Origin of the sequence: Nocardia sp. NPDC023852, assembly GCF_040639505.1 — a bacterium.
In the GTDB taxonomy this organism is placed as follows: Bacteria; Actinomycetota; Actinomycetes; order Mycobacteriales; family Mycobacteriaceae; genus Nocardia.
The window spans coordinates 1-230,686 of the sequence record NZ_JBFAAB010000002.1; the positions used below are offsets into that span (position 1 = coordinate 1).

Here is a 230,686-nt window from a genome sequence, read left to right on the forward strand (position 1 = left end):
TCGTAGTCGAATACCGCGACGGTATCGGACACACCGGATTCATCGCCCACGACCCGGTTCACGGGGTCGTGATCAAGCACAGCTACAGCGGCGGCAGGTACCCCCACGAGGGTATGAACGCACTCGACGCATACCTACTCCAGCAGTGTTACGACGGCGACGGCGAGTACACCCACCAAGGCACGAACGCAATCGAGGTATTCCTCCGGCTATTCGCGGGAGAACCGCACCAGACCACCTTCATCAAATCCCACAACGGTGTCCTCGAACACCCCCTCACACCGGGCGAGGAACCCAGCGCACTGCACGGCGTGCACATGCCCCGCGAAGACACCCTGCTGTTCGGCGCACCATGGGAACGGCATGTCACCGAGACCGCACGCACAGGATCGCGATCACGATGGGGACCAGATGCAGCCGTCCTGATGTTCGGCAACCCGCGGAACTGGGCGGAGGACGGCAATAAAGCCCTGCTGCGGAACGGGTTGAGATCCCTGGTCAATTACCACCAGCTGCGACAGAACCTGTTGGAATCGGCTGAATGGGTTCGAAACGCCAGAGCATGGGATGCGCACAATGGGTATTCCGTGGATGCTCAGCCGGGGCCCTCGGAGGCACAGGCCCGGCAGACCACTCGAACGCTGGTTGCACAGCTGCAGGAAGAAGAAGGCAGGGTCGGGGAATTCCTCGATGTGCTGGGAGCCGAGGCGCCAGGTGGGGTTACCGCGCACCAACGGCACGAACTGATGCGCTTCGCCGCCCAGCTCGAACGGCTACGGCGGTTCCGGGCGGCAATACGACTGCGCCGTGGCAAAGCGTGGATGCCCGCGCCCGAGGACGAAATGTCCGAAAGCGACAGGGAACTCAACCAGCCGATCGAGGTACTGGAGGCTCGGGAGGCGGTCTTCCTGGCGTCGGTGCGCAGAATCGCGCAGGAGTTGGCGGTCGATCCGGTCCTGCGCCCGGTGGCCGAGTTCGACGGTGAATGGGCAGAGGGCGGGATCGAACTTCCCCAGGTCCGGTTCGCGGGCGCCGATACCGTTCTCGCGCATACCGATCCGCCCAGTCGGGTGGAGATCGACCTGGGATTGGTATCGGTTGTCAGTGATATCGGCGCGGGCAAAACGAAAAAGCACAATGAGGACGCCGTGGCCGCGGCGGTGGTGCAGACCGCGGATGGGCCGATCCGGATTGCGGTGGTGTGCGACGGAATCTCGTCCACGCAGGATCCGCATCTGGCCGCTCAGGCAGCGGCCGAGGCCGCGAAGGCGGTTCTGGAGCAGGCCGCGAAAGCTGCCGCTCGCGCTGGTAGGCGACTGACTCGGGCCGAGGCCGAGCAGGTGATGCGCGATGCCATCGCGGCGGCCCAGGCCGCGGTGGTTGCGCTAACCGAGTCCCGGTACCCGAACAGTGATAATCCGCCGGGGACCACGATCGCGGCGGTCATGGTCATGCCCGGCCGGAAGGGGCGGCCGGGCAGTTTCGTTTCCGGTGGGGTAGGCGACAGCCGAGTACAGATTCTGCGGGCAAACGGCAGAGTCGACATGGTCACCCATGACCACACCAGGCTGGCCGAGGTCATGAAGGTTGAAGGGAAGACCGAGCGGCAGGCGTTGCTCGAGGGGAGCGATCGGCGCGATGAGAACGGTCGACGGGTGAACGTTCATGCGCTGCAGTTCTCCTTGGGGCGTGGCAATGATCTGCCCTGGGCGGGCGCTCCGTTCGGACACGAGAAATACATCAACTATGGCGAGGTAGCGCCTACGGATACCGTCGTCGTCAATAGCGATGGGTTGTGGGGTGAACTGCTGCCCGCGGATTGGGCGGCGGCGCTCGGCGACGGCCGCGCAGTAGATCCGACTGCGATCCGGGATGCTTTGTTGCGCAGTGCGCTGATCGCGGGCGGCCACGACAATATCTCGGTGGCGGTGGTGTCCGGTGCGACAACGGAGCTGCCGCTCGAGGCACGCCGGAGCTATCAGCGACTGGTCGCGGAACACCACGCCGCCTGGACGCAGCTACAAGAACTCGCCCCGCAGTTGGGGATCGAGCCGACGCAGTTGGTCTCGCCGGAGCAATCCAGGCCGGCGCTGGAAGCGTTGTCCGGTCGGGCGGGATTATCCCTGCTTCCGTTGCTTCGTCTAGAAGCGGTGACCAACAGTTTCCAAGGGCTCGCAGTGCAGCTCGCTGACGTCCAGACTTGGTTCGGCGTGCTGAGTTCTCGGATCGGTGATCAATGGAGCGTGGACGAGGCGAATTACATTGCGGTACTGAATGAATGGATAGATCTTCAGCAACAGCTGCGAGCCGCGGACTCCCCGCAGGAGATCTATGAGGCTAAAAAGCGGGCGGCAGCGGCGTCGCGGCAGCTCGGGCCCGCACGGGAGCAGCGCGACAATACTCGAACCGCCGATGGGCTGGAGATTCCGGTCGGTCTGCGCCCCGTCTATCGCGCTTGGCGTGCCGAGGTACATAACGCTGCCCGGAGGGTGTGGGAGAGGCTCGAGGCATGGCGGCCCGAAATCCGTGCTGCGATCCCCGACGATCTCAGCCTGTTGCACCGGGAATTGACCGGGAGCCGCTCCGCCGAAGCCCTGGAAAGGCTGACGGGTTTCTGGCCTGAGCACTATGAAGTGTACGACGTGCTCGAAGCCACCAAGTTGTGGCAACTGGCGGTAGCGCGGCTTCGGGATCTGGACCAGCGCATTGCCTCCCACATCCCCTTGGTGGATTCCGAACGCGCTCAGCCGGACCCGGCGCTGAAACCGGACGCGGGGCCTGGATCGTTGGCCCAGCAGAACCAGGCGCGGGGCCGAATGCGCCTCATCCAGGCGGAATCCCGGACTCCCGCCGACTATGAGCAAGCCTGGGAATGGAGCGGCCCAGCCCTGCAAGGGATGATGATCGCTGCCATCCCCGACACGGTCGCTCGCACTGAAGGCTTCCCCCTGGCGGCGCGGAACGAGGCCAGGCGAGTGTTCCTGCGTCGGGAAATCGACCGGCTCGACCGGCTGGGCGTGCGCACCGAGCAGCAGCAAGCACAGTTGGCGGAGCTGGACGCCCAGGCGGAACTGCTTGTCGAGGTAGAGCGTTGGGCCGCGCAGGTTCCGGGGAATCTGGATGTGCGGCTGCTCGATGCCGCAGGCGATATGTTGGTGATCGGGGATCCGGCTGCGGCCGAGGAAATCGCTATCCATGCGGTGAACTCGGAATCCACTCAGGTGTCTTGGTATCGGCACGAAGCTGCCGCCAATGCGGTAGCCGATGTGGCGGTAGGCCGAGCCGGGGGCCGCAGCATTGCTGCTCGTGTCTGGGTCGGCAATAGCCAGGACCTGGCCGAGGCGATTGCTCGACAGCAGGAGGCCCGCGAACGGGCGGGATTGCCCCCGCAGCGGGTGCGATTGACAGGTCACCCGGACGTCCCTGCGACCAGGAGGGATCCGCGGGTGGGACCGCGCCTGGTGGAGCAGGTCCTGGCACACAGCTCATTGGTGAACTACCGGGAGCAGGGACGGCTCCTGATCGAGAGCCCGGGCAATGGCAGTGTGAATCGGCAGATTTCGCATCGGCTGGGCGGCCTCGCCTTCAACTGCTTCCAGGATGCTGCGCTGTTCACCCTGCGCGAGGCCCGGGCGGACCGGTTACGTGCGCTGGCGGCCGAGAACAGCAGATTCCCCGAGCGGGACTTGATACTCATCGATCTGAATAAGCGGATCGAGGTGTTGGAGCGACTGCGTCCCCAGGAGAACGGGATCTCCGGTGACATGGCCCGCGTACTGGTGGGGGCGGAGTGGGATCCCGAGGGCTTCGGCACGGATTTCGAAGCGTTGCGAGCTGCGGTGCCGAAGGGCGGCCGGATGATCGCGTCGGTGGCCTTCGACGGCTTTCAGCGCGAACGCGTGGTCGGTGCACATGCGGTGGCGTTGTATTGGGTCGGCGACGCGCTGATGGTCCGCGATGGTGATCGTGCCCCGGTCACGTTCGAGAAATGGCGTGCAGGGCTTTTCGGTGTGGTCGGGTTGCACGGCATCGCCTTCGATGCGGATGGAGTCCCGGTGCACTGGCTCGGCTCGCTGGGCGAGCATTACCGCGCTGTGCCGGGCAAGGCGTATGCGGTGTCGAATATGGGGGCGCGACTCGACCAGCTGATGTTCGGGGAAGCGCTGACCCGGATGAAGGACGACCGGGCTGCGGCCGGGTTGAAAATCGGGTTGGGACTGCAGCTATTGGGCTGGGAACCTTCCCTGGTCGACCAGTCTGGGAATCTGAATCCGGAAGTGCTGAAACGTAATTCTCCGGTACGGCTGCAATGGGAACGGGATCTCGCGGCCGCCCGGCACCTGTTGGCCATCGAATCGGGAATTCCGGTCGCCTCGTTGGCCGATCCGGTCCCGGTCCGGCAGGAACTGGTCGACCTGGGTGAACGCAGCGAGAAGTCGGCGAAACTCGAGGCAGCGGAACAGGAATTCCGTCGGTTGCACGAGATCACGAGCACCTTGGAGCGGATCGAACGGATCGAACGGCGCGCGGAGCGGCTCACCGAACTGCAGGACCGGATGGTTGCGGCCCTGGCCGCCGGCGACCATGCTGCCTTCGAGCGCCTGAGAGCCCACGCCGACCGGCTGGAGAAACTGGCTCAGGAACGGGCCGCGTTGTCGGGCGATCGGCTTTCCTGGGGCAGGCATCTGAGCCGGGAAGCGCAAGAGCGACTGCGGGCCGAAGGAGCCGCAGACTTTGTGATGGCCAGACTGGTTTTGGAGTCGCGCCTGGGGGGTGCGGTCCCCGAGGACCGGGCCGCTTTGGTCGAGTTGACCCGGGTCGCCGAAGGCGAGACGGATCCGGCGGCGCATGAGCTGGCCGCGGCCGCACAGCAGTACCTGCTCCTGCGCGATGAGCGGGAATGGAACCGGGAACTAGGCGGACACAACCTGATCGCCCAGGTGCTCGAGGACATGATCGACAGCGGCCTGACCGAGGCGCTGGCCGACCCGCGGAAACCCACACTGCACCGTCGGGCCGAGGTGGGACCAGAACTGGCCCGGTTGCGCCGACTCGCGGCAGCCGCTCAGGTGGCGTATCGGCAGCAGTTGTTCGAGCGCAACGAGGAATCGGACCCCGAACGCCTGAATGCGACGCAGCTGGAGGTGCTGCGTCGACTGCGGCCGCAATACGCCGCACCGGTGCAATTTTGGCTGGCTGCCATGGGTTCGAGTATGCCCAATGACGAGCAATTACGCGGTGAGATAACGGAATTGATTCGTTGGATCAACGAAACCGCCACCGACCCGGCGCAATTGACCCCAGAGCAGCTCGGCCAGCTCGAAGCCCTGCAGCAGCATGTTCGGCGGATCGACGAGCTCGAACAGTATGTGGCCCAAGGCGAACGGATCGCCCGCATCCAAGCGTTGGGCGCAGCCCGCAAGCAGGCCTTCACCGAAAACGCCGCCGCAACCACGAAAGTCTTCGATCTCTGGCGCGCGCTGAAATCCGAATTCGCCGACCAGCTGGCCCCGCAACTGGGGGGATGGCCGCACTGGGCCGACTCCCACTGGCGCGAAACTCTGCAATCGCAATTGCGCGAGCTGCGCGGCCAGACTGAATCCACTGACCCGCAGCAGCAACGATTCGTGGAATTGCTGGGCGAGTTTTCCGAGGCAATTGCGGCCCGGGTGCACTGGAGCGACCGGATCGCAACCCTCGATCACTTCACCCGGGAACTGGACGAAGCCGCCGCCCGGGTAACCGCGAAACAAGCCGAGCTGGACGCACCGGCTGCGCCGAAGTCCGGCTCGTGGGTCGAAATCGCCGACCGGCGTCGGCAATTGAACCAGGAACTGGCGCAACTCGACCAGAACCTGACTACTGAACTGGTCCGAATCCACGCCGAACTGCAACAACTTCCTGCCCCCGCCCTGCCCGGCACCCGCGCGGACACCCACCCCAGCGACGGCGTCCACCGCAGGCGCGGTGCCGCAGATCGCCCGCCCGGCGCACCGGATGCCGCCGTTCGCCGTCGTCCGCCGGCCGGCACCCGGCGGCCTGCGCGCACCCGCGGCCAGGCCCCGGTCGCCGCAGACTATGTCGACGGCTCGGTCATGTCCCAACCTCCGGTCATGCCGGAGGTGCTGCACCTGAGCGAGGGCACCCCGAAACTCTGCGCCGTCGAAATCACCCACTTCGGCGCACGGCGCGGCATGCCGGTCACCCCGCTGCCGCTGAGCAGGCAGCGGGCGCTGCGCGGCACCAGCCAGGTCGAATTCCTGCAACATCTGAACGCGAACGGGGAGTCGTTCGAATCCTACGACGAGATGTACGCCATCGCCGCCGAAGGCGGAACCGTCTACGGCGCAGTGGATCTCGGCGATGGTATGGCGCACGTGTTCATGGTCTACCGGGGCGAGAACGGCGAGGTCCGGGTCCACGAACTGGTCGACCGCAAGGTGGTGGACGTCGAATTCGAGGCCTGGGATCAGCCTGCAGGCATGCTGGCCGGGGCGGCGTTCGGCCCCGGACCGGAATTCATCCCCCGCCGCTCGCTTCGGCCAGGGGAAGTGCCGACGCTCTTCCCGGAGGGCCATGAGCACCTGATGCTGGGGGCGCGGTTCGGGCCAGGGGAGCAACCGTCGCAGGCGGCGGAAGGGGTAGACCCGACCTGGCCGATGCGGGCCGGTTCGGCGTTGACCGAGATTCGCGAGCTGGCGAGCCGAAACTTCGAAGCCCTGCGCCGGGTCTATCCGGAACTGGTCAATGGATCCAAGGATCTGGATGCGTTGCTGCGTGAGCAACGGGAGCACCTGGAAAGGGGGAAGCGGGGCCTCAACGAGGAGCTTGCGGAAGCGGGACTGCCGGAATCGATACGGTTGTCCGATCTGGACGATCTGGCGCATGTGGAATTCGTGTCGGCGCACGTGGAGACGTTGGACCGGAATATTCGGTTCGATGAGACGTACACGCATTTCCGTAACTTTCATGCAACGGTGCAGAAAATTCAGGAAACCCTGCGCATGCAGGGGTGGGTGCGCCGGATCGATTCCATGGCCATGGAGTTGCAGCTGACGTATGACCAGTCCGATGGTGGATCGGAATACCAGGCGATGCTCGCGCAGGCGCTGCGGATGGACGAAGCTGCCTCGCAAGTGGTGGCTTCGTATAATTTCACTGGAAAACAGGCGCTGCCCATAGTGTTCCGCGATCCGGTCCGAATGAAGCTGATGGAAAAGCGCTTCGGATTGGTTCTGGATGATCTGCCTTATCTGGCGCGACCAGGGCTGCGTGCGCGGCTCGAAGAGGCTTTGGCTCTCACCGAGAGCGCCCTGCAGGACATGCTGGGTGTGAGATCCAGCAGTGTTCTGGCTGATTTGGAAAAACAGCTTGTCGGCCCGGTATCCGAGATGACCCCCGGAGATATCGGCAAACTGGTCGGTGCAGATAAAGAATGGCCAGTATTCGACACCGCCCGGGAATATCTGGAACTGCGCGGCATTCTCGGATTGTTCGATGAGCGAGTGCAATTCGCCCTGCTCCGTCGGTCGGCATTCGATAATTTCGATACCGCCGCGACCACGGAACCGATGCTCCGGCCGCTGCCCACCAGCGAGCTTGTCGGCAGGTTGGCCGAATTCGATGCCGACACCGTAGCCCGGCGCACCGGTGCGCAGGAACAACTGCGCACCGATATCGACGAGTTGCCTGCCGTGTCCGAGGGGCGGTTGCAGGCGCCGAGCAACTTCGAAGCAGATGCATTGCGGGCAGTGATTCGGCAGTTGAATGCCAACCGCAGGCTGATAGCCGATGCCGGGCAGATCCCGGTGTCCGCGGTGAATGTGCACAGTGTGCAAGAGATTCTGGACCGCGCCGAACCGGGCCCAGTGCAGGCGAACGCCCGGCTGCATCAGATTTTGCACCGGATGGTGGAGCAGGCGAACGTCATCACCCGCACCACGAACACTACCCGGGGCCTCAATGTGCTGGCCGCGGCACGTGAGTACGCATACCGGGAGCGGCAATCAGCCGATGACTTCTACACCAATATCCGCGGGGAATACCTCCGACAGCACCCGAACGAGCGAACCGCCGTGCCGATCACCCTGTTCGACGCCAAGGGCCGAGACCTGTTGCAGGGCTTGGAAAAGCAACGGACCAGGCTCACCCGGGAACTGCGCACTCTGATAGCCAAGATTCAGGAGAAACTTCCGAGTACCAGGGGTGGAGTCGCTGAAAAGCGGCAACACCTGCGTGATTTGGTGAAATTGCTGGCCGCCGCGAAGCATTGGCAGCAGGCGACCGCCAGAACCGATGCACTGGATAGCCGGCTGACGGCAGTCGAGACTGCCGTCGGTGAACTCGCCACCGCGCAACAGTCCCGCACCGAGGCATATCGGGCCATGCTCGCGCTGGCAGCGCGAGTCGAACTGCCCGAGCCGACCTTCGATCATCTCGCCATGCAACGGCATCAGGCATATGCATTGCGTGACAAGATCATTGCCGAACAATTCCGACTAGAACCTGCAGCGGACGCGAACGAAGCGGATGACCGTCGGCGTACCCGCTTGTCAAAGGCTGGACAAGCTGTATTCGATTTCCTGCGCGCCGACCAGCGGGTAGAAGGATTCGAGGCGCAACTCGATCATCGGTTGCGGGCGCAGGAATTGTCCGCGGTGATCGCTTCGGCTGCCGAGGAACCCGGTCCCGAACTGGTTCGCTACCGAGTTCCGGATACCGATCATCCGGGTATGCGGTTGGATTGGGAGACGCTCAACCGACTGAACCATTGCGCCGAAGCGACGCTCGTCGATATCGGCGAGTTCTTCCGCCGTCCGACCCCGCAAATGGGTCCGTCCCCGTCCCCGCGAGGTGAACTCGATGGCACCTATGTCAGCCAGGCCGAAGCGGCTTTGGGCGAGCATGCTGCCGGTGAGCTGACCGATGTCGGCGAAGCCATCGATATGTTGCACCGGCTCGCCGCAGAACGAGAAGCCGCCGAAGAAGGCAGCGGAAACCCGGTCGGTGTCGTGATTTTCGAGCGCAACCGCAACGGCCTGGGCCACATGTACTGGCTGGTGCGCTGGGTTGACGAGAACGGTGGTGTACACGTCGACCGTCGCGACATCGCCTCGGGCGTGGCGGAACGGGACTACCGGCTGCCACCGGAAGCGGTCGGGCGGTCGGTGCTGGCGTTGTTCCTGGACAACGAGGGCAACTCCATCGAAGGGGTTGCCCGCGACGAGGGGTCCTTGCCGCTGCCGCGTACCGGGGAACAGGACTTCGAGGTCGGCCACTCTCCGAACCTGCGTGAGCCGCGGCCCGCGATGCCCACGGTGCTTGCGGAGATGTCCGACGAACGCCGCGCGCAGGTGCGTGCGCAGTGGCAGGAACTGGTCCAGGAAGCCGGTGGCAGATCGGATCCGCGGGCGGCGCTGGAACGGCGTTGGAACAACCTGTACCCGGAGAATCGCGCCGAGCTGCTGTTCGCCGCGCATGATCTGATGATCGGCACGGAAGTGCCGGACTCGATTCTGGACCAACGGAACCGGACCCGCTTGGAACTGAAGCGGCGGGAGCTGTTGGATCAGGAGCCGACCCCGGAGAATGTCGCGGCCTTGGCCGAGTTGGACGGCTGGGTGGACCGGTTGACCATGTTGGAGAACTGGGTCACCCAGGTGCCCGGGCGACCGCTGATCAATGTGGTTTCCCTCGGCCTGCCGGGCGAGCCCGCGGCCACCATGCTCACCGTCGGACGCACCCGGACCGCCCGCACGCTGAATCTGCATGTCACCGAGGCTTTCGAGCGGGCATATCGGGCCGAGACGGCCGATCCGGAGGTGGGTGGCGACGCCGATCTGCTCCGGATGCTGAACGATCTGTCCGGACGGCCCGCGGGCGAAGTGGCCTCGATGCTCTGGATCGAACCGAAAGATGCTGAGCCGGAATGGATTCCGCACAAATCCGGGGAACTGTTGGCCGCCGCCGTCCGGGACCGGGTGCTGTCCGGGCGTACCGAGGGCCCGCAGATCTCGGTGTACACGGTGGGACCGGAAGGCCACGAGGCGGCTCGCATCGCGGCGGAAAGTCCGACCACCCAGGGCAGGCTGCTGCTGCCGCAGCGGGTGAGTCCGGGACAGATGGATGTCGAAAAGTCCCCGATCCCGATCCCGCGGTTGGTACGTGACGCCCAGTTGACAGCGGGCTTGTCCGGTTCGGTCGACATGTTGATTCCGCCGAACGCCGATGCGAATACCGCTCGACAGGTCGGGGAAAAGAACGATCTCGGCTGGCGGCGGTGGCACCCGTTCGTCCGTCGGGATCTGCTGAATCGCTTCCCGGACGTGCTGGCCGCCGCGCCCGGAATTCCGGTGCCGGTGCGCGATATCGCCACCCGACGGCTACTGCGGCGCTTGCAGTCCGGGGAAGAATTCAAGGGCCTGGATGAACTTCTCGAGTTGGATCTGCGTCGGTTCGTCGATCTGTCGAACCGGCTCGACACCGATGACTTCCGGTTGTCGGTCGGACCGGCCATGCGACTCGGGTTCGGGCGGACCGAAGACAAGCGCTTGCATCTGAGCTTCGCCTTCGGCGATCCGGACCACGCGGCCCGGGTGCGGTACGCGATCGTGGAATTGAACGAGCTGAAACTGCCGCCCAACACCGATCCGACCGGGCTGTCCTACACGGTGAACGAGCAGGTCTACCAGTCACGCATCGACGAGGCGACCGAAGTTCTGCGATACAAAGTCCGTCAGCTGCAGCAGGAAGACCCGGATGCGGCCGTGGTGCTGTTGGTTCGGGAGCCACCGCACTCGCCGGAGCTCGCCGACACGAATGGTTTGCGCGACGGCGTCGATCTAGTGAATACGGTTGCCGCCGACAATGCTGTTCGGACGCAACAAGATCCGTATGATCGGGCGCCCCAGACGGATGTCGACACTGAATTCCATCCCTCGGCTGCCGAATCCGCTCGTGGGTTCGGACTGCAGATGGTCCGGAACTCCGAGGGCGAGCCTACTGTCGAACTCGGCCCGGACGGCAAGTCGCAGGCGATCAGGGGACCGGACGACAAGAACGTCCGGATCGGGCGGCGTCGGGCGGAGCTGCCAGGGTATCGGCAGCCGCGGGTGGGGGTGCCGATCTGGAATTCGCGCTTCGCCGAACCGATGGAACCGAGCTTGGTTGCGGCAACCGTGGACCGGTTGGTGCGAAAGATCGCCGCCTCGGTCGCCTGGGCCGACGATCAAGGCGAATTCGAGGGTTTGACGGTCGACCAGCGCCAGGCATTGGAGCGCCGGATTCGGTTCGACCAGCTCGAAAAGTGGTGGCACGATCTCGAACGAGCCGGTGCTCAGGAGCCATGGCAGCATGCCCTGGTCAACGGCACGTTCCGGAATGCGGGACCATTGGCCGCCACCTTCGCCATTGATCTGCCGCCCGCGTTGGTGGATGCGCAGGCTCGGATGGCGTTGGCGCGCGAAATCGCACAGCTGCGGCAGTCCGAGGACACTGTGGCGAACCGGAATCGGTTGACCCAGTTGCAGTTCTGGGCGGATCGGTTGCAGGTGGCCGAACGGTGGGCCGCGCACCTGCCCGGTGATCTGGTGGTGCAGTTCCTGGGCTTCCCCGAACACGACGGTGACGAGTCGGGATTGAGCGAACCGGCTGGCGGAATGATCGCCGTCGGCAACCTGCGTACCGCCGAGCAGATCACCGTGCTGTCCGGGGACGGCGAGGCGTTGCTGACCCCCCTGCGGGGCGACGGAGCGCCGGTATCGGTGCGCCACGGAGTGGACGACAACGACTTGCCGCTCGCGGATCCGGATCTGGCCTGGCTGATGGGGGCCGCCACCCAACAAAACCCGAGTGGTTCCCGAGCGGTGCTGTTGACTTACGCCTCTACCCCGTATTGGTTGCAGGATCAACTGATCGAGCTGATCGAAGACCGGGCGGCGAACGCCGAGCCGCCCGCGTCGATCGAGGTGTTCGGGCCCGCATCGATGGATTTCCATGCCGACGAGGTGCTTTCGGTCCCGGTGTCGTTCACCGCGCCCCCAGCGGCCATCGAACTGCTCACCCCACCGTCCTATCTGCCTCAGGCTCGCCCCGATGCCGACGGCACCCGGGTTCCCGCCGACCCGAGCACCGTGGTGCGCATGGCGCTGGCCTGGGCCGGGCTGGACAGCTTGACGGAGCTGTTGCCGGGCGGCGTCGAACCGGAACAGATTCGGCGGCAAGCCGAGCGCAATGCCCGGATCTGGCGAGACTGGCCGCCGTATGTGCATCGGGCCCTATTGCAGGAGCATGCCGATCTGTTGGCCCGGATCCCGGGGCTGCCGATCCGGTTCCGGAACCTGGTGCAGGAAACTTTGCTGGTCGAAGCGGAGCTGGGCTCTCGGGGCGACCGGGAGGAACGGTGGGCCGAAGCCAACCGGGAGCTGCACGAACCGATCCTCGAGCTGCGTCGGAAGTATCCGCCGGTGTGGTTGTTGTCGCAGCGGGTGGACGGCGACGTCAAGGAAGCCATCGTGGCTTTCGGCAATCCGGATACCGCGCGCCGGGTGTTCTGGACGGTCGTCGACGAAGCCGATTTCGCAGCCGGGCTGGAAACCGCGCGCCTGCTGCACACCGAGGTCGATGACGGCAGCACGGCGGTGATCGCGTTGGTGCGCGGGCGGGGCGCCGAACCCGCCGTCTCGGCGGCGGAGCGGGCGGTGGACGATGCCCTCGCCTTGACCGACCTGGTCGCCGATGTCACCGGCATGCGAAGGGGCTTGGACCATTTCGGGCAGCGCCCGGAAAATCATCTGGTCACCGTCGGCTCCGATGCCGATATTCGTCGGGCCGATCCGTTGGTGCATGTGCACAGGTTCGAGGGGCCGGACGAAGACCAGGACATCGATTCGGTGACCACGCGGCATGCCGCAAGCAACTGGTACCGCAGCGGTCACTGGCAGTTGCAGGCGAACCTGGCGACCGCCGAGCAGGAATATCGGCGAGCTGCCGCACAGATACGAGAACTGGTCGGGCGACTGCGCAACCAGGACGGCAATCCGCTCGAAGTCGCCGAGTCATGGCTGACTCCGGGCAGAATCCGGGCGGGACTGATCCACCTGGCCGGAGCCTCGGTGGGTCCGGGCAGGGAGTCGATCCTGTTCCGACTGCGCGAAGCAGCCCGGACCTTGATTCTGCGCAACGCGGAAATATCGGCCCTGACCGGCTATCTGCAAGAACAGCAGTCCGCGCTGCGGCAGCCGGTCGGCGCGGCCGATGTGGTGCGGAAGTTGCTGGAGCTGGAAATTCGGCGGTGGACCCAGGGACAGCGGCTGCTCGATCGGCTCCGCGATCTGGATGGCGAGCTCGCCAAGGAGTGGCACGACATCCCCGATCATCGACTGCAGGTGGAGCAGGTCCCGGAACTGAATCTGGAGCTGCTGGATCGGTTGTTGCAAAGGCCGTTCAGCAGCCACCGCGATCCGAGCCGGCTGATCGAGGAGGTCGCCGAGTTCACGATCCTGGACATCGAGATCCGCCATCTGCGGATGCGGGTGCCGGGGATCGAAAACCTGCGCGGGCTGGACACCCTGCTGAGTCGACTGGGCGACACCCAGGAAGCCTTGGCGCAGGCGCAGCAGGGCTTGGCGCAGATGCAGCCGACGCCGGAACTGATCAATGCGGAAAAAAAGCGGGCCGCCCGGGCCGAACGGGCCCGGTTGCACCGGGAGCTGGTCGTCGCCCTGCGGATGTTCGACGAGTCCTTGGAGTCGGTCGAGCTGACCCAGCGGCAGATCGAGCGGCAAATCGAGCAGCTGCCGATCGGTCTGCATATGCTTCCGATCCAAGAGATCGCCGCTGCCTATGCTGCCCAATGTAAAAGGGTCGAAGCATTGGATCAGGTGCTGGCCGCCGAGCGGGATCATCGGTGGCTGTTGGAGCGAATGGCGGAGCTGGAACAACTGTCCTCCGGTGCCGCGGACACCGAGAACGTGAACCGGCGGATCGCGGAGCTTCTCACCGAGATCACCGAAGTATTCGAGCCGGTGTCGCCCACAGTGCCGGTGCCGATCACCGAACCGTGGCAGGACCCGGGCAAATGCGCCCTGGTGGCGAACCGATTGGTGGACTTCGAGGAACGCAAGCAAGGCTTGCCGCAGGGCTCCTTGCCAAGGCTGCAACTCACCCCCGGATTGGCCGGGGTGCGGGAGACCCCGATCGTTGAGGTCACCCGCGGCGACTGGCAGCACTTCACGTCGATCCGGGATGTGGTCGGCCGGGTGGATCGTCCGGGCGGCGGGGCCATCGCGTTCTCGGTGATGTGGCGCGGACGCTCCGGGCAGATCGGTGAGCATCTGCTCGAAGTGGAACGCGAAGGCGAGAAGCTGTTCCTCTACGAATACGGCCCGGACGGCCAGGAACACGTCCGCCAGGGCGACGAGGTCTACGCCCGGCTGGAAGAGTTGGAAGCGGACGGCCCACGCATTCTGCGGGTGCGCGGTATCGCCGTCGACGAGCATGGACAGCCGGAGATCCCGTATGTGCGGGAAGAACGGTTGGCCGCTCCGGATGCCATCCCGCAGTTGGTGCTGACCGGACTCGGGGAGCTGGACTACTCCGAGGATGACGCGCGAAACCGGAGAAACCTGTACGAAGAGTGGGACGGGCTGTACGAACAGGAAGGTTCCCCACGGGATGTCGAGCTGAACGATGTGGACCTGTTGGTCGGCATCGCGGGCAGTGAGGCAGGCAGGGCCGGTCTGAACCCGGTGCGGCTGTTGCATTTCAACGATGCTGACAAAAACGATGCAGACAACGAGGACGCCCGTGGTCGGGTGGTGCTGCAGTACGGGGATCTGCAGCACGCAGGCACCGTGTTCGGGATCGTGGTGAACACCGCATTCGAAGCGGGCGACCTGCAGACGCATCCCGAGAATATTGCGAAATTCCTTGCTGGGCAACCGAAAACCGGCAAGGTCGCGGCGATTGTGGAATATCGCATCGACAACGACGCCCTGCCGCACGGCCGGGCGTCCTGGGACACCGACTTGGCCGCGCAGGACGCGGCGCCAGTGGTTTCGCACCTGCGAAAGGTCCATGACAACCGTCGCAAGGTGAAGCTGGTCCTGGTCGGCTACGACGACGGCATCCCGGTGGCCGCTGCCGCGCAGCAAGAGTTGACCGAGGCCGGTATCAGCGTTGAGTTGTGGCAGATCGAGACACCCGAACAGCCCGATCCGAACCAGCAGGAGCGGTCGGAGCAGGAAACTGACGCTGAGATCGCCGAGCAGTTGCGCGCTGCTGCCGATGATGAAGCGCGCGTGGCGCTGTGGCAGGGGCTGTCGGAATCCGAGAAGATGTCGCTGGCAAAGGCGGAGCCGGATGTGGTGGCCGCATTGCCGATCGCCGATCCGCACCGTGGTGTCGCGGTACTGCTGCATGCGGCGCAGGTGCGTGACGGTCTTACCGAGGCAGCAGGCGACGCGCCACAGCCACTCGCCGCAGTTCGGTTGAATTCCTTTGTCCAAGAAGTGAAACGGGCGCTGCGGCGAGCTGAACTCGCGCCCCGGCGGCAGGAGCGGCCGATGCTGCGGCCGTTGGCGCTGCCGATGAACACCAACCGGGACAGTCATACCTTCCTGATGTTCGGGGCGGGCGAAGGCAGCACCGCGGTCACCATCCGGGTCGGCGCCATGGCATCCGACCCCGATGCGCTGCGCGCCGATCTGCATCAGGCCCAGGAACGGTTCGCCGACCGAGCGGCCCGCATGCGCGATCGCGATGCCGCCGGGCTGATGGCCCGGGCTTCCGCCGTAGTCGCCGAAGCAACCGATCGCGCGGACCAGAGCCTCGAAGTCCACACCGATGTGTTCTGGCAGGGCACCGATGCGGGCACGCTGGCCGGTGACCTGGCGGTGCTGGCCGAGGCATTCCCCGGTGCGAAGCTGCGGTTCGAGGTGGAAACCCCGGAAGCCGCGAAGCTGGTGCACGATGCGTTTGCCGACAGTCGGATGTCCGAGCGCAGCCGGGAATTCCAGCCGCCGCCGACCCCGGCGCAGGTGGCATCCATCCTGGCGGCAACGGCCGACCTCGCCGAGCCTGCATTCGAATTCGAATTCGAGAGTTTCGAGCAGCGAAACGATGCCAACGAGTCCGCTCTGCACAGGTTGATCGACGAGTTCGCCGACCAACCGAATTCCGATCGGAAAACCGAACTGAGAGCCGCGCGTTCGATCTGGCATCAGGTCGAAACCCTCATCGAGGCACAGGATGTGCGCAACGCCTGGCTGTTGGGATTCGACCGACACGACGAGCCGGGTGTGCGCGGTCGGATGCTGTACCTGCTCGGTGATGTACGCACCGCGCGCAAGGTGATCGGCGTGGTCGCCGAGACCGAATCGAAGGCCCGGCATTGGCTGAAACAGCCGATCACCCTGATGGAACAGGTCGGGCTGGACGCGCTGCGCGATGGCGAAGTGGCGATCGTGGTCATGCAGCGGGTGAGCGCCACCGCCCGCGGACGGGCCGCGGGCAACGTCGATGTGGTCGCCGCGGACGGCGATGTCATGGCCGCGGAGCTGACCCGAGTGTTGCGGGCAGGCGCCGTCGGCGCACAGGTGGAACTGCTCGGGGTCGGGGATGGAAATGCCGTGGTGGCCGCGGTGCGCAGCCGACTGGGCGAGGTGGTGGCGCCGGTGCGCAACCAGCCCGGTCGGGTGCGCACCGCGGCTGAACAGCGCGCGGCCCGGTTGCTACCCGGCAAACCGGAATTCGTCGACCAGCTGTTGGCGGACCGGACCGACCAGCCGGTGGATCCGCCGCCCCAACCGCACCACCCGGCCCCGCGGGCGACCCTGCCGCATCTGTTGCTGGACCCGGCGTTGTCGGGACGTGCCCGCACGCTGTGGGCCGATGTGTTGGCCGCGCTGGTCGACAATCCGGGTCGGTTCACCGAGGCCTGGGAGCAACTGAGCCGGGAACAGCGGTGGCTGCTGGTGACCGGGGTGCCGGAACTGATCGCCGAACGGCCGGGAGTGCCCGCGCGCTGGCGCAACCGGGCCAACCGGATGCTGTTGGCCGAACGGCTCTACCACCTGAACGTCAAAGCCGACCAGGGCGCCATCAGCGCGGCCGAGCAGCTGGAAATGAATGCGCTCATCGACCGGGTGGCCGCGCTGCGCCGCGCCGACCGCTTCGCCGCCACTCTGCCCGGGCATCCGCCGGTGCATGTGCTGTCCCTCGGTCTAGTCGACACCGATTCGACCAGCGCCGCCGGTGAGCGGCGAATGATACTGACGTTCAACGATATCGACGTCTCCACCGGGGTCTATGCCACCCTGGTCGGCCGGTCGGGCACCGCCTCGCTGAACACCGGAATCGACACCGCCGCTGCGGCATTCCACCCGAGCGGCGCCCGAGCCTCGCTGGTCTACTTCGCCGCGGGCGATGGCACCGCCAAAAAAGCCGGTGCGACCCTGGTCGCCGATCTGAACAACATGGTTGCCGCGCAACGCTTCCACCGCCCCGGCGACCTGGTCGGCATCGAGGTGGCGACCCTGCCCGCCGCCCGGGACATCAAAGGCGATTCCCAGGGGCGGACCCTGGCCTCGGATCTGCGCATCACCTGGAACGAGGACCATCTCGCCGCCCCGGAAGGCCAGTTCGACCACCTGTCCCCGGACACCAGGAACTTCCACAACCTGCGTCGCAGCCTGGAAGGCCAATCGGCCAACTGCACCACCAATGTCTCCGACGCCCAGCGCCTGCGCTACCCGCACCTGAACCTGCCGCGCGCCGAAGACGTCGGCAACCGCGGCCGGGACGCCGCCGAATTCGCCGAACTGCTGCAACTAGGTTGGGGCACCCAGGGATTCGCCCCCAACAGCTCGGCCTCCGAGCGCTACGAGCAGATCGCCCAGCGCCTGCGGGCCATGGGCGCCGGCGCGACCGCCGTGGTAGTCGACGAAAACGCCCACTACGACCCGAACAACCCGAACAAGGTCGGCGCACACGCCTACGAGATGTACCTCGCCGCCGACGGCACGGTGCTGGTCCGGGACTGGGAACAACCCGACCCCAACGCGATCGACCCGCCGCGAGCCACGGAGAAGACCCTCGCCGAAGCCATCGCCGACGGCGACATCGGCATAGGGGTGCTGGACACCTTCGTCATGTACCGCCGCCCGGACGGCATCCCCGACACCCCCTTCGACCCGGAGAACCCGGCCCCGGCGGGGTATTCGCCGAGGACCTGGATCGGGCGGCGGCCTGCGCCCCGGCGGGTCACCGCCGAGGAACTCGGTGAGATGCTGGAACGGGCGCGGGCCGGGGACCCAGCTGACTTCCTGCAGACTGCAGGTCGGGAAGTGTGGCAGGAAGTCCTAGGACGGATGGGTCCCCGCCGCTCGGTGACGCTGGCACAGCAGATCGCCGATGACGTATTGGCCACCGTGGCACACGAAGGCCGGCCGGGTGGTGCCTGGAGCGTGCCCGAGGGACAGGAGCTGCGTTCCTGGCTGCGGTATCTGGCTGACCTGGCCTATGACCAGCGGAGCATGCAGGGTATCCGAGCAGCAGTACTGGACTTGCTGCGCAAGGATGCGGCAAGCCGCCGGAATCCAGCCGTCGCCGCGGCTGCCCCGGGGCGGATTCGGGCTCTGGAAAGTGCGTCTCCAGAGCTGTTGAATCGGGTACTCAAGCAGGAGCTCGAAGCTTCGCACCGCGATTGGCTGCAGCTTCGGTACGGGCTGAGGTTGTCCTTCGAAGCGACGTTCAAGGCCATGGGGGTAGGCCTACAGGGCGAGCTGCTCGCCGAGGGGATGAACCGTAATGCGATTCATACCTTTGTCGACACGATCGCGACACTGTCGGAGGCCCCGGACTCGCTGCCGCAGGATGAGGTTGCCGAATCTTCCGGCGATGCTCGGCCCGAATTCGGCCAAGCTGCGGCTCTGCGGCAGCCCAGACGGGCGATCGCGGCTGCGGTTGGGGTGAGAAAGCTCAGTGTCGCCCGGGTCTTCCAGGGTAAGTATGTGGATCGGCGGACCCGGGCGAAAATCATTGAGGGTATCCGCATAGTTGCCCCTGAACTGGAAAGTCAACTCCCGCCCGCCGCCCCGCGACCGGCTGAGCATTACAACATGACCGATGTCGCACGTGAATCCGGTGTGTCGTATTCGAAAGTGCGGAGGGTGTTTTCCGGTCTGCCGGAGGATGGCGAAACAATACAGAAAGTGGTGGCTACAGGAGACCGACTCGGTGTACCTATCGCAGCGGAAATCCGATACCGCCAGCCTCGGTTGCGCGGGGTTTCGATGAATGCGGTGGCTAAGCAGGCCGGTGTCAACCCTGGCAGCGTGTACGGTGCCGTCACCGGCGGACCGGTCGGTGTGGAAAGGCTGAAATCGATTCTGCGGGCGGCGACTCTGCTCGGCTACCCTTTGACACCGGATGTGCTGGCGAAGATTCGGTTGCCACAGCAGTTGGTCCAGGAATTGGCTCAGCTGGCCGGGGTGGGTGAAAACACGGTGCGGAGGGTATTCGCCGGTAGGGAAACGGAAGTTCAACTCTGGGAACGGGTTCGGGACACCGCGACTCGGCTTGGTTTGCTTCCCAAACGGCCTACCAAGGCCGCGGTGGCCCGGTTGGCCGGGGTCGGTGAGTCGACCGTGGGGCGGGTATTACGTGGCATCGGCCCCTCCTCCTCGTACGCGGAGGGAGAGCAGCGGGTGCTGGCCGCTGCCACGATCCTTGGTTATCCGATGCGGATCAGGTTGCGTGACGCACTGGCCCCGAACTTCATTGCGGACAGATTCGTTGCGGAACATTATGCCGATGGCGTAATCGTACCCGATCATTTTGTCCGGCAACCGTCATTGGTGACCGTAGCCAACCGCGCCGGGGTTGATGAACAGACGGTATTGGCGGTATTCGACCGACAGAATTCGCTGAAGGCCGATATCGTGACGCAGGTTCTGGCGGCTGCGGAAGTGGAACGTTACTGGCGGATGCCGAATCGGGTCGGCGAGCTGGAAAAGATCCAGATCATGCGTCGAGAACTGGCTTTTGTGTTGCGTGTTTCCCCGTCCGAGGTGAGTAGGGAACTGGTTGCCCGGCATGCACCGGAACCGGGAGTGGACCGGCGCAGTGAACTATTCGAACGGTTCCTCGAGTACACTGATCAGGAGCTGGCGGCGCAGCCCGATGAATGGGATATTGCCCGACTGGCCGGGGTCGAGATCAGAACGGTCCGCCAAGCGTTGGTGCGCACGAAGCCGAATAACGGCGAGGAAGAGCAGCGAATTCTTGCCGCGATTGTAGAGCTCGGTGGCGAAATACCGGAGAACCTGCGCGCAGCATTCGATCCGGATTTCCGCGAGTTCCGATTCCTGCCCGGGTTCATCCTGGAAGGACAGTTCTTCCGAGGGAATTTCGACCCGCAACCGAGTCAGCGACAATTAGCCCAGCACACCGGGCTCGGCCAATCCACGATCAGCAAAGTGGTCGCCGGCCGACCGGATGTCGCTGCGCAGACCCGTGCCCGGATCCAAGCGGCATTGGACGAAATGGGCTACTGGATCAAGGGCAAACCCGGGCCTGCGGAATGGCTTGATCCGATCTTCATCGCGGTGTCCCAGCGGGCTAGGGTTTCCATCCGTACCGTGCGTGAGGTGCTCACCGGCGGTTCGGTATCGGTGGAGACGTTGCGTGCGGTCTTGACCGCAGTCGTCGAGGCCGGATCACCTGCGCTGCTCGGATATATCTCGAACATTGATTTGCCGCCGCAGTTTGCCGCGGAAATCGGTTCGGTGGACGAGTTGGCTGAGCAGATTCGATCGAGGATCCCCGGTGAATCCGACCGAGCGGTCGAGGAAGCAGTAACCCGAGCTCTTACTGTGCGGCGAGCCCGTGCCGCCGTGGCAGAGCAGGGCTCTTCGTTGCGGAACTCGTGGAAAGCGGTCGCCCGATTCGCCAGCGTGGACGACTATACCGTCGCAAATATCATGGCCCGGGGTATCTCGGTCGGAACGGATCCGGAACGTCGAGTGGCGTTCGCCTTGGATGCTCTCGGGATTCAGGTCCCGAACTGGCTTCTTCCTGTGCTCGCGGGTCCGGCACCGCATTTCGATGGACAGGCTTTCGTCCCGGAGCCCACCCTCGGTGAGATCGCTGCTCGTGCCGGGGTGGGCAAGTCGACGGTGGCTCGGATCATGAACGGGGAGCAATCGCTGCAGAGCGAGACCGGGCAGCTGGTGGCTCGGGCGCTGCGGGAGGTGGGGTTGCCGCTGCCGGCGCCAAGGCCCGTGCTCACCTCCGAACAGGCTGGGGAACTGGTCGATCAGGCCTCGAACGATCGGCGGATCCAGCTTGCCGAGGGGCTGAAGCCGGAGTCCCATAAGCAGTTGGCCTTGTTGATGTTCCAGGAGAACGTCACCTCGCCGACGGAGCTCGCCGAGCGGATGCCGGGTGCGATGACAGCACGGGCAGCCAGCGGTCTGAAGAACCGAGTGATCCAAAAGCTCGGTCAGCTGCTGGCCGACGAAGCCATCGCTCGAACCGACACCTCCACCACCGAGTACGTTTCCCTGCCCCCCGCGCATGTCCGCGACACCAGCTACCAGTGCGTCCCGGTAGCCGGTCGCAATGCCTGGGCTGCGGTGGACCGCCCGGCCCCCGGGGGCTTGGCCACTGCGCGGGTCGAGAGCGAGGGTGTGCTGCTGTCCGAGGTGTCGCCGATGGTGGGGGTCGGCTACGACCCGCGCATCCAGTCTTTGGATGCGGCACATGATCTGGTCGCTGAGCAGGGCGGCGCGGCGGTTGTGGTGTTGGTGTACCCGGGTGTCGATGGCGCGGCGCCGCAGTGGGGGCATGCGGTCGTCATCAAGCGCGATCGCAACGGCGATGTCCGGGTTTTCGAGGACGGCATGGACGGCGAAGGCGTGCTGTACGAGAACTGGTCGCCGCCGGAGCATGTCGCGGTGTTGGGGATGCGGGTCACCGCCGACCCGGCCCAGGACCGGCCGGTCGACAGTCGGTTGCCGGACTGGGCGCAGGAATTCAAGAACGTCCTGGTCGGCCGCGGTACCGGCGGAGGGCACCGGGCCCCGCCGCCGGTATTGGCGCCCGCGGAGGCGCAACGGCGGGCCCGAGAGTTCGTCGCCGAGCACCCCGGCTTGGATCCGGTGGCCATGGAACTGACCGTGCAACTGGCCGGGGATTTGTCCGAGGCCGGCTACCGATTGTCGGTCCGGGGCGACTATCTGAGCGTTGTGAATGAGCACTATGCGGTGGTGTTCTCGGCATCAGTGGACAACCGGAATGGCCGCGTGCATTTCGTCATGAACATCTTCGAGGGTGATCACGCGCGGGTGGAGGCCGGGCTGGACCTGGCCGAGTTGATCGGGCGCTGGAACGAGCACTCGAACCGGAACACAGTGCGCAACGCCATGGTTCGTCGGGTCCGGCAAGCGATGCCCGAGGGGTATGGGCGAATCACCCTGGACATCGAGGTTTCCGGCACCGAGGGGAACCGCCGGTACGAGCAGCAGGTCCAGGTGAACAACTCTGGCCCACGGTTCGTCTACCACGAGGCCAGCGGGATGCTGGAAGAGCCGGACGCGGGCATCTTCGACGACCTGGACACCCCGGCGCAGCCGCAGTGGACTCCGGAGCAGCTCCTGGCGCAGCAGCGCGATCGGATCGCGGCAGTATTGGACGGCGTCACCGGGATCGACCAGCCGACCATGGATTGGGTTGCTGCACGGACCGAAGAATTCGTAGCCGCCGGTTTCCGGCTCGGCTCCCTGGGGACGGCGCTCGACCCGAGCAGGGAATCCCATGTGCACCTGGATCGATACGGCAGCCTCGCCTTCGGGGTGACCTTCAATGGGAATGATCACAGCGTCCTGATCAGCCCGCGACTGACCGAAGGGGACAGGACCCGGCACGGATTCGCCCAGCAGGTCAGCGGGTTGATCGAGAGCTGGGACGGGCCGGGCAGCAGCCAGGCGCACAATGCCATCGCCCACCGGGTCGGGGAGCTGACCCTGGTCGGTTACCGCACCGGCTGGATGGAAATCGAGGTCACAGGCGCGGCCGGGGATCGTGTTCTGGTCCTGGAGATGGAAACCGGGCACGGCACCACCCGGATCGAATACCACGAGCGGACCGGCGAATTCACCCGTCATGACGATGTCGACGTCCGACCGCGGACCCGGGCGAGTTCGGCGCCTCGCCCGTCGTTGATCACCGGCACGCCGCAGGAGATCCTCTCGGAATTCCTGACCAAGGAGATGCGGGATGCCCTGGGCCGTCCGGTCATCGAGGAGACGTTCCAGCGGGATGAGCAGGGCGACATCATCCGCGTGGTGGTCGAGAAGAATGGCAAGCGGGTCCGGGAATCCCTCAAGCAGCCAAGCGAACCGCTGCAGATCGCCCGGCACATCGATCCTGCGTCCCGACAGTTCGCCCAGGAAATGGTGCTCGAACTGGTCGGGGATGCCCCGGAGGCGGGCAGACGGCTGCATGTGGTCAGCGTGCTCGAGGTGCCGGGGCAGACCGCGCGGTTGCAGGTGCTGGATGAGTCGGGTGCGGTCCAGTTCACCATCCAGCTGAATTCCGGAAAGTCCCGGATCGAGCTGACCTTGTCCGACGCGGCCGTGAACGAGACCCGTAAAGCCGTGGCGCGCAAGATGATCAGCCAGTTCGGGGCCTGGAAATTTTACGGCCCGGACGGCGTGGAACGGACCCGCGTACGCGATGAGAAGCTCGCCGCAGAGCTAGCGGAGCTGGACCGGATGTTGGCCGCGGCGGAGGGGCCGGTGACGGTGCAGGCCACCGTGCTCGGCCCGCCGCGCTCCGACCGGGTCGGCGTCGACATCGCGGCGAACCGGCTTATCCAGGTGAAGATCGCGGCGCCGGATCAGGAACCGCACAGCTTCCTGTTCGCGGAATCGCAGCGGGAAGTGACGACGCACCAGCGCGACGAGCGGGATCAGGGCTACTACAGCACTGGCGCCCGCTACAGCAGCGACGGCATCGATGAAGTCGACACCGCGCTGCTCGGTGAGGACGAAGCCGTGGTGGCCGCGGACCGGGAGAACCGGGAATGGCTGGTGCGGCGCCGGGCCGAATTGGCAGGCAGTACCGGTTCAGACCACCAGGCACGCTTGCGCGAGCTGGACGCACTGGCCGAGCGCATCCAGCTGCTGGACCGGTGGTCGCAGGGGTTGCGCGGGGATGTGCCGGTGCGGCTGTTCCGGTTGCCCAGGGACGGGGAATCCGGTGTCACGGTCCTGCTGGTCGGCGCCGGTAAGGCCACGGACCGGCTCGATGTGCACATCGGCTCCGGTGTGCCGGGCAGTTGGCGGCGCAACGACCTCGGGTTGGCCACCGTCGATCCGGATGTCGCCCATGTCATGCGGCTGGCCGAACTGCGCGGCGAAGGATCGTTGCAGGCGTTGCTGATCGGTGGTGCGGACACGCAGCGAGTGGATGCGGTGTCGGAGCTGATGACCGAGCACGCCGACGCGGCCCGGTTGGCCTTGTTCGTCACCACGGACCAGGCCAAGGGCGATGCCGAGGCCCTGGCGGGCAGCAAACGACTGCCGAGGCGTCCGCTAGTGCGGAAGGTCGACCCCGGAGAGACGAATCCGGTACCGCGGCATGCGGATTCGCTGCGGCTGGTGAACGAGGCCCTGGACTGGTTCGCCGAGCAGGGCGAAGTGGATTGGGCTGCGCTGCCGCCGTATCTGGTCGAGTTGCTGTTGGCGCCGGAGAACTTCCAGCGGTTCCTGCGTGCGGCCCGGGAAGCCGGCTACCAGGTGCCGATGCTCCCGATCTGGAATGTCATCGCCACCGAGGTCGGTATTTCACCGCGGTTGTTCGCGGTCATGCTCGACGGACACCCGGTCGAAAGCGGGCTGCGGGAGCGGGTCGCCGAGGTCGCCGGACAATACGGGATCGAGGTGCCGCACACCCCCGGTCCGGTAGGCGGAATGATCCCGGACCCGAGCGTCGAGCAGATCGCCGCCGCGGCCGGGGTGGATGTGCGCACGGCACAGGAGGTGCTGGACGGGTTACGCTCGGACATCCTGCCCGGCGACACCCAGCGCTGGTTGGTGGTCGCGGCCACGTTGCAGTTGCGGGGCCCGGTTCTGTTCTCCGACAAGACCACTGCGATTGCGGACCGGGTGCGGTCGGTGTCGAACGGCGCGATTTCGTCGATCTACGTGCACGATTTCGTGCGCGGCCGGGTCTCACCATTGGACGGCGACGGACTGGTGGTGTTCAACGAGGCGATCCGCATCGCTGCCGCGCAATCGGAGTCCGGCGGTTGGGGCCGCGGCCTGGGCGGCGCGTTCGGCGCCTTCCTGAACACCGTGATCGCCTTGCCGATGGCGCTGGGGGCTGCCATGGTCGCCACGAAGATCCCGGGGGCGGGCTCGCGGCCGAACGGCTCCACGCCGGGTGTGGGCGACGGCAGTGTCGAGGAGGTCGACCAGGACTGGAACGAGTCGGAACGGTTGGCGCTGCTGCAGCAGGCCAGAGACGGAGATGTCGACGCGCAGAATGCATTCCGCGCTTCCGACGCGGACTACCCGGATATGGTCCGGGGCCAGCTGAAGGCCGTGCTGTCCGACAAGGACTTGGTCGGGGTGCTGACCTGGCGGGTGTTCGATCAGGCCTTCGATCCGAAGGTGTCGGGACCCGAGGACGGGCAGAGCATTCGGGAATGGTTGAACGGGCTGGCCAGTACGGTGCTGAAGGAGCATCGGCATTGGGATGTGCTCACTCGTCGGCTCTGGGCTTCGTATTGCGAAGTGGCCCCGCGCTATCTGCTGAAGCAGCTGCCGAATGCCAGGGCGGGACGGCCGGAGTTCGCGACCGGGATAATGGGCGGAGTGTCGCCGCGCATCTTCCAGGCCGCGGTGGACAACATGCCGCTGGTGTACCAGTGGGTGCTGCAGTACCGGTTCTTGGCTTTCCCGGATGAGAACGAGCCTTTCCCGTTCAAGGCGGAGGCTTTCCCGAATCGCGCTTATCTCGGGGCGCAGGCGCCCGCGCTGACCTGGGAGCAGGTGGTGCGGCTGGAGCACAGGGCCGCGTTGGCCTTCGTCACCGAGGTGCGGTTGCTGACCGACCCGTTGGCCTTGCGCAACGACATAGCCGAGACCATCGATCCGGCATTGGGTTCGGCCACCGAAATAGAGTGGGAATTCGAGCGGGAATTCGACCGGCTGACCCAGACGCTGGCCGCCGAGTTGCACGAGAAGTATCGGAATCAGTACCGGCACAAAGATGGCACCGTCGACTCGCAATGGCGGATGTGGGACGGATCCCCGATTCCCGATCCCCGGAACACAGCCAAGGCCAGCGCGCAGGACATCGCCGAGCGGACATTCGACGGCAAACAGGTCGACCTGACCGCCCTGTCCTTCGAGCAGCTGCCCGATCATTGGCAGCAGGTCAATGTGGAGCAGGCCCGCCGCGCCCTGCGTGCCGTGCTGGTGGCACACGAACTCGGGATCGAAATGCATTCCCCGTTGCTGGTCGAGTTCGTCGCGGCGCAACTGCATGAACTGTGGGTGGATGGCAAGACTTTCGGCGCCGAATGGGGCGCCGAGCCCGCCGTCAACCCGAAAACCTTGCAGGCGTTCGAAGGTTTGACCTACGTCCAAAGCCTGTCCCAGGAGGATCGGGCCAAGAACATGTCCGCCGCGAAAGCGGCCCTCGCGGTGTTGTCGGGCGAGTTGGCAACGGGCACCTCCGATACCCACCCGGTGGATCGGGAGCTGTGGCAGGACGAGCAGCGCAGAGGGGAACTGCTTCAGGATCTCGCGGTCGCGCTGAGCTGGTACGGCTGGACCGACCCGGCGCGGACCGCACAGGTCATGGACTCGGTGTCCGCGACTCTGGACAAGGTATTCGAGCAGACTCCGCAGGCTCGGGTTCGGTTGCGCGCCAACGCACTCGGCGACCCGGGTGGCCGCGAGGCGGCGGTAGAGGCGACGATCGCCGATGCGCCGACCACGGTCGAACAGCAGGCCGAGCTGACCGCCACGATGACCGCCACCGCGGAGCGGTGGGAATCCAGCACCCTGTCCGAGGAATCGGTCTACCAGCTGCGGTTCTTCGAACGACCCTCCCCCGGTTGGGGCTACGTCCCGACGAACCGGATGCAGCGGGTCATCGGGATCGGCCCGAACCCCCGGCTGAGCGACCTCAAGCCCACCCGCAGGTGGGTCCGGGAAACCCTGGTCGCCGCCGGGTTCCCGGAAGACCGGGCGGATGACGCCTGGCTGGCCGCCTCAGAACTCATCGGTAATGCCTTGGACCACACCGGAGGCCCGGTGCTGGTGCGGGTGACCGTGTTCGACATCCCGGGCAGCAAGCGGGTGTCCACCCGAGTGCTGGTGGAAGTGATCGACGTCAGCGAGATCTTCCCGTCCGATGGCACGCCCGGCGAAACCTATGCGGGTAAAGAGCAACTCGATGCCATCGACGAGGAGAACACCACCTCCGGGCAACGGGCGGATGCCTTCCTCGCGGCGCTGGAGAACATCGAACTGCCGGGTATCGACATGGCCGAGGTGCTCGCCGCGGCCGAGCTGGACCTGGAAGGACTGGAACCGGTCGCGCAGGACTCCGGCGCACCGGAACCGGTCGCGCAGCCGCAGGTTGAACCGGAACCGGTCGATCAGCCCTCGGGCGCTGAGACAGAAGAGAAGCCGGATGCCGCGCGGGTCGGACGCAAGCGGGGGATCCAGCTGGTCCGGGACAAGACGGACCGGGTCGGCAAACATCCGCTGGCGCCAGGGGAATTCGCCGACGACGGCACCTTCGGGGAATCCGAGCCGAAGAAAGTCGTCTGGTTCGCCTACGACAAGCCCGGTCCCGACTACGACTCGGACGAGCAGTCGGAGCTCGACTACCGCGGCAACCATGCGCTGTGGGGCGCGGTGTCGGACATCGACCCGCACACCCGGCAGCTGCTGGCCGCCACCACCGATGTGATGTTGGACGCCACCACCGCGGTGGCCGTCCAGCTGCACGATGCCGAGGGCGCCGAGGACAGCATGGATCTGCGCCCGGCCACCGAGGTGCACAGCAGCAGCACCGACTCGGCCGAGGCTCGCACGCACCGGATGGACCTGGCCGCCGAAGCGGGTGCGGTCGAAGCGAGCGTGCAACTGACCGAACACAAAGCCAAAAAGGCTCGGGGCGGCAAGGCGGCCCGCGGCACCGCCAAAACCACCACTGTGCAGGTCGAGTCGATCCTGCGGGCCGAGCGGCGCGGCCGGGTCGTCGCGATGACCGAGGCGGCGCGCCGGTTGACCCGGGACTGGGTGGCGCCGCCGGTGGCCTTCGGCACCGAGAGCACCTCCGAACAACAGCCCGGCCGAGTCGCGCAGCTCGGCGGCGCGATGGTCTTCGATCAGGCCCTGCGCAGGGTCGAGGCGATGTTCGGCGACACCGACGGACGCGCCCGGATCACCGTCACCGGGACCCCGGGCGACCGCACGCTGACCCTGTGGATCGGCACCGCAGAGGGCCTCGGCGGGCTGATCCTGTCCGAAGCCGACGGCTCGCTCACCAATGCCGACCCGGGCGATGCCCCAACCGGATTGCAACTCGAGGTCCCGCCGGTGCCGACCACCTACCTGAACTCGGCGGGCGAGACCGCGCAGATCTGTGTCCGCCAGGTGCAGCTGAAATTCCGACAACTGCTCGGCGAAAATGGCAACCCGAACGATCGGATTCATCCCATCGGGCTGACCGAAGAGCTCGAGCTGAACGGAGCGACCGACTTCGACCTGGCCAAAGGTCTGAGCGGTGGTTGGTCGCGCACCGACTACGGCCGCGGCACAACCGGGGTGCAGCAGGTGTTGGATTCGGTGGACCCGGAAAAGGGAGGCACGCTGGGTGCGGCAGCTGGGGTGCTCAACCGGGGCGAACGAGGTGCACACGGGTTCGCGGTCATGGTGGCCACTGAGGCATTGGCAGCCACCAATGCCCAATACGGTGTGCGTGCCGGGGAAATGGTGGTCTACGACAACGACGATCAAGAGGCCCGCAAGAACGGTGGCTGGATCATCGGCAAGGAAGCCATCGCCGCCTGGAAGATGCGGATGGTCGGCGAGGACGTCGACGCCGAGATCCACGTAGTGGAATACGGCACCGACCTGAAGGCCAAGGTGGCCTTCGCCGACAACCCCCGCGCAGGCATCGAAGCCCGCATCGGCGGTCCGGCTGCGGTGTCGGACGAATCGCCGCCGGGGCCGCCGGAGACTTGGCCTGCCGAGGCGTTGGTGCGCAGTGCGTTGCGCAAGGCCGGGATAACGCACGTCTCCGACATGCTCGCCACGGGCGGGGCATTGGATGCGCAGTACCGAGCCTTGCAGAACCGGAAGCTGTGGGTGCTGGCCGACAAGCTGGAGCGCCAGGCGCTGCAGGAGCTGCACCCACACATCATCGGCGAGGCCGAGGGCATCCCGTGGCGGGTGCGAAACACAGTGAATATCGCTGAGCTGGAACGGTTGTGGGAGTTGGCCGCCGCGGAAGGCGATGTCGATGGCAGGCACGAACTGGGGTTGATATTCGGCACTGTGAGTCAACTGCGGGGCAGTAACCCTGGGCTGGAGATGACGGTGCTGTCCTTCGCGCGGCTCGGCGATGCGCGCACCACCGGGCGGTTGACGATTGGATTCGGCACCGAAAACGCCAAGCGCCGGATCGGTTTCGTGCCGGGCACCGCGCGTTACGACGATGCGCTGCTGGAGCAGGCAGTCAAGGCGACCGAGTTGTTCAGAACCGAGAAACAGCAGAGTGATTCGGTGTCGCTGCGCGCGGAACTGCGGCTGGATCCGATGCGGACCACTGCCGCACGGTTCCCGCACACAGTGGATATCGCGGTGATCGACGGCGACGAGCTGGTTCGGGTCGTGGCGGCGGAAGCCGCGATATGGCAGGAGGAGAATCCGCTCAGCGATCCGGGTATCTGCCGGGTCGAACTGGTCAGCGAAGGCGATGGGGATGCGGCGGTCGCCGCAGCCACGACCGATGACTGGTTGGCCGATTTCGTGGATGACACTCGACCCGCCGAGCCGAGTTCCAACCAGGTCGAACAACAGCTGTTCCACGGGTTGACCGAACCGGACCAGCTAGCCAGGACGATCGCTCGCGAGGACGCCGAACGTTTCGCAACCATGTCAGCGCGCGAGGTGGCCCAGGAATGGGTGAGCTGGACCCCGGCTCAGCGGGAGCTGTTCGCCACGGCCGAACCGGACGTGGTGCTGGCCATGCCCGGAATCGCCGCATCAATGCGAGCCGAGGCAGTGTTGCGAGTGCTGAAGCGGCAGTTGAGCGACCAGCGTTGGCGTCAGGTCATGGTCAGTCTCGGAGTGGACGATGTGGCCCCGGATCCGATGCGGTTGGCGGTACTGGAAGCCTGGACCGACACCCTGGCCTGGGCGAAACAGCATGCCGGACAACAGGAATTCCAGGGGACCCTAGAGCCGTTCGCCTTGCCGTTGTCCCCGCGGGAAACTGCCCAGCGGTCCGCGGTCGCCACCAATGTTCTGGTAGCCGCGAAGGTGATAACGGTTCTGGTACACGAAGAACGACCGACCCCCGAAGCGCTGCGGGCCGGTTTGGTGCGAGCAGTGGAGTACCACCAGGCTCAGGCCGGGAACACGCGGGATCAGGCAGTGATCTCCTGGCACGGCACCGATTACCGTCAACTGGCCGCCGATCTGGCTGCGTGGGCTGGTAAAAACCGCGATAGTGGTGGTTTGGGGCCGAAGATCCGGGTGATCGCCACCGAGGCAGCAGCAGAATTCGTGGCTGCCGCCACCATCCAGGAGACGGTAGGCAACTTCAGCTTCCGGGCCGGGGAACAGGCCACCGATGGGTGGATCTCCGATCCGACTACCTTGCGTCGACCGGCCTTTCCGTCACAGGCGCCGGAAAATCCCACCGGACCAGAAGCTTTGGTCGATCCGATCGAAAAACTGAACCGGGTTCGCCGCAGCCTCACTCCGGAATGCCTGCAGCGGATGGACGATTGGGTCGAAAGGGCCCGTGACGAAGGTTCGGCTTATCTGCCCGCTGATCTGGATCTGGCCGAAGTTCTCGTGCGGAACTCCGAGGCGCGGCAGGAGTGGCGTAATCGGGTGGATCAGGCGCGCAGTCGGCTTGCCGAAATGGTGGAATTCCCGAGGAAGTCCGAGGTGCAGGCGTGGTTGCAGCGGCTGCTGGCTGATCCGAAGATCGAGCCCGATGTGGTGGTGGCCGCGGACCGGTACCGGTTCTTCCGCACCGCGCAAACCATGCTCGACCAGGTCGAGCGCGTTCGGGACTGGCTGGACCGGATCGACCTGTTGGAAGACCTACTGCACCGGGTTTACCTGGCCCAACGGCACAGCCTGGGCCAGGTCGGGACATTGCCCTGGGCCATCGCGCAGGCCGAGCATCTGGAACTGCTGTACCAGGAACGACATCGACACATGGCTTCGGCGGCAGGCGACTATCAACTGTTCGATCGGCACCAGCAGGGCGCCGCGGTCGACACGCGGATCAACGGACTGTTGCTCGGCGTGTGGAATCGCACTCAGGACAGCGAACCTGTCGCGCCAGTGCTGCAATCGACGACCGACCAGATCCGCATCGACCAGCTGGCACAGTTGCAAACTTTGGCTGCCGGAATCGCCACGCGGGCAGAGGAGTTGAGGCTGCAGGACTCCGATCCGCGACGGCTGCTGGCGCGGCTGGTCGAGATGAGTGAGGCCCTCTACAGATCCGGTGACCAGTATAAGAATGACCGCAGGCGACGAGTGAATGAACTGGCCGACGATGTCCGCCAGTTCCTACATGTGCGTGGGTGGGTGCACACCTTCGAGGCATTCGAGACCACGCGCAGGCACAGCGCCGCCCAAAACGCCGTCTTCGCCGAGCAGTACCGGGTGCTGCGAGCCGAGCATGTGGCACGCTTCCCCGAAGATGACGTTCTGCCAGATGAATTGAACGAACTGGAGTTGCCGCAGCTGCGCATGCGGCATCGTCACGCCAGCCCCTTCGGCCCCGGATTCGATCCGGCTCGACGTCATCGTGGTCTGGGCCGACTGCGGCAGATAGCCGAGGCCTGGGAGGCATCGGAACAGTCGCGCACCACATTCGAAACCCGGGCCGCCGGGGTCGAGCTGAAGGCCGAACAGTGGACGGCAGCGCGGGATGCGGTGCTCAGCTTCGCGGACAGCAAGGAACGCTTGGCCGCGGCGGCTCACCTGCAGATCGATCAACTCGACAGGATGCGTGATCTACCAGGGCATCTCGATGGATACCGCTACCGGACTTGGGACAGTTTGCGCACCGCAGTCGGAACCGCGCAGCTGCCGCAGTTCGATGCCGTCGACCCACCGACCCGCCGGGAACTGGTTGATCAGATCTTGGCCGCGGACAGCGCCTCGGAGACCGCACGCCGTCATGCCCGGCGCTACCTGGAGAACGAGGAAACCCTCGAGCTGGCGGGGCGCTATCAGACCGCACTCGACGAATTCGCCCGTCGAGAAGCGGAATTGGTGTCCCTGCTGACCGAGTCTCCGGCACCCGCGACCTTGTTGGTAGACCCGGCCGGGCAGCCGATGGACGTGGCCGACTATCGCAGGCCGGAACCTGCAGTCCCGCAGATCTGTGTGCCGCTGGTGCTGGGTGCGCTGGAGCTGGTCTTGGACGGTCCGGCGGCGGCTCGGATGCGACTGATCTCCCAGCACGACGCCATGGTTCGGCTGCAGGGTGTGTCGGACCTCGGGCTGGCCGCCGGGGCGGACGCCGACTTCCGGACCAAACCCATCGGGGTGGGCACCGCGGGCGCGAAGGCCATGCTCACCGAGGTCGCCAAGGGCAAGCAGGCGATCATCGGGGTCGCCGACAACCACGCCTTCGTAGTGGTGCGGGCGACCCGGAAGTTGATCGACGCCCAAACCAGATTGCAGGAACTGGAGCGGCAGAAGCTGCTCGCAGTCGGCGATGTCATCGTGCACGACAACGGCGTTCCCGGCGCGATCGCCGACCGCTGGATCGTCGGAGACAAGGCTGAAAAGGATTGGGCCGAGGTCGTCGGCGCCCGCTACGGGACGATCGAAGTCATCGCCTTCGACGGCCCGAAGGACCCGGAGATCCCGCTGCTGGGCCGTCAACCGCACGGGATGGCGCAGCACCGGATGCTCGGCGCGCACCCGATCGAACGGCCCGCGGCGTTCGAGCCGGGTGTGCCGGGGGGAGTGTCCAGGGGGAAGATCCGCCAGGAAGACATCGGCATCGTGGCCGGGGTGAGCACGGCCACGGTGGGCAAGGTGCTACGTGGCGAAAAGGTCGGCGTCGAAGAGAGTCGTCGAGTCTGGGTGACCGCTCGGGAGCTGGGTGCCCGTACCGTCGAAGAAGCGGAAGCCGCACTGCGCGGGCTGCCGGTGAACACCGAGCTGCCCCAGTCGGAAAGCCCTGCGGCGCAGCACGTCTTGAAGTTGAGCGGCCAGGTCGGGGTGTCCTGGTCGCAGGCTCATGCACAGCTGGCGCAGATCTGGGTCATCATTGCCGGGCAGCTCGGTATCGATCCGAGGCGGGCATACTCGCTGCCTGCGGTGGTCGAGGTATTCCAGCAACTCGACTATCTGATGAAGCTGACCGACGATGCGGGGCGGGCGCAGCTGGCCGGTGCCCCGGCGATCGGGGAACTCGGGCTGTGGGTCGCTGGCTACCTGGAAGCCCGCACCGGGGTCGGGGTGCTGAAGTTCCGCACCCGGGAATATCTGCTACCCGCGCATTGGTCGGCACCAGACTTCGATGCGGCCCAATGGGCCGATGAACTGATGGCCCGCCTCGGCTTCGACGACGAACTGGACTTAGTGGACCCGGCCGAGCAATCCGCTGATCAGCCCGGATTGCGTGCGGTTGCGTTGCAGTCCGGCAGCCGGGACCCGGCCGTGCTCGCGGTGCTGGGGGAACGGTTGACCGGGTTGGTCGAGTTGGTGGATGCCGTCGAACGGCTCGACCCGACGTCTGTGGTGGCCGGGCTGGACTACACGGTCAAAGAGCGTGCCGAACTCGCCGCCCGCCAGGACCGGCTGCTGTTCAAACATGTCATGCGGACCTCTGGGTACCGTGCCTTGCTGACGACTCGTGAGCAGCGGGCGCAGAGTCTGCTGGATGCAGTGGCGGGCACCACGGTTGCCGACCGTTTCGCGCAATACCGTGCCGACACGATGACGGTCGACACCGCCGGGGCTATTCTCGCTGCGCTGCAGGCGAATCCGCAGGTTTGGCGGCGCGTCGATCAAGCCGGTGTGCGGGCCTGGAAAACCGAATTCGCCGAGCTGGATCAGATGATCCGGAACCATAGGGTGTTGGCGTATTTGGACTTCGAGGTGCAGCGTCGCACCGGTCAGTTGTTCGAGGTCGATCCCGCGGTGAACTTCGCGGACCACCCCGGATCGACCGCGGAGACCAAGCGGATTCTCGGACTGGTCGAATTGTCTCAGGGCACGGAGCGATTCGGGAGCGATCAGGCTGCGCTGAACTATCTGGAAAGCATCTGGAACCCGGTGCTCGACGCACAGCGGCCGGAAGACCGGGATGCGGTGGTGGCGCTCTGGAATGGGGGCAGGCGCACGGCTTACGACCAATTCGTGCAGCCCAACACCTTGTTGGCAATGGCACCGCAGGAACGTCCGCGCGACCATCCGGTGTTGGCACGGATCGAGAAGACCGATTCGGTGCTCGAGCAGCGTCCGTTGCCGCGGGACATGCTGATGGTCATCCGGTTGAGCCCCACGTTCGATCCGATCCGGCCGGAGTCCATGCAGTTCGAGGTGGTCGGCTACACCCCGGCCGATCTGCCGAGCACGGTCGGCGACCGGCTATCGGAATCGAACATGATGTTCGTGCGGGTTCCGGCGGGCACCCATGCGCTATGGCATTCCCGACAACAGCAGTTCGTGCTGCAGCGCAACCTGAACATCACCGTGGACAAGGCCTTCCGACATGACGGTCACTGGATTGCTTTCGGCGCGGCCGAACCCGGCCGCGTCGAACCGGTGCAAGCCACCGGTCGGGCCTTGCCGGTGGCTCCGGACACCGCAGATCAGCCCAAACCGCAACTGGCCCATCTCGAAGAGCAGCGCGGCACCGACTGTGCCACCCAGGTGCAATTCGCAGCGCAGGCCAGACTGCCCGAGCACGTGCGACGTGCCGAGGCCTTGCATCAGGCGGATCCGGCCATCCCGAAATTCCATCCGGAAATACTGGAACCGGGCATGGACGGGCAGACCGACCAGGAATACGTCGGTGGCATCGTGGCCGGCTGGAACGAATCTCCCTATGGTGCCGGGACCGAAGGTCTGAAAGCAGCGCTTCGGGCGGTGAAGTGGGGGCAGGCGATTTTCGTCGCAGGTATGCACGAAGTGCTGCGCCGCAGCATGGTCGACGGTGTCGAAACGGTGACATCGGTCGGTCACCATGCTTTCGCGGTCACCACGATTACCGATGACTTGTCGGCGGAATACCCGGTGCTGCAGGGGCATGAAGGCAAGCTGGCGGTATTGGACACCGCCGACCCGGCGGCTGCCGACACCCAGGGCTGGATCGTCGGTGAGCGCCCCGAGGTCGAAGACGAAAACGACGATGCCGCCTTCGGCTGGGCCGACCGAATGGGTGCCGAGGTGGGTGTGGTCAACGGTGCCGAGTTCGAACCGGACGAACAACCTGCGGTCGGCTGGACCCCAAGCACCGCAAAGCTGTTTCCGGATGACGAAGAGCACTACATCGCCGGCCGTGCCGACGGATCGAAGGGGGTGGAACCGCGGACCTGGGTGGAAGACGGGACCGAGCACTATGTGCATACGGTCGACGGCCGGACTGTATTGGCGGCCGAACTGGACCGGGATGGGGTGCTGACCTTCCGGTTCCGGGCCCGCAATGCCGGCTATGCCAAGTCGCTGTTGGACGAGATGATGCAGCACTACGGCGACAAGGTGCGCGAAGTTCGAGTGACCTGGACCCAGAAGGGCGCGGACGAAGAGCCGACCCTGGAAAATGACGTGGTCAACGGGCTGCCCGCGGTCAATGAGCAGGTGCAGCAGTGGCACGGCGGCGTCATGGTCTTCGGTCTTGGCATGGAAAGCAATATCCTTGGCATGCAACGTGAGTCGGTCCGCAAGGCCTGGCTCGCGGAGATGCTGGCCCGGCCGGAGTACGGCTTCACCGACATCGCTGTCCAGGACTACCGGGGCCTGCACGGCCAGTACCGTGAGATGACGGTGGCGTTCACTCGATCGGTGCCGGAAGTTCCCCTGCGGGAGGTGATCCGCAGGGTGAACGGCGCGGGCAGCGAATCCGAACTGGCCGCCGAAGGACCGGCTTCGCGCCGTCGCCGACTGCGGGACATGCTGAAAAACTTCTTGAAGAACCATGTGATCGAAGGATCCGGGCCCGAAGCCGTGCGCAACCAGGCGCTACAGGACATAGACACGTGGGACGGCGTCTCGCCGAGGGTTATTCGGTTGCCGGTGCCCGATGCTCGGGGCGGCGTAGATCAGATGATCGACTTGTCGTTGGCCGCGGACCCGCTCGAGGCGCAGATCCTGGTGCCGGGCAAGCGTCCGGACCGAGTCGGTTTCGCGATGAGCATGTTGGCGGACCTGCTGCCGGATTGGCAGGACCCGCACGGCATCACCCGAATCATGGCGGCCATGGTCAAGCACACCGAGCGGTTGCGGGACGGCGGCATGGTCACCGTCACGGCGACCGGCACCCGCGGTGCGCGAAAGGTGCAGGTCGGTATCGTGCCCACCGCCGTCGATCCCGCCGAACCGACCGGGCAGATATTCGAAATCATCGAACGCAAAGGTGATTTGACCGCCGGGGAGTATTTATTGGCGGCTGTCCCGGCGGTGGGTCGACTGAACCCCGAGATCGTGGAAGCAACCGGGCCGATCGAGGTGCTGGAGCTGAATCCGGTTCGGACTCCGAAGAAACCGGAGCTGACACCGGCCCGGGAACCGGTGACCAAGGCTCAGCGCGAGCTGGTGTCCCGACGCGACAAGTCAGCCGACCGACTGGGCGTGGAGTGGGAGCGAGCCGATGCCGAGTTGGCCAAGGCCCGCCGGGAATTGGCCGCGCTGTTGAACATCGATCCGGCGATGCTGAATTGGCCGAACTCGGTGCGCGAGGTCTTCGCCGAAGTCGACTTCCTGCTGAATCGATTGAGCGCCGCCGGCTGGCGGGCCGTGGAAGATTCGATGATACTCCTCGAGGACCCCGACGAGAGTTCCCAGCAGATCATCGGCGTGCTCGACTGGTTCCGGCAGGGACTGATCAATCGGTCCCTCGTCAACGGCGACCATGTCGGTTCGCTCGGGTTTGCCGCGCAAGCCTGGCGAGGGTACAGCTCGGCGGCAGAACTGACTGTGCAACAGGTGGATTCGGCCCTGGTCGAGATGCTCGGCCTCTCGGAGCTTCCGGTGCTGGAACAGCCGGCCACCAATACCCCCCAGCCCGTGGCACCCGAACAGCCCCCCGCCTCGGACGTGACCGCCGAAGCCGACGGGAACGGCAATCGCACTGTGCAGCAGATGGCCGAGCATTCCGGCTTCCTGGTGCGGGGCTGGGAGGAGCACCTGGCGGGTGACCTCGTCCGGGCGAAATGGGACCTGTCCGACCCTCGAGAGGAAAGCGCTGCGGAGCCGATCCAGCAGCCGAAGCCGCGATTCCCGCTGCGGCATCTCGCCGAACGCACCGGTATGTCGGTGTTGAGCCGACTGGACCTGCTCGCCCGGCGGGTTATCGAACTGACCGACTTGGTCGAGTTGGCCGACCGCAGCCACCCGGACGAAACCGCGCGCAAGCTGAACCGGCTGATGCAGGAAAGGGACAACCGTCGCGCCCGGCTCGCCGACACCCTTGGCATCGATGTGCTGTGGTCCCCGGCGCCCGGCCTGGAGCAACGCAACGATGCGGCCCGGCGGTTGGTGTTCGCCTATGAGCAACTCGAATTGCGGTTGCCCGGCCTGCTGGACACCACCGAGATGCATTACCGCATCCTGACCGCGGCGCAGGTGCAAGAGATCCTGACCCGCACCCGGATGCTGAGCGAGTCGCTGCGGGCCGGACTTCAGGTCGGGGACCTACTGAAGCGGTTGGAATCCGACAGCGCCGAATTCCTGCGACTGCACAACGTGATGTTGCAGTACCAGGAATATCTGCGGTGGGGCATCGAGATCGGGCGGCTGCAAACGGTATTGGCTGACGCCGGTCCGCTGGAAGTGACCACCGAGGTGTTCGATTCCCTGGAATTCACCACCCAGCAGGCCGTGGCCCGCGCCGAAAGCGCCCATACCGGCGTTGTTTTCAGCGATGAAGAGGCCGCGAGCGAATATCTGGAGCAGCAGTTCGGCACCCCGGACGGCACCGCGACCAGCACCGACCGCGAGATCCTGCTGGTCGCCGAATTGTCCGAGCTGGATCTGGACCCGTCGGATCCGGCATCGATGAACCGTCCTCGGGTGGTCGGTCCGGAAGGCACCGCGTGGAGCCTCGAATTCGCGGGCGAAACCCGGCTCACCGGTGCCGTCCACCTGCACCTGTGGGTCCCCGAGGGTACCGAATTCGGCGCGGCCGAGGCCGCCGCGAGCCGGGCCCGGCGGATGCACCTGAGCGAGCTGTTGACCTGGCTACCCACCCGGGTGTTCACCGACGACCACGGCATTGTGCATGTCTACGGGGTCGCCAAACCGGGATTGCCCAGTGGAGCAACGCATTCGGAGGTCGTCACGAAGGGCTGCGTGCCTCCGGTGGAGGAACGCGCCAAGGCGGCACTGGGGCGGGCCGGGCGGCATGTCACCGTCGCCGAACAGAACCCGACCCGCTCGCTGAACGGGTGGACCGGGGGCGAGGTCGCCGACGACATGGGTGCCGGTTGGCACGGCCGGCCCGTCGGCCGCGGCTCCGAAGCGCTGCGCACCATGGTGAACCTGGTACAGACGCATGGCAAGCGGGTGTTGATCGGTGCGCTGGGACTCGAAGGGCGCGGTGGCAACCATCTGATCCTGGTCGCCAAGGTCAACGAGGGTTTGGTCGAGAAATACCCGGAACTACGCGGCTTCGAAGGGCGGACGGTCATTCACGACCCCGACTTCGAGAGCGGCGACATCGACGGTTGGGTGCACGAGGAACACCAGGAAGACTGGATCGAACGCGCCGGGGTAGGAGTCGGCGAATCGTGGACGATGGTCTGGGACAACCAGAGCAAGCGCGAGGTCCGGCACAAGACCGGCCGCAACGCAGGCCCCGCAGGCTGGGTCGGCGGCCGGCCGACGGCCGTTGCGGCGGATGACCAGCAGCGTACGGATGACCGGGTTGTCCACCCGAAGCCCACTGCGCGAAGAGCCGACCAGATCCTCACCAGGCAGTATTCGGGTCGACGCAAGAAGGTTCACGCCGCTGACGTGTATCGCCTCGCCGGTGTGCACCGTCGATTGTTCTACCGGGCGCTGGCATCGAATCCGGCCCTCACCGGCGCCTACGTATCCGCCGACAAGCTGGCCCAGGTACGTGCGGCGGTCCAGTTCTCTGGCTACCGCCCGACCCGAGTGAACGTCGATGCCATCCACTTGGAACCGACTGAGCACTACACCCGGCCGCTGGAAGATTCCGGCAAAGAGCCGGTGGAATACCTGAAGCACAACCAGTGCGGCCCGATGCTGCTGCGCCTGCTGCAACTGTTGAACCCGGACATCGACGCCCCCGCACTGGTCGGCCTGCGCGGCATGCTGGTCAGTGATTTCGTCCGACGCGTCGGCGGCGAAGAAGCCGAGACCAAGCTGCGCCGGTTCGCGGTACACCCGGAAAACCCGCACCGGCACGCGGAACAGATGCTGCGCCGCTTGGTCGACTGGCTACCCGAGGGTGAGGAAGAAGGCGCGAGCCTGCTGATCTTCGATGCCTTCCAGAACCCGGGGGACCTGGGCGCCGAGGGCCACGTCTGGCGGCTGGTGTGGCGCAACGGCGAAGCGCGCATCGAAGACCCGGGCATGGGCGTGAACGAACAGTTCCGCGACGGCGGCGACCCGAATGCGCTGGCGGGCTTCCAGGTGCTTGCCCTGGACCGCCACGGGAAGTACATCGACACCTCGGCACTGGGCGAGCTGGAAGGCGAGATAGTCGGGGAAGCCGAGTGGGACTTCCACGTCGGAGTGACCCTGGACCCGGTCCAGGACGTGTTGCGGACATATCAACGGGAGGCCCGCGAAGGCTGGTTGACTCCGACGCTGTCCGGCCCCATTCCGGTCAAGGTCCGGCAGATGATGGCCCTCGGCGCGGTCCGGGGCTTCTACAGCGGTGCGTCCCTGATCTCCGGAGTGGCGGGAGCGGGATTCACCCACATCGAACAGTCCATCGTGCTGGATCACGAGGACGACCACGCCGAGGAAATGTTGTTGGGCCTCGCTCCCGATATCGCGGCACTGTCCCGAGAGGAGTACATCAAAGCGCGGATCAAGGGCGAAGCCAATGCCTTTGCCCGTGACGCCAGGTACACCAACAAGTTGTGGAAGCTCGGTTATCCCGCGAAGCTCGGAGAGAAAGAGGAGGTCTACGTCGAGGCCACCAACAAGGCCTTCGAACGACTTCGCCGCAAGCACCCGGAACTGTCCCGCGAGGCGCTTCGGGCACGGGCCCATGACGAAGGAGTCCAGGCACTAGAGGCTTTCCTGGACACCCCGAACAAGGACCGCAGCGACAGCTTCTATCGGAACATGTATGGAAAGGAGTGGGACGCTTTCCATGAGCACAACAAGGATCGGCTGCATCGACCCGCCACCAAAGAAACGGCGAACGAACTGTGGCAGTGGAGCGTGCGGCGGACCGCAGCCAACCGTGATCTGCAGAGCATGGAGCGGGCGATCACTACCGCGGAAAAGCAGTTGGCGATCTGGGCCGCACCCACGAACGAACGGGATGAGCGGCGCCGTGCGCATCAAGAGTTGGTTCTGCGTGATCTGATCGCGTGGCGGGAGCAACTACAAGCCCGGGTGCAGGAAGCCGAGCAGGCGTTGAACAAGATCGCGGTGGATGATCTGTTGACCGTCCGCATGCAGGCTCATCCCGGCAAGGTGATGTGGTTGAACGACCATGTCGTCCTGTTGTCCGGAAAACGGCCGAAGCTGGTGGTGGCCACCGGAACCGGCGAGCACGTGCGGTTGCTGGAACAACTGGCCGAAAAGGACACCGCGCTTCAGGAATTGTTGCGGCGGGCCGGTTTCAAGGAATCGAACCCGGCGTTCACTGCGGTCGATATCGAATACCTCGATGTGACCACCGATCACGTCGGCCATGTGTTCGTGGACCAGGTCACCGACCCGAAGCCGAAAAAGGTACCCACGCCCACGGAACTGCCACTGCAGAACCTGGTCGAAGGGGCCTCGGACCAGATTCTGGACCGGGTGTACCCGTTGCTGGAGCAGACCGTGGAAGGCCGCATCGCCAAGCGCATGCTGGAACGCCACGGCGTGCAGGTCATGGTGGAAGCCACCCATGGTGAGCGCTACTTCCCGTTCCGCAAGGTGCTGGTGCTCGACGCGGGTGATTCCGATGTGGAGATGATGGCTGCCTTGGTGCGCGGTGCATATCGGGCCGAGGCCGAGGCCCGTTTCGGGGCTGGCGGTTCGGCCCGATTCCGGATGCTGACCCCGGACAGCACGGCCTACGTGTACCGGATGCTGTGGGATGAAGCCCAAGCCCGCTGGCACGGGATTCGCGCCATCCAGCAATTGCGGGAGGATACCGGCCTCGCTATCGCGGAGAGCCCGGAAGAGCACGTCTACAACAGCAGAGACGATGCGGGAAGGCAGGTACTGGCGTTGCAGGAATACCTGCGGCATCAGGCCCCGACCTTCTACGACAGTAGTTACGCCGAGATTTACGCGAAATCGCATCGGGACGCGCATGGGCAGCTCAGCGATGGCCCGGACTTCGTTCCGCTGGACTCGCGAGTAGTGCAGGCGCGGTATCAAGCGTTGCTGCAGGAACGTCGGGACGTACGGGAGCTCCTGGCCGACGCCCGGGCTGCACTGCCGGAATTGGACGACCAACAGCTGGGCGAGCTGCGCGCGTCATCGGCCGCGCTGGAAGTCATGCGGGCGAATCTCGCGCAGGCGGATCTGGTCCGGCGAATCGACGAGTACAACCGTTGCTGGAGAAGGGAACAGCTGATCAACCAGGCGGGTTTCCTTTACCAGAACTGGGAGCAGCGCCTTGCCGAGCACGAGCAGGCCCGGATTGCCGTGGCTGCGGGCTACGGAATGGACCCGCAGCATGTCTCGGTGACCGAAGCCGAACGGTGGCGCCAGCAACTCGAACACACCCAGGAATTGCCCGACTCGGACAAGCACCGGCTCGACCTGCTCCGGCACTTCCTGCTGCTGCCGCAGGAGGCCGCCGAAGCCGTAGATATCGACAGTCGAATGCATTTCGGCCTCGAGCCGGACTTCCAGACGGAACTGGCCAAGCTGCGGGTCGCGGTCGAACAGATCCCGAACGCCACCCCGGCGACGCAGGCCCAGCTCATCGATCTGGCCGGGGGGCTGCTGAACCGTGGCGGGCTGCACTTGGCCGGACCCGAAATCGTCGATGGGGTGCACCATCTGCCCCTGGCCGATCACACGGGCACCGCTCGATTCACCGTGACCGCAGGGAGCCCGGATGGCGCGCTGGAAGTGCGGGTCGAGCTGGCTCGTGATCAACGGCAGCAGCCGCTGGCCGCTTGGGGGCTGATACCGAAACTCCTGCAGCAGTGGGGAACCCAACGTCAGGTCGAGGTTTTCGGCAAAGCCATGGGCGATGCTCGAACACTGGTGCAGGATACCGAAGGCTCGGTGGTATTCCGGTTGTCCGGCAAGCCCGGGGCGCAGCAGTTCGAGGTGCGGGTCATCGGGGAAATCGGTGGCTTCCAGGTGCAGTTCGACCAGATCCCGCAGGCGGAGCCGCAGCCTACGTCCCTGCCGCCGCGGCCGGTTCGCCATGAGGTCGATGTCGGCGAGGAGTTGACCGAACTACGCGGGGCCGCCAAGGCGCAACTCCGGCAGTTGGACGTTCATATCGCCCAGCGGTTCCCGAACGCCGATGAACGGGACCAGCTTGTGGACCCGACAACCGATCTGCATGGCGAATGGGTCACGCGCCGCGATCAGGCCCGGGCCGCATTGGCATACGAACTCCGCGACCCGGTGTGGGCGAACTTCACCGAGGCAGATCTGCCGTGGCTGTTCGCCACCCTCGACGAGATGGCGGACGAGTCACCGGAATTGGCGGTCGCCGAAACCCGATACCGGGATGTCCAGGAACTGATGGGCTGGATCGAGGACCGGAACCGGTTGCAGGAGCGGCTCGACGGGCTCGACGCCTTGGAACAGCAACTGCATCGGGTCCGGGCACAGGTGCGGGAGACCCCGACGACCTGGACGATCGGCTACTACCGCAACCTGCAGTCGCATGTCTTCGAACTGCGCACTGACGCCCAGCAGCTGGCCGGGGCGCGAGAACTGCCCGCGGCGCCTCGTTTGCATGGGGTGGAGTTGAACCCGCAGGACTATGGCCTGCGGTCGGGTTGGTCGATTCCCGGCAATGAGACCCGGAAACACCTGCGCGCGGAGTACCAAGCCAGAGAGGCCGCGTTCGGGGCATATAGCAAGAACCCGGCCGGGTACACCGAGGCGGAGTTGTCCGACCTGCTCGTTGCCACGGATACCGACGCGGTGGCGGCGGTGACAGTTCGGGAATACCTGGAGATCCGGTTGGTCTTCCAACACATCCGGGCGCTCGACAACCGCGAGCACAACATCGCCCGGGTCGAGAAGAAACTGGACCGGGTACTGCCGTTGGTAACCGGACGCCGGGGCGCCACGTTCCAGCGAGTGGAGCTGGGCAGCAGGCTCGACACTGTCCGGGCGCAGGCCGCCGAAGCGGGCGACACAGAATTGACCCGCCGGATCGACGCCCTCGAAGCCGAGCTGCGCCAGGCCCGAGTGCGGGCCGACGCGGCCCGCATCCGGCTGCGCAACCTGCACCACGAACACCTGGTCTCGCACCCGGAAAACCCGGTGGACTTGGCGGATTTGCACGACCCGCACTTCTATCGGCAGCTGGCTCGAGCCTGGGCCCCGGTCCCGGAAACCGCGAAAAAGTGGCAGGATCTGGCCACCCTGGCCGACGCCGTGATCGAACGAGACCGCTGGCAAGACCGGCTCGACCGGGTGCGGCATCGGGTCGGCCTGCTGACCGAGCATGCCGGTGATCTCCTGCGGATGCGAGAAGAACTCGGGGTCAGCCGAGACCTGTTGGAACTGAACATGCGGCTCAGGTTGCCGATGGACAACCTGATCGAATTGCAGGAACAGACCAAAGAATCCCGGGCCGCCGACCAGCGACAGCTGATGTTGTTCGAAACCGCCCTGGTGGAAGCCACCGCGCCCGCGGAGCTTCCGAAACCCTTAGGCGGCTTGAAGAACTGTGCCACGCTCGTGTCCGAGCTCGGTCGGGCATACCGCAAACGCAAGACCGGCCGCGCCCCGGGCACGCTTGCGATGATCGATGACGCCCATGCCCGCCAGCATGGTGTGCTGGAATTCGACTTCGTTCAAGCCCTGGACGCCGACTGGCACGAAAATGGCTTCGGTTACGGAGTTTCCGGGTTGGCCCGGGCGCTGCGCATGGTGGAGTCCGGGAAAGCCGGGTTCATCGGCTTGGCGATGAACCTCGGCGACGCCGGGGCGCACGCCGCGGCCATCGAAATGCTCGACAACGGCAAGGTCCGGATCACCGAGAAGATCGACGGCGTCGTGTACGTCTGGGCGGGAGCGGATACCCAGGAGTGGCTGGCCGAACGTGCGGGCTGGGATGTCCGGGAGGTCTTCGGTGCGGTCATCATGACCGACGGCACCGCGGAAGTCACCCTCGACCCGTTCCGCGACCGGCTGGAAGTACTGGGCCGCAGTGCACCCGAAGGCGCGATCACCGGGACGCCGGTGTTGCAGGGGCCGCGGCGCGGATATTGGGATACCTGGGAATACGATAATTGGGAATTACGGGATCACACACTGGTTCGGGAAGACGCAGGCGATGTCAGGGGCCCAGACGACCTGACCGATGAGCTTCGGGCGAAGAAGATCACCTCTTTCCTGGCTGATCTGGACCGGACCGTCAGCGTCCCGGTGCTGCGGACCCTCGAAGGCGCGTTGCGATTGCCCGGAACTCGGCTCGAATGGCGGACGGTCGAGGATCCGACACTCGGGGAAGACCAGTGGCTGGAGCGGCACCGCACCCGCAAGGAATACATCGTCGTCTCCGACCGGGCGGGCGACCTGATGATGATCCAAATGCCGCTCCGGAGCACTAAAACGGAGAGGGAAGCAGACGAATCCTCAGTTTTCGTGCGCCTGAGCGTGTTGGATTCGACTCCGCTGGACGGCGCCAGTCGGAGTCTGGTGGCCGCGGTGGTGTCCGAGGCGATGTCCCCGGGGCCGGACATGGCGGAGTTCCTGAATATGCGCAGTTCGATGATCTGGTTGCGGCGCAGCAGCCAGTGGGCGTTGAAGCAGATGGAATCCGATCCGGTGGCCGCGGAACTGCTGATCAAAATGGATCCGAACACCGGACAGCCGATGAAATCGGCCATGCGCGACCGGCTGGAAGCCGAACTCGCCGCGGCCCGGACGGCTCTGCCGGAGCGGTTCCGCGGGGCGCAAGAGCCCACCGTGGCGCAGCTGCGCCAGGCAGTGCGGCAGCTGGAACTGGAACGCGCGGAGATTCCCGCGGCGCTGAACCAGCCCTTCGAAGTGCTGCAGCTGTTCGAGGAAATTCAACGCCACGAAGAGCGAATTCGCCTGCTGCAAGCGCAGGAGAAGAAGTTGTTCGATGCCTTCCAGCAGTGGCGGCACGGTGCGGGCACGCTGTCCGCGCTGCAAGCGGTGGCCGCCGAGACTACTGAAATCGACGCTGCCGCGGAGAAGCTGTTGGCGGCGCAGACCCAGGTACCGCAGTTGCGATCAATGCGCGGCAAGCGGATCGAACAGATGCTGTCCGAGCATGGCCTGGGATCGGGTGAAATCCCGTTGGGCGGTGACACCGAGGCCCGACTGCGTGCGCAGCTCGACCAGGTGAGCTGGGAATTGGCCGGGCTGTTGACGTTGGACCCGATGCGGTTGACCGATGAGCAGCTGGAAGCCCTGGCGCCCACTCCGGAGGTGGATTACGAGATAGCCCAAACCGTGGTCGCCCCGCCGAGCAAACATGCCCCGCCGCTGCGGGATGCGTTGCAGCCGGAGTTCCAGGCCAAGACGGCGGCCCGGGACCGGGTGCGGCATCGGTGGCCTACGCCGGAAGCGCTCGAAGAAAATGCCGCACAAGACACCCGGGATATGCTGGTTGTCCAGCCCAAAAAGGTTTTGTCGATTGACCTCGCAAAGCCGAAGGATGCCAAGGAAACTCGGGTTGCCCACGCGGCCGAGGCGGGTAAGCACCACACCATCGGTTCACCGACGATCATCGACCTGAGTTCCGCGCAGCAGACGATGCTCGCGGAGCAGGCCTGGTTGGCCGCCGCCGACACCAGTCGCCGTCAGGGCTACCGCGGTCTGATCGCGACCAGGTTCCAGGAACTGCGAGCGATGGTTTCGCACCTGGACGAGCGTCGGGCCCGGGTGGAACGGGCCGAGCGGTTGGACCGGGACCTGACCGAGGCCCTGCGGAACCGAACCGCCCCGGCGTCCCACCCCGACAAGGTCGGCTTCCCGGTATTCGATGTCCGATCGCGGTTGGCTGCCATGCACGAGACCAACCAGTGCGGTCCGGAGAACCTGCGCTGGTTGCGGGACAGCACCGGCAATGTGAATGTGCTGGTACCGGTGGTCGGGTTGTCCGGAATGGACTTGGAAACCTATGCACATTCGGCGAACAAGGCTCGCCTGCAACAGTTCTGGCGCAGACCGGAAGACGACCGAATAAAGCCGCCGCCCCCGACTGCCGCCGCGGAGGAGGCCTTCAAGGCGCGGGTGCAGCAGCTGCCCGCGAATCAGCGCAACGGCTCGGCCATGCACGTGGTCTACGTAACCGACTACCAAGACAGTCACGGGGTCAGTGCGCACGTGTTCCAGGTGATCTACACCTGCGACGAGGACGGGAACAACGTCAACCTCGAGGTCATCGACCCCGGCAACCGGTCCGCGGGCATGTACCCGCAGGTGGGACAGGGCAATCTGGAGCATGTCGTAGTGGCGGCCTTCGACACCAAGGGCAACGTGCTAGTCCTGGACAACGAGATCGCAGGCCCGGACCTGAGCAAGCGTCGGGTCGGCCAGTCCGGTGCTGCTGTCGCTGTGGACCCGGCACATGGCATCGACGAGCGCTCCGGGAACGCCGTGTCCCGGGTGCTCGCCGATGCCATGCGCCCCGGACAGCGCCCGACCAGCAAGTTCGGCCGGCTGCATCGGCTGCTGATCGAAGCGGTGGCCAGCGGACAGCGTGAGTTGCGTCTGGACGAAGCCTCGCGGGCTCGGTTGCATGCCGCGGGAGATGCGGCCCGGACCGAGCTGACCTGGTTGCTGACCGAGAAATCCGTCAGAGGCATGCAGTCCCGGACTGTGCTGGCCGCGCTGGGATTGCCCGCGCCCGCGGAACTGAGCACGGCGCAGCTGCGCCGGGTGACGAATGCTTTGCGCGATGCCGGGCAGCCGTTGGATGGACTGGACCAGCCGTATGAGTTGATGCTGCGACTGGAGGAAGTCGAGCGCCAGGAATCCCAGCTGTCGGCCATGACCGCCCTGCAGCAGGAGCTGCTGGAAGCACAGCTGCAACTGCGACCGGGCCGGGGCAGCAAGGAGTTCCGTCGCCTGGCGGCCCGGATTGCCGAGGTCGAGGCGACGGCCGAGAAGTTCTTCGCGGTCCGCGATCAACCGATGCTGCCGCCGCCGGTCCGGGGCCGCTCGATCGCGGCGATCATGGCCCAGCACAAACTGACCGTGGGCCAGGACCCGAATTCCTTTGCTGCGCAGGAGGTACGGGAAAAATTCCGGAAGCAGCTGCAGGAGATGTACCAGGCGGGAGTGGATCCGCGGCGGTCGGATGTGGAGCTGGATCAGGCCTATCCCCGCCCCTACTACAACAAGCTGGTCTTCGCGGATGAGCAGGCCAGGCGAGAAGCGGAACGCGAAAAGGAACTCGCCAAGAAGCAGGACCCCCGGATGCCGGCGCCGGCCCCCACCGAGGAGGAGCTGGCAGCCGTCGAGGCGAAGCTGAAAGCCGAACGGGACGCCCACACGGCCCAATTCGACCTGGCCGAAAAGGTCGTCGAGTTCCAGGAACTGCGGCAGCTGTACGGCTACCTGGAGCGGGTGCAACGCCAGCAGGAGCAGCTGGATCGGGTGCACGCCGAGCTGGACGAGGTGTTGGCCCCCATCACCGACCGGCTGAAGGCGGTGCTGGATGTCCTGGACGCGGTCGCTGACCCGGCTCGGGCAGTGGTGAGCCGATTGCTGGACGAGGTCCTCGACCTGCCCGGGGCCCGGCTGGAAGCGGTGCGAACCGTTGCCGGGAAGCGCCGGATCGCGATCAACGCCCATGGTGCGCCGCTGCTGACCGTGCACATGGGTGCCGGGCCGAATGCCACTGTGCAAGTGGAGATGCCGATACGCGGCGCCGCGGAAGAACACGCGCAGGATCACCGGGCACTGGAGTTGGTCACCGGACTGTTGTCGGATTGGCAGGGGGGATACGAGGGCAGCTCACTGCCGAAGGTGCTGCCCACACTCACTGGTGAGCTCGCCGTGGAACTGTCCGGCATCCCAGGTGAGCGCGTCCTGGATGTCCTGGTGGCCACCGAACAGGGCCCGCGCAGTTGGTACTTCGACGAAGTCGACAGCGTCTCCACCCCGTCCCCGGGTATTGTGCTGCCGAAGATCCCGCAGCAGCGCACCGACATTTCGGCGATCGAGACTACCTCCGAAACAACACAATTCGAGGTTCCAGATGTGCTGCGTCCGGTGCAGAACAACTGCGCTCCCGGCATGGTCCGAACCCTCAACGAGTTCCAGGACGGGATCGGCGCGGTCCGCGGCCCGGGGCTGCCGGAAACCGAGGCCACCACCTTGAACGGGGTTACCGAGGACGCGGTGGTGCGTGGCCTCGGCGTGGAATGGGAACTGGTGGACCGCGGCGATGGCGTCCTGGTCCCGCGCAACTTCGGCGAAGGCACGATCGGGTTGCTCGATGCCTTGCGGCTGATCCCGGAATTCGACCCGAACGACCCGACCGCCCGCAAAGGCATCGGGGGCATCATGCAGGTCGGCCCCGAGGACTGGCATGCCTGGGGCGCGATGATGAACGTCGATGGACAACTCGAAGTCTTCGAGTTCATCGACGGGGCGAAACACGTCCGGACCGGCCCGGAAATCCTGATCTGGCTGCAAGAGCACGCCCACGTCGGCGCGGTGCACGTGGCGCTGATCGAAAAGCACATCGGCGCGGACCAGGTCTTCGACGAAAACCGCGACCGCAGCGTCATGCCGCAGGGCCGAGTCCGAGGCCTGCCGAGAAGTGAAGCCCAGGTGGCGGCTGCCGACGGCAGTGCGGCGAAAGTCGTTCGGGCCCAGCTGGAATTGGGCACTGAGCAGGCCGGTGAGCACGATGTGCAATCGGCCATCCAGGGTTGGGCCTGGCTGGCCGAGCAGCTGCCGGAATGGCCGGCCGAGCGGGTCGACCAGGCCGGGCTGGTCTTGGCCGAGCTGATCCACCACGCCCGTACCCACGACCACCGCCCGGTGCGGGTGGAGTTGACCCGGACCGGTGACGCGCCGCTGGAACAGGTGCAGATCCGGGTGCACGCCCAGGGCGGTTCGAAGCCGGACGTCGACTTGTTGGACCACCCGGTGCTGGACGCATCAGGGATCCGGGCAACCGATGTCCACAGCGCTGACCCCGGGTACCTGGTGTGGTTCGAGGTGGAGCAGACTCCGTCGCTGCCGGCTTGGCTGCAACCACTATTGTCCCCGGGTTCCTACCTGCCCGTGAGCCATGGCAATGAAATGGCCATGGTGCTGCGCCCCAAGCAGCGTCGAGTCGTCGCGGACGCATTGGCAGCGCACGCACATCCGGAACTGAACCAGATACAGACCCTAAACCTGCTCGACGAGCAGATGCGCCTGGCCGCGATCGAGAATCGGAAGCGGGTCGCCGCCGCCGACGAATTGCAGGCACTGACGGTGACCTTGCATGCCGACGACGGGGAAGTGCAGCTGCACATCTACCCGCTGCAGGAACCCGACTATGTCAAGGGCTTGGCAGGCCTGGGGATGCCGGGGCACCGGCCGGGATCGACTCCGGTCGTGCTCGCCGACTTGGCTGCCTCGGCCGCGCGGCAGCGGGTCAAGCTGCCGCAGCCGAAGGAAAAACTGGCTACCACAAAAGTCCTCAGGCCTCGGGCCGAGGCGTTGCCGCAATCGCGTGCCGAGCTGATCGCGGCGGCAAAAGCGGCATTGGTCCCGACCACGCCATCCGGAAAGTACGATCCGGCGGCGGAACCGGAAGGACAACCGACTCCGACCCAGGAGCTGCTGAACAAGCTGGCGCAAACCGATGACAAGGGCTTGCAGCGGATGTACCAGGTCCAACTGCGGTCGTTGCAGCGGGAACGAGAAACGGCGAAGCTGCTTGTGCAACTGGGCTATCGGGTGGTGCAGAATCCGGAGCATCCCGGAAACCGGGACCCCGATCTGCTTGTGGAGGGTCGGTTCTTCGAGATCTATACCCCGATAACGGACAAGGTCGACAATCTTGTCGACGGCCTCTATGGCAAGGTGCAGATCAAACGGCAGGCCGACCGATTCGTGTTGAACCTGTCCGATACCGATATTTCTCCGGATGCGATCCGGGAAGCGGTGCGGAAACGCCCGCATGACTTCCGGAATCTCTTCGAGTTGCTGGCGGTCACCAAGCAGGGTGAACTCATCACGCTGTTCGAGCGCACCCAACCAGCAGTGCTGCAATCGGATCCAGATCCGGACATGCCGCAAGGAGATGTGGCAGCCGGCGAAGGGGTGACGAACCACCGACGGGTCGTCAAGGACACCCAGGACAACTGCGCCTTGGCAGGCGGAGTTTTCGGATTCGATGAACTCGGCCTGAACATCGACCTGAGCAAGCTGTCCGTCATCGAGACGAATGCGGTTGGCCCCGGCGTCGCCTTGGCTGACTTCGTCCGGGCGGCCGACGCGCAGCCACAGATCCGTTCGGTCGCGAAGATGGCCGAGCAGGTTCCGGAAGGCGGTGCGACTTTCGGGGTGGTGAAGTGGGCGGGCAAACGCACCGGCCATCTGTTCGTGCTGTTCTGGGATGAGAACGAAGAGCTCTGGGTATTCGAGGAAAAGGGCGCGGTAGCCAAGAAGGTCCGGTTCGCCGAATGGGATGACAAGCCGGACCCGGAAGCCGTCGACCTGGCGCTGGCCATGGATTTCGGCGCCGACGACCAACCGGTGGAACGACTGGCCGCCGACGCGGAGTTGCCGGAGTTCGAAGGACTCGAGGACTGGCGGCTGGTGCTGCAGGGTGGGCCGGAAGGATCGCTCCCGGAGGAACTCGACGCACCGCCGAACAGGTTCGATACCGTTGCCGCCGACACGGATTGGAGGCAACTCGGCGACACCCCGCTGACCGAGACCGTGCTGTCACGGATGGCCTTGATGCTGGCCGGGGTGCAGGAGATGGGCTTGGCTGCCCAACCGGTGTCGCTGCGCTACCTGTCCGATGTTCCCGGCCAGGCGAACCGGGCCGAGTTGGTCTTGAACTTCCGGCCCGCGGATGAAACGGCGAATGTCGCGGTATTCGTGGCGCCCGCCATCCAAGCGGTGAACAGCACCGCGGATAAGCTCGAAGAATTCGGACAGGATCTGGCCACCAAGGCCATCGAGTACCTCGCAGAAGACGCGGGTTTCGTGGCGGTGGTCCGGTTCGAGCTCACGGATGTCCCCGGGGCGACGATGGACGAGATCTTGGCGGCGCGGCTGGATGCCGATGTCGCCTCCGTCACGGATCTGATCCTGGAGCTGAATGAGCTGCGCTACAGCATCTTCGGCGACAGCATCAGAACCATCATCGATGGTGCGCGCGATGGCGCCGAAGTCGCCTTCACGGTGCGCAACAAACCGGAACTGGCCACTGAGGTCGAGTACCTGCCGTGGGACGAGCTGGGTTACGCGCAGACCGATGCGGACTGGAACATCCTGGCGAACTATTCCTTTGCCGAACCGAGTGCTGCGGAACTGAACTTCGATCAGTGGACGAAACTGAGCGAACGGCTGCAGACTATCGCCTTGCTGGCCGCCGCGGAACCGGACTCACAGGTCGGTCAGGAGTTTGTGCCAGGGCAGATCAATGCCGTGCGACTGGTGGCATTGGAATTGAACCGGCTCATCGGAGTGGAACCGCCTGCCGTCGGTGTGGAACCGATCGCCCGGGATCGCGAGCAGCTCAATGCCTTGCAGCGTTCGCTGGTGCAGGACAACGCAGGCACACTCGCGCAGATGATCGGGGCCGATTTCTGGCTTCGGGACAGCGCCAATGTGTATTTGATGCGCTCGCAAATCGAAGAAAAGGCGCGGCTCGCCCCCACGGTGCTGGCACTGACCGAAAACCGGTTGCAGCTGGACCCGACCGAGTATGAGCTCGTCATGCGCCAATGGCGCCTCGCTCAAGGGGCGGTCGCCATGAGCGAGGCATTGAACCGGGCCAAGCGGGCCCTGCCCAGGTTGGTCGATCACAACACCGGCGCGGTCACGGTACTGAACCTGGATCTGGGCCAGTACGCGGACAATGCCACCGCGGTACTGTTCGCACAGCCGGCCACCGCCGAGCAGATCACCGTGCATGTGTTCGCCCGAACCGATGCCCCGGCCAAGCCGGAGCACGCGCTGCACCAGGCGTTGCAATGGGTCATCGAACAGCACCGTCGTGCCCCGCAGCTGGACGTGACCCACGCCGACCTGGTGTTCCGCGGCAACACCGACCAGCTGGTGCAACAGCTGATCGGGGTGCTGGAGCTGCGCCGGATGCAAGCTGAATCCAACAGCCGGCTACCCGAACCCCGGGTGCGGTTCGCCCAATACGGCGACGGCACCACGGTATTGGCCGAGGCGTTGCAGAGCCCACTGCTGAACCGGTACCGGCACCTGTTCGACTTCGACGTTCCGGCCCAGGCAAGCCAAGCCGACCGCGAGCAGGCTGCCAGGTTGGCCGCCGCGCGGGCGGCGTTGGAGCCGACCACGCCTTCCGGTGAGTTCAACCGCGGCGCCATCGCCGAAGGCAAGCCGTCCTCCGACTGGGAGCAAAAGGTCGGGAAATTGCTGGCGATCCGCGGATATTCGGTGGTGCATGAACCGGATTCGTCAGGTTTCACGGTGGAAGGCAGGCGCTTCGGCGTCTACTCGCCGACCCAGGACGAGGTCGGTGCGATTGTCGACGGCATCTACCGCAAGGTGGTGAAGAAGCAACGGGTCGACCGGGTCATCCTGAACCTGTCGCGGACCTCGGTGACCGAACATCAAGTCAAGGCGATGCTGCGGGAAGGCCCGTCCATACCGGGCTTGAAAGAAGTCCTCTTCGTCGACCCCGGCAAGCGGCGGATCAACAAACTCTTCCCGGATTCGAACCACATGGCCGAGCAGACGAATACCGACACCACTGCGGGCCTGACCGATATCGACCTGGACGGCCAGCTCTCCCCGTTCCGCCGCCTGATCCTCGACGACAGCGGAAACTGTGCGCTGGACAGTACCCAATTCGGGTTCGACAAACTCGATATCCATGTCGACTGGAGCGAACTGCCGGAGTTCGGCCCGGAAGTGGTCCAACGCGGTGTCCACCTGGATGCCATGGCCCGGGCCCTGCAGAGCAAGCCGAAGGTTTTCGGTTCGCTGCAAAAGATGGCGGACGCCGTCCCGGAGGGCGGTGCCACCTTCGGTGTCGTGAAGTGGAAGAACCACCGCGCCGGCCACCAGTTCCTGCTGTTCCGCAAAAAGGAAAAGCTCTGGGTGTTCGAGCGCCGGGAAAATCTGGTGCAATTGGTCGAATTCGACAAGTGGGAACACAAGCCAGACCCGGAAGCCACCGAGTTGATCCTGGGCATGGAATTCGGCGCCGACAAGCAGCCGCAGCGACGGCTGCAACCAGGGGATGTCCTGGAGTTGCCGGGCCAGAACACCGAGCGGCTGCCGCTGTGGGGCGCGCCGCCGGAACCCGCGGACCATCCGATCGACGGGAAACTGCCTGCCTCGCTGGTGCGTTGGCGTTGGACCGCGCAGCAGCGGTTGGAGCAGATCCAAGCGGATTTGTTGCTGCACAACGGGTTCACTGAAGAAGGCATGCGCCCCGGGTCTGCGGATCGGCGCGAGCTGAAGCAGGTCCTGGATGTGCATATCCCCGCCTTGGAATATGAGCGTGGGCTGCCCCCGGGAACTTTGGCCGACGAGGCCCGGTTGGTGCAGGAGTTGGCGGACATCGAGGAGCTGCCGGTCAAATCCGAGGAGCTGGTAATCCAGCTACAACTGCTCGATAAGGCCCGCGACAATCTCGCCGCGCTGGCCGAGTTGGATCAGCTGCGGGAGCAGATGCGGCAGTTGGATGTGCTGGAAACCGAACTGTCCCGCACGTTCACCGAGCAGCGATCGGGCGCTGAATTCCTGAACTTGGCGAATCAGACTGCCGCCCTCAGTGTGACCGCCCGGGAGTCGGCCGGGATTCCCGCGCCGGAACTGGTTGTCGAGCAGATGCATGGATTGGCGGAGTTCCGGTGGCGTGCCGGGCAGGAGCGACCCGATGCGATCGGGGAAGCGATGATCCGTCGCCGGCTGGCGCGTCTGTTGCAGCCGCTGGGCGAGGTGGATCCGGCGACCCTGGATCACGTCTTGCCGCAGAAGTTGCCGGAGGACAAGGTCCGCCAGGCGCAGTATCTGCGGAATCTGATCGCCCTGATCGACGCGGCCGAGGAACGAAAGCATCTGCACCGGGCGGTGGCCGACCGGGTGCAGGCCGGTCTGCTCGATGTGATGCTGGAACGCCCGGCGGCGGAACCGGTCGGGGACAGCAGCATCGGTTTGGGTGCGTACCTGGCGGCGGTGAAACTGCAGGCCGCCGAGCAGTGGGACCAGCACCAGCAGATCTTGCGGGTAGACGGTGCCCGGTTCGACGTGGGCCCGGACCGTCATCCCGATTTCGCCCACCTGATGCGGATGCGTAGCCGCCGTGATGTGTTGGCCGAGCAGCTCTTCGGTCTGCTCGATGGCGAGGTCGATGTGGTCAGGTGGCAGGACCTGACCCCGGACCGGGTGGCCCTATTCGAGCGGGACTACCGCCGTCGTGGTTTCACGGACCCGCGGATCGAGGAAATTCTCCCTGAGTTGCGGGCGCTGGACCGAGTGTTCATCGAGCTGGGGCGTAACACGCAATTCGAGATCGACACCCTCCGGATCACCGCCACATTGGAAGCGGTATTGCTCGCCGCTGATTACGATGCCCGGGCGCTGTCCCGCAGGCTGGCGTCTCCCGGGGACCATGATCCGCGAGCCCTCGAGCGGTTGGCGAGATTGCACCGGAAGTCGGCGGTGTTGCGAGCGCACCGTACCGAACTGAACCGACTCGCTCGGGCGATCCGGGAGACGACGCAGCGGATCGAAAGCGGACTGGCCTTCGGATTCGCCCTCGGCATGCGGGAGATGCTGCTGGCTGCTCTGCTCGAGAATCACACGGAATTCCGTGCGGCGTTGTTGCGCACCGATGCGTTGCTGCGTGCCCCGCTGGAATCCGAGGTTTTCGGTCCGCAACTGTCGATTCCGGAGTCGAAGCAGTTCAGCAAGGTCACCGAGCCGGATCCGAACGAGTCGGTGGACGGCCGGTTGACCCCGGCGCTGGCCGAGGTGCGACGCCGGGCTGAGAATCGGCTGGAGGGTTTCTACGCCCGATTGATGGGCGAAAACGGATTCCACCGCAGCGATTTGGCATTCGGTTCGCCGACCCGGAGGGACCTGATTGCGACAGGGAATCCCGAATCGGGGTTGTTGCCGCTGATCGTCGGAATGGACCGGGTCCAGGCTCGAATTCTGTTGTTGGACAAGCTGGAAGCGGAGTTGACCCGGCAGTATGCGGGCGGTGGGCTGACCCCCGATTTACGCAACCAGGTTCGGGAGCTGACCGAACTGGCCCGCCGATTCCTGGACACGCTGGACAGAACTCTCGGTTCCGATGCGGTGATCGATCCGGATCGGGAACTGACCACCCGCTTGCGCGCCATCGCGACACCGCTGCCAAACCCGAATTCGCAGCGCCACCTGACCGGGCTGGGCATCGAGTTGGTCACGTTGCAGCGGGAAGCGCGGAACATCAACCGGAACTGCCTGCCGGTCGTCGAGGAGTTGGGCGAACGGTTCGGAGTGCGCCCGGGTGGCTCCTATGCTGAAGCGCTGCGACAACTTACCTCCCGGTGGGCCGCATTGACCCAGGATCTGGTGGACACTTCGGTGCCCGCGGAGCACACCGAGTTGCTCGCGGAGCTGGACGAGCTCGATGAACTGCTGTCCGCTGTACGTCAATTGGCGGCTCCGGATCGAAGCTGGATCATTCCCCTCACCCAACTGCAACAGGAGCTGGTGCTCGGGGACAGCCGGGAGCGGAAGGCGTCGCGGCAGCTGGGGTTCCTGCGGGCTCAGCAGCATCCCGAAGTCCACTCGGTCCAGTCGGAGCTCGAGCTGCTGCAACAACGAAACTCGACTCTGCGTGAGCACCAGACGGTGCTCGATGCGCGGGTGCGTCAGTTGCGCGAAGACCGGCGGGTATTGGCCGCTCGGATCGAGGAGTTCGCGGAACTGCTGGCTCGCCCGGACGCGGACGACGCCGAACTCCGCTCGTTGCGGCAGACCGTGCAGCAGTTGCAGGCGAAGATCCGCCAGGGCGAAGTCGAGCTCGAGGAGCGGATGACCCGGGTCGTCGCGGCATTCACCCGGCTCATTCAGCGGCCGGACTGGGGCTCGTTCCGGGACACCCTCGATTCCGCGGCTAGCGGCGCGGCCGGTGGCGTGCTCGGCAAGGGATTTGTCGGTGGGTCACTGGGCAAGCTCGTCGGCGGATCGCCGAGCCCTGAGAATGCGTCCTCGATCGAACCGGCGACAGCGGACCAGCCTCTGGAAGGGTTGGGGACCGAACTGGCCGCCCTGCAGTCGAGGGCAGCCGAAGCCGAACGTGCGCTGGCCGAATACGGCCCGGACTTCAACGTGGCACCGGACGAGGTCACCCGCGAGCGGGAAGGTGAGTTGATCGACCTGCGTGCGGTGGAAGCACTGCAGGTGGCCGAGGGACTGAACGATGGCACCACCCCGCAAGAGCTGACCCCGGAGCGGGCCCGCGAACTACAGGACGAGCTGGGCCTGTCCCATCCGATCGGTTCCCGGGTGATGGATCTGGTGGACCTGGATCAGTTGTTGGCGGCGATCCGATTCCGGCTCGACGGTCCGGACATCGACTGGTTGCCCGCGTTGCAAGACTTGGAAAATGGCCTCGCCGCCGCGGACACCCGGTGCCGGGAACTGTCCGAGCAGGTTCGGACCGGTGGGCTTTTCTACCTGAGGCGCCTGAAGCTCCAAATGGACCGGAAGCAGGCCGAAGAACAGTTGCGGACCCTGCGCACCCACCGGGATGCGCTCGCCGACGAGGTGTCCAGGTTGCAGGAGCTGCGCCGCGAGCGCGACGCGGCCACCGAGCGGTACCAGCAGCGGCGCGACCGCGGTGAGCTCACCGAGGACGATCGCACCGCCCGGATCGGCCAATTCCGTGACCACAACCTGCAGATCGAGGCCCAGCAACGGCGGGTTTCCGAGCTGCTGGACCGGGTCGCCGACCTGGTGGTCGAGCCGAGACCGATCGAGGTATTCCAGTTCGGCCCGGTTGACCCGACCAACATCGACTTGACCGGCCTGGGGCAAGGATTCGTTGGCGACCGCACCGAACCGGTGCCCGCGGCCGGGGACGGCACCGCCGAGCCTCGCACCATCGTCGATGAAGGGTTGGCCCGGATCGCCCGCGAGTCCGAACGGGACCAGGCCCATGCGGAGCTCACCCGGGCGGTGGAAACCGCCTTGGCCGCGCTGCCTGCGCAACAGCGGACCGAGGGTGATGTCGCGGCAGTTGTGCGCGGGTGGGCGAGCAACCCCGATCAGACCTGGGACCATCTGGCCCAGTTGGGGATTGGTGCAGCGGAACTCGAAGCGCTCACCGATGCCACTCTGGTGCACAATGTCGCAGCCGATGATGTCCAGGCCGCCGACGAAGCCGGATCGGCCCGCATCCACAATGCAGCTGACGCGGCGGTGGCCCGCATCCTGGACCACCGACGGAAGAACCTGCCACCGGCAACACCGGCACCGAACCCGGAGTTCAACGGCCAATGCGTGCCATTGACGATGCAGGCGATCAACGACTACTACCACCGAACCCGTGGCAAGCAGCGGGCGCTGAAACTGCCGCAGGACACGGTGGGTGAGACCGGCGTCGGACCCGCGGCCCTGTCTTGGCTGATGGGCACCCGCTCCGGCGCGATCGGCGTGGGGGTCGCGGGGCACGCTGAGATCGCGAGCAGCCTGCTCGGCGCCAAGCCCGGTAGCGGCATGCTGGTGGTGGACACGCTCACCGAGCTCGACGACAACGGCGACCCCATTGCGCACGCCTATTTCGTGGTCCACCACCACAAGGCTGTACTGTTGCGCATCGATCGCCTCACCGGTGAGGTGCTCGGTGAATTCCTCCCCGAGCATGCCGAAGGCGTGGTCGCACACACCCGGGTCTACCGACTCGATGAATCCGGCGAGGTCATCCCCGACCGCGACGCGGGCAAGATCCCCAAAGAGCCGAACGACTCGATCGAGCAACCGCCGGAGGGCACCCCGCGGTTGACCTCCGACATCACCGGCACCGGCCGTGGACGCCCGTCTTGGCTACAGGCAGTGCCCGACCTGCCAGGCGAGAGCACTGCCGGAGCGCAGGTGTTGTCGCCGACGCTGGAGCAGCTGCGCACGGCGCTGATCGAGCGGAACCTGGAATTGCTCCCGGCGTTCAGTCACCTGAACGCGCCACGCGTGCAATGGTTGGCGACCCTGCGGGCCGAGCGGGCCGAGGTGGTGGCACTACTCCGCAGGGAAGATCGAGACGTCCCGGAAAACCCGTCCGCGGTGCAGATTTCCGAGCTGGTCGCCACCTGGTCGGGCCATCAGGAAAGTTTCCTGCGGGACAAGAAGATCGGCTTCGGTCAACAAATCGAGGAGCTGGACCGGCAGATCTCGGCCGAACGAGAACTCGCCGACGGCGAGGCCATCCTGGCGAACCTCGCGGAGCTGGAAACCGCGCTGGGCACGGAGCCCGGCGAGGTCGAAGCTCGCCGGCTCGCAGCGCTGGCCGCGCACCTGGATCGACAGGCAGCCCGCCGGATGGCCTTGAGCAGGCAGTTGACCGCCGTGCTCGAAGCCATCGATCGGGAAAGCCAGCCGCTGGACCTGTCCACCGCAACCATGGGCGCGATGGGTTATTGGCCGGATCTGGTGCGCATCGGGATCAGCAACCTCGACCAGCAGGTCCGGGAAGGGCTCGGGGAAATCCGGATAGCGCGGCTGTTCGGCGGGGCCTGGCCCGCAGCCCCACTCACGCCGGAGCAGGTGGAAACCCTGTTCCGCGCCCTGGATCGGGATAAGTCTCGGTTCGAAGACGACTTGCGCATGAACACCCGAAAACTGTTGGCGCTGCACCGGATGCACCCGGATGCGGAAGAAGCCGTGCAGGTCGCCGAGGCCCTGGACGAGATCGATCGGGAACTGCTGCACGACACCGCACTGGTGCGCCAGCGGCCTGCGCTGCCGAGCCCGGCCACCGACGCCGAGCGGGAACAGGCCACGGCATTGTGGGCCCGCGCCGAGGAGTTCGACAGCGTCGCCGAGTTCTTCGACTCCCTGAGCGCCGAGCAGCGATGGCGGTTGGTCCGCGGCGGCATGGTCTACGCCGCCTACGGCATCGAAGAGCTCCCCGGGCGGTGGCGAAACCGCCTGAACCGCAACGAAGTCGCCTGGCGCCGAGCGCAGGGCCGGGACATCACCCGGGAACTGGAGCTGCTGAAGGCTGCCGAGGCCCAGGCCGCGCAGTTGCCCGGACATCCGCCGGTGCACCTGCTGCGGTTGGCCGACCCGATCATCGTCCTCGGCGATGTCGACACCGCGGACCGGATCGTGATGCGCCGGCGCAGCCCTGGTCGCACCAACGCCGAGGCGATGACCCTGGTGGCACAGGAGTCCCTGGACATCCTGGTCGACGGCGCCTTCGCGCAACCCGCGGTGGTGTTGCTGGACAACCCGACCGAGGACCTGCGTTCTGCTCAGATCGAGGCGTACAACTGGGCGCAGGTGCGTCGGCGCTACGACCTGGAGCAGGTGCGCCCCGACCTGCCGCATGAATCCGACCACACCGGGGTGCGCGGCCACCTGTCGATCGTTCCGGACCCGGTCCCGGCCGAGCCGCAGGGACTAGCGGATTATCGTGCCCCGCGCCGTTTCCGGGCTGAGGTCGGACAATCCCTGGAAGGCGAGGTCGCGGACTGCGCGGAGAACTTCCTGCTGGACCTGGGCGTGGACCCGGGCTCGATCCGCAGCTCCCAGCTGGCCGGCCTGAGCGACGACGAATTCAGCCTCGGCACCCAGGGCATCTGGTCCGGGTTCCGCACTGTGGACCAGGTCGCCGCCCGCCTGGGTGGATTGCCGCCGGGCGCCAAGGCCTATGTCGTCGAGGAATACGCCACCGAAGGCGCCGACCCGAACACCGTCGGTTCGCACATGTACCAGCTGGTCAACCAGGGTTCCGTGGCACAGTCGACCATCAAGCAACGCACCCTGACCCGACCCAAGGCGACTGCTGCGGACCTGGAACAGCCGCAGCCGAAGGCAACCGAAACCGACTTCCAGCCGGGCACGCAAAACTCGAACGCGAACCGCGTGTTCGTGGTCTTCCTGGACGCCGAGAACAACCCGATCGACCCGGAAACCGGCGCCCCGACGGAATTCACCGCAGGCAACGGCGAAGCGGGCCAGGACAAGCCACTTACCCGGATTGGGCGAAGTATCGGCGGGCACTCCGATGACTCCGAGTCGGAGTGGCTGCCTGATATAGGTGACTTCGGTGGTGCTCCGCACTCCCCGCAGCGGATAGGGATGCTGGCCCGGGCCCAGTTCACAGCCGATATTTTCCGGAGAGTGCTCCGCGAGGAGCGGGCAACACTGCCGACCGATCCGCAGGCCCAGTCGGTGCGGGACCGAAACCGGTTGCGGCAGCTGGATGCCGCCGAACAGGTGCATGCCAAGGCGGTCGAAGCTGGTCGAGAACACACCGCTGCACTGATGGAATTCCGGCACCGAGCTGAACGAGCCAAAGAGTTGGCCGGAGAACTCGGTATCGACTTCGATGCCGATGAGTCGGCTAGGTGGATGCTCGACCAGGGCCGTGACAGGTCGGAAGGCTCGTTGCCTGCCCCGGGGCGCGAGGCACCGACCACTGACCAGCGTGAGCAGCTGGAGCGCGAGCTGCAGGAACGACTGTCGGAATTCGAAGCAGCCCGCGACCGGCTGAAGGCTGCCGACCAGGAGCTGCGGCATCAGCTGGAAGTCGCCGGGGCGTGGCCGCGGGTCGTCCTGCTCGACCCGTTCACGCAGTACCGGGACCTGGTGGCAGCGGTGCAGACGCTCTACGACTTGGTCGGCCCGGAGTGGGTGGATCGGCCGGATCGAGATGACTTCGGTAAGTCTCCCGACGACCTGACCGACAGCGTGCGGGCGCGGATGGTGCGCTACCCGACGCACAGCTACCTCGTGCGGGAGCTGGAACGGTTGGGCCCGGGTTCCGTTGTGCTGGTGTCGGATACCGAAGGTCGTGCCAAACGGCGGTTTGTGCTGACCAATATCGGCGGAACCATCTTCCGGATCGAGCGCAGCACCGGCACGGTCAAACGGTTTGTGCCCGGCGATGGTGGGTTCGGTTTCACCCGTATTTTGGAGGGCGCCTTCTTCGACGCGTACAAGCGTCCGGTGCACCGGCTCGACGAGAGCTGGGATCTGCTCGACCTGTTCGACGCCGACCAGTCGGCTCAGCGCAGCACGGAATTCGCGCGACTGCTTGCCGCGGTTGCCGACCAACAGGATGGTCGGGCCGACGAGGAGCTGGGCAGGCTGCAGGAACTGGCCGTGCGGCGGTTGTCACTGATTGCCGAGCATCTTGCCCGGACCGAGGAATTACGTTGGCATGCACATCAACTCGACATGGATCCGGATGAACTGAGTCGGCAGCAGATGGATCAGCTGGCGCTGATGCCGATTCCGCCTCGCCAAGTGGTCAGGCGACCCATGTTGCCGCCCCCGCCCGATCCGATCGATGAGCAGGTGCCGGAATTGGTCCGGGCGGCACGCGAAATGGACGTCGTGGCCCAGCAGATCCGAGAATTGGATCGCGAGCTCGCGGCCGGGATCGCAGCCTTGCCGGAACCGGCATCCGATGCGAACTCCGAAGCCCTGCTGCACGGTTCGGCGGCGGTGCGGATGGCTGCGGTGCTGACCGGTGATCCGGACATCCAGCCGCTGAATGCCACCGGCGGTTCCGACCTCACCCCGGACTTCGAAACGTCAGCCGGGCTCAATGCGCTACCACGCGCATTCGTCGGCGGTATCGAGCAGATGCGCCGGATAGTGCACGCTTTGGGTTCGGGTGCGTTCATCGTGTTGTCCGATGACTCCGACCCCGAGATCGGTGTGTTGGCCAATGTCCGGGGCCGGGTGATCGCCTTCGGTCGAGACGGTGCCCGGATCACCGAGCAGCAGTTCGCAATGGACAATGCTGCACCCGCGACCGGTTTCGTCTTCACCGCGGCCAAGGTCCCGCTGCATCGGATGCCTGGCGAGGTCCGGGACCGGCTGACTGAGCTGGCGATTGCGCATGCGCAGGCATTGCGGACCGGTGATACCGAAACAGCGGAACAGCTTCGGCAAACGGCCCGGGAACTGTGCTATCAGCCGAACGAGACGGAACCGGTCCAGTACTCCACCGGATACGACCCGGATGATCACGGCAGGTTCGTGAATCTGGACCGCACGGTCTTGATGGAACTGCTCGGACCGCTGCTGGAACACCTGCGCATCGAAACCACCGCACACGGGGTGGTCATCGAGCTCGACGTCGCGGACATGTCCTGGTCGCAGCTCGATGATCTGCGTGAGCAGCTAGACGCCCTCGGCCCGGCCTCGACCCTGGCCGGTTGGGGCAGTTGGCAGCAAGCCGAGCTGGCGAAGCTCGACCAGGCGACCCAGACGGCCGTGGTGGTGCACGCCGACTCCGAGCTGCGCGGTCGCGTCGCGCAGTGGACCGAGCAGGGCTGGGCATCAGCAGTCGTCACCCAGCCGAACGTAACCTCTACGAACGTCGATGGCGTCGATCCGGTCGGGAAGCTGGAACGCGAACGCGACGAGCTGCTGCGGCGACACCGGATTTCCCTGGAAAACCAGGAAAAGGTCGTCCGGGAAACGGAATTCGTCGAAGGACAGCTCGACCGAATGGCCGTCCGGGCTGGGGTGGATCCGGCGCAATTGGATCTGATCATTCTGCCTAGGGTGCAGGAGAACTCCCGCTTCAGGCTGCGGCGTACGCAGGCGGAGCTGACCCGGTTGACACAGGTCCAGCAGCAGCTGCGCGAACTGCGACAAGAACCCGAACCGGAGCCCATCGAGCCGCGCCCGCCGCGGGAGGCGCCGTTCGACCGGGGACCGGCAGTCCTCGACTTCGAGGTGATGGACCGCCGGATCGACGAGTTGCGCGATGCGATCAAGGAATTGGCCGATCCGCTGGGCCTGGACTACTACTGGGTGCACCCGGATTCGCCCTCCCTGCGTGATGTGCGGCAAGAGCTGGACACGGACTGGCGTGCCTTGGCCGCGATGGTGGGAGTGTCCCCGGAGCAGTTGGCGGGCCTGCCCTTGGACCTCCTCGGCGACCCGGGCGATTTCGCCGAAGACGACCCGATGCGGGTATTGGCGCGGCGGTTCCAGGAAGCGGACCGGCAACGAACCGCTCTGCTGCAACGCGCAGCGAACATCGTTCGACTGACCGAGCTGGTCGCCGAACGGGACGAGGCCCGAACCGTACTCGACGACGAGGTATCCCGACGCCACCACGACCATCCCTACCGGAAATACCCGGACGGTCCTTGGCTGACCGACCACGTCCAGCTCGCTGCCCCGCTCCGGGAAGGCGAAAAGCCCACGCTGGTCGTCGTCGCCATGGTCAACCGGCACGGACGGGCCTGGGATGAGTTCATTACCGCGCACCCGCAATACGCCGGTTCCCGGGCCCCGGGGTCGCCGTATGAGGTTTCCCATGTGACGCTCCGCCCGAACCTGCGGGACAACGCGGTCGAAATCGTTCGCCACGATCGCCAGGGGTACCGCCCGAACAACGCCGAGCTCGGAGCCCGGTTGCTGGCGGCGTTCGCCGAGCTGCGCAGCGGCGAGCAACCACGTCTGGTAGGACCGATCGGATTCGACACCTGGATGCAGAGCCTTGGCGGGTTCGACTCCTCGACCACCTTCGAGGAGCTGAAGCAGCGCTTCGCCGAGGACGACACGGAAATCGACGAGACCACCGCGCGCGGGGTCGTGCGTCGGATGCTTGCCTCGGAAGACCAGCCGCGCCCCCGGTGGCGGGACGAGTACCCGCGTCGATACGCCTTGCATTCGCGGGAGATCGAAATCGGCGGGGTCGTCATCGAAGTCCAGATGTGCCGCAACTACGACACCAACCGAATCGAGCTGGCCTATAACGGGAACTGGGATTCCGGCCACATCGATGCGGGCAACGCCGTGTCGTGGATGTTCCCCGACCTGACCGCCCGCACCGAACGCGGCATGGCAGACAAGGTAGCCCGCGCCCTGCGCCGTGGCCGGGTGAACCTGGCCGCGGTTGCCGCAGTGGAGGTTGCCGAACAGGAAGAGCAGTCCCGAGCCGAGTCGGAACCGATCCCCACCGGCTTGCTGCCCGCCAGCCTGAACAACGTGCAGCGAGCGCGCCTGCTCACCCGAATCCGGTCCATGGCAGCGGGATTCGCGGTACAAGGTCAAACCGGTTGGCACGAAGCGATACTGGCCCAACTCGCCGAACCCGCCCCCGAGGCAGCGGCGGCCGTCCCGACCGCACCGGAACTAGCACCCGACACTCGCACCCGTCGCGGCGCGGCTCCCGCCGGGGTCGGCGATGGCGTCGCGCAGTGGGCCGATGTCGACGGTCACCCGTCCGAGAGCACCAAGATCGGCCCGTTCAACTGTGGACCGTTGGTGCAGTGGTTCTTCCACAACGCCATCGGCGGCGAACTCGCGACCCAGATGAACCCGGCGAACGTCCGCGACCCGAAAATCGCCCTGTCCGGGATGGGCAAGGTCGATTTCGTCAAGGGTGTGAACATCGGCTGGGACCAAGGCCCGTTCAGCGCCGGGAACGCCGGGCTGGACAAGATGTTCACCCACGCGCGCAACCGCGGCGGCGCGCTGATCGGTGGTATCGCCCCGCAAGCCGCGGCCGAGCTCCCCGGCGCCAGGGGGATGGGCCACGTCTTCATCGTGGCGAAGGTGGACAAACAGTTCGCCGAGTTGCTGAACAGGCTCCCGAGATCGGTACGCGGCTGGACCAAGGTCGAGGTAGGCGAGCTCGTCGTCTTCGACAACGCCCACGGCGGATTACTGCGCGGCCGCAAGGCCCGCAAGTGGGCGACCGGCCAGTGGATCGGTTCCGCCGAAATCCACGTCGCCGGTCGCGACGAACACGGGGTGGCCCTGGCGGAGTTCGATCCCGAAATCCAACGCCACCGCGGCCCAGCCGTCCCCCGTGTGGGCGCTCGCCAGGATGACCCGCCGGCCGCTTCGGAGGATGTCGAATCCAGTTCCGGCCGAGACCAGTCGGAGCTGGCCCGGTTGAGGACTAGTGTGAACGCACTCGGCGACACCGGACCGGTGCTCGACGCCGAGGTCGGGGACTGGCAGCAGTCCGTGCGGAAGCTGGTGCGGACCGCGCGCGCATCGCAGGAGGCCACGGATCCGGTCCAGGCGGCACGTTCGGATGCCGAGATCGCGGCTGGGGTGCGGGAGATTCTGGCCGAGCTCGGTGTCGGTGGGGATCTCGATACAGTGCAAGGGGATTGGCAGCAGGTAGTCATTGCACTGGTGCGGGCGGCGGCGGATTCGACGGCGGCGGGTGCAACCGAGTCGGTGGTGCCTGGGCGTACCGATGCGGAGATCGCCGCTGCGGTCCGGGAGATTCTGGGTGATCTCGACACCGATGGGTCGGTAGCGGAGTTCGATGACAGCGGTTGGCAACGGGGATTGGCAGCCCGAGTTCGTGCCATCACCGGCGCGGATGGTGGGGGAACTCCGGTAGCAGAATCGGATCCGAGGCATCGTGCCGATGACCAGGTTGCGAGCCGGGTGCGAAGGATCCTGGATGAGGCCATTCGCGAAGTGGGGGAACGGGATCTCGAACGAGACATCGATGAGCAGCTTTCCGCGAGTCAGAAAATTGACGAGCAGCTTTCCGAGAATCAGGGAATCGTGGTGGCCGACCTGGCGGCGAAGGCTCGCCGGGATGCTCGGTTCCTGGCCGAACTCGAGACAACGTTCCGCGGCTCGCTCGTCGGACGATTGGCCGGCGAAGTCGGTGATTCAAAGCTGGTCGAGCGGTTCGCCGACGAGATCCTTTCGACCATGGTGCACGGCGAAGTTCGGCCGGATGAGGACGTCGACGGCTGGATTGCCTCGATAATCGAGCGCCAATTGCGCTGGTTCCGATCCGGTGCGATCACCCGTGATCAGTCCCCACCACCCAGTTCGGTGCAATGGACCGAAGCGCTCCAACTGATCCGGTGGGCCCGGCGCGGCGATATGGCGGCCTTGCGCAGCTGCCTGGCCAGGATCGAACCCGCTGCTTTCGAAGCTGGTGCCCACGCGCGAATCGCTGTCGCGGTGGCAACCATGCTCCGGGAACGGCTGTCCCCGGAGTCCTTCGCGGAGTTCCAGGCCACCCAGAGCAGGACCCGCCGGACGGTGATGCGGTCCGAGGTGGCGCTGGCGGCCGATGTGGACGAGGCTACGGTGTCCCGCGCACTCGGGCCGCAAGCAGAGCTGCTTTCCCCGGCGGGAGTCAGCCGAATAAAGGTGATCGCCGACCTGCTCGGTCGCCCATATCTGGGAGCTCCCCATCTCGGCGATGTCCGGGCCGAGCACTCCGACGGCGCGGACTCCTACGTCGCACAGGGTCTGGTCCGCTTCCACCACCTGAACCAATGCGGCCGAGCGGTATTGGCCGATATCGCCGCTGTGGCGGCGGCCGAGGGCGGGCGGGACGACATCTGGGAAATCAGCCCGGTGAGTCTGGGCGGAGTGTATGTCAGCCGGATGGTGCAGGGGCTCGCCGGGGACGGCCCCCTGGTGCAGGCGCAGCATGTGACCGGTCTCGCCGATGTCGCGGCCCGGATGGAACGTGGGAATGCCCGGGCAGCGGTCATTTTCGATCGTGGTGAGCACGGCGACCTCGGACACGCCCGCTGGTGGCTGACCGGCGGTGAGCAGGCCGGAATGCGGAATCCTGGGTTGGGCGTGATCGACACGGAATTCACTGCACCGGAGCATGACTCACCGGGTGGCCCGGGAATGGCAGTGGTATTCCTGGATCAGAATCTGCGTCCGATCGAAGACGGTATTCCGGACGAAAGCGGTGAGGACAGGTTCCTCGACCCGGATGACGACTTCCGGGTCGGCCGGACCTCCGGCCCAGGTGCCCACCACCCCGAACCCGGCCCGGACTTCTCCGGCGACGCTCGACCGATATCAGCGCAGGAGTTCCGACGACGAATCCTCGACGCGTACGGTGCCCTCGAGGGGCGGCCACCGTCGGAACCCGGGCGTAAGAAGCGGGTGACGCAAGCACAGGTTGCCCAGCGGGCCGGGGTGAGCCCAGCGACGGCGAGCCGGATTCTGCGGGGACAGCATTCCCATTCCTCGCAGGAGGTCATTGCGAATGTGATGGCAGCAGCCGAGGAACTGGGGTATTGGACCGCCAACCCGAATGCGCCGCACCCTGTTGCCGGGGTGCGGTCCGCGGCCGATGCTGACGAGCTCGGTTCACGACTGGAACACTTGCTGGCGCAGTTCGGCGACGAACCACCGAAGAACCTGGGGATGCAACCGCGCCCGGTGCGGCTTGTTTTGCGTCGAGTGCTGGAGGCATTCGGTGAGCCGTCCGACATACCGGCGCTGCTGCGCAACCATCATGTGTTTGATTTGGCTCGCCGGACAACCGTGGAGATTCTCCGAGCCGCAGTGGCACAGCAGCGTCCCGAAGGGGAACCCTTCATCGAGTGGTTCGACCGTCTGGCAGATGCCGAAATAAGCCGTGTTCAAGCAGTATTGGATGCGGGGATCGACGAACAGCAGCCTGTTCCCGGGGATTTGCAGCGGATCCCGCTGGCTGACTTGCTCACGGAACTCCGGGAACGGCCGGAACAGTTCAACTTCCGCATCGGCGAAGTGCAACGGGTCCTCGTTCAGGTATTGCGGAGACTGGATAACTTACGCGACCAGCGAATGTGGCCACAAGACATGTCGGTGCTGTCGGTGGGAAGGAGTATCACCGAAGAAATATTCCGGTCGGCCGCGCAGCAGCCGATTCCCGAAGCCGGGCTGGACGAGGATCAGTTCAACAGGATAGTCCGAGCCGAAATCGATCGGGTGGTCCATTCGCTCCCGAAGATCGTCGAGCCGGAGCCGGAGCCGGATCCCGACTATTCGATTACCCACGGTAACTGGGTCTTCCGGCAGATTCTGCAAGAACTGGGCGGACGGCCCACGAGCCCGGCATCGCATCAGGATCAGGAGCTGATCGCGATGGCGCACCGGCTTACCGAGGAGGTTCTCCGCAACGCGCACGGCACTATTCGCCCCCGCACGAGAACGATCGAGGAGTGGCTCGGCGGATATATTCGAATACAGTTCAACTGGATTCGGCAGCTGCGTTCTTCCGCTTCCCTCGCCGATCTGCCAGTCGGTTCGGTGACCGACACCGACCCGCAGCGGCGCAAGCTGGTGCCCAAACAGGCTGTCGAACCGGCGGAAAACGAGATCGCGTACTGGGCCCAGCAGGCAGCCGAGGGCAACGAGGCTGCTTTCGATCGGCTGTGGGGCCATGCCTGGAGTGCCGCATTCGCACAGGTAGTTGCCACCACGACCGATCGGGCCGAGATAGCGCGGTTGCTCGACCGCATCAAGGCGCGGCTGCGCGCGCTGGTCACCGAAGCAGCGACACAGGCACGCGAGGTCATCCAGACCGCGATTTCCTCGGAAATGGCAGAAGTCGAAGTCTCGGGAGCTGTTTCCCAGAACGAGGCCACGCCGCGACGGTCCCCGGCAGATATCAATGCTGTCGCCGCACAGGCGGGAGTGTCTCGCTCGGTCGCCTCGAAGGTGCTGCGTGATGCGCCGGTGAGAGCGTCCGCCGCGACCCGGGCCCGCATTCTCGCCGCGGCCGACCAGCTCGGTTTCCGGTACTTGGGCAGCGCCCAATCGGAGGTGCCGACCTGGGTCGAGGCGGCCCGCGGTGGGGACCGGGCGGCGCTGGACCGATTGTGGGAGGCCTTCTGGGGAGACGTCTTCGATCGGGCGCTGGCGAAAACCGGCGATCCGGCCGCGGTAGTCCGCATCGTCGACCGGGTGCGGTCGTGGATGCAGCGCGAGCTGCCCGGCTCTCGGCCGATGCGGGACATCGGCGTTTGGCTGACCTCGGCGGTGGAAACCATCGCCGCCACCGATCCGTATTCCCGGCCCGGACGGGCACTGCTCGAATATCAGAAAAACGACTGTGTCCCAGTATCTTTCGAAACCTTCGAAGCCGTGTTGCAAGAATTGTGGGGAGTGCCGCGGGGAACCTTGGTGGATCGGACCAAGCTGGCGGTGGTCGGGTTGGCCGGGGTGTCCGGCGGGCAGATCACCGAAGCGCTGTACGACTGCCGGCCGCCGGGGTTCGCGAACCGGGACGAGGTGAAACAAGGGATGGCCCAGCTCCCGCCGGGGACGGTGGGGGTGATGTTCGAGGTGTACGACAAAAAGGGCGTAGGCCACGCGGTGCCGGTGTTGCACAAGGGGGACGGTGACGTGGTCGTGTTGGTCGGCAGGGGCGAGCAACGGCGGGAAGTGTCCTTCGACGAGTGGGTGGCCGAGCCGGGGCGTCCCACCCCGACCAGCGTGTGGGCAGTGGCCGCCAATGGCGAAGGGTTCGTGGATATTCCGCGCGATCCGGATCTGCCGCCGCAGCCGCCGCTGCCGTTGGATCGGATGTTCGGCCGGGACCCGCGGGACCCGGGCCGGGGACCCCGCGCACCCGATGCTGTCCAGGCGGATATGAGTCACCTGCCGCCGGCACAGGTGCTGGTGCGACATTTCACTTCCTCCGGCTTCGAGCGGTTCTTGGTGATCAACACCGAGCCCGGGCAGCCACACGGGGAATGGCGACTGCCCGGTGGCGCGCCGAGCAGCAGCGGGACCGGGGTCAGTCCAGGCTTTTTCCGGTCGCTGCGGCTGGCGGGTACCCATGTCGACGGTGGGCCGGGGGGGCACAAGTTCATCGCCGTGAACATGCTGGGCCGGGCGCCTTCGGTTGCCGAGGATTACGACGATTCGCAGTTCCGCTGGATGTCTCGCCACCACTTGGTCGCCGCCGCGGCAGCCGGTGAGTTGCGTGCGGATGTCGTCGACAGCCTGCCCGACTTGCTCTCGCTGTACGAGCCGGAATCGATCACCATGGCCGAGGACGCCGAGAGTGAATTGCGCCGCTTGGGATCTCGGCTCGCGATGTCTGCGGACTCCATCGAACGAGTAGTCGTGGGGTTGGGTCACAGATCATCCGGAGAACAAGCCGTAATACTCGATTACTTCCGGACCACGGCCAATGTCGTCGACGCTTCCGAGCTCACCGCCGTGGTGTATGCCGTTGATGCGAACCCGCGCTTGGGCGAGGTGCTGGAAAAGCGGGATTTCTATCTCACATTGGTCGCGCAGCCCTGGTTCGAGGATGCGATTCTCGCGCCCGGTTGGGAGCTGATTGAATTCGAGTTGACCGAAGTCGGAGCGGGTGAACGTCAAGCCGTACGTAATCGCCTGGGTGCGCTGGTGGAATTCATGCGGCGGCCAGGGGTGGCCGACGATCTACGGCTGCTCCCGCCGTATGGCTCGCTGGCCAAACTGGTCGCCAGAAAGATAGCGAGATCCGATCCGGCCGATTTCGACGACCTTCGTCGTCGGCTACATGTAATCGCGGCGCTGCCCCCCGGTGCGATAAACGAGGAACTGGAGTCCCTCTATCTCGATTTTGCGTACGGTCAACATTTCGCTCGATTTATCGAAGAAGTGGCGCAGCTGCCGAAGGAGCAACGACCGCCGGTTCTTCGGGTGGCACTAGAATTCGACGACCGGGTTACATCGGAATTGGTCCAAGTGGTGCGAAAGGTGCTGCAGGGGAGCATCCACGACGGGGAACCGGCCGTTCTCGGCGTGCGGAATTCTGGTGCCGCGGGAATTCGGCAACTAAAAATAATCGCACAATCCTTCGTGGCCGAAGTGCGTAACGCGAGAATCTCGCCGGATAATTTGGCGAAGCTGCAGTCGTCGGATTACCTGGCCCGAATTCTCGCGGACCTCACCCGCTATGACGAAGCCCGATGGGGTGGGCATGGGATCGAATCGTTGCGCGAAGTGCTCACCCAGCACACAGACGCGTTGGCGCAGCAGCGCATTGCCGCCATGCCTGCGAAGTACCGGCCGAGTGTCGTCCTCGAGATCGCCGAACTGCACTCCCGGGAAGAGATTTCGGGTTCGCAATGGACCGTGGATTTGTTGGACAGGTACCACAAGTTGGCCGAGAATCTGCGCCAGGCATCCTCGGCTCTGCAGGTCGAGCGACGGCCGTTCACCGCTCTGCTCGGCAAGCTCGAGGACAGTATCCAAGCGCATATCGCCACCCTGCAACATTGTCTGGAGACCGGCACGCAGACCAACGGTGTGGTGCTGAGCGAGCGAGGCCGCAGCAGTATGGCCGCTCGACTCGAGACGCTGCAGGCGCTTGCTCCGTCTACCGACCGAGACGGAAAAACCGCGTCGTCGTTGCGCTCGTTCGCGGACTTCGAGCGAAATTTCCTGACCTTGTCCGGTTTCGGTCAGCTGCACGACCATATCCGGGCGATCTGTTTCGCCTGGGCCATGTCGAAACACCCTGAATGGATCGACGAGATGCGCACGCTGTCCACCGGGGAACCCAGGCTGGACGATGTCAGCGCGGTCCACGAATTCGTGGAACACATCACCAATCAGGAAGTGTTCGCGCAATATTTCTCACACCGGAAGAGCGCGCAGGCATTCCGCCGGATGACCAGTGTCCAGGCCCTGGAAGCCGCCATAGTGCGTACCCAGAATATCGGCGTGTCCGGCGACACCACTCCCATCCAGTTCGTGCCGACCCGGGGACCGCTGCTGGAACTGACTGGACATATCGCCGATGCCTGCTGGGCGGGGGAATACGACTCGGTGGCCGAGGCCATGTCCAATATGACGGGTGTGATCATGGTTCGGAACCCGAACGATCCGGCCCGAGCCTCCTTGGTCGGCGCTGCTCTGCTCATCGAAACGACCAGCAGTACCGGCGATCCGATTCTGTTGATCCGGGGATTAAACCCGCGGGAGAACTACATAAACCATGTCTCCGTAGCAGATTTCTATCGGAAGTTCACCGGATGGGCTGGAAGTATCGCCGCCGAGCGGGGGCGAAAGCTGGCTATCGTCATCGACGACCACTCGGGCGGTGCGGCAACCAATCGGCCGGTGGTTTTCGGATATTTGACTTCGGAACTCGGCAGATTGCGTCCCGTCGAAGTCGACGCGGTGGACACCGAATTCAATCACTATGCTGTCGGGCACCGGGCATTTCTGGTGGACCCGGATCCCGAGGTCCCGGACGGGTTCTTCTGGTCGGAGCCGGAATCGGTAGGTCGAACCGCCGAAGCGGACTTGCCTACTCCGACGGCGGAACCACCGCTTTCAGACCTGATCGATGCTGCGGCTGCGATCGACGAGCCGCGAACCGGTAGGTGGTACGAGTACTTCCGGACTATGCACACCAGGTCACACGACCTGCGGGCCAGGGCTACCGCGCTGATGGCGAAGTGGGGCCACCGTAGTGCAAGCCCCGAACAACCGGAGACTGCGCCATACGAGCAGCCGCAGCCGGAATCGGACAATCACGAGGTGGACCGGCAGCTGCAGGCCGCGTTGTCAGAGCCGGTGGACGAGTCGATTCACAATTGTGTCGCTGAGGCTGCCCTGGAGTGTTGGGCGGCGGTCGGAGAGCGCCCGCCCGCCGGGTTGGTGGATTTCCGTGCCGGTATGGATGGGGTGTTGCTGAAAGATATTCCCGTCGTGGTCGGGAAGGACTGGCATCGGCCCGGCCTGAATTCCTTTGCGGAGATCTACAACTTCGTGGCCACCAATACGGATGCGGCGGTGACCGCAGTCTTCGTGCACTCCGAAGCGGATCAGGCGACCCCGGAATGGGGGCATGCCATGCCGGCGCGGCATCTCGACGGCATGGTGAAGGTGAAGTGGAAGGGGGAGTGGATCTCCTTCCGAGACTTCATACTCGAGCATCCGACGCCTGCCGCGGTGGCAGCGGTGGTGATACGTCCCGGCCAGTGGGCAGCGACCAATCCGGCCGTGGTGGCGGCGTTGCGGAAGGCGCAGCCGCCGCTGCCGCGGAAATTCCACAATGTCCGTGTCGCGGCGGAAGAAGCCGCAACCCCGCCTGGGCATGTTCCTACCCGCAAGTATCCGATCCCGGAAGCGGCCCTGCTGGGTCCGATTGAGGGCAACGAGGAATTCCGGTCTGGTCTCGGGCCTCTGCATGTGGCCCAGCTCGATGGCGAGACGCGACTTTTGTTGTGGGCCTACGTGGCCCAGCTCGGCACCCGGCAGCGGGAAGACTTCATCCGCTGGTTCTTCTACCGGCAATCAGTCGCGGAGATCGCCGAGGCCACGGGCACACCGGTAAGCAATGTCTGGCGGATCGTCAGTGGGGCGACAACGATGTTGTCGGGGTGGTTGTCCGGCGCAGTGGAACCTGGCCCGGCCCGGCGGGCCATGGTGGAAGTGCAGCAAGGTTATTGGTCCGCAGACACCGTCTGGCAGCTGCGTGATCACGCCAAGCGGCTGCCCGAAGTATCCCGCGAAGTGTTCCGGCGCTGGTTCGAACAGGAGCAGACGCTGGAGGCCATCGCAGCCGAAATGATGGTTTCCCCTGAGCATGTGCGTCGCACCTTGCGTGCCGCCGCGGTGCAGGTGCAGACGTGGATGCAGGCAGGGCCGGTCGCCGCGCAACAGTCCGAAGCAAGCCGGATCGACGGTTCTGCCGACAAGCCGCTTGTCGACACTGCCGTCGCGCCGGAAGCCGGAACCCCCGCGACTTCGGAAAGCCCCGATCAACCAGCGCAAGCCCGTACCGGGCGACCGCGGGACCTTCGCTATGACGAGCTGGTCCGGATCACCGGATTGAGCCGCAAGATCGTCGGTCGGGCACTGCGTCCGGAAACCGGTGCGCTGCAGCCTCGTACCCGATTCCAGCGCGAGCGGATTCGGACTTTGGCCGAGGCGTTGGGTTACTTCGAGATCGACGACCCGGATGCGCCGCATTCTCGGCGTCAGGGTCCGCCACGGAACTGCGGCCCGATTTCCCTCCGGTTCGGGCACGAGCGGCTGGGATTGCAGGTCGACCTCAGAGACCTGAACGAAGAACTCATCCGGACCCAGGGCATGTCCGGCCGGGAGATCGCGGAGCGGGCCCGCGGCAAATGGCGTGAGTTCGCAGATGTGGGCGAGATGGCCGCCGAAGCCCGTAAGGGCAAGGTGGTGTTCGGTGCGGTGAACTTCGGTGGGGATGCCGGTGGTCACCTGTTCGTGGTCTACAAAGGCCCGGAGACCGGCGAGATCCGGGTACACGAGGGCATCGGCGACGACGTGATCGACGTGACCTTCGCGGACTGGGCGCCACCTGCGGGTGCGGTCGGCTATGCGGGCATCGTGTTCGAGAACGGTGTCGCCGAAACCCCGCTCACCGACGATGGTGACATCGGCGTCGGATTCCCGGAGTGGGTCGGTCGCCGCCTTGATTCCGCTCTGGAAATCGACGAAAACACCTCCTGGCGGGATCTGCGGACCGAGGTCGAGGTCTCGATATTCCGTCGGTTGTACGGCCAAAAGCCGTTGCGCGCAGCGACTTTGGCGATGCTGAATCGGGCGATCGAGGTGCAGAAGAAACTGTTTCCGAATGCGTCGCAGGAAGAGCTCGACGAGGCATTGTTCGCCTACAACGTGTACGTCAAGGAACCGACGGTGCGTAACCCGGACATGTGGGGAAACATGGTTCCGCGGTACACCACGGTGGAGGAGTTGCGTCGGTACGGGAACCAGCGCGAGCTGATGGCCGCGTTGCTCAACCTCGCGGTCCGCAATGCGGAAGTGCACAACGCGGCGGGCACCACCCTGAACGAGGGGATCGCCAAGCTATTCAATGCTCCGGACTGGGACCTGGTGCAGGAGGCGGTCGATGCGGTCGGATTATTGAGCAGCGAGGCATTGCAGCCGGTCTGGAAATCCCTGGTAGGGGTGAAACGGCCCGAAGACATCCGCGAGAATGACCTTCGCGGCGATGTCGGTCACCTCGCCCGTGGCACTCCCCGGGCCAAAGATGCCTTGAAAGAATATTTCCGCAGCCGCGGAAAGCAGACGGTCATGCCCGACCGGCCCGAGGGCGAGCAACGGCGGCGGGCATTGACGGTGGGCAACCTGATGGCCATGGGCCAGCCCCCGCTTTCGCGCCGGGAGTTGGAAGCGATCCCCGCCCATGAACTGCGGCTACTGCGTAAAACCACGTTGCAGTCGGAGTATCCGTTGCCTCGCGAAGGCGGCGATCGGGACCGGCCCGCCCGGGTGGACGCGGATGCACTGGAAGCACAGTTGCGCGCCGAAGGCCGACACGTCCATCACGTCGAGGTGCACTACGAGTACTCGAACGGGAAGCGGGTGCTCGACGACGACGGGCTGCCCAAGGTGATTCGGGTGGTGGTCTTCCAGGACCTGGGCCCGATTTCACCCGCCAAGGTCCCGAACGTGAACTACCAGAATTACGACGTGTCCTTGCCCTGGGTGCAGGGCACCGCGTTGGTCGAATTCATCCCGGGCAGCCAGTGGTTCCAGGAAACCGCGGTAGCCAAGAAGGTGCCGCTGACCGCGGGTATCGCGGGCAGCATCGTGCGCCTCATGGTCCTGATGGATTGGCTGAAAGCCGACACCATCCCAGACTTCGACCGGCGCGACTTCATGTTCGCGGTGCTCGCATTCGTCGGCCTGCAACACCATTCGCTGTATGAACTGGTCCGCGCGCTGGAGATTGTCGACATCCGGCTGATCGACGCCGACTCGAACGACCCGGACTACCGCACCCAGCTGTACCGCCAGTTCGCCGAACTCGTCGAGAGCCGTTATCCGCTGGCCAAAGCGCAAGAGCGCGCAGCCGCCCGGCCAACCGATTCCGGGGAACGCGATGCCGTCAACCGGCTTGATGCGGCAACCGAGTTGAATAGCACGATTGGACGTTTCGACTCGGTGCGGTTGGCCGAGCTGGAAGCGTTGGACGACGCGTTGCGGGATGTCGACACCGCAGCCGCAGACCACGGTGTCGGGCCGGTGCGGCTGTTGGACTACAGCCGGGGCGAGCAGGCCGGTGATCAGGGGCGGATAGTGCTCGAATACGGCGATGCCGCTACCGCGGACACGGTGATCGGGTACGTGGCCGAGACGGCGACCGAGTTGTACACCCTGTCCCAGCAGGCGGAATCACTCGCCGGGTACGTCGCCGAACAGCAAGCTCGGGGTTCGGTGGCGGTCGTCGTGGTGCTCAGGTACGACGATGATCTGCTGCCCGAGGGGCGAGCTGCACATACGGTCGACCTGGTGCACGCCGACGCGGATGCCTTGTCCCGAGAGCTGACTCGACTGTTGGCACAACGGTCTGCGAACCCGCCGGACATCGAACTGATCGGCCAGGGCGACGGAGTCGAAGTGGCCCGGACAGTCCGGGAACGGTTGCTCGACATTGCCGAGGAGATCTGGGAGCGGCCCTCGGAACAAGCGGCGGATCCCTTTGCACTGCCGCAGGTGCCGGATACCGATGTGCAAACGCCGGACTTGCTCGCCCTCGAGATGGCCGCCGAATTGATCAGTATCGAAGAACCGAGTCGACCGGCTGCCTGGATGCGTTGGTTGGCACTCCGTGCTACGGAAACAAGCTCTGCGGTAAGACTTTCTGCGGTGTTGGCGGAATTGAACCGAGCTGCTCGGGCAACCCGAACCCTGGCGGAGGAATGGGGCGACGAGTTCGAGCTGTCGGTGCGCCCGGTGGCACTGCCGGTGCGTCTGGATTCCCGGGCGCGTTCCTTCGTCACGATGGGAGTACCCGACCCGACGGAGATAACGGTTCTCGTCACCGCGACCGAACCGACCCCGGAAAACCTGCGTCGCGGCCTGCACAACGGCCGACTCGAACTCACCCAGCGGATCGCCCATGAAGAAAGCGGCCCGCAGCAGGTAGGGATTTGGCAGGGCGTCGACCCGGATCAGCTGGCCCAGGATATGGCCAAACTGGCCGCGGCGTACCCCGGCGGGGTGCGGATTCGGCTTTACCCGCAGGACGGCAGCGCAGGCCTGGTGCAGACGGCTTCAGCCGATGACCGGATGGTCGCTTTGTCGGAACGGGTAGGCATCACCCAGTTGTCGCATGCGCAGGAGATGCGCCAAGTCGCCGACGTCGTTGCTGACTTCGACCGCGCCGTGTCCCGAACCCACCCCCTCGCCGGGTCTGACCATGCCAATGACTGCGTTCCGGTGGCATTCGAGGAATTGGAGGATCAGCAGCAGGTCCGGCCGGGGCAGCTGGTGAAGTGGGAGGTACTGGCCGAGGCGGGGATGGACGGGGTGTCCGGCCATCTGATCATCGAAGCGCTGGACGGTTACCGGCCACCGGGATTCGAAACCCGGGACGAAGTGGTGCGCGCCTTGGCCCGGCGCAAGCCGGGTGCCGCTGCAGTGATGTTCGAGGTGTACGACGAGACCGGGATGGGGCATGCGGCCCTGTTGGTGCACGAGGGCAAGGGCCAAGTGGTCGTCCGGATCGGAAAAGGCGCGGACGCACAGGAGATTCCGTTCGAACAGTGGCGCACCGATCGCCCGAAACCGACCGGGGTGTGGGCCGTTGCGGTGGAGGGCGGCAAACGGGTCACGCTGCCCCGTCCGCCCGGGTCGAAGCCGATGGCGTCGATGCCGGAAGGCCGACGGTACGGCCAGGACCCGGGCACCGGAAACGCCGCACCGCGAGCACCGGACGATCCGAATCCGATCGTGGCAGGCGCCCCGCACCGTTCCGCGGCGCACCGGCCCGCGGCATTCGATCACCCCGCCGCACCGACCGCGGAAGAGTTGGCCGAGGTTCTGGAACCGGACCCGCCGCTCACCGATGCGGAAAAGGAACTCGCGGCGACCGCGCTGCGCAAGTGGAACCGTGCCGAAGACCCGGAAACGTTGCCGCACAAGGATTATTCGGGGCTGAAGGCACCGGTGCTCGGTGCCGAGGCGCATGCCACCGCGGTGGCTCAGTGGTGGCATGCTTTGTCCGAGGACGAGAAGAAGGTACTGATCCGCCAGCACCCGCGGCACATCGGCAATGCCGATGGCATCGCGGCGTGGGCGCGTGACCGGGCCAACCGTCTGTTCATCGGCCGAATGCTGGAGCACTGGAACCGACATGGCAACGGCGTGGTCGGGCCCCGGATCCGCAACCTGTGGAACACCGTGCGCCAGATAGCCGCCGCCCAGCGCCGGGCGGCCCGGATGCTGGGGTCGCCGGTGGTGCATCTGTTGGCCTACGACTTCGGCGCACCGGGCAGCGAGCAGAAATACGCCCTGGCGTACGGCGATGTCGACAAGGCGGGCCATATTTCGCTGCACACCCCGGGTGTCGGGTCCACCCAGCGACTGTTGATGGGCTTCAACATCACCAATGCGGGCAACCACATGGCGGAGATGTTGCAGCTGGACCCGCAGGCCTCGGTGGCCTCGGTGCTGTGGAACGGATACCGCGCCCCCGCCGGGCCGTTGGTGGTGCCGCAAATGGCGTCCACCCGGCTGGCACAGCAGGGCGGACGGAAGTTGGCGACCCAGGTCGCCTCGTTGACCGCGACCCGGGCGGTCCTGGCCCCCGGCGAGGCGCCGCATATCCACCTGTTCGGCTACAGCTACGGTGCGGCGGCCACCGGGTTCGCGGTGCGCAGCGGCCGGTTAGCCGAGCACGGGGTGAAAAGTGTGGCGTTCGTGGCCGCCCCGGGAACCGGGCCAGTGCGCAATGTCAAGGAGATCGGCCTCGCGGACGGCTCCGTGTTCGCGTTCGCCGGGCCGGACGACCAGGTCACCAAGTTCGGTGCGAACACCCCGGGATTGCGTGGGCGGCTGCTCAACAGTGGACTGGGGGTGGACCCGGCCACCGATGGGTTCGGCGCCTTACGCGCAGCCTCCGGATTCCCGGCCGACCGACGGCCGCTCAAGGGCATCCGGCAGCACATGGCCTACTACTGGTTCTCCCTTGGTGAACCGGTGGAATCGCTGCGGAACATGGCGTGGATCGGCCTCGGCCGCAACGAAGAAGTGACGCTGGTCCCGCATCGCCCCGGCATCGCCGAACCCAACCTGTGGCAGAGCACCTTCGCGTCCGCGGTGAACGACCCGGAAAACGACCGCAAGGTCGGCGACGGCACCGACCGCTACGCCCCGGACGCCCATCCATTGCCGACACTGGTCGAAAAGTCCCGGATGCCCTTCCTGCCGGGGCGGGAACAGGTTGCCGGCCCGGCGATCTCGGCCCACCGGGGTGGGAATGAACGAGAAAAGCCGGAGACCATGGCGGCCTACCGGGACGCTTTGGACAGCGGCGCGAAGTATGTGGAACTGGACATCCGCAAGCTCCGGGACGGCACTCTGGTCTCCTTCCACAACGGCAAGCTGGGCCGGTTCAGTGGCCCGAAACTGGCTGACCTCGACTACGAGGAATTATGCGAACTGCTGGGGTACCAGGTTCCGAAAGTCGATGAGGCGATGGCGCTGTTGGCCGGGCGGGCAGTCGGCCATCTGGACCTGAAAGAGAGCGGTTATGAACATGAAGTGGTCGAACTGGCGATTCGGCATTTCGGCGCGGACGGTTTCATCGTCACCAGCCTGGTAGACGAGTCCATCGCCACCATTTCCCGCGACTTCCCCGAGGTTCGCACCGCGCTGTCGATAGTCGGAAATATTTTCCCGCTCAAGCGAATCCGTGCTTGCGGCGCCGACGGGGTGGCGGTGTATCACCGCACCGCCAAGGCCAGCGTGCTGCGCCAATGCGCGGAAAACGGCCTGTTCACCATGGTGTGGACGGTCAACGACGACGAGGGCATCGTAGGCCTGCTGCACGACACCCGGGTGGACGTGGTGATCACCGACCGCCCACGTGCCGCGGTGGAAATCCGCGAAGCCCTGCGACAGCTGCCGCCGGTCGATGTTGCAGCGGACTACTCCCGCCGCCGCGGAACTGTGCCGGACAACGACTCGGAGCCGCCGCCGCGATCGTTCACGAATCGAGCGATCCACCGCGCGCTGCCCGCCGACTCCGACAGCAGCGACAACACCGTCCCGTCGCTGCAGCGCACCCCGGTTCCACGTCCACATCGTCGGCATTCGGGTCTGATGCCGCAAAAGGCTCTCCGGGGGAAGCGCACTCCGGAGCCGCCCCCGGCGCCCCCTCGGCAGTTGCCGGACCCGATGGCCCGCCGCTCGACGTTGCCGCCGGAAGGCGACGGTTTCGTGAAGTGGATGAACGTCACCGGGCACGCGCCGGACCGCGAAGTCGGCCCGTTCAATTGCGGTCCGCTGGTGCAATGGTTCGTCCGCGACGCCGCCCCCGGCAATGCGGGCGCGGCGATGACTCCGGCGGATGTGAACAACAAGGCCATCGCGCAGTCCGGCATGGGCAAGGTCGAGCTCGTAGCGGGTATGAAGATCGGTTGGGCCGAGCAATATTTCGGCATCGGCATCGCCGGCTTGGCCGCCATGGTCGAACACGTCCGCCAAGTCGGCGGCGTCCTGGTAGGCGGCGTCGACCCCGCGGGCAACGGCCTCGGCCACGCCTTCGCGGTGGCGCGGGTGGACGAAGATTTCGCCAGGAAGATGAACGCCCTACCTCCCTCGGTGCGCGGCGAAACCTTCGAGGTGGGCGAGGTGGTCGTCTTCGACAACGCCAGAGGCGGCCTGTTGCGCGGCGAGGCAGTCGACAACTGGGTCGTTTCCGGCTGGGTCGGCTTCGCGAAAGTCCACGTGGCGGGCATCGATGCCGACGGTGCGGCGATGGACGAGTTCGAGAGCGCCGAGGTGCAGGCGCAGCGCGGTCCGGCGAGAAGGCTGGGAGCGGGATCTGTCTTCGGGCCGAACGCGCATCGCCGCATCGGTGACCGGCCGGATCAGAGCGGGGACGGGTATCCGCAGGCGCCGCACGGCGATCCGGTCGACCCGAGTGCCGAGCCTGGCTTCCTGGACGCTGATATCCATTACCAGATCGGGGTGCTGGAGGCGGCGAACGGGATACATACCGATGCTGAGCGTGCGCTGGAACTCGGCCTGTACGTGGAGGAGTCGTACCGGGACCTGCTGCTCATCTCGGGCCAAGAGCGGCCCGGAGAGGTCTTCGACGGTCCCGAGGGGTGGGCGGGCTGGCTGGATGCCCGGCTGTATGCGAGGCAGCGTCTGGATCAGGACCTGACCGTGGAGTTCATCCTGGAAATCCACCGGAGGCTGATGATCCGGCGCAATCTGGAGTGGGCGGCCGTGCTCAAACGGGGGACCGGTGGTTTCGGCATGATTCATTGGCCGCTCACCGAGAGCGAAATTGCCGCTATCGAGGCGAATCCCATGCTGACGTATGTGCCCGGCCCGTTCGAGTTCGGCCCGCACGGGGTGGTTTTCGAGCCGCGTGTTGCGGGTGTGCCGGGAGCCGTAGCGGTGCGCCGGTTGGAGCGGTCACCCACCGAAGAGGAGCTTCGGGCCATCGAGGAGGATCCGCTGCGGGCCTTCCGGCCGCCGACCACCCCGACGCAAGAGAACGGGATATTGATCTATCCGAGCTTCGGTAGCGCCGAGGAGACACGCCACCAGTTGGATTCGTTGTGTCGCTGGTACAACGAATCCATACGAGAGTTCGGATTCGACCCTTATCGGGTCAATTCCGATCTGCAGCGGCGGTATGTGGGGGACCACCCCAAAAACTTCGACCTCAACGGCTCCACGTCGAGAGCGCTCCTGGTATGGGGACTGGAGAAGGCCGGTCTACCTCCGAGCATGATCTCCGGTCCTTTCGAAAATGACTTGTACACAACAGGTTCACAGTGGGCTGCTACCGTCGAGGACGGAAGCGTCCGATACGGCGAGATGGTTGCCGAGCTGGAACGGCTCGGGGCAACGGTGGACCCGGTCGTGCTGTCCGGCCTGGAGTCCATGCGGGACAGGTATCGGAGCTTGGGTGGTACTGCCAGTCCGTTCCTGCTCGGACACCAGCACGACACTGCTCTCGTGTATCAGGTGCATCGCGCATTGCGCTCGGTGAACCGGAGCAATGCACCCACCGTGGATCTGCGCCGAGCGGGCTGGGCGACCCGGCCCCCCACCGCCACAGCACCCATCAACCGATGAACGAGGCGTTCGAGCTGCCACCGCAATTGGCCGCCCTGAGCCGCGATCTGGCCGAGAAAGCCCGCACCCTGAAGGAACGGGCCGAAGCCATCGCTGACGCCGCAGTGACGTTGCGTGGAGTCCTGGCGGCATTCGAGCGCATATGGCAGGGATGCTCGAGGGTGTCACCCCGCAACAGCTGACACCGGCCCTGATTGCGGCGGCATCGGTACCCAACGCTGCCAACTCTTGACAACGACAACCATCGCACCCTAGTTCGATGCGAGTACATGGAGTTGCCCATGTGCTTACGAAATCAGGCGTTCCGGTCCCTTTATGGCCGCTCGGGCAGGATGCAGCCCGGCAGACCGCTCGAAGGGGTGCGATGCCACAAATCGGGCGGCGGCTACCCTTGCAGGCGTAGCGTGAATTTGCTGGTCAGAAATCCGCATACCCGGTAAACGCTGCGATTACTCGCTGGTAAGTTAACCGGCATGGCAAATAGCGACGCGCGGTTGTTCAACCCGGCCACCTATGATCCGCAGCAGTTCGACGTAGAGACGCGACGGCTGCTGCGCGCCACCATCGAGTGGTTCGAGGGGCGCGGCAAGCAGCGGTTGCTCGCCGATGACGCGAACGCGGTGTGGATTGCGGAATTCCTCGACTTCGTCAGGAAGGAAAAGCTGTTCGCCACCTTCCTGACCCCGGCCGCCTACGCCGACGGCGATCCGAACCGGCGCTGGGACGCGGCGCGCAACGCGGCGCTGGCGGAGATCTTCGGCTTCTACGGCTTGGCCTACTGGTACGCCGAACAGGTGACCATCCTCGGTCTCGGTCCGATCTGGCAGAGCGATAACGAGGACGCCAAGAAGCGCGCCGCCGCCGATCTGGCCGCCGGCGAGGTGATGGCGTTCGGCCTGTCCGAGCAGACGCACGGCGCCGATATCTACCACACGGATCTGGTTCTCACGCCGACCGAGCCGGGCGGCGCCGACGCCGAGGCGGGAATCCTCTTCCGCGCCAACGGCGAGAAGTACTACATCGGCAACGGCAACGTGGCGAGTATGGTTTCGGTCTTCTCTCGCCGCGCCGACATCGAGGGCGCGGACGGATACGTGTGGTTCGCCGCCGACTCCCGGCACGAGAACTACCGCCTGCTCGGCAACGTCGTGCACCAGCAGATGTACGTCAGCACCTTTCGCCTGGAGAACTATCCGGTGCGCGCCGGGGACATCCTGCACACCGGCCCTGAGGCGTTCTCCGCGGCGCTGAACACCGTCAACGTGGGCAAGTTCAACCTCTGCCACGGCGGGATCGGCATGGTCGAGCATTCGTTCTACGAGGCGATCACGCACGCCGACAACCGCATCCTGTACGGCAATCCGGTCACCGACTTCCCGCATGTGCGCACGAACTTCGTCGACGCCTACGCGCGCATCGTCGCGATGAAGCTGTTCAGCGACCGCGCCGTCGACTACTTCCGCAGCGCGAGCCTGGAGGACCGCCGGTACCTGCTGTTCAACCCGATGACGAAGTCGAAGGTGACTTCCGAGGGGGAGACGGTCATGACGCTGCTGCTGGATGTGCTGGCTGCCAAAGGTTTCGAAAAGAACACGTACTTCGCCGAGGTACAGCGGCTGATCAACACGCTGCCGCGGCTGGAGGGCACAGTGCACGTGAACGTCGGCCAGATCCTGAAGTTCATGCCGAACTATCTCTTCAATCCGAAGGACTACCCGGAAATCGGCACCCGGCAAGACGCGGCCGACGACGACTTCTTCTGGCGGCAGGGCCCGGCCCGCGGCGCGGGCAAGGTGCAGTTCGCGGACTGGAATCCGGTGTACGAGAAGCACGCCGACATCCCCAACGTCGGCCGCTTCTACGAGCAGGCGCAGGAGCTGCGCACGTTGCTGACCATCGCGGCGCCCGACGCCGAGCAGCAGAAGGATCTGGACTTCATGCTGACCATCGGCCACCTGTTCTCCTTGGTGGTCTACGGCCAGCTGATCCTGGAGCAGGCTGCGATCACCGGCCTGGACCGCGACCTGATCGACCAGATCTTCGACTTCCAAGTCCGCGATTTCAACACCTACGCCACCACGCTCTACGGCAAGCCGTCGGCAACCCCCGGCCAGCAGGGGTGGGCCGCGTCCGCGCTGCGCCCGCCGGTTGCGGACCGGCCACGGTTCGACCGCGTGTGGGCCGAGGTCGCAACCTACGACGGCGCCTACGAAATGCGCCCATAGGGACCGAGTTTCGAGGTAAGCGGTGGTCCCGGAGCTGATCCGGGACTTCCGTGAACGCCGACAACACATGTGGCCCAATGGTTTTCGGGTTGATCGTGATCAGGCTTTGCCGGGAAACGCGGTCGTCGGTGGATTGGCGCCGAGAATCGACTGCCAGAGGGCCAGGCGGACCGCGGTTTCGGTGAGCGCGTCGACACCGGTGCGGCGGACGGATTCGGATTCGCCGTGTTCCACCACCGAGCGCCAGGCGACGGCGGTGTCGGACTCCACGGTCGCGGCGAGCCGTGCGGCCGGGATCGGATCGGTGACCGGGAACGGCACCGTGTAGGCGGCGTCCGGCGGTGGCACGGTCGCGCCGCTGGCGGCGAGCGCGTCGGCGGTGCTGTCGCGCCGTGCGCGGTGCGCGGCGGTGTGCTCGGCGATCAATCGGGTTCGTTCTGGCGAAGCGTACGCGGCGATCACCCCGTAGGCGTACACCGCGCCATACTCGGCGTTCAGCGCCTCCAGCAGCGCCTGGCGTTCGGTGTCGGTCACGCGAGCAGCACCCCTGCCTGGGCGGCGCAGGCCGCGCTGATCGAGGCCAGCAACCCGGCGCGGTACCCGGACTGGGTGCGGGCGAGGTCGGCGGCCGACTTCTGGGACTCCGACAGCTGGGCGCGCAGTGCCTCGACACCGGGCGGCACGGCGCTGCCGGAAGCCACGGCGGACGGGCTCGAGGGCCGGGCTGGGCCGTTGGCGCGGGTGCGGTGCACCGGCTTGGTGCCGTCGCCGTACACGCCGATCACACGATCGATCTCGGCCTTCAGCGCGTCGGCGTGCGCGGTGCGCTCGGCAGCGACCGTGGTCAGCGCGGCGTGCCGTTGCGGCGCCAGCGCGATGGCCGCGGTCGCCGCCGCCGCGTCGGCGCGAGCCAGGACTTCCTGCGCGGCAAGGGGATCCGGTTCGTGCACCACGTCGTCGGTGCCGCAGCCCGCCAGCGCGCCGATGGCGAGGATTCCGACGGTTCCTCCGCCCGCCAGACGTAGCGCGCCGCGACGGTCCAGGGTGGCGCGACGAGGCTCGCTCAGGTCGGAGGGGATGCCGGATATGCACCCGGCACGCGGCGGGGCGGGAAGGCGGATGCGCACGGCATCATCGTGCCAGATTCACCGCACGCCACCGGACGAGGTGTCGGCCGTGGCGCGCGTACTCCTCGACCGCCGGTCCCTTACACTCTCGGGGCGCGTTACGCTAGACCTTCGGTAGAGAAATTTCCCACCACGTCACAACTGAACCAGGAGCCGCCCCACATGCCGATGCCGACCGAGGAAAGGGTGAGCCAGCTCGTTGCTGGACTCGTCGAGCGCCGAGGATACGACCTCGAGGGTGTCGAGATCTCGACGTCGGGCAAGCATGCGGATGTGCAGGCTCGAGTGAAGGTGACGGTGGACAGCGACGACACCTCCGATCTCGACTCTATCGCCATGCTCAGCTCGGAACTGTCGGTCCAGCTCGACGACGCGGGCGAGTTCGGCGAGACGCCCTACCTGTTGGAAGTCTCGACTCCGGGCATCGATCGCCCGCTGACCGCGGTCCGGCACTGGCGCCGGGCGCGCGGCAGGAAGGTGCGGATCTCGCTACACAAGGGCGCGCAGTCCCCGGAGGGGTCGGCGACATTCGAGGCCAGGGTCGGTGCCCTCGCCGATGATTCGGTGGCGCTGGTGCTCGGCGGTAAACGGAACCCGCACCGGGTGACCGTCCCGCTCGCCGACATCGCCGCGGCCGTCGTCCAAGTCGAGTTCTCCCCACCCGGCGCGCGGGAGCTGGAACTCGCCGGCGGAGTCGTCCCGGGGCGTCCGAACCCGGGCCAGGAAGATGCGGGAGCGGTCGACAACGCCGCTGATGTCCGAGGAACACCGAATGCACAACCCGAATCCGTAACAGCGTCCGATTCGCCGACCGAAGGGATCGTGGAATGAATATCGAAATCGAAGCCCTGCGCGCGATAGTCGCCGACAAGGGGATCTCGATCGAGACCGTGATCTCCGCGATCGAGTCGGCGCTGCTCACCGCGTACCGCCACACCGAGGGGCATCAGCCCAACGCCCGCATCGACATCAACCAGAGGACCGGTGTGGTCCGGGTGATGGCCCGCGAGCTGGACGTCGACGGCAACGTGATCTCCGAATGGGACGACACCCCAGAGGGGTTCGGCCGCATCGCGGCGACCACCGCGCGCCAGGTCGTGCTGCAGCGGCTGCGGGACGCGGAGAACGAGAAGTCCTTCGGCGAGTTCTCCACGCACGAAGGCGATATCGTCGGCGGCGTGGTGCAGCGCGACGCGCGCGCCAACGCCCGCGGCACGATCGTGGTGCGCATCGGCAGCGAGCTGCACGGCGCCGAGGGGCTGATCCCGCCCGCCGAGCAGGTGCCGGGGGAGACCTACGAACACGGAGACCGGATCAAGTGCTACGTCGTCGGCGTCTCCCGAGGGCAGCGCGGTCCGCAGATCACGCTGTCGCGCACCCACCCGAATCTGGTGCGGCGGCTGTTCGCGCTGGAGGTGCCCGAGATCGCCGACGGGTCGGTGGAGATCGTCGCAGTGGCGCGTGAGGCGGGCCACCGCTCCAAGATCGCCGTGCGCACCACCGTGCCCGGCGTCAACGCCAAGGGCGCCTGTATCGGCCCGATGGGGCAGCGCGTGCGCAACGTGATGAGCGAGCTGGCCGGCGAGAAGATCGACATCATCGACTACGCCGACGACCCGGCGACCTTCGTCGGCAACGCGCTCTCACCGTCGAAAGTGGTTTCCGTCACTATTGTGGACCCAGAAGCCCGCGCGGCCCGCGTCGTGGTCCCCGATTTCCAGCTCTCGCTGGCTATCGGCAAGGAGGGGCAGAACGCCCGCCTCGCGGCGCGACTTACCGGGTGGCGCATCGATATACGCAGCGACGCCGCACCCGACATGGGTGGTGGATCGGTTCGAACGGAGGCGCACCGCAGTTGACGGAAACCTGTCCGTGGAATGCTCGGGATGACATGTTGGTAACTTCCGTGGGGGAGGGGTTCGGCGTTCCGAGCGGGGCAGCGGTAGAGTGGTCGAAGGTTCAGTCCGAGCCTTCGGTTCCTTTGCTTGACCGCATCACCGAGCAGCAGGCGGCGCCCCAGCGTCCAGCAGCTCCCGTGCGGACCTGTATCGGGTGCCGGAAGCGCGAACTGGCCGTCGATCTGTTGCGGATCGTGGCTCGAAATCGTGAGACCGGAGACGGCTCCCACCTCATCGAGATCATTCCCGATCCGCGGCGTAGACTTTCCGGACGGGGTGCCTGGCTGCACCCCTTTTCGGCTTGTCTGAGCACGGCAGAGCGACGCCGAGCGATCGGCAGAGCACTACGAGTGTCCGGACAACTGGATATCTCAGCCCTGGAGCGTTACCTCGAGAACAGGCACGAGCACTCATGAGCACACCGTGAAGTACCAACGATGAACGTCCATCGGAGATAACCCGAGGTCGTGCGGGCCCCCGTCCCCAAAACGGTGGCGCTGCTCGACCTCTCAGTGAGGAGAGCAGTGGCAGGCAAGGCCCGCGTGCACGAGTTGGCCAAAGAACTCGGTGTCACGAGCAAGGAACTACTCGCAACGCTCAAGGAGCAAGGCGAGTTCGTGAAGTCGGCGTCCTCGACGGTGGAAGCACCCGTCGCGCGTCGGCTGCGTGAGTCGTTCGCGGCGAAATCGGCCCCGTCGAACGGCAGCAAATCGGGTACACGCCCCGGTCCGTCGGCGGCCCGTCCGGCCGCGAAGCCCGCAGTCGGCGGCCCGCGCCCCGGTCCCCGTCCATCGGCACCCGTTCAGGCGGCGCCTGCCGCCCAGGAGACCGCCCGTCCCGCCGCTCGTCCCGGCGAGTCTCCGGCCGTGAAGGGTGAGTCTCCGGCCGTGAAGGACGAGTCTCCGGCCGCGAAGCCGGGACCCGCCGCTCGTCCCGGGCCGTCTCCCAAGCCGGTGCAGGAATCCGTCGCGCCCGCGGCTTCGGCCGTGTCAGGCCCGACCGCGAATCCCGCGCAGGCACCGGCCGGTCCGCGTCCGACGCCGGGCGGCGGCCCGCGTCCCGGTCAGCAGCAGCAGCGTCCCGCTGCCTCCGCGCAGGGTGGCCAGCAGCGCCCGGGCGGCGCGGCTTCCGGTCCACGTCCGGGGCCGAAGACCCCGCGCGTCGGCAACAACCCGTATTCGTCGGCTCCCGAGCGTCCCGCGCCGCGTCCGGCCCCCGGTCAGGGTGGTCCACGTCCCGGTCCGGGGCAGGGTGGTCCGCGTCCCGGTCCCGCTCAGGGTGGTCCGCGTCCCAGTCCCGCGCAGGGTGCGCGTCCGGCGGCAGGTCAGGGCGGTCCGCGTCCCGGCGGTCCGCGTCCGAGTCCTGGCTCGATGCCGCCGCGTCCGAACCCTGGTGCGATGCCGTCCCGTGCGGCGCGTCCGGGCGGTGCCGGTGGTCCCGGTGCCGGTCGTCCGGGTCGTCCCGGTGGCGCCGGTGCCGGTCGTCCCGGCGGCGGTGGCGGCGGCGGTGGCGGTGGTTACCGCGGTGGCGGTGGCAGCGGTGCGCCCGGTGCGGGCGCGGGTGCGCCCGGCGCCGGTGGCGCTGCCGGTGGATTCCGTGGTCGTCCCGGTGGCGGTGGCGGCGGTCGTCCAGGTGGTCCCGGCGGCCGCGGTGGTGCGGCCGGTGCGTTCGGCCGTCCCGGTGGCGCGCCCCGTCGTGGCCGTAAGTCGAAGCGGCAGAAGCGGCAAGAGTATGACTCGATGCAGGCGCCCGCGGTCGGCGGTGTGCGGCTGCCGCGCGGCAACGGCGAGATCATCCGGCTCGCCCGCGGTGCCTCGCTGTCGGACTTCGCGGAGAAGATCGACGCGAACCCGGCCGCGCTGGTGCAGGCGCTGTTCAACCTCGGCGAAATGGTCACCGCGACCCAGTCGGTGAACGACGAGACGCTCGAGCTGCTCGGCGGCGAGATGAACTACGTCGTGCACGTGGTCAGCCCGGAGGACGAGGACCGCGAACTGCTGGAGTCGTTCGACCTCACCTACGGCGAGGACGAGGGCGGCGAGGAAGACCTCGAACAGCGTCCACCGGTGGTGACCGTCATGGGTCACGTCGACCACGGTAAGACCCGACTGCTGGACACCATCCGCAAGACCAACGTTCGCGAGGGCGAGGCCGGTGGCATCACCCAGCACATCGGCGCCTACCAGGTACTCACCCACCTGGGCCAGGAAGACCGGCTCATCACCTTCATCGACACCCCGGGTCACGAGGCGTTCACCGCCATGCGTGCCCGCGGTGCGAAGGCCACCGACATCGCGATCCTGGTGGTTGCCGCCGACGACGGTGTCATGCCGCAGACGGTGGAGGCGATCAACCACGCACAGGCCGCCGACGTGCCGATCGTGGTGGCGGTCAACAAGATCGACAAGGAAGGCGCGAACCCGGAGAAGATCCGGCAGCAGCTCACGGAGTACAACCTGGTGGCCGAGGAATACGGCGGCGAAACCATGTTCGTCGACATCTCCGCCAGAGAGAACATCAACATCGAAGCGCTGCTCGAGGCGGTTCTGCTCACCGCGGACGCCGCCCTCGACCTGCGGGCGAACCCGGACATGGACGCGCAGGGTGTGGCCATCGAGGCGCACCTCGACCGCGGTCGCGGCCCGGTCGCCACGGTGCTGGTGCAGCGCGGCACGCTGCGCGTCGGCGACTCGATCGTCGCGGGCGACGCCTACGGTCGCGTGCGTCGCATGGTCGACGAGCACGGCGAGGATGTCGAGGCGGCGCTGCCGTCGCGGCCGGTCCAGGTCGTCGGCTTCACGTCGGTGCCAGGTGCCGGTGACAATCTCCTCGTAGTCGACGAGGACCGGATCGCCCGGCAGATCGCCGACCGGCGTAACGCGCGCAAGCGCAACGCGCTGGCCGCACGCAGTCGTAAGCGGATCAGCCTGGAAGATCTGGATGCCGCGCTGAAGGAAACCAGCGAGCTGAACCTGATCCTCAAGGGCGACAACTCCGGTACCGTCGAGGCACTCGAAGAGGCGCTGCTCGGTATCCAGGTCGACGACGAGGTGCGGCTGCGGGTCATCGACCGTGGTGTCGGTGGCGTCACCGAGACCAATGTCAACTTGGCCTCGGCGTCCAACGCGATCATCATCGGGTTCAATGTCCGTGCGGAGGGCAAGGCGACCGAGCTCGCCAACCGCGAGGGTGTCGACATCCGGTACTACTCGGTGATCTACCAGGCCATCGACGAGATCGAGAAGGCCCTCAAGGGCATGCTCAAGCCGATCTACGAAGAGGTCGAGCTGGGTCGCGCCGAGATCAGAGCGATCTTCCGCTCGTCGAAGATCGGCAATATCGCCGGCTGCATGGTCACCTCCGGTTCGGTCAAGCGCAACGCCAAGGCGCGCCTGCTCCGCGACAACGTGGTGATCGCCGAAACCACGACGATCTCGTCGCTGCGCCGGGAGAAGGACGACGTCACCGAGGTCCGCGAGGGCTTCGAATGCGGTATGACGGTCACCTACTCCGACATCAAGGAAGGCGACATCGTCGAGGCCTACGAGCTGCGTGAGAAGCCGCGCGACTGAGACCGAGACGATTCCGGACGCCGCGCCGAGTAGGTGTGGCGTCCGGACCGGCCGTCCGAACCACAAAAGAAGGTAAGTGGGTGTATCTGGGTGCCCTGGAGTTCGACCTCCTGCTGGGCGATGTGCATTCGCTGAAACAGAAGCGCTCCGTGATCCGGCCGATCCTCGCCGAATTGCAGCGCTTCGGTGTCAGCGCCGCCGAAGGCGGGGAACACGATCTGTACCGCCGCTCGGTGTTGGGGGTGGCCATGATCAGCGCGGGCATGGGCCATCTGACCGAGGTGTTGGACAAATGTGAACGGCACGTCGCGGCACGTCCGGAGTTACAGTTGCTGGCGGTGCGCCGCCGGATCTTCGGACCCGAAGACTGACCGCGGCGGGAGCGACGGGCACAGAGGCCGTCACTCGCATGACCACGGAGGGTTCTGCTTCCGCCGCCATTGAACAGAGTTAGTAGTGAGGAGGAAACGGCCATGGTGGATCAAGCCAGGGCACGCCGACTCGCCAAGCGGATTTCCTCGATCGTGGCGACCGCGATCGAATACGAGGTGAAGGATCCGCGGCTGCGTTTCGTGACCGTCACCGACGCCAAGGTCACCGGCGATCTCCGGGAGGCGACGGTGTACTACACCGTGATGGGTGAAACCATCGACGCCGAACCGGATTACGTCGGCGCTGCCGCGGGCCTGGAGAAGGCCAAGGGTGTGTTGCGCTCAAAGGTGGGCGCGGGAACCGGGGTGAAGTTCACCCCCACGCTGGCGTTCGTGCTGGACACCGTGCCCGACGCGGCGCGGCAGATGGAGGACCTGCTCGCCAAGGCGCGGGCCGCGGACGACGCGGTCGCCAAGGCGGCCGCCAACGCCAGGCACGCGGGCGACGTCGACCCCTACAAGGTCGAACGCGACGGCGACGAGTGACATGCGGTAGTCGATGACGACGATGCGGGAAACGGCCGACTTGGACGCGGCCGTGCTGGCGTTGGACGCGGCACGCTCGGTCACCGTCGTCTGCCATGTCCAGCCCGACGCGGACACCATCGGAAGCGGCCTTGCGTTGGCGCTGGTCCTGCACCGGCGCGGAATCCCCGTGTGGGTGTCGTTCGCCGAACCGGCAGAGTTGCCTATGTCGATGACCTCGCTGCCGGGTGTGCGGCACTTGGTCGCGCCCGCTGACGTGCCCGCTGCGGTCGACCTGCTCGTCGCGGTGGACTGCGGCAGTAGGGGGCGGCTCGGTGCGCTCGCCGACCGATTGCCCGGTGCCGCCACGACACTGGTGATCGACCACCATCGGTCCAACACGCGCTTCGGTGCGATCAACGTGGTCGATCCCGGTGCCGAGTCCACGACGAGTGTGGTCGCGCGGCTGCTCGACGCGTGGCGAGTGCCCATCGATCCGGACGTGGCGCATTGCCTGTATGCCGGCCTGGTGACCGATACCGGCTCGTTCCGGTGGGTCCGGCCAGGCACACACGAATTGGCGGAGCGGCTGCTGGCCACCGGCATCGATGGCGCGGACATCGCTCGCACTCTGCTGGACACCCATCCGTTCGGCTGGCTGAGGATGCTGTCGCGGGTGCTCGGTACCGCGCAGCTGGCGCCGGATGCGCTCGGCGGCGTGGGGCTGGTGTATGCGTTCGTGCGACGTGACGATGTCGACGGGGTGCGGTCGGAGGAGGTCGAGAGCGTGATCGACATCGTGCGCACGACCGCCGAAGCCGGGATCGCCGCGGTATTCAAGGAATCTCGTACGGTGCCCGACCGGTGGACGGTGTCGCTGCGCTCGCGGGACAGCGGGCGGAGCACAGGCGACGGTATCGATCTCGCCGAGGTGGCCACGGCGCTGGGCGGTGGCGGACATCGCTTCGCGGCCGGCTACACCGCGTACGGTGCGCCCGACGATCTGGTCGGCGCGTTGTTGGCCGCACTAGGGTGATCGGGTTCCCTCACTCCGGTCGGTTACGGGCGGAGATTGCTCGGCCCCAACCTTCTTGCCCTGGGACGATGATGTTCGCGTCATGCCTGGGCGCACGTCTTCACACGGCCGATGGACGTCCGTACCCTCTTCGAGCACTCCGGTGGTCGTGCGACAAGTGCGGCCGCCATGGTTCGATTCCAGATACCGCGCGGCCTGCGGGCGACGGAATATGTCGGTGCCCCATGCAAGGGTGGGAATCGCGTGGATCGTCGGCGGCCTCGAGTACGCCCGTGCAGGGAGGTTTCGGTGAATACGATGGGTTCCGGTGAAGCGGAGGTCGCCGGCCCGGAGACGCCGCAGATACCGGGCCGCGCCGAATCGGCCACCGAGGCCGGCCCCAGACGCATTCTCGGTCTGGCGTTGCCGACGCTCGGCGTGCTGGTCGCCGAGCCGATCTATCTTCTGTTCGATCTCGCCGTCGTCGGCCGTCTCGGTGCGCTCGCGCTGGCCGGTCTGGCGGTCGGCGGATTGATTCTGGCGCAGACCAGTTCGCAGCTGACCTTCCTGTCCTACGGCACTACCGCACGGTCGGCTCGCCGTCACGGCGCGGGTGACGCCCGGGGCGCGGTCGCCGAGGGTGTGCAGGCCACCTGGATAGCGCTCGCGGTCGGCGCCACGATCGTGGTGCTGGTGCAGGGTTTCGCCGTTCCGCTGACGAACGCGATCGCGGGTGGCGGCGATATCGCCGCCACCGCGCTGGCCTGGGTGCGGATCGCGCTGTTCGGTGTTCCCCTGATCTTGATCTCGATGGCGGGCAACGGTTGGCTGCGCGGCGTCCAGGAGACGCGCAGGCCGCTGGCGTATGTCGTTGCCGGACTTGTGGTTTCGGGCATCCTCTGCCCGATGTTGGTGCACGGGTTGCTGGGTGCGCCGCGGATGGAACTGTCCGGTTCCGCTGTCGCGAACGTCGCCGGTCAGACTCTCACGGCGGTCCTGTTCCTGAACGCGCTGATCCGTGAACGAGTTTCGCTCACCCCGCACTGGTCGGTGATGCGCGCGCAGCTCGTCCTCGGTCGCGATCTCATCGTCCGCAGCTTCGCGTTCCAAGCCTGTTTCGTCTCGGCTGCGGCGGTCGCGGCCCGGTTCGGCGCCGCCTCGGTCGCCGCCCACCAGTTGGTTCTGCAGCTGTGGAACTTCCTCGCGCTCACCCTGGATTCGCTGGCCATCGCCGCGCAGACACTCACCGGCGCCGCGCTCGGCGCGGGCGACGCGGTGGGCGCCCGCCACCTGGCCCGGCGCGTCACCCGCTGGTCGGAGATCTTCAGCCTCATCCTTGCGGCCTGTTTCGCGGTGGGGGCGGCGGCCATCCCGACGCTGTTCACCGATGATCCGGAGGTTCTGGATCGCACCCACGTCGTGTGGTGGTTCTTCGTTGCCCTGATCCCGGTGGCGGGCATCGTCTTCGCCCTCGATGGTGTCCTGCTCGGTGCGGGCGATGCCGCCTACCTGCGCACCACCACGCTGACCGCGGCATTGCTCGGCTTCCTGCCCGCCATCTGGCTGTCGCTGGCCTTCGGCTGGGGGCTCGCCGGAATTTGGTCCGGCCTGGTCGCGTTCATGCTGGTGCGGCTGATCGCCGTGGCGTGGCGTGCGCTGTCCGGCCGGTGGGCCCGAGTCGGCGCCGAGGTGCCAACGTGAGGGAGCGTCAGCGAGTGAGCCGGGGACACAGCGCGCAGTCGCGCACGACGGAGCCGAGCGTCAGCGAGGTGCAGTCGTGAGCGACACCCCCGCCGGTCGGTGGACGCGGATCGGAACGGATGTGCCAAGGTAGGTGTGGTGATACCCAAGTTGATGGCGGTGAGCGACATTCATGTCGGGCACCAGGGGAATCGGCCGGTTGTCGAGCAGATCACGGCGGACTCTCCGGAGGACTGGCTCATCGTGGCCGGGGACGTCGGGGAGAAGACCGAGGACATCCGGTGGGCGTTGGAGCTGCTGCGCGGCCGGTTCGCCAAGGTGATCTGGGTGCCGGGCAACCACGAGCTGTGGACCACGGCGAAGGATCCGGCGCAGATCTCCGGCGTGGCGCGCTATGACTACCTGGTCTCGCTGTGCCGGGACCTGGACGTGCTCACGCCGGAGGACCCGTTCCCGGTGTGGGACGGCGCGGGCGCCGAGGAGTACGGCGGACCGGTGACCTTGGCACCGATGTTCCTGCTGTACGACTATTCGTTCCTGCCAGAGGGCGCGACCACCAAAGCCCAGGGCCTTGCCATCGCCCGGGAGCGCAATGTGGTGGCCACCGATGAGTTCCTTCTCTCGCCGGAGCCGTACCTGACCAGGGACGCGTGGTGCCACGCTCGCGTGCAGGTGACCAAGCGCAAGCTCGACGCACTCGCGCCCGGCACGCCGGTCGTGCTGATCAACCACTTTCCATTGGTTCGCCAGCCGACGGACGTGCTGTTCTACCCGGAGTTCGCGCTGTGGTGCGGTACCGAACTCACCGCCGATTGGCACACCCGGTACAACGTGGTCTGCTCGGTCTATGGCCACCTGCACATTCCGCGCACTTCGCACTACGACGGTGTGCGGTTCGAGGAGGTCTCGCTCGGCTACCCGCGGGAATGGCAGCGTCGCGGCCTGCCCGCGCAGCTGCTGCGCCAGATCCTGCCGACACCGCAGTATCCGCCGGGCACGCTGAACAAATTCGGCGGCCACTTCCAAGTGACCCCCGAAATGGAAGCCGCCGCCGCCGAAATGCGTAGCAAGGCGCAGCAGCGGCGCGGACGCCAGTAGGGCGCACCGGCTCGACTAGGCTCGTCGGTGATGATCGAGAACATTTTGCCCGGGGGTGTCGCCTCGGCTGAGCTGCTGGACTACCCGGAGGACCTGAAGCCGCATCCGGCCGAGGAGCATCTCATCGCCAAGTCGGTGGAGAAGCGACGTCGCGATTTCATCGGCGCGCGGCACTGTGCCCGGCTCGCGCTCGCGCAGCTCGGCGAGCCGCAGGTCGCGATCGGCAAGGGGGAGCGCGGCGCTCCGGTGTGGCCGCGCGGGATTGTCGGCAGCCTGACGCACTGCGACGGGTATCGCGCCGCCGCGCTCGGCCACAAGCTCCGGTTCCGTTCGATCGGCATCGATGCCGAGCCGCACGCCACGCTGCCCGACGGGGTGCTCGACTCGGTCAGTCTCCCGCGGGAGCGGGAGTGGCTGAAGACCACGGACTCCGCACTGCATCTGGACCGTCTGCTGTTCTGCGCCAAGGAGGCTACCTACAAGGCGTGGTTCCCGTTGACCCTGCGCTGGCTGGGCTTCGAGGAAGCGCACATCAGCTTCGAGATCGAGGACTGCTCGGCCGAGTCGGGTCACGGCGGCTTCCACAGCGAGCTGCTGGTGCCCGGCCAGACCACCGATGGCGGGGTCCCACTGCGTTCGTTCGCCGGTCGCTGGCTGATCGCCGACGGTTACATCCTGACCGCGATCGTGCACGCCTGATGGGCAGTCTCGGCGGGCTGCTCATTGTCGACAAGGACGGCGGCTGGACCAGCCACGATATCGTCGCGAAATGCCGGAAGCTACTGCACACGAAGAAAGTCGGGCACGCGGGCACCCTCGACCCGATGGCCACCGGCGTGCTCGTTCTCGGCGTGGAACGCGCGACGAAGCTGCTCGGCCTGCTCACATTGACGACGAAGGTGTACACGGCGACCATCCGCCTCGGGCAGGGGACAACCACCGACGACGCCGAGGGTGAGGTGTTGTCCACTACTCCGGCCACACACCTCAGCGACGACCACATCGCCACGCGAACGGCCGAATTGACCGGCGATATCGACCAGGTTCCGGCCACCGTGAGCGCGATCAAAGTGAACGGCGAACGCGCCTACGCCCGCCACCGCGCGGGCGAGGACGTGCAGCTGGCCGCCCGCCCGGTCACGGTGTCGCGGTTCGACGTGCTCGCCCGTCGCGACGACGGCGATTTCGTGGACCTGGATGTGGTGGTCGAATGCTCCTCGGGCACCTACGTGCGGGCGCTGGCCCGCGATCTGGGCGCCGCGCTCGGCGTCGGTGGCCACCTGACCGCGTTGCGCCGCACCAGGGTCGGTCCGTTCACCCTCGACCACGCCCGCACCCTGGACGAGGTGGCGGCCGCGGCGGAAGCCGACGGGCCGCTGCTCAGCCTCGACATGGACCAGGCCGTGCGCACCGCCTTCGCGCACCGCGACATCGACGCCGCGCAGGCCGAGGATCTGCGTAACGGTCGCTGGCTCGAACCGGTCGGAATCCCGGGCGTGTACGCCGCCATCGACTCGGAGGGTCGTGCGATCGCGCTGCTGCGCGAGAGCGGCAAGCGGGCGTCCTCGGTCATGGTTGTGCGCCCGGCCAACCTGTAGCGGGACGCGGGTCGCTCTAGCCCGTGCGGCGTGGAGCAACCGCGTGTATCCGAGCGCCTGTCTCAGGGGCGGAATTCATTGGTGGACAACGAGTTCATCGGTCAGCTGTGCGTTCGACGTCGAGGTCGATGATCGGCCGCAGTGCGCCGAGCAACGCCCCGAGCGAGGTCTCGCGCATTTCGGTGCGCGTCAGAGTGCCGTTTTCCAGCCAATCGACGGTGAGCACCCGGACGAAGGTAAGCCAGCTCATCAGGATCGAGGAGACGGTCGCGCGAAGGCGCCCATCCAGCCGCATCGCGTCGAGCACGCGGTTGCGCAGTTCGCCGAGTTCTCCCGTGATGATCGCCTGGATCGTGGGATCGGCGGCGAGCACGCTGTTGGCGGCGAGCACGCTGTTGGCGTTGGCCTCGAAGTAATCGAAGTGCGCGTCCAGACCCGCGGCGAGCTGGTCGGCCAGTGGGGCATCGGCGTCGAAGGTCGTCGCGATCAGCAGCTGATCGGATGCGAGTTCGTAGACGGCTGCGAACAGCTCGCGCTTGCTCGGGAAGTGCCGGTAGAGCAGGGCGCGGGACACGCCCGCCGCGGCGGCGACGTCCTCCATGAGGACGCCGTCGTACGGGCGTTCGGCGAACAGCTTCGCCCCGGCATCGAGCAGCACGCGGCGGCGCTCATCGGGGGAGAGGCGGCGGCGGGAACTCACCTCGTGAGCTTAGTTGACGTACGTCTACCGAGAGTCGTAGGGTCTTAGTAGACAAACGTCTACTAATGACACGGCAGTGGTCGGGATGTCGATTCCCCCGACATGCCTGTCGAATACGTCATGTCATCCGGGAGGGATGTATGTCCGCAGCATTGAAATGGCTTTCCATGGCGATGGGCTTCGCCTGTGTTGCTATCGGGTTTCTGCACATCGCCCTCGGCATCGACGCGGTGCCCGACATGGGCTCCTCCGGCGTGACCGCTGACAGTCAAAGCCGGTTTTTCGGCGCGATCTTCGTCGGATACGGCCTCGCATGGATCTGGGCGGCGCGGCAGTCGCCCATCCCGGCGACCGCGGTGCGCTGGCTGGCCGGCATTTTCCTGCTGGGCGCCGTGGCCCGGTTCATCTCGATGGCAGTGTACGGCTGGCCGCACTGGTTCCAGCTGGTGCTGACCGCGCTAGAGGTCGTGCTGCCCCCGATCTACTTCTGGCTCGCCGACGCCGAGGAGAAGCGGGCTGGCGCGGCCCGGCTCGACGATCGGGTGCCCGCGGCGAGCCGACCGCACTCGTGACCCGCGTCGGCGTAGCCCGCTCCGCAGCTGGGACCACACGGTTTCTCCCACGGAAACCCGCCGAACGGGACTGTCGTGCGCTCAGGTCGCGCTCGGCGTCGCGCCGATCTGGTGGCGGAGGCGTTGCACGGCATCGTCCATGTGGTCGATGAGGAGGGCCCTGGCTCGGCTGGGTGTCGCGGCGATGATCGCCTCGCGTAGGTCGAGGTGTTCGCGAACCTGCTCGCTGAGGTCGGGATAGGTGATCTGCAAGGCGCCCAGGCACATTCGGGTCTCGATCAGCAAAGTGCGGGCGGCTCGGACCAGCCGGGGGCTGGCCGCGCTCTCGACAAGGGCCTCGTGGAAGGCCTGATCGGCATCGGACACGCCGACCACGTCACCGCGTTCGGCGCATGCGCGCATCTCCTCGACGCTCGGCCCGAGGGCCTCGTAGGCGAGGGGGCGGCGACCGTCCAGGATCAGCTCCAGCGCGCCACCCTCCAACGCCGTCCTGGCCCGGTAGATGTCGATGACGTCGTCGAGGGTCAGTTCGATCACGAAGATGCCGCGATGGCGGATGCTGTGCAACAGCCCCTCGGACACCAGGCGCTGCATCGCCTCGCGGACCGGCCCGCGCGACACCTTGAACTGCGCCGCCAGGTCGGCCTCGCCGAGTTGCTCCCCGGGGGCGAGATTGCCGCGCATGATCGCCTCACGGAGCCGGTCGGCGATCATCTCCGCGGTGGACTGCCGGTTCACCGGCTCGAAATCAACGACGGACATCGGTCTGCCTTTCCGCGAACAGAATGCCCAACCCGGGGACGACCGGCTCGGCGCCCGCCAGCCGCAGGCCCGCCCAGATCGTCACCTGGTTGGCGGTCAGCACCGGCTTCCCCAGCGTCGACTCCAGCTCCGGCAGTACTGCCAAGGTGTGCATGGCGGTGTCGGGGATCAGCAGCGCCTCCGCGTCAGGGTGGTCGTTGTCTACGGCGAGCCGCAGCACCTCGGCGGGAGTGAGGGTGCCGACCTCTGCAGCGGTGTCGATACCCGCGCTGCCCATCGAGACGACGTCGATGCCCGCGTCGGCGAGGAACTCGACGAACAGCCGCGCGACGTCGTCGGGATAGCTGGCGGCGATGGCGACTCTGTGCAGGCCGAGCGCATGGACAGCGTCGGTGAAGGCGAGGCTGGTGCTGGTCGCGGGCACACCCGCGACCTCGGCCAGCGCGCGTACCTGGTCACGCGCGCCCGTGGGGCCGTAGACGAAACTGCCCGAGGTGCAGGCCCAGACAACCGCGTCCGGCCGGTGTGTTGCGAGCAGTGCGGCGCCGCCGCGCAACTTCTCCGGGCTGCCCAAGTCGAGCAGTTCGGGGACGGCGTGCAGATCGGTACCGTAGATGTGCGCCACCGGAAGGTGCGCGCCGAGCGCGGCGGCGGCCAGCGGGTAATCGTCCTCGGCCGCGTGGTCGGGGTAGATGAATCCGACGATGGGTGCCTGCATGCGAGGTTCTTCCTTCAGAAAACGTTGAGGAGCCACTTTCCCGGACCCATCATGGGCAGCTTCATCCGGCCGAGACAGGCCCACATGGTGAGCTGGTTGGCGGTGAGGACCGGTTTGCCGAGCGCCTGTTCCAGCGGCTCGATGACGTCGTAGGTCGGCAGGTTGGTACAGCTGACGAAGATGGCCTGGGCCGCGGGGTCGTCGGCCCCGACGATCCGCTCCGCGATGGTGCGGTAGCTGACCTTCCAGATCCCGCCGCCGAGCCCGAGATGATCGGAGCGGACCACGGCGCAGCCCGCCTCGGCGAGGAAGTCGTGCAGCTTATGGGTGAGGATCTCGTCGTACGGGGTGAGCACGGAGATCCGGGTGAGATCCAGATGGCGGATCGCCTCGAGCAACGCGCCCGAAGTGGTCACCGCATCCTGGGCGCCGGCCCGGCAGATGGTGTGGCGCAACGACTTCTCGTAGGCAAGGCCTTTGATGAAGCTGCCCGAGGTGCACAGGTAGGCGACCACTTCGGGTTCCACGTGCAGCACGTCGCGGGTAGCCGCGGTCAGGTGTACCGCGTCGGACACCAGCTCGGCCATCTCCAACGACACCGGTACCGGCTCGTAGGGGGTGCGGGCGAGGTGCAGGCTCACCTCCAGCGGTGCCCACCGCCAGAGTTCCCGTTCCAGTGCGAGGTCGAACGGGGCGATGACCCCGATGCCTCGTTGGGCAACGGGCCCATCGAGGTCGGGAAAGCTCAAATCCACTGCGGCCCCTCTCGCGCTCAGCCGGGACGACCTCCGAACACGATCGGATTGTTGACAATCATACGATGTGATCTTAACGTGTCAATATGGATCAGGGCCCCATTGTCGCCGTCCTGCATAGTGACAGTGTGCCCGACGCCGAGCTGATGGCCTCCGTGGCAGACCGCGCCGTGGTTCGCTACACCGAGGCGTCCGGGCTCGCCGACGCACTGCGCGGGGCGGAGGTGTTGTTCGTCTACGACTTCGGCACTCGCGCGCTCCCCGGCGCATGGCACGCCGCCGACCGGCTTCGATGGCTACACATGGGGTCGACCGGTGTCGACCCCGCGATGTTTCCCGAAATGCGGGCGAGTGATGTGGTGGTCACCAATACCCGGGGCGTCTTCGATGCCGCGATCGCCGAATACGTGCTCGGGCAGATTCTGGGCTTCGCCAAAGACCTGTCCGGCTCGCTGCTGTTGCAGCAGCGGCACGAATGGTGTCACCGCGAGTCCGAGCGAATCGAGGGGGCTACCGCGCTCATCGTGGGCACCGGATCGATCGGGCGCCGCATCGCCCGGCTGCTGCGTGCCGCGGGGATGACCGTGCGCGCGGTGGGCAGGCGCGAGCGCGCCGCGGACCCGGATTTCGGCACCGTCGCCACCGACCTGCACGCCGAACTGCCCTGCGCCGACTACGTCATCGCGATCGCCCCGCTGACGCCGCAGACCAGGAACATGTTCGACGCCAGCGCTTTCGCGGCGATGAAGCCGCATGCCAGGTTTGTCAACGTCGGTCGTGGGGAACTCGTTGTAACCGACGATCTCGTCGCCGCGCTGCGCACCGGATCGATCGCCGCGGCGGCGCTCGATGTGGTGGATCCGGAGCCACTTCCGGCGCAGCATCCGCTATGGGAGCTGCCGAATGTCCGAATCACCCCGCACAATTCGGGTGACTTCATCGGCTGGCGCACCGAGATCGTCACCGCATTCACCGAGAACTTCGACAAATGGATCGCCGGACGTCCGCTGGACAACGTGGTCGACAAAAGGCTGGGGTACGTGCCCGGCTGAAGGAGCCCAGTCATGAGCTACCCCGACATGAACACCCCCACCGACCCGGCCGCCATGACGGCGGTCGAGCTGGTCTCGGCCTACGCGGCGGGCACACTGTCGCCCGTGGAGGCGACCGAGGCGATCCTGCGGGCCATCGCCGACCGGGACGGCGCGTTCAACGCCTTCTGCCTCGTCGATCGCGACCGCGCTCTGGTACAGGCGAAGGATTCCGAGGCGCGGTGGCATTCCGGCCATGCCCGCGGATTGCTCGACGGCGTACCGATCTCGATCAAGGATGTCTTCCTGACCGAAGGGTGGCCCACCCGACGCGGCTCCACCTCGATCGACCCGAGTGGGCCGTGGTCGGTGGACAGCCCCGTGGCGGCGCGGCTGCGCGAGGACGGGATGGTGTTTCTCGGCAAGACGACCACCCCCGAGATCGCGTGGAAGGCAGTGACCGACAGCCCGCTGACCGGCATCACCCGCAACCCGGCCGATCCGTCCACCACCGCGGGCGGGTCTTCCGGCGGTAGCGCCGCCGCCGTGGCGGCGGGCATGGGCCCGGTCTCGGTCGGCACAGACGGGGGAGGCAGCGTGCGAATTCCGGCTGCCTTCTGCGGCATCGTCGGGTTCAAGCCCACGTATGGCCGGATTCCGCTGTACCCGGCCAGCCCCTTCGGTCCGCTGGCGCACGCGGGACCGATGACTCGCACGGTCGAGGACGCGGCATTGCTGATGGACATCCTTTCGCTGCCCGATCCACGCGACCCGACGGCGCTCGCACCGACGCTCACCGCGTTCCGTGCCGAGATGCATCGCGAGGTGCAGGGTCTCCGCGTGGCGTACTCGGCGACGCTCGGCTATGCCCAGCTCGACTCCGAAGTCGCCACGATCGTTGACGCGGCGGTGGCCCGCCTTGCCGAGGCCGATCTGCTGGTCAGCGCGGCCGACCCAGGTTTCACCGATCCACGTGAGGCGTTCGAGTCGTTGTGGGCGGCGGGCGCGGCCACCATGCTGTCCGGCTTCCCGGAGGGAACACGCGGGCGGGTCGACCCCGGGCTGCGTGCGGTGTGGGAGCGCGGCGAAACCGTCGGCGCCGTCGATTATCTCGTCGCGCGCAACGTGGCGGCACAGATCGGCATCACGATGGGCACCTTCCACACCGACTACGACGTCCTGATCACGCCGACAGTGCCGATTCCCGCGTTCGAGGCAGGCCACGACGTGCCGCCCGGCAGCGGCCTGCAGAGCTGGCCGCAGTGGACGCCGTTCACCTACCCGTTCAACCTCACCCAGCAGCCCGCCATCAGCATCCCGGCGGGCACCACGCGCGCCGGCCTGCCGGTCGGATTGCAGATCGTCGGCCCGCGCCACTCCGACGATCTGGTGCTGGCCGTGGCCCGCTACGCCGAACACGTGCTGGCGTCCTGAACGCGACCAGCGGCCCCGGATCAATCCGGGGCCGCTGGATTTCGGACGTGGTCAGGCGCGGGCGAAGGCGAGCGTCTCGCCTTGTACTCCCTGCACCCACAAGGCATTGCAGGCCGCGGCGATCTCGGCGAGCCCGTCCTCGATGGTGGCGAAGACATTGCCGGGGACCCAGCCCAGGTCACCATTGATCAGCAGGTTGTTGCGGCCGTAGAACAGGGCCAGGTCGGTGGCGCCGCGCTCGTGCTCGGCCGCCGAACCAGGGTCGTAGCCGTAGGCCGGGTTGCCGATCTCCCACGGCTCGAAGTCGAACAGGCACACGTCGCCGGGGATCGGTGTGACGGTCGGATTTTCCCGATGCGGCGCCGCGTCGATCCTCGGGACGAGGGTGTAGACCTCGTTGCGGGCGTACTTCGCGTGAAACGCGTCACCCTCCTGCGGCAGCGCGTCCCATACGGCCGCGCAGGTTTTCGGCGCCTCTGCGTCGAGCAGCCGTGCGCGACAGGACACTCCGGCTTTGGTGAGGCTGATGGTGATGTAGCGGGCCATGCGGGTCCTGCTTCCTGGTTGGTGCTCGGCGGTCGAGCACAGCGGTCACGGAGCGGACGACCTGCGGCGGTCGCCGCGGGATGGTGTTACAGCTCGGCGAGGACCTCGGACCAGATCGCGAGCGCGTCCTCGATCTGAGTATCGGTCACGATCAGCGGCGGAATCATCCGCACTACGTTCATGTGCGCGCCGCAGGTCAGCAGCAGCAGTCCCTTGGCCACCGCCGCACGCTGGGCGGATGCCGCGGTGGCCGGATCGGGTTCGCCGGTGGCCGTGGTGAATTCGGCGCCCGCGAGTAGACCGAGTCCGCGCACGTCGCCGATCGCCTTGGTGGCGCGATCCCGGAGGCCGCGCAGCAGCTGCGTGCCCCGGGCGGCAGCGTTCTGCACCAGCCCTTCGGATTCGATGACGTCGAGCGTGGCGATCGCCGCCGCACACGCCACCGCGTTGCCGCCATAGGTGCCGCCCTGCGAGCCCGGCCACGCCCGCGCCATCAGTTCGCGCGATGCCGCGATGCCCGAGAGCGGAAACCCGCTGGCCAGTCCCTTGGCGATGGTGATCACGTCAGGGCGCACGCCGAAGTGCTGGTGGCCGAAGAACTTTCCGGTGCGCCCGAAGCCGGTCTGGATTTCGTCGAAGACCAACAGGATGCCGTGCCGGTCCGCGCGCTCGCGCAATCCGTGGAAGAACTCGGTGTTGCCCGGAATGTAGCCGCCCTCGCCGAGCACTGGCTCGACAATGAACGCCGCTGTCTCCGCTGGAGAGGTGAGCGTGGCGAACAGGTAGTCGAGCTCACGCAGCGCGAAGGCGGTGGCCTCCTGCTCGCTCCAGCCGTAGCGGAACGCTGTGGGGAAGGGCGCGACGTGCACACCCGACATGAGCGGACTGAATCCCGCCGAGAATCGGGTACCGGAGGTGGTCATGGTCGCGGCGGCGACAGTGCGACCATGGAATCCGCCGTGGAAGACGACGACGTTCGGCCGCCCGGTGGCCTGCCGCACCAGCCGCAGCGCCGCCTCGACCGCTTCGCTGCCGGAGTTGGCGAAGAACAGCGCGTCCAGCCCGTCGGGAAGCACTGCGCCGAGCCGCTCGGTCAGCTCCAGCAGCGGCCGGTGCATGACGGTCGTGTACTGACCGTGAATCAGCGAGGCGACCTGCGCCTGCGCCGCCGCTACCACATGCGGGTGGCAGTGGCCGGTGCTGGTAACGCCGATGCCCGCGGTGAAGTCCAGATATCTGCGGCCGTCGGTGCCGTAGAGATAGCACCCCGTGCCGTGGTCGACGGTCACCGGAGTGGCCTGTTTCAGGACGGGCGATAGCTCGGTCATGGTGATCCGCCTCCATGTGCGTTGGACGTACATCCGAAGTTGTCTATTGTCGGATTGTTGACAATATGCATAACATGGCCGCACGGGTCGCAGCAATGGCCGGACGCTGCGCGGGACGAGAGGAGCCGCCGATGCTCACCGAGAGCACCCTCAGCGCGGGGGAACGCGCCGCGATCGACACCGTGCCGCGGGGTCTGTTCATCGACGGGCGGTGGCGGGAGACTGCTGGATCGCTGCCGGTCGTCGATCCCTCGACTGGACAGCTGCTCTGCGAGGTGGCAGACGCCGACCCCGCGGACGGACTCGCGGCGCTGGACGCGGCGTGCGCGGCACAGGCGGATTGGGCCCGCACACCGCCGCGGGAGCGCAGCGACCTGCTCATGCGCGTGCACCGCGCGCTGCTGGCCGACGTCGACCGGCTCGGACTGATCGCGACGCTGGAGATGGGTAAGCCGCTGGCCGAGGCGCGCGGTGAGGTCGCCTATGCCGCGGAGTTCTTCCGTTGGTTCGCCGAGGAGGCTGTGCGCCTCGATGGCGGCTACCTGCCCGCGCCGACCGGGGGCTCACGGTTCCTGGTGACCAGGCAGCCGGTCGGCCCGAGCCTGCTCATCACGCCATGGAACTTCCCGATCGCCATGGGAGCGCGCAAAATCGCGCCCGCGCTCGCCGCCGGTTGCACCAGTGTGGTGAAACCCGCTGAGCAGACACCACTTTCGATGTTGGCGCTGGCCGAGGTGCTGTCCGAATCCGGCCTGCCCGCCGGGGTCGTCAATGTCGTCACGACCGCCGACCCGGCGGCGGTGATGACTCCGCTCATCCGCGACGGCCGTTCCCGCAAACTGTCGTTCACCGGCTCGACCGCGGTGGGCAAACAGCTGCTCGCGCAGTGTGCGCAGACGGTTATGCGCACCTCGATGGAGCTCGGTGGCAACGCCCCCCTGCTGGTGTTCGACGACGCCGACCTCGATGAGGCGGTCGAGGGCGCGCTCGCGGCGAAGATGCGCAACATCGGTCAGGCCTGTACCGCCGCCAACCGCATCCTGGTCCAGCGCTCCGTCGCCGCCGATTTCGCCCGCCGCCTGGCGGACCGCATGGCGGCGCTGCCGATCGGCCGTGGCACCGAATCGGACGTGGTCGTCGGCCCGCTCATCGACGCCGACGCCGTGGCCAAAGTGCAGTATCTGGTCGGCGATGCCCGCGCCCGCGGAGCCACCTTGCTCACCGGCGGCACCGCGTTCGACGGGCCTGGCACCTTCTATCCCGCGACCGTGCTGGTCGACGTGCCCGACGACGCCGAGTTGTGCCACACCGAGATCTTCGGCCCGGTCGCCGCGATCGGTATCTTCGACACCGAGGACGAGGCGGTTACCCGCGCCAACGACACCCCGTACGGATTGGTGAGTTACGTGTTCACCGAGAACCTCCGGCGCGGACTGCGAGTGTGCGAAGCGTTGGAGACCGGCATGGTGGGACTCAACCAGGGCGTGGTGTCGAATCCAGCCGCGCCGTTCGGCGGTGTCAAGGAGTCCGGGCTCGGCCGCGAGGGCGGCCTGACCGGGATCGACGAGTTTCTGGAAACCAAGTACATCGGGGTTCGACTGTGAAGGGAATACCAGTGAGCGAGCGTCAGCGAGTGAACCATAGGCACAGTGCGCACTCGCGCACGACGGAGCCGAGCGTCAGCGAGGCGCGGTCGTGAGCGGATACCGGATCGCCACCATCCCCGGCGACGGCATCGGCGTCGACGTCACCGCGGCGGCGGTAACCGTGCTCGACGCCGTGCTGCCCGGGCTGGAATGGACCGAATTCGACTGGTCCTGTGAGAACTACCTGCGCACCGGCGCGATGATGCCGGCCGACGGCGCGGAGCAGCTCGCGGGTTTCGACGCGATCTTGCTCGGCGCGGTCGGCTTTCCCGGTGTGCCCGATCATGTTTCGCTGTGGGGCCTGCTGATCCCGTTGCGCCGGGCCTTCGGTCAGTACGTCAACGTGCGTCCGGTGCGCCTGCTGCCAGGCACCCAGTCCGCGTTGCGCGACCGCACCGCCGCTGACCTGGACATCCTCATCGTGCGGGAGAACTCGGAGGGCGAGTACTCCCGCATCGGCGGCATCCACAACGAGGGCCGTTCCGACGAATTCGTGCTCCAGGAGTCGGTGTTCACCCGGGTCGGGTGCGAGCGGATCATCCGCTACGCCTTCGAACGGGCCATCGAACGGTCCGGGCGGCTGTGCTCGGCGACGAAATCGAACGGAATCATCCACTCGATGCCCTATTGGGACAGCGTATTCGAACGCATCGCTACCGAGTATCCACAGGTCACGACGCGCCAGATGCACATCGATGCGCTGGCTGCCGAACTGGTGCTGCATCCGGACCGGCTCGACGTGATCGTCGGCTCGAATCTGTTCGGCGACATCCTGTCCGACCTCGCTGCCGCCGTCACCGGCGGGCTGGGCCTTGCGCCTTCGGGCAATATCAATCCCGACCGCACCGCCCCGTCGATGTTCGAGGCCGTGCACGGCAGCGCACCCGACATCGCCGGGCAGGGCATCGCCGACCCGGTGGCCCAGATCCTGGCGGGCGCCATGCTGCTGGATCATCTCGGTGAGTCCGCGGCGGCCGCCGCGGTCGACCAAGCGGTATGCGACGTACTGGCCGCGGGCGAGGCCAGGACTCCCGACCTCGGAGGCACCGCCACCACCTCCGATCTCGGCGCGGCGATCGCGGACCGCGCCGCCGAACTGGCACGTCGACCGGCCTCTGCCGAGCGGCACTGACCGGCCGCACCCACCCGAGACCTACTTTCGTAGGGGCTCTCTCTCGGTCTTGCTGCCGAACAGTCGACACTTAATCCGGCGGGTGGGACATGGTTGGGTTGCGCGGGAAAGCTCACCGCCATGTCCCGCTCACCGCGGTGCTGGTCAGCTGGTGTGGGCCGCTTCCAGGGCAGCGACGGAGGCGGTGCCCCGGGGAATGAACGCGGTGGTCGCCAGCGCCAGGAGCAGCAGGGCGGCACAGGCCTAGCTGGACATCGCCAGAGCGGTGCTCATCGCCTCTGGTCCGGCCGCCTCCAGCGCCAGTCCGATTCGTACCTGGGCCAGCGCCGAGGTGGAGGCGATGGGTGCGCCGGATGTACCGCGGACTCGGGAGCACACCGCCCGGAGGGTTGTCACGCGCAGACCCGCCCGAGCGGTCAGGTGGTGAGCCAGATGGCCTCGGCGGCGGGGCGGCCGAGGTCGGTCGGCGACTCGGTGGCGCCGATACGGATCGCGATGGTTCCCGCGTAGTCGCGGCGCTCGACGACCGTGATGGAGGTGTCCAGGGCGATGCCGACGGAGTCGAAGTAGCGCAGCATGTCCGGGTCGGAGTCCGAGATCCGGGCGACCCGGCCGGACTCGCCCGCGTGGAAGTCGCTGAGCTGACGCGCGGGCGGAGTAGGTACCGCTCCGTCCACCGACGGGATCGGGTCGCCGTGCGGATCGCGATCGGGGTAGCCGAGTTTGGCGTCGATGCGGGCCATCAACAGTTCCGAGACCGCGTGCTCGAGCACCTCGGCCTCGTCGTGCACCTCGTCCCAGCGGTAGCCGAGCTCGTTGACCAGGAATGTTTCGAGCAGCCGGTGCCTGCGCACCATGGCAACGGCGGCGCGGCGCCCCTCCGGAGTGAGGGTGATCGCGCCGTAGCGGGCATGCTCCACCAGTCCCTGGTCGGCGAGCTTGCGCACCGCCTCGGAGACTGTCGACGCGGACACGCCGATCCGCTCGGCGAGCAACTTGGTCGAGACCTTCTCCTGCGACCACTCCTGCGCGGTCCAGATCACCTTCAGGTAGTCCTGGGCGACCGACGAGAGCGCGATCGTCGCGGTACCGCCGTGCGGTTCGCCTCGCACGGGGGCGTCGGCCAGCTCACGTCGCGTGGCGATATCTCGTTTACCAGGCACATACCCGAGCTTAGGCACAAGGGTGCCGATATACACATTCAGACACTTGAAGGCAGCGAACTCGCAATATGCGTGTTCATAGGGTCATATCTGCCGCCCGCGGCTTCTGGCGGCTCAGCCCTGTCCGGCGGAAGGAACCTGGCCGTGGTGCGACTGGGGCGACTACGCCCTGCGCGGATCGTCACGATGTGCCTTGGTGCGCAAGCGATCCGCCGCCGAAGTCGGCCGCGAGGCCGGCACCCCGACGGCTGGTCCCGGACTTGGCGAGGCGATTCCGCCGCCGGCGACTCGTCCTACAGCTATCGTGGCCGCGGCCAGAACATCGATCGGCCGCGCGTACCAGGTGTGTCGCATGCCGTGCGCCCGGACGATTCGGCCGCACGCTGTGTGATCAGCGCTGAACGATCGGCATGAAAACGATGTCATCAGGAGAGGACGCCATGAGCGATGATCCGGCCGCCGGAGAGGACGCCGGTATCTACGATGTCGCCGTTGTCGGTGCGGGCATCGTCGGGCTTGCGGTCGCGCGCGAGATGCTGTCGCGGCGTCCGGCGGCGCGTTTGATCGTGATCGACAAGGAGCGCGCTGTTGCGCGGCACCAGACCGGGCGCAATTCCGGTGTGGTTCACGGTGGGATCTACTACACACCCGGATCGTTGAAGGCACGCCTGTGCGTCGAGGGCGCGCGGTTGATGTACGACTACTGCGACGAGCACGCCATTCCGTACGAGCGATGCGGCAAGCTGATCGTGGCCGTCGCGGACCAGGAGCTCGCGGGACTCGACGAACTGGAGTCCCGAGGACACGCCAACGGCGTGCCGGGGCTGCGGCGCGTCGGTGCCGAGGAGATCCGCGACATCGAACCGGCGGCTCGCGGTGTGAGCGCACTACATGCACCGGATACCGGCATCGTCGACTACGGTCTCGTCGCCCGGACGATCGAGCGCGAGTTACGGGACAAGGGAGTGCATTTCGCGCTGGGCTGCGAGATCACCCGGATGCGCCGGTCCGGCGTCCACACAGTGCTCGAGCACGCCGACGGCGAATTCCGCGCGGGCCGGGCGATCTGCTGCGCGGGTTTGTGGTCCGATCGGCTCGCGGTGTCGGCCGGGGCCGCACCGGATCCGCGTATCCTGCCGTTCCGCGGCGCGTACCTGTACTCGGCCGCCGATCAGGAGCCGGTGGTGCGGGGGATGGTGTATCCGGTCCCGGATCCGGCGTTGCCGTTCCTCGGTGTCCACATCACCAAGCACATCGACGGTCGGGTCTCGCTGGGGCCCACCGCCATGTTGGTCGGTTCGCGCGAAGGCCGCGGTGCGCTACAGGTGTCCGCGCGTGACGTGGCGAGCACACTCGCCTGGCCCGGGACGTGGAAGGTGGCGCAGCGGTTCTGGCGGGTCGGCTTCACCGAGATCCGCATGGCCTCGAGTCGCCGCGCCTTCGTGCGGGCATGCGCGAAATACGTGCCCGCCGTGGCCTCGATGCGGTTGGACGAAGAGACCGGAAGTGGCGTACGGGCGCAAGCAGTCACCCGAGACGGGACGCTCGTCGACGACTTCGTGCTGTCGCGGACCGCGGGCGTCGTCCATGTGCGCAACGCTCCGTCGCCGGCCGCGACGTCGGCGTTCGCGTTGGCGCGGGAACTGGCCGACCGTTTCGAGGAGCACTCCGTCACCGGCTGATCCTTCCCGCCGTCGCGCGAACCGTCAGCAACCAAGGCGCGTGGTCGCGCGCACCGACACTCCACGCCTCAACGTCGAAGCCCCTGCTCGGACGCCCGAACCGGGCCTCGACCCCTACCTAGGTCGATCGCCGGGCCTCGGCAACCCCATCGAATCTTCGGCCGGTCAGCCGCGCGGTCGACGGAGCGCGCAGCTGCTCACCGGCGAGGTTGTAGAACGTCGCGGTGGCCGATCCCGTGAACTGGTCACCGGTCACCTCGAGTTCGAAGGCGACGATCCCTTTACTCACTACGGCGGGATCGGCTCGATCGACAACGAACTCCAGGAACGCGCCGGAAACGAGGGCTCCCTCGGAGCGCCACGTGCCCATGCCGTTGCTGTCGCTGGTGGCACGATTGCCGTGGTCAGGGTTCGACTGCAGCATGGTGCCGCCGGTGTGGAACTGCATCACATGGTGAGGGAACGGAGCGCCATCGGCGATGACCTCCCATGTTCCGAGAACGGGATGCTGATGGCTCATGCCTCCACCTCGCTGGCGCTCGGCTCCAGCATGACCGATAACTCGGCTGTGCTCATCGTTCGTTCGCTCATGCGGTGTCCTTGCATACGGTGGCCAACATCTCGATGCCGCGGTCGATGTCGTCTTGCGGCACGTTCGCGAAGCTCAGCCTCATCGTGTTGTGGTGGTCGCCTTCGCTGTCGGCGAAGAAGACGCTCCCGGGCAGGAAGGCGACGCCGTGCCGCAGGGCCCTGTCCAGAAGCGCGTCGGCGTCGAACTCTCGTGGGCCCTCGATCCACAGAAACATCCCGCCCTCGGGCGTGACCCACCGGAAGCCGTTCGGAAGGTGTCGCTGGAGGGCGTCGACCAGAGTATCCAATTTGGCCGAGTACGTGCCGACGATGTGGGTGAGGTGCGCGGTTCCCGCCGCGCTACCCAGAAACTCCGCGGCTATCGCCTGACAGTACGTCGACGTTTGCATATCGATGCCCTGCTTCAGGGCGAGCACATTGTTCAGCAGCTCGGGAGGCATGACGGTGATACCGATACGGATCGCCGGCGCAAGGGTTTTCGACAGCGACGTGATGTAGACCGAGTTGTCCGGCGCGAAGGAATAGAGCGCAGGTGGTGACACTCCGCGGTAGCGCAGGTCGGTATATACGTCGTCCTCGACCACCAGCGCGCCTCGACGGACAACGACATCGGCTACCTGTATTCGCCGCTCGGTCGACATCGTTCGCCCAGTAGGGTTTTGGAAGGTCGGCAGCAGGTACACGAAGGCGACGTCATATCGGGCCAGGGCCTCGTCCAGCGCTTCCGGCACGATTCCGACATCGTCGGATGCCACCTCGACAACGGTCGCACCGTGGCTACGGAATAACTTGACGGCCGGCCCATAGGTCGGGGTTTCCACCAGAACCACGTCGTGGGGGTCGAGCAGCGCCAAACACACGTTGTGCAATGCCCCGGACCCGCCGGTAGAGATATGCATTCTGTCGAGTGAGCACCGAATATGGCGTCGACTCAGAAGATCTCGAGCCTGATCGAGTAGTGGTGCGAATCCCCGGGTCATACCGTACTGGAGGACCGCGCTTCCATACCTGCCGATAATGTCCTGGGACAGTGCCGCGACGAGTTCGCCAGGCAACAGCGCCGGGTCCGGCGCGCCGACGGCGAACGAGACCACCTCGGGGCGCCGTGCGAGCGCCGCAAAGATGTCGTCGATCGGCCCGCTGGTCACCGCGGCAGCACCACGGCTGCGTTTGCCGAGAACCATCCTATGAACCGATCGAATGACGTCGCCGCAGCCGGGCTACGACATCGGGCACGTCGACATCATGTTCCGGCGCCAACACGACGTCGTCGTTGAACAGGGGATCGGTTCGCATCTCCACCGCGACCAGGTCCTCGGCCTCGTCGAGATTCACGGCAACGTGAACGACACCCTCAGGGATGTAGATGAACTCGCCTGGGCCATGAAAGTGGGGAGTCAATTCGGGCCCGATCAGCGTGACCGCCGTACCGCGCAGGCAGACGACGATGATCTCGGTGTGTGCATGGTAATGCGCTTTCGACATCGCGCCGGGAGCCATGTTGACCATGCCCGCCGAGATGCCGGACGCACCACACGTTTCTTTTGTGACACAAGGGATCAGGCGTTGCCGTTGCCGTCCGATTGTCTCCGCCGAATCGGATGGTCCGATCACACGGACTCGCTTGACTGCACTTTTCATGGGGATACTCCCGGATACTACTGGCGCCGACAGAGTCGGACGCTAGACCATTCCCATCGCTGGTGCGAGGTGAAAGTTCTGGTCGCGGAAATTTCCGCATGCGTTGGCTATTCGCGAATCGGCCCTCCTCGTTTCCCAGTTGGGCATCGAGAATTCCCACATCGGTTGTCTCGGCGGAGTATCTGCGGGGCCGGCGGTGTCGTGAACTGCGACGTTGTGGCATAGCAGTCCACAACCCTTCCGGCCGACATGCGGTGTCCGCTTTCTCCCGGAGCCGAGCGAGTTCGGCGAACGCGGCTTCGCCGCCACCACGAGGTCCGCCCGTAATCGCGTGAAGGGCCGGCTCGGGTGTGCCGGCCCATTTCTCTCCACAGCCCCGTCGCATCCGGCAGGTCGGCGGATGCACCCTTCGTGCGGCCGTCGCTCGCGCGGCTGAACCTGGATCGACCACGGACCCACGACACCGGAATCGTCGCGCGACATCAGCATGCCCGAATACTGTTCGCATCCTGATTTGCGTAGGCTGCGCACTGTGCAGAGATGGCGAAGTCTCGACGAAGTGCCCGCGGACTGGGGCCGCTGCGTCCTCACGATCGGTGTGTTCGATGGTGTGCACCGCGGTCACGCGCAGCTGATCAGCCGGGCCGTCAAATCCGCCGCCGCGCGTGGCGTCCCCGCGGTGCTGATGACCTTCGACCCGCACCCGATGGAAGTGGTCCGCCCTGGCTCGCACCCCGCGCAGCTGACCACCCTGACCCGCAGGGCCGAGCTGGCCGAGGAACTGGGCGTCGATGTGTTCTGTGTGATGCCCTTCACCCAGGATTTCATGAAGCTCCCCCCCGCCCGCTACGTGCACGATCTGCTGGTCGAGCGGCTACACGTGGTCGAGGTCGTGGTCGGTGACAACTTCACCTTCGGCAAGAAGGCGTCGGGCACGGTCGCGACCATGCGAGAACTCGGTCAGCGCTTCGGGTTCGAGGTCGACGGTGTCACGCTGCTCGGCGAACATGCGGTGACCTTCTCCTCCACTTACATCCGTGCCTGCGTCGACGCGGGCGATATGGCGGCAGCGGCCGAGGCGCTCGGCCGTCCGCATCGGGTCGAGGGCGTCGTGGTGCACGGCGACGGCCGCGGCCGTCAGCTCGGTTTCCCGACCGCGAACGTCGCTCCTCCGATGCACGCGGCGATCCCGGCCGACGGTGTGTACGCGGGCTGGTTCACCGTGCTCGGCCCCGGCCCCACCATCGGCACCGTCACCCCCGGCGAGCGGGCCATGGCCGCCATCTCGGTGGGTACCAACCCGACCTTTTCCGGCCGTGCCCGCACGGTCGAGGCGTACGTGCTCGACGGCGAGGCCGACCTCTACGGCCAGCACGTCGCGGTCGATTTCGTCGAGCACGTCCGCGGCCAGCGCAAGTTCGACTCGATCGACGAGCTCATCGAAACGATGGGCCGCGACGTGGAGACCGCACGCAAGATCCTGGCCGCCGTCGACGACCGCTGAGCGTCAGGAACTTCATGAAATCGAGCAGATCATCGTCGAGCTGCCTGGCGCGCGTGATGTGAACTTCGCGGTGCGCCCGCTGGCCGGCACCGCCCGCGATTTCGGCGGGAAGAGCCCGGTCCGGTAAGGTGAATCCTCGGGTTTGCTGCGGTCCGCGGCGGCGCCCGCACCGGGTCACCGGATATCCGAGCGCGGAACTGAGAAATAGGAGTGGATGCCGCATGGCGCTGACCACCGAGCAGAAGTCGGCGATTCTCGCCGAGTACGGCCTGCACGAGAAGGACACCGGTTCGCCGGAGGCGCAGATCGCGCTGCTGTCCAAGCGGATCGCCGACATTACCGAGCACCTGAAGAAGCACAAGCACGACCACCACACCCGCCACGGTCTGATGGCGCTGATCGGTCGTCGCAAGCGGCTGTCGAAGTACCTGCAGGACAACGACATCCATCGCTACCGTTCGCTGATCGAGCGTCTCGGTCTGCGGCGGTAATTTTCGGCTGTATTCGTTCGGCCGCAGCTGCGCCGCGGCGTGTTCGCGGCTTCTCAGGGTCCGCGTCCGAGCGGCCGACGCTCGCGACTTCGTCGCGGACGCGTCGGCCGCTCGGATGCGAGCGGGGAATACTCGGTCTCGCTTCCCTCGCGAACTCGAGGGTCCGGTGCGGGCGAGTGAGTTTGTGGGTAACGCGTGGCGCCGAGAGTTCGCCGCTGTGTGGTGACCGGCCGCTGAGGTGACCGCCGCTTGCGTCTACGGCGCAAATACAGTGACTGGTGGTAACCGACTGCTCGATACGTGGTGTGTCCGATGCGGTCGATAGCTCGGCCGACGGGGAGACGTACAATCGCCTCGTTGGCTACTCGTGTATCAGGGGTGGATTTGCCCCGTCGCACTACAACATGCACAGCCGTATGCACCCGCCGCGTGGCGTCGGTCTTCGGTAGTGGCCTTTCGGCAGCGAGTTCGCGCCGTCGGGCTTCGATCGATGACCGCCTCCGCGTCGCCGTATCCAAGGGGATTCGGCCGGGTGCGCGCGTCGCAGCCAGGAGGGTTGCCGCGCGCCCGTACCCGGTACAGCTGACGACAGCCGGATCGCGCCCACAACGCGCTCGAGCCGGCGAAGACGAGAGGTTGAGAGAAGAGAATGACCGAAACAACTGAACGCAAGACATCGGCCATCGAGGTCGAGCCCGGCGTATTCGAATCCGTCGCACTGATCGACAACGGCAGCTTCGGCACCCGCACCGTCCGGTTCGAGACCGGACGTCTGGCCCGGCAGGCCGCCGGTTCGGTCGTCGCCTACCTGGACGACGAGACCATGCTGCTGTCGGCCACCACCGCGGGCAAGCATCCCAAAGACCAGTTCGACTTCTTCCCGCTGACGGTCGATGTGGAGGAGCGGATGTACGCCGCGGGCCGCATCCCCGGTTCCTTCTTCCGCCGCGAAGGCCGTCCCTCCACCGACGCGATCCTGACCTGCCGCCTGATCGACCGGCCGCTGCGCCCGTCGTTCGTCGACGGCCTGCGCAACGAGATCCAGGTCGTGGTCACCGTGCTGAGCCTGGACCCGAACGACCTCTACGACGTGGTGGCGATCAACGCCGCGTCCGCGTCGACCCAGATCGCCGGTCTGCCGTTCTCCGGCCCGGTCGGCGGTGTGCGTGTCGCATTGATCGAGGGCGAATGGGTGGCGTTCCCGACCGTCGAGCAGCTCGAGGGCGCCGTGTTCGACATGGTGGTCGCGGGCCGCGTGGTCGACTCCGGTGACGTCGCCATCATGATGGTCGAGGCCGAGGCCACCGACAAGGTGATCGAGCTGGTCGAGGGTGGCGCGCAGGCGCCGACCGAGGCCGTCGTCGCCGAGGGCCTCGAAGCCGCCAAGCCGTTCATCGCCCGCCTGTGTCGCGCGCAGCAGGACCTCGCCGAGCTGGCGTCGAAGCCGACCGAAGAGTTCCCGCTGTTCCCGCCGTACGGCCAGGACGTATACGAGGCCGTCGAAGGCACCGCCAAGCGGGAGCTGAGCGAGGCGCTGGGCATCGCGGGCAAGCAGGAACGCGAGGAGAAGATCGACGAGATCAAGCTCGCCGTGCTCGACCGGCTCGGCGACGACTTCACCGGTCGTGAGAAGGAGCTGGGCGCCGCGTTCCGCTCCGTCACGAAAAAGCTGGTGCGTCAGCGCATCCTGTCCGACGGCTTCCGCATCGACGGCCGTGGGCTCGCCGACATCCGTGCGCTGTCCGCCGAGGTCGCGGTCGTACCGCGCGCCCACGGCTCGGCGCTGTTCGAGCGGGGCGAGACGCAGATCATGGGTGTCACCACCCTGGACATGGTGAAGATGGCCCAGCAGGTCGACTCGCTCGGCCCGGAGACCAGCAAGCGCTACATGCACCACTACAACTTCCCGCCGTTCTCCACCGGTGAGACCGGCCGAGTCGGGTCGCCCAAACGCCGCGAGATCGGCCACGGCGCGCTGGCCGAGCGTGCGCTGATCCCGGTGCTGCCCAGCCAGGAGGAGTTCCCGTACGCCATCCGGCAGGTCTCGGAGGCGCTGAGTTCCAACGGCTCCACCTCGATGGGCTCGGTGTGTGCCTCCACACTGTCGCTGCTGAACGCCGGTGTGCCGCTGAAGGCGCCGGTCGCCGGCATCGCGATGGGCCTGGTGTCGGATACCATCACCAACGACAAGGGTGAGGACGAGGTCCGCTACGTCGCGCTGACCGACATCCTCGGCGCCGAGGATGCCTTCGGTGACATGGACTTCAAGGTCGCGGGCACCCGCGAGTTCGTCACCGCGCTGCAGCTGGACACCAAGCTGGACGGCATCCCCTCGCAGGTGCTGGCGGGAGCGCTGAGCCAGGCGCACGACGCGCGCACCACCATCCTGGACGTGATGGCCGAGGCAATCACCACCCCGGACGAGATGAGCCCGTACGCGCCGCGCGTCACCGCGATCAAGATTCCGGTCGACAAGATCGGCGAGGTGATCGGCCCCAAGGGCAAGGTGATCAACCAGATCACCGAGGAGACCGGCGCCAATATCTCCATCGAGGATGATGGCACCGTCTTCGTCGGCGCGACCGACGGCCCGTCGGCGCAGGCCGCGATCGACGCGATCAACGCCATCGCCAACCCGCAGCTGCCGAAGGTCGGCGAGCGCTTCCTCGGCACGGTCGTCAAGACCACCGCCTTCGGTGCGTTCGTCTCGCTGCTGCCGGGCCGCGACGGCCTGGTGCACATCTCCAAGCTGGGCAACGGCAAACGTGTCGCCAAGGTCGAGGACGTGGTGAACGTCGGGGACAAGCTGCGCGTGGAGATCGCCGACATCGACAACCGGGGCAAGATCTCCCTGGTGCCGGTCGACGAGAACGCTGAAGAGCCAGCCGACGACGCGGCCGATGCGGGCGCGGCCGGGACCGAGTAGTACTTGTCTCTGTGACGAAAAAGAAGACGGCAACCCCTCTGCTCGACACCGGGCGGGGGGGTTCGTCACTGGAGCTGCGGGTGGAGAGCGACACCGGCGTGCGGCGCACCGTGCTGCCCGGCGGATTGCGCGTGGTCACCGAGTACCTGCCTGGGGTGCGCTCGGCCTCGATCGGCGTCTGGGTAGGGGTCGGTTCGCGCGACGAAGGCCCGACGGTCGCGGGCGCCGCGCATTTCCTGGAGCACCTGCTGTTCAAGGCGACGCCCACGCGGTCGGCGCTGGACATCGCCGAGGCGATGGACGCGGTCGGTGGTGAACTCAACGCGTTCACCGCCAAGGAGCAGACGTGCTACTACGCGCACGTGCTCGACGAGGACTTGCCCTTGGCTGTCGACATGGTGTCCGACGTGGTGCTGAATGGCCTGTGCCGGTCCGCGGACGTCGACGTCGAGCGTCAGGTGGTGCTCGAGGAGATCGCCATGCGCGACGACGACCCCGAGGACTTGGTCGGCGACGCGTTCCTCACCGCGCTGTTCGGCGATCACCCGATCGGGCGGCCGGTGATCGGCTCCATCGAATCCATCGAATCCATGCGGGCCGCGCAGCTGCGGTCGTTCCACCTGCGGCGCTACCGGCCGGACCGGATGGTGGTCGCGGTCGCGGGCAATGTCGAGCACGACCACACGGTGGAGTTGGTGCACCGTGCTTTCGAGAATCGGCTCGACCTGTCGGCGACGCCGGCGCCACGGCGGGAGGGGCGGTTCCGCCCGCACGGCGCGCCGCAGCTGCACTGGAGCCACCGCGACAGCGAGCAGGCGCACCTGGCCTTCGGTGTGCGCGCCTTCGGACGGCACGAGGGGGACCGGCGCTGGCCGTTGTCGGTGCTCAACGCGGTAGTCGGTGGGGGGCTGAGTTCCCGTCTGTTCCAACGCATCCGGGAAGAACGCGGGCTCGCCTACTCGGTGTATTCGAGCGTCGACACGTTCGCCGATACCGGTGCGTTCTCGGTCTACATCGGCTGCCAGCCGGAGAACCTCGGCCAGGTGGCGACGCTGGCGCGTGATGTGCTGGAGGAGGTGGCGGCCAACGGTATCAGCGACGCCGAGTGCGCGCGGGCCAAGGGCTCGCTGCGCGGCGGTCTCGTGCTCGGCCTGGAGGACTCCGCCTCACGGATGAATCGGCTCGGGCGCAGCGAACTCAGCTACGGCAACCATCGCAGCGTCTCCGAAACCCTTTCGCGCATCGACGCCGTCACGACCGAAGAAGTGTCCGCCATCGCGCGCACGCTGCTGGCCCGGCCCTTCGCCGCGTCGGTCGCGGGGCCGTACAAGCGCACTCGCGATCTGCCCGCGACCGTTCGGCGGCTGGTGCCCAGCTGATCCGGGTACTGCCGCGGTGTAATCAGGTCGCTTGATCCCGGATCTCCGTGTCCGGCTTGGTGGAGAATTCGTCACTACGATACGGTTTCGGCCGACCGGGGGTCGGTATCCGCGTCGGTGTAGTGCTGAACTCGGTTGTCCAGGTACCGTTCCGGCAATCTGTGGCTAGGAGTCGAGATGAACCGAACGAATCGTGCCCTTCGCTCGCTGTGCGCGGGGTCGATGCCGATCCTCATGCTGTCCGCGTGCGGCGGTGCGAACGGGGGCACCACCGGCGGGCCGACGTCCGCCGCGTTGCGCGACGAAGCCTCCAAGATGGCGGCCGCGCTGGCGAGCCACGATTACGCGGCCGCCTATCAGTTCCGCTCCGCGCGCTGCAAGCTCACGCTGAACGAGGACGACTATGCGGCGTCCATGGCGCAGCTCTACGACGGCAGGGACCTGAACAACAAGCCGTCGGAGGTCAGCGTCACCACGTCGGGATCGACGGGGACAGTCACGATCAAGAACTTCGACGCCCGCTCCGCTGAGGACGATCCGAAGCCGCGGACCTGGACGTTCATCGACGGGCAGTGGCGGTTCGACAGCTGCTGAGCGCCGTTCCGCGGCGAAGGCGACCGTATCACTCGCGCTGGGCCCGATTGGCGGCATCGATGATCGTGCGAATCAGCCCGGGCAGGGCGGATTCGAGGTCCTCGGTGCGTAGGCGCTGACAGGTCTGGCCGTCGATGACCAGGCGCTCGATGACACCGGCCTCACGCAGGATCTTGAAGTGGTGGGTGGCGGTCGATTTGTTGATCACCTCATAGAGCGCTCCGCAGCGGACGGCCGTTCCCGCGTTGCTGAGCCGCCGCACCATCTCCAGGCGCACCGGATCCTGGAGCGCGCCGAGCACCGTGGGTAGCGAGGCCACCGGCGGCGCGCCGGGTGCTGCCTCTTCAGTGTTCGCCATGATCCAGCTCACTCCCAGGTTTGATGACCATCGTACTGGATGTATGGTCGATTGCGGTTCGACCGTTATCAAACTTACCCGATCGGAGTTTCGATGGCAGCGACAATGGCGGTGGCCGCCGCCGACGAGCAGACCGCGCAACGTTGGGCTTACGCCTTGGTGCTGGCCGCGACCGGTGTGGCACTCGGCGTATCGGGCGTGCCCGCGCCGCTGTATGGCATCTACGAGAAGCAGTGGCACCTCTCGCCGCTCACGACCACCATCGTGTTCGCCGTGTACGCGGTCGCCGCGCTGGGCGCGGTGCTGGTCTCCGGACGCCTTTCCGACGTGGTCGGTCGAAAGCCGGTGCTGCTCGGCGCTTTCGCCACCATGGTGGCGGGGCTGGTGGTATTCATGCTCGCCGACAGCGTCTTGCTGCTGCTGCTCGCGCGTGCGCTGCACGGCGTCGCGGTCGGCTCGACGGTGGTCGCGGGCGCCGCCGCGCTGCTGGATCTGCGCCCGCATCGTGGCGCGCGGTCCGGGCAGCTCAGCGGCGTCGCGTTCAACGTGGGCATGGCCGTGGCGATTCTGGGCTCGGCGCTGCTCGCGCAGTACGCTCCACATCCGCTGCGCACGCCCTACATCGTGATCACCGTCGTCTGTCTGGCGATCGGCGTCGGCGTGCTCGCACTGCGCGAACCGCACTCGGCGCGGGTGGCCGATCGTATCCGGATCGCGAAACCGGCGGTGCCGCAGGAGATTCGCGGCGACTTCTGGTTCTCCGCGGTCGGGGTAATGGCCGCCTGGTCGGTACTCGGTGTGCTGCTGTCGTTGTACCCCTCGCTGGCTACCCAACAGACCGGCATCCACAACCTGGTCTTCGGCGGAGCCGTGGTCGCCTCGACCGCGCTTTCCGCCGCCACCGCTCAGCTGTTCGCGACCGGGGTGCCCGCACGCTGGGCCGCGATCATCGGCGACACCGGCATGGCGCTGGCGCTGCTGCTGACGGTGCCGGCGCTGGCCACACACAACTGGATCGTGGTCCTCGGCGCGGGTGTCGCGCTCGGAGCGACCTTCGGACTCGGTTTCGGCGGTTCGCTACGCCACCTGTCGGAAGTTGTGCCACAACACAAGCGGGGCGAAACGATGTCGGCGTACTACCTCCTGGCCTACTCGGCCATGGCGTTGCCCACCATCCTGGCCGGCTGGGCGGCCACGACCTGGGGCCTGAGCACTGTCTTCCCGTGGTTCGTCGGGATCGTAGCGCTGGCCTGCCTGTTCGCGGCCGGGCTCGGCGTGCGCCGCAACCGAGCGGCGGCCCGGTAGACGGCATGAGCGGCGATTGGCATTCGCCCCCGGGTGTCCGCTAATGTTTGTGTCGCATCCCGGGCAAAACCGCGATGCGAATGCGGATGTAGCGCAGCTGGCAGCGCATCACCTTGCCAAGGTGAGGGTCGCGGGTTCGAATCCCGTCATCCGCTCCACGAAAAGACCTGGTCAGCGCCGCTGAATGGGCATACAGCATGTCGGCGGACTTGGCGGCGCCCTAGTCTCTGCCATCTGCCCGACGGTTCTGCCGATCAAGTGAGTCAGCGGTCGCGGAGGGATTCGATTGCTGTGCGGAGTTTGGTGGTGGCCTCGCTGGCGACGGGCTCGAGTGCGGGCTCGTTGGTGACCTGGACCATCAATTCGGGATTCATCGCTTCGATGATGATGGTGTCGTCGGTCGCGGTGTCGCGCCGGACGATCACATTGCAGGGCAGCAGCAGCCCGATCTGACGGTTCACGCCGACCGCGCGGTGGGCCAATGATGGGTCGCAGGCGCCGAGGATGCGATAGTCCTCCATGTCCGCGCCGAGTTTGGTCTTCAACGTCGATTTCATGTCGATGTCGGTGAGCACGCCGAATCCCTGGTCGGACAGGGCTGCACGGGTTCGTTCGACGGCGTCGTCGAAGCTGGTGTGGAGTGTGGTCGATAGGGCCAGGTTCATGGTGTGGTCTGCTTTCTGTTGGTGCGGTTGTGTGGCGTGAGGTCATGCTCGTGGCGTCGAGCATCTGGTGGAGAATCTGGGAGGGGATCAGACGATGGCACCATTGGCGCGGATGACCTGTCCGTTGATCCATCGGCTCGGGCCGGCCAGGAATGCGACGACCTCGGCGATGTCGTCGGGTGTACCGAGGCGTTCGAGCGGCGGTTGTGCGGCCATGCGGGCGATGGTTTGTTCGCCTGCTGGTCGACGACGAACGTGCCACGAATATTGGTACGGTGCATCCGATCCATGGCGTCCAAGGCCAGGTCCGCAACCGGTGCGAGGGTCATCGTTCCTGCCGCGTTGACTACGACGTCGACGCCGCCGAACTGTCGCTCGGCAGTGTCGAACAGGGCGGTGACGGCGGCTTCGTCGGCGACGTCGGCACGGGCCGCGACGGCTTGGCCGCCTGCTGTGGTGATGTCCACGACCGCGGCGTCGGCCTCGGCGGTGTCGGCCGCGTAGGCGATGACGACCGCCATGCCGTCGGCGGCCAGCCGCTCGGCGCTGCGCCGTCCGATGCCCCGCGATCCGCCGGTCACAATGGCTACTCGGGTGCTCATGGTTGGACGCCATTCCGCTTGCGACAGGCCGGAGCCGGAGAGGTCGCCATGCTCGCCGGGTATCCACCGACTGCTACATCGAAACCGAACGGACTTCTGGTGTAGCCATCGAGCTGACACTGATCGAACGCTCATTGTGACTGCAAGAGCGGTATCGGCGGTGACGTCGAGGCTCTGGTCGGCAGGGGCCGGGCGGGTCAGCCGCCCCGCCGTTTGAATGCGGCTTCGTGGGTATCCGTTCTGTTGAGTCTCGAGCGAGAGGAGATGAGCACGATGATGATGTTGGATCAGATGATGTCGATGGCACGTGACTGGTTGAATCGAATGTTTCCCGGCATGCCGATGATGATGTGATCATCCACCGCGGAACGCCTGCGGCGCGGCTGCGCTGATTCCGAGGCTGATCGGGGCAAGCGGTTCGGTGGGCCTTTCGAATCTCGACCCGAGGCTGGGCCGCAGGTGTAGTACGGCTTTCACCGTATCCCGCCGGGAGTGCAGCGGAACTCCTGCCCGTAGTCGAGTCTGAAGGGAGACCGAATGCAGGCCGACTTGCAGCACGCGAAACGTCCGGTCAGCGCGGTGCTGGCGGGTCCCTACGGGCACCCATTCCATCCGATCATGGTTACCGTGCCGATTGGTGCGTGGGTGTCCGGCTTGGTGTTCGATATCGCCAGCCGCTTCGTCGATGACCCGGATTTCCTCGCGAAGGGCTCGCTATGGCTGATCGGCCTCGGCGTCGTGGGCGCCTTGGCCGCCGCGACCGCCGGGTTCTTGGATCTGCTCGCTATCCCGACCGGGACCGCAACGTATCGCACCGCCCTGGTGCACATGACCCTGAATCTTGCTGTCACCCTCGCCTATGTCGTGAACTTCCTGTGGCGCCGCGCCGGCAGTGGTCCGATGGGTGCAGTTCCCATCGGGCCGATCGCGTTGTCCGTAACCTGCCTCGCAGTGCTGGTGATATCCGGATATCTCGGTGGAAAGCTTGCCTACCACTACGGCGTCCGCGTTGCCGACGAACAGACGCAGGCCGAGGGCTACCGAAAAACATCGGAGGAGCATTGATCATGGATATCGCCGCTCTCGTCACCTGGGTGCTGACCGCGTCGGGTGGTGCTTTCCTGTTGGGCACCTGGATCGCCAAGGGTGGCCTGCGGAGAAAAGACGCCAGTCATTTCCCACCCGCACTGATCTTCGGCCACTTCGCGTTGGCCGCGATCGGGCTGATCATCTGGATCGTCTATCTCCCCACCGACAACCGCACGCTCGCCTGGATCGCATTCGCGTTGCTTGTTCCCGTCGCCCTGCTGGGCTTTCTCATGCTGGCCCGGTGGTTGCCGACCTATCAAAATCGCACCACGAACGACATTGTCGGCAGCGAACGGCCCGAACAACATTTCCCAGTGGCCGTCGTCGTCGGCCATGGACTTCTCGCCGTCATCACAGTCCTGCTCGTCCTCTTGGCCTCGGCGGGTGTCGGCAGCAGCTGAGCGCAGTCACGCTCCGCTCCCGCTTCGAGCTGGCGGCGGGCCGTCGAACCCGAAGGTGGAGTGCGCCATGAACGTTTCGCGCTGATCACTGCTTCTGCAATGGCCGTCTACCCTGCCGCAGTGCCGGTCCGATGTGATATGAACTCGACGTCGAAATCAGGTTTTCAGTCCTTGTCAGGCGCGAACGCCGGTCGGGGGTGTGGAAGGAATGACGTGCCTGAACCTGAACCGTCCGAGGGACTCGACCGCAACAGGAGAGAAGAGTTATGAGCACAGCAACAACCCGCACCGCCATCGTCACCGGCGCCGCCCGCGGCATCGGTGCCGCGTCCGCCCGGCGTTTGGCGATGGACGGATTCGCCGTCGGCGTCGTAGATCTGGACGAATCGACATGCGAATCCATTGTGGACGAGATCGGATCGGCCGGCGGAAAGGCGATCGCGGTCGGCGCCGACGTCTCCGACGAACAGGCCGTGACGACCGCTGTGGAGCGGATCGCCACCGAACTGGGCGCGCCGACTGTACTGGTGAACAACGCCGGCATCCTCCGGGACAACCTGCTGTTCAAGATGACAGTCGCCGACTGGGACTCCGTCATGAACGTGCATCTGCGGGGTTCATTTCTGATGAGCCGTGCCGCGCAGCGGTACATGACAGAGGCCAAGTGGGGGCGGATCGTCAACCTGTCCAGCACTTCGGCGCTCGGCAACCGCGGCCAGGCCAACTACGCCGCGGCCAAGGCGGGCCTGCAGGGGTTCACCAAAACGCTCGCGATCGAGTTGGGCAAGTTCGGGGTGACTGTGAACGCGATCGCGCCCGGATTCATCGAAACCGATATGACCGCCGCGACCGCCGAGCGGATTGGTGTGCCGTTCGAGGAGTTCCGCGATGCCCTGGTGGCGCAGATTCCGGTGGGCCGCTCCGGCAAACCGGAGGACATCGCGAACGCCGTGTCATTCTTCGTCAGCGAGGACACCGGGTTCGTCTCCGGGCAGGTGCTTTATGTCGCCGGTGGGCCGACGAACTGAGGAAGGGCCGAAACATGAGAGTGTTCCACGGAATTGCTGAACTCGAGCAGGCCATCGATACCCATCTCGGCTACAGCGACTGGTACACGGTGACTCAGCGGCAGGTCGATCTGTTCGCCGAGGCCACCGGTGACCGTCAGTGGATCCACGTGGACCCGGAGCGGGCCGCTCGGGGCCCGTTCGGCACCACCATCGCGCATGGATATCTCACACTGTCGCTGCTGCCACTACTGGTGTCGCAGGTTTATCGAGTCGACGGTCTGAAGATGGGGATCAATTACGGCTGCAACAAGGTTCGATTCCCGTCTCCCGTACCGGTGGGCAGCCGGGTGCGGGCCGGTGTCGAGTTGGTGGAGCTGAAACAGACCAGCGCAGGGGCTCAGGTGACAGCTCGGGTAACCATCGAACGTGACGGTGGCGAGAAACCGGCCTGTGTCGCGGAGGCACTGTCGATGCTGGTGCCCTGATCGCGTCAGAGACCGGCCTCGGTCGCGACGCGGTCGGCGGTATCGATGAGGCCTTCGACGAGTTCGCGGGTAGGGGTGCCTGCGGCAGCGCGATTGCGGGGATCGTCGAGGGTGCGACGGAATACGCCCTCGGCGATGATCGCCAGCTTCCACAGTCCCAGCGCATGCCAGAACCCCAACGCTCGCCGATCGCGCCCGGTGACAGCGAGATACTCCTCGATCAGCTCCTCGCGGACGGGGAAGCCGGGCAGGGTACAGATCTCCAGGCCTGCGATGGTCGGTTCGCCGACGGTCGGCCAGTAGGCCAGGAGACTTCCGATGTCGGCAAGCGGATCGCCGAGTGTGCATAGTTCCCAGTCGAGCACCGCCGCGATTTCACCAGTGGGCGCGACGATGACGTTGCGCAGGTTGAAATCGCCGTGCACAAGGGTGAGTTCTCGTTGTTCGGGAACGGCGGCCAGCAGGCGTTCGGTGAGCCGGCCCAGCGGCGGCAGCTGGCGGGTCTTGGACCTTTCCCACTGATCGGACCAGCGCTTCAGCTGACGCCCGGCGTACGGCTTGTGGCTGGCCAGGTCGATCAGGCCCGTGGCCGCCAGGTCGACGGCGTGGATGCGGGCCAGCGTGCGCACCAGGGCGATGGCGGTTTTGCGACGCTGCTCGGTGGTCAGCTGGACGGCGCTGTCCATCCGATCGACCACCACGCCGTCGACGTACTCCATCAACACCAATGCTGTTTCACCCTCGTGCCGCACATCGTGGATCCGGGGGACGGGGACGTCGGTGGGTTCCAGTGCGGACACGATCCGCGCCTCGCGAGCTACATCGTGCGCGGACGCCAGCAGGCGCCCCAAGGGTGGACGGCGCAGGATCCAGCGTCGGCCGTCGGCATCGGTGAGCAGAAAGGTCAGGTTGGACTGTCCGATACCGATCCGGACGGCCTGAACCGGCGTGGTGCAGGGTATGTCCAGCGTCGACAACCACGCGGCGATTTCCGCATCGTCGATGTCGAAGGCCGACGAATCCTCGGTGGGACGAATGAGTGCCGTCCCGCTGTCGTGTTGCATTTCCTACTCCCGCTGAAGGTGCCGTGTTATGAGCCGAAGGCGGCCGGTGTATCCACCTTCGCTCGGACCTTTCCCAGCTCGGCCCGAGCGATGGAACGTTTGTGCACCTCGTCCGGCCCGTCGGCGAGACGTAGCGTGCGCAGGTGCGCGTACATGCTGGCCAAGGGAAAATCGTTGGTGACGCCGCCGCCGCCGTGCACCTGGATGGCGCGGTCGATGATCTGCAGGGCCATGGTGGGCGCCGCCACCTTGATCGCGGCGATCTCGACTCGCGCCGCCTTGTTGCCGACAGTGTCCATCATCCATGCGGCCTTCAGCGTCAGCAGCCGGGTCTGCTCGATCGCGATGCGGGCCTCTGCGATCCAGTCCTGGATATTGGCGCGCTCACTCAACCTCTGTCCGAACGTGTTGCGTGATTCGGCACGCGCACACATCAATTCCAAGGCGCGTTCGGCCATGCCGATAGCGCGCATGCAGTGGTGGATGCGGCCGGGGCCGAGCCGGGCCTGGCTGATGGCGAAGCCTTCGCCCTCGCCCTTCAGCACATCGGTCGCGGGTACGCGCACGTCGGCGAAGACGATCTCCGCGTGGCCCTCGCGATCCGCATACCCGAACACAGGAAGGTTGCGGACGACGGTGACACCCGGAGCGTCGATGGGCACGACCATCATCGACTGCTGGCGATGCTTCGGGCCGTTCGGATCGGTCTTGCCCATGACGATGAGCACCTTGCAGTTCTGGTGCATCGCGTTGGACGCGAACCACTTTCGGCCGTTGAGTACATAGTGGTCGCCGTCGCGTTCCATGCGCAGTTCGATGTTGGTGGCGTCCGAGCTGGCCACTGCCGGTTCGGTCATCGCGAAAGCCGAGCGTATGGTGCCGGCCAGTAGCGGCTCGAGCCAGCGCTCTTTGTGCTCCTGCGAGCCGAAGAGAGTGAACACCTCCATATTGCCGGTGTCGGGAGCGTTGCAGTTACATGCCTCTGGGGCAAGGTTGGGGCTGCGGCCCATGATCTCCGCCAGCGGAGCGTATTCCAGATTGCTCAGTCCCGGCCCCCATTCCGGGTGCGGGTGGAAGAGGTTCCACAGACCGCGGCGGCGTGCCTCGACCTTGAGATCCTCGAGAATCCGCGGATGGTGATGTGGATTGCCGGACGCGGCCATCTGCTCCTCGTAGACCGATTCGGCTGGGTACACGCGCTCGGCCATGAAGGCGAGCAGCTCCCGCTGATACTGCCGTGAGCGTTCGGACGAGGTGAACGGATCCATGGGACCTCCGATGGGTCGTGGCGCGGGCGAGCCGCTCGCTGTGAGCGACGGCGCGGCGTTGTGTAGTTAATGGGATGGCTGGTCGAGCCGGCCCAACTCTGACGCCGGCGTTCTCGAGCCGCATCGGGAATGCTTGATTCCGGGTGCACCGGGCACTGCCACCTCGCTGGTCATGGGCCATCGCTTCCGCTGCGTAGGCCAGGTCGAGCGTATTCGAATTTGACGTCATATTCAACTAAAGTAGGTGTAGCAGGGAGGCGAGATGTGGGCCGGTGCGAAATCTCGGTGCACTGGAGATGCATTTCGGACTTCCGGCTCTCCCTTACTCGACAGCCGCGGCGATGCCTCCGAGCCGTCGGGCAATGCGAGTCGAATCCCCTGGCTGTACGGCTCCTGGCCGAGCAGTAGAGTGCGTTCTCCGTCCGGCGCTGTCCCGTGGGGTAGCTCGCCAGCGCTGTTACGATCCCCGAAATGAGCATCTGATCCGACGACATGGAGTGAGACGTTGAGCGCCCAGGACGTTGCCGAGGGGGACCCCGGCCGCGGGGCTCCGCGCAGCAAACGCGGGATGCGGACCCGTAGCGCCTTGGTGGCAGCGGCTCGGGAGGTGTTCGAGCGGGAGGGGTACCTGGACGCCAGGATCAGTGACATCTCCAAAGCCGCCGGGGTGGCATCGGGGTCCTTCTACACCTATTTCGACAGCAAGGACGAGATCTTCGCCGCCGTCGTCGAACAGGTGCGCGAGGAGATGCTGCACCCGCATTTGCGGCAGCGGACGGGAATCGAAGACCCACGGCAGTTGATCGCCGCGGCCAATCGCGAATACCTGCTGTCCTATCGCCGCAACGCACGCCTCATGGCTCTGCTGGAACAGGTGTCGCAGATCGACGACAAGTTTCAGGCGATGCGGTACGAGCGCGCGATGGCGTTCGGTGAGCGCAATACCGCGATGATCCGCGAGCTGCAGGAACGTGGCGAGGTCGATCCGGAGCTCGATCCATGGGTAACCGCGCTCGCACTGTCGAACATGGTCAGCCGGATGGCGTACACGGTGTTCGTACAGCGGGAGAAGATTACTTTCGAGCAACTGGTCGACACCCTGAATCGACTCTGGTGGAATGCCCTTCGACTGGACCCGGCCAGCTGATCGCTCGACACCTCGGGTCGACCTCCTCCGAGGCGCCGAGCCCAGGGAGACCGATCCCGCGGACCGCCGAGCTCCCACTCCGCGCGGTCCGATGCCGGGACGGCACGCTATGACGGTCGTTGGCGGCACTTCGCGCGCCAAAATCCGTTGTTCGGCTCCACGGCGGGCCCGTAACGTCGCTTCGGTTTGCCCATCGATCTACCGAAGGAGATTCGTCATGCACGCCGTCACCGAACGCGACATCAGGTCGTCGTTCGTCAACTGTTCGAAAGGCGAGGCCAAGCGATTACCCGTGCCCCGCGACCTGGACGATCGCCCGTGGGACGATCTGGACTTCCTCGGCTGGGGCGACCCGTCCTTGCCCGGGCGGGGCTATCTGGTCGTCCCACAGGGCGATCGGTTCGTCGGTGTCGCGCTGCGCTACCCGACCGGTGGCTCCGGTCGGGCGCAGATGTGCACGATCTGCCTGACCACGCACACCGGCGGCGTCTCGCTGATGACCGCGCACAAGGCGGGCGAATCCGGGCGAAAAGGCAACTCGGTCGGCACCTACATGTGCACTGATCTTGCCTGTTCGCTGTACGCGCGGAACAAGAAGAGGCCCGCGCTCGGCAGCCGGTATCGCGAAGATCTCACGCTCGAGGAGAAGGTCGAGCGGGTGCGCGACAACATGAGCGCGTTTCTGGCAAAGCTCTATACCTGATCCCGAACGCGACAACGACCCAGCACGCAGCCGAGGGGCTGCGCACCCGAACGGAGGTAGATGCCATGCGCCGACACTCGAGGACCGACTTTTTAGGCGCCCCGAGTCCAGCGACACCGCAATAGGACTCGGGGTTGGTCGGTACTTCCCTGATACCGGCCGGGTCATACTGGGTAGCACAGTTAGCCGGTGGAGACGTCGGTTTCGTGCAGGGTCCGCCATCGGAATCGCCGCTCCGCGGCATCGATGACCAAGACCGCGGTCGTCCGCCGATCCGATCGACGGCCCGCGTGGTGGTGGCGTTCCAGGAACCGGACCACCGTGAAATCGGCTGTGGCGAGCAATACTTCGAACTCGGCGATCTCGATCCTCAGGTCGGGACTGCTGTTTCGGGCGGTTCGCAGGGCCGCGAGCAAATCCGCCTTGGCAAGCACGGCGCCCGAGGTGGTGACCATGGAGAACTCTGTGTGCTGCGTCGCGGCGAATTGTTCCAAAACCGCTGGTGACGCTTCCGAACCCAGCCAGGTGGCCAATAGCGCGTGTACGGACTCGACGTCGTTCAGCGGATCGAGTGCGTTCTCCTTACCCATGCCCGAAACCATACGATTGTTGCCGAACGGCTAGGGGCAGCGGATGGGGGAGTCCGGTCGCCGGCAATCAGGCGCAGCGGCCGAACCCATGCATCGCGGCTGTCATTCACGCGGCCGCGTGCTCCCAACCCGCCGGAAGCGGATGCCGAACGAGGGGGCGGCGCCAGCGGACGCCGCCCCTCGTCGTTACGTCGGCCAGCCGCCGTACGGAACGGTGATCAATTCCAGGAAATGACCGCTGGGGTCGAGGAAGTAGACGCCGCGACCGCCGTCGTTGTGGTTGATCTCGTCGACCCCTTGTTGGCGGGGATCGGCCCAATGCTCCAGCCCGTAGCGCTGGATCTTGGCGTAGGCCGTGTCGAACTCGGTCTCGGAGATCAGGAATGCGTAATGCTGGGGTTGGATTTCGGTGACGTGTGGCGGCACGTTCGCGAAGTCGAGTGTGACGCCGTTATCCAGGGGAACCGGAATGAACGGCCCCCAGGGTGCTCCGATTTCCAATCCCAGGGTGTCCGCCCAGAATTCGGCGGACACCCGATTGTCGTGGCAACCGACAATGGTGTGATTGAACTGTACAGACAGTGGAATTTCTCCTCTGATCGTGACGGTCCCGACCCCGGGCTCGGTACAAGGCGGCCAACGGGAGCACCGTCACGATCGAAGAAAATAGCACCGTCATCATGGAGAGCGCCAGTGCCCATCCGGTCGGCCCGGACGGCGTCGAGGTTGCCTGCGCCGGTCACCTGTCCATCAGCATGCCAACACGCAGCGGCGACCCCAGATCTGGCGGTTGCCCGCCGCATGCGGCCACATCGGCCCCACTCCCGCTTCCGAGCGGAGCGAGACCAAGCATTCTCCGTTCGCAGCCATGAGGGGGCCGCGAACACGCCGCGCCCGCGCGGCCAAAAACACAGCTGTAGAAATGCACTATGAAGATTCGTGGGGCAGTCCTGGAGCGGATCGCGGCGCCGGTGCCGTTCGCCGAGTCGGCGCCGATCACCGTATGCGAGCTGGAACTGGGCGAACCAGGGCCGGGTGAGCTGCTGGTTCGGATCGAAGCGGCGGGGCTGTGCCACTCCGACCTGTCCGTAGTGGACGGCAACCGGGTGCGGCCGGTGCCAATGCTGCTCGGACACGAGGCTGCAGGGCGGGTCGAGGGGATAGGACCTGGTGACAGCGATATCGAGGTCGGACAGCGCGTCGTGATGACCTTCCTGCCACGCTGTGGGAACTGCGCGGGCTGCGCGACGGAGGGGCGGACGCCGTGCGTGCCGGGCAGCGTCGCCAACAACGCGGGCGAACTGCTCGGCGGCGGGCGGCGGCTGATCCGCGATGGCGCCGAGGTGCACCACCATCTCGGCGTGTCCGCCTTCGCTACCCACGCGGTCGTCGACCGCAGATCGGTGGTACCGGTCGATGACGATGTGCCGCCGGAGGTCGCCGCCGTGCTCGGTTGTGCCGTGCTGACCGGTGGTGGTGCCCTGCTGAATTCCGCGAAGCCGGGCCTGGGGGACCGGATCATGGTGGTCGGTCTGGGCGGCGTCGGGATGGCGGCAGTACTCGTCGCGCTCTCGCTCGCGGCGGAAGGGCACGAGGTCATCGCAGTCGACACAGTTTTCGAAAAGCTTGCTCTCGCACGGGAATTGGGTGCTCACGCGGTGCATACCCCGGCCGAGATCGCCGAATTCGGTGTGCAGGCGGAGGTGGTGGTCGAGGCCGCGGGCAATATCCGGGCCTTCGAAACCGCGGTGGCGGCGACCGCGCCCGGCGGTACCACCGTCACCGTCGGCCTCCCGGCTCCGGACGCGCGCGCCGCGATCTCGCCGCTGGCCCTGGTCGCCCAGGGTCGCTCGATCGTCGGCAGCTACCTCGGCTCCGCCGTTCCCTCCCGCGACATTCCCGAGTACGTCCGTATGTGGCGCTCGGGCCGCCTCCCGGTCGAGCGGCTCGTCTCGGCCCACATCGGCCTCGACGAACTCAACCGCGCCATGGACGAACTCGCCGCGGGCCACGCGCTGCGGCAGGTGATCATCTTCGATTGAGGCGGTCAGCGGCCCTGGGGCGGGATTCGGCCCCGATGGGTCGGTCCATCGCGTCGACGAACCGTTCGAGCAAGCGTGCGAACTCTGCGCGCTCACCGGGTGTCCAGTCCGCCATCGCGGCGGCCATGGCGGAACGGCGTCCCGTTCTGGCGTCCGTCACGGCGTCGCGTCCACCAGGGGTGAGGCGGAGGACGGCGCGCCGTCCGTCGCGCTGATCGGCGACCCGTTCCAGCAGGCCGGAAGAAACCGCCTGGGCCACCAGGCGGCTCGCGCGCGGCTGGTCGACACCGAGCGCAGGGGCCAGCGCTCCGACCGTGACGGCGTCGCCGTCGGCGACAGCATCGAGGACGCGGAACACGGCGACCGGTATTGCCCGGCCGCCCCCGAGCGCACCGCGGTTCTGCCTGCGCCGAATCCGGACCATGGCCGCTTCCACGGCCACGGTGATCGCATCGTGCTGATCCATTCGATCACTCTGCCACGCGCCAGAAGCATATGTAAAATTACATGTAATTGTCCAAATACATTTATCGGGAGTGAGATGGCTATTCAGCGCGCGATCGGGTACTGGCTCGTGGAACTCGATCGGCTGATCAGCAAGCGCTTCGACGAGGACCTCGCCGCGGGTGAACTGAGCCGCAGGCACTGGCAGATGCTGCACTCCCTGGCGGACGGGCCGCAGCGCGCCGACGACCTCAGGGACGCACTCGCCGCGTTCTGGACGCACGACTCCGAATGGAGTAGCGAACTGGCCGACGTGACGGACCGGGGATGGGTGGCCGACGACGCGGGCATGCTGGCGCTGACCGAGACAGGCCGCGGCACGCATGATCAGGCGTGGGTCCGGATCAGGGAGCGGCGTCGACGGATGGTCGAAGGCATCACCGACGAGCAGTACACGGAGACCGTGCGGGTGCTGCAGCGGATGGCGGAGAACATGGCGGGCGCGCCGAGCGCAGGTCAGCCGACCGGTACCCCAGCGCGGTCGATAGGCTGACCCGAACCGAAGCGGAATTAGGAGGTGCGGTGGCCATTCGGGTCGGAGTGCTCGGAGCGCGCGGCAAAGTCGGTCAGGCGATCTGCGCGGCGGTGGACGCGGCGGCCGATCTGGAGCTGGTCGCGTCCGTCGACAAGGACGATTCTCTCGACCGGTTCACCGCGGCCGACACCCAGGTCGTCGTCGACTTCACCCACCCCGATGTGGTGATGGGCAATCTGAAGTTCCTGGTGGAGCACGGGATTCACGCGGTGGTCGGGACCACCGGGTTCGATGTGGCCCGCCTGGCGGAAGTGCGCGGCTGGCTGGACGACCGCCGGACGACCGGAGTGCTGATCGCCCCGAACTTCGCCATCGGCGCGGTGCTGTCCATGCGTTTCGCCGAACAGGCTGCCCGGTTCTTCGAGTCGGTCGAGGTCATCGAGCTGCACCATCCGAACAAGGCGGACGCGCCATCAGGCACCGCCTACCGCACCGCGGGTCTGATCGCCGCCGCCCGGGACAAGGCGGGTGTAGGCCGCAGCCCCGACGCGACGACGTCCGAACTGGAGGGCGCGCGCGGCGCCGACGTGGACGGGGTGCGGGTGCACTCGGTGCGCCTGGCCGGTCTGGTCGCGCACCAAGAGGTTTTGTTCGGCACCCAGGGGGAGACCCTCACCATCCGGCACGACTCGATCGACCGCTCGTCCTTCGCCCCCGGTGTGCTCCTCGCCGTGCGCGAGATCGCGAACCGCCCGGGCCTCACCGTTGGGCTCGACCCGTTACTGGACCTGTGAGCAGCGCGGAACCGGTCCCGAACGGGCAGAACAAGGAAATCGTCAAGGTCGTCGCGCTGATCGTCGCGCTGGTGCTGGTGCTGGGCTTCTATTTTCTGCTGCTCGGCCGCATCGCGTTCAGCCTGATCGGTTCCGGCGACGCGGCGGCGATCATCATCGGCATCGGCGTGCTGATCCTGCCATTGCTGGGTGTGTGGATCGTCGCGGCGACCGTGCGCGCGGGCCTCGCGCATCAGCATCTCGCGCGGCGCATCCACCAGGAGGGGCTCGAACTCGACACCTCACAGCTGCCGCACCGCCCGTCCGGCCGCATCGAGCGCGAGGCCGCCGACGCACTGTTCGCGAAGATCAAGGCGGAATGGGAAGCCGACCCGGACAACTGGCGTGTCTCCTACCGGCTTGCGCGCGCCTACGACTACGCGGGCGACCGCACCAGAGCCAGGGAGACGATGCGCCGCGCGGTCGCGCTGGAACGCCACGAGCGCGGCAACCCCTGACCGTCGCGAGGGCCGATACCATCGCACTGTGGCCCGGTTGCTGATCGTCCATCACACGCCGTCCCCCCATATGCAGGCGATGTTCGAGGCCGTTGTCTCCGGTGCCACCGCCCCCGAGATCGAAGGTGTGGAGGTTGCGCGTCGGGCAGCGCTGGCGGTCACCACACCGGATGTGCTGGAAGCCGACGGGTACCTGCTCGGCTCCCCGGCGAATCTGGGCTACATGAGTGGTGCGCTCAAGCACGCGTTCGATACCTTCTACTACCCGTGCCTCGACTCCACCCGCGGTCGCCCGTACGGGCTCTACCTGCACGGCAACGAGGGAACCGAGGGCGCGGAGCGCGGCGTGGAGCGTGTGACGAAAGGCCTGGGCTGGGAATGTGTCGCCGCGACGGTGGTCGTCTCCGGCCCGCCCGACAAAGAGGACATCCAGCGGTGCTGGGAACTCGGCGCGACGCTGGCCGCGGGACTCATGGAGTAAGGGATCCCCCGATTTCTGGTGTCTGACCATTCCGAGTGCCGGCCCGGCATACTGGCACAGCGATTGTTCGGGTGGGGATATGGGAAAACGCGGGATTGGAGAGTCACGTGACGTGGGCCGAAGGAGGCGAGAACGCACCGCGTCGGATCGGATTGGTCGAAGACCACGAATCCGTCGCGATCGGTCTCGCCGCGATGCTTGCGCCGGAACCCGATCTCGATCTGGTGCTGGCCTCCGGCACCGTGCCGGACCTGCTGAACGCCGCCGATGGCGCGCCGAAGCTGGACTTGGTCGTGCTCGATCTGCGGCTGGCCGACGGGTCGACACCCGAGGACAACGTGCGCGCACTGCGTGACCGCGGCATCGAGGTGCTGGTTTTCACCGGAGCGGACAACGCGTTCCTGGTGCGCTCCGCGGCGCGCGCCGGTGTGCTCGGAGTAGTGCGCAAGTCCGAGGATGTGCCGACCGTGGTTGCCGCGGTGCGCCGCGCGGCGTCGGGCGAACAGGTGGTCACCACCGACTGGGCGGCCGCCATCGATGGTGATCCACAGTTGTCCGACGTGGGTCTGAGCCCGCGCCAGGAAGAAGTGCTGACGCTGTACGCGTCCGGCGAGAAGGCGTCTCGGGTCGCGCGGCTGACCGGTTTGTCCGAGCAAACGGTCAACGACTATCTCGGCCGGATCCGGCAGAAGTACGCCGACGCCGGGCGTCCGGCGCCGACCAAGACCGACCTGTACAAGCGGGCGGTAGAGGACGGATGGCTACCGGTTCCCGAGCGCCATCCACGCGGATGATCGCGTCCAGCATGCTGGACACCGCGCAGCCCGCCCGCTCCACCCTGCTCGACCGACCCCGTACGAGCCGGTGGCGCCGCAGAATTGCCGCGGTGTCCAGGGAGAAGGCGTCCGAGGGCGTCGCCGGCCGCATCCTGCGCAGGCTCGGTCTGGCCATCGGGATCGCAGGGATGATCGCCGCGATCGTCGAGCTGCCCGAGATCGCCGACCAAACCCGGTTCGTGCCGTTCGGATGGACGGTGGTCGAGGTGGTGCTGGCCTTCGGGTTGTTCCCGGTGCTCGCGATCGTCTCGGTCGGAATGAGTTGCCGCGCCGTCCAGTACGTCGCTGGTGTGGCGGCCGTGAGTTTCGTCGCCGCGATGGCGGTGGTCCCGTTCGCCTATTCGCAGCCCGAGGCCGATGGTGCCTCAGTGTGGCTGTACCGGGTACTCGCACTGGGTGTTCTTGCGGCCGTCCTTGCTTGGCCTCCGCCGCTGGCCATTGCGTACCTGTTGGTCAGCGCCGCACTCGGTGCGCTCGCGAATCTGGCCGTGCTGCGGGAGTCCACAATGCTCTCACTGCTGGGTGATTTCGCCAGGGCAGCCGGGCTCAGCGCGTTGTTCCTGTGGTGCGCTATCCATGCCAGGGTCGCCGCCGACCGGGTCGACCGCGAGTCGGCGATAGAGAGCAGTCGGGCCGCGGCGGTCGCGGGCGCGGCGGCCAGGGAGCGTGAGCGGGCGCGCTTCGCCGCTCTGATCCACGACGCCGTGCTTTCGACTCTGCTGGACGCTTCGCGCGGCGGAACGGAATCGCCGGTGCTGCGCCGACAGGCCGAGCGGACTTTGGAACAACTCGACGCATGCCGGGTCGGCGAGGTCGAACCCGACCGGTTGGACGCGCACTCCGCGATCGGGTTCCTGCGCTCGGCCGTGCACGAGGTAAACCCCGGCGTCCGGTTCACCGCGCGGCGCTGGGCGGGATTCGACGATCTGCACCTGCCGGTGGAGGCCGCGAGTACGATCGCCGCGGCGCTGGCCGAGGCGGCACGCAACAGTTTGCGTCACGCCACATTCGCGGGCCGTGAGGTGCGGCGTACCGTCACCGTGACGATCAGCGCGGGCGGAATCCGCGTGGTGTTTCGGGACGACGGCGCTGGTTTCGACCTGAGTGAAGTACCCGCCGATCGGCTCGGTATCTCGGTGAGCATCCTCGGCCGCATGCGCCGCCTCTCGGGCGGCGCCGGATTCGTGGAATCGCAGCCGAATGAGGGCACGACTGTGACACTCGTGTGGGGTAGCGATGGCTGACCAGGACACCGGGTCCGGACTGCGCGATCTGCTGGGCCTGCGCGACCGGGCGGCCTGGCTGTTCCTGATCATCCTCGAGGCGACCATCGTGTTGTACATGGTTCGGAATTTTTCAGAATCGCGACTGGTCGCCCCCAGCGCCGCGCTGGTGCTGCTCGCGGCGGCCGGGGTCGTGGTGCTGGTGGTCCCGGTGGATCCGCTGCCCTGGCCCGCCAGCGTGTTCGTTGCCGCCTCCGGTCCTCTGGCGACCATCCTGACCTCGTTCGACGTGGAGCACGGGTCATCGAGGCAAGTGTGGACGGCGTTCGCCTCGTCGTATCTGCTCGCGGTGCTGGTGCTGCGCGGACGGCTGGGCGCGGCCTGGCTCGGTGTCGCGGGTATCGGTGTGGTGATCGCGGTGGTCGGTGTGGTAGCAGGACCGCGATCCGGTGTGGTCGTCGGCTCGATAGTCCCGGTCGCCACGGTCGCGGGGGTGTCGCTGTTCGCGGCGATTATGCGCCCGACCCAGCGTTCGCTGCGTCTGCTGCGTGAGGAGGCGACCATGCGCACTGCCGCGGAGGCTGGTATGGCCGCGCAGAACGGGGAACGGAACAGGCAGCTGGCCAGGCTGGATGCGGTGGTGCGGCCGATTCTGGAGCGCATCGCCGACGGCGACGAGCTCACCGTGGGGGAGCGCGAGCAGTGCAGACTCCTGGAAGCCGAACTGCGCGATGGACTCCGGGCGCCGCAGCTGGTCACCGACCAGCTCAGCAGCGCCGCACGTGGCGCACGCTCGCGCGGCGTGGAGGTGGTCCTGCTCGATGACGGCGGTTTCGCGGGAGTCCCACGCGGGGTACGTCGGCGGGTGATCGAAGCGGCCACTCGCGAATTGGACGCCGCGAACGAAGGGTCGGTCACTGTCCGTGTCCTGCCGGTGGGCCGGCGCATTCTCGCAACCGTGCTTGCGATGGCGTCGGATCAGGACCGCCGCTTGGAGATCGACGCGGCGGGCGTGGTGACCGTATCGACCTAGCGCGGTCCACAGCGGCTGGGGGGCGCCGACGGGCCGATCGGCGGCCCGACCGCCGCGACAAACCTGTCGGTCCCGCATGGCAAAGTTCCCTTCATGCGGAACATGAGTGCGGCGGCGGCGCGTCGAACGGCGTTGGCGGCGCAGGGTTTCGGTGCGCGCAGGCCCGCGCGGGTCACCCGGCGGTCCGTGCTCGGGGTGCTGGACAGAACCCAACTGCTGCAACTGGATTCGGTGTCCGCGGTGGTGCGAGCGCACTACGCGCCGGTGTTCAGCCGGATCGGGGCTTATGACCGCACGCTGCTCGACCAGGCCGCGTGGAGCGACGGCGTGCGGCGGCCGCGTGCACTCGTCGAGTACTGGGCACACGAGGCCGCGCTCATTCCGGTCGAGGACTGGCCGCTGATGCGCTGGCGGATGTCGCAGTACCAGCACGGGCGCTGGTCCGGCATGCGCAAGGTCGTGGAGCGCAATCCCACGCTGGGCAAGGATATTGTGGACGTGATCACCGAGGTCGGAGCGGCCACCGCCGGCGAGGTGGAACGCCATCTCGAACTGGACAAGCCGCGACCCAAGGGTTCCTGGTGGAATCTCAGTGACACCAAGATGATTTGCGAGCAGCTTTTCGCCGCCGGTTCACTTTCCGTGGCCGAACGCGTCGGGTTCGCCAGGCACTACGACCTCACGGAGCGGGTGATCCCGGCGGACGTACTGGCGCGCACCGTTTCCGAACAGGACGCGGTGCGCGAGCTGGTGCGCCGCGCGGCCATCGCGCACGGCATCGGCACCGAGACCGACTTGCGCGACTATTACCGCCTGCACCGTACCCAAACCGAACCGGCTATCGCCGACCTGGTGGACGCGGGTGAGTTGATCCCGGTGGCGGTCGAGGGGTGGGACAAACCCGGCTTCCTGCGGGCCGGTGCGCCCACGCCGCGCCGTGTCGAGGGCGCCGCGCTGCTGTGCCCGTTCGACCCGCTGATCTTCTTCCGCGCTCGCACCGAGCGGATCTTCGACTTCCACTACCGGATCGAGATCTACACCCCGGAACACAAACGGGTGCACGGCTATTACGTCTTCCCGTTCCTGCTCGACGGCGAACTCGTCGGCCGCGTCGACCTGCGCGCGGAACGATCTACCGGTCGCCTGCGGGTGCCGGGGGCGTTCGCCGAACCCGGGTACGACACCCTGGCTACCGCGCACGCACTCACCGGTGCGCTGCGTGAGATGGCCGACTGGCTCGAACTCGACGAGGTGGTGATCGGTGACCGGGGCAATCTCGCACCGCTGTTGTAGCCGGTGACGTGGCCGGCTCCGGCGCGCCGTGGAATCAGGAGTCGCGTTTCGACCCGTACCCCCGCATCTGGTCGCGCAGCGCGCCGTGCACGGCGCCGGACAGCCACGAGTTCAGCGACTGACCGCTCTGTGCGGCAGCCTCTTCCGCGCGCGCCTTCATCTGCTCGACCAGCCGGAGCGTGACGCGGCTGATATCGCCGGTCATCTCCTCGAACGTCGGTGCCTCGTCGGTTGCGGTGCTCTTGCGCACATCGATCGAGGCATCTGTGCCGTCGACCGACACGTGCACCGTACGGTCGCCGAGCGCTGCACCGACCTCGGCGGCGAGCTCGGACAGCGCGGCGAGTAAGACCAGCCGTGCCGAGCCTTCCGTTGCCGTGGCCAGCGCTGCCGCCGTGGCCTGGGTCTTCTCGTCACCGAGGGCTCCGGCCGCGATCAGGTTCTCGCGCAGTTGCGCGGTGTATTTGTTCAGATCCATGACATCAGTGTGGCGTCATCGACGGTGCCTTACAAGGGTAAGGGCGACATCATTGTGCTGTCGTGGGAAGCGATTCGCCGGGCCGGGCAGGTCCGAACGTCGACGAGGGTGTCGAGGGCGTGTCCTAGACCGGGTAGCCTTTCTGACCATGACGAACGGTGAATCGACGCCAACGGAGCTGCGCGCGTCCGGCACAGTAGGCGTCGCGATGGTGACCCCCTTCAGTGCCGACGGCAAGCTCGACGTCGATGCCGGGGTCGCGCTCGCGGCCCGCCTGGTCGACCGCGGTGTCGACCTGCTCGCGATCTCGGGAACCACCGGCGAATCGCCGACCACCACCGAATCGGAGAAGGCAGACCTGCTGCGCGCCGTTGTCGATGCCGTCGGCGACCGTGCCACCGTGATCGCCGGGGCGGGAACCTACGACACCGCGCACTCGATCGAGCTCGCGCGCAACGCGCAGCGCGCCGGCGCGCACGGTTTGCTCGTGGTGACGCCGTACTACTCCCGGCCCAGCCAGGCGGGCTTGGTCGCGCACTTCACCGCCGTCGCGGATGCCACCGATCTGCCGGTCACCCTGTACGACATTCCGGGCCGGTCGGTCGTCCCGATTGCCAGCGACACCATCCGCACTCTCGCCGAGCATCCACGCATCGTCGCGGTCAAGGATGCCAAGGGTGACCTGAACATGGGCGCGGAACTCATCGCGAACACCGGCCTGACCTTCTACTCCGGCGACGACGCCCTCAACCTGCCGTGGCTCTCGGTGGGCGCGGTCGGATTCATCAGCGTCATCGGGCATCTCGTGCCTGAGCGGTTGTGTGCCCTGCTGGCGGCCTACACCGCCGGTGAGGTGGGCCGTGCCCGCGAGATCAATGCCACGCTGCTGCCGCTGAACACCGCGATGGCCCGGCTCGGCGGCGTCGCGATGAGTAAGGGCGGGCTGCGGCTGCTCGGCATCGAGGTCGGTGAACCGCGGCTGCCACAGCTGATGCCCGACGCTCAGCAACTGGAAATGCTGGCCGCCGATCTGCGGACCGCCGGGGTGATTTCATGAGTGATCCTGTGGCCCGTCGCCCTCGCCGCAGTGCGTCCCGCGCCTCCGGGGCGCCTGCACCGTCCACGCCGGTCGACCAGACGAAACGGACCGAACAGCCCAAGCGCGCCGAACATCCCGAGCCCGCGGCACCCGCCGAGGTGACCGTCCAGGACGAGGTGACCGTGCCGCCCGAGAAGAAGGCGAAGAAGTCTGCGCAGGCGAAGCAGGACCCCACGCCGCGCGACGGGCAGCCGCGGCGTTCGGGTCGGGGACGCCAGCAGCCCGGTCGTGGCCGTGCCGAAGCGCCCCCTCCGCCGCCGAATCCGGTCGCCGCACACGACCGTCTCGGCGCCCCGCCCGCCCTACCCAAGCAGGGTCTGCGCGTTTTCGCCCTCGGCGGCATCGGCGAGATCGGCCGCAACATGACCGTTTTCGAGTACGGCGGCAAGCTGCTGATCGTCGATTGCGGTGTGCTGTTCCCGGAGGACCAGCAGCCCGGCGTCGACCTGATCCTGCCCGACTTCCGCCCCATCGAGGACCGGATGGACGACGTGGTTGCCGTCGTGCTCACCCATGGACACGAGGACCACATCGGCGCGGTGCCGTTTTTGCTGCGGCTGCGGCCGGACATACCGGTCATCGGGTCACGATTCACCCTCGCGCTGGTCGCCGCGAAATGCCGGGAGCACCGCCAGCATCCGAAGCTGATCGAGGTGACCGAGGGCCAGCACACCACGCACGGCCCGTTCGGCTGTGAGTACTTCGCGGTCAATCACTCCATTCCCGACGCGCTCGCCGTCGCCATCCGCACACCCGCCGGTGTCGTCCTGCACACCGGTGACATCAAGCTGGACCAGCTTCCGCTGGACGGACGACTCACCGACCTTGCCGGATTCTCCCGCCTCGGCGACGAGGGCGTCGACCTGTTCCTGGTGGACTCCACCAACGCCGAGGTGCCCGGCTTCGTCACCCCGGAGCGTGAAATCGGCGGCGTGCTGGACACCGTGATCGGCAAGGCCCGCCACCGAGTGATCGTCGCGTCGTTCGCCAGTCACGTGCACCGCATTCAGCAAGTGGTCGACGTGGCCCAGAAGTACGGGCGGCGAGTGTGCTTCGTCGGCCGCTCGATGGTCCGCAACATGCAGATCGCACAGGATCTGGGTTATCTCACCGTGCCGGACGGCGTGGTCGTGGACCTCGATGTCGCCGCGACGCTGCCCGGCGATCGGCTGGTGCTGATCTCGACCGGTTCGCAGGGCGAGCCGCTGTCGGCGCTGTCGCGGATGGCCCGCGGGGACCACCGTCAGATCAACATCCGCGCCGACGACCTGGTGGTGCTGGCCTCCTCGCTCATCCCCGGCAACGAGAACTCGGTGTTCGCCGTGGTCAACGGCCTTGCCAGGCTCGGAGCCACGGTGATCACCCAGCAGAACGCCAAGGTGCACGTCTCCGGGCACGCGTCCGCCGGCGAGCTGCTGTACCTGTACAACGCGGTGCGGCCGACCAACGCGATGCCGGTGCACGGCGAATGGCGGCATCTGCGCGCCAACGCGGCTCTGGCCGTGTCGACCGGTGTGCCCGAAGACCGGGTAGTGCTCGCCGAGGACGGCGTCGTGGTCGATCTGGTCGACGGCATCGCCTCGATCGTCGGCCGGGTGACGGTCGGGCACGTGTACGTCGACGGGCTCTCGGTGGGTGATGTCGGTGAATCGACGCTGTCGGACCGGCTCGTGCTCGGCGAGGGTGGTTTCATCTCGATCACCGTCGCCATCGATGAAACCACCGGCAAGGCGGTGAGCACCCCCGAACTGAGCGGACGCGGCTTCTCCGACGATCCGACCGCGCTCATCGCCGCGGCGGAACTGGTGGAAATCGAACTGCTGAGACTGGCGGGAGAGGGTGTCACCGACACCCACCGGATCGCGCAGGGTGTGCGCCGGGTGGTCGGTCGCTGGGTGGCCGACAAGTATCGCCGTCGCCCGATGATCGTGCCGACCGTGATCGGCGTCTGACCACCGAACGAGGAAAAGCGCCGGACGGCTGGGCCGTTCGGCGCTTTTCATTCATTCGGGCGCGGTTACTCCTGGCAGGCCGCGGACTCGATCTTCGCGCTCTTGACGATATTGCAGGCGAAGGTGTGGTCGACCTTCCATTCGCCGCCCTCGGAGACGAACTGGATGAAGGCGTTGTCCACCGGGGTGCCGTCGATGGTGACTTTCGCGTCGGCCTTCAGCTTGCCGTCTTTCGGGTCGCCCACATTGGTGACCTCGACCTTCACGTTCTGCTTCTTCGCCGCGTCGACGAGGTTGGCGACCAGGTAGGGATCCTGCTCGGCGGCCTGGATCCAGCTGATCTTCTCCTTGTTCGGCACGTTCGGATCGAACGCCTTCTGCAGCCGCTCGTTGAGCTGCTGTACCGAGGGCTTGGCCAGCGCTGGAGAGGACGGGGTGGTCGGCGCGGAGCCGGTCTCCTTGTCACCCTTGTCCGAGCCGCCCTCCAGTTCGCCCGGAGCATTGCTCGGGTTGGCGCTGGTGCTCGGGGACGACGAGTCGTCGTTGGAGGCGCAGGCGGCCAGTGAGCAGGCCGCCGCGGTGAGAACGACTGCCACGGCGGTCCGGAAAATGCGATGCTTCACGATGTTTCCTTCGACTCGAATCCCGGACGTCAGCCGTGGTTGGACGTGCAGTTCCAGTGCACGATGTAGGCGTCGGAACTGTTGCTGGACAAGGCTCGGCTCTGCGCGGCACGGCGCGACGAGGCGTATGCCCAGCTCCAGTTGCCGTTGCCGCTGGAGTACGCCACGGCGCCGCACCCGTTGGCGAACCAGACCCTTGTGCTGCAGTCCGCCGCGCCGCAGGAGCTGATGGCGCGTCGCTTTGCGGCAGCGGAGTCCGGGTAGTCGTAGGAATACCCGATCAGCCCGGTCGAGGTGGACAGCGCGATGGCGCCGTAGTTGTTGGTGTAGGCATGTGCCGCAGGTGCGCTGATGGCCAGCGCGGTACCCGCAGCCGCCAGCGCGGCCACACCGCTAGCAAGCTTCTTCACGGAGGATTTGCCCTTCTTGTCATTAGGTCCACGACCCGATGGACCGAGTGACAAAGGTACATAGCCGACTCTCATTGCGCTAGCCGGAGATTCCCGGGTATGGAGTTCGCGTTCCCGCGACGAGGACCTGCCGCTGCGCGCCTGTACCGGGACACTGTCGTCCAGAACGGAGCCTCCGGCCCGCTGGATTTTCACAGTTCTGTGGATGTACTGCCTGCGAATCCCATTGCTGAGCAATACTATTGCCGCTTCCCAATGGTGTGCCCACAGGCCGGCCGCACGAAATACCCGGGCCTCGGCAGCGCATGATTCGCTCTTCCAGTACCTCGGCTGCCGTCCGCCGAGCGGCACAGGAGTTGCGGCGAAACCGAAATGTGGCCTGGGTGACCTGCCTTCGGTTGGGCGCTCGAGTGAGTATGTTCGGGGTATGACTATGGCGCGGCGGGAACGTCAGGGTCTCGTCGAGGCGATGCGATCCGCGGGGCCGGAGGCGCCGACCCTCTGTGCCGAGTGGACGGTGCGGGATCTCGCCGCGCATGTCGTGGTTCGCGAGCGGCGGCCCGATGCCGCACCGGGAATCCTGCTGAAGCCCTTCGCAGGTTACCTCGACCGGGTGCAGACGAAGGTGGCGAGCAAACCGTTTCCCGCGCTGCTGGAGCAGGTGCGCACCGGTCCGCCGTGGTGGTCGCCGCTGCGGCCGGTCGACGCGGTAGTCAACCTGTCGGAGATGTTCGTGCACCACGAGGATGTGCGCCGCGCCGCCCCCCGCTGGCAGCCGCGCGAGCTGACCGCCGCCGACGAGGACACGCTGTGGTCGCAGGTGCGCAGGATGGCGTCGATGTCCTACCGGAAGGCGCCTGTCACGGTCGCCCTACGGACGCATGACGGCAGGCGCGTGGTTGCCCGGTCCGCGTCCGGCGGCGTGGTGGTGACATTGACCGGCAAGCCGTCGGAGCTGTTGCTGCATGCCTTCGGGCGAGACGAGGTTCTGCTGGAAACCAGCGGTGACGCCGACGCCGTCCGCGCGGTGCTCGACCTGGACCGCTCGGTGTGATTCCGTCTCGCCCGCGGCTGCGACCGGCGATACCAGTGTTGCGGATGGTCCGGATGGGGCGTTTGCGGCTAGCCTGGGTCCATGGCAGGTAAGTCCCGCAGCACCACGACGACTCGGGCGCGGGCGGGATCGGCGCGGGGGAGGACGACGGCACGGTCTCGCGCGGCCACGCCCCGTACCTCTGGGGCGCCGCGTCGGCGCACCACGCCGGTCCGGCGCCCGGTGCGTCGCAAGTCGGACACCGCACCGCTCGCGGTGCTCGGGCGCGGCATCAGCAGCGGCTGGACCATGCTGGCCCGCGCCGTCGGCGCCACCACCCGGACGTTGAGCCGGGCCGGGGAGATCGAACACGGACATCGCCGCGACGGCATCGCGCTCGCCTTGATCGCGCTCAGCGCCGTGGTCGCGGCGGCAGTGTGGCTGTCGGCGGGTGGGCCGGTCGGGCACTGGGTGGAGGACGTCATCCGCGCGGTGTCCGGGTCGGCTTCGGCGGGATTGCCTTTCGTCGCATGCGGGATCGCCGTCGTCCTCATGCGCACCGAGCCGCGCCCCGAGATTCGCCCGCGGCTCGTGCTCGGCGGGCTGCTGATCGGCTTGCCGGTCCTGGGGCTGTGGCACGTCGCGGCCGGGGCGCCCACCGATGCGCACGGGCGTTCTCACGCAGCCGGTTTCGTCGGCTTCGTGGTGGGCGGCCCGCTCACCGATGGTTTGACCGCCTGGCTCGCGGTCCCGATCCTGTTGCTGGCGATCGTCTTCGGTGTGCTGCTGGTGACCGGGACGACGGTGCGCGAGGTGCCTGACAAGCTCCGCCGATACTTCGGCACGGCGGGCGGTGGCGACGAATACGGTGACTACGGCGGCGAATTCGGAGAATTCGATCCGGCCGACTACGACGCCGACGGCTTCCCGGTGCACCGCTCCGGCTCGAAACGGCGTGGCCGCACGCCTGTCGAGAACTACCCGGCCGACGAGTTCGGCGATCCCGATGCCGTCACCGAGGTGCTCGGCGAACCGCCGCTGCGCGATGCCAAGCCGATCGCGGTCGAGGAGCCCGCGCCGAAGCCGAAGCCGAGGCCGAAGAAACAACCTCCGGCCGTGGTGGCCGAGGATCAGACCCCGGCCGCGCCGAAGCAGCTCGAATTCGTCACCGATCGTGTGGTCGAGGGCGACTACACGCTGCCGCCGCTGTCCCTGCTGACCGACGGCGACCCGCCCAAGAAGCGCAGCGCCGCCAATGAATCGATGATCGAGGCGATCACCGAGGTTCTGGTGCAGTTCAAGATCGACGCGGCGGTCACCGGCTTCGTGCGTGGGCCGACGGTCACTCGCTACGAGGTGGAACTCGGGCCGGGCGTGAAGGTCGAGAAGATCACCGCGCTGGCCCGCAATATCGCCTATGCCGTCGCGACGGAGAACGTCCGGCTGCTCGCGCCGATCCCGGGCAAGTCCGCGGTCGGCATCGAGGTGCCCAACGCCGACCGCGAACTGGTCCGCCTCGCCGATGTGCTCAAGGCACCGTCCACCCGTAATGATCATCACCCGTTGGTGATCGGCCTCGGCAAGAACATCGAGGGCGAGTTCGTGTCGGCGAACCTGGCCAAGATGCCGCATCTGCTGGTCGCCGGTTCCACCGGCTCGGGTAAGTCGAGCTTCGTGAACTCGATGCTGGTGTCGTTGCTGCAACGCGCGACGCCGGATGAGGTCCGGATGATTTTGATCGACCCGAAGATGGTGGAACTCACCCCCTACGAGGGCATTCCGCACCTGATCACGCCCATCATCACCCAGCCGAAGAAGGCCGCGGCCGCGCTGGCCTGGCTGGTGGAGGAGATGGAGCAGCGCTATCAGGACATGCAGGCGAACAAGGTGCGCCACATCGACGACTTCAACAAGAAGGTGAAGTCCGGCGCGATCACCGCGCCGCTGGGCAGCGAACGGGTGTACAAGCCTTATCCGTACGTCCTGGCCATCGTCGACGAGCTCGCCGACCTGATGATGACCGCCCCGCGCGACGTGGAAGACGCCATCGTGCGGATCACCCAGAAGGCCCGCGCGGCAGGCATTCACCTCGTGCTGGCCACTCAGCGCCCGTCGGTGGACGTGGTCACCGGTTTGATCAAGACCAACGTGCCGTCTCGGTTGGCGTTCGCCACCTCCTCGCTGACGGACTCGCGCGTCATCCTCGACCAACCCGGTGCCGAGAAGCTGATCGGCATGGGCGACGGATTGTTCCTGCCGATGGGCGCGGGCAAGCCGACACGTCTGCAGGGCGCCTTCATCAGCGACGAGGAAATCCACGGTGTCGTCGACTTCGCCAAGAACCAAGCCGAACCGGACTACCAGGACGGGGTGACCGTTGCCAAGCCGGGGGAGAAGAAGGACGTCGACCCCGACATCGGCGACGATATCGACGTCTTCCTCCAGGCGGTGGAACTCGTCGTCACCTCCCAGTTCGGGTCGACTTCCATGTTGCAGCGCAAGCTGCGGGTCGGCTTCGCCAAAGCGGGGCGGCTGATGGACCTCATGGAGACTCGCGGCGTCGTCGGTCCGAGCGAGGGGTCCAAGGCGCGCGACGTGCTCGTCAAACCCGATGAGCTGGAAGGGTTGCTGTGGTCGATCCGCGGCGGCGGTGCGGGCGGCGAAGGAGCCGAGCCCGAGGAGTGATCCCTGAGCGCCCTGGCAGTTCGGGCACCGGCGAGGGTCTGCGAAAGACACGGTCAGGGCCGCTCCGGGTGATCATCCGCCGATTTCGCCGACCCTGGCCCCGGTGCCCGGGCGAACGCCTGTGAAAGTATGCTCGGCAACCACCCCGCAAGCAGAAGTGAACGGACAAATTGGGCATTATGGACACCATGACATTCCCTGCCGATCGGCGCACCGCATGCAGGTAACCGCACTCGAATGGGGAATCACCGTCGCGGTGATCCTCGGCTTGTTCGTCTTCGACTTCTTCGCGCACGTCCGCACGCCACACGAGCCGACGTTCCGGGAATCCGGATTCTGGTCCGCCGTGTACATCGGGCTGGCGCTGGCTTTCGGCGGTGTCGTCGCCTGGCAGTGGGGATCGACGTTCGCGGGTGAGTACTACGCGGGCTTCGTCACCGAAAAGGCGCTCTCGGTGGACAATCTGTTCGTCTTCCTGATCATCATGTCGACCTTCGCGGTACCGCGGATCTACCAGCAGAAGGCGCTCCTGATCGGCATCGTGATCGCCTTGGTGATGCGCGGCGTGTTCATCGCCGTCGGTGCGGCCGCGATCAGCGCGTTCAGCTGGGTGTTCTATCTGTTCGGCTTCTTTCTCGTCTACACCGCCGTCACGTTGATCCGGGAGAGCGGCCACGAGGTCGAGCACGAGCAGAAGCGCGACAGCCGCATCGTCGCGCTTGCCAAACGGATGCTGCCGACTACCGAGGAGTACGACGGCGACAAGCTGGTCACCAAGATCGACGGACGCCGCGCGATGACACCGCTGTTGCTCGCACTGCTGGCCATCGGGTTCGCCGACCTACTGTTCGCACTGGACTCCATCCCGGCCATCTACGGCCTCACCGAAGAGCCCTATCTCGTCTTCACCGCGAACGCGTTCGCTCTGATGGGCTTGCGGCAGCTGTACTTCCTGATCGGCGGGTTGCTCGACCGGCTGGTCTACCTTTCCTACGGTTTGGCGGCCATCCTCGCGTTCATCGGTGTGAAGCTGGTGCTGCACGCGCTGCACGAGAACACGCTGCCGTTCGTCAACGGCGGTGAGCACGTCGTTGTCCCGGAGATCTCCACGCCGGTCTCGTTGGGTGTCATCCTCGTCATCCTGATCGTCGCGACGGTCGCGAGCCTGGTCCGGACCCGCGGCGCGGCACGCAGCCGGGTCGGTCGATAGCTCGGTACCCGTGGTCGACCGTGATCAGGGCGCGAAGGCGCCCATCACGGGAGCCCATTCGACCGCGCGGACGTCGTCGATGAGGCCCTCCCGTGCGAACGGATCCCGCGTCAGCAGCTCCTTCAGCTGTCCCGCGTCGTCCGACCGGAAGAGGAGCAGCGCGCCGGACCCGTCCGGGTACGGTCCGCTGCTCAGCAGGGTGCCGGATTCGACCAGAGCGGCCAACCAGGTCCGATGCTCGGGACGGTGGGTGTCGCGGTCGGCGATGGTGCTGTCGGAGTAGACGTAGTGGACGGCGAAGATCGGCACGGATGGATCGCTTCCTGTAGAGACGGACTCAGAGCGTCAGCAGCATTCGAGTATTGCCGAGGGTGTTCGGCTTCACGTAGCTCAGATCGAGGAACTCGGCGACACCTGTGTCGTAGGACCGGCACATCTCCGCGTACACCTCGGCGGTGACCGGGGTGCCGTCGATCTCGACGAACCCGTGTCTGCCGAAGAACTCCACTTCGAAGGTCAGCACGAACAGCCGCCGCAGCTCGATTTCACGGGCTACCGCGATCAGGCGCCGCACGATGAGCTTGCCCACACCGGAGCCTTTGACATCGGGATGGACAGCCACCGTTCGTACCTCGCCGAGGTCGGCCCACAGTACGTGTAGCGCGCCACAGCCGACGACGCGGCCGTCCAGCTCTGCGACCCAGAACTCTTGCACTGCCTCGTACAGCGTGACCAGGTTCTTTTCCAGTAGGATCCGGCCCGCGTAGGCATCGACGAGGCGCTTGATCTCGGGCACGTCGGAGGTTCGCGCGCGTCGGACAGCCGGGACGGAGGTCTGCGCGGCAGAAGCCGCGCCCGGATGCGCGTCGCTGGTCGAACTACCTAATGGTCCCCGAGAGGTCATGGGGTGCACATTAGTCGGCCCGGCTACCGATAGTCTGAACGTGTGCCGCACCTCCAGTCGTTCCGCTCACCGCATCGCGCCGGGCAGCGCGACGGGATGACGAGGCTGCCATGACCGAGCCGACCGTGGGCAAGGCGGGCATGAGCGTGCAACCTGACGAGATGGACCGTCCGTGGAGCGCTCCGAGCCCGATGCGGCCCGGTTTCGCCCAAGCCGAGACCGCCGTGCCGCTGCTGAACATCGCGAACATCCTCACCATGCTGCGGATCGCGATCGTGCCGCTGTTCGTCGTCGCGCTGTTCGTCGGGGACGGGCACGAGTCCGGTTGGCGGATCATCGCCGCCGCCCTGTTCGGCCTCGCCGCGATTACCGATCGGTTCGACGGACAACTGGCGCGCAAATACGGTCTGGTCACCGATTTCGGCAAGCTCGCCGACCCCATCGCGGACAAGGCCTTGATCGGGTCGGCGGTGATCGGCCTGTCCGTGCTCGGCGATCTGGCTTGGTGGATCACGATCATCATCTGCGGCCGCGAGATCGGCGTGACGCTGCTGCGGCTCGCGGTCGTGCGGCGCGGTGTGATTCCCGCCGGACGCGGCGGCAAGCTGAAGACGCTCGTGCAGTCGTTGGCGATCGCGGTGCTGCTGCTGCCGCTGTCGGGCTGGTTCGCCGACGCCGGGATGGCGCTGATGTACCTCGCCGTCGCACTCACGGTGCTGACCGGGCTGGACTATGTCGGCCAAGCGGCCAGGGTGTGGTTCGCGGGCGGGCCGGGCCGGGCGCGTGGCGCATGACCGATCCGCTCACCGCCGACGTGCCCGCCGCCGATCTCGTGCGAGCGTTGGTGGCCGCGCGGCAGACTGTGGCGACCGCGGAGTCGCTCACCGCGGGCTTGCTCGCCGCGACCATCGCCGGAGTTCCCGGCGCCAGCGCCGTTCTGCGCGGCGGGTTGGTGGTGTATGCCACAGACCTCAAACAGAGCCTCGCGGGCGTCGGTGCGGAAGTGCTGGCGACGGAAGGTCCAGTGGCGGCGAGTACCGCGGAGCAGTTGGCGGTGGGCGCGCGGACGAGGTGCGTTGCGGACTGGGGTGTGGGGCTGACCGGCGTCGCCGGACCCGATTCGCAGGACGGACGCCCGGTGGGAACCGTCTTTCTCGGCCTGGCTGGTCCGGGACATACCGAAGTGGTGCGGTTGAAACTCCCGGGGGACCGGTGGACTATCAGAATCGGAGCGACGCACACGGCGGTGCGCGAGTTGCTTCGATGTGTGCGTGAGCCGGACCCCGGTCCGGCCGAACGCGTCGGGCGGAGCGAATGATTTGGCTCCGTGGGAACCAACCGGACCTCCTCCGACGTTGTGCGAGAAAGAACGGCATGCGTGGGGATCCGACGTAGCTTGTCGGCCCGGCGACCGGGAGCGAAGGAGAACGAGATGACGCTGCTGCGAGAGGCGATCGGGGACAGTCTGCGGCGTGCGCGTCTCGCCCAGAACCGCACCCTGCGCGAGGTGTCCACCTCGGCGCGCGTGAGCCTGGGATACCTGTCCGAGGTCGAGCGCGGCCGTAAGGAAGCCTCCAGTGAATTGCTCGCCGCCATCTGCGAGGCACTGGACGTTCCGCTGTCGCGAGTGCTGTGGGACGTGAGTACGGTCATGGCCGGCGCCGACGGACTGCCCGCCGGCACTCCGGCGGACGCCGCGGCCGCCGCTCCCGCGGAGCGGGAGCAGACGGCTGTCGAGGCCGACGCAAACTCGGAGGCCGCCGCGCCCGCCGAGCCTGCGCTGGCTCCCGCGACCGCCACCATGTCGGTGGCCGGCGCGCGCCCGCTGCCGCTCGCCGAGGACACCAGGATCGTGATTCCCGCGCCGAAGTCGGACATGCTGGTTTTGGTGAAGGGTGTGTGACGCAGAACGAGACGTGGTCGCCGCCGCAACACTGCGGACCGACGCCGAAAGCGGATAGATTCTCCATAGGTGTCGATTGGGCCGGGTTCGCCCGGCCCGGGTGCCACATGGTGGAGGATAGGCAGATATCGAGTGCGTGACGGTCGCGCACTGGAGTCGCGCCGAAGCGCGGCGTGTCAGATGGAGGCGGGATCAATCGATGGCTAATCCGTTCGTCAAGGCCTGGAAATACATGATGGCCCTCTTCGATGCCAAGATCGAGGAGCACGCGGATCCGAAGGTTCAGATTCAGCAGGCTATCGAGGAAGCTCAGCGGCAGCATCAGGCTCTTTCGCAGCAGGCCGCTTCGGTGATCGGCAACCAGCGTCAGCTGGAGATGAAGCTGAACCGGCAGCTGGACGAGGTCGAGAAGCTCAATGCCAACGCGCGCCAGGCCGTTCTGCTGGCTGATCAGGCCGCCGCGGCGGGCGACACCGAGAAGGCGATCCAGTACACCAACGCCGCCGAAGCGTTCGCCGCGCAGCTGGTCACCGCCGAGCAGTCCGTCGAGGACCTGAAGGTCCTGCACGACCAGTCGCTGCAGGCGGCGGCCCAGGCCAAGAAAGCCGTGGAGCAGAACGCGATGCTGCTGCAGCAGAAGGTCGCCGAGCGCACCAAGCTGCTCAGCCAGCTGGAGCAGGCAAAGATGCAGGAGCAGGTCTCCGCGTCACTGCAGCGGATGGATTCCACGCTGTCGGCGCCTGGCAGCACCCCGAGCCTGGACGCGGTGCGCGAGAAGATCGAGCGCCGTTACGCCAACGCCCTCGGCGCCGCCGAGCTCGCGCAGAACACGGTGCAGGGCCGCATGCTCGAGGTCCAGCAGGCCAGTGTCCAGATGGCCGGACACAGCAAGCTGGAGCAGATCCGCGCCTCCATGAGCGGTGACCAGTTGCCCGCCGGTGGCGCCGCCCAGCCCGCTATCAAGCCGGCGCAGACCCAGTCCAATCCGGCGCAGCCGCAAATGAACAAGGGCCAGACCGCGCAGCAGTAGGCAGCGGTCGGACGCTCGGCAAGGATATGTCGGTGGGGGCTGGTTCACTGAACGGCAATGCGTGGATACCCGGCCGGCCGGCCGTCGGCCGGATCGGGCGCGCGTCCGTCCGATCCGCGCAACCGGTGGGAGAAAAGGCATGAGCGGCAGTGCATTTCGCGAGCGACGGCCAGAAGCGCGTCGGGTCCGCGGGTCCGCGATCATCCGGGCGCAGGCCGCTCTGGCGCCGCAGCCGGGTAGCCTGCCGGACAACATTCGCGAGGTCGGCGAGAACGCACTTGTCGCAGTGCGGCGCTGGGCCGACCCCCGGGAGCGGGAGCTGCGTCGTCGCCGCAGGGTCCGCCGACGCAGCTTTCAGCTCGGCACCGTTTCCGGTCTCACCACCGCGGGAACTGTTGGGCTCGCGGTCATCTCGGCGCCGGTGTGGGCCGTGGTCATGGTCGGTGGCGGAGCGGTCGCGCTGGTCACCGGCGCGGCTTTGAGTACCCGCCGCTATCTGCGTCTGCGTGGTGCTCCGCTGCCGCAGGCGGCGTTCCTTCCGCGCAAACAGCCGCCGCCGTGGTCGAGCGCCCGTCCGCCGATCGGGCGGCTGGTGCGCGCGGAGAAGGCATTGCATGGACTGGGCGCCCAGATCCTGCGCTCGAATCGACTGCCCGAAGATGAACTGGCCGACCTGCTCGAAACCGCTGCCTCGGGATCCGCGGCGTTGCACGCTCTCGCTGCCGACATCACCGCGATGGAGCAGGCACTCGGCACGATGGGCTACTCGAATTCGTCTGCGGGGGTGGCGCTCACGGAGAATGTGCGCCTCACCCTCGGCAGACTCGACGCCGGGGTAGCGGAGTATGAACTGGTGGTTGCCGCGGCGGGCCGTATCCTCGCGCTTCCCGAAAGCACCCTGCTGCGGCACAATTTCGACACGATCGTCGCGGATCTACGGCATGCGTCCGACCGCCTGGACGGGTGGGCCCAGGCGCTCACCGAGGTTGCCGATCAATCGGTGCCCGCGTCGCCGCGGCCACCGATCTGATCGGTCCAGCTCAGCGCAACCGGTCTCGGTGGCGTTGTTCCTCGGCTCGAGCGCGCAGCGCCGCACCCACCAGTTCGCGGCCTTCGGCCATCAGGTCGAGCACCTCCCACGACGCCTTGCGCGCGGCGGAGCCGACGATCCCGGCGATCGCCGAACCATGCCGCCACGCCGCGGCCGCGAGTTCCTGCGCCAGCTCGTTCGTGTTTTCCATCAGGTCCCGACCCTCACCTGAGGTTCAGTGCATGACTGTGTGCTGAATGAGGTGTCTGCATCAATCGATCATCTCTTTCCGGTTGCCGTTGAACGGTACTGTGCGCTCGAGATCAGAGTACATCCGTGCACTGAAAAGGATACGGTGCGGACTGCGAGTGGGTTCGTCGCCCGAGGTACGCAATCGCGCGTGCTGGCAAAGGAATTGACGGGCGACCGACACGGTGCCTGATCGGTCGGTAGGCTGCGGCGATGCGGCATCTTTCGACTCGCGGATCGGGCAGCAGGCGTATCGCCGGTATGGCAGGCAGCTTGGATCGCTGGTTGGTCGCCCGCAGCGCGCGCGTTCGCCCGACCCACGGGGACCGCCTGCTCAAAGGATTGAGCACGGCGGCCGACAAGAACCGCCTGTGGATCGTGCTCGGCGCGGTCCTGTTCGTAGCGGGGGACCGCGCGACCCGGCGCGGCGCGGTCCGCGGTCTCCTCGCGTTGGGCATCGCCAGCAGTGTGGCCAATGGGATCGCCAAACCGCTGTTCCCCCGGCGCCGCCCGCCCGACGAATCCGTGCCGTTCGTTCGCAGGTTGGTCGTTCCGCCGGTGTCGTCGTCGTTTCCGTCGGGGCATTCGGCCTCGGCCGCCGCGTTCGCCACCGGGCTGGCGCTGGAGTCGCCCGCGGCGGGAGCGTTGGTGGCGCCGGTCGCTGCCGCGGTCGGCTATTCCAGGGTGCACATCGGCGTGCACTGGCCCTCCGACGTGGTCGCGGGGGCGCTGTTCGGTGGGGCGGTCGCATTGGTCACCCGGCAGTGGTGGGCGGTGCGCGACGACGAACCCGCGGCGCTCGGGCCGACCGAGCGGATCGAGCCGATCCACGCCGGCGCCGGAGTGCTGCTGATCGGCAACCCGCAGTCGGGAGCTGGCGACGGCGATGCCACGCTTGCGTCGCTGCGCGACCGGCTCTCCGAGGCGGAGGTGCTCGAACTCGACGGCGTCGACGATTTCGAGGCGCGGGTCGACGAGCGGCTGCGCCACGATCACGTCGTCGCGCTCGGCGTGGTCGGAGGCGACGGAACAGTGTCCACCGTCGCGGAGTGCGCGGTGCGTCATCGGATGCCCCTTGCCGTTTTCGCGGGTGGCACGCTGAACCATTTCGCCAGGGACGCCGGAGTGGACGAGGCCGATCGGACCCTCGCCGCGCTCGAGGCGGGCGAAGCGGTCCGCGTAGACGTGGCCGAGGTGCGTGTCGACGGCGCCGACAAGCGTGTCTTCGTCAACACCGCCAGCCTCGGTGGCTACCCCGATTTCGTTCGCATCCGGGAACGCTGGGAGCGTCGCATCGGCAAATGGCCCGCCGCGGGAATCGCGATGGTACGTGTGCTGTTCCGCGCCCAGCCGGTGCATGTCACCATCGACGACACTCGCACCGCCCTGTGGATGCTGTTCATCGGGAACGGCAGGTACGAGCCCGCCAACCAGATCCCCATGTCGCGCCCGGAATTGCGCGGTGGCACCCTCGACGTCCGCTATCTGCGCGCCGACGTCCCGTTCTCGCGGCTGCGGCTGATCGCTGCCACCGTCACCGGCAGGTTGCAAGACTCTCCCACTTATGTACATCACCGGGTCGTCCGGCTCGACGTGCGGGTGGCCGAAGCGCCGGTCTCGCTGGCGACCGACGGCGAAGTCGACTACCGCGGCAAGGACTTCCGGTTCACCAGCCGACCCTCGGAACTGATCCTGATCAAGAGGGCCGACGGGGAACCCGACCCCGCGCACGGAAATCGCTGAGCCGGGTTCGCGCGAGTAGCTTCGGCAAACGTTGTGGCGGCGTTCTCCGGACGGGCCAACCCTGTGGACATTCTGTTCCAAGGGCGGCGAGCCTCGAACCGACCCGCTTGCTGTGGCGTCGCCGTAGAGCGCGCCACGATCGAATCCTCGTCGAATTGATCGAATTGCCACCGACTTCTTGTTTGACGTGCCGATAGCCGGGTAGTTGCCACCATGTTGCTGACCGTCCGACCCGAAGCGGGCCGGGAACATTCACTACTGGGCAGGAGCAACGTCATGTTTGATGTTTCCTACCGAATATCTCAGCTCGACCAGGACACGCAGCGGCTGGACATCAGTCGATACCTGACGTGTGACCTCGAAGAGGACCCGGTGCGGCCGGCGCGCAGAGCGCGGCGTAGCACTGCCGGGCTCGACGTGAGCGAGCGATCGACAAGCGACTGAACCACTCTCAGCAGACGCGGTGTACAGCACGCGTTCCGTCGGCCTGCGCACCGCATCGAACGAACCGCGGAGGAACCAATGACTGACATGCTGGACGCGCTCATCGGCAGCGCTGTGTACGACCCGGGCGGCGACAAGATCGGCAAGGTCAAGCGGGTCTATATCGACAACGATTCCGGATCGCCTACCTGGGTCGCGGTATCCACCGGGCTGTTCAGCGACGATTCGCTGGTGCCGCTGGCCGGTGCACAGCACCAGTGGGACGCGGGCGCGCTGCAGGTGCAGGTGAAGAAGGACTTGGTGAAGACCGCGCCGAATCTGGCACACAACGGGATGATCAGTCCGGAGGCCGAGCTCGAACTGTTCGACCACTACGACATCGACCCGAATCGGTCCGAGTGCGACATCTTCGGCAGGAATCCGCGGCAGGCCGCGAGCCCGGCCCCGGGCCGACAGCGTCCCGACACCGGTATGGTGCGCTCGGAGGAGCGGCTCGACCTCGGTGCCGAGCAGGAGATCGCGGGCAGGGCGCGGATGCGCAGGTACCTGGAGACCGAGGAGCAGACTGTCGAAGTGCCTGCCCGGCGCGAAGAGGTGCAGCTCGATCGTGAGCCGATGACCGACCCGTACACCTTCCGTCCTTACGACATCGGCGAGCAAGAAGCCGAGGTCACCCTGCGCAACGATCGGATGATGGTGAACAACGAATCGGGGCGGGCCGAGCGGGTCTGCCTCGATGTCGACGAGGTCGAGGACAGCCGAATCGACTCCGACGCCGTGCGCGAGCAGCTCATCGACACCCAGGGGGTCGATGACCCCGACTGTCGTCGGCGGTGATCCGCCGCCCGCACGGGGTGGCACCGGCCGTGATGTCGGCCGGTGCTGCCCCATGCGTCGGCCGCTCTTTGCTAGGGGGACGGATAGCCAAAAGCTCGCACCGAAGCGACTCCTCGACTCCGCCGGGTAATCCGACAAAGCCATAGTCGCAGAGCGGCAAGTGGTCAACTGTCGGCGTTGTCGAGGCCGATAGTCGTGCTCCGCCGCCGCGCCACCGAGCACTTCACCGCGGTGCGGTGGCCGAAGTGCTCGCGCTGCGGCACGGCCGCAACCGATCGTTCAAGCGGTACCGCGGTCCTCGGTCGCGCCACCGCCTACTCGCGGAACACACGCCGGGAGGGCGGGCACACCCTTGATTGGCCTGCTGGTTGTCGGGTATTCGGCTGGCGACAAGCGCGGCCGGCCGGATACGGAGGAGGAGCCAATGGCGCAGCAGGTCGGGGACTACGTGGTGGAGCGTCTTCGGGAGTGGGGGGTTCGTCAGGTCTTCGGTTATCCCGGTGACGGGATCAATGGCTTGGTGGCGGCGATGGGCCGCGCGGAGGATGACGGTCCTGCGTTCGTCCAGGCTCGTCATGAGGAGATGGCGGCTTTCGAGGCGACGGGTTATGCGAAGTTCAGCGGTGAGGTGGGGGTGTGTATGGCGACGTCCGGCCCTGGCGCGATCCACCTGTTGAATGGGTTGTACGACGCGAAGTGTGATCATGTTCCGGTCGTGGCGATAGTGGGGCAGACCGCGCGTAGTGCTATGGGGGGCAGTTATCAGCAGGAAGTGGACCTGCAAAGTTTGTTCAAGGATGTCGCCGCCGACTTTCTGGTCGAGGTGAATGTCTCCGATCAGCTGCCCAACGCATTGGATCGTGCGTTTCGTACCGCGGCGTTCCGTCGCGCGCCGACGGCGGTGATCATTCCTTCCGATCTGCAGGAAGAGGAATACGAGCCGCCCACGCATGCGTTCAAGCAGGTGCCGTCCAGCCCGCCGGGATTCTCTGCGACGCGGGTGATCGCGGCGCGGGAGGACATCGAGCGCGCCGCGGAGGTGCTGAACGCGGGATCGCGGGTGGCGATCTTGATCGGTCAGGGTGCCCGCTCGGCGGCCGGGGAGGTAGTGGAGGTCGCCGAGCGGACCGGGGCCGGGGTGGCGAAGGCGTTGCTGGGCAAGGATGTGCTACCCGATGATCTGCCGTTCGTTACCGGCCCGATCGGGTTGCTGGGCAGCAGACCGAGCTATGAGCTGATGCGTGACTGCGACACCTTGCTGATCGTCGGATCGAATTTCCCGTATACCCAGTTCCTGCCGGAGTTCGGGCAGGCGCGGGGCGTGCAGATCGATATCGACGGCACGATGATCGGAATGCGGTATCCGACGGAAGTGAATCTCGTCGGTGACGCGAAAGCCACGTTGGCCGAATTGCTTCCGCTGCTGAAGCGGAAAGCGAATCGGTCGTGGCGGGAGACGGTGGAGAAGAACGTCGACCATTGGTGGCGGACGGTGGAGCGGCAGTCGATGCTAGCGGCGAAGCCGGTCAATCCGATGCGGGTGGTGTGGGAGCTTTCGGAACGCATTCCCGAGAACGCGATCGTGACAGCGGATTCGGGTTCGTCGACCAATTGGTACGCCCGTTGTTTGCGGTTGCGTGGACAGATGCGTGGTTCGTTGTCGGGCACGCTGGCCACCATGGGGCCGGCCGTTCCGTACGCTATCGGCGCGAAGTTCGCCCATCCCGATCGTCCGGTGATCGCGTTGGTGGGTGACGGCGCGATGCAGATGAACGGACTCGCCGAGTTGCTCACCGTCGCCCGTTATCATCGGCGCTGGTCGGATCCGCGACTGGTGGTGTGCGTGTTTCACAACAATGACCTCAACCAGGTCACGTGGGAGTTGCGTGCGATGGGTGGTGCACCGAAATTCGATGAATCCCAAACACTTCCGGATGTCTCCTACGCCGATATCGCGCGCAGTGCCGGACTGGCGGCGATCACGGTGGACGACCCTGACCAGCTCGGTGCGGCCTGGGATCGTGCGCTCGGCTTTGACGGGCCGGTGGTGCTGGATGTGCATTGTGATCCCGAGGTGCCGCCGATCCCGCCGCATGCCAGCTGGGAGCAGATGAAAGACACCGCCGAAGCGGTACTGCGCGGCGACCCCGACGGGTGGCGCCTGATAGTGCAGGGCGCCAAAACCAAAGCACAGGAGTTCGTTCCGTCTCGGCAGAAATGAGAAGCACGATGACCGAACAGGATGTGGTCGATCTGCTCACCGCCCAGCACGAACAGATCACTACCCTGCTGCGGCGGTTGCGGGCAGGGCACGACGCGAAACAGGAAGTGTTCACCGAATTGGTCCGGCTGCTTGCCGTGCACGAAAGCGCCGAGGAGGAGGTCGTGCACCCGGTTGCCCGGCGAGCCAGGTTCGGCGCCGACGACGTCGTGCGCCCCCGGCTGGAAGAGGAGAACGAGGCCAAGCGTGCCCTCTCGGAACTCTACGATCTCGGCGTCGAGCACCCCGACTTCGACGCGAAGCTCGCGGGGTTCGCCGATGCGGTAGCCGCCCACGCCGCGCACGAGGAGGCCGAGGAGTTCACCATGCTGCGCAACCAGTATTCGTCCCATCAGCTGGAGCGCATGGCCGGGTCGGTGCGCGCGGCCGAGGCGGTCGCCCCCACCCGCCCGCATCCGCACGCCGGGGAGTCCGCGCTGGCGAACCTGGTGGCTGGTCCGCCCTTGGCGTTGTTCGATCGGGTGCGTGACGCCGTGCGGGATTGGCGGCACAAGCAGGACCTGTGAGCGTGCCGGTGGCATTATCCGAGCTGATGAGCGTACTTCTCTCCTCGGATTCGGTCGACCATGTGCGGGTAGTGCCGTTCGAAGGCCGGGCGCTCCGACCTGATCGTCGGCAGGCGGAGGAAATTGTGCCGGGGCGGTGGGCAAGTAGTGGCCCATTCCAGAGAGTTGGCATTGCCCCACGGGTCTTCGCCGGAGACGACTGGGCCGAAGCGGTAGCCGGTCATGATGTTCCACAGAAACGGCAGCATCGAAACGGCGAGCGTGAGCGCACCGGCCGAGGAGATCGCATTGAGCGATGTGAAACCGTCCGAGGGCAGATAGTCGGCGTAGCGGCGCGGCATGCCCGCCGCTCCCAGCCAGTGGTGGGCTAGGAAGGTGGTGTGGAAGCCGACGAGGGTCAGCCAGAAGTGCCACCGCCCGAGGCGTTCATCGAGCATGCGCCCGCTCATCTTGGGAAACCAGAAATAGATACCGGCGAACGTGGCGAAGACGATGGTGCCGAACAATACGTAATGCATATGGGCTACCACGAAATACGTGTCGGTGACGTGGAAGTCCAGAGGCGGGGAGGCGAGTACGACGCCGGACAACCCGCCGAACAGGAAGGTCACCAGGAAGCCGACCGAGAACAGCATCGGCGTCTCGAAGGTGAGCTGTCCCCGCCACATGGTGGCGATCCAGTTGAAGAACTTGATACCGGTCGGCACCGCGATGAGCATCGACATAGCGGAGAAGAACGGAAGCAACACCGCCCCGGTCGCGAACATATGGTGAGCCCATACCGCCATCGACAGGCCGGTGATCGCGGCGGACGCGAAGACCAATCCGGCGTATCCGAAGATCGGCTTGCGGCTGAAGACCGGCAGAATCTCCGAGACGATGCCGAAGAACGGCAGTGCCACGATGTAGACCTCGGGATGTCCGAAGAACCAGAACAAGTGCTGCCACAACACCGGGCCGCCGGTGCCGGGATCGAAAATGTGGCCGCCGAGGTGCCGGTCGACGTAGAGCCCTGCCAAGCCGGCGGTAAGCACCGGAAATGCCAGCAGCACAAGCACACTGGTGAACAAAATGTTCCAGGTGAAGATCGGCATACGGAACATCGTCATCCCGGGTGCGCGCAGGCAGACAATGGTCGTGGTCATATTGACCGCCCCCAGGATCGTCCCGATGCCGGAGGCGATCAATCCGGCCATCCACAAATCCGCGCCGCTACCGGGTGAACTCGTGCTGAGGGACAGCGGTACGTAGCCTGTCCACCCGAAATCGGCGGCGCCACCGGGAGTCAGGAATCCGGCAAGCAGTACGGCCGAGCCGAACAGGTACAACCAGTAGGCGAGCGCGTTGAGCCGCGGAAACGCAACGTCAGGCGATCCGATCTGCAAGGGCAGCACGAAATTCGCGAATCCGAACAACACCGGTGTCGCGTAGAGCAACAGCATGACCGTCCCGTGCATGGTGAACAGCTGGTTGTACTGTTCGCTGGACAGGAACTGCATGCCCGGCGCAGCCAACTCGGCGCGCATCAGCAACGCCATCAGTCCGCCGACGAGGAACAGCCCGGTCGCGGTGACGAGATACAGGATCCCGATCTTTTTGTGATCGGTGGTGCGGACCAGTTCCCATAGCAGGCTCCCCTTCGGCACGCGACGCGGTGCTGCGGTCCTGGTATCGGTGGAAGTGGAGGTCACGCCTGCGTCCTACCCTCGACGCGGCATCGGAAACCGCTCCGGGACAGGATCAGACCGGGCTTTGCGCCAGCGCGGCGACAGCCGAGGCGAACATGGTGGATTTGATGGCGCCGAGGGTAGCCGGGTCTTTCCCCGCGATTGGCCGGATGAGTTCTATGGCGGTGTCGAGCACGGCACCTTCCGGTGCTGTGTGGTCGACCAGCCCGCTGGCGTGCGCCTCGGTCGCGCCATAGCGGTGGCCGGTGGCCATGGCGGTCATCGCGGTCTGTGGTGTCAGCTTGGCTTGGATCAGAGCTGCCATCCCTGGGGTGAAACGAATGTGGATATCGACCTCGGGGAAGCAGTAGTAGCCACGGCCGGCGCGCATTACCCGGTAGTCGTGGGCGATTCCGAGCATCGCGCCCGCGCCGAATGCGTGCCCGTTGACCGCCGCGACGGTCGGCAACGGACAGGTCAGAATGCGGCTGAACAGTGCCTGTGCGTGCCCGACGTACCGTTCGGCCTGGTCGCCGTGCGACATCAGCCACTCCAGGTCGAGTCCGTTGGAGTAGAACTTGCCCGTCGCCGTGGTGACCAGCGCCTGCGCACCGTTCTGCTGTGCCTCGTCGAGGAGTTGGTCGACGGTGTCGAGCCACCCGGGGGAGAACCTGTTCTCGTCGTCTCCGAGGTCGACGACGGCGATCTTGTCTCGGTAGGTGAGGGTGGCAGTCATCAGTGTGATCCTTTTTCGTTGTCGCTCTGTCGTTTTCGTGGTGGTGGTGGGTCCAGGGAGAGGATGGCGCGTACGGCCGTTTCCAGGCGCCGGCGCATCGCGGGGTTCGGCGTCCGATGCCCGCGCAACAACAGGCCGGTGGGAAGGCCGACGACGCATGCCTCGACCACCTCGACGGCCGGCCCGTCCGCGCGTCCCCACAAAGTTCCTGCCAGTCGGATGAACAGGTCGACAAGAACGGAGTCCAGCCGCGCCAGCTCGTCCGCGACGTCCTCGGGAACGCCGGAGCCGAGCAGCTCGTCACGACGCACGTGGAGCAGCAACTGCGACGAGCGAGGGAACTGCTCGGCGAATACCGCCGGGGCGTCGGCGGCTGCGACCACCGCGTCGACGGCAGCCGCCCGACCATCCTGGGATGCAGGTGCGAGTGCGGTGTCGATGGCCGCCTGCTGCAGGTCGAGAAACCGGCGGGCGGCGCGCAACCACGCGCGCCCGACCAGTCCGCCCCGGGAACCGAATGCGTGGTAGATCGCGCCGTTGGACACCGCGGTGGCCGCGGCCACCGCTCGGATCGTCACCGTACTCGGGCCGCCCTCCACCGCCAACCGTTCGGCGGCATCGAGGATGTCGTCGAGGTCGTGCACGCGTGGCCTGGGCATGCTCGCACGATAACAGAGCGAATGATCTGTTACCAATAGGTAGGTTTTCTTCTCCTGCCGCTGGGCTGGGCGGCCTGGGCTGGTGATCACATCGGCGTCGGCCAGATGGTGATGGCGAAGTATCAGGGTGAACCATGAACTTCACCCGGATATCCCGTCTCACCTGCTGATTTGTATGCGGCCAGGTGTCATGCTCGAACGGAAACACAGACTTATGGGAGGCACGACATGTTGTGGAAGATCATCGGTATCGTCGCGGTCGTCTGGATCGCGCTGGTCGTGATCGGTGCGCTGATCAAGGGGCTGATTCCCATCCTGGTGATCAGTGCGATCGTGTTCGGGTTGTACCTGTTGTACAAGGCGGTATCGGGCTCGGACGACTCCACGGTGAGCAAGCTGTAGCGCGACCAGGCGGGACGGGCCGTGCGCCGTCCGATCCGGGCGCCGGGCGGCCCTCGCCGTGTCGGTAGTGCTTGAATGGGTTCTCGTGCAGCATGTTCCCGAAGACTGGCAGCGCGGTCTGGTGATCGTCGCGCATCCCGACGATATCGAATACGGTGCCGCCGCGGCGGTCGCGCGCTGGACCGGGCAGGGCAAGGACATTCGCTATGTGCTGGTGACCAGCGGGGAGGCGGGGATCGCCGGGCTGCCGCCTGTCGAGTCGGGTCCGCTGCGCGAGGCCGAAGAGATCGCGGCGGCCCAGGTGGTCGGCGTCCGGAAGGTGGAGTTCCTCGGCTACCCGGACGGTCGGGTGCGGGAGAGCCTGGAACTGCGCCGCGATCTGGCCGCCGCGATCCGCCGACACCAGCCGGAGATGGTGGTGTTGTTCCACTTCGGTGACGCCTGGGCGCCGGGCTATGCCAACAGCGCCGATCATCGGGCCGTCGGCCGCGCTGCGCTGGACGCCATCTCGGACGCGGGCAACGAATGGATCTTCCCCGAGCTCGCCGACCACAAGCCGTGGGCGGCTCGGTGGGCGGCCGTCGTCGGTCCCACTGCCACGCATGCCGTGGACGTCACGGACACCATCGACCAGGCTGCCGCCTCGCTCGCCGCGCATCGCCGCTACCTGGAGGTTCTCAGTCCGGAGCCGATCGCCGACCAGGTGCGCGCGGTGGTCGACATGGCGACCGGGCCCAAGGATGGCTTCCCGGCCGAGCGTGCCGTCGGCGTCGAACTTTTCTACTTCGGCGGCTGATCCCTGCGGGAGAGGTCGGTGCGCGGATGGTTCCGCCCGGCCCTCGGATGTCGACTGGTGGAACCACCGGCGTCCGGTACGTCTCGGCAATCCGGGCCGCGACGAGCGGGTGACCACGTGTGACGTGGGTGCGATCCGACCACGGGCTGGTGTGGCAGGCTAGGCGGATGCGAGTAGCCGTTGTCGCGGGGCCCGATCCCGGGCATGCTTTTCCAGCTATCGCGTTGTGCTTGCGGTTTTTGGCGGCCGGGGACGAGCCGGTCTTGTTCACCGGCCCGCGCTGGTTCGATGCGGCGCTCGGAGCCGGGATCGGCGTGCGCAGACTCAAGGGTCTGGCGCCGCGACCGACGGACGATGACGCCGACGCCGGGCAGCGCATCCACGAGCGGGCCGCCCACATCTCCACCGAGATCCTGCCCGACCTGAGCGCCATGCTGCCCGAGTTGGTGGTCTCCGATGTGCTGACCGCCGGCGGCGGGATGGCCGCCGAACGGCTCGGCGTGCCATGGGTGGAACTGTCACCGCATCCGCTGTATCTGCCGTCGAAGGCGTTGCCGCCCATCGGAAGCGGGCTTGCTCCGGGCGCGGGCCTGAGCGGGCGGGTGCGCGACGGTGTGCTGCGGACCATGACCTCGCGCGCGATCCGCCACGGGCGACTCCAGCGCGAGCAGGCACGCGAGAGCGTCGGTCTCCCCTCCACCGACCCCGGCCCCGCCGCTCGCCTGATCGCCACTCTGCCCGCCCTCGAGGTGTCACGCCCCGATTGGCCGGAATCCACGCACGTTGTCGGTCCGCTCTTGTGGGAGCCCACCGACGCGATCCTCGACCTTCCAGCCGGGGACGGGCCGCTGGTGATGGTCGCCCCCTCGACCGCCCACACCGGCGTCGCGGGCATGGTCGAGACCGTGCTGGCGGCCCTCGATGGAACCGGTGTCCGGGTGGCGATCTCGATGCTGGATACTCCGCCTGCCAACCTGCCTCCGTGGGCAACCGCGGGTCTCGGCCGTCAGGACGAGCTGCTCACCCACGCCTCCGTGGTCGTCGGAGGCGGCGGCCATGGTTTGCTCGCCAAATCCCTTTCCGCGGGCGTCCCGGTCGTCACCGTTCCGGGTGGCGGCGACCAGTGGGAACTTGCGAATCGCGCTGCCCGCCAAGGAAGTTCGATACTCGTCCGCCCGCTGTCGCCCGACGCCCTCCGTGCCGCGGTCCAGGAAATTCTCACCGACCCGCGTTACTCCGCCGCGGCCGCCGAAGCAGCCGCCACAGCGACCGCTCTCGAAGACCCCGTCGCCCTCTGCCGCCGGACCCTCCACCCCGTCCAAACCTGACGAGTGGCATATGGCCGCGGCAAAACGCCGAGAAGCCCTCTCCGTGGTGTGCCCCTTGCCGGGAGTATCTTGGGCACGGTGCGGTTGACCGAGTTCCAGGAACTGTTGCACACCGAGTTCGGTGTGGCGCGAGGCGACGCCCTGCTGACCGATCACGTGGTCCTCGCGCTCGGAGGCCGCACCGGAGCCGCCGCCATCGAGGCGGGTGTGGATCCGCGGGACGTGTGGCGCGCGCTGTGCGCGGAGTTCGACGTACCGAGGGCGCGCTGGTGAGCGCCACCGGGCAGGTCGATCAGGGCGGGCCGCTCTATCGGTTCGACGAGCGGCGTCGGATGATCCCGCTGGATCCGGAGCGCTTGGCCGCCCGGGTGGTGCACGCTCATCCCGTCGACTTCGCGGGTTTCCGGCAAACCGGTATCGAGCTGATGCTCCTCGGTCGCTACGACGAGGCGCTCGACCACCTCGATCGTGCGCTGGAGTTGGTGGACACCGAGCAGCGTCGAATCACCGTGTGGATCAATCTGGGGGACGTCTACCGTTATCGAGGCGATGCTGTCACGGCCGAGAGGCTCTATCGCCGCGCCGTCGAGCACGCCCGTGCGTCCGTGCCGGAGGTGCTTTCCTTCGCCGTCCAGCACCTGGGTAAGGCGTTGGCCGAGCGGAACCAGCTGCGCGAAGCGCATACGCTGCTGGTGGAGGCGATGGAACTGCGCGCCGCCGAAGGCGACTCCGAGGAGATCGAATCCACCCGCGCGGCCCTGGACACCCTCGGTGAGCTGCCGATCCCGTTGCCGCCCACGGTCGCCTCGCTACTCGGCGAGGCGCCCACCTGGTCGGACGATCACGAGGGCATGAGCGGTGGTGTCGTGCTCGTCGACAGCGCCTACTGGCTGAAGCGCGGTCCGAAGGCGGTCGCCGAGCACGAGCGCCTGAACTGGTTGCGCGACCGCGGGATTCGCCTGCCAGAGGTGGTGGCATTCGAGGACGACGTGCTGGTGCTCGCCGACGCGGGTGCGCCTAGCCTGGCCGCGCGCGACAGCTCCGAAGAGCCGGCCGCGATCGGCACTGTCATGGGCTCGATCCTGCGGCGGCTGCACGGCATTCCGATCGATGAGTGCCCGTTCGACGGCCGCTTGGACGTCGTCTTGACGCAGGCGCGCCGCCAGGTGATCGAAGGTCTTGTCGATACCGCCGATTTCGACGACGACAACCAGGGCTCCAACCCGGCGGACCTGCTGGCGCGGCTGCTTGCCGAACGTCCGGACCACGAGGATCTGGTGGTGGCGCACGGTGATTTCACTCCGGCGAATGTGCTGGACGGCGAGATTCTGCTCGATGTCGCCGCGCTCGGCGTGGCCGATCGGTATCGGGATGTGGCGATCGCCGTGCGTGATCTGCGCGAGGACTTCGGCGAGGCGGCGGTGGCGGCCTTCTTCGCGGCTTATGGTGCGATCGAGCCGGACCCTCGCCGCCTCGCGTACTATCGGCTGCTCGACGAATTGTTCTGAGCCTCAGGTTTTTTTCGCGTAGTGCCGGGCGGCCTTCGTGCGATTGCCGCAGGTCGCCATCGAGTGCCAGCGCCGGGTGCCGTTCTTCGAGGTGTCGTAGAAGAACAGCACGCACTCCGGATGCGCGCACTGGCGAATCCGGTCGGGCGCCTCGCGCAGCAGGTGCAGCAAGTTGTCGGCGGCCAGCCAGCCGGGTATCCAGCTCTTTTCGGGCACATCGACCACATCGGCGGGTCCGGACTCGGTGAGCGTGCGCCGGATCCGCCCGTGTTCGAGCACCTCGTCGAGGCCATGGTGGGCGGCGTGCACGACCACGTCGTACACGGCCGTGCGGGCGGCGAGCACGGCTTTCAGCGTCGCCTCGTCGGCGCGCGCGCGGTCGGCGAGACCCGCCGATTCCAACCAGATGCCCAACCCGGCCACGTCGGTCAGCAGATCCTGTGGTCCGTGCTCGATCCATCTCGTGTTCAGCAGGTCGAGCGCCAGCGGTTCACCGAGGTGGGGGCGTGGATCGGGCATGACTGAGGGTATCGAGTCCGCGCCGATGTCCAGGTAGACCACCTCCTTTGTAACCGTTTAAACATCTATTAACGGTTGACTATGCTCGTCGGCGTCGGCTATGTTCTAACCAGTCAAACAGGCAATAACGGTTGAACATTCCGAGGAGGAACACATGACCACGGTCGCCGCACCCCAGCTCGCCACCGGGCACATCGGCCTGAACGTCTCCGACCTGAACCGCTCGGTGGACTTCTATCGCCGTGCACTGGGCTTCGAGCAACTCGCCGCGAGCACCGACGGTGACCGCCGCTGGGCATTCCTCGGTGCAGGCGGCAAACTCGTGGTCACATTGTGGGAACAGAGCGACGGCGCCTTCTCTACTGAAAAGCCTGGGCTGCACCATCTTTCGTTCCAGGTAGACAGCCTCGACCAGGTGCGCGTGGTCGAGCGGGTGCTGCGCGAACTGTCGGTCACCTTCGCCTACGACGGTGTGGTGGCGCACGGCGAGGGCGTCGCCTCGGGCGGCATCTTCTTCACCGACCCCGACGGCATCCGGCTCGAGGTCTACGCGCCCAGCGGCGCCGAAACCGCCCCTGCGCCCAGCGGTGCCGCCCCGACCTGCGGGTTCTTCTGATCCCACCTCGTCAGGCCGCACAAGCGACAAGGAGAATCGCGATGGTCCCGTTCCATCCCGGCGAGGTCGCTGTTCAGCGCCGAATGGGCCAAGCGCACATCGCCGACCGGGTCGGTCGCATGATCCGTCCCGACATCCCCGCGGTCGCCGCCGACTTCCTTGCCGAACAGCCGATGGTGGTGATCGCGGCCGCCGACGCGGCGGGCAGGCTGTGGGCGAGTGAACTGGTCGGGCCGCCGGGCTTTGTGCGTGCGGTCGACGCCGCGACGATCGCCATCGGCGCACGGCCCGCCGCGGGCGACCCACTGCGTGAGGTCTTGGCGCATTCCGCCCGCATCGGCATGATCGCCCTGCAACCCCAGCGGCGCAGGCGGATGCGGGTCAACGGCAGGTCGACGCCGGAGGGCGAGTGCTTGCGCATCGTCACCGACCAGGTGTACTCGAACTGCCCGAAGTACATCTCTCGCAGGGAGATCGAGAGCTATGCGCCGGATGCCGAGCTACCGGCGGTGCGCCACGGCGTCGAGCTGGTCGCAAGCCAGCGAGCCGCGATCACGGCGGCCGACACGTTCTTCGTGGCGTCCGCCGATGCGGACGGGAACGCCGACGCTTCGCATCGCGGTGGGAATCCGGGCTTCTTGCAGGTGCTTTCGCCCACTCGGCTGCGCTGGCCGGACTACCGCGGCAACTCGATGTTCATGACCCTCGGCAATATCGAGGTGAACCCCCGTTGCGGAATCCTGATCCCGGACTGGACCACCGGCGCCTCACTCCAGATCACCGGCTCCGCCGAATTGACCTGGGCACCAGAGACATTCGCCGCAGGTGCGCAGTGCTCCATCGACTTCACCGTCGACGAGGTGATCGAACGCCGCGCGGGAGCGCTGCGCTGGGGGCCTGCCGAACTCTCGCCCACCAATCCATCACTATAAGAAGGGAGTCGCCCGATGCGACCTCCGCTGCCCCCGTTCGACGCGGAATCCGCCAAGGCCAAGGTGCGGGCGGCTGAAAATGCCTGGAATACCCGCGATCCGGAGCGGGTCGCCGCCGCCTACACCGAGGACTCGGTGTGGCGCAACCGCGCCGAGTTCTTCACCGGCCGTGACGCCATCGTGGAGTTTCTGACCAGGAAGTGGGCGACCGAGAACGGTTACGCGCTGCGCAAGGACCTGTGGGCATTCGAGGGAAACCGCATCGCCGTGCGGTTTCAGTACGAATGGCACGACGCGTCCGGCCGGTGGTGGCGCAGTTACGGCAACGAGCTGTGGGAGTTCGCACCGGACGGGCTGATGTCCCGTCGTGAGGCGAGCATCAACGACGTCCGGATCGAGGAATCCGACCGACGCATCCTCGGACCCCGGGATCCGGAAGGCGAATCGGTGCTGCCCCAGCAGTAGGAGCGAACGTTGTCGACGTACCCGGTTGTGGATGGACCATCCACGCGGAATGGCGTCCTCCTGGTCGGGGGAGTCGGGGGGTCGGGGGTCGCCACCTCGCGAAACGGTGGCGGCGGGGACTTCGCCGTTCTCGCAAACCCCGTTCGCGCGTTGCCGGGCGCGTTGCTTGACTCGAACACGTGTTCGTCTAATCTTGACGGCAGAACTTGTCGGTGCCGCCCTCTACTGTAGGCGCCAACCACAGAACGAGACCTACCCGTCGAAAAGGGGATCAGGATCATGGCACCACAGGCGTACGACCGCGACAAGGCGCTCGAGCTCGCGCTGGCCCAGGTGGAGAAGAGCTTCGGCAAGGGCGCGGTCATGCGCCTCGGCGAGGAGGCCCGCCAGCCCATCTCGGTGATCCCCACCGGCTCCATCGCGCTGGACGTAGCGCTGGGCATCGGCGGCCTGCCGCGCGGCCGGGTCGTCGAGATCTACGGTCCGGAATCCTCGGGTAAGACCACTGTCGCACTGCACGCAGTGGCCAACGCGCAGGCCGCGGGCGGTGTGGCGGCGTTCATCGACGCCGAGCACGCGCTCGATCCCGATTACGCGCGCAAGCTCGGCGTCGACACCGACGCGCTGCTGGTCTCCCAGCCCGACACCGGTGAGCAGGCTCTGGAGATCGCCGACATGCTGGTCCGCTCCGGCGCCATCGACATCATCGTCATCGACTCGGTGGCCGCGCTGGTGCCGCGCGCCGAGATCGAGGGCGAGATGGGCGACAGCCACGTCGGTTTGCAGGCCCGCCTGATGAGCCAGGCGCTGCGCAAGATGACCAGTGCGCTGAACAACTCCGGCACCACCGCGATCTTCATCAACCAGTTGCGCGAGAAGATCGGCGTGATGTTCGGCTCGCCGGAAACCACCACAGGCGGTAAGGCGTTGAAGTTCTACGCGTCGGTGCGCCTGGATGTGCGCCGCATCGAGACGCTCAAGGACGGCAGCGACGCGGTCGGCAACCGCACCCGCGTGAAGGTCGTGAAGAACAAGGTCTCGCCGCCGTTCAAGCAGGCCGAGTTCGACATCCTCTACGGGCACGGCATCTCCAAGGAGGGGTCGCTCATCGATATGGGTGTCGAGCACGGCTTCATCCGCAAGTCCGGCTCCTGGTACACCTACGAGGGCGACCAGCTCGGCCAGGGCAAGGAGAACGCCCGCAAGTTCATGCTGGAGAACATCGACGTGCGCGACGAGATCGAGAAGAAGATCAAGGAGAAGCTCGGCATCGGCGCCGACGTGACCGCGGAGCAGGCTGCCGCTGAGGTGCCCGCCGATTTCTGAGCCGATGAACGGCCGACGTTCGCCCGGACCGCGCCGGGCCGCGCCCGAGGGGTCACGGTCCGACGCGGTGCACGAGATGCGGCGCCGGTTGGACGAACTCCTGTCCGCCGCCGGCCGGTCAGCCGACTCGCGGACCGGTGGCCAGGAACCTGAACGAGTCCGGAGGGCCGAAGGTGGTTCGGCTGGGCCGGACACCATGGAAACCCGGTCGAACGCGTCCGATCCGCAGCGGGCGCGTTCGGCCGGGCCCAAGCGTGAGCGTCGAAACGCGATGTTGTGCGACGACTCCCAGCCAGCTGGCCCAGAACGGTCCGACAGCCGAGGGGTCGGATCCGGTGGCGGGACGGCCGAGCAGGCGAAGGACGTATGCCTTCGCCTACTCGCCGTCCGCGCCCGCAGCCGCGCCGAGCTCGTCCAGCACCTGACGGCCAAGGGGTACCCACCCGAGGTGAGTGATCGTGCGCTCGATCGCCTCACCGAAGTAGGCCTCATCGATGACGCTGCGTTCGCCGAACAATGGGTGCACTCCCGCCACACCTTCTCCGGCAAAGGCAAACAGGCGCTCGCACTGGAACTCCGCCGCAAGGGCGTCGCGCAGTCGGATGTCGCGCCCGCTCTGGCCGCCATCACCGACGACGACGAGGAATCCCGCGCCGCCGACCTGGTCCGCCGCAAACTACGTTCCCTGCCCCGAGACCTGGACCGCGACAAGACGATCCGCCGCCTCGTCGGCATGCTGGCCCGCCGCGGCTACGGCCAGTCGACGGCCTACCGTGTGGTCAAAGCCGAGCTGGCCGGTCATGGTGCCGAGGACGACCTGGTCGACCCCTTCGACTGAACCGCGCCGGCGGTGATTTCCCCGCGAAACCGAGCGCGCGACGGACACGTCGAACTGCTGGTTCTCGAGCCGATCGCGGTGTGTACTACCTCCCGGAGGAGGGGATGTCCCCGGCGATGTCATTGTCCGTCGGGGAGGCGTGGACGACTACCAGGCCGCGATCGATCAAGATCCGGACGGCGACATCATGGGGTCGAACGCGTTCTCGGCGCTCGCCCTTCCGGCTAGGTACTTCTCGAACGCTCGGTGATCGATGCTCACGACTTCTTCCCGATGTCGACGCCAGGTGCCGCGTCGGTGATGATGGAGTCCGCGGCCACCACGGCCGCGCCGCCCTTACCGCGTTTGCGTGCCCGCAGCCGCCGTTCCAGCTTGGTCGCCACCAGGGTCAGCGCACTGTTGAGGGCGATCATGATGACCGCGATGATCATCAACGCCGGGATGGTGTTCTGTTCGGCCGCGCCGAGCTGCTGTCCCGAGCGCACGATCTCGACGTAGGTGATCTGATAACCGAGTGCCGAGTCCTTCAGTGCGACGACCATCTGTGAAATCAGCGCGGGCAGCATCGCGGTGATCGCCTGCGGCAGCAGGATCAACCGCATCAGCTGGCCCTTGCGCATGCCGAGCGCGACGGCGGCCTCGGTCTGCCCCTTCGGCAGTGACCGAATGCCCGCGCGTACGATCTCGGCGATGACCGAACCGTTGTAGATGGTCAGCGCGGTGACGACGGCGGCGAGCGCGAGATCGTCGGACTTGAAGATCTTGTAGTCGGAGAACACCGCGAACAGGAAGATCATCAGGATAAGCACCGGGATCGCGCGCGCCAGCTCGACGATCGCGCCCGCGATCCAGCGCACTACCCGATGCTCCGACAGCCGAAGTACGCCGAAGACCATGCCGAGAACCAGTGCGAACACGATCGACAGCAGCGCGGCGACGATGGTGCCCCGCACACCGGGCAGCAGGTAGGTCGACCAGACTTCAGCGTCCAGGAAGGGCTTCCACTTCTCGGTGGTGAACTGCCCCTTGTCGGCGAATCCGCGGTAGAGCACCCAGCCCGCCGCGAGCACCGCGCCCGCGACCAGGACCGAAAAGATGTTGTTGCGCAGTCGAGCCTTCGGGCCTGGGGCATCGAACAGCACCGAGGGGCCAGCGGTCATGCCTGCGCCTCGCTGACGCTCGGCTCCGGCATGATCGCACCTGCGGCTGTGTTCATGGTTCGCTCACTCATCGGGCCACCTCGTATCGCTTGGCCAGCCAGCCGAAGAACAGGCCGGTCGGCAGGGTCAGGATCACGAAGCCGAGCGCGAAGATCGCGCCGATAGCCAGCACCGCGGCTTCGGTCTCGTTCATCTCCGCCATCAGGGTCGCGGCTTCGGCAACACCGATTGCCGAAGCGATGGTGGAATTCTTGGTCAGCGCGATCAGCACGCTGCCCAGCGGGGCGATGACCGAGCGAAACGCCTGCGGAAGCACGATGAGCCGCAGATTCTGCACGAAGCCCAAGCCGAGTGAGCGGCCCGCCTCGGACTGGCCCATCGGCACGGTGTTGATGCCCGAGCGCAGCGACTCGCAGACGAACGCGGCGGTATAGATGCTCAGGCCGATAACGGCGAAGCGGAAGTTGTTCTGCGCCACCGAATCCGGCCCCTCACCCGCGAGCCGCCAGCCCATCGTGGTGTAGAGGCCCAGCGACATGAACACGATGATCAGCGTGAGCGGGGTGTTGCGAAAAATGGTGACGTAGGCGGTACCGACCCACCGCGCGACCGGCACGGGGGAAACGCGCAGTCCGGCGACGATCGTGCCGAGGATCAGCGCGCCGATCGCCGACAGCACGGTCAGTTTTATGGTCACCCAGAAGGCTTCGAGGATTTTGGTGTCATACCTCGAGATCAGGTCGAACACGGCGGACGCGTCCCTCCGATCGGGTCTCGATGGGGAAGTGCGGCGGGAGGCTCGGCCCGGGTGGGGCCGGGCGACCCGGGCTCAGGTGAAAGGCGGCAGGGAGTTCAGTACCGGTTCACCGTCGGCGGCTGTGGCGCCTGGTAGCCGGAGGCGCCGACCGTCGTGTCGAATGCCTTCTGCCATGATCCGTCGGCGATCATCGCCTCGATCGCGTCGTTGACCTGGTTGCGGAGTTCGTTGTCGCCCTTCTTCAGGCCGATGCCGTAGTTCTCCGTAGTGAACGGCTTGCCGACCACCTTGAACGCGCCAGTGCTCTGCGCGGCGTAGCCGGCCAGAATGATGTCGTCGGTCGTCACCGCGTCCCACGAACCCGCGCGTAGTCCTTCGAGGCACAGCGAGTAGGTGTCGTTGGCCTGCAGCTGGGTGTCGGGGAAGTTTTTCTGGATGTTCTGGGCGGGGGTGGAGCCCTTCACCGAGCAGACCTTCTTGCCCTTCAAACTGTCAGGGCCGGTGATGTCGGTGTTGTCAGCGCGCACCAGCAGCGACTGCCCCGCGACGTAGTATGGACCGGCGAAATCGATCTTTTCCTTGCGCTGGTCGTTGATCGAGTAGGTCGCGACGATGTAGTCGACCTGACCATTCTCGATCAGCGTCTCGCGCTGGTTGGAGGGGGATTCCTTCCAGGTGATGTTGTCGGGCTGCACGCCGAGCTTGCCTGCCACGTACTTGGCGACCTCGACGTCGAAGCCGCTGTAGGAGCCGTCCTTGTTCCGCAGTCCGAGACCTGGCTGGTCGAACTTGATGCCGACGGTGAGCTTGCCGTCCTTGGCGTGGTCCAGGGCGGATTTGTCGTCGCCGCCGCCGCACGCGGTGGCGGTCGCGGCCGCGAGTGTCAGGGCGATCGCCCCGATACCGACTCGCAGGGCACGGTTGATCCTCATCGAGTTCCTTCTCCCTCTAGTGGGTCTAGCTATCCGGCAGTTCAGTGTTGCTATCGGCAGTTCGGTCTTGCTATCCGGCAGTTCGGTCTTGCTATCGGCAGTTCAGTGGCTCAATATCTTGCCGAGAAAGTCCCTGGCGCGGTCGGACTTCGGCGCGGTGAAAAAGGCGTCGGGCGTCGCGTCCTCGACCACCAGGCCGTCGGCCATGAACAGCACTCGATTCCCGGCACGGCGGGCGAAGCCCATCTCATGGGTGACCACCAGCATGGTCATCCCCTCCTTGGCCAGCGACACCATCACCTCGAGCACCTCGTTGACCATCTCCGGATCCAGCGCGGAGGTCGGCTCGTCGAACAGCATCACCTTGGGATTCATCGCCAGCGCGCGGGCAATGGCGACGCGCTGCTGCTGCCCGCCGGACAGCTGGGCCGGGTACTTGTCCGCCTGATCGGCGATGCCGACCCGATCGAGCAATTCCATGGCCCGGGTGCGCGCGTTGTCCTTCTTGACCTTGCGGACCTTGATCGGCGCGAGCATGACGTTCTCCACGATCGTCTTGTGCGCGAACAAGTTGAACGACTGGAACACCATGCCGACGTCCGCGCGCAATGCCGCCAGCGCGCGGCCCTCGGCGGGCAGCGGGACACCGTCGATGGCGATGTCACCGGAGTCGATCGGTTCCAGTCGGTTGATGGTGCGGCACAGCGTCGATTTTCCGGAACCGGAAGGGCCCAGAACGATGACGACCTGTCCTTTGGGAACCTCGAGAGTGATGTCCCGGAGTACATGCAGGTCGCCGAAATGCTTGTCCACATTGCGCATCGAGATCATCGGCGGCGCGCTGGTGGCGGCGCTGACGTCCCCGGTCGAAGCGTTCCCGATCGGGTCGGGCGCGGCGGCGTCGTCGGTCATGGTCAATGACCTTAAGCGGATTCTGGAAATTTGCCCGAGTTTCTGCGACACGCCGTCACGCCGCGCCGCGCCGACACGTGGCCGTAACTTACGGTTTCTCTACCCAGGCACCCCGGTTCCTGCGCCGATGCCCGCGAAACCCGCCGGACGTGGACCCGTACCCTGGACGGGTGGATTCGATCGGACAGGCAGTTTTGTCTCCGGCGCCCGTCGAGGGCACAGCACGCAGCTACGAGGTCCGTACCTTCGGTTGCCAGATGAACGTGCACGATTCCGAACGCTTGTCGGGGTTGCTGGAGGATGCGGGATACGTGAAGGCCGCGCCCGGCGCGACGGCCGATCTCGTCGTCTTCAACACCTGCGCGGTGCGCGAGAACGCCGACAACAAGCTCTACGGCACCCTGGGGCATCTGGCGCCGATCAAGGCGGGCCGTCCTGGCATGCAGATCGCCGTCGGCGGCTGTCTGGCCCAGAAGGACCGTGAGGTCGTGGTGCGCAAGGCGCCCTGGGTGGATGTGGTGTTCGGCACGCACAACATCGGCTCGCTGCCAGTACTGCTGGAGCGAGCGCGGCACAACCAGGAAGCCCAAGTGGAGATCCTGGAGTCGCTCGATGCGTTCCCGTCCACGCTGCCTGCCAAGCGCGAATCCGCCTACGCGGGCTGGGTGTCGATCTCGGTCGGCTGCAACAACACCTGCACCTTCTGCATCGTGCCTTCGCTACGTGGCAAAGAAGTCGACCGTCGCCCCGGCGACGTGCTCGCCGAGGTGCAGGCGCTGGTCGATCAGGGCGTGCTCGAGGTGACGTTGCTCGGGCAGAACGTGAATTCCTACGGCGCTTCGTTCGCCGACCCCGATGAGCCCCGCGACCGTGGCGCGTTCGCCAAGCTGCTGCGTGCGTGCGGGGCCATCGACGGCCTGGAGCGGGTCCGTTTCACCTCGCCGCATCCGGCCGAGTTCACCGACGACGTGATCGAGGCGATGGCCGAAACCCCGAACATCTGCCCGCAGCTGCACATGCCGCTGCAATCCGGCTCGGACCAGGTGCTCAAAGCCATGCGTCGGTCCTACCGCAAGGCCCGCTACCTGGGGATCATCGACAAGGTGCGTGCCGCGATGCCGCACGCGGCGATCACCACAGACATCATCGTCGGCTTCCCCGGCGAGACCGAGGAGGACTTCCAGGAGACCCTGGACGTGGTCCGGCAGGCGCGCTTCACCAGCGCGTACACCTTCCAGTACTCCAAGCGACCCGGGACACCCGCCGCCGATATGCCCGGCCAGCTGCCCAAGGCCGTCGTGCAGGAGCGCTACGATCGGCTGATCCTGCTGCAGGAGGAGATTTCCCTGACCGCGAATCAAGCGCTGGTCGGTACCGAGGTCGAGCTGCTTGTCGCGGCGGGGGCGGGCAAGAAGAACGCCGCGACCGCCAGGATGAGCGGGCGCGCCCGCGACGGCAGGCTGGTGCACTTCCGGCCCGGCGGCACCGCCGAGCCGATCCGCCCCGGCGATCTCGTCACCGTCGACATCACCGATGCCGCTCCGCACCACCTGATCGCCGACGCCGCGATCAAGACCCACCGCCGTACCCGCGCCGGCGATGCGCATGAGCGCGGCGTCACCCCGAAGACCGAGCCCATCGGCGTCGGTCTGGGTCTGCCCCGCGTCGGCGCGCCCGCCCCGGAACCGGCGGCCGCGGGCTGCTCGACCGGTTGTGACGGATGAGCACCGGGCCGGACAAGAACGGCGACGTGACCCGCGGCGCCGCGGGATCCGGTTCCGCATCCGGCGATGAGCGGAGCACGTCCGCGGGAACCCCAGGGCCGGGCGGGACAACCGACCCCGCGGAGGGTCCAGCGAACGACGAACGAAACGAGGACTCGGTGAACTCGGTGGCGAGCACAAGCGACTTCGAACAATTCCGTGAGGATCTCGATGCCGTCGAGCGGCGGATCGCCGGCGAGATCGACCCCGGCGTGCGCGCCATGGTGGTGGCGGGCGCGGTGTTCCTGTTGCTGCTGTCGCTGGTTCTGCCGCATGCGGGCGCGGCACGTGGATTCGACGTGCTGCTGGGTACCGACGCGGCGCGAATCGAGCACATCGGGCTGCCGTCCCGCGTCTTCGTGTGGTTCCTCGTCGTCTTCGGCATCGGCTTCTCGACGCTGGCGCTGATGACCCGCCGATGGGTGCTGGCCTGGATCGCGGTCGCGGGCAGCGCTATCGCGAGCGCGTTCGGCATCTTCTCGATCTGGCACCGCCAGACTCCCGGCCTGGGCAACTACCACGGCGCGGGCCCCGGCTTCGGGCTGATCCTCGGAGCCATCGTCGCGATCGTGCTCACCTTCCACTGGGTGCGCGTGGTGTGGAGCCGCACCGCACTGCACCTGGCGGCCGAAGAGCAGCGCCGCAATGCCGCCGCGGCTGCGGAGGAGCGCGATCGCCGTCGCCGTTCCGGCGAATCCTGACACGACGCGATCAGACGACAGTGGCCCCTCCCGATCGGGAGGGGCCACTGCTGTTGCCGGCGGTCAGCGGTTGCTCACGGCACCTTCGGCGGCCTCGGCCCATTCGCGCCACTGCTTGGCCTGCTCCAGCGCTTTCTCCGCGTCTCGAGTGTTGCCCGCTGCCTGCGCCTTGGCGGCCTGTTCCTCGAATTGCGCCACCCGTTCACGGAACTGGGCCGCGCGGGCCATCGCCTCCGGGTCGCTGCGCCGCCACTGCGCGTCGACGGCGTCGCGGACGCGCTTCTCGATAGCGCGCAGCTTGCCTTCCAGTTCCTGCATGCGCTCGCGCGGCACCTTGCCGATGGCATCCCACCTGTCCTGCAACTCGCGCAGCGCGGTGCGGGCGCCGTCCAGGTCGGAGGACGGGTCGATGCGGCCGTAGGCGCGCAGCAACTCTTCTTTGGCTGTCGCGTTCTGTTCGAACTCGGCGTCGCGCTCGGAGACGGCGGCGTTGCGGGCGGCGAAGAACACATCCTGCGCGCTCTTGAAGCGCCGCCACAGCACTTCGTCGGCCTCGCGCGGGGCGCGCCCGGCGACCTTCCATTCGGCGAGCAGGTCACGGAAGACGCCCGCGGTGCCTACCCAGTCGGTGGAGCCGGACAGTTCCTCGGCCTGCGCGCACAGCTCCTCCTTGCGGGATTTCGCGGCGGCGCGTTCGCGATCCAGCTCGGCGAAGTGTGCGCCGCGGCGGCGGTTGAACGCCTCGCGCGCCTTGGAGTATCGCTTCCACAGCGCGTCGTCGACTTTGCGGTCCACGCCACGGATGGACTTCCACTCGTCGAGGATCTCGCGCAACCGATCGCCGGCGGCCTTCCACTGGGTGGACTCGGCGGCGATCTTCTCCGCCTCGGCCGCCAGCGCCTCTTTGCGTTCGGTGTGCTCGTGGCGGGCGCGCTCCTTCTCCTCCTTGGCGTGCGCGGCCGCCTCCTCGGAGTGCTCGGCGATGGCCCGCAAACGCTTGGCGAGCCCGTCGATATCGCCGATGACGGCGGCGGTCGGCAGCGATTCGGCCAGCGCGACGGCGGCGGCCTTGGTCTTGCGTGCGTCCGCGCCCGCGGCCAGGCGCGCCTCCAGCAGGGCGACCTCGGTGGCCAGGTCGTCGAACCGGCGGCCGAAGTGAGCCAGGCCCTCGGCGGCGTCCCCCGCCTGCCAGGAGCCGACCTGGCGTTCTCCTTCGGTGGTCTTCACCCACGCGGTGCCGTCTTCGTCGACCCGGCCCCACCTGCTCGGATCTGAGACGGTGGGCACGACGACGGGATGCGGGTGCTGCTGGGCGGGGCCCGGGGCGGGTTTGACCGCGTGCGGCTTGGGGGGTTGAATCGAGCCGCCGGGTTTCGGGGCACCGGAAGTGCGCGGCATCTTGCCCGGGCCGGCTTTCGCGGTTCCGTTGCTGTCGGTCATTTTTCCTCGTCCCTGCCGCGCGTCACGGCTGCCTGGTTACGCCCTAGCTCATTCCATTGAACCCGGTCCGAGCTCTTGTGACCATCGATCCACGCCTAAATCCGGGGCAATGCAACCCCTGATGACCTGGGTTGTAGCTCCTCGAACACTATCAATCTCGGCGGTGTTTCCGGCAGAGACACTCGAAGCCGGAAAGTACCCGTGGTCTCGGCAACGACTACGGTTACGACGTGTTCTCCATCGCCGCCCTGGTTCCCTCGCCGCCGATCCTGGTGCCCGAGCTGTGCGGCGGCGTGGCGGACCCGGCGGCAATCGACCGACCCGATCCGCGCGCCGTGCTGCGCGCCGCGGTGCTGGACGCGGTGCATGTCCTCGCTGCCGTGACGGACCGGTGGACGGTACTCGGCGTGGGGGCCGAAAACGGTGTGCTCGGGCCGGAAACGGTCGGCACATTCCGCGGGTTCGGTGTCGACGTGCGGGTTGGACTCTCCGCCGCCGCGCTCACCTGCTCGGCTGGGGCAGACGCCCGGCTTCCGCTGTCCGCGCTGGTCGCCGGGTGGTTGCGTGGGCGGGTCGCGCCCGAGGCGGTCGCCGAGGCGCACATCATGTCGGCGGACGCGCGACCCGATCGCTGCGCCGAACTGGGGACGAAACTGCGCGCCGAGCTGGACGCCGACGATGCGCCACGGGGCGTGCTCGTAGTCGCCGACGGCGCGGCCACCCTGTCCACCAAGGCGCCCGGCTACCTCGACCCACGGGCCGAAGCCGTGCAAAACGAACTGGATCGCGCTCTGACGGCGGGCGACCGCGCCGGAATCCACGCGCTCGACCCGGCGCTGTGCGCCGAACTAGGCCTCTCCGGCCGCCCGGCCTACCAGATGCTGGCCGGGCTCTTCCACGCCGATCCGGTGGTCGAGACGCGCTACCGCGACGCGCCGTTCGGGGTCGGCTACCACGTGAGCCTCTGGCGGCCCTCAGTCGAGGACGTCCCGTGACCGGCGCGGGAATCCGTCCTATCGCGGTCGTCGGGCCGACCGCCACCGGCAAGTCCGACCTCGCGCTCGACCTGGCTGAACGGCTCGGCGGCGAGATCGTGAACATCGACGCGATGCAGCTGTACCGGGGCATGGATATCGGCACCGCGAAGCTGACCGTCGCGCAGCGGCGCGGCATCCCGCACCACCAGCTCGACGTGCTGGAGGTGACCGAAATCGCGACCGTCGCCGCCTACCAGGCCGCGGCGAGCGCCGACGTCGCCGCGATCATGGACCGAGGGCGGGTGCCGATCATCGTCGGCGGCTCGATGATGTACGTCCAGGCGCTGCTGGACCAGTGGGATTTCCCGGCCACCGATCCGGCCGTGCGGGCGCGCTGGGAGGCGGTGCTCGCCGACGGCGGCGTCGCGTCGGTGCACGCGGCGCTGCGGAAGGCCGACCCGGTGGCCGCGGCCACCATCCTGCCCACCGACGGCCGCCGCATGGTGCGCGCGCTCGAGGTCGTCGAGCTCACCGGCCGTCCGTTCGCCGCATCGGCGCCGCGGATCGGACAGCCGCGGTGGGGGACCGTCATCATCGGCGTAGACCGCGAGACCGCGGCTCTGGACGCGCGCATCGAGCAGCGCACCGCCCTGATGTTCGCGGGCGGGCTAGTCGAGGAGGTGTGCGGCCTGATCGAGCGCGGGCTCCGCGCCGGCGTCACAGCCCGGCGCGCCATCGGATATGCACAAGTCCTGTCCTATCTGGACAACGAATACGACCTGAGCCACGCGCGGGAACGCACTCTGATCGGCACGCGCCGCTACGTCCGCAGGCAGCGCTCGTGGTTCCGGCGAGATGCCAGGGTGCGCTGGGTGGACGGCGCCGCCTCCGATTTGTTGGCGACGACACTCGCCCTGCTCGACGAGAAAGAACGGACGCAGTGACCCGACGTGTGAGTACTCGCAACGCCTCGGTCCAGGTGTGGCAGGCCTATCTGAACAACCGGACCAAGCGCCACCGCGACGGCCGGTTCCTGGTGCAGGGGGTTCGACCGATCACCCAGGCCGTCGCCAACGATTGGCCCCTGGAGACATTGCTCTACCGCCTCGGCGCGCCCGATCTGTCCAGCTGGGCGCGCGAGCTCTTGGACACCAGCGGAGTGCCGCAGGTCGGCCTGGTGCCGGAGCTGATGGCCGAACTGGGCGAAAAGTCCACCGGCATACCGGAACTGGTGGCCGTCGCGGTGTCCAAGCAGGTGGCACTGGAGACCTTCGAGCCGGGTGAGCCGGGAGAGGACGCACCGGTGGTCGTGGTGTTCGACCGCCCCAACTCGCCCGGCAATCTCGGCACGCTGATCCGGTCGGCCGACGCTTTCGGCGCGAGCGGTGTCATCGTCACCGGGCACGGCGCCGATCAGTACGACCCGCACACTGTGCGCGCGTCGACGGGTTCACTGTTCGCCATGCCGGTGATTCGTGCCGCCGGACCCGCCCAGGTGCTCGAGTTCCGCGACCGCCAGGTGCTCCGCGGCATTCCGACGCGGATCGTCGGTACCGACGAGAAGGGCCCCCGCGCTGCCTACGATCACGATTTCACCGAGGCAACGATCCTCGTCGTCGGCAACGAGACCAGCGGGATGAGCGCGGCCTGGCAGCAGACCTGCGACGACATGGTGCACATCCCGATGGGCGGCACCGCCAGCTCGCTGGGCGCGCCGTCGGCGGCGGCGGTGGCTCTCTACGAAATTTCCCGGCAGCGCCGGACGTTTGCCAAGTGACGACAAGAGGGAGACATCACACGTGCCGGACATCGAGTTCACCAAGGGGCACGGCACCGAGAACGACTTCGTGGTGCTGCCCGACCCACAGGTGGGTCTTGCCCTGACTCCCGAGCGGGTCAGCGCGCTGTGCGATCGCAGGCGTGGGATCGGTGCGGACGGAGTACTGCGGGTCGCCAGGGCTGGTGCGCTGCGGGCCGCCGGTGTGCTCGAAGAGATCCCGGAGGGTGTCGGCGCCGACGACTGGTTCATGGATTACCGCAATGCCGACGGCTCGATCGCCGAGATGTGCGGCAACGGCGTGCGCGTGTTCGCCCACTACCTGGCGGCGTCGGGACTGGAGACCCGCGACCGCTACGTCGTCGGCAGCCGCGCCGGGGCGCGCCCGGTCACCGTGCACGCCGCGGGCCCGGTCACCGGTGATGTCACCGTGGGCATGGGGAAGGTGCGCGAACTGGGCGAATCGACCGCGACTATCGCGGGCTGGGCGATGTCGGGGATCGGCATCGATGTGGGCAACCCGCATCTGGCGTGCGTCGATACCGAACTGTCGTCGGAAGCCCTCGGCAAGCTCGACCTGACCGTTCCGCCGGGCTTCGATCCCGACCTGTTTCCGCACGGCGTGAACGTCGAGATCGTCACCGCGCTGGACGCCGATCGCTCGGTCGACATGCGGGTGTACGAGCGCGGCGTCGGCGAAACACGCTCGTGCGGAACGGGAACCGTCGCCGCGGCGGCCGCGGCGCTGGCTGCCGAAGGCTTCCGGATCGCCGAGGACACCGGCCGGGCGACCGTCCGCGTGCCGGGCGGCGAGGTGACCGTCGGACTGGAGAACGGTACGGCGTGGCTACGCGGACCTTCCGTACTGGTGGCTACCGGCCGACTCGCCTTCTCCTGGTGGGACGGCATGTGAGCTGCGCGGGTCCGCGAAATAACCGAGTGAACCTGCCGCTGTTTCATGGCAGCATGGATGGTGTATGAGCAAATCAGAGACGTACCCATTCACCCCGGCGGCCGCGAGCGATGGCGCCGCCGAGGAGTTCGATGACACTGTGACCGGTGACGTCGTCGCCGAGCACGCCGCTCGGATGAACCGCACCGGTTGGTCCGCCGACCCGACGGTCGGCGAACTGCAGTTGGAGGACCGCAGCTCGCTACGTCGTGTGGCGGGTCTGTCCACCGAACTCACCGACATCACCGAGGTCGAGTATCGCCAGCTGCGCCTGGAACGCGTCGTACTGGTCGGTGTCTGGACCACCGGGACCGCCATGCAGGCGGAGGCGAGCATGGCCGAGCTGGCCGCGTTGGCCGAGACCGCGGGCTCCGAGGTGCTCGAGGCGCTGATCCAGCGTCGCGACCGGCCGGACCCGGCCACCTACATCGGCTCCGGCAAGGCCGACGAACTGCGTTCCGTAGTGCTGGAAACCGGCGCGGACACCGTGATCTGCGACGGTGAGCTGACCCCTGCACAGCTGACCGCGTTGGAGAAGGTGGTCAAGGTGAAGGTGATCGACCGGACCGCCTTGATCCTGGACATCTTCGCTCAGCATGCGACCTCCCGCGAGGGTAAGGCGCAGGTCTCGCTGGCCCAGATGGAGTACATGCTGCCGCGGCTGCGCGGCTGGGGTGAGTCCATGTCCCGGCAGGCCGGTGGCCGCGCGGGCAGCAACGGTGGCGTGGGCCTGCGTGGTCCCGGTGAGACCAAGATCGAAACCGACCGCCGCCGTATTCGCGAGCGAATGGCAAAGCTGCGCCGCGATATTCGTGAGATGAAGACCGCGCGTGACACCATGCGGGCACGCCGCAACTCCAGCGGCATCCCGTCGGTGGCGATCATCGGCTACACCAACGCGGGCAAGTCGAGCCTGATGAACGCACTCACCGGCTCCGGCGTGCTGGTGCAGGACGCGCTGTTCGCCACCCTCGACCCGACGACCCGCCGAGCCGGCCTGGACGACGGGCGCGAGGTGGTCTTCACCGACACCGTCGGCTTCGTTCGCCACCTGCCGACCCAACTGGTGGAGGCGTTCCGGTCCACCCTGGAGGAGGTGACCGGCGCCGACCTGCTGTTGCACGTGGTCGACGGCTCCGACGCGCTGCCCGCCGAACAGATCAAAGCGGTCCGCGAAGTGGTGACGGACGTGATCAAGGAATCCGGGGCGTCTGCCCCGCCGGAACTGCTCGTGGTCAACAAGATCGATGCGATCGATCAGATGGAGCGTACCCACCTGCGCGGACTGCTCCCCGACGCCTCGTTCGTCTCGGCCCACACCGGCCTCGGCATCGACGCATTGCGCGCGCGCCTCGCCGAAACGCTCGGTGGGCTGGACGTGGAGATCAGCGTGTTGCTTCCGTACACGCGGGGCGACCTCCTCGCTCGCATCCACGCCGATGGCCGCATCCTGACCTCCGGCCATGAGGAGGGCGGAACCCGCGTTCGTGCCCGCGTCCCGCATGCCCTCGCCGCGGCCCTGTCGGCGTACGCGCACGCGGGAACGGCCGGCGCGCCGGAGGCGGACGGGCATTCGTCCGCGTAGCGACAGGGGCGCCGGTCTGTCCTCATCGACAGCAGGAGGGTTCATGTCGCACGACCGCCACGGGGCCGCCGATTCCGGTGATCGGCATTCGGGTGCCGAGAGCGCCGATCCGGTGCTCAGTGACGATGCGCCACTGTCTGTTTCGCTGACCGACACCGATCTGCGGGTGCTCGACACCCTGCTGGCGCCGCTGCGCGCGTGGACGAGCCCGCGCTTCTACGGCCTGGAGAATCTTCCCGCCGACGGTCCGGTGCTCCTGGTCGGCAACCACAACCTGATGGGCGGCATCGACGCACCGCTGCTGCTGCCCGAGGTGTTGCGCCGCCGTGGCCGCCTGGTCCGCGGCCTGGCCGAGAACGTGCTGATCAACGTCCCCGGGCTGCGCCAACTCCTGCACTACTACGGCGCGGTGCGAGGGACCAGGGACAACTGTCTTGCCCTGCTCCGGCGCGGCGAGGCCGTCATGGTCTTTCCGGGCGGCGGTCGCGAGGCGGTGCGCCGCAAGAACGAGAAGTATCTGCTGAAGTGGGAAGGTCGCAGCGGCTTCGCCCGCATGGCCATCGAGGCGGGCGCCCCGATCGTCCCGGTTGCCATGATCGGTGTCGATGACGCCTACGACATCGTCGTCGACGGCGACCATCCGGTTCTGCGCCCACTGCGCTGGACCGTCGAAGCCCTCGGGCTCAGCCGCGACCTCACCCCTCCGCTCCTCCGCGGCATCGGCCCCACTGTGATCCCGCGTCCGGAGCGCTTCTACTTCTCCGTGGGCGCTCCGATCGACCCGGCGCCCTGGCGCGGCGCCGACGACGTGCACGCGGCCGCCAAAGAATTCCGCGATGTGGTACGCAAGGCGCTGGAGGAGGAGATGAATTTCCTGTTCGCCGAACGTGAGCGCGACCGGGGGCGCACCTTGGTCGGTCGGCTGCGCGGTCGGCTGAACATCTGAGTACCGATCGGGTTCGCCATCATTCTGGGATGGCCCCGGGTCGACGGGTAGGCAACCTCGGCCTTCGCGCGTTTGCCGAGAATCGCGCCCGATGTTCCGAAGCCACGCTTTCAGTCCAGGTGAGGAAAGATCTCCAGACCAGAAGTGAACGTGGATTCTCTTGCCGGGTACCGTATTGGCAACGAGGGCCGGTGTGGACCGGCTGGTGTGGGTCACTAGGAGGTTGGCGTGCAGCGCACACTGTTCGAAGCCGAACACGCACTGTTCCGGGAGTCGTACCGCAAGTTTCTCGATCAGCACGTCGCGCCGAACCACACGAGGTGGGAAGAGCAGGGCATCGTCGACCGCGAGGTCTGGCTAGAGGCTGGCAAGCAGGGCTTTCTCGGCATGGCCATGCCGGAGGAGTACGGCGGCGGCGGAGTCGAGGACTTCCGCTACAACGCCATCGTCGCCGAGGAGTCGGTGCGCCGTCAGTACTCCGGTCTCGGCTTCGCGCTGCACAATGATGTGATCGCGCCTTACCTGCTGGAGCTGGCCGACGACGAGCAGAAGCAGCGCTGGCTGCCCGGCTTCTGCTCCGGCGAGATCATCACCGCAATCGCGATGACCGAGCCGGGCACCGGTTCGGACCTGCAGGGCATCAAGACCCGAGCGGTGCGCGACGGTGACGACTGGATCCTCAACGGCGCCAAGACTTTCGTCACCAACGGCATCAACTCCGACATCGTGATCGTGGTCGCGCAGACCGACCCGGACAAGGGCGCCATGGGCTTCAGCCTGCTCGTGGCGGAGCGCGGGATGCCTGGCTTCGAACGCGGCCGAAACCTGGACAAGCTCGGCCTCGCGGCGCAGGATACCGCCGAATTGAGTTTCACCGACGTGCGCGTGCCCGGCAACAACCTGCTCGGCACTCAGGGCATGGGCTTCGTCCACCTCATGCGCAACTTACCCCAGGAGCGCTTGTCGATCGCCGTCATGGCGGCCGCGGCGATGGAGGCCTGCCTGGAGATGACCATCCAGTACGTCCGCGACCGCAAGGCATTCTGCAAGCCGATCGGCGCCCTGCAGAACACCCGCTTCGTGCTCGCCGAGCTGGCCACCAAGACCACCGCGGTGCGCCTCATGGTCGACAAGTTCATCGAAATGCTCAACCAGGGCGAACTCACCGCCGAGGACGCCGCCATGGCCAAGTGGTGGAGCACCGAAGAACAGCTCGACCTGATCAACCGCTGCCTGCAACTGCACGGCGGCTACGGCTACATGAAGGAATACCCCATCGCCAAGGCCTATATGGACGCCCGCGTCCAGACCATCTATGGCGGCACCACCGAGATCATGAAGGAAATCATCGGTCGCAGCTTGAAACTGGCCTGATAACAGGCAGTGGAATGAAGACATCCGGCCGAGAAGACTCCCCTTCGCGACCGGATATCGGATGAGGTCAAGCCATCTCGGGCACGCGCAGGTGAGCGAAAGCCAAGTCGAACTCCGCCACCTCGAGCACGTCGGCACCCATCTGCTGGGTCGCCGCGGCCCTGATCTGATTCGCCTTTTCGCGGCTGTTGTCCAGGGCCTCGCGGCTCGCCCAGACCATCGCACCTACCGCTCGACCGGTTGCCCGGTCGACGAACAGACTGGCGCTGCGGAACCCGTCGATCATCTCCGCCTCCGGCAGCACTCCCACCTTCAGGGTGTCGATCACCTGGTCGATGTTGTCCGGATCGGTCTGCAACCACGTGCACCGAGTGCACGCGCCGTCGCCGGCCAGATGATCACGGTGCATTACCGCGATTTCCCATTCTTCGACCCGCTCGACCGGGCCGTTGAGCATGTGGGCCAAACCATCACGTAGTGCTTGGGCCCGCCCTCTGCTGGCATGCATCGCACCCTCGGATTCCCATGCGGTTGTGGCGATGCAGCGCCCTGATGCCCGGTCTACCATCAATGACAGGCCGACCCACCCCTCGATCTCGGATAGATTCGGCATCACTTCATCGCGGAGGTTCGCGACCCCGCTGTCGATCGATGACGGCTGGGCCGCAATTGTGCTTGAACGTGCGTACACGAGCCACCTCCTGCCCTGGTCAGGGCGGCGCCCCGGTGGCGCCACCGGACATATTTACCCTCCTCCAGTGTGAGCGTGCGCGCAATGCCTCATTTCACGGTCAGATTCTCCAGTTATTTGAACCTGGTACGAGTTCTTGCTGAAATATTCCGCCGTAGCGAGCGTAGTCCGGAAAATGATGAGATATAAAGGCGCGGAAAAGTATTGATGATTTCATGGGAATCGGTCCTTTTCCGCAGACTTGTGATGATTCTGGGAACGTTTCTCATGTAGGTGATTTCCCGTTCGCCGATCCCTTTCAGTAGACGCGTGCGGCGCCGGTGTGGGGAAACACAGAGGCGAGTCCTACGGTCGCGACACATCGTTCGGGAAGCGGGAGCGCAGTCCTCACACATCGACCGTGGGCAGGGTGACAACGAAGCGTGCGCCGCTATCGATACCGTCGGTTACGCGGATGTCGCCTCCGTGCCGCTCGACGACGTCGCGGACAATGGCGAGGCCGAGTCCTGCGCCGCCTTCGTCGCGGCTGCGGGCATCGTCCAGGCGGACGAAACGCTGGAAGATTCGGGTCCGGTCGGCTTCCGGAACACCGGGACCGTCGTCGGCGACGTCCAGCACGGCCGTGCGATCGCCAGTGTGGTGCAGACAGACTCGTACGGTGGTGGCCGCGTGCCGCTGGGCGTTGTCGACGAGGTTGCCGAGTAGGCGGGCGAGCTGGAGTCGGCTGCCGGTGGCCACGACCGGGTCGTTCGGCAGCACGGTGTCGACGGTGATCCGGTCGCCGACCCGGTGGGCCAGTTCGTCACGGACCAGTGCGGCCAGATCGACGCGGTCCGCACGGGGTTGCTCGCCCGCGTCGAGCCGGGCCAGCAGCAACAGATCGGCCGCGAGATGTTCCAGCCGGACGGTGTCTCCGATCACGCCGTCCAGTTCGAGCAGGTGCGGGTGCGCCTGGGCGACCTCTAGCTGGGTGCGCAAGCTGGCGATGGGGCTGCGCAGTTCGTGCGCGGCGTCGGCGATGAAGCGGCGCTGGCGTTCCGCGGATGCCTCCAAGGCGGCGAGCGTGGCGTTCGTAGTGCTTGCGAGCCTGGCGATTTCGTCGCGCGAGGCGGATTCCGGGACGCGCCGGGAGAGATCGCCGTCGTCCATGATCTCGGCGAGCTCCGACCGGATCGACTCCACCGGGCGCAGGGCACGGCGGGTGACCAGCCAGGTCACCCCGGCGACCACGGCGAGCAACGGCGGCAGGCCGATGAGCATGGCTTGGCGCGCGTCGGCCACCGCGCTGTCGGCGGTGTCGAGGGAGACGCCGGCGTAGACCGTGGCGGGCTGCCCGCCCGCGGTGGTGGCCGCGACCGCGGCCACCCGGAAGGGGCTGGGTTCGCCCCCGTCCACCGTCAGCCGCACATCACCGAACATGACCTCGGTGGCGGTCGGGTCTTTGGTGGTGGCAGTGGGCGGCTCGTCCTCGTCGTCCTCGCCGTCCTTCTCGTCTTGGTCGTCGTCCACTTCGTCGTCTTGGTCGTCCTCGTCTTCTCGGGACGCCGAATACGGGCCGAAGTCGGCCATGGGAGGTTGACCGCGGAGGTCGTCGTCGGCTGCCAAAACCAGGCGGTCGGCCGAAACAACCTGCACCGGTTGGCTGTCGGCGTCGGGCAGCTTCAACCGTGTGAGGTCGGTGCTCGCCGCGAGCTGGGTGGCCACGTCACGGGCTGTCGTCTCCGCTTGCAGACTCGCACTCTCGACCAAGTTGTGCCGCAGCACCGCGAGCACCGTCAGCCCGGCAGCGGTCAGGGCCACCGCGACGACGGCGGTGGCCGCGAGGGTGGTGCGCGCCCGGACCGAACTCCACCACCCTCGCCTGCGTGTCGGCCGATCAGTCACGGTCGGCCACCAGCCGGTAGCCCGCGCCGCGGACGGTGGTGATCGATCGGCGATCGAACGGAGCGTCGATCTTGCGGCGCAGCGTGCTGATGTAGACCTCGACGATGTTCGGGTCGCCGTCGTAGGCGAAGTCCCAGACATGCTGGAGGATATCGGCTTTCGACACCACCTCCCCGGCGCGAACGGCGAGGTGTTCGAGGACGGCGAACTCTTTCGCGGTGAGCGTCACGTCTTGGGCGCCGCGCCGGCATGTGTGGGTGTTGGGGTCCACGATCAGATCGCCGATGCGCAAAACCTGCGCGCCGCCGCGCGTTCGGCGGCGCAACAGGGCGCGGATGCGGGCAAGCAACACCACATAGGAGAACGGCTTGCTGAGGTAGTCGTCGGCGCCGGTGTCCAGGCCTTCGGCCTCGTCGTATTCGCCATCCTTCGCGGTGAGCATCAGCACCGGTGTCTCACGGCCCGCGGCGCGCAGCGTGGCACATACCCGGTAGCCGTTCATGCCCGGCAGCATGATGTCCAGGATGATCAAGTCGTAGTCGGTGGTGGTGGCCGCGTGCAGCCCCTCGGTGCCGTCGTGGACGACGTCCACGGCAAATCCCTCGGCGGACAACCCTTTTGCGAGGGCGAGGGCCAGACGCTTCTCGTCTTCCACAATCAGCAGACGCATCCCACAAGGGTGACAGACTGTTCCTGAAGCAGTCTTCAGGTGGCTTCAGGTCGCCTTCAGCTGGGGTTTGCCACAGTGCTGATCACATTCGAGAGCACGACTCCCGCAGGAGGTTTCACCATGACAACCGTTTTCCACCGCGCACTCGCCGGTCTGCGCTGGATCCTCGTCGGCGCCGCCGTCGTCGCCGGTGTGAGCCTAGCGCTCGCGGCCGTCGCCACCGGCGGAAACGTTGGGCACACCGTCTCCTTCTCCGCGCCGGCCACGGACTGGGCGCTGATCGCGGACCCCGGCATCACACGGCAGCAAGCCATCGACAAAGCGGTCGAAGCCGTGCCCGGCGGCCGGGTGGAGTCCGCCGAGTTCGACACCAACGGCGGCAGCGCAGTATGGGAGGTCGAACTCGTTACCCCCGACGCTGTGGAGCACGAGGTGACCATCGACGCGAACAGCGGCAAAGTACTCGAGACCGTCAACCACGACTGACTCCCGCCGCATGCCGATACATCCCCGTCATAGCGGTATGGGGCATTTCTTCCCGCCAGAGGCGCGATCACAGGGATATCACCCGCGGGCGCGAGAGACCGGGCTCCGGTTGGCGACGTGTGCGTCGCACGCCGGAGTCTCGGCATCAGCCAGGGTGTCGCTGATTTCGCAAGCCAACCTTCGCCGCGAGAGTAGCCTCAAAGGGTCCTCTCGAGTAGCGGAGGCCGCGATGCACGAAATGGCTATCACCCAGAGTGTCATCGACGCCGTCTGTGAGCACGCGGCGGGACGGCGGGTGTACTCCATCACCGTCGAGGTCGGCGCGCTCTGTGCCGTCGTGCCAGGGGCCATGCGGTTCTGCTTCGAACTGGCGGCCGAGGCGACAGTGGCGGAGGGGGCGGAGCTGATCCTCGTGGAAATTCCGGGCGCCGCGGCATGCCGCAGCTGCGGCGCCGAATTCCGGCTCGCCGATCCGATCCTGCTGTGCGCGTGCGGCAGCGCCGATGTGGAGATCCGGTCCGGGCGCGAGCTGCGTATCCGATCGATGGAGGTAAGCGAGACATGTGCGCAACCTGCGGATGTGGCGACGACGCGGCGGCCGTGATCCGAGTCCCGCACGAGCATCACCACGACGACGGGCACGACCACGCTCACTCATCCGAGCACGACCACCCACACGGCGCGGACCACGTCCACCTGCCCGCCACCGAGACGGTCAGCCTGGAATTGAAGGTCCTCGCCAAGAACGATGAACTGGCGCGGCGCAACCGGGACTGGCTGGCCGAGCGCGACATCCTGGCGCTCAACATGACCAGTTCCCCTGGCGCGGGCAAGACGACCCTGTTGGAGCGGACCATCCGCGAGTTCGGCCAGACGCCGATCGCGGTGATAGAGGGGGACCAGGCGACGCTGCTGGACGCCGAACGGATCAGGGCGACCGGCTGCCGCGTCGTCCAGATCAACACCGGCGCGGGGTGCCACCTCGATGCCGAGATGATGTATCGCGCGCTGGAAACCCTCGACCCCGAGCCTGGCACGCTGCTGTTCGTCGAGAACGTCGGCAACCTGGTCTGCCCGGCGCTGTTCGATCTCGGCGAGCGCGACAAGGTCGTGATCATCTCGGTGACCGAGGGGAGCGACAAGCCGCTGAAGTACCCGCACATGTTCCAGGCGGCGGGCCTGGTGCTCGTCAACAAGATAGACCTGCTGCCCTACGTCGATTTCGACCTCGACAGATGTCGTGAGTACACCGCCTCGGTGCACCCCGGTGTCGGGGTCCTTCCGCTCTCGGTGACCACCGGAGAAGGACTGTCTTGCTGGTACGACTGGCTCGCCGAGCAGCGGGGCCGGTCCGGCGTCGGGGCCTTGAGCAAGGTATGGGGCGAGCCTTAGGATGGCGTGACAAGGATCACATCTATCGGGTGGCCTTCTTCGAGAAAGGTGAGATCGGCTCCCGATGATCCGCTGCAGAAGGTGGCAGTCCGATGCCCACACGAGAAGCAGTACAAGCCGAGGACACGCTGATCCACGTTCTCTGGATCAACGCAGGACTCAGTTGTGACGGTGACTCGGTCGCTCTGACCGCGGCCACCCAGCCGAGCGTCGAAGAGATCGCCCTCGGCGCCCTTCCCGGTCTGCCGAAGATCGCCGTGCACTGGCCGCTCATCGATTTCGAGTGCGGCCCGAATGGTGGTGCTGACGATTTCCTGGAGTGGTTCTTCAAGGCCGACCGCGGCGAGATCGATCCGTTCGTGCTGGTGGTGGAGGGGTCCATCCCGAACGAGCAACTCCATGAGGACGGCTACTGGTGCGGCTTCGGCAACAATCCCGCCACGGGCCAGCCCATGACAACCAGCGAATGGCTGGACCGTCTCGCGCCTAAGGCGACCGCCGTGGTAGCGGCGGGCACATGCGCGACCTATGGCGGCATCCACGCGATGGCGGGCAACCCGACTGGCGCGATGGGCGTACCCGACTATCTCGGCTGGGACTGGACGAGCAAAGCGGGCATTCCGATCGTGTGCGTGCCCGGCTGCCCGATCCAGCCGGACAACCTGTCGGAGACGCTCACCTACCTGCTCTACCTGGCGACCGGGCAGGCGCCGATGATCCCGCTCGACGAAGCGCTGCGGCCGAAGTGGCTGTTCGGCGCGACCGTGCACGAGGGTTGCGACCGCGCGGGCTACTACGAGCAGGGGGAGTTCGCCACCGAGTACGGTTCGCCGAAATGCATTGTGAAACTGGGGTGTTGGGGCCCTGTCGTCAAGTGCAACGTGCCCAAGCGCGGGTGGATCAATGGCGTGGGCGGCTGCCCGAACGTGGGCGGCATCTGCATCGGCTGCACCATGCCTGGATTCCCCGACAAGTTCATGCCGTTCATGGACGAACCACCCGGCGGCAAGTTCTCATCCACCGCGTCGGGGCTCTACGGATCGGTGATCCGCAGCCTCCGTCACATCACCGGCCGCACGGTCGACAAGGAGCCGCACTGGCGGCACAAGGGCCAGAAGCTGGATACCGGCGCGACTCGCACCTGGTAGGAGGATCTCCGATGACACAGATCATCCCGGAGCCGTCGCACCGCACGATCGAACCGGACCGTCTCGTCGAGATGGCCTGGGACCCGATCACCCGGATCGTCGGCAGCCTCGGCATCTACACCAAGATCGACTTCGAGAACCGCGAAGTGGTCGAGTGCCACAGCACCTCGTCCATCTTCCGTGGCTATTCGATCTTCATGCGCGGCAAGGACCCGCGCGACGCACACTTCATCACCAGCCGCATCTGCGGTATCTGCGGGGACAACCACGCGACCTGCTCGTGCTACTGCCAGAACATGGCCTATCGCGTCCAGCCGCCGCATCTCGGCGAGTGGATCGTCAACCTCGGCGAAGCCGCCGAGTACATGTTCGACCACAACATCTTCCAGGAGAACCTGGTCGGCGTGGACTTCTGCGAGAAGATGGTCGCCGAGACCAATCCCGGCGTGCTGGCCAGGGCGGAGAACACCGAGGCGCCGCACGCGGGCGACCACGGCTATCGCACGATCGCCGACATCATGCGGGCGCTCAACCCGTTCACCGGCGAGTTCTATCGGGAGGCGCTGCAGGTCAGCCGCACCACCCGCGAGATGTTCTGTCTGATGGAAGGCAGGCACGTGCATCCCTCGACGCTGTACCCCGGCGGCGTCGGCACCGTCGCGACGGTCCAGCTGATGACCGACTACATGTCCCGCCTGATGCGCTACGTCGAGTTCATGAAGAAGGTCGTGCCGATGCACGACGACCTGTTCGACTTCTTCTACGAGGCGTTGCCCGGCTACGAGCAGGTCGGTCTGCGGCGCACAATGCTGGGCTGCTGGGGCTCGTTCCAGGATCCCGAGGTCTGCAACTTCGAGTACAAGGACATGGCGGACTGGGGCCGCAAGATGTTCGTCACCCCGGGCGTGGTGGTGGACGGCAAACTCCTCACCACCTCCCTGGTGGACATCAACCTCGGCATCAGAATCCTTTTGGGCAGTTCGTATTACGAGGATTGGACCGACCAGGAGATGTTCGTGCCGACCGATCCGCTCGGCAACCCGGTGGACCGGCGCCACCCCTGGAACCAGCACACGAATCCCAAGCCGCAGAAGCGCGACCTCGACGACAAATACAGCTGGGTGATGTCGCCGCGCTGGTTCGACGGCTCGGACCACCTCGCCCTGGACACCGGCGGCGGCCCGCTGGCGCGGCTGTGGTCGACCGCGCTGGCCAACCTGGTCGACATCGGCTACGTGAAGTCGACCGGGAACAGCGTGCAGATCAACCTGCCCAAGACCGCGGTCAAAGGCCCGGTCACCTTGGAATGGAAGATCCCCGCATACGGCAGCAACACGATCGAACGCAACCGTGCCCGCACCTACTTCCAGGCGTACGCGGCGGCCTGCGCACTGCACTTCGCGGAGAAAGCCCTCGCGGAGATCAGGGCGGGCCACACCAAGACCTGGGAGAAGTTCGAGGTGCCCGACGAGGGCATCGGCTGCGGCTTCACCGAGGCGGTGCGTGGTGTGCTGTCGCACCACATGGTGATCAGGGACGGGAAGATCGCGAACTATCACCCGTATCCGCCGACGCCATGGAACGCCAGCCCGCGCGACGGCTACGGCACGCCGGGTCCTTACGAGGACGCGGTGCAGGGCCAGCCGATCTTCGAGGAGAACGACCGCGAGCACTTCAAGGGCATCGACATCATGCGCACCGTGCGCAGTTTCGATCCCTGCCTACCGTGCGGCGTGCACATGTATCTCGGTAACGGACAGACGGTGGAGAAACTGCACTCACCGACCCAGACGCTTACCGGGGAGTGAGCGCCCGGATCCGGCGACGGGACGGGAGATGACGGTGGACGATCGTCCGATCGACCAGGACAACGCAACGCCCGACAGCCGGTGGCGCGAGGCGGGCGATCGCATCGAGACGCTGCTGGAGGCGAGCTCGGCGGGCGGCACCCTCGCTCGCGAGCGCGCCGAACAGCTGGTGCGTGAGGTCGCCGACCTCTACGGCGCGGGTCTGGCCCGCGTGATCGGACTGCTGGACGCGGCGGCGATCGAGCGGCTGGCCCGCGACGATCTGGTCGCGAGTCTGCTGCTCGTGCACGGGCTGCACCCGCACGACGTGCACACCAGGGTGCGTACGGCGCTGGACAGTGTGCGTCCCTACCTCGGTTCGCACGGCGGGGACGTGAGCCTGGTCGGCATCACCGACGGCGTGGTCCGACTGGAGCTGGCGGGCAGTTGTCGCAGCTGCCCGTCCTCGTCGGTGACGCTGGAGCTGGCCGTCGAGGACGCAGTACGTGCGGCGGCGCCGGAGATCGAGGCCATCGAAGTGGTCGCGCAGACCGAGTCGGCGGGGCTGATTCCCGCGGACTCTCTGTTGGCACGGGTGCACGCGAACGGTGACCGGTCCGGGAACTGGATCGCGGTCCCTGAACTGGCCGAGCTGGGTCCCGGCGAAATGGGCGGGTTCGCCGTCGCCGGGCTCGCGGTGCTGGCCTGCCGGGTGGGTCCGGACGTGTTCGCCTACCGGGACCACTGCCCGGCCTGCGACAACTCGCTGTCGGGCGCCGTGCTGCATCGGCGCGTCGGATTTCCGGTCGGCGACGCGGTGCTGCGCTGCCCGACCTGCCGAGCGCACTTCGACGTTGTGCACGCCGGTGCGCGCGTGGATGGCGACGGACACCTCGAGCCGCTTCCGGTGCTCGTCCGCTCCGGTGAACTGGCGATGGCGGTGCCGGTGGAGGTGCACGGATGAATACGCCGTTCCGGGTCCTGCAGCGGATTACCGCCGACGGCAAGTCCGCGACGCGGGCGGGTGAACGGTGCGAGATGTGCGCCGAACAGATCGCCGACGAGCACCAGCACGTGGTGAATGTCGAAGGCCGTCAGCTGCTGTGCGTATGCCGCAGCTGCTATCTGCTGTTCGTGGACCAGGACGCGGCGCTGCGCTATCGGGCGGTGCCTGATCGGTATCTCGCGTTTCCCGGCTTCACGATCAGCCAGGGCGAATGGGACGCGTTGGAGATACCGGTCGGCCTGGCGTTCTTCTTCCGCAACTCCGCGCTGGGCAGGACTGTGGCCATCTATCCAGGTCCCGCGGGTGCGACCGAGTCGGAACTTCCTCTGGCGCAGTGGAACTCGATCCTGGAGCGGCACCCCGAACTCGACGTGCTCGCCGCCGACGTCGAGGCGCTCCTGATCCGGGTGCCCGACCGCGGAACCGCGTCGGCGAGCTGCCTGCTGCTTCCGATCGACACCTGCTACGAGTTCGTCGGCCGGATCCGGCTGCTGTGGCGCGGATTCGACGGCGGGCAGGACGTGCGGCGCTACCTGGACGAGTTCTTCGCCACCGTATCGGCTCGCGCGCGACGGGGTGGTGCGGTATGAGCCCGGTCTACTCGACGGCGTTCGCCGTGCTCGAGATGAAGCCGGAGCCGTACGCTGTCGCACCGATCCTGGCCGCGCGAGTCGGAATCGCCGCACTCGCGGAGGAACCCGTGCATGCGATCGCCCTGCGCGCGCAGGTGCGTATCGAGCCGTTCCGTCGTGGCTACTCCGAGGAGGAGGGCGCGGGGCTGGCCGACCTGTTCGGCCCGCGCGAGCGCTGGCCCGCCACGCAGCGGTCGTTTCTCTGGATGCACTGCGCCACCATGGTTCCAGGGTTCACCGGTGGCGCGGAGGTGGATCTGCCGATGCCGTGCACCTATGACTTCGAGGTGACCGGGTCGAAGTATCTGCATGCGCTGCGCGAGGGCGTCGTTCCACTGCTGTTCCTGTTCAGCGGCACGGTCTTCATCAAGGGCAGCGGCGGATTCGCGATCCAGCAGATTCCCTGGGACCGCGAGGACAAGTTCGACATGCCGATCTCGGTCTGGCACGACCTGATGGCGGCGCACTTCCCGAACACCGGCTGGCTACGCCTGCGCCGGGACACTCTCGATGCCCTCACCGCCTACAAGTCGGGGCACGGCCTGCTCGGGTTCGACGACACGGTGACCCGGCTGCTGGCCCGCGCGGAGGAGCTACCGTGACCGCCGACCCAGGCGCCCGCGCCCGTGCCGTCGCCGACGCGGTGCTGTACGAGGGCTACCTGCTGTACCCGTATCGAGCGAACTCGCGCAAGAACCAGTCGCGGTGGCAGTTCGGCGTGCTGGGACCGGACGGTGCCGCCGCGGCCGGGCTCGGCGAGGAGTCCGAGATGTCGGCGCAGTGCCTGATCGATCCGGGCGAGAACCCAGTACTCACCTGCACAATCCGATTCCTCCAGCTTCAGCGGCGACAGGTGGTGGACGGCGCTGGTACGCCGATCGCCGAGCTGACCGTCGATGCGCGGTCGTGGTTGTCCTGGGACGAGGCCGTCGCGCGGGAACTCGTCGTCGGCCCGCTGACGCCCGCGAAGTTTAGTCAGCTACTGAGCGTTCCGGGCTGGACCGACACCGAGGAGATCACCGACGAATCGGGACGGTCGGTGGGCACGTTGGTGCGCACCCGGCTGCCGCTCGCGGGCCGATTCGATCTGACGATCGACCGGGACGACCGGTACCTGCGGTTCACGATCACAGTCCGCAACGTGGGCGCGCCGGCCGCGGACAAGCAGGACGCCATTGCCCGCTCGCTGATCGGGACGCACGTAATCGCGGAAATAGCAGGCGCACAGTTTATTTCGCTGATCGACCCTCCGCCCGACGCCGAGGCCGCAGTCGAACGCTGCGACCGGCACCGCTGCTTCCCGGTACTTGCCGGACCACCCGGTGACCATAGCCTGCTGCTGATCTCGCCGATCATCCTCTACGACCACCCGGAGATCGCCGAGCAGAGCGAGGGACCGCTGTTCGACTCCACCGAGATCGACGAAATCCTCAGCCTGCGCGTCATGACGATGACCGACGAGGAGAAGGTGCTGGCGCGGGCGACCGATCCGCGCGCCGCCGAGATCATCGATCGCTGCGACGGAATGACGCCCGATGACCTGCGCCAGTTGCACGGTGTGCTGCGCGATCCGCATCTCGACCGGCCGCGACTGATACCGGAGGTTCCCGAGGGGATCGATTGGTGGGACCCGCTGGCCGACAACGAGGTTCGCCCGGATTCCGATGCGGTGCCCGTCGCGGGTGTGCTGGTGCGCAAGGGCAGCCGGGTCCGGTTGCATCCGTCCCGGCGGGCCGACGCCCAGGACCTGTTCTTCGACGGCAAGCCCGCCAGGGTCGTCTCGGTGCACGAAGACGTAGACGGGCAAGCGCACGTCGGTGTCGTGCTGGACGACGACCCGGCGGCTGATCTGCACGAATGGTACGGCCGCTATCTGTATTTCACGCCTGACGAACTGGAACCGCTCGACAGCCCCGACAAGTGAAAGGAAGTCCGCTATGGAAGCGGTGGGAGTGATCTCGACGTCCATCGTCGCCGTGCTGGCGGCAGTGGGTCTATACCTCGGCGTTCGGTCGATCCCGGATATCAGGCGATATCTGAAGATCCGGCAGATGTAGCGGCCGACAGGAAGGAATACATCATGGGTAACCAACGCGAAGAGCCACAAGAGGCCCGCGGTGAGCCGGGGTCCCGCGACACCGGCTCCGACACCGTGGCCGGGGGACCCACCGACCGTGAACCGGGTGATATCGGCCACGAGGAGATCACCTCCGCCCACGGCACCGATACCGAAAGGCGAGGCGAGTTCACCACGGAGCCGGGTCACGGCGCCGAACCGGCGACCCCGCCCTACGAGCAACACAAGCGGACCGCGAACGACCCGGATGAGACGGCGACCGGCATTGTCGACGACGCGAACGTCGGCGGCGCGACGGCGCCGACCGAAGGGGAGGGGTGATCAGACGGCCACGGTGCTGATCGCCGGGATCGGCAACATCTTCCTGGGCGATGACGGATTCGGGCCCGAGGTCGTGCGGCGGCTGCCGCACTACCCCGACGCCGGCGTACGCGTGATGGATTACGGCATCCGCGGGATGCACCTCGCCTACGACCTGCTGGACGCGTGGGACGCGCTGGTGCTGGTCGACGCGCTGCCCGATCGCGGGGAGTCCGGACGTGTCGCGGTGTTCCGCGCCGCAACCGCCGACGCCGACGCCGACGCCGACGCCGTGCGTCTCGACGCGCACGCGATGACTCCGGCCGCCGTGTTCGCCGGGGTGCGAGCGCTGGGTGGCGTGCTGCCGCCGACCGTCGTAGTCGGCTGCCAGGTCGCCTCCGTGGACGACCGGATCGGGCTGTCCGAGCCCGTCGCCGCCGCGGTGGACGACGCGGTCGCTGCCGTCGGCCGTGTCCTCGCGGACCTGATGCCCGACGGCGCCCAACCCGTCGAAGGTCGCGCGGCGCAGGTCGGCACAGTCCGGGACGGCTCGTCGCCGTCGCCGACCAGAGTGCGACAGGAGGAATAGCCGATGTGTCTTGGCATACCGGGACGAGTGTTGGACATCCTCGAGGGCTACCACGACCAGATCGCACTCATCGATGTGTCCGGTGAGCAGCGGAAAGTGAATATCGGCCTGCTCGGGGACGATCCGGCGCGGCCAGGCGACTGGGTGATCATCCACATGGGCTTCGTCGTCGAGAAGACCGACGAGGCCGGCGCCGCGGCGGCACTGGACGGGCTGCGCCTGCTGCAGCGTGGAGATCAGCTATGACCGCCGCGCGGCTGCGGCGACGCCTGCTCGTGCGTGGCGTGGTCCAGGGCGTCGGATTCCGGCCGTTCGTCTACACCACCGCGGCCGAACTGGCGCTGGCCGGAAGCGTGAGCAACGACAGCCGCGGGGTGGTCATCGAAATCGAGGGCACATCAACGGCTCTGGACGAATTCACCGAGCGGCTGCGCCTGCGGCCGCCACCGCTCGCAGTGGTCGAATCGGTCGACCAGACCGACCTTCCGGTGTGCGGCGGCACCGGATTTCACATTGCCGACACCACCCGTGACGGCGGCGGGCGCACGCTGGCCTCGCCCGATGTCGCGATCTGTGCCGATTGTGAGCGGGATCTGCGCGACCCCGGCGACCGCCGCTACCGCCACCCGTTCGTCAACTGCACCAATTGCGGGCCGCGGTTCACTATCATCGCCGGCCTGCCCTACGACCGCGAACGGACTTCGATGGCGGACTTCGCCATGTGCGACCGATGCGCCAGGGAGTACACCGACCCCACCGACCGGCGTTTCCACGCCCAGCCCATCGCCTGCCCGGAGTGCGGTCCGACGCTGGCGTACTCCGGACCGGGCACGGGTGACCCACTGGCCGCCGCGCGTGAGCTGTTGCGCGTGGGCGGAATCCTCGCGGTCAAAGGCATCGGTGGCTATCACCTCGCGTGCGATGCGGCGAATGAGGCCGCCGTTGCCGAATTGCGCAGGCGTAAACGCCGTGGCGACAAGCCCTTCGCGCTCATGGCGCCCGACCTCGCGACGGCCCGCGAAATCGTCGAGGTCGACGACGCGGCGGCCGCGCTGCTGACCAGCCCGGCCCGCCCGATCGTGCTGCTCGCCCGCCGGGCGGTGCCCGCGGCACACCGCCCAGTCGACGGCGACCCGGAGACAGGGTCGGATGCCGGATCCGTTGACGCCGTGGCGCCGCTGGCAGCCAGGTCCGAGGTGGCGAACGCCGAATGGCGCCGTTGCCCGGCCCCAGCCGCATCCGTGGCGCCCGGCAATCCGGACCTGGGTGTCATGATCGCCTACACCCCACTGCACCTCCTGCTGTTCGGCTTACCCGACGATCCGCCCGGCCCGCGAACGCTGGTGATGACCTCCGGCAACCTCGGCGGCGAGCCGATCTGCTACGAGGATGACGACGCCCACTCCCGTCTCGCCGGGCTCGCCGACGGCTGGCTCTCGCACAACCGGCGCATCCTCGTGCCATGCGACGACTCGGTGGTCCGTTGGCTCGACGGCCATGAGCTGCCCGTGCGCCGTTCGCGCGGCTATGCGCCGCTGCCACTTGCGCTGCCGGTCCCGCTGCCACCGACCCTCGCGGTCGGTGCCGACCTGAAGAACACCTGCGCCGTGGCCGACGGCCGCTATGCCTGGCTGAGTCAGCACATCGGTGATATGGATGATCTGGCCACGTTGCGGTCCTTCGACGCGGCGCAGCGGCATCTCGCGGATCTCACCGGAGTGCGCCCGGTGCAGCTCGTCGCCGATGCGCATCCCGGCTACCGCTCCGCCGCGTGGGCGCGCAGGCATGCGGGCGAGCGAGCCGTGTACACCGTGCAGCACCACCACGCGCACATCGCCGCCGTGATGGGCGAGCACGGGCTCGGCGCCACCGAACAGGTGGTCGGCATCGCGTTCGACGGCACGGGATTCGGTCCGGACGGTGCGATCTGGGGCGGCGAGGTCCTGCTGGCCGGCTATAAGGGCTACCGAAGGCTCGCCCATCTGAAATATGTGCCGCTCGCCGGTGGCGATCTCGCAGTCCGCAGGCCCTACCGCATGGCGCTGGCACATCTCTGGTCTGCCGGGATTGAATGGCGTGCGGATATTCCCGCTGTCGCGGCGTGCCCGGCGGACGAAAGGTCGGTTCTGGCACACCAATTCGAGACAGGGCTGGGCTGCGCACCGACCTCCAGCATGGGCCGGCTGTTCGACGCGGTGTCCTCGCTGATCGGCGTGCGGCACGTGGTCGACTACGAGGCCCAGGCGGCAATCGAGCTGGAAGGATGGTCGCGGGGCGCCGACGAAGGCGCGCCCGAATATCGGTTCACCCCTGGCGAAGGCGATCCCGCCGCCATCGATCCCACCCCTGTGCTGGCGGCGGTGGTGGCCGATGTGCGCAGCGGCGTACCCGCCGCGGTGGTCGGAGCTCGGTTCCACACAGCGGTCGCCCAGCTGGTGCTCGATCTCGCGGTCCGCTACGCCGCAGCCCCGACGACTGTCGCTCTGTCCGGCGGCGTCTTCCAGAACGCCCTGCTGCTCACGCGGTCGTGTGCGCTACTGCGGGACAACGGGTTCACCGTGATCAGCCATCACCGGCTGCCGCCCAACGACGGCGGCCTCGCGTTCGGGCAACTCCTCGCGGGCAGCGGGGGATGAGCGGAAGGAGAGCAACGATGTGTCTAGCGGTGCCAGGAAAAGTGCTCAGCCTGCATGAGCGCGACGGCACGATGATGTCGATCGTCGACTTCGGCGGTGTGCACAAGGACGTGTGCCTGCAATACATCCCGGACGCGGCCGTCGGTGACTACGTCGTCGTTCATGTGGGATTCGCGATTCAGCGGCTGGACGAGGAGTCCGCGCTGAAGACATTGGCCGAGTTCGAACACCTCGGCGTACTGAACGAGGAATTCGGCGACGGCTTCGCCATCGCCGCCAGGCAGGCGGGTCTCGACAACCCCGCGGCCGAGCCGCCACGCGAGGAACCAGAGGTGACGCCATGAAGTATTTGGACGAATTCAGCAACCCCGAGCTCGCCAAGTACCTGCTCGACCGGATCCGTACCGCCACGAGCAGACGCTGGGCGATTATGGAAGTCTGTGGCGGGCAGACGCATTCGATCATCCGCCACGGCATCGACCAGCTGCTGCCCGACCAGATCGAGATGATTCACGGCCCTGGTTGCCCCGTGTGCGTCACCCCACTCGAGGTGATCGACAAGGCGCTGGAGATCGCGGCAAGGCCCGGCGTGATCTTCTGCTCGTTCGGTGACATGCTGCGCGTGCCGGGCAGCAGCAAGGATTTGTTTCGAGTCAAGAGTGAGGGCGGCGATGTCCGGGTGGTCTACTCGCCGCTGGACGCGCTCAACCTGGCCAGGGAGAACCCCGATCGCGAGGTCGTGTTCTTCGGCATCGGTTTCGAGACCACCGCGCCGGCCAACGCCATGACGGTGTACCAGGCGAAACGACTCGGCATCCGGAACTTCTCGCTGCTGGTGTCGCATGTGCTCGTTCCGCCTGCGATCGCCGCGATCATGGAGTCGCCCACCTGTCGGGTGCAGGCATTCCTCGCGGCCGGGCATGTCTGCACGGTGATGGGCACTGACGAATACCCGCCACTGGCCGAGAAGTACCGGGTTCCCATGGTGGTCACCGGCTTCGAGCCGCTGGACATCCTGGAGGGCATCCGCCGCACCGTGCTGCAACTGGAGACCGGCAGGCACGAACTGGAGAATGCCTATCCGCGCGCGGTGGCCGCGGCGGGCAACCCGGCCGCGAAAGCCATGCTGCAGGATGTCTTCGAGGTGACCGACCGGGCGTGGCGTGGCATCGGCATGATCCCGCGCAGCGGCTGGCGGTTGTCGCAGCGCTACCGCGAGTTCGACGCCGAAGAGCGCTTCTCGGTGGGGAATCTGCACACCGCCGAGTCGTCGATCTGCCGGTCGGGTGAGGTGCTGCAGGGGCTCATCAAACCGAATGAGTGCGCGGCCTTCGGTAAAGAGTGCACGCCACGAAACCCGTTGGGTGCCACCATGGTGTCCTCGGAAGGCGCTTGCGCCGCCTATTACCTCTACCGTCGGCTCGATCTCCCGGCGGAGGTGGCTCATGCCTGAGGAACGCACTGCACCCGTGGCGATCGACATGGACGGCTGGGTGTGTCCGATGCCGTTGCGGGATTCGCCCAACATCGTGATGGGCCACGGCGGTGGCGGCGCGATGTCCGGCGAGCTGATCGAGCATCTGTTCCTGCCCGCGTTCGGCTCGGCCGCGCAGGCGGACATGGGCGACTCCGCTGTGGTCACGCTCGGCGGCGCCCGGCTGGCGTTCTCCACGGACTCGTTCGTAGTCAAGCCGATCGTCTTCCCCGGCGGCACCATCGGGGAGCTCGCGGTCAACGGCACGGTGAACGATCTGGCCATGGCCGGCGCTCGCCCGATGGTGCTGTCGACCGCGTTCATCCTGGAGGAGGGCACCGCGCTGGCCGACATCGCGCGCATCGCGCAGGCGGTCGGCACCGCGGCCTTGGCGGCGGGGGTCCAGCTGGTCACCGGGGATACCAAGGTGGTCGACGCCGGGCACGGTGACGGGATCTATATCAACACCGCGGGAATCGGCCTCGTGGACCCCGGCGTGGACATCCGACCGCAGCGCGCGACCCCGGGCGACGTCGTGCTGGTCAGCGGAGACATCGGGGTGCACGGTGTCGCCGTGCTCAGCTGCCGCGAGGGATTGGAGTTCGGCACCACCGTGCTCAGTGACACCGCGCCGCTGCACGGACTGGCCGCGGCGATGCTGGCGACCGGTGCCGATGTGCACGTGCTGCGCGATCCCACCCGCGGCGGCGTCGCCGCGTCGCTCAACGAGATCGCTCGCACCGCGAATGTCGGTGTGGCGCTGGACGAGCGGCAGCTTCCGGTCCCCGCGGGCGTGCGGGACGCGTGCGGGCTGCTCGGGCTGGACCCGATGTACGTGGCCAACGAGGGCAAGCTGCTCGCGTTCGTCGCCGCGGAGGACGCAGACCGCGTGCTCGCGGCAATGCGGGAGCACCCCTTGGGCGCGCAGGCAGCGGCCATCGGCCGGTGCGTCGCCGAGCACCCCGGGATGGTGGTGGCCCGCACGGCCCTCGGCGGCACGCGCGTGGTGGATCTGCCCGCAGGAGAGCAGCTGCCGCGGATCTGTTGAGACGGCGGGCGCGACCGCCGTCCGAACAAGAAGGCGAGGTGTCCGTTATCGTCCAGGTCGCCGACCATCCTGTGGTGCCGCGCGGCGCATGGGCCGGGCTGGACCGGAGGCAGCGGCGCGGCGTCGTCGGGATGGTGCTCGTCATCCTCCTGCTGCATGCCCTCGGGTGGGGTGCGCTGCTCCTGTTCGTCGTTCCCGGTCGCTACATCGTGGACGGGGCGGTGTTCGGCGTCGGGCTCGGCATCACCGCCTACACGCTCGGGATGCGGCATGCGTTCGATGTCGACCACATCGCGGCGATCGACAGCACCACCCGGAAACTTGTGGCCGACGGGCGCAAACCGCTGTCGGTCGGGTTCTGGTTCGCGCTCGGACACTCGACCATCGTCTTCGTCCTGGTCGCGTTGCTGGCGTTCGGTGTCAAGGCGCTCGCGGCGACCCTGCGCGAGGGGGACTCCGGGCTGCGCCGCTGGTCCGGTGTGTTCGGCACCGGAGTATCGGGGACTTTTCTCATCCTCATCGGCCTGCTGAACCTGGTGTCCCTGATCGGGATCTGGCGGGTGTTCCGCAAGGGACTGCGGGGCAACTACGACGAGGCCGCGCTGCGATGGCAGCTGGACCACCGCGGCGCGCTGAACCGGATGCTGCGGCCGCTGACGCGGGCGGTGCGTACGCCGTGGCGGATGTATCCGGTCGGGATGCTGTTCGGCCTCGGCTTCGACACCGTCACCGAGGTGAGCCTGCTGGTGATCGCGGGCGGCGCGGCGGCGACCGACCTACCCTGGTATGCGATTCTCGTGCTGCCCGTGCTGTTCTCGGCGGGCATGGCGCTGTTCGATGCGCTGGACGGCGCCTGCATGAACTACGCCTACGGGTGGGCGTTCGCCGGTCCGCTCCGCACGATCTACTACAACATTGTGGTCACCGGGCTGTCGGTCGCCGTCGCCCTGCTGATCGGCGCGCAGGAAATGATCTCGATTCTGACCGACGAGCTCGGCGTCACCCACGGTCCGCTGGCCTGGGTCGGCGATCTGGATCTCGGCGCGCTCGGCTTCCTCGTCGTCGGCCTGTTCCTGCTCACCTGGTTGATCGCGGTCGGAGTGTGGCGTTTCGGCGATCTCGATCAGCGGTGGCGGGCCGACCGCATCGGAGAACGGCCCGGCTGATGACAGGCGGCGGAGCTGAGATGTTCGCCCGGTACGCCTACGCCCCCAACCGGCTCGGCTACTGTGGGCCCCCCGACGCGGTCGTGCTGCGCGACGGGACGGACGATCAGGTGCGGGCGGTGGCTCGGCGGTTCACCGGAGCGTGGCCGTATCTGCGGGTGATGTCGGCGATGACCGGAATCGGGGACCCGCTGGATCGCCGCCTCGTCGAGTCCTACTGGCTGGGCGGCGGGATCGGCGCAGACCTGGACCCAGCCGAGTTCACCGCCGAGTTGCTGGCATTGCTAGGCCCGGTCGCGGGCGGTTACTGGACGCATCTGGGCCCGGAGCTGGCCGACGAGGCCGCGGCCAACCACTGCTTCCACGTCTTCGGCGTGTACCCGTGGTCGCGTCTGCTCGGGCAAGGCAACGGACATCCGCTGCATGTGCTCGACAGTTGCCGGATCACGTGGGGGACGGTGGTCGACCGCACCGACACCGAGATTGAGCTGCGCTGTCGCAGGCTGAGCTGGGATGGGCGGCGGCTGGTGCTGTCGGCGGAAACGGTGCGGCCCATGCCGATTCGGGTAGACGGCTACACCGCGGTGCCGGACGTGTCGGTGGGGGAGCAGGTCGCGGTGCACTGGGGGCGGCTGTGCGGACGCCTCGACGACGCCGAGATGCGAGCCTTGGCGGCGAGCACGGCGCACCAGCTGGAGGTCACCAACCGGCGCCTTGCCGCACGACGATGAGACCGCTGTCTCGGTGGCTGCAATCCTCACCCGAAGGTAGCGCGACGGGAGGGAAGTCGAAACCTCCACATGGAACCGAGATTTCGGCCTCCCTGTCAGCGGTGAGTGCCAGCCGCTGCGACATCTCTTGCCAGCGAGGCTGTGCGGCATGACATGTTCTCAGCGGCAAGCGAGTTGGCCTATTTGGCGGGCTGGATGGCATTCGACAATGCCGAGCATTACACAGCACAACGCTATTTCGCGGCATCGACCAAGCTCGCGGCTGAAGCTAATGACGAACCGCTAACCGGCCACATACTGCGCGCAATGGCACATCAAGCCATCGACCTCGGACATCACGCGGAAGGACTACAACTCGCTGAAGCGTCGGTCAGCGGCCGCCGCTACCAAGCCGCCTGCCCACGTGAGCGGGCACTCCTAAAGGTCGTACACGGCAAGGCATTGAGTGCCGCCGGTCATGTCGCGGAGTCTGAGAAAACCCTCCTCGAGGCTGAACGGGACCTAGCCGCCGCTTCCCACTCGGATCACGAGCCCGCTCGGATATTCTTCTTCTCCGAAGCGAGCCTCGCGCACGAAACCGCGTGCGCATTGCGTGACGCGGGCGACCTGGCCGGTGCCGCCGAACAATTCCAACTCAGTGTCCGCAAGCGCAAGGCAGCGGCGTTTACCCGGACTCATGCGGTAACGCTTGGTTACCCTCGGCACTGTGCAGGCACGTTGCGGCGAGGTGGAAAATGCCTGCACTACATGGACCTCGGCGCTCAACGCGATGAACGGAGTGCAGTCCGGGCGCGCCCGGAACGTTGCCCGCGACATACGTGCAACCGTGGCACCCTATCTTGGTCAGCATGTCGCAGGTGTAAACGAGATCGACGAGCGGGCCGCAGACTATCTAGCGGCAAATGCGAAATAGGACAGAGGGTCATATGGCAGACGAAATGTTCGATGTAGTGCCGGTCGCACATGTGGTAGGTGGCCGCCGCGAACCCACAGACGATCACTGGGGTGGTACCGAGGCAATCATTCGCATCGATGACAGCCGGTTCACTGAAGAGTCGGTGCAAGGCTTGGATGCGTTCAGCCACCTCGAAATCGTATTCCGCTTCCACTTGACCGATCAAACGGATCTGCACTTCGGTGCGCGCAGTGCCCGCGATAACCCCGAATGGCCGAAGGTCGGCATCTTCGGACATAGGAACATGCGACGTGTCAACTGGCTTGGGGTGTCCCGGACTCGGCTGCTACGAGTAGACGGCCTGGATCTGCACGTAGCTGAGCTGGACCCGGTGGACGGCACACCCGTGCTGGATATCAAGCCGTGGTTCGCGGAGTTCGGTCCACGTGGGGAGATCCGCCAAGCTCCGTGGTCCACAGAGATGCTCAAAGACTATTTCTAGTTACGAGAAATGTATCGGTGACACTCTGGACGATTGGGAACGCACCAAAGCCGCGAGGTCGGCAGCCCTTCTACGCGTCCAGTCGATTCGCCTGGTGTGTGCGAATTATTCTGCCCTGTGGGGGCGTCCACGGAACAATGTGCGGGAACGGAACCAAGCGGGTGGGTCGTGCCGGAGTCAGGTGAGAGTGCTCACGACATGGGCGGCAGCCTCGGCGATGAGCTTCTCGTCGTATGTGGCATTCCGGTCGGCTTTGCTGGACATGATCGCGATGACCAGTGGTGCGGAGCCCGGCGGCCAGACGATGGCGATGTCGTTCAGGGTGCCGTAGTCACCGGTTCCCGTTTTGTCGGCGACGGTCCAGCCTTGCGGGATTCCGGCCCGGATTCGTCGAGCGCCGGCGGCGGTGGCGTTGCGCTCCAGAAGATCGCGGAGGAAGGCACGCTTTTCGCTCGGCAAGGCGTCTCCCAGCACGATCTTCTGGTAGTCGGTGCCGAATGCCTGGGGCGTCGTGGTGTCTCGCGGGTCTCCCGGAGTGGCTTCGGTGATCAGTGGCTCGATCCGGTCCATTCGGGTGACGGTGTCGCCGAGGCTGCGGGCATAGGCGGTCAGCTCGGTCGGTCCGCCGAGATCGCGGAGCAGTAGGTTGCCTGCCGTGCCGTCGCTGAAGCGGACCGCGGCATCACACAGCTGACCGATCGTCATCCCCGTGGTCACGTGCCGCGGTGTGATGGATGCGTTTTTCGTGAGGTCGGCTGCGGTGTAGGTGACGACGGTATCCAAGTGCGAGAACGGGTTACGGTGCAAGACCGCCGCCGCTGCCAATCCCTTGAACGCCGAACAGAACGCGAATCGTTCGTCCGCTCGATAGGCGATGGTGGTGCCGGTGCTGGTGGCGAGGGCATACACGCCGAGGCGTGCGTCGAACGTCCGCTCCAACTCGGCCAGGCGGCTGTCGTAGCCGTTCGCTGTGGGCCGAGTGGGTGTTTCTCCCGCCGCGCCCGGCCCCCTCATCGGATCGGGTGGCACAGTGGTCGTTGGTCGGTCGGCGCATCCGACCAGCACGGACAGTAACGTTGTCCCGAGAAGCGTGCGGCGAGTGATGGACGGTGGCGACGAAGCCATAACTCTCCTCCGTTGGTCGGTCGTGGAAGCCTTGGGCTGCGAGGGATGGGCTATTCGGCCATTCAGGTTGGGATTCTGCGTTACCCGAGCGCCCCGACGGCAGCGCGGGTGGCGTCGGCGACCAGCGGGTTGTCGGCCTTGGCTTGCTGCTCGAATTTCGTTGTCAGTACGGCTATGACGAGCGGGGCGCGTCCGGGCGGCCACGCGATGGCGACGTCGTTGGCGCCGCCGTATGCGGCGCTGCCGGTCTTGTCTCCGACGGTCCAGCCCTCGGGCAGTCCTGCGCGGATGCGCTCGCCTCCGGTCTTGCTGGCGATCAGCCACGATTTCAGTTGCGCTCGTTCGGGTTCGGCGAGGGCGTCGCCGAGGACGAGGGTGCGGTAGTCGGCGGCGAGCGCGGCGGGCGTGGTGGTGTCGCGCTCGTCGCCGGGGATGGCGGTGTTCAACTCGGTTTCCCAGCGGTCCAGGCGCGTGATGTTATCGCCGATGGACCGCAGGAACGCGGTGAAACCTGCCGGGCCGCCGAGGAGTTTCAGCAGCTGGTTGCCTGCGGTGTTGTCGGACACGGTGATCGCGGCGTCGCACAGTTCAGCAACGGTCATGCCGGTGTCGACACGCTTCTCGGTCACCGGCGAGTTCTCGACGAGATCGGTACGGGGATAGCGGATCACCTGGTCGAAGTAGCCCGTCGACAGCGAATGATCGCGCAGGAGTGCGCCGCAGGCAAGCCCCTTGAACGTGGAGGCGATCGGGAATCGCTCGCTGTCTCGATGAGCGACGATGTGGCCGGACGCGGTGTCGATCGCGTAAACGCCCAGTCGTGCGGCGTGGTCGGTCTCCATCTCGGTGAACGACGGGGCGGCGGCCGGTGACGGATTCGAGGCCGCCGTGTCGGTGCCGGACCCGCACGCGGCGGCGGCGACCGACAGCGCGGACACCGCCGCCGCGGCGAGGAGTTGGCGGAGCGGGACACGGTGGGCGCATGCTGAGAGGATCACCGCCGCACCACACCATCGCCGCGGCGGCGGGCGCAAATATCCGACCCGGGCACGGATGAGTCGACTTCGATATCGTCGCAGGTTGGACCGCACGATCCGGCTCCGGTGCGGACCACGGCCGGGCAGGAACGCTCGGGGCCGGCGCACCCGCTGGTTCAATGACCGCATGGACCTGATCCGCCACCTTCGCTACTTCGTCTCCGTCGCGGACGAAGGACACTTCGGCAGGGCGGCGGCCGCGCTGGACATGACCCAGCCACCGCTGTCGCAAGGACTTCGGCGGCTGGAGCGGCATCTCGGTGTCGACCTCATCCACCGCACTCGGCAGGGCGCCGTCCTGACCGCGGCCGGCCTCCAACTGCTCCCTCGCGCCCGGCTGCTCGTCGATGACGCCGAGCGTCTACTCGCCGAATCGCACCGCATCGCGGACGCCCACGGCGTCGTGCACTGGGGGGCGATCACCGCGCTGCCCGACCGAGTGGTCACGGCCTGCGTGGGCGCGCTGCGCACCGTGATCGCACCGGATGCCGCGGTGTCCACGACCGGGGGGACCACCGTCGATCTGGTCGCCGATGTGCGCGCCGGGCTATGCGATGTCGCGGTGATCGAGCATCCGGCCCTCGTCGACGGTGTCGAAGCCCGCCCGGTTGTCAAAGTGCCACGCTGGCTCGTGGTGCCTTCGGATCACCGCAGCATCGCCGCCGAACGCCGCACCTTCCCGATGCTCGCCGGACTGAGTTTCGCCGGTCCACCGCGCGCCGCCAACCCGCCCGCCTTCGACACCGTGCTCGACCTGCTGCGCGAGCACGGACTGGACGCACCGACAGTCCCAGCGCCCGACGATCGCACCGTACTCGCCGCGGTGGCGGCCGGAACATGCTTTGGGCTCACCGCGATTCCCCCGTCGTCCACGCCGGGCGTGACGTGGCTGCGCATCGCGCCGCAGGCGGTGGCACTACGGGTCCGCGTCATCCACCGTCCCGGCGCCGATACCCACGCCGACGCCGTGGACCGCGTGCTGTACCGAGAGCGGCTGCGATGAGCAGCACGTCCCGCGGCGACACTACGCGTGGTGGCGGCCGGACGTCGGGTGGACGCAGCGTTGAGGAGAGGATCCGTGCCGTGTTCGCCGATGCGGGCTGCACCGGCTGGCTGCACGCCCGCCGCTGTGACAACTCCGCCGCCGAGATCTCGATCAGCGGTCACGAACGTGTGGTCGTCGCGTCGGTGTACAAGCTGCCGCTGTTCGTCGCGTTCTGCCGCCTCGTCGACGCCGGACGTATCGACCCCACCACCAGGCTCACGGTGACCCCGTCCGAGTGCACGCCCGGCCCGACCGGCATCGCCGTGCTGCGCGATCCGGTGACAATGAGCCTGCGCGACCTCGCGGCGTCGATGATGACCGTCTCCGACAACGCCGCGGCCGACATCCTGCTCGGCGAAACCGGACTCGGCGCGGTCGAGGACCTGCTCGATCATCTCGGCCTCACCCAGACCCGGATCGTCGGCGGCACCGTCGATCTGCACCGCAGCCTGGTCCGCGACACAGACACCCACACCACCGCCGAGGCGTTCGCGGCACTCGCGGAGAACGACGACGCCTGGACGGTCTCGGCGTACGACCCGTCCTATGCGAGCGCGACCACCCCGCAGGAGATGACCCGCTTCCTGCGCGCTCTCTGGGGCGGTACGGTGCTGTCGGCCGAGCAGACCGAGTTCGTCCGGACTGTCATGCGCCACCAGGTGTGGCCTCATCGCATCGCCGCCGCCTTCCCGCACCGCAGCGTGTCGGTCGCGGGTAAGACCGGAACCATCGGGGTGATCCGAAACGAGGTCGCTGTGGTGGAGTTTCCCGGCGAATCCCCTGTCGCCGTGGCGGTTTTCACCCGCGCGGCCCGCGCCGACCCGGAACTCCCCGTCGTCGACGCCGCCATCGCCGAATCGGCCCGCATCGCCGTCACCGAACTACGCCGGCCTCTGCCGCAGGAATGACGACAGACACAACCCTGCCTCCAACAAGCGAACCCGCAAGTGACAGCTCTCGGCACCAGACCGTGTCGAAACCACAGCACGGCCGCGGTTGTACCCACAGCATTTTCGGAGATGCCCAGGGTCGCGGTAGTGCTGGGCGCCGATGCTGTGATGGGCTACGCCGCGCGAGCATTCAAGGGGAGGAATGGACTGACATCGGTTTCTGTTGTCCCTGCCCAGGGCATATCGCGCGCCGTGGACCGTCAGTGCGCCGGAACAGTGAGGTCGTAGACGGCGACGTTGCCGAGGCGCACCGGGGTGTAGTGCGCGGAGACCCAGTCGGCGATGTCCTTGTGCCCGGCCGGACGCCATAGCCCGTTGTTCGTGGCGCTCGCCTGCCCGGCGCCGGGGAGAACACCCGGTTGGTTGTGTACGCGCCATGAGTCGGGCAGTTTCACCTCCTGTGCGAGGTAGTACGTCACCTGGTGGGTGCGGATCATGGTCTGGAAATCATCGAGGGTGGGAACCGGATCGTCGGAGGTGAAGCCGCCGATCGCGATGACCGGGGTGTGGCTGGCGAGTTCGAGGGATGCGGCGACCGAGGAACGGTCCACTGCCGCCGACCAGGTGGTTGTCGTGTTGCGCAGCAGCGCGGCGACTTGCGGCTCGGTGTCGCCGTTCACGAACGACATCACCTCGCTGCGCATATTGTTCGCCGGCGTCGGCCGCTCGGGCTTCGCGGGACCGACCGTCGGACCGCCCCCGGTATGCGCCTGCGGCAGGGTGGCCGCGGCATACGCCGTCGAGCCACCGATCCCGGCGAGAACACCCACGACTACCAGCACCGACACCGACCTGGCACGCACCCGTCGGGACACGGCCGGGAATGCGGCCGCGACCAGACCGAGCGCCACCACCACCGACACCACCGCGAGCGTCCAGCGCAACCACGGCAGCCATTCGGCGTTGCGGCTCAGCAGCACGAACGCCCACAGTCCCGACGCGAGCACCAACGCGGCAGCACCGATCCGGCCGAATACCTCTTCGCGCCGACGCCACACCTCGGCCACGCCGATCGCGAACATCCCGGCCACGGCGGGACCGATGGCCAGCGTGTAGTAGGCGTGCATGCCGCCGCGCATCGTGGTGAACGCGACGCCGTCGATGATCAGCCACAATCCGAAGACCAGCGCGGTCCCGCGGACGGGGTCGGTGCGCGGGGCGCGCCCACGTGACACGAGCACCAGCACGAAGGCGAGCAGGGCGGCGGGAAGCAACCAGGAGATCTCGAACCCGATCTCGCCGGTGAACAGCCGGGTCGGACCAGACCCGCCTCCGAATCCGCCGAACCCACCGCGGCCCTGGTCCAGGGCGCTCGGCAACTCGTACCCGGGTGGCAACGCGAACCGGTTGCCGCCGTGGTGATTCTGGCCCAGGAAGCGGGCGAAGCCGTTGTAGCCCAGCACCAGATCCATAAACGTGTTGTTCGTCGACCCAGCCAGATACGGACGCGACGAGGCGGGCCAAAGGATCGTCAGCAGCACGTACCACCCCGACGAGAGGAGTAACACCGCCGCGGCGGCGAGCAAGTGCAGCAGCCGTTTTCGCACCGAGGTCGGCGCGACGATCAGGTAGGTGAGCGCCAGTGCGGGCAACACCATGAGCCCTTCGAGCATCTTCGCCAGGAACGCGAATCCGAGCGCGACGCCCGCCAGCATCAGCCAGCGCGCGCTCGCCCGCCGCAACGACCTGATCGTGCAGTACGCGCTCGCGGTCATCAACAGCACCATCACCGCGTCCGGGTTGTTGAAACGGAACATCAACGCCACCACCGGCGTTACTGCCAGCGTGGTCCCGGCCAGCAGGCCGGCGCCACGGCTGAGGGTCGCCGTGGCCACCGTCGCGTACAGCAGTGCCACGGCCACGACGGCCATCAGCGCCTGCGGCACCAGCATGCTGGCGCTGCTGAATCCGAACAGCTGTCCCGACAGCCCCATCACCCACTGTGAGACCGGCGGTTTGTCGACGGTGATGAAGTTGCCCGGATCCAGCGAGCCGAACAGTAGTGCCTTCCAGTTCCGCGCACCGGACCAGGCCGCCGCGGCGTAGAAACCGTTGCCCATGCCGTTGACCGTGATGTGCCACAGATACGCGACCGCCGTCCCGGCCAGCAGCACCGCCAGACCCGCTCGCTCCCACCGACGAGCAGGCGGTAGCCCGACCGGATCGGGATCGATAGTCGTGGTCGCATCGGGCGGGGCCGCGTCGGCGCTGATCGCTGTCACCGCGGCAGTCTCGCAAGTGGCCTCGTGGATTCCCTGCACGCTTGCTGTCAATCAGCTGTGAACGTGGGAGGTCACGGTGCATGTCCGCGCGGCCGACGCGCGTTGCCGTCGCTCCTGTCGGTCAGATCTTGCGGATGACCGTGACGACCTTGCCGAGGATCTGGGCGTCGTTGCCGGGGATCGGTTCGAACACCGGATTGTGCGGCATCAACCAGACGTCCCTGCCGGTGCGCTTGAACGTTTTCACCGTGGCCTCGCCGTCGATCATCGCGGCGACGATGTCGCCGTTGTCGGCGACGTTCTGCTGCCGGACGACCACCCAGTCGCCGTCGCAGATCGCCGCGTCGATCATGGACTGGCCGACGACCTTCAGCAGAAACAGCGAACCGTCGCCGACCAGCTCGCGGGGGAGTGGGAAGACGTCTTCGACGGCCTGTTCCGCCAGAATCGGACCACCGGCGGCGATGCGGCCGAGCACCGGCACGAATGTGGGCACGGGGCGGTCGGCGTCGACGGCGACATCGGAGCCGTCCACCGCGGCGACCGGCAGACTGGTCACCGAACGCACCACCTCATCCAGGCCTCGAACGTCCACCGCGCGTGGACGATTCGGATCGCGGCGCAGGTAGCCCTTGCGTTCCAGGGCGCGCAACTGATGGGCGACCGAGGAGGTGGACGTGAGCCCGACAGCGTCACCGATCTCCCGGATGCTCGGCGGGTAGCCGCGCTCGCTCACCGAAGTGCGGATCACCTCCAGCACTTTGCGCTGACGCACGGTGAGATCCGCCCCGGTACTCGCCGAGTCGGCGCCGCTTCCGGTCTCGTCACCCGTGTCGCCTGTGTGCCTCACCGCAACCGCCCTTTCCTGCTGTGCCCCGGCCGATCCGCGCCGGTGTCTGTCGTCATGGCCTGTCGTGCATTTGGTAGTTCGAATCTAGTCCGGTCGCGTCGATGTATCAAACATCTGTTCGACGCATGTCGGGCGTTTCCGCTGACTTCGTCGCTCTGCCGTGGTAGAAATCGAACATACGTTCCTCGAACATGTGATCGAATGAGCTGGGAACATGTGTTCGAATGGGCGCCGGCTCGAACAGCGACGGAGCACTCACCACGGAGGTTTGTCCGATGAGCACTGCGATCAGCGCGATCAGCGACATCACCACATCGATCGGTGCGGCAGGTGCGGAGTTCGACCGCCGCGGCGCCGCCGCTGCGGCGGTCGAACTCGGCTATGAGACGGGCCCTCGTGTGTGGCGCGGCGGCGCGCGCGCCAGGGCGATGGTGCCCGCGCATCGCTCCGCTGTCGATCGGTGCCCCCGCGGCGCCCGACCTGGCGGCACTGCGGTCCTATACGACCGTGCTGCACGGACTTCCGCGCTCCGGCGGGCACGGGGCCGGCATCCGATGGAGCGGGTAGAGCGGGCGCAGGTCGGTTTCGCCGTGCTCGCCGTGACAGCATTGCTGACCGCCCTTGCAGTGGCGGGGCTGATCGTGCTGGCGCACGTGCGGGCGGGCGACTGGGGCGGCGGGTCCGTGGGGTCGGTGCCCGCCGTGGTCGACGGCCAGGGCGGTGCGGGTGCGCCACCGCCGCGCTGACCGGCGGAAGCGGCCACTCATCGTCGCCGGAATTGTGATCGAAGACGGGCAAGCCCGCCGTCCCAACGGTCTGCGCGGCTGGAGTCTTCGCCCCGGCCCCGGCCCGCGCCGACGTCGCGATCCACAGTTTCGCGCTGCTTTTCCCGCTGCCCGACTTCAACTGGGCGGACCGCGACACGAGGTGGACCTACATCACCGGTGATCTGCTGCCACGCTACATCGATCTGGAGCCCGACCCGGTCTTGGTCGGCGCCGTCCTCGGCGAGCCGTTCTGGCCCGAACCAGCCCGCGGCCGCCTCGTCTCGCGGCTGCCGGACCTCCTCGCGGACCTGACCGCGCACCGGCAGATCGTCGAATGATCGAGGTGGCGCGGCGGTAGCCGTGGGTGAGTGCGACGGCTCGGGTACTCCGACGGGTATCCTCGAACTGTTATGCAGGTATTTTCCGGGTTCGAGTGGGGAATACCTGGTGCTGAGGTATAGACCTCTGTACACGTGCTCGCCGGACCGATCGCTGCGATCGACGGCCGGTCCGGCCGCGAGCACACGCATCGACGAAGGATTTCTCGGATGCATTGCCCGTACTGCCGACACCCCGACTCCCGGGTGGTGGACTCGCGCGAGGCCGACGAGGGCGCGGCCATTCGCCGCCGTCGCGCCTGCCCGCAGTGTGGGCGGCGGTTCACCACGGTGGAGACCGCCATCCTGTCCGTGGTCAAGCGCAGCGGAGTCACCGAGCCGTTCAGCCGCGAGAAGGTCATTCGTGGCGTGCGGCGGGCCTGCCAAGGCCGTGAAGTCGACGACGACGCACTGAACCTGCTCGCGCAGCAGGTGGAGGACGCGGTGCGTGCCAAGGGTTCTCCGGAGGTGCCCAGCCACGAGGTCGGCTTGGCCATCTTGGGGCCGCTGCGCGACCTCGATGAGGTCGCCTATCTCAGGTTCGCCTCGGTCTACCGGTCGTTCACCTCCGCCGACGATTTCGAACGCGAGATCCGGGAGATGCGCCAGGCGCGCGACGAGGCGCTGTCGACCGCCGACTGACAGAGAGGATGTAGGTGAGCACCTCCCGCCGGGGTCTGACCCACCGACTGACTAGCGTCGGACCGCGGCGATCGCCTTCTCGATCCGCTTGGCGGACACCGGGAACGGCGTGCCGAGCTTCTGGGCAAACAGGCTGACCCGGAATTCCTCGATCATCCACCAGATCTCGGCCGCTGCGGGAGCATGCCTGCGATGCTCCGGCAGGGCCCCGATCAGGCGGTCGTAGGCGGCCAGTACCCGATCGAGTTCGACCATGCCCTGACGATCGCGAACCGCCGAGCCCGGCAACGCGTCCAGACGCACCACCGCCGCCCGCAGATAGCGGGGCAGCTCGCGCAGCCGGGCGCCACCCCACTCGGAGACGAAGCCGCGGAACACCAAGTTGTCGAGCTGTTCGCGGACGTCGTCGGCTATGTCGCGTTCGCTCCGGTCCGTGAGCGCGGCCGAAACCTGGTGGGCCTCCGCGAGAACCGGCACGACCAGGCGCACGAGCCGGGTGACGGTGGAGGCGAGTTCGGGACGGATTCGGGCGACGAGCGCATCGAACTCGTCTGGTGTGTGCACCGGACCGCCCATGGCGGCGATGAGTTCGTCGGCGGCCGCCGCACGGCAGTCCTCGATCAGCGCCTCCAGCGAACCGTACGGATTCTGGCTCAGCGCAAGGCGATCTGTGGCAGACAGCCCTGCGGTGACGGACCGGACGGAGGTGGGCAGCGCGTGCAGCACCAGCGCCCTGGTGCCCAGCCGCATCGCGGCCGCCTGCTCGGCGGGGGAGCTGAGCACGCGGACCGCCACACCGTCGCCCTCGGCGACCAGCGCGGGATACCCGGTCACCGTCTGTCCGGCCACCTGGCGGCGCACCGTCGGCGCGACGATGCCGAGTGACTCGGAGGTCCACACCGTGGCGGGCGGACGTTCCACGCCTGCGGTGGCGCGGGCGACCGAGGCAGAGACCTGTTCGGCCAGCTGCGTTTTCAGCGCGGCGAGGCTTTTCCCGCGAGTGAGCACCGTGCCGTCGCCGCCGATAGCGGCGAAGGTCATGCGCAGGTGGTCGGGCAGAACGGACGGATCGAAGTCGGAGGGCGCGATCGGGACCGAACCCAGCCGGGACAACTCGCGCGCCAGCCCGGTGCGCAGCGGCTCCGCACGCGGGGTCAGGGCGGCCAGCGCCGCCGCGGCGAAGTCCGGTGCGGGAACCACACTGCGGCGCAACGTCTTCGGCAGTGACTTGATCAGCGCGGCGGCCAGTTCGTCGCGCATACCGGGCACCAGCCAATCGAAGCCGACGGCGCGGACGTGCGCGAGCTGTTCGACCGGGATGCGCACCGTGACACCGTCGTTCTCGGTGCCCGGCTCGAATTGGTAGGTGAGCGGGAAGCTGAGCTCGCCTTGACGCCAGGAATCGGGGAAGGCGGACGGGTCGAGCGCGGTGGCGCCCTCGTTGACCACGGTGGCGGTCGACAAGTCCAGCAGCGCGGGGTCTTTGCGCTGTGCGGTGCGCCACCAGCTGTCGAAGTGGCGCACCGAGACGATGTCGGCGGGTAAACGTTTGTCGTAGAACTCGAACAGCACTTCGTCGTCGACCAGGATGTCGCGGCGGCGCGCCCGGTGCTCCAGGTCGGCGACATCGTCGAGCAATTCACGATTGCGGTGAAAGAACGGGTGCCGGGTCTGCCATTCGCCCTGTACCAGCGCATGTCTGATGAAGAGCTCGCGCGAAAGCTCAGGATCGATTCGGCCGTAGTCGACGGGTCTTCCGGTCACCAGTGGGATGCCGTAGAGGGTGACGCGTTCATAGGCGCGCGCGGCGCCCCGCTTGGCTGACCAGTGCGGCTCGGAGTAGGTGCGTTTGACCAGATCGCCTCCGAGCCGCTCGGCCCACTCCGGCTCGATCTTCGCGGCCATCCGACCCCACAGCCGCGAGGTCTCGACCAGTTCGGCGGCCATCACCCAGCGCGGCGGCTTCTTCGCCAGCGACGAGCCGGGGAAGATCATGAACTTGGCGTTGCGCGCGCCGAGGAACTCGCGCGATTCCGCTTCACGTAGCCCGATGTGCGACAACATGCCCGCCAGCAACGCCTGATGGATCGCGGTGGAATCCCAAGGGAAGCCATCGTTCTCGACTATCGCACGGTCCGGTGCCGCTGACGCACCGGAACGTCTGCGCCGGGAACTCGATCGCGGCCCTTCACCGGATCGCGTGGACGAGCGTTCGGAGCCACGTGATCCGTTGTCGGCCTTGTGCTCTGGCGACCCGGGCCCGGCGGCGTTCTCCGCGTGCGCCGACCAGCCCAGGCCCCGGGTGATCGTCCGCAGCTGCCCGTGCAGGTCCTGCCATTCCCTGATCCGCAGGTAGTGCAGGAAGTCCTCGCGGCACATACGCCGGAACTGATTGGAGGACAGCGACTTGCGCTGCCCGCCGAGGTACTCCCACAGTCGCAGATAGGCCAGGAAGTCCGAGCCGTCGACGGTGAATCGCGCGTGTTTGCTGTCCGCGGCCTGCTGGTGCTCGGCAGGCCGCTCCCGCACATCCTGGATCGACAGAGCCGCGACGATGACCAGCACGTCGGCCAGACAACCGTTGCGCTGCGCCTGCACCAGCATCCGCGCCATCCTGGGATCGACCGGAAGCTGAGCCATCTCGCGCCCGATCGGCGTGAGCGACAGGGCGGCATCGTCGTCGCGGGTACTCGCCCTCGGGCGACTTGCCATATCGGCGGCGCCACCCCGTCGCGTGTCCTCCTGTGCCGGCGCGGTATCCGACCGTGGCCCAAGCTTGCCGATACGCCGCGCGAGTGCCCCGAGCTCCTCGAGCAGGGCGACGCCGTCGCGGATGGCACGGCGGTCCGGCGCCTCGACGAACGGGAAGTTCTCGATGTCACCGAGCCCTAGTGCGGTCATCTGCAGAATGACCGCGGCCAGGTTGGTGCGCAGGATCTCGGGTTCGGTGAAGGAGGGCCGGGATTCGAAGTCGTCTTCGGAGTACAGCCGGATGCAGATGCCGTCGGCAACCCGCCCGCAGCGCCCGGATCGCTGCCGGGCCGATGCCTGCGACACCGGTTCGATCGGTAGCCGCTGCACCTTGGTTCGCATCGAGTACCGTGAGATCCGCGCGGTCCCCGGGTCGATGACGTACCGGATTCCAGGAACCGTCAGCGAGGTCTCCGCGACGTTGGTCGCCAGTACCACTCGCCGGCCGGTGTGTGGAGCGAACACCCGATGCTGCTCGGCCGCCGACAGTCGCGCGTAGAGCGGCAGGATCTCGGTGCGCGGCAGCTTCAGATCGCGTAGGGCGTCGGCGCTGTCCCGTATCTCGCGTTCGCCGGACAGAAACACCAACACGTCGCCGTCGCCCGCGGCGAACAGCTCGGTGACCGCCTCGCCGATCGCGTCCACCGGGTCCCGGTCGACGAGGCGGGAGTCTTCGTCCTCTTCGCCGTCGGCGACCGGGAGTTCCAGCGCGAGCGGCCGATACCGGATCTCCACCGGGTAGGAGCGACCGGAGACCTCGACAATCGGTGCGGGAGTGCCGCTGTCGTCGGCGAAGTGCCTGGCGAACAGTTCCGGGTCGATGGTCGCCGAGGTGATGATGACCTTGAGATCGGGACGCCGTGGCAGCAGCTGCTGGAGGTAGCCGAGCAGGAAGTCGATATTGAGGCTGCGTTCGTGTGCCTCGTCGATGATGATCGTGTCGTAGCGGCGGAGCAGCCGGTCGCGCTGGATCTCGGCGAGCAGGATGCCGTCGGTCATCAGCTTGACCAGCGTTTGCTCGGAGGCATGGTCGGTGAACCGCACCGTGTAGCCGATGACGTCGCCCAGTTCGGTGTCGAGTTCCTCCGCGATGCGCTCGGCGACGGTGCGTGCGGCCAGCCTGCGCGGCTGGGTATGCCCGATCGTGCCGCGGATGCCGCGGCCGAGCTCGAGACAGATCTTGGGAATCTGGGTGGTCTTCCCGGAACCGGTCTCGCCCGCGACGATCACGACCTGGTGCTTGGCGATGGCCGCGGCGATGTCTTCGCGGCGAGCGGTGACCGGCAGCTGCGGCGGGTAGCGGATCTCCGGCACCGCGGCACGGCGGGCGTCGACACGGAGTTCGGCCGCCGCGATCTCGGCTTCGACCTCGCCGAGGTCGCCATCGCGCGCCCGGTCCAGCCGGCGCCGCAGCCGGTGCTCGTCGCGGAGGGAGAGATTCGCCAGGCGGGTGCGGAGGTCGCGGGGATCGGTGGCAGCTGTCCTGGTCATTGCATCGACAAGCCTAGCGAAACCCGCCACCGGATATTTCCGCGAGGATGAGGGACGAGCGTTGCCGGCGCCCGATTTCGGGTAAACGTGGAGGACATGAACTCGCTATGGCATGGATTTGCCGACATGGGTGCCGTCGAACGGGACGGCGCGTTCGTGGTCGCCCGTGGCGCGGGCGCTTACATCTTCGACCAGGCGGGCAACCGCTACCTGGACGCGACCGCGGGTCTGTGGTTCACCAACATCGGGCACGGCCGCGGTGAGATCGCCGACGCGGTGGCCGCCCAGCTGCGCACGATCGCCCATTACTCGAATTTCGGCGACTTCACCGAACCTGCCACCCAGGAGCTGGCCGAGCGGCTCTCGGCGCTGGCTCCGGTGCCCGGCAGCAAGATCTTCTTCACCTCCGGCGGCTCCGATTCCGTCGACACCGCGGTCAAGCTCGCCCGTCGCTATTGGCACGAACTCGGGCGTTCTGGCAAGACCGTCGTCGTCGGGCGGCGGATGGCCTATCACGGCATGCACGTCGCGGGCACGGCCCTGGCTGGTATCCCCGGGAACCGGGAAGGCTACGGCCGGCTGATGCTCGACGCGCGCACTGTCGAGTGGGACGACGCGAAGGCGCTGCTGGCGCTGATCGAGGAGATCGGTGCCGAGCGTATCGCCGCGTTCTTCTGCGAACCCATCATCGGCGCGGGCGGCGTCTATCTGCCGCCGGAGGGCTACCTCGCCGAGGTTCGCCGCATCTGCCGCGACCACGAGATCCTTTTCGTCGCCGACGAGGTCGTCACCGGCTTCGGCCGGATCGGCGGTGCCTGGTTCGCCTCGTCCCGATTCGGCCTCGAACCCGATCTTATGACCACCGCGAAGGGCCTGACCTCTGGATATCTTCCGATGGGCGCGGTCTTCGTCGCCCCGCACATCGCGGAGCCGTTCTTCGCGGGCGGCGTGTGGTGGCGGCACGGCTACACCTATGGCGGTCACGCCGGTGCCGCCGCGGCCGCGCTGGCGAACCTCGATATCATCGAGCGCGAGGGGCTGCTCGACGCCGCCCTTCGTCTGGAATCCAGCCTGCGCGATCTTTCGGTACTGGCCGACCATCCCAGGGTTGCTGAGGTGCGCAGCGGGCTCGGCGCCGTGGCGGCGGTCCAGTTGGCAGACCCGGCCGAAGCTCTCCCGCTGGTCAAAACCTTGCGCACCCATGGGATCTCCAGCCGCGCCGCAGGCCAGGGTGCGATGCAGATCTCCCCGGCGTTCGTCATGACGGACGACCAGGTCGTCGAACTCGTCGAAGGATTCACCCGTGCGCTCGGCTGAGACCGATCGGCCGTGTGGGCATCCCACAGCGGCCACGTCATGAATATGTTGTGCGGGTCGGGGCGGTAGTCGCCGAACGGTCGCAGTAGTCGAAGCCGCGAGGCCTCGTAAAGCCGCCGGGCGGGTAGGAAGAAGTCGGACGCGCCGGTCCCCAGGATCGAGCGTCCGTAGCCGCGTGGTGGCCTCGGCGATGTAACCACGCCATGACGCTTGTGAACGCATCGAGGGCCCGCGTCTGCGCGCAGGCAAGAGGCTCCCGGGGTTTGCCCGCGCGGCGTCGGCTGCGTCATGTGTGTGGCGACCGAATGGTGTTGCCGCGCCGCCGCTATGCCTCGTCAGGGCCGAAAAGGGCGCCCTTATCGCCGGGGGGATGCGAGCATGGAAGGGCGGCGACCATGGTTGCCGTGACGAGAGGTGGTGGGGTGTGGCGCAATTCGTGCAGGAGTACGCCGTGTTCCGGTGGATGGCGGTCGCGGCGTTCCTGATCGCGGCGACGGTCGTGTTGGCGCGGTTGGTGGCGCCCGTGGCGCTGCCGGGCGGGCCCGCCGATCTCATCCCCGCGGACGGCGCCGCCGAACAGCCTCGGCCGCAGGATGATTCGGTGATCATCGACCACCCCGAATCCGATGCCGCGCATCTGGTCATGTGCCTGGTCATGCTCGGTATGCTGCTGTTTCCCTCGGGCGTCAGCCCGCACGCTCTGCACGGTGTGCTGACGGCGATGATCGTCGTCCTCGCAGGGCTGCTGGTGACCCGCTTCCTGGAAGGTTCCACGCAGGCTGGACCTCTTCCGATCGACCGGCTGGTCCCGCTCGGATACCACATCGCGGCTGCGGCGGCGATGCTCTACGCGATGTCCGGACACACGGCCTCCGGACATGCGGGTGGTCCCCCGGCCGGTCCCGCGCTCGGTCTTGCCGCGCTGTTTCTGCTCGACGCCCTTCTCGTCACGCTGGCCGCCCGCGTCGGGTGTACGCACGCGCAACCGCGCGGACCCCTGGGTGTTCTGGTGCGCTCCGGCGGGTGCGTCGCCGCTCTCACCGGCCCGGCTGTGCCGTGGGCGGTGGTGCCGCATGTGGTGATGGACGCGGGCACCGCTTACATGCTGCTGGCCGTGATCTCGGGTTGACCGGCTCCCGGACCAATCCGGCTGGTGCTCCATACCGAACCCTGTTTATGCAGGCAGGGGATTCGGCCATGAGCAATGAGCACGGTTCTGCTTCAGCGCGTCGGTCCGGCGATCCAGCGATGGACAGGGAGGACGACGATGACAAGGCATCCGTGTGCCCGCTTCCCGCCGGATACGACGGGAAGCGGGCCACCCTCGCGACCCGTCGGCTGGTCGGCTTGCTTGCGGCGGCAGGCGCGGGCGATCGTGGCGCGTTCACCGAGTTCTACCAGCTCACCAGCCCACGAGTGTTCGGGATTACGGTGCGCATCCTCCGGAGCCACGCCGCCGCCGAAGAGGTCACCCAAGAGGTCTACCTCCAGGTGTGGTCGATGGCCGATCGCTATGACCCCAAGCTGGCGAGCCCGCTCGGCTGGGTTCTGATGCTCGCGCACCGCCGCGCGGTGGACCGGGTTCGTGCGGAGAGTTCGGCATCGTCCCGGGACTTGGTCTATGCGCATGCGCAGCTGGGTCGCGACCACGACGTCGTCGCCGAATCGGTGACGCAGCGCATCGAGGAGCAGCAGGTGGCAGGGTGTCTGGACACACTGACCCCCACGCAGCGCGAAGCGATCGCTCTCGCGTACTACAGCGGGCACACCTACCGTGAGGTGGCCGATCGTCTGGCGGTACCGCTGCCCACCATCAAGACCCGCATCCGCGACGGGTTGAAGAGATTGGAGAAGTGCTTGTCCGGGGAAGGCGCACATGGTTGACACTCCACCGCGATCGGATGCGGAACTGCTCGACCTCGCCTATCCGTGCGCATTGGACGCGGTCGCCGATATCGAACGAAGGCATATCGATGCTCGGCTGGCGGCCGCGGACCCGGCCGTGCGGCAAGAGTTCTCCGATACCGTATGGCAGCTGCGGGAGGTCATCGGGCGGCTGTCGGTGCTCGACGCGTTGGCGCCGCCGCCGGAATTGGAGGCGCGAATCCTGTCGGCGTTGCCGCACACCGATCCCGGCGCTATCGCGTCGGTGGTGCACGTCTTTCCATGGCGGCGGCTGCGGTGGACGGTCCCTGTCGCCGCGGTCGCATGTCTGGTACTCGGCGGAAGCGTGGTCGCGGAGCGGCTCATCGGTCCAGCACCGAGTGCGCCCGCCGTGGAGCAGGTGGACGGTCAGCGGGATGTGCGGACCGTGCAGGAGCCGGTCGCCGGCGGTGGCTCCCTCATGGTGGAGGCCTCGCTTCGGCTCGGGCGCGCGGTGGTCGCGTTCGACGGAGTCGCGCCCCCGCCCATGGACCGGGTGTATCAGGTGTGGCTGGTGTCCTCCGGAGGGCAGCCTCGGTCGGCCGGGGTGCTGACCGACTTGCCGTCTGCGACCCGGCCCTTCGTGACGCCGTTCCAGTCGGGTGAGTTGCTGGCGGTGAGTGTCGAACCGTCCGGGGGTTCGCACGTGCCGAGTACCGACCCGATCGTGGGTGTAATGCTGCCCTGAGTGCGCGGGTCTAGATCTCCAACGGCTGGTCGGCGACGACACGTCCGCCCAAGCGCACCCAGCCGTCGGAGTCCCACTCCGTGAACAGCTGGGAGCCCTTACCCTGAGTGATCACGAGGCCCTGCCGCAGCAGCGCCGTCAAGGCGACGGCCGCCGCGCCGGTCGCCTCGTCCTCGGTGATTCCCATGGTCGGCGCGAACATGCGCGAGCGCAGGGCACCGCGATGTTCGTCGGTCCAGGCCCACAGATAGTGTGGGCCGCCAGGAAAATCGTCCGGTTGCAGAGTCGCCAGCTCCTCGACGTCGGCGCGCTGGTGGAAGGTGAATGGCGGCGCCCATTCGCCGCGGGCGGTGATCCAGGTCAGTCCGTCGGCGAGCCGAACCGCCACCGAGCCTGCGGGCACGTCCAAAGTTTGCACCGGCGTGCCCTGCGACGCGAACCACCATGCGGTGCCGACCGAGGGGTGCCCGGCGAACGGGAGCTCCACCGTCGGCGTGTAGATCCGCACCTTGGCGATCTCGTCGACCGGCTCCTCGACCACGACGGTCTCGCTGTAGCCGACCTTCGCCGCAAGCGCCTGTGGGTCGGCCGTGGCCAAATCCGCTGACCGTGTGATTCCCAGCTCGTTGCCGAACCGCCCTGCGGCATCGGTGAACACTCGCACCACGTCAACCTGTGTGCCCATGGTTGCTGAGCCTACCTGTGTGCACCACGTCGAGCCCTCGCCTTCGGCACACTGAACGCGGCGAGGGCCCCGTTCGCGGACAGGGCCCTCGCCGGGGCGAAAATCAGATCGCGGCTGTGGTCAGAGCCTCGGTCGACTGCACCGCCTGGCCTACCCCGGCCACGATGGCGGCGGCGCGCAGCGATTCGAAGATCACCTCGCGGGACACGCCCGCCTCGCGCAACGTGTGTTCGTGGGCCTCGAGGCAGTGCGCGCAGCCGTTGATCGAGGAAACAGCGAATGACCAGAGCTCGAAATCGGCCTTGTCCACGCCGGGGCTGCCGATGATCTGCATCCGCAGTCCGGCCCGCAAGTCGTCGTAGCGACCACCGAGAAACGACTTACCCCGATAGAACACGTTGTTCATGCCCATGATCGAGGCAGCGCCGAGCGCGGCGTTGTACGCCTCCGCCGACAGCACGTCGGCGGCTTCTTCGGCGATCTCCCGCAGCGTGGCCGTCGACCGGGTCGCGGCCGCAGACGCCAGCAGGGTGCCCCACAGCTGTTGCTCGTTCAGCACCGTGGTGCGTGCGATCGATGACAGATTGAGCTTGAGGTCCTTGGCGTACTCGGGAAGGGAGTTCTTCAGGTTCTCAATGCTCATTCGGCGATTCCTCTGTTCGGATCGGCCCGTGTGTGGCACGGGGGGTAGGTCGTGTTCTCGATGGACTGCGCGATGCCGCGCCCGTAAGGACGAGCGCAGCAAGGGTTTCAGACGCTGGCGGCGAGGAGCTCACCCGCGTTGATGGTCGGGTCGCCCTTCTTCCAGTTGCAGGCGCACAGCTCGTCGGACTGCAGTGCGTCCAGCACGCGCAGTACCTCATCGACATTGCGGCCCACCGAACCCGCGGTGACCGAGACGAACTGGATCTCGTTGTTGGGGTCGACGATGAAGGTGGCGCGATCGGCGACGCCGTCGGAGTTGAGCACGCCGGTGGCCGTGGCCAGTTCGCGCTTCAGATCCGACAGCAGTGGGAACGGGAGGGTCCTCAGGTCCTCGTGCTGGGCCCTCCACTGGAAGTGCACGAACTCATTGTCGACCGACGCGCCGAGCACCTGCGTGTCTCGGTCCGCGAACTCCTCGTTGAGCTTGCCGAACGCGGCGATCTCTGTGGGGCATACGAAGGTGAAGTCCTTGGGCCAGAAGAAGACAACTCGCCACATGCCCGCGTGGTCGTCGCTGGTGATCCTGGTGAAGTAGTCGTCTGGCTGCTGAGCGTCGACCTTCGACAGGTCACCGCCGATTACAGCGGTGAGGTTGTACGCCGGGAATTGGTCGCCGATGGTCAGCAGGGCCATGCTTGTCTCCTCGTCATGTTGGTTTGCGAGCGCTGTGTTCGATGTACGGTCTCAGCGGGGCCGCGAGCGATCTTGCCGAACGGTCGGTAAAAGGTAAAGGTGATCAGTCGCACTACACTGATAGGCGTGACTGATCAGACTTATCAGCCGACCCTGTCACAGCTGCGTGCCTTCGTGGCGATCGCGGAGTACCGCCATTTCGGCACTGCGGCCGCCCGACTCGGTGTGAGTCAGCCCACGCTATCTCAGGCGCTGGCGGCACTCGAAAACGGGCTCGGGCTCCAGCTGATCGAACGGAGTACCAGACGTGTGCTGGTGACCGCAGCCGGGATGCGGTTGCTGCCAAAGGCTATGGCGACGCTGGAGGCGGCCGACCGGTTCGTGGCTTCGGCGACCGGTGACGGGCTCGGCGGCACGCTGCGGATGGGCATCATCCCGACGGTCGCCCCCTATGTGCTGCCCGGTCTGTTGCCCGAGCTACGCAAGAAGCTTCCCGCGTTGCATCCGCAGATCATCGAGGATCAGACCGCGCGACTGCTGGACGGGCTGCGCACCGGCGTGCTGGACGTCGCGCTGCTCGCGCTGCCCACCGAGGTGCCCGGCCTGGTCGAGATCGCGCTTTACACCGAAGAATTCGTGCTGGTCACCGCCCGCGGCCACGAGCTCGCCGGGCGCAAGGACCTCTCGGCGTCGGCACTGGACGCCCTGCCGCTGCTGCTGCTGGACGAGGGGCACTGCCTGCGCGATCAGACGCTGGATGTGTGCCGCTCGGCCGACGCCCACCCCGCCGCCGTCGGCGACACCAGGGCTGCTTCCTTGGCGACAGTGGTGCAGTGCGTCGCGGGCGGTCTCGGTGTGACCCTCATCCCGGAAATGGCGGTCAGCGCCGAAACTTCCCGTGGCACATTGGATACCGCCCACTTCGCCGCGCCGGCCCCCGGTCGTACCATCGGTCTGGCCTTCCGTGCCTCGAGCGCCCGTGCCGACGACTACGAATACCTGGCCGCCATCATCCGCGTCCAGCGCCCGACCTGACCCAGTGCCCGATACAGGTGGGTGCCCCGCGCCGAGTTTGCGCAGAACGGGCACAGTGGGAGGTGTGCGTGCGGGGAGAGGTGAATGGAGTCGCGGATCGGCACTGGACGGCTGAGTGGAATCGGTGGGCAGGATCATGCCTTGTTCGCCTATGGCACGCTGCAGTTTCCCGAGGTGTTGAAGGTATTGCTCGGGCGGGTTCCTTCGCTCGAACCGGCCGAACTGACCGGCTGGCGCGCGGCGGTGCTGCCGCGGCGGCTGTACCCCGGTTTGGTCCTCGCTCCCGGCGAGCTGACTCACGGCGCCGTGCTCGCCGGTCTCAGCGCGGCCGAGTGGATGGTCCTCGACGCGTTCGAGGACGACGAATACGATCTGCGCCGGGTGCGCGTGGGCGACCGGGTCGAACCGGTGTGGACCTACGTCTGGACGGCCGCCACCGATTCCGCGGAGTGGCGACGGGATCGGTTCGCCGCGGATCATCTCGCCGCTTTCGCTAGCCGGTCCGCGCGGTGGCGCCGTGCTCCCGGTCTGTCCTCCGATCCGGGAACGCCGGTGTGGCTCGACTCGGCTGAGGGCCCGGCGGTGTGCGGCCCTGCCGGCGCGGGTCGCGTCGGCTTGCCATTTCAAGACGACCGGTCGTATATTCCATGCATGGCACGCCCACGGCGCAGTGCGGACACGCGGCAGCTTCTCGTGGAGGAGGGCGCCGCGGGTTTCCTCATGAACGGCTACCACGGCACCGGGATCAAGCAGATCCTCGATAAGGTCGGCGTGCCGAAGGGGTCGTTCTACAACTACTTCGACAGCAAGGAGAGCTTCGGTCTCGCGATCATCGAGCACCACTCGCTCTGCGTGCAGCGGAATCTGGGCGAGGCGTTCGATGCCTCGCCGGATCCGGTGAGCGGACTGCGGACGTTCTTCGGGCGGCTGATCGACGATTTCGCCGCGGCCGAATTCACCGGCGGCTGTCTGATCGCGAATCTGGGTGGCGAGCTGGAAGGCAGTGAGCTGCTGCGGGAATCGCTGTCCGAGGCGTGGGGGGCCTGGCGCGACCGCGTCGCCGATCAGCTCGCGCAGGGGCAGCGGCTCGGTATGATCCGTTCCGACATCGCCGCCACCGAACTGGCCGATATGTTGCTCGAATCATGGGAAGGGGCGGTGATCAGAATGAAGATCGACCGAACCCTGGCGCCGCTGGGCAAGTGTCTGGATCGCCTGCTCGGCGACTAC

General features: G+C 66.7%; 152 protein-coding genes and 1 tRNA gene (1 of these 153 cut by a window edge). 104 read left to right on the forward strand and 49 right to left on the reverse strand.

The features are described from left to right. The first annotated feature begins 113 nt into the window (after positions 1–113). From AB0H00_RS04000 to AB0H00_RS04010, 3 genes are all read left to right on the forward strand, one after another. Positions 114–83,024 carry a LacI family DNA-binding transcriptional regulator gene (locus AB0H00_RS04000; protein WP_357260489.1) on the forward strand — a complete coding sequence of 27,637 codons (82,911 nt, stop codon included), beginning with the start codon at positions 114–116 and terminating at the stop codon, positions 83,022–83,024. Continuing rightward, positions 83,021–83,206 carry a hypothetical protein gene (locus AB0H00_RS04005; protein ID WP_357260492.1) on the forward strand — a complete coding sequence of 62 codons (186 nt, stop codon included), beginning with the start codon at positions 83,021–83,023 and terminating at the stop codon, positions 83,204–83,206. Before AB0H00_RS04000 ends, AB0H00_RS04005 begins: the two co-directional genes overlap by 4 nt. 291 nt (positions 83,207–83,497) lie before the next feature. Further along, positions 83,498–85,249, forward strand: coding sequence for an acyl-CoA dehydrogenase family protein (locus tag AB0H00_RS04010; protein ID WP_357260495.1), 1,752 nt, complete (start codon positions 83,498–83,500; stop codon positions 85,247–85,249). A 99-nt stretch (positions 85,250–85,348) separates the two neighbouring features. Here AB0H00_RS04010 and AB0H00_RS04015 read toward each other — a convergent pair whose 3' ends face one another. Both AB0H00_RS04015 and AB0H00_RS04020 read right to left on the reverse strand, forming a co-directional pair. Further along, positions 85,349–85,783 (reverse strand): ferritin-like domain-containing protein, encoded by a 435-nt coding sequence (locus AB0H00_RS04015; protein WP_357260498.1) that lies wholly within the window; start codon positions 85,781–85,783, stop codon positions 85,349–85,351. After that, positions 85,780–86,376 carry a hypothetical protein gene (locus tag AB0H00_RS04020; protein WP_357260501.1) on the reverse strand — a complete coding sequence of 199 codons (597 nt, stop codon included), beginning with the start codon at positions 86,374–86,376 and terminating at the stop codon, positions 85,780–85,782. Before AB0H00_RS04020 ends, AB0H00_RS04015 begins: the two co-directional genes overlap by 4 nt. A gap of 162 nt (positions 86,377–86,538) precedes the next feature. Here AB0H00_RS04020 and rimP point away from each other — a divergent pair, with 162 nt between their 5' ends. The 11 genes from rimP (at position 86,539) to truB (ending at position 98,154) form a co-directional block, all read left to right on the forward strand. Then, on the forward strand, positions 86,539–87,207 hold the full coding sequence (gene rimP / locus AB0H00_RS04025; RefSeq protein ID WP_357260503.1) for a ribosome maturation factor RimP: 669 nt from the start codon (positions 86,539–86,541) through the stop codon (positions 87,205–87,207). Then, positions 87,204–88,235, forward strand: a complete 1,032-nt coding sequence (gene nusA, locus AB0H00_RS04030; RefSeq protein ID WP_357260506.1) for a transcription termination factor NusA — start codon at positions 87,204–87,206, stop codon at positions 88,233–88,235. Before rimP ends, nusA begins: the two co-directional genes overlap by 4 nt. Before the next feature lie 134 nt (positions 88,236–88,369). Beyond that, positions 88,370–88,690: a YlxR family protein gene (locus AB0H00_RS04035; protein ID WP_357262304.1), complete on the forward strand. Its 321-nt coding sequence runs from the start codon at positions 88,370–88,372 to the stop codon at positions 88,688–88,690. Between the two features lie 108 nt (positions 88,691–88,798). After that, positions 88,799–91,846 carry a translation initiation factor IF-2 gene (infB, locus tag AB0H00_RS04040; RefSeq protein ID WP_357260510.1) on the forward strand — a complete coding sequence of 1,016 codons (3,048 nt, stop codon included), beginning with the start codon at positions 88,799–88,801 and terminating at the stop codon, positions 91,844–91,846. An 80-nt stretch (positions 91,847–91,926) separates the two neighbouring features. Next, complete coding sequence (locus AB0H00_RS04045; protein WP_357260513.1) at positions 91,927–92,217, forward strand: DUF503 domain-containing protein; 291 nt, start codon at positions 91,927–91,929, stop codon at positions 92,215–92,217. A gap of 102 nt (positions 92,218–92,319) precedes the next feature. Further along, the gene (gene rbfA, locus AB0H00_RS04050) at positions 92,320–92,763 is read left to right on the forward strand and encodes a 30S ribosome-binding factor RbfA (RefSeq protein WP_357260516.1); all 444 of its coding nucleotides are present in this window, start codon (positions 92,320–92,322) and stop codon (positions 92,761–92,763) included. Between the two features lie 13 nt (positions 92,764–92,776). Next, on the forward strand, positions 92,777–93,778 hold the full coding sequence (locus AB0H00_RS04055) for a bifunctional oligoribonuclease/PAP phosphatase NrnA (RefSeq protein ID WP_357260519.1): 1,002 nt from the start codon (positions 92,777–92,779) through the stop codon (positions 93,776–93,778). Between the two features lie 297 nt (positions 93,779–94,075). Next, a complete protein-coding gene (locus AB0H00_RS04060; RefSeq protein WP_357262308.1) occupies positions 94,076–95,458 on the forward strand; it encodes an MATE family efflux transporter in 1,383 nt (460 codons plus the stop codon). 138 nt (positions 95,459–95,596) lie between these two features. Then, positions 95,597–96,556, forward strand: coding sequence for a metallophosphoesterase (locus AB0H00_RS04065; RefSeq protein ID WP_357260522.1), 960 nt, complete (start codon positions 95,597–95,599; stop codon positions 96,554–96,556). A gap of 30 nt (positions 96,557–96,586) precedes the next feature. Then, positions 96,587–97,255 (forward strand): 4'-phosphopantetheinyl transferase Npt, encoded by a 669-nt coding sequence (gene npt, locus AB0H00_RS04070; RefSeq protein WP_357260525.1) that lies wholly within the window; start codon positions 96,587–96,589, stop codon positions 97,253–97,255. Further along, on the forward strand, positions 97,255–98,154 hold the full coding sequence (gene truB, locus AB0H00_RS04075; protein ID WP_357260528.1) for a tRNA pseudouridine(55) synthase TruB: 900 nt from the start codon (positions 97,255–97,257) through the stop codon (positions 98,152–98,154). The genes npt and truB overlap by 1 nt, the downstream gene beginning before the upstream one ends. 94 nt (positions 98,155–98,248) lie before the next feature. Here the strand turns inward: truB and AB0H00_RS04080 are convergent, their stop codons facing one another. Beyond that, a complete protein-coding gene (locus AB0H00_RS04080) occupies positions 98,249–98,854 on the reverse strand; it encodes a helix-turn-helix domain-containing protein (protein ID WP_357260531.1) in 606 nt (201 codons plus the stop codon). A gap of 140 nt (positions 98,855–98,994) precedes the next feature. On the opposite strand from AB0H00_RS04080, the gene AB0H00_RS04085 reads away from it, so the two are divergent. Next, complete coding sequence (locus AB0H00_RS04085) at positions 98,995–99,426, forward strand: DUF4345 domain-containing protein (protein WP_357260534.1); 432 nt, start codon at positions 98,995–98,997, stop codon at positions 99,424–99,426. Positions 99,427–99,507: 81 nt separating this feature from the next. On the opposite strand, the gene AB0H00_RS04090 is transcribed toward AB0H00_RS04085, so the two are convergent. Genes AB0H00_RS04090 through AB0H00_RS04100 form a run of 3 tightly spaced genes read right to left on the reverse strand, consistent with a single transcriptional unit; the run spans position 99,508 to position 101,661 of the window. Beyond that, positions 99,508–100,188, reverse strand: a complete 681-nt coding sequence (locus tag AB0H00_RS04090; protein ID WP_357260537.1) for a GntR family transcriptional regulator — start codon at positions 100,186–100,188, stop codon at positions 99,508–99,510. After that, the gene (locus tag AB0H00_RS04095) at positions 100,175–100,906 is read right to left on the reverse strand and encodes a maleate cis-trans isomerase (protein ID WP_357260540.1); all 732 of its coding nucleotides are present in this window, start codon (positions 100,904–100,906) and stop codon (positions 100,175–100,177) included. Before AB0H00_RS04095 ends, AB0H00_RS04090 begins: the two co-directional genes overlap by 14 nt. Before the next feature lie 14 nt (positions 100,907–100,920). Further along, a complete protein-coding gene (locus tag AB0H00_RS04100) occupies positions 100,921–101,661 on the reverse strand; it encodes an Asp/Glu/hydantoin racemase (RefSeq protein ID WP_357260543.1) in 741 nt (246 codons plus the stop codon). Positions 101,662–101,747: 86 nt separating this feature from the next. Between AB0H00_RS04100 and AB0H00_RS04105 the strand changes: the two genes are divergently transcribed. Together AB0H00_RS04105 and AB0H00_RS04110 are read left to right on the forward strand one after the other, a co-directional pair. Next, complete coding sequence (locus AB0H00_RS04105) at positions 101,748–102,713, forward strand: D-2-hydroxyacid dehydrogenase (RefSeq protein ID WP_357260546.1); 966 nt, start codon at positions 101,748–101,750, stop codon at positions 102,711–102,713. 27 nt (positions 102,714–102,740) lie between these two features. Then, complete coding sequence (locus AB0H00_RS04110) at positions 102,741–104,126, forward strand: amidase (protein ID WP_357262311.1); 1,386 nt, start codon at positions 102,741–102,743, stop codon at positions 104,124–104,126. A 51-nt stretch (positions 104,127–104,177) separates the two neighbouring features. Here the strand turns inward: AB0H00_RS04110 and AB0H00_RS04115 are convergent, their stop codons facing one another. Together AB0H00_RS04115 and AB0H00_RS04120 are read right to left on the reverse strand one after the other, a co-directional pair. Further along, positions 104,178–104,672 carry a DUF3830 family protein gene (locus AB0H00_RS04115; RefSeq protein WP_357260549.1) on the reverse strand — a complete coding sequence of 165 codons (495 nt, stop codon included), beginning with the start codon at positions 104,670–104,672 and terminating at the stop codon, positions 104,178–104,180. Between the two features lie 86 nt (positions 104,673–104,758). Further along, positions 104,759–106,000, reverse strand: a complete 1,242-nt coding sequence (locus tag AB0H00_RS04120) for an aminotransferase class III-fold pyridoxal phosphate-dependent enzyme (protein ID WP_357260551.1) — start codon at positions 105,998–106,000, stop codon at positions 104,759–104,761. A 131-nt stretch (positions 106,001–106,131) separates the two neighbouring features. On the opposite strand from AB0H00_RS04120, the gene AB0H00_RS04125 reads away from it, so the two are divergent. Further along, a complete protein-coding gene (locus tag AB0H00_RS04125; RefSeq protein WP_357262314.1) occupies positions 106,132–107,604 on the forward strand; it encodes an NAD-dependent succinate-semialdehyde dehydrogenase in 1,473 nt (490 codons plus the stop codon). Positions 107,605–107,695: 91 nt separating this feature from the next. Continuing rightward, positions 107,696–108,778 carry a tartrate dehydrogenase gene (locus AB0H00_RS04130; protein WP_357260554.1) on the forward strand — a complete coding sequence of 361 codons (1,083 nt, stop codon included), beginning with the start codon at positions 107,696–107,698 and terminating at the stop codon, positions 108,776–108,778. Between the two features lie 243 nt (positions 108,779–109,021). Here the strand turns inward: AB0H00_RS04130 and AB0H00_RS04135 are convergent, their stop codons facing one another. Continuing rightward, complete coding sequence (locus AB0H00_RS04135; RefSeq protein WP_357260557.1) at positions 109,022–109,174, reverse strand: hypothetical protein; 153 nt, start codon at positions 109,172–109,174, stop codon at positions 109,022–109,024. Positions 109,175–109,194: 20 nt separating this feature from the next. Then, positions 109,195–109,890: a metal-dependent transcriptional regulator gene (locus tag AB0H00_RS04140; RefSeq protein ID WP_357262318.1), complete on the reverse strand. Its 696-nt coding sequence runs from the start codon at positions 109,888–109,890 to the stop codon at positions 109,195–109,197. A 491-nt stretch (positions 109,891–110,381) separates the two neighbouring features. On the opposite strand from AB0H00_RS04140, the gene lhgO reads away from it, so the two are divergent. Next, entirely contained in the window at positions 110,382–111,623 is a 1,242-nt protein-coding gene (gene lhgO, locus AB0H00_RS04145) for an L-2-hydroxyglutarate oxidase (RefSeq protein ID WP_357260558.1), read from the forward strand. Positions 111,624–111,741: 118 nt separating this feature from the next. On the opposite strand, the gene AB0H00_RS04150 is transcribed toward lhgO, so the two are convergent. The 3 genes from AB0H00_RS04150 to AB0H00_RS04160 all read right to left on the reverse strand — a co-directional run bounded on the left by AB0H00_RS04150 (position 111,742) and on the right by AB0H00_RS04160 (position 113,855). Further along, complete coding sequence (locus AB0H00_RS04150; RefSeq protein WP_357260560.1) at positions 111,742–112,143, reverse strand: hypothetical protein; 402 nt, start codon at positions 112,141–112,143, stop codon at positions 111,742–111,744. Positions 112,144–112,210: 67 nt separating this feature from the next. Beyond that, complete coding sequence (locus tag AB0H00_RS04155) at positions 112,211–113,398, reverse strand: PLP-dependent aminotransferase family protein (RefSeq protein ID WP_357260563.1); 1,188 nt, start codon at positions 113,396–113,398, stop codon at positions 112,211–112,213. Between the two features lies 1 nt (position 113,399). Next, positions 113,400–113,855, reverse strand: a complete 456-nt coding sequence (locus AB0H00_RS04160; protein WP_357260566.1) for a cupin domain-containing protein — start codon at positions 113,853–113,855, stop codon at positions 113,400–113,402. Positions 113,856–114,387: 532 nt separating this feature from the next. On the opposite strand from AB0H00_RS04160, the gene AB0H00_RS04165 reads away from it, so the two are divergent. The 5 genes from AB0H00_RS04165 (at position 114,388) to AB0H00_RS04185 (ending at position 120,749) form a co-directional block, all read left to right on the forward strand. Continuing rightward, entirely contained in the window at positions 114,388–115,359 is a 972-nt protein-coding gene (locus tag AB0H00_RS04165; protein WP_357260569.1) for a bifunctional riboflavin kinase/FAD synthetase, read from the forward strand. 221 nt (positions 115,360–115,580) lie between these two features. Next, positions 115,581–115,850 (forward strand): 30S ribosomal protein S15, encoded by a 270-nt coding sequence (gene rpsO, locus AB0H00_RS04170; protein WP_327119649.1) that lies wholly within the window; start codon positions 115,581–115,583, stop codon positions 115,848–115,850. A 649-nt stretch (positions 115,851–116,499) separates the two neighbouring features. Then, positions 116,500–118,776 carry a polyribonucleotide nucleotidyltransferase gene (locus tag AB0H00_RS04175; protein WP_357260572.1) on the forward strand — a complete coding sequence of 759 codons (2,277 nt, stop codon included), beginning with the start codon at positions 116,500–116,502 and terminating at the stop codon, positions 118,774–118,776. A gap of 38 nt (positions 118,777–118,814) precedes the next feature. After that, a complete protein-coding gene (locus tag AB0H00_RS04180) occupies positions 118,815–120,155 on the forward strand; it encodes a pitrilysin family protein (protein ID WP_357262321.1) in 1,341 nt (446 codons plus the stop codon). 177 nt (positions 120,156–120,332) lie between these two features. Continuing rightward, on the forward strand, positions 120,333–120,749 hold the full coding sequence (locus tag AB0H00_RS04185) for a hypothetical protein (RefSeq protein ID WP_357260574.1): 417 nt from the start codon (positions 120,333–120,335) through the stop codon (positions 120,747–120,749). 28 nt (positions 120,750–120,777) lie between these two features. On the opposite strand, the gene AB0H00_RS04190 is transcribed toward AB0H00_RS04185, so the two are convergent. Continuing rightward, a complete protein-coding gene (locus AB0H00_RS04190) occupies positions 120,778–121,107 on the reverse strand; it encodes a helix-turn-helix domain-containing protein (protein WP_357260577.1) in 330 nt (109 codons plus the stop codon). Between the two features lie 93 nt (positions 121,108–121,200). Between AB0H00_RS04190 and AB0H00_RS04195 the strand changes: the two genes are divergently transcribed. Together AB0H00_RS04195 and AB0H00_RS04200 are read left to right on the forward strand one after the other, a co-directional pair. Further along, complete coding sequence (locus AB0H00_RS04195) at positions 121,201–122,412, forward strand: MFS transporter (protein WP_357260580.1); 1,212 nt, start codon at positions 121,201–121,203, stop codon at positions 122,410–122,412. 82 nt (positions 122,413–122,494) lie between these two features. Next, a tRNA-Gly gene (locus AB0H00_RS04200) sits at positions 122,495–122,570 on the forward strand. Positions 122,571–122,675: 105 nt separating this feature from the next. Here AB0H00_RS04200 and AB0H00_RS04205 read toward each other — a convergent pair. After that, positions 122,676–123,077, reverse strand: coding sequence for a DUF302 domain-containing protein (locus AB0H00_RS04205; RefSeq protein WP_357260583.1), 402 nt, complete (start codon positions 123,075–123,077; stop codon positions 122,676–122,678). Beyond that, positions 123,074–123,679, reverse strand: a complete 606-nt coding sequence (locus AB0H00_RS04210; RefSeq protein WP_357260586.1) for an SDR family NAD(P)-dependent oxidoreductase — start codon at positions 123,677–123,679, stop codon at positions 123,074–123,076. The genes AB0H00_RS04205 and AB0H00_RS04210 overlap by 4 nt, the downstream gene beginning before the upstream one ends. 537 nt (positions 123,680–124,216) lie before the next feature. On the opposite strand from AB0H00_RS04210, the gene AB0H00_RS04215 reads away from it, so the two are divergent. From AB0H00_RS04215 to AB0H00_RS04230, 4 genes are all read left to right on the forward strand, one after another. Next, entirely contained in the window at positions 124,217–124,744 is a 528-nt protein-coding gene (locus AB0H00_RS04215) for a DUF2231 domain-containing protein (RefSeq protein ID WP_357260589.1), read from the forward strand. A 2-nt stretch (positions 124,745–124,746) separates the two neighbouring features. After that, complete coding sequence (locus AB0H00_RS04220) at positions 124,747–125,169, forward strand: hypothetical protein (protein ID WP_357260592.1); 423 nt, start codon at positions 124,747–124,749, stop codon at positions 125,167–125,169. 266 nt (positions 125,170–125,435) lie between these two features. Further along, positions 125,436–126,197: a 3-oxoacyl-ACP reductase FabG gene (gene fabG, locus AB0H00_RS04225; RefSeq protein WP_357260595.1), complete on the forward strand. Its 762-nt coding sequence runs from the start codon at positions 125,436–125,438 to the stop codon at positions 126,195–126,197. 14 nt (positions 126,198–126,211) lie between these two features. Beyond that, positions 126,212–126,664 carry a MaoC family dehydratase gene (locus AB0H00_RS04230; protein WP_357260598.1) on the forward strand — a complete coding sequence of 151 codons (453 nt, stop codon included), beginning with the start codon at positions 126,212–126,214 and terminating at the stop codon, positions 126,662–126,664. Between the two features lie 5 nt (positions 126,665–126,669). Here the strand turns inward: AB0H00_RS04230 and AB0H00_RS04235 are convergent, their stop codons facing one another. Together AB0H00_RS04235 and AB0H00_RS04240 are read right to left on the reverse strand one after the other, a co-directional pair. Beyond that, positions 126,670–127,728 carry a phosphotransferase family protein gene (locus tag AB0H00_RS04235; RefSeq protein ID WP_357260601.1) on the reverse strand — a complete coding sequence of 353 codons (1,059 nt, stop codon included), beginning with the start codon at positions 127,726–127,728 and terminating at the stop codon, positions 126,670–126,672. A 26-nt stretch (positions 127,729–127,754) separates the two neighbouring features. Beyond that, on the reverse strand, positions 127,755–128,996 hold the full coding sequence (locus AB0H00_RS04240; RefSeq protein WP_357260604.1) for an acyl-CoA dehydrogenase family protein: 1,242 nt from the start codon (positions 128,994–128,996) through the stop codon (positions 127,755–127,757). A gap of 505 nt (positions 128,997–129,501) precedes the next feature. Between AB0H00_RS04240 and AB0H00_RS04245 the strand changes: the two genes are divergently transcribed. Continuing rightward, entirely contained in the window at positions 129,502–130,143 is a 642-nt protein-coding gene (locus AB0H00_RS04245; protein WP_357260607.1) for a TetR/AcrR family transcriptional regulator, read from the forward strand. A 217-nt stretch (positions 130,144–130,360) separates the two neighbouring features. Continuing rightward, positions 130,361–130,846, forward strand: coding sequence for an FBP domain-containing protein (locus tag AB0H00_RS04250; protein WP_357260610.1), 486 nt, complete (start codon positions 130,361–130,363; stop codon positions 130,844–130,846). Positions 130,847–131,028: 182 nt separating this feature from the next. On the opposite strand, the gene AB0H00_RS04255 is transcribed toward AB0H00_RS04250, so the two are convergent. Both AB0H00_RS04255 and AB0H00_RS04260 read right to left on the reverse strand, forming a co-directional pair. Continuing rightward, positions 131,029–131,436, reverse strand: coding sequence for a hypothetical protein (locus AB0H00_RS04255; protein ID WP_357260613.1), 408 nt, complete (start codon positions 131,434–131,436; stop codon positions 131,029–131,031). A 186-nt stretch (positions 131,437–131,622) separates the two neighbouring features. Then, positions 131,623–132,018: a VOC family protein gene (locus AB0H00_RS04260; protein WP_357262324.1), complete on the reverse strand. Its 396-nt coding sequence runs from the start codon at positions 132,016–132,018 to the stop codon at positions 131,623–131,625. A 347-nt stretch (positions 132,019–132,365) separates the two neighbouring features. Between AB0H00_RS04260 and AB0H00_RS04265 the strand changes: the two genes are divergently transcribed. Beyond that, the gene (locus tag AB0H00_RS04265) at positions 132,366–133,478 is read left to right on the forward strand and encodes an alcohol dehydrogenase catalytic domain-containing protein (protein ID WP_357260616.1); all 1,113 of its coding nucleotides are present in this window, start codon (positions 132,366–132,368) and stop codon (positions 133,476–133,478) included. On the opposite strand, the gene AB0H00_RS04270 is transcribed toward AB0H00_RS04265, so the two are convergent. Next, positions 133,465–133,944: a MarR family winged helix-turn-helix transcriptional regulator gene (locus AB0H00_RS04270; protein WP_357260619.1), complete on the reverse strand. Its 480-nt coding sequence runs from the start codon at positions 133,942–133,944 to the stop codon at positions 133,465–133,467. The genes AB0H00_RS04265 and AB0H00_RS04270 overlap by 14 nt on opposite strands. 75 nt (positions 133,945–134,019) lie before the next feature. Here AB0H00_RS04270 and AB0H00_RS04275 point away from each other — a divergent pair, with 75 nt between their 5' ends. From AB0H00_RS04275 to AB0H00_RS04310, 8 genes are all read left to right on the forward strand, one after another. Further along, positions 134,020–134,475 carry a hypothetical protein gene (locus AB0H00_RS04275; protein ID WP_357260622.1) on the forward strand — a complete coding sequence of 152 codons (456 nt, stop codon included), beginning with the start codon at positions 134,020–134,022 and terminating at the stop codon, positions 134,473–134,475. A gap of 29 nt (positions 134,476–134,504) precedes the next feature. Beyond that, complete coding sequence (dapB, locus tag AB0H00_RS04280; protein WP_357260625.1) at positions 134,505–135,251, forward strand: 4-hydroxy-tetrahydrodipicolinate reductase; 747 nt, start codon at positions 134,505–134,507, stop codon at positions 135,249–135,251. Next, positions 135,248–135,748 (forward strand): hypothetical protein, encoded by a 501-nt coding sequence (locus AB0H00_RS04285; RefSeq protein ID WP_357260628.1) that lies wholly within the window; start codon positions 135,248–135,250, stop codon positions 135,746–135,748. Before dapB ends, AB0H00_RS04285 begins: the two co-directional genes overlap by 4 nt. A 28-nt stretch (positions 135,749–135,776) precedes the next feature. Next, positions 135,777–136,229, forward strand: a complete 453-nt coding sequence (locus AB0H00_RS04290; protein ID WP_357260631.1) for a flavodoxin family protein — start codon at positions 135,777–135,779, stop codon at positions 136,227–136,229. Between the two features lie 107 nt (positions 136,230–136,336). Continuing rightward, entirely contained in the window at positions 136,337–137,023 is a 687-nt protein-coding gene (locus tag AB0H00_RS04295; protein WP_357260634.1) for a response regulator transcription factor, read from the forward strand. Continuing rightward, positions 137,020–138,309 carry an ATP-binding protein gene (locus AB0H00_RS04300; RefSeq protein ID WP_357260637.1) on the forward strand — a complete coding sequence of 430 codons (1,290 nt, stop codon included), beginning with the start codon at positions 137,020–137,022 and terminating at the stop codon, positions 138,307–138,309. Before AB0H00_RS04295 ends, AB0H00_RS04300 begins: the two co-directional genes overlap by 4 nt. Further along, positions 138,302–139,321: a hypothetical protein gene (locus AB0H00_RS04305; protein ID WP_357260640.1), complete on the forward strand. Its 1,020-nt coding sequence runs from the start codon at positions 138,302–138,304 to the stop codon at positions 139,319–139,321. The genes AB0H00_RS04300 and AB0H00_RS04305 overlap by 8 nt, the downstream gene beginning before the upstream one ends. Before the next feature lie 93 nt (positions 139,322–139,414). Beyond that, entirely contained in the window at positions 139,415–140,614 is a 1,200-nt protein-coding gene (locus AB0H00_RS04310) for a crosslink repair DNA glycosylase YcaQ family protein (RefSeq protein ID WP_357260643.1), read from the forward strand. A gap of 34 nt (positions 140,615–140,648) precedes the next feature. On the opposite strand, the gene AB0H00_RS04315 is transcribed toward AB0H00_RS04310, so the two are convergent. After that, on the reverse strand, positions 140,649–141,092 hold the full coding sequence (locus AB0H00_RS04315; RefSeq protein ID WP_357260646.1) for a hypothetical protein: 444 nt from the start codon (positions 141,090–141,092) through the stop codon (positions 140,649–140,651). 148 nt (positions 141,093–141,240) lie between these two features. Between AB0H00_RS04315 and dapA the strand changes: the two genes are divergently transcribed. Together dapA and AB0H00_RS04325 are read left to right on the forward strand one after the other, a co-directional pair. Then, entirely contained in the window at positions 141,241–142,149 is a 909-nt protein-coding gene (dapA, locus tag AB0H00_RS04320) for a 4-hydroxy-tetrahydrodipicolinate synthase (protein WP_357260648.1), read from the forward strand. Beyond that, on the forward strand, positions 142,146–144,143 hold the full coding sequence (locus AB0H00_RS04325) for a ribonuclease J (RefSeq protein ID WP_357260652.1): 1,998 nt from the start codon (positions 142,146–142,148) through the stop codon (positions 144,141–144,143). Before dapA ends, AB0H00_RS04325 begins: the two co-directional genes overlap by 4 nt. Before the next feature lie 65 nt (positions 144,144–144,208). Here the strand turns inward: AB0H00_RS04325 and AB0H00_RS04330 are convergent, their stop codons facing one another. Next, on the reverse strand, positions 144,209–144,766 hold the full coding sequence (locus tag AB0H00_RS04330; protein WP_357260655.1) for a hypothetical protein: 558 nt from the start codon (positions 144,764–144,766) through the stop codon (positions 144,209–144,211). A gap of 29 nt (positions 144,767–144,795) precedes the next feature. Then, on the reverse strand, positions 144,796–145,176 hold the full coding sequence (locus tag AB0H00_RS04335) for a DUF4189 domain-containing protein (RefSeq protein ID WP_357260657.1): 381 nt from the start codon (positions 145,174–145,176) through the stop codon (positions 144,796–144,798). Between the two features lie 427 nt (positions 145,177–145,603). Between AB0H00_RS04335 and AB0H00_RS04340 the strand changes: the two genes are divergently transcribed. From AB0H00_RS04340 to AB0H00_RS04350, 3 genes are all read left to right on the forward strand, one after another. After that, positions 145,604–146,230, forward strand: coding sequence for a TIGR03085 family metal-binding protein (locus AB0H00_RS04340; RefSeq protein WP_357260660.1), 627 nt, complete (start codon positions 145,604–145,606; stop codon positions 146,228–146,230). Between the two features lie 81 nt (positions 146,231–146,311). Further along, a complete protein-coding gene (locus AB0H00_RS04345) occupies positions 146,312–148,894 on the forward strand; it encodes a DNA translocase FtsK 4TM domain-containing protein (RefSeq protein WP_357260663.1) in 2,583 nt (860 codons plus the stop codon). A 217-nt stretch (positions 148,895–149,111) separates the two neighbouring features. Further along, a complete protein-coding gene (locus AB0H00_RS04350; RefSeq protein ID WP_357260666.1) occupies positions 149,112–150,104 on the forward strand; it encodes a TerC family protein in 993 nt (330 codons plus the stop codon). A gap of 24 nt (positions 150,105–150,128) precedes the next feature. On the opposite strand, the gene AB0H00_RS04355 is transcribed toward AB0H00_RS04350, so the two are convergent. Further along, entirely contained in the window at positions 150,129–150,413 is a 285-nt protein-coding gene (locus tag AB0H00_RS04355; protein ID WP_357260669.1) for a YciI family protein, read from the reverse strand. Positions 150,414–150,441: 28 nt separating this feature from the next. Further along, positions 150,442–151,008 carry an amino-acid N-acetyltransferase gene (locus AB0H00_RS04360; RefSeq protein WP_357260672.1) on the reverse strand — a complete coding sequence of 189 codons (567 nt, stop codon included), beginning with the start codon at positions 151,006–151,008 and terminating at the stop codon, positions 150,442–150,444. A 191-nt stretch (positions 151,009–151,199) separates the two neighbouring features. Here AB0H00_RS04360 and pgsA point away from each other — a divergent pair, with 191 nt between their 5' ends. The 5 genes from pgsA to AB0H00_RS04385 all read left to right on the forward strand — a co-directional run bounded on the left by pgsA (position 151,200) and on the right by AB0H00_RS04385 (position 154,971). Further along, positions 151,200–151,802, forward strand: coding sequence for a CDP-diacylglycerol--glycerol-3-phosphate 3-phosphatidyltransferase (gene pgsA, locus AB0H00_RS04365; RefSeq protein WP_357262327.1), 603 nt, complete (start codon positions 151,200–151,202; stop codon positions 151,800–151,802). Continuing rightward, the gene (locus AB0H00_RS04370; protein ID WP_357260675.1) at positions 151,799–152,326 is read left to right on the forward strand and encodes a CinA family protein; all 528 of its coding nucleotides are present in this window, start codon (positions 151,799–151,801) and stop codon (positions 152,324–152,326) included. The genes pgsA and AB0H00_RS04370 overlap by 4 nt, the downstream gene beginning before the upstream one ends. A gap of 114 nt (positions 152,327–152,440) precedes the next feature. Next, entirely contained in the window at positions 152,441–152,911 is a 471-nt protein-coding gene (locus tag AB0H00_RS04375; RefSeq protein ID WP_357260677.1) for a helix-turn-helix transcriptional regulator, read from the forward strand. Positions 152,912–153,110: 199 nt separating this feature from the next. After that, positions 153,111–153,941, forward strand: a complete 831-nt coding sequence (locus AB0H00_RS04380; RefSeq protein ID WP_357260680.1) for a PspA/IM30 family protein — start codon at positions 153,111–153,113, stop codon at positions 153,939–153,941. A 139-nt stretch (positions 153,942–154,080) separates the two neighbouring features. Continuing rightward, positions 154,081–154,971 carry a hypothetical protein gene (locus AB0H00_RS04385; RefSeq protein ID WP_357260682.1) on the forward strand — a complete coding sequence of 297 codons (891 nt, stop codon included), beginning with the start codon at positions 154,081–154,083 and terminating at the stop codon, positions 154,969–154,971. 10 nt (positions 154,972–154,981) lie between these two features. On the opposite strand, the gene AB0H00_RS04390 is transcribed toward AB0H00_RS04385, so the two are convergent. Next, complete coding sequence (locus tag AB0H00_RS04390) at positions 154,982–155,182, reverse strand: hypothetical protein (RefSeq protein WP_357260685.1); 201 nt, start codon at positions 155,180–155,182, stop codon at positions 154,982–154,984. A 251-nt stretch (positions 155,183–155,433) separates the two neighbouring features. Between AB0H00_RS04390 and AB0H00_RS04395 the strand changes: the two genes are divergently transcribed. The 4 genes from AB0H00_RS04395 to AB0H00_RS04410 all read left to right on the forward strand — a co-directional run bounded on the left by AB0H00_RS04395 (position 155,434) and on the right by AB0H00_RS04410 (position 161,031). After that, on the forward strand, positions 155,434–156,963 hold the full coding sequence (locus AB0H00_RS04395) for a phosphatase PAP2 family protein (protein ID WP_357260688.1): 1,530 nt from the start codon (positions 155,434–155,436) through the stop codon (positions 156,961–156,963). Positions 156,964–157,485: 522 nt separating this feature from the next. Continuing rightward, complete coding sequence (locus AB0H00_RS04400) at positions 157,486–158,244, forward strand: PRC and DUF2382 domain-containing protein (RefSeq protein ID WP_357260691.1); 759 nt, start codon at positions 157,486–157,488, stop codon at positions 158,242–158,244. A 424-nt stretch (positions 158,245–158,668) separates the two neighbouring features. After that, positions 158,669–160,465: a thiamine pyrophosphate-requiring protein gene (locus AB0H00_RS04405; RefSeq protein ID WP_357260694.1), complete on the forward strand. Its 1,797-nt coding sequence runs from the start codon at positions 158,669–158,671 to the stop codon at positions 160,463–160,465. Positions 160,466–160,473: 8 nt separating this feature from the next. Beyond that, positions 160,474–161,031 carry a hemerythrin domain-containing protein gene (locus AB0H00_RS04410; protein ID WP_357260697.1) on the forward strand — a complete coding sequence of 186 codons (558 nt, stop codon included), beginning with the start codon at positions 160,474–160,476 and terminating at the stop codon, positions 161,029–161,031. A 14-nt stretch (positions 161,032–161,045) separates the two neighbouring features. Here AB0H00_RS04410 and ctaD read toward each other — a convergent pair whose 3' ends face one another. The 3 genes from ctaD to AB0H00_RS04425 are packed head-to-tail and all read right to left on the reverse strand — an operon-like array spanning position 161,046 to position 164,093. Beyond that, positions 161,046–162,722: a cytochrome c oxidase subunit I gene (gene ctaD / locus AB0H00_RS04415; protein WP_357260700.1), complete on the reverse strand. Its 1,677-nt coding sequence runs from the start codon at positions 162,720–162,722 to the stop codon at positions 161,046–161,048. Positions 162,723–162,771: 49 nt separating this feature from the next. Beyond that, complete coding sequence (locus AB0H00_RS04420) at positions 162,772–163,434, reverse strand: enoyl-CoA hydratase/isomerase family protein (RefSeq protein WP_357260702.1); 663 nt, start codon at positions 163,432–163,434, stop codon at positions 162,772–162,774. Further along, entirely contained in the window at positions 163,434–164,093 is a 660-nt protein-coding gene (locus AB0H00_RS04425; protein ID WP_357260705.1) for a helix-turn-helix domain-containing protein, read from the reverse strand. The genes AB0H00_RS04420 and AB0H00_RS04425 overlap by 1 nt, the downstream gene beginning before the upstream one ends. Positions 164,094–164,321: 228 nt before the next feature. Here AB0H00_RS04425 and AB0H00_RS04430 point away from each other — a divergent pair, with 228 nt between their 5' ends. The 5 genes from AB0H00_RS04430 to AB0H00_RS04450 all read left to right on the forward strand — a co-directional run bounded on the left by AB0H00_RS04430 (position 164,322) and on the right by AB0H00_RS04450 (position 168,127). Further along, positions 164,322–164,495: a hypothetical protein gene (locus tag AB0H00_RS04430; RefSeq protein WP_357260708.1), complete on the forward strand. Its 174-nt coding sequence runs from the start codon at positions 164,322–164,324 to the stop codon at positions 164,493–164,495. Between the two features lie 85 nt (positions 164,496–164,580). Further along, positions 164,581–165,291, forward strand: a complete 711-nt coding sequence (locus tag AB0H00_RS04435) for a PIG-L deacetylase family protein (RefSeq protein WP_357262330.1) — start codon at positions 164,581–164,583, stop codon at positions 165,289–165,291. Between the two features lie 167 nt (positions 165,292–165,458). Further along, complete coding sequence (locus tag AB0H00_RS04440) at positions 165,459–166,619, forward strand: nucleotide disphospho-sugar-binding domain-containing protein (protein WP_357260711.1); 1,161 nt, start codon at positions 165,459–165,461, stop codon at positions 166,617–166,619. Between the two features lie 78 nt (positions 166,620–166,697). Further along, positions 166,698–166,892 carry a DUF3046 domain-containing protein gene (locus AB0H00_RS04445; RefSeq protein ID WP_357260714.1) on the forward strand — a complete coding sequence of 65 codons (195 nt, stop codon included), beginning with the start codon at positions 166,698–166,700 and terminating at the stop codon, positions 166,890–166,892. Further along, positions 166,889–168,127, forward strand: a complete 1,239-nt coding sequence (locus AB0H00_RS04450; protein WP_357260717.1) for a phosphotransferase — start codon at positions 166,889–166,891, stop codon at positions 168,125–168,127. Before AB0H00_RS04445 ends, AB0H00_RS04450 begins: the two co-directional genes overlap by 4 nt. A gap of 3 nt (positions 168,128–168,130) precedes the next feature. Here the strand turns inward: AB0H00_RS04450 and AB0H00_RS04455 are convergent, their stop codons facing one another. Continuing rightward, positions 168,131–168,646, reverse strand: a complete 516-nt coding sequence (locus tag AB0H00_RS04455) for a CGNR zinc finger domain-containing protein (RefSeq protein ID WP_357260720.1) — start codon at positions 168,644–168,646, stop codon at positions 168,131–168,133. Positions 168,647–168,800: 154 nt separating this feature from the next. Here AB0H00_RS04455 and AB0H00_RS04460 point away from each other — a divergent pair, with 154 nt between their 5' ends. The 5 genes from AB0H00_RS04460 to recX all read left to right on the forward strand — a co-directional run bounded on the left by AB0H00_RS04460 (position 168,801) and on the right by recX (position 172,823). Beyond that, positions 168,801–169,262 (forward strand): VOC family protein, encoded by a 462-nt coding sequence (locus AB0H00_RS04460; RefSeq protein WP_357260723.1) that lies wholly within the window; start codon positions 168,801–168,803, stop codon positions 169,260–169,262. Between the two features lie 41 nt (positions 169,263–169,303). After that, a complete protein-coding gene (locus tag AB0H00_RS04465) occupies positions 169,304–170,194 on the forward strand; it encodes a pyridoxamine 5'-phosphate oxidase family protein (RefSeq protein WP_357260726.1) in 891 nt (296 codons plus the stop codon). 15 nt (positions 170,195–170,209) lie between these two features. Then, the gene (locus AB0H00_RS04470; protein ID WP_357260729.1) at positions 170,210–170,659 is read left to right on the forward strand and encodes a nuclear transport factor 2 family protein; all 450 of its coding nucleotides are present in this window, start codon (positions 170,210–170,212) and stop codon (positions 170,657–170,659) included. Between the two features lie 279 nt (positions 170,660–170,938). Beyond that, entirely contained in the window at positions 170,939–171,985 is a 1,047-nt protein-coding gene (gene recA, locus AB0H00_RS04475) for a recombinase RecA (RefSeq protein WP_357260730.1), read from the forward strand. Between the two features lie 271 nt (positions 171,986–172,256). Next, a complete protein-coding gene (gene recX / locus AB0H00_RS04480) occupies positions 172,257–172,823 on the forward strand; it encodes a recombination regulator RecX (protein WP_357262332.1) in 567 nt (188 codons plus the stop codon). A gap of 257 nt (positions 172,824–173,080) precedes the next feature. Here the strand turns inward: recX and AB0H00_RS04485 are convergent, their stop codons facing one another. The 4 genes from AB0H00_RS04485 to AB0H00_RS04500 form a co-directional block, all read right to left on the reverse strand. After that, on the reverse strand, positions 173,081–173,983 hold the full coding sequence (locus tag AB0H00_RS04485) for an amino acid ABC transporter permease (RefSeq protein WP_357260733.1): 903 nt from the start codon (positions 173,981–173,983) through the stop codon (positions 173,081–173,083). 67 nt (positions 173,984–174,050) lie between these two features. Beyond that, positions 174,051–174,731, reverse strand: coding sequence for an amino acid ABC transporter permease (locus AB0H00_RS04490; RefSeq protein WP_357260736.1), 681 nt, complete (start codon positions 174,729–174,731; stop codon positions 174,051–174,053). 104 nt (positions 174,732–174,835) lie between these two features. Next, positions 174,836–175,672, reverse strand: coding sequence for a glutamate ABC transporter substrate-binding protein (locus tag AB0H00_RS04495; RefSeq protein ID WP_357260739.1), 837 nt, complete (start codon positions 175,670–175,672; stop codon positions 174,836–174,838). A 102-nt stretch (positions 175,673–175,774) separates the two neighbouring features. Then, positions 175,775–176,503: an amino acid ABC transporter ATP-binding protein gene (locus tag AB0H00_RS04500; protein WP_357262335.1), complete on the reverse strand. Its 729-nt coding sequence runs from the start codon at positions 176,501–176,503 to the stop codon at positions 175,775–175,777. A gap of 251 nt (positions 176,504–176,754) precedes the next feature. Between AB0H00_RS04500 and miaB the strand changes: the two genes are divergently transcribed. Together miaB and AB0H00_RS04510 are read left to right on the forward strand one after the other, a co-directional pair. Continuing rightward, positions 176,755–178,308, forward strand: a complete 1,554-nt coding sequence (miaB, locus tag AB0H00_RS04505; RefSeq protein ID WP_357260742.1) for a tRNA (N6-isopentenyl adenosine(37)-C2)-methylthiotransferase MiaB — start codon at positions 176,755–176,757, stop codon at positions 178,306–178,308. Beyond that, positions 178,305–179,048, forward strand: coding sequence for a hypothetical protein (locus AB0H00_RS04510; RefSeq protein ID WP_357260745.1), 744 nt, complete (start codon positions 178,305–178,307; stop codon positions 179,046–179,048). Before miaB ends, AB0H00_RS04510 begins: the two co-directional genes overlap by 4 nt. Before the next feature lie 63 nt (positions 179,049–179,111). Here the strand turns inward: AB0H00_RS04510 and AB0H00_RS04515 are convergent, their stop codons facing one another. Next, positions 179,112–180,488, reverse strand: a complete 1,377-nt coding sequence (locus tag AB0H00_RS04515; protein ID WP_357260748.1) for a DUF349 domain-containing protein — start codon at positions 180,486–180,488, stop codon at positions 179,112–179,114. A gap of 230 nt (positions 180,489–180,718) precedes the next feature. Here AB0H00_RS04515 and AB0H00_RS04520 point away from each other — a divergent pair, with 230 nt between their 5' ends. The 7 genes from AB0H00_RS04520 (at position 180,719) to AB0H00_RS04550 (ending at position 188,099) form a co-directional block, all read left to right on the forward strand. Further along, complete coding sequence (locus AB0H00_RS04520) at positions 180,719–181,483, forward strand: hypothetical protein (protein WP_357260751.1); 765 nt, start codon at positions 180,719–180,721, stop codon at positions 181,481–181,483. Continuing rightward, positions 181,480–182,409: a tRNA (adenosine(37)-N6)-dimethylallyltransferase MiaA gene (gene miaA / locus AB0H00_RS04525; protein ID WP_357260754.1), complete on the forward strand. Its 930-nt coding sequence runs from the start codon at positions 181,480–181,482 to the stop codon at positions 182,407–182,409. The genes AB0H00_RS04520 and miaA overlap by 4 nt, the downstream gene beginning before the upstream one ends. Then, positions 182,406–183,242 carry a TrmH family RNA methyltransferase gene (locus tag AB0H00_RS04530; protein WP_357260757.1) on the forward strand — a complete coding sequence of 279 codons (837 nt, stop codon included), beginning with the start codon at positions 182,406–182,408 and terminating at the stop codon, positions 183,240–183,242. The genes miaA and AB0H00_RS04530 overlap by 4 nt, the downstream gene beginning before the upstream one ends. A gap of 31 nt (positions 183,243–183,273) precedes the next feature. Beyond that, positions 183,274–184,155: a diaminopimelate epimerase gene (dapF, locus tag AB0H00_RS04535; RefSeq protein WP_357262338.1), complete on the forward strand. Its 882-nt coding sequence runs from the start codon at positions 183,274–183,276 to the stop codon at positions 184,153–184,155. 175 nt (positions 184,156–184,330) lie between these two features. Beyond that, positions 184,331–185,779, forward strand: a complete 1,449-nt coding sequence (gene hflX / locus AB0H00_RS04540; RefSeq protein WP_357262341.1) for a GTPase HflX — start codon at positions 184,331–184,333, stop codon at positions 185,777–185,779. Between the two features lie 43 nt (positions 185,780–185,822). After that, on the forward strand, positions 185,823–186,725 hold the full coding sequence (locus AB0H00_RS04545; RefSeq protein ID WP_357260760.1) for a lysophospholipid acyltransferase family protein: 903 nt from the start codon (positions 185,823–185,825) through the stop codon (positions 186,723–186,725). A 228-nt stretch (positions 186,726–186,953) separates the two neighbouring features. Beyond that, on the forward strand, positions 186,954–188,099 hold the full coding sequence (locus AB0H00_RS04550) for an acyl-CoA dehydrogenase family protein (protein WP_357260763.1): 1,146 nt from the start codon (positions 186,954–186,956) through the stop codon (positions 188,097–188,099). A gap of 67 nt (positions 188,100–188,166) precedes the next feature. On the opposite strand, the gene AB0H00_RS04555 is transcribed toward AB0H00_RS04550, so the two are convergent. From AB0H00_RS04555 to AB0H00_RS04565, 3 genes are all read right to left on the reverse strand, one after another. Further along, positions 188,167–188,712: a hypothetical protein gene (locus tag AB0H00_RS04555; protein ID WP_357260765.1), complete on the reverse strand. Its 546-nt coding sequence runs from the start codon at positions 188,710–188,712 to the stop codon at positions 188,167–188,169. A gap of 465 nt (positions 188,713–189,177) precedes the next feature. Continuing rightward, the gene (locus tag AB0H00_RS04560; RefSeq protein ID WP_357260768.1) at positions 189,178–190,674 is read right to left on the reverse strand and encodes a HAMP domain-containing sensor histidine kinase; all 1,497 of its coding nucleotides are present in this window, start codon (positions 190,672–190,674) and stop codon (positions 189,178–189,180) included. Further along, positions 190,667–191,344 carry a response regulator transcription factor gene (locus AB0H00_RS04565; RefSeq protein ID WP_357260770.1) on the reverse strand — a complete coding sequence of 226 codons (678 nt, stop codon included), beginning with the start codon at positions 191,342–191,344 and terminating at the stop codon, positions 190,667–190,669. The genes AB0H00_RS04560 and AB0H00_RS04565 overlap by 8 nt, the downstream gene beginning before the upstream one ends. 120 nt (positions 191,345–191,464) lie before the next feature. On the opposite strand from AB0H00_RS04565, the gene AB0H00_RS04570 reads away from it, so the two are divergent. The 18 genes from AB0H00_RS04570 to AB0H00_RS04655 all read left to right on the forward strand — a co-directional run bounded on the left by AB0H00_RS04570 (position 191,465) and on the right by AB0H00_RS04655 (position 207,816). Then, positions 191,465–191,830, forward strand: a complete 366-nt coding sequence (locus AB0H00_RS04570; protein WP_357260773.1) for a PepSY domain-containing protein — start codon at positions 191,465–191,467, stop codon at positions 191,828–191,830. 229 nt (positions 191,831–192,059) lie between these two features. After that, a complete protein-coding gene (locus AB0H00_RS04575) occupies positions 192,060–192,434 on the forward strand; it encodes a hydrogenase maturation nickel metallochaperone HypA (protein WP_357260776.1) in 375 nt (124 codons plus the stop codon). Then, positions 192,392–193,222 carry a hydrogenase nickel incorporation protein HypB gene (hypB, locus tag AB0H00_RS04580; protein ID WP_357260779.1) on the forward strand — a complete coding sequence of 277 codons (831 nt, stop codon included), beginning with the start codon at positions 192,392–192,394 and terminating at the stop codon, positions 193,220–193,222. The genes AB0H00_RS04575 and hypB overlap by 43 nt, the downstream gene beginning before the upstream one ends. Before the next feature lie 92 nt (positions 193,223–193,314). Beyond that, positions 193,315–194,370: a hydrogenase expression protein HypE gene (locus AB0H00_RS04585; protein ID WP_357260782.1), complete on the forward strand. Its 1,056-nt coding sequence runs from the start codon at positions 193,315–193,317 to the stop codon at positions 194,368–194,370. Between the two features lie 11 nt (positions 194,371–194,381). Next, positions 194,382–196,178 (forward strand): nickel-dependent hydrogenase large subunit, encoded by a 1,797-nt coding sequence (locus AB0H00_RS04590; protein WP_357260785.1) that lies wholly within the window; start codon positions 194,382–194,384, stop codon positions 196,176–196,178. Positions 196,179–196,212: 34 nt separating this feature from the next. After that, positions 196,213–197,121, forward strand: coding sequence for a NifU family protein (locus AB0H00_RS04595; RefSeq protein ID WP_357260788.1), 909 nt, complete (start codon positions 196,213–196,215; stop codon positions 197,119–197,121). Then, positions 197,118–197,753 carry a DUF5947 family protein gene (locus tag AB0H00_RS04600; protein WP_357260790.1) on the forward strand — a complete coding sequence of 212 codons (636 nt, stop codon included), beginning with the start codon at positions 197,118–197,120 and terminating at the stop codon, positions 197,751–197,753. Before AB0H00_RS04595 ends, AB0H00_RS04600 begins: the two co-directional genes overlap by 4 nt. Beyond that, positions 197,750–198,397 (forward strand): DUF6084 family protein, encoded by a 648-nt coding sequence (locus AB0H00_RS04605; protein WP_357260793.1) that lies wholly within the window; start codon positions 197,750–197,752, stop codon positions 198,395–198,397. Before AB0H00_RS04600 ends, AB0H00_RS04605 begins: the two co-directional genes overlap by 4 nt. After that, positions 198,394–199,719, forward strand: coding sequence for a hypothetical protein (locus tag AB0H00_RS04610; RefSeq protein WP_357260796.1), 1,326 nt, complete (start codon positions 198,394–198,396; stop codon positions 199,717–199,719). Before AB0H00_RS04605 ends, AB0H00_RS04610 begins: the two co-directional genes overlap by 4 nt. Before the next feature lie 156 nt (positions 199,720–199,875). Next, complete coding sequence (locus tag AB0H00_RS04615) at positions 199,876–200,193, forward strand: hypothetical protein (RefSeq protein WP_357260799.1); 318 nt, start codon at positions 199,876–199,878, stop codon at positions 200,191–200,193. Positions 200,194–200,206: 13 nt separating this feature from the next. Then, the gene (locus AB0H00_RS04620) at positions 200,207–200,761 is read left to right on the forward strand and encodes a hydrogenase maturation protease (protein ID WP_357260802.1); all 555 of its coding nucleotides are present in this window, start codon (positions 200,207–200,209) and stop codon (positions 200,759–200,761) included. Positions 200,762–200,764: 3 nt separating this feature from the next. Further along, complete coding sequence (locus tag AB0H00_RS04625; protein WP_357260805.1) at positions 200,765–201,007, forward strand: HypC/HybG/HupF family hydrogenase formation chaperone; 243 nt, start codon at positions 200,765–200,767, stop codon at positions 201,005–201,007. After that, on the forward strand, positions 201,004–203,397 hold the full coding sequence (locus tag AB0H00_RS04630; RefSeq protein WP_357260808.1) for a carbamoyltransferase HypF: 2,394 nt from the start codon (positions 201,004–201,006) through the stop codon (positions 203,395–203,397). Before AB0H00_RS04625 ends, AB0H00_RS04630 begins: the two co-directional genes overlap by 4 nt. 17 nt (positions 203,398–203,414) lie before the next feature. Continuing rightward, entirely contained in the window at positions 203,415–203,741 is a 327-nt protein-coding gene (locus tag AB0H00_RS04635; protein WP_357260811.1) for a HypC/HybG/HupF family hydrogenase formation chaperone, read from the forward strand. Further along, positions 203,738–204,850, forward strand: a complete 1,113-nt coding sequence (gene hypD / locus AB0H00_RS04640; RefSeq protein ID WP_357260813.1) for a hydrogenase formation protein HypD — start codon at positions 203,738–203,740, stop codon at positions 204,848–204,850. Before AB0H00_RS04635 ends, hypD begins: the two co-directional genes overlap by 4 nt. Continuing rightward, complete coding sequence (gene hypE / locus AB0H00_RS04645; RefSeq protein ID WP_357260816.1) at positions 204,843–205,919, forward strand: hydrogenase expression/formation protein HypE; 1,077 nt, start codon at positions 204,843–204,845, stop codon at positions 205,917–205,919. The genes hypD and hypE overlap by 8 nt, the downstream gene beginning before the upstream one ends. A 98-nt stretch (positions 205,920–206,017) precedes the next feature. Next, positions 206,018–207,085: a HoxN/HupN/NixA family nickel/cobalt transporter gene (locus tag AB0H00_RS04650; RefSeq protein WP_357262344.1), complete on the forward strand. Its 1,068-nt coding sequence runs from the start codon at positions 206,018–206,020 to the stop codon at positions 207,083–207,085. A gap of 20 nt (positions 207,086–207,105) precedes the next feature. Then, positions 207,106–207,816: a DUF6390 family protein gene (locus AB0H00_RS04655; RefSeq protein WP_357260819.1), complete on the forward strand. Its 711-nt coding sequence runs from the start codon at positions 207,106–207,108 to the stop codon at positions 207,814–207,816. Positions 207,817–208,317: 501 nt separating this feature from the next. Here AB0H00_RS04655 and AB0H00_RS04660 read toward each other — a convergent pair. After that, positions 208,318–208,632, reverse strand: a complete 315-nt coding sequence (locus tag AB0H00_RS04660; protein ID WP_357260821.1) for a hypothetical protein — start codon at positions 208,630–208,632, stop codon at positions 208,318–208,320. 110 nt (positions 208,633–208,742) lie between these two features. Between AB0H00_RS04660 and AB0H00_RS04665 the strand changes: the two genes are divergently transcribed. Further along, positions 208,743–209,213 carry a TrmO family methyltransferase gene (locus AB0H00_RS04665; RefSeq protein WP_357260824.1) on the forward strand — a complete coding sequence of 157 codons (471 nt, stop codon included), beginning with the start codon at positions 208,743–208,745 and terminating at the stop codon, positions 209,211–209,213. Between the two features lie 177 nt (positions 209,214–209,390). On the opposite strand, the gene bla (AB0H00_RS04670) is transcribed toward AB0H00_RS04665, so the two are convergent. Further along, positions 209,391–210,338: a class A beta-lactamase gene (gene bla, locus AB0H00_RS04670; protein WP_357260827.1), complete on the reverse strand. Its 948-nt coding sequence runs from the start codon at positions 210,336–210,338 to the stop codon at positions 209,391–209,393. 80 nt (positions 210,339–210,418) lie between these two features. Beyond that, entirely contained in the window at positions 210,419–211,336 is a 918-nt protein-coding gene (bla, locus tag AB0H00_RS04675; RefSeq protein ID WP_357260830.1) for a class A beta-lactamase, read from the reverse strand. Between the two features lie 166 nt (positions 211,337–211,502). On the opposite strand from bla (AB0H00_RS04675), the gene AB0H00_RS04680 reads away from it, so the two are divergent. Continuing rightward, the gene (locus AB0H00_RS04680) at positions 211,503–212,378 is read left to right on the forward strand and encodes a LysR family transcriptional regulator (protein ID WP_357260833.1); all 876 of its coding nucleotides are present in this window, start codon (positions 211,503–211,505) and stop codon (positions 212,376–212,378) included. Continuing rightward, the gene (locus tag AB0H00_RS04685) at positions 212,375–213,328 is read left to right on the forward strand and encodes a serine hydrolase (RefSeq protein ID WP_357260836.1); all 954 of its coding nucleotides are present in this window, start codon (positions 212,375–212,377) and stop codon (positions 213,326–213,328) included. Before AB0H00_RS04680 ends, AB0H00_RS04685 begins: the two co-directional genes overlap by 4 nt. Positions 213,329–213,570: 242 nt before the next feature. Here AB0H00_RS04685 and AB0H00_RS04690 read toward each other — a convergent pair whose 3' ends face one another. Both AB0H00_RS04690 and lexA read right to left on the reverse strand, forming a co-directional pair. Beyond that, a complete protein-coding gene (locus tag AB0H00_RS04690; protein ID WP_357260839.1) occupies positions 213,571–215,592 on the reverse strand; it encodes a glycosyltransferase family 39 protein in 2,022 nt (673 codons plus the stop codon). A gap of 121 nt (positions 215,593–215,713) precedes the next feature. Beyond that, positions 215,714–216,442 carry a transcriptional repressor LexA gene (gene lexA / locus AB0H00_RS04695; RefSeq protein ID WP_357260841.1) on the reverse strand — a complete coding sequence of 243 codons (729 nt, stop codon included), beginning with the start codon at positions 216,440–216,442 and terminating at the stop codon, positions 215,714–215,716. A gap of 275 nt (positions 216,443–216,717) precedes the next feature. On the opposite strand from lexA, the gene AB0H00_RS04700 reads away from it, so the two are divergent. Beyond that, positions 216,718–217,188 (forward strand): hypothetical protein, encoded by a 471-nt coding sequence (locus tag AB0H00_RS04700; RefSeq protein WP_357260844.1) that lies wholly within the window; start codon positions 216,718–216,720, stop codon positions 217,186–217,188. Between the two features lie 17 nt (positions 217,189–217,205). Here AB0H00_RS04700 and AB0H00_RS04705 read toward each other — a convergent pair whose 3' ends face one another. After that, positions 217,206–217,529 (reverse strand): hypothetical protein, encoded by a 324-nt coding sequence (locus tag AB0H00_RS04705; RefSeq protein ID WP_357260847.1) that lies wholly within the window; start codon positions 217,527–217,529, stop codon positions 217,206–217,208. A gap of 228 nt (positions 217,530–217,757) precedes the next feature. Here AB0H00_RS04705 and nrdR point away from each other — a divergent pair, with 228 nt between their 5' ends. Then, positions 217,758–218,228, forward strand: a complete 471-nt coding sequence (gene nrdR, locus AB0H00_RS04710; protein WP_357260850.1) for a transcriptional regulator NrdR — start codon at positions 217,758–217,760, stop codon at positions 218,226–218,228. 51 nt (positions 218,229–218,279) lie between these two features. On the opposite strand, the gene hrpA is transcribed toward nrdR, so the two are convergent. Further along, positions 218,280–222,470, reverse strand: a complete 4,191-nt coding sequence (hrpA, locus tag AB0H00_RS04715) for an ATP-dependent RNA helicase HrpA (protein WP_357260853.1) — start codon at positions 222,468–222,470, stop codon at positions 218,280–218,282. Positions 222,471–222,566: 96 nt separating this feature from the next. On the opposite strand from hrpA, the gene AB0H00_RS04720 reads away from it, so the two are divergent. The 4 genes from AB0H00_RS04720 to AB0H00_RS04735 all read left to right on the forward strand — a co-directional run bounded on the left by AB0H00_RS04720 (position 222,567) and on the right by AB0H00_RS04735 (position 226,398). Further along, positions 222,567–223,787, forward strand: a complete 1,221-nt coding sequence (locus AB0H00_RS04720; protein ID WP_357260856.1) for an aminotransferase class III-fold pyridoxal phosphate-dependent enzyme — start codon at positions 222,567–222,569, stop codon at positions 223,785–223,787. Between the two features lie 424 nt (positions 223,788–224,211). Further along, a complete protein-coding gene (locus AB0H00_RS04725; RefSeq protein WP_357260859.1) occupies positions 224,212–224,916 on the forward strand; it encodes a DUF5134 domain-containing protein in 705 nt (234 codons plus the stop codon). A gap of 68 nt (positions 224,917–224,984) precedes the next feature. Beyond that, positions 224,985–225,671 carry an ECF RNA polymerase sigma factor SigK gene (sigK, locus tag AB0H00_RS04730; protein ID WP_357260862.1) on the forward strand — a complete coding sequence of 229 codons (687 nt, stop codon included), beginning with the start codon at positions 224,985–224,987 and terminating at the stop codon, positions 225,669–225,671. Continuing rightward, positions 225,664–226,398, forward strand: coding sequence for an anti-sigma factor (locus AB0H00_RS04735; RefSeq protein ID WP_357260865.1), 735 nt, complete (start codon positions 225,664–225,666; stop codon positions 226,396–226,398). The genes sigK and AB0H00_RS04735 overlap by 8 nt, the downstream gene beginning before the upstream one ends. Positions 226,399–226,408: 10 nt before the next feature. Here the strand turns inward: AB0H00_RS04735 and AB0H00_RS04740 are convergent, their stop codons facing one another. From AB0H00_RS04740 to AB0H00_RS04750, 3 genes are all read right to left on the reverse strand, one after another. Next, complete coding sequence (locus AB0H00_RS04740) at positions 226,409–227,083, reverse strand: PhzF family phenazine biosynthesis protein (protein ID WP_357260868.1); 675 nt, start codon at positions 227,081–227,083, stop codon at positions 226,409–226,411. A gap of 103 nt (positions 227,084–227,186) precedes the next feature. Next, positions 227,187–227,726 carry a carboxymuconolactone decarboxylase family protein gene (locus tag AB0H00_RS04745; RefSeq protein WP_357260871.1) on the reverse strand — a complete coding sequence of 180 codons (540 nt, stop codon included), beginning with the start codon at positions 227,724–227,726 and terminating at the stop codon, positions 227,187–227,189. 107 nt (positions 227,727–227,833) lie between these two features. Continuing rightward, positions 227,834–228,421 (reverse strand): peroxiredoxin, encoded by a 588-nt coding sequence (locus AB0H00_RS04750; protein WP_357260874.1) that lies wholly within the window; start codon positions 228,419–228,421, stop codon positions 227,834–227,836. A 126-nt stretch (positions 228,422–228,547) separates the two neighbouring features. Here AB0H00_RS04750 and AB0H00_RS04755 point away from each other — a divergent pair, with 126 nt between their 5' ends. Beyond that, complete coding sequence (locus AB0H00_RS04755) at positions 228,548–229,456, forward strand: hydrogen peroxide-inducible genes activator (RefSeq protein WP_357260876.1); 909 nt, start codon at positions 228,548–228,550, stop codon at positions 229,454–229,456. Positions 229,457–229,540: 84 nt separating this feature from the next. Next, a protein-coding gene (locus AB0H00_RS04760; RefSeq protein ID WP_357260879.1) for a TetR family transcriptional regulator C-terminal domain-containing protein crosses the window boundary here: on the forward strand, positions 229,541–230,686 show its 5' portion. Its footprint extends 12 nt past the window's final position; only the first 1,146 of its 1,158 coding nucleotides appear in the window; it begins with the start codon at positions 229,541–229,543; its stop codon lies beyond the right edge, outside the window.

Bases quoted from the DNA above. Each gene is read 5' to 3' on its own strand.
- AB0H00_RS04085 (WP_357260534.1), top strand. From the start codon at position 98,995: ATGTCCGCAGCATTGAAATGGCTTTCCATGGCGATGGGCTTCGCCTGT.
- AB0H00_RS04735 (WP_357260865.1), top strand. From the start codon at position 225,664: ATGGTTGACACTCCACCGCGATCGGATGCGGAACTGCTCGACCTCGCC.
- AB0H00_RS04325 (WP_357260652.1), top strand. From the start codon at position 142,146: ATGAGTGATCCTGTGGCCCGTCGCCCTCGCCGCAGTGCGTCCCGCGCC.
- AB0H00_RS04470 (WP_357260729.1), top strand. From the start codon at position 170,210: ATGCGACCTCCGCTGCCCCCGTTCGACGCGGAATCCGCCAAGGCCAAG.
- AB0H00_RS04350 (WP_357260666.1), top strand. From the start codon at position 149,112: ATGCAGGTAACCGCACTCGAATGGGGAATCACCGTCGCGGTGATCCTC.
- AB0H00_RS04655 (WP_357260819.1), top strand. From the start codon at position 207,106: ATGTTCGCCCGGTACGCCTACGCCCCCAACCGGCTCGGCTACTGTGGG.
- AB0H00_RS04220 (WP_357260592.1), top strand. From the start codon at position 124,747: ATGGATATCGCCGCTCTCGTCACCTGGGTGCTGACCGCGTCGGGTGGT.
- AB0H00_RS04300 (WP_357260637.1), top strand. From the start codon at position 137,020: ATGATCGCGTCCAGCATGCTGGACACCGCGCAGCCCGCCCGCTCCACC.
- AB0H00_RS04210 (WP_357260586.1), bottom strand. From the start codon at position 123,679: ATGAGCACCCGAGTAGCCATTGTGACCGGCGGATCGCGGGGCATCGGA.
- nrdR (WP_357260850.1), top strand. From the start codon at position 217,758: ATGCATTGCCCGTACTGCCGACACCCCGACTCCCGGGTGGTGGACTCG.
- recX (WP_357262332.1), top strand. From the start codon at position 172,257: ATGTTGTGCGACGACTCCCAGCCAGCTGGCCCAGAACGGTCCGACAGC.
- lhgO (WP_357260558.1), top strand. From the start codon at position 110,382: ATGAGCGATGATCCGGCCGCCGGAGAGGACGCCGGTATCTACGATGTC.
- AB0H00_RS04175 (WP_357260572.1), top strand. From the start codon at position 116,500: ATGACCGAAACAACTGAACGCAAGACATCGGCCATCGAGGTCGAGCCC.
- AB0H00_RS04190 (WP_357260577.1), bottom strand. From the start codon at position 121,107: ATGGCGAACACTGAAGAGGCAGCACCCGGCGCGCCGCCGGTGGCCTCG.
- hypD (WP_357260813.1), top strand. From the start codon at position 203,738: ATGAAGTATTTGGACGAATTCAGCAACCCCGAGCTCGCCAAGTACCTG.
- AB0H00_RS04275 (WP_357260622.1), top strand. From the start codon at position 134,020: ATGGCTATTCAGCGCGCGATCGGGTACTGGCTCGTGGAACTCGATCGG.
- AB0H00_RS04510 (WP_357260745.1), top strand. From the start codon at position 178,305: ATGAGCACCGGGCCGGACAAGAACGGCGACGTGACCCGCGGCGCCGCG.
- AB0H00_RS04565 (WP_357260770.1), bottom strand. From the start codon at position 191,344: ATGCGTCTGCTGATTGTGGAAGACGAGAAGCGTCTGGCCCTCGCCCTC.
- AB0H00_RS04240 (WP_357260604.1), bottom strand. From the start codon at position 128,996: ATGGATCCGTTCACCTCGTCCGAACGCTCACGGCAGTATCAGCGGGAG.
- AB0H00_RS04055 (WP_357260519.1), top strand. From the start codon at position 92,777: ATGACGACGATGCGGGAAACGGCCGACTTGGACGCGGCCGTGCTGGCG.
- AB0H00_RS04615 (WP_357260799.1), top strand. From the start codon at position 199,876: ATGGGTAACCAACGCGAAGAGCCACAAGAGGCCCGCGGTGAGCCGGGG.
- AB0H00_RS04230 (WP_357260598.1), top strand. From the start codon at position 126,212: ATGAGAGTGTTCCACGGAATTGCTGAACTCGAGCAGGCCATCGATACC.
- AB0H00_RS04630 (WP_357260808.1), top strand. From the start codon at position 201,004: ATGACCGCCGCGCGGCTGCGGCGACGCCTGCTCGTGCGTGGCGTGGTC.
- nusA (WP_357260506.1), top strand. From the start codon at position 87,204: ATGAATATCGAAATCGAAGCCCTGCGCGCGATAGTCGCCGACAAGGGG.
- AB0H00_RS04265 (WP_357260616.1), top strand. From the start codon at position 132,366: ATGAAGATTCGTGGGGCAGTCCTGGAGCGGATCGCGGCGCCGGTGCCG.
- AB0H00_RS04700 (WP_357260844.1), top strand. From the start codon at position 216,718: ATGAGCACTGCGATCAGCGCGATCAGCGACATCACCACATCGATCGGT.
- AB0H00_RS04635 (WP_357260811.1), top strand. From the start codon at position 203,415: ATGTGTCTAGCGGTGCCAGGAAAAGTGCTCAGCCTGCATGAGCGCGAC.
- rpsO (WP_327119649.1), top strand. From the start codon at position 115,581: ATGGCGCTGACCACCGAGCAGAAGTCGGCGATTCTCGCCGAGTACGGC.
- AB0H00_RS04345 (WP_357260663.1), top strand. From the start codon at position 146,312: ATGGCAGGTAAGTCCCGCAGCACCACGACGACTCGGGCGCGGGCGGGA.
- AB0H00_RS04720 (WP_357260856.1), top strand. From the start codon at position 222,567: ATGAACTCGCTATGGCATGGATTTGCCGACATGGGTGCCGTCGAACGG.
- dapA (WP_357260648.1), top strand. From the start codon at position 141,241: ATGACGAACGGTGAATCGACGCCAACGGAGCTGCGCGCGTCCGGCACA.
- AB0H00_RS04395 (WP_357260688.1), top strand. From the start codon at position 155,434: ATGCGGCATCTTTCGACTCGCGGATCGGGCAGCAGGCGTATCGCCGGT.
- AB0H00_RS04360 (WP_357260672.1), bottom strand. From the start codon at position 151,008: ATGACCTCTCGGGGACCATTAGGTAGTTCGACCAGCGACGCGCATCCG.
- AB0H00_RS04665 (WP_357260824.1), top strand. From the start codon at position 208,743: ATGGCAGACGAAATGTTCGATGTAGTGCCGGTCGCACATGTGGTAGGT.
- fabG (WP_357260595.1), top strand. From the start codon at position 125,436: ATGAGCACAGCAACAACCCGCACCGCCATCGTCACCGGCGCCGCCCGC.
- rbfA (WP_357260516.1), top strand. From the start codon at position 92,320: ATGGTGGATCAAGCCAGGGCACGCCGACTCGCCAAGCGGATTTCCTCG.
- AB0H00_RS04185 (WP_357260574.1), top strand. From the start codon at position 120,333: ATGAACCGAACGAATCGTGCCCTTCGCTCGCTGTGCGCGGGGTCGATG.
- AB0H00_RS04340 (WP_357260660.1), top strand. From the start codon at position 145,604: ATGACTATGGCGCGGCGGGAACGTCAGGGTCTCGTCGAGGCGATGCGA.
- AB0H00_RS04375 (WP_357260677.1), top strand. From the start codon at position 152,441: ATGACGCTGCTGCGAGAGGCGATCGGGGACAGTCTGCGGCGTGCGCGT.
- AB0H00_RS04305 (WP_357260640.1), top strand. From the start codon at position 138,302: ATGGCTGACCAGGACACCGGGTCCGGACTGCGCGATCTGCTGGGCCTG.
- AB0H00_RS04380 (WP_357260680.1), top strand. From the start codon at position 153,111: ATGGCTAATCCGTTCGTCAAGGCCTGGAAATACATGATGGCCCTCTTC.
- AB0H00_RS04315 (WP_357260646.1), bottom strand. From the start codon at position 141,092: ATGGATCTGAACAAATACACCGCGCAACTGCGCGAGAACCTGATCGCG.
- AB0H00_RS04095 (WP_357260540.1), bottom strand. From the start codon at position 100,906: ATGCAGGCACCCATCGTCGGATTCATCTACCCCGACCACGCGGCCGAG.
- hypB (WP_357260779.1), top strand. From the start codon at position 192,392: ATGTGCGCAACCTGCGGATGTGGCGACGACGCGGCGGCCGTGATCCGA.
- truB (WP_357260528.1), top strand. From the start codon at position 97,255: ATGGGCAGTCTCGGCGGGCTGCTCATTGTCGACAAGGACGGCGGCTGG.
- AB0H00_RS04090 (WP_357260537.1), bottom strand. From the start codon at position 100,188: ATGTCCGTCGTTGATTTCGAGCCGGTGAACCGGCAGTCCACCGCGGAG.
- AB0H00_RS04205 (WP_357260583.1), bottom strand. From the start codon at position 123,077: ATGAACCTGGCCCTATCGACCACACTCCACACCAGCTTCGACGACGCC.
- sigK (WP_357260862.1), top strand. From the start codon at position 224,985: ATGAGCAATGAGCACGGTTCTGCTTCAGCGCGTCGGTCCGGCGATCCA.
- AB0H00_RS04420 (WP_357260702.1), bottom strand. From the start codon at position 163,434: ATGACTGCCACCCTCACCTACCGAGACAAGATCGCCGTCGTCGACCTC.
- AB0H00_RS04405 (WP_357260694.1), top strand. From the start codon at position 158,669: ATGGCGCAGCAGGTCGGGGACTACGTGGTGGAGCGTCTTCGGGAGTGG.
- AB0H00_RS04570 (WP_357260773.1), top strand. From the start codon at position 191,465: ATGACAACCGTTTTCCACCGCGCACTCGCCGGTCTGCGCTGGATCCTC.
- AB0H00_RS04310 (WP_357260643.1), top strand. From the start codon at position 139,415: ATGCGGAACATGAGTGCGGCGGCGGCGCGTCGAACGGCGTTGGCGGCG.
- AB0H00_RS04680 (WP_357260833.1), top strand. From the start codon at position 211,503: ATGGACCTGATCCGCCACCTTCGCTACTTCGTCTCCGTCGCGGACGAA.
- AB0H00_RS04400 (WP_357260691.1), top strand. From the start codon at position 157,486: ATGACTGACATGCTGGACGCGCTCATCGGCAGCGCTGTGTACGACCCG.
- AB0H00_RS04485 (WP_357260733.1), bottom strand. From the start codon at position 173,983: ATGACCGCTGGCCCCTCGGTGCTGTTCGATGCCCCAGGCCCGAAGGCT.
- AB0H00_RS04750 (WP_357260874.1), bottom strand. From the start codon at position 228,421: ATGGCCCTGCTGACCATCGGCGACCAATTCCCGGCGTACAACCTCACC.
- AB0H00_RS04745 (WP_357260871.1), bottom strand. From the start codon at position 227,726: ATGAGCATTGAGAACCTGAAGAACTCCCTTCCCGAGTACGCCAAGGAC.
- hflX (WP_357262341.1), top strand. From the start codon at position 184,331: ATGAACCGCACCGGTTGGTCCGCCGACCCGACGGTCGGCGAACTGCAG.
- AB0H00_RS04575 (WP_357260776.1), top strand. From the start codon at position 192,060: ATGCACGAAATGGCTATCACCCAGAGTGTCATCGACGCCGTCTGTGAG.
- AB0H00_RS04545 (WP_357260760.1), top strand. From the start codon at position 185,823: ATGTCGCACGACCGCCACGGGGCCGCCGATTCCGGTGATCGGCATTCG.
- AB0H00_RS04000 (WP_357260489.1), top strand. From the start codon at position 114: ATGAACGCACTCGACGCATACCTACTCCAGCAGTGTTACGACGGCGAC.
- AB0H00_RS04150 (WP_357260560.1), bottom strand. From the start codon at position 112,143: ATGAGCCATCAGCATCCCGTTCTCGGAACATGGGAGGTCATCGCCGAT.
- AB0H00_RS04500 (WP_357262335.1), bottom strand. From the start codon at position 176,503: ATGATCTCGATGCGCAATGTGGACAAGCATTTCGGCGACCTGCATGTA.
- AB0H00_RS04455 (WP_357260720.1), bottom strand. From the start codon at position 168,646: ATGCCCGATCCACGCCCCCACCTCGGTGAACCGCTGGCGCTCGACCTG.
- AB0H00_RS04255 (WP_357260613.1), bottom strand. From the start codon at position 131,436: ATGGGTAAGGAGAACGCACTCGATCCGCTGAACGACGTCGAGTCCGTA.
- AB0H00_RS04430 (WP_357260708.1), top strand. From the start codon at position 164,322: ATGTTGTGGAAGATCATCGGTATCGTCGCGGTCGTCTGGATCGCGCTG.
- npt (WP_357260525.1), top strand. From the start codon at position 96,587: ATGATCGAGAACATTTTGCCCGGGGGTGTCGCCTCGGCTGAGCTGCTG.
- AB0H00_RS04740 (WP_357260868.1), bottom strand. From the start codon at position 227,083: ATGGGCACACAGGTTGACGTGGTGCGAGTGTTCACCGATGCCGCAGGG.
- AB0H00_RS04250 (WP_357260610.1), top strand. From the start codon at position 130,361: ATGCACGCCGTCACCGAACGCGACATCAGGTCGTCGTTCGTCAACTGT.
- AB0H00_RS04060 (WP_357262308.1), top strand. From the start codon at position 94,076: ATGGGTTCCGGTGAAGCGGAGGTCGCCGGCCCGGAGACGCCGCAGATA.
- AB0H00_RS04125 (WP_357262314.1), top strand. From the start codon at position 106,132: ATGCTCACCGAGAGCACCCTCAGCGCGGGGGAACGCGCCGCGATCGAC.
- AB0H00_RS04605 (WP_357260793.1), top strand. From the start codon at position 197,750: ATGAGCCCGGTCTACTCGACGGCGTTCGCCGTGCTCGAGATGAAGCCG.
- AB0H00_RS04410 (WP_357260697.1), top strand. From the start codon at position 160,474: ATGACCGAACAGGATGTGGTCGATCTGCTCACCGCCCAGCACGAACAG.
- hrpA (WP_357260853.1), bottom strand. From the start codon at position 222,470: ATGACCAGGACAGCTGCCACCGATCCCCGCGACCTCCGCACCCGCCTG.
- AB0H00_RS04005 (WP_357260492.1), top strand. From the start codon at position 83,021: ATGAACGAGGCGTTCGAGCTGCCACCGCAATTGGCCGCCCTGAGCCGC.
- AB0H00_RS04590 (WP_357260785.1), top strand. From the start codon at position 194,382: ATGACACAGATCATCCCGGAGCCGTCGCACCGCACGATCGAACCGGAC.
- AB0H00_RS04585 (WP_357260782.1), top strand. From the start codon at position 193,315: ATGCCCACACGAGAAGCAGTACAAGCCGAGGACACGCTGATCCACGTT.
- AB0H00_RS04625 (WP_357260805.1), top strand. From the start codon at position 200,765: ATGTGTCTTGGCATACCGGGACGAGTGTTGGACATCCTCGAGGGCTAC.
- pgsA (WP_357262327.1), top strand. From the start codon at position 151,200: ATGCGGCCCGGTTTCGCCCAAGCCGAGACCGCCGTGCCGCTGCTGAAC.
- recA (WP_357260730.1), top strand. From the start codon at position 170,939: ATGGCACCACAGGCGTACGACCGCGACAAGGCGCTCGAGCTCGCGCTG.
- AB0H00_RS04600 (WP_357260790.1), top strand. From the start codon at position 197,118: ATGAATACGCCGTTCCGGGTCCTGCAGCGGATTACCGCCGACGGCAAG.
- hypE (WP_357260816.1), top strand. From the start codon at position 204,843: ATGCCTGAGGAACGCACTGCACCCGTGGCGATCGACATGGACGGCTGG.
- AB0H00_RS04120 (WP_357260551.1), bottom strand. From the start codon at position 106,000: ATGACCGAGCTATCGCCCGTCCTGAAACAGGCCACTCCGGTGACCGTC.
- AB0H00_RS04425 (WP_357260705.1), bottom strand. From the start codon at position 164,093: ATGCCCAGGCCACGCGTGCACGACCTCGACGACATCCTCGATGCCGCC.
- AB0H00_RS04660 (WP_357260821.1), bottom strand. From the start codon at position 208,632: ATGTCGCGGGCAACGTTCCGGGCGCGCCCGGACTGCACTCCGTTCATC.
- rimP (WP_357260503.1), top strand. From the start codon at position 86,539: ATGCCGATGCCGACCGAGGAAAGGGTGAGCCAGCTCGTTGCTGGACTC.
- AB0H00_RS04270 (WP_357260619.1), bottom strand. From the start codon at position 133,944: ATGGATCAGCACGATGCGATCACCGTGGCCGTGGAAGCGGCCATGGTC.
- AB0H00_RS04195 (WP_357260580.1), top strand. From the start codon at position 121,201: ATGGCAGCGACAATGGCGGTGGCCGCCGCCGACGAGCAGACCGCGCAA.
- AB0H00_RS04155 (WP_357260563.1), bottom strand. From the start codon at position 113,398: ATGGTTCTCGGCAAACGCAGCCGTGGTGCTGCCGCGGTGACCAGCGGG.
- AB0H00_RS04515 (WP_357260748.1), bottom strand. From the start codon at position 180,488: ATGACCGACAGCAACGGAACCGCGAAAGCCGGCCCGGGCAAGATGCCG.
- AB0H00_RS04115 (WP_357260549.1), bottom strand. From the start codon at position 104,672: ATGGCCCGCTACATCACCATCAGCCTCACCAAAGCCGGAGTGTCCTGT.
- bla (WP_357260827.1), bottom strand. From the start codon at position 210,338: ATGGCTTCGTCGCCACCGTCCATCACTCGCCGCACGCTTCTCGGGACA.
- AB0H00_RS04010 (WP_357260495.1), top strand. From the start codon at position 83,498: ATGGCAAATAGCGACGCGCGGTTGTTCAACCCGGCCACCTATGATCCG.
- AB0H00_RS04555 (WP_357260765.1), bottom strand. From the start codon at position 188,712: ATGCCGAATCTATCCGAGATCGAGGGGTGGGTCGGCCTGTCATTGATG.
- AB0H00_RS04390 (WP_357260685.1), bottom strand. From the start codon at position 155,182: ATGGAAAACACGAACGAGCTGGCGCAGGAACTCGCGGCCGCGGCGTGG.
- AB0H00_RS04385 (WP_357260682.1), top strand. From the start codon at position 154,081: ATGAGCGGCAGTGCATTTCGCGAGCGACGGCCAGAAGCGCGTCGGGTC.
- AB0H00_RS04215 (WP_357260589.1), top strand. From the start codon at position 124,217: ATGCAGGCCGACTTGCAGCACGCGAAACGTCCGGTCAGCGCGGTGCTG.
- AB0H00_RS04160 (WP_357260566.1), bottom strand. From the start codon at position 113,855: ATGAAAAGTGCAGTCAAGCGAGTCCGTGTGATCGGACCATCCGATTCG.
- AB0H00_RS04110 (WP_357262311.1), top strand. From the start codon at position 102,741: ATGAACACCCCCACCGACCCGGCCGCCATGACGGCGGTCGAGCTGGTC.
- AB0H00_RS04235 (WP_357260601.1), bottom strand. From the start codon at position 127,728: ATGCAACACGACAGCGGGACGGCACTCATTCGTCCCACCGAGGATTCG.
- AB0H00_RS04440 (WP_357260711.1), top strand. From the start codon at position 165,459: ATGCGAGTAGCCGTTGTCGCGGGGCCCGATCCCGGGCATGCTTTTCCA.
- AB0H00_RS04460 (WP_357260723.1), top strand. From the start codon at position 168,801: ATGACCACGGTCGCCGCACCCCAGCTCGCCACCGGGCACATCGGCCTG.
- AB0H00_RS04105 (WP_357260546.1), top strand. From the start codon at position 101,748: ATGGATCAGGGCCCCATTGTCGCCGTCCTGCATAGTGACAGTGTGCCC.
- AB0H00_RS04465 (WP_357260726.1), top strand. From the start codon at position 169,304: ATGGTCCCGTTCCATCCCGGCGAGGTCGCTGTTCAGCGCCGAATGGGC.
- AB0H00_RS04370 (WP_357260675.1), top strand. From the start codon at position 151,799: ATGACCGATCCGCTCACCGCCGACGTGCCCGCCGCCGATCTCGTGCGA.
- AB0H00_RS04685 (WP_357260836.1), top strand. From the start codon at position 212,375: ATGAGCAGCACGTCCCGCGGCGACACTACGCGTGGTGGCGGCCGGACG.
- AB0H00_RS04495 (WP_357260739.1), bottom strand. From the start codon at position 175,672: ATGAGGATCAACCGTGCCCTGCGAGTCGGTATCGGGGCGATCGCCCTG.